Origin of the sequence: Chryseobacterium sp. LJ668 (genome assembly GCF_019613955.1) — a bacterium.
Classification (GTDB): Bacteria; Bacteroidota; Bacteroidia; order Flavobacteriales; family Weeksellaceae; genus Chryseobacterium.
In genome coordinates, this window is record NZ_CP080443.1 from 922548 (window position 1) to 1153233 (window position 230686).

Annotated in this window: 203 protein-coding genes, 5 tRNA genes, 3 rRNA genes and 1 pseudogene (2 of these 212 only partly in view); 98 read left to right on the top strand and 114 right to left on the bottom strand. The window is 35.3% G+C overall.

The genetic code is table 11. From position 1 onward, the window contains the following. Positions 1–1260: the 3' portion of an ABC-F family ATP-binding cassette domain-containing protein gene (locus K0U91_RS04380; RefSeq protein ID WP_219971544.1), read on the top strand. Its footprint begins 363 nt before the window's first position; the window shows 1260 of its 1623 coding nt (coding positions 364–1623); its start codon lies beyond the left edge, outside the window; it ends in the stop codon at positions 1258–1260. Between the two features lie 368 nt (positions 1261–1628). Here K0U91_RS04380 and K0U91_RS04385 read toward each other — a convergent pair whose 3' ends face one another. Both K0U91_RS04385 and K0U91_RS04390 read right to left on the bottom strand, forming a co-directional pair. Next, the gene (locus K0U91_RS04385) at positions 1629–2450 is read right to left on the bottom strand and encodes a ferritin-like domain-containing protein (protein ID WP_219971543.1); all 822 of its coding nucleotides are present in this window, start codon (positions 2448–2450) and stop codon (positions 1629–1631) included. Positions 2451–2475: 25 nt separating this feature from the next. Beyond that, entirely contained in the window at positions 2476–3186 is a 711-nt protein-coding gene (locus K0U91_RS04390) for a ferritin-like domain-containing protein (RefSeq protein ID WP_219971542.1), read from the bottom strand. A 215-nt stretch (positions 3187–3401) separates the two neighbouring features. Here K0U91_RS04390 and recJ point away from each other — a divergent pair, with 215 nt between their 5' ends. The 3 genes from recJ to K0U91_RS04405 are packed head-to-tail and all read left to right on the top strand — an operon-like array spanning position 3402 to position 6118. Further along, positions 3402–5117 carry a single-stranded-DNA-specific exonuclease RecJ gene (gene recJ / locus K0U91_RS04395; RefSeq protein WP_219971541.1) on the top strand — a complete coding sequence of 572 codons (1716 nt, stop codon included), beginning with the start codon at positions 3402–3404 and terminating at the stop codon, positions 5115–5117. Positions 5118–5137: 20 nt separating this feature from the next. Then, entirely contained in the window at positions 5138–5722 is a 585-nt protein-coding gene (gene nadD / locus K0U91_RS04400) for a nicotinate (nicotinamide) nucleotide adenylyltransferase (protein ID WP_220180692.1), read from the top strand. A 57-nt stretch (positions 5723–5779) separates the two neighbouring features. Then, entirely contained in the window at positions 5780–6118 is a 339-nt protein-coding gene (locus K0U91_RS04405; protein WP_220180693.1) for a DUF3817 domain-containing protein, read from the top strand. 50 nt (positions 6119–6168) lie between these two features. On the opposite strand, the gene K0U91_RS04410 is transcribed toward K0U91_RS04405, so the two are convergent. Further along, on the bottom strand, positions 6169–7932 hold the full coding sequence (locus K0U91_RS04410; protein ID WP_220180694.1) for a carboxypeptidase-like regulatory domain-containing protein: 1764 nt from the start codon (positions 7930–7932) through the stop codon (positions 6169–6171). 285 nt (positions 7933–8217) lie between these two features. Here K0U91_RS04410 and K0U91_RS04415 point away from each other — a divergent pair, with 285 nt between their 5' ends. After that, positions 8218–10482: a TonB-dependent receptor domain-containing protein gene (locus K0U91_RS04415; RefSeq protein ID WP_220180695.1), complete on the top strand. Its 2265-nt coding sequence runs from the start codon at positions 8218–8220 to the stop codon at positions 10480–10482. 195 nt (positions 10483–10677) lie between these two features. Here K0U91_RS04415 and K0U91_RS04420 read toward each other — a convergent pair whose 3' ends face one another. Both K0U91_RS04420 and K0U91_RS04425 read right to left on the bottom strand, forming a co-directional pair. Continuing rightward, positions 10678–11199, bottom strand: a complete 522-nt coding sequence (locus K0U91_RS04420) for a hypothetical protein (RefSeq protein WP_220180696.1) — start codon at positions 11197–11199, stop codon at positions 10678–10680. Positions 11200–11226: 27 nt separating this feature from the next. Next, a complete protein-coding gene (locus K0U91_RS04425) occupies positions 11227–12981 on the bottom strand; it encodes a discoidin domain-containing protein (protein ID WP_220180697.1) in 1755 nt (584 codons plus the stop codon). A gap of 219 nt (positions 12982–13200) precedes the next feature. Here K0U91_RS04425 and K0U91_RS04430 point away from each other — a divergent pair, with 219 nt between their 5' ends. Continuing rightward, positions 13201–13572, top strand: coding sequence for a helix-turn-helix domain-containing protein (locus K0U91_RS04430; RefSeq protein WP_220180698.1), 372 nt, complete (start codon positions 13201–13203; stop codon positions 13570–13572). A 76-nt stretch (positions 13573–13648) separates the two neighbouring features. Here K0U91_RS04430 and K0U91_RS04435 read toward each other — a convergent pair whose 3' ends face one another. The 12 genes from K0U91_RS04435 to eno all read right to left on the bottom strand — a co-directional run bounded on the left by K0U91_RS04435 (position 13649) and on the right by eno (position 32984). After that, entirely contained in the window at positions 13649–14206 is a 558-nt protein-coding gene (locus tag K0U91_RS04435) for a hypothetical protein (protein WP_220180699.1), read from the bottom strand. Position 14207: 1 nt separating this feature from the next. Next, positions 14208–17102 carry an RHS repeat-associated core domain-containing protein gene (locus tag K0U91_RS04440; RefSeq protein ID WP_220571815.1) on the bottom strand — a complete coding sequence of 965 codons (2895 nt, stop codon included), beginning with the start codon at positions 17100–17102 and terminating at the stop codon, positions 14208–14210. A gap of 53 nt (positions 17103–17155) precedes the next feature. Beyond that, positions 17156–17683, bottom strand: coding sequence for a DUF6443 domain-containing protein (locus tag K0U91_RS04445; protein ID WP_220571816.1), 528 nt, complete (start codon positions 17681–17683; stop codon positions 17156–17158). 99 nt (positions 17684–17782) lie between these two features. Then, the gene (locus K0U91_RS04450) at positions 17783–21250 is read right to left on the bottom strand and encodes a hypothetical protein (RefSeq protein WP_220180811.1); all 3468 of its coding nucleotides are present in this window, start codon (positions 21248–21250) and stop codon (positions 17783–17785) included. A 6-nt stretch (positions 21251–21256) separates the two neighbouring features. Continuing rightward, positions 21257–22129 (bottom strand): hypothetical protein, encoded by an 873-nt coding sequence (locus tag K0U91_RS04455; RefSeq protein WP_220180812.1) that lies wholly within the window; start codon positions 22127–22129, stop codon positions 21257–21259. Then, on the bottom strand, positions 22051–24792 hold the full coding sequence (locus tag K0U91_RS04460; RefSeq protein WP_220180813.1) for a hypothetical protein: 2742 nt from the start codon (positions 24790–24792) through the stop codon (positions 22051–22053). Before K0U91_RS04460 ends, K0U91_RS04455 begins: the two co-directional genes overlap by 79 nt. 7 nt (positions 24793–24799) lie before the next feature. Beyond that, positions 24800–26356 carry a T9SS type A sorting domain-containing protein gene (locus tag K0U91_RS04465; protein WP_220180814.1) on the bottom strand — a complete coding sequence of 519 codons (1557 nt, stop codon included), beginning with the start codon at positions 26354–26356 and terminating at the stop codon, positions 24800–24802. A 307-nt stretch (positions 26357–26663) separates the two neighbouring features. Beyond that, positions 26664–27587 (bottom strand): citrulline utilization hydrolase CtlX, encoded by a 924-nt coding sequence (ctlX, locus tag K0U91_RS04470; RefSeq protein ID WP_220180815.1) that lies wholly within the window; start codon positions 27585–27587, stop codon positions 26664–26666. A gap of 11 nt (positions 27588–27598) precedes the next feature. Continuing rightward, positions 27599–28711 carry a hypothetical protein gene (locus tag K0U91_RS04475; protein WP_220180816.1) on the bottom strand — a complete coding sequence of 371 codons (1113 nt, stop codon included), beginning with the start codon at positions 28709–28711 and terminating at the stop codon, positions 27599–27601. Positions 28712–28977: 266 nt separating this feature from the next. Then, positions 28978–29892, bottom strand: a complete 915-nt coding sequence (locus K0U91_RS04480; protein ID WP_220180817.1) for a dimethylarginine dimethylaminohydrolase family protein — start codon at positions 29890–29892, stop codon at positions 28978–28980. 430 nt (positions 29893–30322) lie between these two features. After that, positions 30323–31609: a citrate synthase gene (locus tag K0U91_RS04485; protein WP_219971517.1), complete on the bottom strand. Its 1287-nt coding sequence runs from the start codon at positions 31607–31609 to the stop codon at positions 30323–30325. Between the two features lie 82 nt (positions 31610–31691). Further along, positions 31692–32984 (bottom strand): phosphopyruvate hydratase, encoded by a 1293-nt coding sequence (gene eno, locus K0U91_RS04490; RefSeq protein ID WP_220180818.1) that lies wholly within the window; start codon positions 32982–32984, stop codon positions 31692–31694. Positions 32985–33128: 144 nt separating this feature from the next. On the opposite strand from eno, the gene K0U91_RS04495 reads away from it, so the two are divergent. After that, positions 33129–33548 (top strand): hypothetical protein, encoded by a 420-nt coding sequence (locus tag K0U91_RS04495; RefSeq protein ID WP_258561937.1) that lies wholly within the window; start codon positions 33129–33131, stop codon positions 33546–33548. A gap of 56 nt (positions 33549–33604) precedes the next feature. Here K0U91_RS04495 and rplQ read toward each other — a convergent pair whose 3' ends face one another. From rplQ to rplC, 28 genes are all read right to left on the bottom strand, one after another. Then, entirely contained in the window at positions 33605–34156 is a 552-nt protein-coding gene (rplQ, locus tag K0U91_RS04500; protein WP_219971513.1) for a 50S ribosomal protein L17, read from the bottom strand. A 6-nt stretch (positions 34157–34162) separates the two neighbouring features. After that, on the bottom strand, positions 34163–35158 hold the full coding sequence (locus K0U91_RS04505; RefSeq protein ID WP_219971511.1) for a DNA-directed RNA polymerase subunit alpha: 996 nt from the start codon (positions 35156–35158) through the stop codon (positions 34163–34165). Positions 35159–35191: 33 nt separating this feature from the next. Then, entirely contained in the window at positions 35192–35800 is a 609-nt protein-coding gene (gene rpsD / locus K0U91_RS04510) for a 30S ribosomal protein S4 (RefSeq protein ID WP_219971509.1), read from the bottom strand. A 19-nt stretch (positions 35801–35819) separates the two neighbouring features. Continuing rightward, entirely contained in the window at positions 35820–36209 is a 390-nt protein-coding gene (rpsK, locus tag K0U91_RS04515) for a 30S ribosomal protein S11 (protein ID WP_219971508.1), read from the bottom strand. Between the two features lie 12 nt (positions 36210–36221). Continuing rightward, positions 36222–36599: a 30S ribosomal protein S13 gene (gene rpsM / locus K0U91_RS04520; RefSeq protein WP_219971507.1), complete on the bottom strand. Its 378-nt coding sequence runs from the start codon at positions 36597–36599 to the stop codon at positions 36222–36224. A 9-nt stretch (positions 36600–36608) separates the two neighbouring features. Then, complete coding sequence (rpmJ, locus tag K0U91_RS04525; RefSeq protein ID WP_007839480.1) at positions 36609–36725, bottom strand: 50S ribosomal protein L36; 117 nt, start codon at positions 36723–36725, stop codon at positions 36609–36611. A gap of 116 nt (positions 36726–36841) precedes the next feature. Beyond that, entirely contained in the window at positions 36842–37057 is a 216-nt protein-coding gene (gene infA / locus K0U91_RS04530; protein WP_034684855.1) for a translation initiation factor IF-1, read from the bottom strand. Positions 37058–37060: 3 nt separating this feature from the next. Further along, positions 37061–38440, bottom strand: coding sequence for a preprotein translocase subunit SecY (gene secY, locus K0U91_RS04535; RefSeq protein ID WP_219971506.1), 1380 nt, complete (start codon positions 38438–38440; stop codon positions 37061–37063). 8 nt (positions 38441–38448) lie between these two features. Next, positions 38449–38898 (bottom strand): 50S ribosomal protein L15, encoded by a 450-nt coding sequence (gene rplO, locus K0U91_RS04540; RefSeq protein ID WP_219971505.1) that lies wholly within the window; start codon positions 38896–38898, stop codon positions 38449–38451. Positions 38899–38917: 19 nt separating this feature from the next. Continuing rightward, positions 38918–39094 carry a 50S ribosomal protein L30 gene (gene rpmD / locus K0U91_RS04545; RefSeq protein WP_162087521.1) on the bottom strand — a complete coding sequence of 59 codons (177 nt, stop codon included), beginning with the start codon at positions 39092–39094 and terminating at the stop codon, positions 38918–38920. A 10-nt stretch (positions 39095–39104) separates the two neighbouring features. Beyond that, the gene (gene rpsE / locus K0U91_RS04550; RefSeq protein WP_219971504.1) at positions 39105–39626 is read right to left on the bottom strand and encodes a 30S ribosomal protein S5; all 522 of its coding nucleotides are present in this window, start codon (positions 39624–39626) and stop codon (positions 39105–39107) included. 19 nt (positions 39627–39645) lie between these two features. Then, on the bottom strand, positions 39646–39999 hold the full coding sequence (rplR, locus tag K0U91_RS04555) for a 50S ribosomal protein L18 (protein ID WP_129535104.1): 354 nt from the start codon (positions 39997–39999) through the stop codon (positions 39646–39648). 14 nt (positions 40000–40013) lie between these two features. Further along, positions 40014–40559 (bottom strand): 50S ribosomal protein L6, encoded by a 546-nt coding sequence (gene rplF / locus K0U91_RS04560; RefSeq protein ID WP_220180819.1) that lies wholly within the window; start codon positions 40557–40559, stop codon positions 40014–40016. Between the two features lie 17 nt (positions 40560–40576). Continuing rightward, entirely contained in the window at positions 40577–40975 is a 399-nt protein-coding gene (gene rpsH / locus K0U91_RS04565; protein WP_219971502.1) for a 30S ribosomal protein S8, read from the bottom strand. A gap of 145 nt (positions 40976–41120) precedes the next feature. After that, positions 41121–41390: a 30S ribosomal protein S14 gene (gene rpsN, locus K0U91_RS04570; protein ID WP_047442254.1), complete on the bottom strand. Its 270-nt coding sequence runs from the start codon at positions 41388–41390 to the stop codon at positions 41121–41123. Between the two features lie 3 nt (positions 41391–41393). Then, positions 41394–41945 (bottom strand): 50S ribosomal protein L5, encoded by a 552-nt coding sequence (gene rplE / locus K0U91_RS04575; RefSeq protein WP_076557471.1) that lies wholly within the window; start codon positions 41943–41945, stop codon positions 41394–41396. Between the two features lie 13 nt (positions 41946–41958). Beyond that, on the bottom strand, positions 41959–42285 hold the full coding sequence (rplX, locus tag K0U91_RS04580) for a 50S ribosomal protein L24 (RefSeq protein WP_220180820.1): 327 nt from the start codon (positions 42283–42285) through the stop codon (positions 41959–41961). A 20-nt stretch (positions 42286–42305) separates the two neighbouring features. Continuing rightward, positions 42306–42674 carry a 50S ribosomal protein L14 gene (gene rplN / locus K0U91_RS04585; protein ID WP_034684837.1) on the bottom strand — a complete coding sequence of 123 codons (369 nt, stop codon included), beginning with the start codon at positions 42672–42674 and terminating at the stop codon, positions 42306–42308. Further along, positions 42674–42928, bottom strand: coding sequence for a 30S ribosomal protein S17 (rpsQ, locus tag K0U91_RS04590; RefSeq protein WP_027383312.1), 255 nt, complete (start codon positions 42926–42928; stop codon positions 42674–42676). The genes rplN and rpsQ overlap by 1 nt, the downstream gene beginning before the upstream one ends. Before the next feature lie 11 nt (positions 42929–42939). After that, positions 42940–43125 (bottom strand): 50S ribosomal protein L29, encoded by a 186-nt coding sequence (gene rpmC / locus K0U91_RS04595; protein ID WP_219971500.1) that lies wholly within the window; start codon positions 43123–43125, stop codon positions 42940–42942. Positions 43126–43136: 11 nt separating this feature from the next. Further along, positions 43137–43562 carry a 50S ribosomal protein L16 gene (gene rplP / locus K0U91_RS04600; RefSeq protein ID WP_219971499.1) on the bottom strand — a complete coding sequence of 142 codons (426 nt, stop codon included), beginning with the start codon at positions 43560–43562 and terminating at the stop codon, positions 43137–43139. A gap of 78 nt (positions 43563–43640) precedes the next feature. Then, a complete protein-coding gene (gene rpsC, locus K0U91_RS04605; protein WP_219971498.1) occupies positions 43641–44384 on the bottom strand; it encodes a 30S ribosomal protein S3 in 744 nt (247 codons plus the stop codon). 8 nt (positions 44385–44392) lie between these two features. Then, positions 44393–44791 carry a 50S ribosomal protein L22 gene (gene rplV, locus K0U91_RS04610; RefSeq protein ID WP_219971497.1) on the bottom strand — a complete coding sequence of 133 codons (399 nt, stop codon included), beginning with the start codon at positions 44789–44791 and terminating at the stop codon, positions 44393–44395. Between the two features lie 2 nt (positions 44792–44793). Further along, complete coding sequence (rpsS, locus tag K0U91_RS04615) at positions 44794–45072, bottom strand: 30S ribosomal protein S19 (RefSeq protein WP_050378485.1); 279 nt, start codon at positions 45070–45072, stop codon at positions 44794–44796. A gap of 2 nt (positions 45073–45074) precedes the next feature. Further along, positions 45075–45896 (bottom strand): 50S ribosomal protein L2, encoded by an 822-nt coding sequence (rplB, locus tag K0U91_RS04620; protein ID WP_219971495.1) that lies wholly within the window; start codon positions 45894–45896, stop codon positions 45075–45077. Positions 45897–45918: 22 nt separating this feature from the next. Beyond that, positions 45919–46209: a 50S ribosomal protein L23 gene (rplW, locus tag K0U91_RS04625; RefSeq protein WP_219971494.1), complete on the bottom strand. Its 291-nt coding sequence runs from the start codon at positions 46207–46209 to the stop codon at positions 45919–45921. Between the two features lie 3 nt (positions 46210–46212). Further along, complete coding sequence (gene rplD, locus K0U91_RS04630; RefSeq protein WP_219971492.1) at positions 46213–46842, bottom strand: 50S ribosomal protein L4; 630 nt, start codon at positions 46840–46842, stop codon at positions 46213–46215. After that, entirely contained in the window at positions 46833–47459 is a 627-nt protein-coding gene (gene rplC, locus K0U91_RS04635) for a 50S ribosomal protein L3 (protein ID WP_162087529.1), read from the bottom strand. Before rplC ends, rplD begins: the two co-directional genes overlap by 10 nt. A gap of 325 nt (positions 47460–47784) precedes the next feature. On the opposite strand from rplC, the gene K0U91_RS04640 reads away from it, so the two are divergent. Both K0U91_RS04640 and K0U91_RS04645 read left to right on the top strand, forming a co-directional pair. Continuing rightward, positions 47785–48765: a hypothetical protein gene (locus K0U91_RS04640; protein ID WP_220180821.1), complete on the top strand. Its 981-nt coding sequence runs from the start codon at positions 47785–47787 to the stop codon at positions 48763–48765. Positions 48766–48804: 39 nt separating this feature from the next. Continuing rightward, a complete protein-coding gene (locus K0U91_RS04645) occupies positions 48805–51513 on the top strand; it encodes a hypothetical protein (protein WP_220180822.1) in 2709 nt (902 codons plus the stop codon). 40 nt (positions 51514–51553) lie between these two features. Here K0U91_RS04645 and K0U91_RS04650 read toward each other — a convergent pair whose 3' ends face one another. From K0U91_RS04650 to K0U91_RS04675, 6 genes are all read right to left on the bottom strand, one after another. Continuing rightward, complete coding sequence (locus tag K0U91_RS04650; RefSeq protein WP_219971489.1) at positions 51554–52042, bottom strand: low affinity iron permease family protein; 489 nt, start codon at positions 52040–52042, stop codon at positions 51554–51556. A gap of 767 nt (positions 52043–52809) precedes the next feature. Then, positions 52810–52917, bottom strand: a 5S ribosomal RNA gene (gene rrf, locus K0U91_RS04655). A 114-nt stretch (positions 52918–53031) separates the two neighbouring features. Next, positions 53032–55791 (bottom strand): 23S ribosomal RNA (locus K0U91_RS04660). A gap of 205 nt (positions 55792–55996) precedes the next feature. Next, a tRNA-Ala gene (locus K0U91_RS04665) sits at positions 55997–56070 on the bottom strand. Positions 56071–56173: 103 nt separating this feature from the next. After that, positions 56174–56247 (bottom strand) — tRNA-Ile (locus tag K0U91_RS04670). A 180-nt stretch (positions 56248–56427) separates the two neighbouring features. After that, positions 56428–57944: ribosomal RNA gene (locus K0U91_RS04675) — 16S ribosomal RNA — on the bottom strand. The 16S, 23S and 5S rRNA genes sit together here with 2 tRNA genes alongside, the layout of an rRNA operon. Before the next feature lie 1158 nt (positions 57945–59102). On the opposite strand from K0U91_RS04675, the gene K0U91_RS04680 reads away from it, so the two are divergent. Continuing rightward, positions 59103–59303 (top strand): hypothetical protein, encoded by a 201-nt coding sequence (locus tag K0U91_RS04680; RefSeq protein ID WP_220571817.1) that lies wholly within the window; start codon positions 59103–59105, stop codon positions 59301–59303. A gap of 151 nt (positions 59304–59454) precedes the next feature. Here the strand turns inward: K0U91_RS04680 and rpsJ are convergent, their stop codons facing one another. From rpsJ to K0U91_RS04705, 5 genes are all read right to left on the bottom strand, one after another. Further along, on the bottom strand, positions 59455–59760 hold the full coding sequence (gene rpsJ / locus K0U91_RS04685; RefSeq protein WP_002661363.1) for a 30S ribosomal protein S10: 306 nt from the start codon (positions 59758–59760) through the stop codon (positions 59455–59457). A 17-nt stretch (positions 59761–59777) separates the two neighbouring features. Then, positions 59778–61895: an elongation factor G gene (fusA, locus tag K0U91_RS04690; RefSeq protein ID WP_219970215.1), complete on the bottom strand. Its 2118-nt coding sequence runs from the start codon at positions 61893–61895 to the stop codon at positions 59778–59780. 6 nt (positions 61896–61901) lie between these two features. Beyond that, entirely contained in the window at positions 61902–62378 is a 477-nt protein-coding gene (rpsG, locus tag K0U91_RS04695; RefSeq protein WP_219970214.1) for a 30S ribosomal protein S7, read from the bottom strand. Positions 62379–62401: 23 nt separating this feature from the next. Next, positions 62402–62815, bottom strand: coding sequence for a 30S ribosomal protein S12 (gene rpsL / locus K0U91_RS04700; RefSeq protein WP_027383325.1), 414 nt, complete (start codon positions 62813–62815; stop codon positions 62402–62404). A 145-nt stretch (positions 62816–62960) separates the two neighbouring features. Then, positions 62961–64541: a hypothetical protein gene (locus K0U91_RS04705; protein ID WP_220178593.1), complete on the bottom strand. Its 1581-nt coding sequence runs from the start codon at positions 64539–64541 to the stop codon at positions 62961–62963. 112 nt (positions 64542–64653) lie between these two features. Here K0U91_RS04705 and K0U91_RS04710 point away from each other — a divergent pair, with 112 nt between their 5' ends. The 5 genes from K0U91_RS04710 (at position 64654) to K0U91_RS04730 (ending at position 69584) form a co-directional block, all read left to right on the top strand. Next, positions 64654–65130 (top strand): Dps family protein, encoded by a 477-nt coding sequence (locus tag K0U91_RS04710; protein ID WP_220178594.1) that lies wholly within the window; start codon positions 64654–64656, stop codon positions 65128–65130. 86 nt (positions 65131–65216) lie between these two features. Next, positions 65217–66395 carry a nicotinate phosphoribosyltransferase gene (gene pncB, locus K0U91_RS04715; protein ID WP_220178595.1) on the top strand — a complete coding sequence of 393 codons (1179 nt, stop codon included), beginning with the start codon at positions 65217–65219 and terminating at the stop codon, positions 66393–66395. Positions 66396–66410: 15 nt separating this feature from the next. After that, complete coding sequence (locus K0U91_RS04720) at positions 66411–66938, top strand: YciI family protein (protein WP_258561809.1); 528 nt, start codon at positions 66411–66413, stop codon at positions 66936–66938. 324 nt (positions 66939–67262) lie between these two features. Further along, positions 67263–68753 (top strand): DNA recombination protein RmuC, encoded by a 1491-nt coding sequence (rmuC, locus tag K0U91_RS04725; protein WP_408912587.1) that lies wholly within the window; start codon positions 67263–67265, stop codon positions 68751–68753. 63 nt (positions 68754–68816) lie between these two features. Then, positions 68817–69584, top strand: coding sequence for a TrmH family RNA methyltransferase (locus K0U91_RS04730; RefSeq protein ID WP_220178596.1), 768 nt, complete (start codon positions 68817–68819; stop codon positions 69582–69584). Positions 69585–69659: 75 nt separating this feature from the next. Here the strand turns inward: K0U91_RS04730 and K0U91_RS04735 are convergent, their stop codons facing one another. Next, complete coding sequence (locus tag K0U91_RS04735) at positions 69660–69893, bottom strand: hypothetical protein (RefSeq protein ID WP_220178597.1); 234 nt, start codon at positions 69891–69893, stop codon at positions 69660–69662. A gap of 184 nt (positions 69894–70077) precedes the next feature. Between K0U91_RS04735 and K0U91_RS04740 the strand changes: the two genes are divergently transcribed. After that, the gene (locus K0U91_RS04740) at positions 70078–71244 is read left to right on the top strand and encodes a hypothetical protein (RefSeq protein WP_220178598.1); all 1167 of its coding nucleotides are present in this window, start codon (positions 70078–70080) and stop codon (positions 71242–71244) included. After that, positions 71228–71815, top strand: a complete 588-nt coding sequence (locus K0U91_RS04745) for a hypothetical protein (protein WP_220178599.1) — start codon at positions 71228–71230, stop codon at positions 71813–71815. The genes K0U91_RS04740 and K0U91_RS04745 overlap by 17 nt, the downstream gene beginning before the upstream one ends. Here K0U91_RS04745 and K0U91_RS04750 read toward each other — a convergent pair. Together K0U91_RS04750 and trhO are read right to left on the bottom strand one after the other, a co-directional pair. After that, the gene (locus tag K0U91_RS04750; RefSeq protein WP_258561810.1) at positions 71767–72309 is read right to left on the bottom strand and encodes a 5-formyltetrahydrofolate cyclo-ligase; all 543 of its coding nucleotides are present in this window, start codon (positions 72307–72309) and stop codon (positions 71767–71769) included. The genes K0U91_RS04745 and K0U91_RS04750 overlap by 49 nt on opposite strands. A 48-nt stretch (positions 72310–72357) precedes the next feature. Beyond that, positions 72358–73707 carry an oxygen-dependent tRNA uridine(34) hydroxylase TrhO gene (gene trhO, locus K0U91_RS04755; RefSeq protein WP_220178601.1) on the bottom strand — a complete coding sequence of 450 codons (1350 nt, stop codon included), beginning with the start codon at positions 73705–73707 and terminating at the stop codon, positions 72358–72360. A 277-nt stretch (positions 73708–73984) separates the two neighbouring features. On the opposite strand from trhO, the gene K0U91_RS04760 reads away from it, so the two are divergent. Then, positions 73985–75508: a trypsin-like peptidase domain-containing protein gene (locus K0U91_RS04760; RefSeq protein WP_219970204.1), complete on the top strand. Its 1524-nt coding sequence runs from the start codon at positions 73985–73987 to the stop codon at positions 75506–75508. A 56-nt stretch (positions 75509–75564) separates the two neighbouring features. Here the strand turns inward: K0U91_RS04760 and K0U91_RS04765 are convergent, their stop codons facing one another. From K0U91_RS04765 to K0U91_RS04775, 3 genes are all read right to left on the bottom strand, one after another. Continuing rightward, positions 75565–76017: a hypothetical protein gene (locus tag K0U91_RS04765; protein ID WP_219970203.1), complete on the bottom strand. Its 453-nt coding sequence runs from the start codon at positions 76015–76017 to the stop codon at positions 75565–75567. Beyond that, on the bottom strand, positions 76017–76397 hold the full coding sequence (locus tag K0U91_RS04770) for a RidA family protein (protein WP_219970202.1): 381 nt from the start codon (positions 76395–76397) through the stop codon (positions 76017–76019). The genes K0U91_RS04765 and K0U91_RS04770 overlap by 1 nt, the downstream gene beginning before the upstream one ends. A 126-nt stretch (positions 76398–76523) precedes the next feature. Further along, positions 76524–79112, bottom strand: a complete 2589-nt coding sequence (locus tag K0U91_RS04775) for a putative LPS assembly protein LptD (RefSeq protein WP_219970201.1) — start codon at positions 79110–79112, stop codon at positions 76524–76526. Between the two features lie 54 nt (positions 79113–79166). Here K0U91_RS04775 and K0U91_RS04780 point away from each other — a divergent pair, with 54 nt between their 5' ends. From K0U91_RS04780 to K0U91_RS04800, 5 genes are all read left to right on the top strand, one after another. Then, positions 79167–80456, top strand: a complete 1290-nt coding sequence (locus K0U91_RS04780; RefSeq protein WP_220178602.1) for an N-acetylmuramoyl-L-alanine amidase family protein — start codon at positions 79167–79169, stop codon at positions 80454–80456. A gap of 56 nt (positions 80457–80512) precedes the next feature. Next, positions 80513–80584 (top strand) — tRNA-Glu (locus K0U91_RS04785). Positions 80585–80921: 337 nt separating this feature from the next. Continuing rightward, positions 80922–81176 (top strand): 30S ribosomal protein S20, encoded by a 255-nt coding sequence (gene rpsT / locus K0U91_RS04790; protein WP_219970180.1) that lies wholly within the window; start codon positions 80922–80924, stop codon positions 81174–81176. A 9-nt stretch (positions 81177–81185) separates the two neighbouring features. Then, a tRNA-Glu gene (locus K0U91_RS04795) sits at positions 81186–81257 on the top strand. A 117-nt stretch (positions 81258–81374) separates the two neighbouring features. Beyond that, positions 81375–81446: transfer RNA gene (locus K0U91_RS04800), tRNA-Glu, on the top strand. A 114-nt stretch (positions 81447–81560) separates the two neighbouring features. On the opposite strand, the gene K0U91_RS04805 is transcribed toward K0U91_RS04800, so the two are convergent. The 5 genes from K0U91_RS04805 to K0U91_RS04825 form a co-directional block, all read right to left on the bottom strand. After that, positions 81561–82235, bottom strand: coding sequence for a superoxide dismutase (locus K0U91_RS04805; RefSeq protein WP_219970179.1), 675 nt, complete (start codon positions 82233–82235; stop codon positions 81561–81563). A 116-nt stretch (positions 82236–82351) separates the two neighbouring features. Further along, positions 82352–83035, bottom strand: a complete 684-nt coding sequence (locus K0U91_RS04810; RefSeq protein WP_220178603.1) for an SCO family protein — start codon at positions 83033–83035, stop codon at positions 82352–82354. Beyond that, entirely contained in the window at positions 83022–83297 is a 276-nt protein-coding gene (locus tag K0U91_RS04815; RefSeq protein WP_220178604.1) for a YHS domain-containing protein, read from the bottom strand. Before K0U91_RS04815 ends, K0U91_RS04810 begins: the two co-directional genes overlap by 14 nt. Before the next feature lie 519 nt (positions 83298–83816). Next, on the bottom strand, positions 83817–85772 hold the full coding sequence (locus K0U91_RS04820) for a heavy metal translocating P-type ATPase (RefSeq protein ID WP_220178605.1): 1956 nt from the start codon (positions 85770–85772) through the stop codon (positions 83817–83819). A 44-nt stretch (positions 85773–85816) separates the two neighbouring features. Next, positions 85817–86236: a Fur family transcriptional regulator gene (locus K0U91_RS04825; protein ID WP_220178606.1), complete on the bottom strand. Its 420-nt coding sequence runs from the start codon at positions 86234–86236 to the stop codon at positions 85817–85819. A 99-nt stretch (positions 86237–86335) separates the two neighbouring features. Here K0U91_RS04825 and K0U91_RS04830 point away from each other — a divergent pair, with 99 nt between their 5' ends. Beyond that, positions 86336–86743, top strand: a complete 408-nt coding sequence (locus K0U91_RS04830) for a type II 3-dehydroquinate dehydratase (RefSeq protein WP_220178607.1) — start codon at positions 86336–86338, stop codon at positions 86741–86743. A gap of 31 nt (positions 86744–86774) precedes the next feature. Further along, the gene (locus K0U91_RS04835; protein ID WP_220178608.1) at positions 86775–87143 is read left to right on the top strand and encodes a hypothetical protein; all 369 of its coding nucleotides are present in this window, start codon (positions 86775–86777) and stop codon (positions 87141–87143) included. 155 nt (positions 87144–87298) lie between these two features. On the opposite strand, the gene pckA is transcribed toward K0U91_RS04835, so the two are convergent. From pckA to K0U91_RS04880, 9 genes are all read right to left on the bottom strand, one after another. After that, a complete protein-coding gene (gene pckA / locus K0U91_RS04840) occupies positions 87299–88915 on the bottom strand; it encodes a phosphoenolpyruvate carboxykinase (ATP) (RefSeq protein ID WP_220178609.1) in 1617 nt (538 codons plus the stop codon). Between the two features lie 126 nt (positions 88916–89041). Continuing rightward, a complete protein-coding gene (locus tag K0U91_RS04845) occupies positions 89042–89947 on the bottom strand; it encodes a GYDIA family GHMP kinase (protein ID WP_220178610.1) in 906 nt (301 codons plus the stop codon). Positions 89948–89957: 10 nt separating this feature from the next. Continuing rightward, the gene (fabD, locus tag K0U91_RS04850) at positions 89958–90833 is read right to left on the bottom strand and encodes an ACP S-malonyltransferase (protein ID WP_219970170.1); all 876 of its coding nucleotides are present in this window, start codon (positions 90831–90833) and stop codon (positions 89958–89960) included. Positions 90834–90885: 52 nt separating this feature from the next. Continuing rightward, on the bottom strand, positions 90886–92598 hold the full coding sequence (locus K0U91_RS04855) for an amino acid ABC transporter substrate-binding protein (protein WP_220178611.1): 1713 nt from the start codon (positions 92596–92598) through the stop codon (positions 90886–90888). A 37-nt stretch (positions 92599–92635) separates the two neighbouring features. Continuing rightward, positions 92636–94222: a bacillithiol biosynthesis cysteine-adding enzyme BshC gene (gene bshC / locus K0U91_RS04860; protein ID WP_220178612.1), complete on the bottom strand. Its 1587-nt coding sequence runs from the start codon at positions 94220–94222 to the stop codon at positions 92636–92638. 11 nt (positions 94223–94233) lie between these two features. Continuing rightward, positions 94234–96171: a putative porin gene (locus tag K0U91_RS04865; RefSeq protein ID WP_220178613.1), complete on the bottom strand. Its 1938-nt coding sequence runs from the start codon at positions 96169–96171 to the stop codon at positions 94234–94236. 165 nt (positions 96172–96336) lie between these two features. Next, a complete protein-coding gene (locus K0U91_RS04870) occupies positions 96337–97131 on the bottom strand; it encodes a hypothetical protein (RefSeq protein WP_220178614.1) in 795 nt (264 codons plus the stop codon). Positions 97132–97155: 24 nt separating this feature from the next. Continuing rightward, on the bottom strand, positions 97156–98574 hold the full coding sequence (locus tag K0U91_RS04875; protein WP_220178615.1) for a RagB/SusD family nutrient uptake outer membrane protein: 1419 nt from the start codon (positions 98572–98574) through the stop codon (positions 97156–97158). 12 nt (positions 98575–98586) lie between these two features. Further along, positions 98587–101352 carry a SusC/RagA family TonB-linked outer membrane protein gene (locus K0U91_RS04880; protein ID WP_220178616.1) on the bottom strand — a complete coding sequence of 922 codons (2766 nt, stop codon included), beginning with the start codon at positions 101350–101352 and terminating at the stop codon, positions 98587–98589. A 133-nt stretch (positions 101353–101485) separates the two neighbouring features. Between K0U91_RS04880 and K0U91_RS04885 the strand changes: the two genes are divergently transcribed. Both K0U91_RS04885 and K0U91_RS04890 read left to right on the top strand, forming a co-directional pair. Further along, a complete protein-coding gene (locus K0U91_RS04885) occupies positions 101486–103402 on the top strand; it encodes a S8 family serine peptidase (RefSeq protein ID WP_220178617.1) in 1917 nt (638 codons plus the stop codon). A 42-nt stretch (positions 103403–103444) separates the two neighbouring features. After that, on the top strand, positions 103445–104098 hold the full coding sequence (locus K0U91_RS04890; protein ID WP_220178618.1) for a hypothetical protein: 654 nt from the start codon (positions 103445–103447) through the stop codon (positions 104096–104098). Between the two features lie 66 nt (positions 104099–104164). Here the strand turns inward: K0U91_RS04890 and K0U91_RS04895 are convergent, their stop codons facing one another. The 9 genes from K0U91_RS04895 to rimP form a co-directional block, all read right to left on the bottom strand. Continuing rightward, positions 104165–104986, bottom strand: a complete 822-nt coding sequence (locus K0U91_RS04895) for a hypothetical protein (RefSeq protein WP_220178619.1) — start codon at positions 104984–104986, stop codon at positions 104165–104167. A 267-nt stretch (positions 104987–105253) separates the two neighbouring features. Next, positions 105254–105853, bottom strand: a complete 600-nt coding sequence (locus K0U91_RS04900) for a DUF6705 family protein (RefSeq protein ID WP_220178620.1) — start codon at positions 105851–105853, stop codon at positions 105254–105256. Continuing rightward, positions 105853–106449, bottom strand: coding sequence for a DUF6705 family protein (locus tag K0U91_RS04905; RefSeq protein ID WP_309491494.1), 597 nt, complete (start codon positions 106447–106449; stop codon positions 105853–105855). The genes K0U91_RS04900 and K0U91_RS04905 overlap by 1 nt, the downstream gene beginning before the upstream one ends. 11 nt (positions 106450–106460) lie before the next feature. Further along, on the bottom strand, positions 106461–106679 hold the full coding sequence (locus tag K0U91_RS04910) for a hypothetical protein (RefSeq protein WP_220178622.1): 219 nt from the start codon (positions 106677–106679) through the stop codon (positions 106461–106463). Positions 106680–106690: 11 nt separating this feature from the next. Then, on the bottom strand, positions 106691–107146 hold the full coding sequence (locus tag K0U91_RS04915) for a hypothetical protein (RefSeq protein ID WP_220178623.1): 456 nt from the start codon (positions 107144–107146) through the stop codon (positions 106691–106693). 200 nt (positions 107147–107346) lie between these two features. Continuing rightward, the gene (locus K0U91_RS04920) at positions 107347–108288 is read right to left on the bottom strand and encodes a DUF6705 family protein (protein ID WP_220178624.1); all 942 of its coding nucleotides are present in this window, start codon (positions 108286–108288) and stop codon (positions 107347–107349) included. Positions 108289–108599: 311 nt separating this feature from the next. Further along, the gene (infB, locus tag K0U91_RS04925; RefSeq protein ID WP_220178625.1) at positions 108600–111605 is read right to left on the bottom strand and encodes a translation initiation factor IF-2; all 3006 of its coding nucleotides are present in this window, start codon (positions 111603–111605) and stop codon (positions 108600–108602) included. A 76-nt stretch (positions 111606–111681) separates the two neighbouring features. Beyond that, positions 111682–112917, bottom strand: coding sequence for a transcription termination factor NusA (gene nusA, locus K0U91_RS04930; RefSeq protein WP_219970159.1), 1236 nt, complete (start codon positions 112915–112917; stop codon positions 111682–111684). Positions 112918–112934: 17 nt separating this feature from the next. Next, positions 112935–113402 (bottom strand): ribosome assembly cofactor RimP, encoded by a 468-nt coding sequence (gene rimP / locus K0U91_RS04935; RefSeq protein WP_219970158.1) that lies wholly within the window; start codon positions 113400–113402, stop codon positions 112935–112937. A 290-nt stretch (positions 113403–113692) separates the two neighbouring features. Between rimP and K0U91_RS04940 the strand changes: the two genes are divergently transcribed. From K0U91_RS04940 to K0U91_RS05040, 21 genes are all read left to right on the top strand, one after another. Then, positions 113693–115006, top strand: coding sequence for a UDP-glucose dehydrogenase family protein (locus tag K0U91_RS04940; protein WP_219970157.1), 1314 nt, complete (start codon positions 113693–113695; stop codon positions 115004–115006). A gap of 68 nt (positions 115007–115074) precedes the next feature. Then, entirely contained in the window at positions 115075–116154 is a 1080-nt protein-coding gene (gene rfbB / locus K0U91_RS04945; protein ID WP_220178626.1) for a dTDP-glucose 4,6-dehydratase, read from the top strand. Positions 116155–116161: 7 nt separating this feature from the next. Then, entirely contained in the window at positions 116162–116605 is a 444-nt protein-coding gene (locus K0U91_RS04950) for a hypothetical protein (protein ID WP_220178627.1), read from the top strand. Between the two features lie 6 nt (positions 116606–116611). After that, positions 116612–117475: a glucose-1-phosphate thymidylyltransferase RfbA gene (gene rfbA / locus K0U91_RS04955; protein ID WP_219970154.1), complete on the top strand. Its 864-nt coding sequence runs from the start codon at positions 116612–116614 to the stop codon at positions 117473–117475. A gap of 166 nt (positions 117476–117641) precedes the next feature. Then, positions 117642–118499 (top strand): ABC transporter permease, encoded by an 858-nt coding sequence (locus K0U91_RS04960; protein ID WP_219970153.1) that lies wholly within the window; start codon positions 117642–117644, stop codon positions 118497–118499. A gap of 43 nt (positions 118500–118542) precedes the next feature. Next, a complete protein-coding gene (locus tag K0U91_RS04965; RefSeq protein WP_220178628.1) occupies positions 118543–119817 on the top strand; it encodes an ABC transporter ATP-binding protein in 1275 nt (424 codons plus the stop codon). Positions 119818–119869: 52 nt separating this feature from the next. Beyond that, positions 119870–120472 (top strand): CatB-related O-acetyltransferase, encoded by a 603-nt coding sequence (locus tag K0U91_RS04970; protein ID WP_220178629.1) that lies wholly within the window; start codon positions 119870–119872, stop codon positions 120470–120472. Positions 120473–120525: 53 nt separating this feature from the next. Further along, positions 120526–121224: an FkbM family methyltransferase gene (locus K0U91_RS04975; protein ID WP_220178630.1), complete on the top strand. Its 699-nt coding sequence runs from the start codon at positions 120526–120528 to the stop codon at positions 121222–121224. After that, positions 121217–122173: a GDP-L-fucose synthase family protein gene (locus tag K0U91_RS04980; protein ID WP_220178631.1), complete on the top strand. Its 957-nt coding sequence runs from the start codon at positions 121217–121219 to the stop codon at positions 122171–122173. The genes K0U91_RS04975 and K0U91_RS04980 overlap by 8 nt, the downstream gene beginning before the upstream one ends. Before the next feature lie 18 nt (positions 122174–122191). Continuing rightward, positions 122192–123367 (top strand): DegT/DnrJ/EryC1/StrS family aminotransferase, encoded by a 1176-nt coding sequence (locus K0U91_RS04985; protein ID WP_258561811.1) that lies wholly within the window; start codon positions 122192–122194, stop codon positions 123365–123367. A gap of 4 nt (positions 123368–123371) precedes the next feature. Then, complete coding sequence (locus K0U91_RS04990; protein ID WP_220178632.1) at positions 123372–124253, top strand: alpha-1,2-fucosyltransferase; 882 nt, start codon at positions 123372–123374, stop codon at positions 124251–124253. Then, the gene (locus K0U91_RS04995) at positions 124238–125263 is read left to right on the top strand and encodes a glycosyltransferase family 2 protein (protein WP_220178633.1); all 1026 of its coding nucleotides are present in this window, start codon (positions 124238–124240) and stop codon (positions 125261–125263) included. The genes K0U91_RS04990 and K0U91_RS04995 overlap by 16 nt, the downstream gene beginning before the upstream one ends. 10 nt (positions 125264–125273) lie before the next feature. Further along, positions 125274–126356, top strand: coding sequence for a GDP-mannose 4,6-dehydratase (gene gmd / locus K0U91_RS05000; RefSeq protein ID WP_220178634.1), 1083 nt, complete (start codon positions 125274–125276; stop codon positions 126354–126356). Positions 126357–126686: 330 nt separating this feature from the next. After that, on the top strand, positions 126687–127475 hold the full coding sequence (locus K0U91_RS05005) for a glycosyltransferase family protein (protein ID WP_219970145.1): 789 nt from the start codon (positions 126687–126689) through the stop codon (positions 127473–127475). Positions 127476–127539: 64 nt separating this feature from the next. After that, complete coding sequence (locus K0U91_RS05010) at positions 127540–128430, top strand: glycosyltransferase (RefSeq protein ID WP_220178635.1); 891 nt, start codon at positions 127540–127542, stop codon at positions 128428–128430. 43 nt (positions 128431–128473) lie between these two features. Then, a complete protein-coding gene (locus K0U91_RS05015) occupies positions 128474–129517 on the top strand; it encodes an acyltransferase family protein (RefSeq protein WP_220178636.1) in 1044 nt (347 codons plus the stop codon). Next, positions 129514–130638 carry a glycosyltransferase family 4 protein gene (locus K0U91_RS05020; protein WP_220178637.1) on the top strand — a complete coding sequence of 375 codons (1125 nt, stop codon included), beginning with the start codon at positions 129514–129516 and terminating at the stop codon, positions 130636–130638. Before K0U91_RS05015 ends, K0U91_RS05020 begins: the two co-directional genes overlap by 4 nt. Beyond that, positions 130635–131501 carry a glycosyltransferase family 2 protein gene (locus K0U91_RS05025; protein WP_219970141.1) on the top strand — a complete coding sequence of 289 codons (867 nt, stop codon included), beginning with the start codon at positions 130635–130637 and terminating at the stop codon, positions 131499–131501. Before K0U91_RS05020 ends, K0U91_RS05025 begins: the two co-directional genes overlap by 4 nt. 108 nt (positions 131502–131609) lie before the next feature. Next, positions 131610–132380, top strand: a complete 771-nt coding sequence (locus K0U91_RS05030) for a hypothetical protein (RefSeq protein WP_220178638.1) — start codon at positions 131610–131612, stop codon at positions 132378–132380. Continuing rightward, the gene (locus K0U91_RS05035) at positions 132380–133162 is read left to right on the top strand and encodes a glycosyltransferase family 32 protein (RefSeq protein WP_220178639.1); all 783 of its coding nucleotides are present in this window, start codon (positions 132380–132382) and stop codon (positions 133160–133162) included. The genes K0U91_RS05030 and K0U91_RS05035 overlap by 1 nt, the downstream gene beginning before the upstream one ends. A 153-nt stretch (positions 133163–133315) precedes the next feature. Next, complete coding sequence (locus tag K0U91_RS05040) at positions 133316–133999, top strand: NAD-dependent epimerase/dehydratase family protein (protein WP_220178640.1); 684 nt, start codon at positions 133316–133318, stop codon at positions 133997–133999. Between the two features lie 29 nt (positions 134000–134028). Here the strand turns inward: K0U91_RS05040 and asnB are convergent, their stop codons facing one another. Beyond that, entirely contained in the window at positions 134029–135855 is a 1827-nt protein-coding gene (asnB, locus tag K0U91_RS05045; RefSeq protein ID WP_220178641.1) for an asparagine synthase (glutamine-hydrolyzing), read from the bottom strand. 128 nt (positions 135856–135983) lie between these two features. Here asnB and K0U91_RS05050 point away from each other — a divergent pair, with 128 nt between their 5' ends. Continuing rightward, positions 135984–136994: a glycosyltransferase family A protein gene (locus K0U91_RS05050; RefSeq protein ID WP_220178642.1), complete on the top strand. Its 1011-nt coding sequence runs from the start codon at positions 135984–135986 to the stop codon at positions 136992–136994. A 2-nt stretch (positions 136995–136996) separates the two neighbouring features. On the opposite strand, the gene K0U91_RS05055 is transcribed toward K0U91_RS05050, so the two are convergent. After that, positions 136997–137995 carry a glycosyltransferase gene (locus K0U91_RS05055; protein ID WP_220178643.1) on the bottom strand — a complete coding sequence of 333 codons (999 nt, stop codon included), beginning with the start codon at positions 137993–137995 and terminating at the stop codon, positions 136997–136999. 377 nt (positions 137996–138372) lie between these two features. Between K0U91_RS05055 and K0U91_RS05060 the strand changes: the two genes are divergently transcribed. From K0U91_RS05060 to K0U91_RS05075, 4 genes are read left to right on the top strand one after another with little or no spacing between them, the layout of a single operon-like run. Then, positions 138373–139455 (top strand): DegT/DnrJ/EryC1/StrS family aminotransferase, encoded by a 1083-nt coding sequence (locus tag K0U91_RS05060; protein ID WP_219970134.1) that lies wholly within the window; start codon positions 138373–138375, stop codon positions 139453–139455. Between the two features lie 3 nt (positions 139456–139458). Then, entirely contained in the window at positions 139459–140094 is a 636-nt protein-coding gene (locus K0U91_RS05065) for an acetyltransferase (protein ID WP_219970133.1), read from the top strand. Further along, positions 140087–141286 (top strand): TDP-N-acetylfucosamine:lipid II N-acetylfucosaminyltransferase, encoded by a 1200-nt coding sequence (locus K0U91_RS05070; protein ID WP_220178644.1) that lies wholly within the window; start codon positions 140087–140089, stop codon positions 141284–141286. Before K0U91_RS05065 ends, K0U91_RS05070 begins: the two co-directional genes overlap by 8 nt. A 6-nt stretch (positions 141287–141292) precedes the next feature. Continuing rightward, a complete protein-coding gene (locus tag K0U91_RS05075) occupies positions 141293–142096 on the top strand; it encodes a glycosyltransferase family 2 protein (protein WP_220178645.1) in 804 nt (267 codons plus the stop codon). A gap of 34 nt (positions 142097–142130) precedes the next feature. On the opposite strand, the gene K0U91_RS05080 is transcribed toward K0U91_RS05075, so the two are convergent. Then, positions 142131–142907, bottom strand: coding sequence for a class I SAM-dependent methyltransferase (locus K0U91_RS05080; RefSeq protein ID WP_220178646.1), 777 nt, complete (start codon positions 142905–142907; stop codon positions 142131–142133). An 89-nt stretch (positions 142908–142996) separates the two neighbouring features. Between K0U91_RS05080 and K0U91_RS05085 the strand changes: the two genes are divergently transcribed. The 10 genes from K0U91_RS05085 to K0U91_RS05130 all read left to right on the top strand — a co-directional run bounded on the left by K0U91_RS05085 (position 142997) and on the right by K0U91_RS05130 (position 152510). Further along, entirely contained in the window at positions 142997–144160 is a 1164-nt protein-coding gene (locus K0U91_RS05085; protein WP_258561812.1) for a glycosyltransferase, read from the top strand. Further along, positions 144147–145043, top strand: coding sequence for a glycosyltransferase family A protein (locus K0U91_RS05090; protein WP_220178647.1), 897 nt, complete (start codon positions 144147–144149; stop codon positions 145041–145043). The genes K0U91_RS05085 and K0U91_RS05090 overlap by 14 nt, the downstream gene beginning before the upstream one ends. A gap of 1 nt (position 145044) precedes the next feature. After that, positions 145045–146187, top strand: a complete 1143-nt coding sequence (locus K0U91_RS05095) for a glycosyltransferase (RefSeq protein ID WP_220178648.1) — start codon at positions 145045–145047, stop codon at positions 146185–146187. A 2-nt stretch (positions 146188–146189) separates the two neighbouring features. Continuing rightward, complete coding sequence (locus tag K0U91_RS05100; protein WP_220178649.1) at positions 146190–147134, top strand: glycosyltransferase family 2 protein; 945 nt, start codon at positions 146190–146192, stop codon at positions 147132–147134. A 91-nt stretch (positions 147135–147225) separates the two neighbouring features. Next, positions 147226–148377, top strand: a complete 1152-nt coding sequence (locus tag K0U91_RS05105; RefSeq protein WP_220178650.1) for a glycosyltransferase — start codon at positions 147226–147228, stop codon at positions 148375–148377. A 50-nt stretch (positions 148378–148427) separates the two neighbouring features. Further along, positions 148428–148985, top strand: coding sequence for a serine O-acetyltransferase (locus tag K0U91_RS05110; protein WP_220178651.1), 558 nt, complete (start codon positions 148428–148430; stop codon positions 148983–148985). A gap of 147 nt (positions 148986–149132) precedes the next feature. Then, a complete protein-coding gene (locus K0U91_RS05115) occupies positions 149133–149798 on the top strand; it encodes a carbonic anhydrase (protein ID WP_219970124.1) in 666 nt (221 codons plus the stop codon). A 7-nt stretch (positions 149799–149805) separates the two neighbouring features. Beyond that, entirely contained in the window at positions 149806–150108 is a 303-nt protein-coding gene (locus K0U91_RS05120; RefSeq protein WP_219970123.1) for a hypothetical protein, read from the top strand. Positions 150109–150235: 127 nt separating this feature from the next. Continuing rightward, the gene (locus K0U91_RS05125; RefSeq protein WP_220178652.1) at positions 150236–151831 is read left to right on the top strand and encodes a SulP family inorganic anion transporter; all 1596 of its coding nucleotides are present in this window, start codon (positions 150236–150238) and stop codon (positions 151829–151831) included. A 43-nt stretch (positions 151832–151874) separates the two neighbouring features. Next, a complete protein-coding gene (locus tag K0U91_RS05130; RefSeq protein ID WP_219970121.1) occupies positions 151875–152510 on the top strand; it encodes a carbonic anhydrase family protein in 636 nt (211 codons plus the stop codon). A 77-nt stretch (positions 152511–152587) separates the two neighbouring features. Here K0U91_RS05130 and pth read toward each other — a convergent pair whose 3' ends face one another. From pth to mfd, 4 genes are all read right to left on the bottom strand, one after another. Beyond that, on the bottom strand, positions 152588–153151 hold the full coding sequence (gene pth, locus K0U91_RS05135; RefSeq protein WP_220178653.1) for an aminoacyl-tRNA hydrolase: 564 nt from the start codon (positions 153149–153151) through the stop codon (positions 152588–152590). Positions 153152–153237: 86 nt separating this feature from the next. After that, on the bottom strand, positions 153238–154170 hold the full coding sequence (locus tag K0U91_RS05140) for a hypothetical protein (protein ID WP_219970119.1): 933 nt from the start codon (positions 154168–154170) through the stop codon (positions 153238–153240). A 99-nt stretch (positions 154171–154269) separates the two neighbouring features. Beyond that, a complete protein-coding gene (locus K0U91_RS05145) occupies positions 154270–155139 on the bottom strand; it encodes a hypothetical protein (protein WP_220178654.1) in 870 nt (289 codons plus the stop codon). 174 nt (positions 155140–155313) lie between these two features. Next, positions 155314–158694, bottom strand: a complete 3381-nt coding sequence (mfd, locus tag K0U91_RS05150) for a transcription-repair coupling factor (protein WP_220178655.1) — start codon at positions 158692–158694, stop codon at positions 155314–155316. Between the two features lie 251 nt (positions 158695–158945). Here mfd and K0U91_RS05155 point away from each other — a divergent pair, with 251 nt between their 5' ends. From K0U91_RS05155 to K0U91_RS05240, 18 genes are all read left to right on the top strand, one after another. Next, positions 158946–159338, top strand: coding sequence for a hypothetical protein (locus K0U91_RS05155; RefSeq protein WP_219970116.1), 393 nt, complete (start codon positions 158946–158948; stop codon positions 159336–159338). Between the two features lie 145 nt (positions 159339–159483). Continuing rightward, entirely contained in the window at positions 159484–159729 is a 246-nt protein-coding gene (locus K0U91_RS05160; protein ID WP_219970115.1) for a hypothetical protein, read from the top strand. Between the two features lie 117 nt (positions 159730–159846). Next, positions 159847–161346, top strand: a complete 1500-nt coding sequence (locus tag K0U91_RS05165; RefSeq protein WP_220178656.1) for a GH3 auxin-responsive promoter family protein — start codon at positions 159847–159849, stop codon at positions 161344–161346. A 69-nt stretch (positions 161347–161415) separates the two neighbouring features. Next, positions 161416–161778, top strand: coding sequence for a hypothetical protein (locus K0U91_RS05170; RefSeq protein ID WP_219970113.1), 363 nt, complete (start codon positions 161416–161418; stop codon positions 161776–161778). Between the two features lie 93 nt (positions 161779–161871). Continuing rightward, complete coding sequence (locus K0U91_RS05175; protein ID WP_220178657.1) at positions 161872–163107, top strand: MFS transporter; 1236 nt, start codon at positions 161872–161874, stop codon at positions 163105–163107. A gap of 90 nt (positions 163108–163197) precedes the next feature. After that, the gene (locus K0U91_RS05180; protein WP_219970111.1) at positions 163198–165258 is read left to right on the top strand and encodes a T9SS type B sorting domain-containing protein; all 2061 of its coding nucleotides are present in this window, start codon (positions 163198–163200) and stop codon (positions 165256–165258) included. Between the two features lie 101 nt (positions 165259–165359). Then, positions 165360–167690 (top strand): T9SS type B sorting domain-containing protein, encoded by a 2331-nt coding sequence (locus tag K0U91_RS05185; protein ID WP_220178658.1) that lies wholly within the window; start codon positions 165360–165362, stop codon positions 167688–167690. Between the two features lie 153 nt (positions 167691–167843). After that, on the top strand, positions 167844–169433 hold the full coding sequence (gene dnaB / locus K0U91_RS05190; protein WP_219970109.1) for a replicative DNA helicase: 1590 nt from the start codon (positions 167844–167846) through the stop codon (positions 169431–169433). A gap of 80 nt (positions 169434–169513) precedes the next feature. Then, positions 169514–169990: a ribonuclease HI gene (gene rnhA, locus K0U91_RS05195; protein WP_220178659.1), complete on the top strand. Its 477-nt coding sequence runs from the start codon at positions 169514–169516 to the stop codon at positions 169988–169990. Positions 169991–170162: 172 nt separating this feature from the next. Next, on the top strand, positions 170163–172412 hold the full coding sequence (locus K0U91_RS05200; RefSeq protein ID WP_220178660.1) for a T9SS type B sorting domain-containing protein: 2250 nt from the start codon (positions 170163–170165) through the stop codon (positions 172410–172412). A 236-nt stretch (positions 172413–172648) separates the two neighbouring features. After that, positions 172649–174916, top strand: coding sequence for a T9SS type B sorting domain-containing protein (locus tag K0U91_RS05205; protein WP_219970106.1), 2268 nt, complete (start codon positions 172649–172651; stop codon positions 174914–174916). A gap of 127 nt (positions 174917–175043) precedes the next feature. Continuing rightward, positions 175044–175673 carry an NAD(P)H-dependent oxidoreductase gene (locus K0U91_RS05210; protein WP_220178661.1) on the top strand — a complete coding sequence of 210 codons (630 nt, stop codon included), beginning with the start codon at positions 175044–175046 and terminating at the stop codon, positions 175671–175673. A gap of 30 nt (positions 175674–175703) precedes the next feature. After that, positions 175704–177281: an L-aspartate oxidase gene (nadB, locus tag K0U91_RS05215; RefSeq protein ID WP_219970104.1), complete on the top strand. Its 1578-nt coding sequence runs from the start codon at positions 175704–175706 to the stop codon at positions 177279–177281. A gap of 19 nt (positions 177282–177300) precedes the next feature. Next, complete coding sequence (gene nadC, locus K0U91_RS05220; protein WP_220178662.1) at positions 177301–178161, top strand: carboxylating nicotinate-nucleotide diphosphorylase; 861 nt, start codon at positions 177301–177303, stop codon at positions 178159–178161. A 212-nt stretch (positions 178162–178373) separates the two neighbouring features. Next, on the top strand, positions 178374–181076 hold the full coding sequence (locus tag K0U91_RS05225; RefSeq protein ID WP_220178663.1) for a TonB-dependent receptor: 2703 nt from the start codon (positions 178374–178376) through the stop codon (positions 181074–181076). 93 nt (positions 181077–181169) lie between these two features. Next, positions 181170–181607 carry a hypothetical protein gene (locus K0U91_RS05230; RefSeq protein ID WP_220178664.1) on the top strand — a complete coding sequence of 146 codons (438 nt, stop codon included), beginning with the start codon at positions 181170–181172 and terminating at the stop codon, positions 181605–181607. A 95-nt stretch (positions 181608–181702) separates the two neighbouring features. Next, on the top strand, positions 181703–182695 hold the full coding sequence (locus K0U91_RS05235) for an aspartate-semialdehyde dehydrogenase (protein WP_219970100.1): 993 nt from the start codon (positions 181703–181705) through the stop codon (positions 182693–182695). Positions 182696–182746: 51 nt separating this feature from the next. Further along, positions 182747–183745 carry a cation diffusion facilitator family transporter gene (locus tag K0U91_RS05240; protein ID WP_219970099.1) on the top strand — a complete coding sequence of 333 codons (999 nt, stop codon included), beginning with the start codon at positions 182747–182749 and terminating at the stop codon, positions 183743–183745. A 281-nt stretch (positions 183746–184026) separates the two neighbouring features. Here the strand turns inward: K0U91_RS05240 and K0U91_RS05245 are convergent, their stop codons facing one another. After that, the gene (locus tag K0U91_RS05245) at positions 184027–184467 is read right to left on the bottom strand and encodes an exosortase F system-associated membrane protein (RefSeq protein ID WP_219970098.1); all 441 of its coding nucleotides are present in this window, start codon (positions 184465–184467) and stop codon (positions 184027–184029) included. After that, entirely contained in the window at positions 184454–184984 is a 531-nt protein-coding gene (gene xrtF / locus K0U91_RS05250; RefSeq protein WP_219970097.1) for an exosortase family protein XrtF, read from the bottom strand. Before xrtF ends, K0U91_RS05245 begins: the two co-directional genes overlap by 14 nt. A gap of 49 nt (positions 184985–185033) precedes the next feature. Between xrtF and K0U91_RS05255 the strand changes: the two genes are divergently transcribed. From K0U91_RS05255 to K0U91_RS05275, 5 genes are all read left to right on the top strand, one after another. Continuing rightward, a complete protein-coding gene (locus K0U91_RS05255; RefSeq protein ID WP_220178665.1) occupies positions 185034–186053 on the top strand; it encodes an aminoglycoside phosphotransferase family protein in 1020 nt (339 codons plus the stop codon). Between the two features lie 133 nt (positions 186054–186186). Next, positions 186187–186597, top strand: coding sequence for a RapZ C-terminal domain-containing protein (locus tag K0U91_RS05260; protein WP_219970095.1), 411 nt, complete (start codon positions 186187–186189; stop codon positions 186595–186597). Between the two features lie 75 nt (positions 186598–186672). Further along, positions 186673–187386 (top strand): nucleotidyltransferase family protein, encoded by a 714-nt coding sequence (locus K0U91_RS05265; protein WP_219970094.1) that lies wholly within the window; start codon positions 186673–186675, stop codon positions 187384–187386. A 6-nt stretch (positions 187387–187392) separates the two neighbouring features. Next, the gene (locus K0U91_RS05270; RefSeq protein WP_220178666.1) at positions 187393–188145 is read left to right on the top strand and encodes an LOG family protein; all 753 of its coding nucleotides are present in this window, start codon (positions 187393–187395) and stop codon (positions 188143–188145) included. 55 nt (positions 188146–188200) lie between these two features. Beyond that, complete coding sequence (locus K0U91_RS05275; RefSeq protein WP_219970092.1) at positions 188201–188671, top strand: DUF6702 family protein; 471 nt, start codon at positions 188201–188203, stop codon at positions 188669–188671. A 113-nt stretch (positions 188672–188784) separates the two neighbouring features. Here K0U91_RS05275 and K0U91_RS05280 read toward each other — a convergent pair whose 3' ends face one another. Together K0U91_RS05280 and K0U91_RS05285 are read right to left on the bottom strand one after the other, a co-directional pair. Next, positions 188785–190182: a DUF5689 domain-containing protein gene (locus K0U91_RS05280; protein ID WP_220178667.1), complete on the bottom strand. Its 1398-nt coding sequence runs from the start codon at positions 190180–190182 to the stop codon at positions 188785–188787. A gap of 17 nt (positions 190183–190199) precedes the next feature. Next, entirely contained in the window at positions 190200–193073 is a 2874-nt protein-coding gene (locus K0U91_RS05285) for a carboxypeptidase regulatory-like domain-containing protein (RefSeq protein ID WP_220178668.1), read from the bottom strand. Between the two features lie 245 nt (positions 193074–193318). Here K0U91_RS05285 and K0U91_RS05290 point away from each other — a divergent pair, with 245 nt between their 5' ends. Both K0U91_RS05290 and K0U91_RS05295 read left to right on the top strand, forming a co-directional pair. Then, entirely contained in the window at positions 193319–194506 is a 1188-nt protein-coding gene (locus K0U91_RS05290) for an endonuclease/exonuclease/phosphatase family protein (RefSeq protein WP_220178669.1), read from the top strand. Between the two features lie 45 nt (positions 194507–194551). Then, positions 194552–194974: a DUF6146 family protein gene (locus K0U91_RS05295; protein WP_220178670.1), complete on the top strand. Its 423-nt coding sequence runs from the start codon at positions 194552–194554 to the stop codon at positions 194972–194974. A 59-nt stretch (positions 194975–195033) separates the two neighbouring features. On the opposite strand, the gene K0U91_RS05300 is transcribed toward K0U91_RS05295, so the two are convergent. The 3 genes from K0U91_RS05300 to rho form a co-directional block, all read right to left on the bottom strand. Then, entirely contained in the window at positions 195034–195630 is a 597-nt protein-coding gene (locus K0U91_RS05300; RefSeq protein ID WP_219970087.1) for a superoxide dismutase, read from the bottom strand. 112 nt (positions 195631–195742) lie between these two features. Then, positions 195743–197848 carry a hypothetical protein gene (locus K0U91_RS05305; protein ID WP_220178671.1) on the bottom strand — a complete coding sequence of 702 codons (2106 nt, stop codon included), beginning with the start codon at positions 197846–197848 and terminating at the stop codon, positions 195743–195745. Positions 197849–198004: 156 nt separating this feature from the next. Further along, positions 198005–199894 carry a transcription termination factor Rho gene (gene rho, locus K0U91_RS05310; protein WP_219970085.1) on the bottom strand — a complete coding sequence of 630 codons (1890 nt, stop codon included), beginning with the start codon at positions 199892–199894 and terminating at the stop codon, positions 198005–198007. 143 nt (positions 199895–200037) lie between these two features. Here rho and K0U91_RS05315 point away from each other — a divergent pair, with 143 nt between their 5' ends. The 4 genes from K0U91_RS05315 to K0U91_RS05330 all read left to right on the top strand — a co-directional run bounded on the left by K0U91_RS05315 (position 200038) and on the right by K0U91_RS05330 (position 203819). Next, the gene (locus tag K0U91_RS05315; RefSeq protein WP_219970084.1) at positions 200038–200427 is read left to right on the top strand and encodes a DUF4293 domain-containing protein; all 390 of its coding nucleotides are present in this window, start codon (positions 200038–200040) and stop codon (positions 200425–200427) included. Positions 200428–200636: 209 nt separating this feature from the next. Continuing rightward, positions 200637–201560 (top strand): M28 family peptidase, encoded by a 924-nt coding sequence (locus K0U91_RS05320; RefSeq protein ID WP_220178672.1) that lies wholly within the window; start codon positions 200637–200639, stop codon positions 201558–201560. A gap of 50 nt (positions 201561–201610) precedes the next feature. Continuing rightward, entirely contained in the window at positions 201611–203449 is a 1839-nt protein-coding gene (locus K0U91_RS05325; protein ID WP_219970082.1) for an ABC transporter ATP-binding protein, read from the top strand. Positions 203450–203468: 19 nt separating this feature from the next. Further along, on the top strand, positions 203469–203819 hold the full coding sequence (locus K0U91_RS05330) for a DUF1801 domain-containing protein (RefSeq protein WP_220178673.1): 351 nt from the start codon (positions 203469–203471) through the stop codon (positions 203817–203819). Positions 203820–203843: 24 nt separating this feature from the next. Here the strand turns inward: K0U91_RS05330 and K0U91_RS05335 are convergent, their stop codons facing one another. From K0U91_RS05335 to K0U91_RS16205, 3 genes and pseudogenes are all read right to left on the bottom strand, one after another. Beyond that, positions 203844–204137: a hypothetical protein gene (locus tag K0U91_RS05335; RefSeq protein WP_220178674.1), complete on the bottom strand. Its 294-nt coding sequence runs from the start codon at positions 204135–204137 to the stop codon at positions 203844–203846. Positions 204138–204509: 372 nt separating this feature from the next. Next, on the bottom strand, positions 204510–204737 hold the full coding sequence (locus tag K0U91_RS05340) for a hypothetical protein (RefSeq protein ID WP_220178675.1): 228 nt from the start codon (positions 204735–204737) through the stop codon (positions 204510–204512). Positions 204738–204996: 259 nt separating this feature from the next. After that, positions 204997–205137, bottom strand: a pseudogene (locus K0U91_RS16205) (hypothetical protein); the annotation flags it as partial. A 728-nt stretch (positions 205138–205865) separates the two neighbouring features. Here K0U91_RS16205 and K0U91_RS16210 point away from each other — a divergent pair. Together K0U91_RS16210 and K0U91_RS05350 are read left to right on the top strand one after the other, a co-directional pair. Next, positions 205866–205994: a hypothetical protein gene (locus K0U91_RS16210; protein WP_258561813.1), complete on the top strand. Its 129-nt coding sequence runs from the start codon at positions 205866–205868 to the stop codon at positions 205992–205994. 23 nt (positions 205995–206017) lie between these two features. Beyond that, positions 206018–206299, top strand: coding sequence for a hypothetical protein (locus K0U91_RS05350; protein ID WP_220178676.1), 282 nt, complete (start codon positions 206018–206020; stop codon positions 206297–206299). A gap of 235 nt (positions 206300–206534) precedes the next feature. Here K0U91_RS05350 and K0U91_RS05355 read toward each other — a convergent pair whose 3' ends face one another. From K0U91_RS05355 to rsfS, 8 genes are all read right to left on the bottom strand, one after another. Then, complete coding sequence (locus K0U91_RS05355) at positions 206535–207140, bottom strand: hypothetical protein (RefSeq protein WP_220178677.1); 606 nt, start codon at positions 207138–207140, stop codon at positions 206535–206537. After that, positions 207137–217801, bottom strand: a complete 10665-nt coding sequence (locus K0U91_RS05360) for a polymorphic toxin-type HINT domain-containing protein (RefSeq protein ID WP_220178678.1) — start codon at positions 217799–217801, stop codon at positions 207137–207139. The genes K0U91_RS05355 and K0U91_RS05360 overlap by 4 nt, the downstream gene beginning before the upstream one ends. A 10-nt stretch (positions 217802–217811) precedes the next feature. Further along, positions 217812–219194, bottom strand: coding sequence for a T9SS type A sorting domain-containing protein (locus tag K0U91_RS05365; RefSeq protein WP_220178679.1), 1383 nt, complete (start codon positions 219192–219194; stop codon positions 217812–217814). 424 nt (positions 219195–219618) lie between these two features. Next, the gene (locus K0U91_RS05370) at positions 219619–220272 is read right to left on the bottom strand and encodes a phosphatidylserine decarboxylase family protein (protein WP_220178680.1); all 654 of its coding nucleotides are present in this window, start codon (positions 220270–220272) and stop codon (positions 219619–219621) included. Between the two features lie 77 nt (positions 220273–220349). After that, complete coding sequence (locus K0U91_RS05375) at positions 220350–221222, bottom strand: phosphatidate cytidylyltransferase (protein ID WP_220178681.1); 873 nt, start codon at positions 221220–221222, stop codon at positions 220350–220352. Positions 221223–221243: 21 nt separating this feature from the next. Next, positions 221244–221825, bottom strand: coding sequence for an LUD domain-containing protein (locus K0U91_RS05380; protein ID WP_219970072.1), 582 nt, complete (start codon positions 221823–221825; stop codon positions 221244–221246). Positions 221826–221957: 132 nt separating this feature from the next. After that, entirely contained in the window at positions 221958–223940 is a 1983-nt protein-coding gene (gene ftsH, locus K0U91_RS05385; protein WP_220178682.1) for an ATP-dependent zinc metalloprotease FtsH, read from the bottom strand. 16 nt (positions 223941–223956) lie between these two features. Continuing rightward, positions 223957–224325: a ribosome silencing factor gene (rsfS, locus tag K0U91_RS05390; protein WP_219970070.1), complete on the bottom strand. Its 369-nt coding sequence runs from the start codon at positions 224323–224325 to the stop codon at positions 223957–223959. Between the two features lie 86 nt (positions 224326–224411). Here rsfS and K0U91_RS05395 point away from each other — a divergent pair, with 86 nt between their 5' ends. Then, positions 224412–225125: a biotin--[acetyl-CoA-carboxylase] ligase gene (locus tag K0U91_RS05395; protein WP_220178683.1), complete on the top strand. Its 714-nt coding sequence runs from the start codon at positions 224412–224414 to the stop codon at positions 225123–225125. Here the strand turns inward: K0U91_RS05395 and K0U91_RS05400 are convergent. From K0U91_RS05400 to K0U91_RS05415, 4 genes are read right to left on the bottom strand one after another with little or no spacing between them, the layout of a single operon-like run. Continuing rightward, positions 225119–226231, bottom strand: coding sequence for an LptF/LptG family permease (locus K0U91_RS05400; RefSeq protein WP_219970068.1), 1113 nt, complete (start codon positions 226229–226231; stop codon positions 225119–225121). The two genes, K0U91_RS05395 and K0U91_RS05400, sit on opposite strands and share 7 nt — an antisense overlap. Before the next feature lie 9 nt (positions 226232–226240). Next, entirely contained in the window at positions 226241–227374 is a 1134-nt protein-coding gene (gene tgt / locus K0U91_RS05405) for a tRNA guanosine(34) transglycosylase Tgt (RefSeq protein ID WP_219970067.1), read from the bottom strand. A gap of 3 nt (positions 227375–227377) precedes the next feature. Then, on the bottom strand, positions 227378–227722 hold the full coding sequence (locus K0U91_RS05410) for a DUF4296 domain-containing protein (RefSeq protein ID WP_259429450.1): 345 nt from the start codon (positions 227720–227722) through the stop codon (positions 227378–227380). Between the two features lie 20 nt (positions 227723–227742). Beyond that, the gene (locus tag K0U91_RS05415) at positions 227743–228459 is read right to left on the bottom strand and encodes a polyprenol monophosphomannose synthase (RefSeq protein ID WP_220178684.1); all 717 of its coding nucleotides are present in this window, start codon (positions 228457–228459) and stop codon (positions 227743–227745) included. A gap of 178 nt (positions 228460–228637) precedes the next feature. Here K0U91_RS05415 and K0U91_RS05420 point away from each other — a divergent pair, with 178 nt between their 5' ends. From K0U91_RS05420 to K0U91_RS05430, 3 genes are all read left to right on the top strand, one after another. Then, positions 228638–229204, top strand: a complete 567-nt coding sequence (locus K0U91_RS05420) for a DUF4271 domain-containing protein (protein ID WP_258319608.1) — start codon at positions 228638–228640, stop codon at positions 229202–229204. Between the two features lie 9 nt (positions 229205–229213). Continuing rightward, on the top strand, positions 229214–229954 hold the full coding sequence (locus K0U91_RS05425) for a uroporphyrinogen-III synthase (RefSeq protein ID WP_219970230.1): 741 nt from the start codon (positions 229214–229216) through the stop codon (positions 229952–229954). 167 nt (positions 229955–230121) lie between these two features. Beyond that, positions 230122–230686, top strand: the start of a protein-coding gene (locus tag K0U91_RS05430) for a S9 family peptidase (RefSeq protein ID WP_220178685.1). It continues 1481 nt past the right edge of the window; 565 of the gene's 2046 nt are visible here — the first part of the coding sequence; its start codon is at positions 230122–230124; the stop codon falls past the right edge of the window.

Consider the following 230686-nt stretch of genomic DNA (forward strand, 5'->3'; position numbering starts at 1 on the left):
GTATATGACGAAATGGGTGGCTGGAACTCGGAATCTGACGCACAAACCATGCTTTCTAATGTAGGCATTAAAGATAGTATGCACTGGCAGATGATGAGCGAACTTGAGAATCAGGACAAAGTAAAAGTACTTTTGGCTCAGGCTCTATTCGGAAATCCAGATGTACTGATCTTGGATGAGCCTACGAATGACCTTGATATTGATACCATCGCGTGGTTAGAAGATTTCCTGGCTGATTATGAAAACACTGTAATAGTTGTATCTCACGACCGTCACTTCTTGGACACCGTTTGTACGCACATTGGTGATTTAGATTATGCTAAATTAAACCTTTATACTGGTAACTACTCTTTCTGGTACCAGGCTTCTCAGCTGGCAACAAGACAAAGAGCTCAGGCTAATAAAAAAGCTGAAGAGAAGAAGAAAGAACTTCAGGATTTCATAGCGAGATTCAGCTCAAACGTTGCTAAAGCTAAGCAGGCAACTGCAAGAAAGAAAATGATCGACAAATTAAATATTGACGACATTAAGCCATCTTCAAGAAGATATCCTGCAATCATTTTCGAAATGGAGAGAGAAGTCGGAGATCAGATTTTAGATATTAAAGGCCTTGAAAAAACCAAAGACGGCGAATTATTATTCTCAAATATTGATTTAAATCTTAAAAAAGGCGATAAAGTTGCTGTAATATCTAAAAATTCATTAGCAATCACAGAATTTTTTGAAATTCTGGCAGGAAATGCTCAGGCCGATAAGGGAAACGTAGCATGGGGAGTAACAACAAACCAATCTCATATGCCTTTAGATAATACTTCTTTCTTTCAGGAAGATATTAATTTAGTTGATTGGTTAAGACAATTCACCAAGAATGATGAAGAGCGTCACGAAGAATTTATGCGAGGGTTCTTAGGAAGAATGCTATTCTCCGGTGATGAAGCTTTAAAATCTTGTAAGGTGCTTTCCGGAGGTGAAAAAATGAGATGTATGTTCAGCAGAATGATGCTTCAGAAAGCCAACGTTTTACTTTTAGATGAACCTACCAATCACTTAGATCTTGAAAGTATTACAACATTAAACAATTCATTATCTAATTTTAAAGGTAACTTGTTATTGTCTTCTCATGACCACGAAATGCTTCAGACAGTCTGTAACAGAATTGTTGAGCTGACTCCAAAAGGGATTATCGACAGAGAAACAACTTATGATGAGTATCTTGCTGATAAGAAGATCAAAGAATTAAGAGAAAAAATGTATTCTTAAGGATATATTCAAATTTATTTAAAGCGTTTCTTTTCGAAACGCTTTTTTTACATCTAAATCTTCACAAAAACTTCTGAACATCTCATTAAAAATCGCCCAATAAAGGCCGACTAATTTGTTTAGTAGCCGGTAAAGACACCATTTCCGGATCTTATATAAACCGTCTTTTTCCAGCTCTCTTTTTTATAGCTTCAGCTCTTTTATTACTGTCGGAATGCGAATCAAACATTTTCTTAAAACCACATTGTGCCGTTCCAGTAGAATCTTTTATATAATAAATATTTATTTTATGTGAAGTCAATACTTTTCTTACAAAAGAAAACCTTTCCCACCATGGCAGAAAAGGTTAAATATATGTAAATTGTGTTCTAATCGATAAATAAAGAAGCAATAGCTGTAGCTTCAGCACCGGTCAAGATCTCGTCATATGCCGCAGAACCTGCTGCAGCTCCGAAAGCGGTTGCAGTATTAAATCCTGCCTGCATCGTAACATCTTCACCCGCATAAACCGCGTTTGTTGCAGGTGGCATACCGCCACTTCCACTTCCGCCACTTGCTAACTCGATCCATCCTTTATTGGCACGCATTCTACGAACCATTGAAGCATGTCTTGCTTCCACAGAGTGAATTTGTAGTGCTGCCTGAAGTACTGCCCCATTTGACATTACATTTCCAGCCTGTCCTTTGTAAGCTCTTACACCGGTATCTTCAAAAGCCTGAGCTAACGTAAGAAATTGTTGATAATTTGTAAATGGCGTAAATGCACCGTTTACAGTGAAATCAAAAGTTGGTTTAGCACCCGGAGCAGTCCCTAATGACGTTAATGTACTTTTAAGAAAAGTAACGTGAGCTGCCTCATGTTTAGAAATCTGTAAAAAAACCGCTCTATCTCCTGTAGGAATTAAACCTGCAGTATTCAAACCAATTCTGTAATATTCATCTTCCAAATATTCTAAAGTCAAAGCCAATTGCAGAGCATCCGTCAATGCACTTTTCATTGCTAACGTAGGTCCTGTCTTAGTTTCTGCTTTAGCAGAAGTTGCCATAAAGCTTCCTAATCCTAATGGTATTGCTGCAACTGCCGCTTTTTTACCAAATGAAGTTATATCTGAAAGATTATCTAGTCTAGACGTTTGTTTTGTAAAAAAAGAATCGTCAGAAAGTTTATCTAATAATTTTAAAATGTTCATAATAATAGATTTTTGAAGTGAATAATTAGTTAATACCTCTTTCTTTCCAGGTAAATGGAGTTTTAATAAATCCTCCGGCTGCCATAATAACATCTTTCGGTTCTTTTGCTACATCAAGTCCTGTATTAGGATCTACTACATCATCTCCTGAGAAAGCTGCAGTTAAAGGATTAATCAAATCTCTAATCGCTGACGCATGTCTCGCTTCTACAGAAACAATTTTACCTGCAAGCACAAGATAAGTAGGGTTGGTAATATACTTCCCTGCGGCGTTGTACGCTGCAACTCCTGTGTCTTCCAAAGCTTTTGCAGTAGCCAAAACTGAATTTCTATCATTAAAGTTTACATTTGGGTACTGAAATTCAAGCGTTGGTAACACATTATTCGTAGCACCTGTAATTGCTGCTTTGAAAAAATCTCTGTGAATTACCTCGTGGTGATAAATGTCTGTTAAAATATCTTTTTCAGCAACAGAAATCCCTCCGTAGAAGTTGTTCACCACTTTCGTGTAGAAATCGGCTTCTAATTGTTCAAGAGCGTATGCATAGTTCAAAACACCGACATCGCCCATTCCCAAATCAAATATCTTATTATCATTGTATTGAAAATTGTCGTCATCGCAGCCTACTAAAGTAAGTCCGGCTATGGCTATACCAATACCGCCTAGCTTTAAAAAGTTTCTTCTGCTGGTATCCAGGGTGGCTCCCTGGTTAGAAACATTAATTGGTTTTTTCATAATATTATTTTATTAAAGGTTTAGTACTTTAATGGTATCTACGACAATAAATTTCTTTTGGTTTTCATAATGTTTATATTTTTTTAATATTTATTCACTTAATTCCTTAAAATTCCTTAAAACGCTGTAAATAAAATAATTGAAAACTACTCTGTAATTGTTTCTAAGATTATATTCTGGTAGCTTTTAAAATAAATTTTCCTTATTTTTGTGAAATGAGTCAAAAATGGATTTATAAACCCGAACCCGATGAAGAAACCGTAGATAGATTGAGTTCATCGCTGGGATTTGGCACATTCGAATCCAAATTGTTGGTTCTTAGAGGGATTGACAATTACCAAAAGGCGCGTGAATTTTTCAAACCCAACTTTACGGACATTCACAATCCCTTTTTGATGGCAGACATGCAAAAAGCAGTTGAGCGAATTGCAACAGCCATTGAAAACGGAGAAAAAATAATGGTGTACGGCGATTATGATGTTGACGGAACTACAGCTGTTGCGCTTACTTACCTTTACTTAAGAAAAATTGTTCAAAAAAAATATTTAGATTTTTATATTCCAGACAGAAACTCTGAAGGATACGGGATTTCTACTGAAGGAATCGATTTTGCCAACGAAAACGGTTTTTCGCTGATTATCGCTTTAGACTGCGGAATCAAGGCGATTGATATGATCAATTATGCCAAAGAAAAAAACATTGACTTCATCATCTGCGATCACCATTTACCGGGAGACGAAATTCCTGATGCCGTAGCCGTTTTAGATCCCAAAAGGAGCGACTGTAGATATCCGTTTAAGGAACTTTCAGGATGCGGTGTTGGCTTTAAATTGTGTCAGGGATTAAATACTATTTATAAAATTCCTGAGACCGAACTATTCGAACTTACTGATCTACTTGCTATTTCTATTGCTGCAGATATTGTGTCTATGACCGGTGAAAACAGAGTTTTGGCAAAAATGGGGCTTAAGGTTCTTAGAAAAACACGCAATCTTGGCTTAAGACTTCTGATACCTGAAGATAAACTTTCACATTTTGAGATTTCAAATATTGTTTTTGAAATCGCTCCAAAAATAAATGCTGCGGGAAGAATTTCTCATGGTAAAGCCGCAGTAGAACTAATGGTTTCAGACAACCTGAAACACGCTCACCAAATCGTAGGCGATATCATGAACCTAAATGACGAAAGACGCGAGCTCGATATGAACTCTACCCTTTCTGCATTAAACCAGGTGATAGAATCTCATCAGGAAACAAAATATGCAACCATCGTTTATCATCCTGAATGGAATAAAGGAGTGATCGGAATTGTTGCCTCAAGACTTATAGAAACATACTACAAACCGACATTGGTTTTTACCGACGGAAACAATGGCGAAATGGTTGCTTCTGCGAGATCTGTCTCAGATTTTGACGTGCACGAAGCATTGGATCTTTGTTCAGAATATTTTCTGAAATTTGGTGGTCATCACGCAGCTGCAGGACTTTCTATGGAAAAAGATAAGTTTGAAGCTTTTAAAATAAAATTCGAAAAAACGGTTGCAGAAAAAATAAAAGATCACCAGAAAGAGCCATCGATCACCATTGATTCTGACATTGAAGCCGATGAAATCAACAGAGATTTTATCAATTTCCACAGAAAACTTGCACCGTTTGGTCCCCAGAATATGAAGCCCAACCTGGTTTTAAGAAATCAAAAAATTGCAGGTTATCTAAAAACGATGGGAAAAGATAACAATCACCTCAAGTTTTATATCAAGCAGGAATCTACCGGAAGAAATATAGAATGTGTAGGTTTTAAGCTGGGGCAGTTTGCTGATGATTTTAGAAATAAATCTTTTGATATTGCTTTTACTTTAGAAGAAAATCATTGGAAAGGTAATGTGACGCATTACTTGAACATCCGAGATGTAAAATTTAGAGAAGACTAACCCTAAACTCAGCCTCAACCTTGAAAAAAATCGGTTTATTTTTCGGCTCTTTTAATCCCATTCATATCGGTCATTTAATTTTGGCGAATTATATTCTGGAAAATTCGGATATGGATGAATTGTGGTTTGTGGTGAGTCCGCAGAATCCTTTTAAAGAAAAAAAATCACTTCTCAAAGATCACAACCGTCTGGATATGGTACAGCGTGCCGTAAAAAATTATCCTAAGATGAGAGCCTCAAATGTAGAGTTTTCTTTACCTACTCCTAGTTATACGATTGATACATTGACGTATCTTAAAGAAAAATATCCGGAATGTTCTTTCAGTTTGATCATGGGAGAAGACAACCTCAACGGACTCCAAAAATGGAAAAATTCTGATATTTTAATTAAAAATCATCATATCATCGTTTACCCTAGAGTTTTTGAGAGTGAGAAAAAAGATTCTGAATATCTTCAGCATGAAAATATTTCGATGATCAAAGCACCTGTTATCGAATTATCAGCAACCGAAATCAGAAGTATGATCAAAGAAGGAAAAAATGTAAGACCGATGCTTCCGCCGGAGGTTTTTGAATATTTGGACGGGAGCAGTTTTTATAAATAGATGTTAGATGTTAGATGTTAGATTTTAGATGTTAGGCAAAATTAATTCTTAAGTATCATGAATTTCATTGAAAATTTTTTCTCAAAATATTCCCAGGAAAAGCTCATCAGATGGTTTAAGCAAATCTGTATGGCAGAAGCTATATCGTGGTTTTTTCTTTTTACTGCAATGACATGGATACGCATTGACCCGGAAGGCGTTTTACCTATTATTTACATCAGCACAATCGGAAGTATTCATGGATTGTTTTTTACACTTTACCTTTTATTTTTGCCTTCGATAAGAAAAATATACACTTGGGATGATGAAGATACAGTCTTCGCTTTGATCGCTGCTTTTTTTCCGTTTGCCACTATTTGGATCGATAAAAAATTGGCCCGTTTTGACCGAGAATAAAAAAAGAGGCTTCAAAAGAGCCTCTTTTTTTATTATTTAAATTTTATCAATTAGTTATCTCTAATAACGTGTCCTGTCACACTCAATGTATGTGAACCTGTAGTATTGGTATATGTTCCGTTTATTGTAAAATCAATATATTGTCCTACTGCTCCATAATTACTGATTTGTAGCGTAAGATTATTTCCGTTAGCGTTAATTGCTCCCCCTGAAGATTCTAAACTAAAATTAGAGGTATAAGTTCCAACTCCAGATATGCCTTGGGAAGTTAAATAAAAACTGCCTGTCGCATTTTGTGAACTTACATTAAATCCTCCTCCACCGATTGGAGATTGCGCATTAAAACCTGCATAAATTGGAGTGATAAAGTAATTTATCGGTTGCGTATCTGTTTGACTTGTAACAAACTCTGTGGTAGCAGTACAAACAGTAAGATTGCCCAAATTAGTTGTAGGAGCCGTCGCAGTAAAGTTAATATTTCCTGTTGTTTGAAGATTTGTGAAATCTGAACCCAGAAAAGTTAATTGCTGACTTGTTGCACAACTCAAAACATTAAAAGAAAAGCTTCCATTAGTTACCTGTGCAGAATAAGAAGAAAAATAATTTGAACTACTTGAAGGATAAGATAAATAGGCAATTCCGTTTGTAACATTAGTACCAGAACAATCCTTAAGAGTACCTGTAATGGTAACCGTATTACTTAAACTCTGCGAAATTGTAATTGCAGGTAATGTATTGGTAGAATTGGTTGTAAAAGGCCCAATATTACTGGTCATGATCACATTATTACAAGCATCAAGAATTTTCATAGTTAAATTCTCGCCAGCAGGTATAATTCCTGACGCATTTCCGTTTCCATCTGTAGTTGCAGAAGTCGAAGTCTGGTTTTGTCTCAGTATTTGCACTTTTACATTAGTCAAAGGTTGTGCAGCAGAATTTTGAATATGAACTTTTAAAATACATTGCTCAAATTGCGCATCACAATTCCACCAAGAGAAATGACTTACGTTTCCTACATAAGTATTTCCAACCTTTGTAGCTGAACCTTCCTCCTGCCATATTCCGGTAAATTCATTAAAAGACCATAATGGAATAGTAGCCGGAGCTGTAGACATTTGCGCTGCATCTAATGCAACCGTCATTTCAGCAGTATGCCCCGTAGCAATCTGAAGATTCTGTCCAGAAGCGCCTGTCAATTGTACATGCAGCATTCCGAAAGTTTCCATGATTCTGGCATTTCCATCGATATTGTTTGCAAGAAGAGATCCCGGCATCAATTCGTTCAGATATTGATCTGAAGGTTTTAGATGAAACATTGCTACATTTACATTTCCGCTGTACGCAGCACCGCTTGCATCTTTGAAACTTCCGTCGAATTTCACTTTGGTACCGTTCGGTAAAGATACTGTAGCAACAGCTCCTGATGCAATTGTTGCGGTGTTGGTTGCAGGAATCATCATGATGTTGATCCTATTGCTCCCACTGGTAGGAACCATGGTACGCCCACCATTTACAAAGCCCGCTTTTGTAACCTTTACATAAGCGAAATTTTCTTTAACGTTGGCATCTTTAATTGCAAAAATGCCTTTTGCATTGGTTTGTGCAGTTGCAGTACCAATCGTCACTGTTGCTCCGGAAACTGGAGTTCCGTCTGTCGATAAAACCAAACCGTGAAAATTCCTTTGGGTATTATTCCCGAAATTAAAGTTGGTTTGCTGATTTCCTTGCTGTTGATTTTCGTAATCAATAAAAGAATCGCTTTTACATGATATCAAAAGCACAAGAATCATTAATAATGAGTAAAGTTTTGTCATAAATTATTATTTTTTTTTGTGGAATCTAAATTAATCAAAAATTAGTGATTTTAAATATTTTATTTTTTAATGTAACAAAATTGCAGTTCGAGTTGTCTAATTATACAGAAACTCAAGGTAAGCGAATTTTTATTTGAAATTTTATTATCTGATTATCAATTAGTTAAATTTAATAAACAAACATATTTACTACTTTGTATTGCATGATACTAAATTTATTACATATCTTTGCAATGTTCAATAATAACAAATACAAGCATCTAAAACTATTTAAATTCTAATATCATGAAAACGCCACTACTCATCGCCGCTATATTTTTTACCGGGCTTACTTTTGCTCAGGAAAAAAAACAAGATTCACTAAAAACTAAAAAAATAGAAGAAGTTGTTTTGACCAAACAAGTCTTCAAAAAGCAAAGTGACCGTTTCGTGTATGATGTTGCAGCTTCACCGGTAACCAAAGGAAATACAACGTTTGATTTATTGAGACAAACACCATTACTTTCTACAACGGACGATAAAACATTAAAAATTGCAGGAAAAAACAATGCGCTGATCTACATCAACGGAAGAAAAACCAATATGGATGCAGAATCTGTAACTCAGTTCTTGAAAAATACTCCTGCTGAAAACATTCAGAAAATAGAAGTGATTACTGTTCCGGGAAGCGAATTCCAGGTTGAGTCATCTGATGGAATCATCAACATCGTTTTGAAGAAAAAAATGAGTGACGGGCTCAGCGGAAACATGAGAATGTCTAATTCTCAGAATAAATACAATGCAAGTTCTGCAAGTTTCTCTACCAACTACAGAAAAGACAAACTGGGAATCAGTGCCAATTTATATGGCGGAGAAAATATTCAGGCTCAATCTTACGTGTTACGAAACGGAAACAGCACTTCTTCTAATCAGTCTGTAGGGGACATTGATGACCCAAACCAATACATCGGAGGTTATCTGAATCTGGATTATCAACTGACAGACAAGAGCAATCTAGCTCTTTCATGGAACTCATCTGCCAATAAAAGCTATAATTCGACAGTCAATTTATTTAATACCGTTCGTTCTTTCGATGAGGTCAACAATTCTTACAGTACAAATTATACGTACTCAAGAAATAAAGAAGATGCACGTTCGTACAACAACTCGGTGAATTTAAACTATGAGTTGAAAACCGATTCTCTGGGCAGTAAATTAAATGTAAACGCTGCTTATCTGAATTTCAAAAGATTTCAGTTTACCGATAACAAAACCATTTTATCTGATGCAACAGGAAATAATGGTGCAATAGGCCAAACTATCTATCAAAACCTGCCACAGATTATTAACAATTTCTCAGGAACAGTAGATTATATTCAGAAATTTAAAAATGATTTTACATTAGCTGTAGGAGGGAATTTTAACAAAACCAAAACTGATAACGACACAAAGAATGATGCTTTTATGGCAGGTAATAATATTCCTATATCAACACCAAACCATTTCATTTATGATGAAAATATTTATGGTGCGTATCTAACGCTTGAAAAGAAATTCTCTGATAAATTTTCTGGAAAAATTGGTACCCGATATGAGATGACCAACAGCTTGGGAACATCAGACAATGCCGCACCGGAATACAGACGAATCGAAAGAGATTATAACAATATACTTCCTTATCTGAGTTTCAATTATGCCATCAATGATAAAAATAATATCTCTTATGCATTCTCTAGCAGAATGAGAAGACCAAGTTTCTGGGAACTGAATCCTGTAAGAAATATTCTTACGGAGTATAACTACACCCAAAACAACCCTTTTGTAAAGGCATCTTCAACTTATAATCAGGAATTGACCTATATGTATAAGAGTTCTTACTTTTTAATTTTAAATCATTCTTATTTTAAAGATCAAATTACTCAGGTGCCATTACAAGGGTATGCAAAATCTATGGATGGTACCATCAGCGAACAGAATGTGCTCCGATATATCAGAACCAACTTTGGAGATAAGCAAGAAATGTCAGCCATGTTAGGGATACAAAAATCATTTTTTAAGCAATATCTGACGTTAAATTTCAATATCGGTGTGCAACATAATGTAAACAATGGTGTTTTGGCAGCAGATCCTACCAACGGAGATATATTTTTAGATAAAGACGGAAACCAAATTGTTTACAGAAATAATATCAAATCAACAAGTGTTCTTATTCAAACAAACAATACCATTCGCTTAGACAAAAAGAAAACCTGGTTTTTAGGCGTCAACTATTTCTATGTAGACAAACAGCAGATTGAATTAGGAATGCTGAAAGATCTTATGAGTTTAGATTTAAGCATCAAGAAAAACTGGAACGACTGGACATTTGCCTTAAATGTAAACGATGTATTAAAAACCAATGTTGTTGAGATCGAAGATTATCAGGCTAACGGAAATTACAATTATGTAAAAAACGATCAATACAGATTTGGAGGTACTTTCAGCATCACCTACAACTTCGGAAACCAGAAAGTAAAAAAAGTGAGAGACATCGAAGGTGCATCAGATGCCATCAAGAGCAGAACGCGTTAACATTCAAACTTCATATTATATTGTTGGGAAAGCCTGCCGGGAAACCGGTGGGTTTTTCTATCTTTAAGTATGAATAAATTTCGGGGATTTCTGTTTTTAATTTTAATGCTTTTAGGTCAGGATGCTGAACAGAATTAGATTTAATTTTTAGAAATATATTTTAATTGATTTTAAATTTTCATGTATTAATCTGAGCTAAATTCTGGCTTTTTGTACAAAATAGTTTTTTTTAAGTCCGAAATTATTTATCTGAACTAAAGGAGAATCAACGTTCCAATGCGGTAAATTTCTATAAAGTTGGTCCGATAATTTTTTAATTCCGGGAATATGTTTTTGATTAAACTCGAAATTTCTATCAGATGTTACCACTTCAATCCCAGTCTGTCGATTACGGTAACCTGAAGGAATGCTGAAAGAATTAACCTCAACGATATCATCCCACTTTACAAATTCATTCTTCTCTGATAAAACAAAACGGAATCCTTTTTCTTCGTATCTGAAAATCCCATCAAAATTCTCAAGGTCATTGATTTCTTTTTCAACAGTTAAAAAATCATGCCTGTCACTTGGATATTTTATTTTATAATATGAAAATACAATCGCCGCAAAACAAAGGAAAATAATAGAATAACCAATGCCGCTATTTTCGAAATCGGAATAGTTGTAAAATATATATCCAAGAATTATGATGCTTGCTACGAGAACAGCTTTTTCCATCCTATAGTTGTACTTAATTTGCTAAAATTATTCAGACTTCACCACCTCAGTTCTCTCCGAAATTCCGTTTGCATTAAAAGCTTCAATCTGGAAATAATACGCATCTACTCTATCGGCTCCGGTAAAGAAATATTCGTTTTTACCGTATACCATGATGCTGCCATATAATTTGTCCGGAGATTTCCCCCAATAAATCACATAACCATCGGCATCTGAATTCTGTTGCCACTTCATCCAAATACTTCTCCTTTCACCATACTTTTTAGCATCAGCTCTTAACGGAACAAAATTCTGAACTTTCGCAGGTTTCGTTCCTTCTCCTTTTCCGAACACTCTGAAACCACTCAATGCAAATTTACCTGTCGGCATTTTGAGGTTTTCGATTTTTAAATATCTTGCTTCGGCCGGTTTTTCCAATTCGACATAATCGTGAGGAACGTCTTTTGTATTTTTGCTTTTGTCAACAATGACTTTCCATTTTTTACCATCATTAGAACCGTAAATTTTATACTGATGCATTTTGCCTTCGGTTTTGCCCAAAAATTCTACATCCTGATCAGCATAATTTACCTGAATCGCATTAATTGTCGAAACTTCTCCTAAATCTGTCTGAAACCATTCTCCTGAATTTCCGGTTTTTGCGCTCCAATACGTTTTAATATCTTCGTCCACCGCATTATTGGAATGATAACCGCCCAAAGTTGACGAAACCTGAACGGGTTTATTATAATTTAGCAACATCCAACCTGTGAACAATCCTTTTGAGAAATCTTTCCCTTGCGCATATTGTGGAAGCAGGGTAGGATAATCACCATAAGCGGTGTTGGTGTACATCACATCATCCTTATCAAAACCTGCAGGCCAGATTCCCAAACGTCTTTCGAAATTATTTTTAGTGGAAATAAAAATCGTCGAAACGTGCCACCAGTTTTTAAAATTATCTTCAAAAGTGGCTCCGTGTCCCGCTCCTCTAGCAAAACCTCCCGGCTTATAAGAAAACGGATTGTGTTGCTGATATTCATATCCTTCCAAAGGATTTTTTGAAACATAGACTCCATCAGAATATCCGCTGAATTCTGTGGCCGGAGCGCCGTACTGCATATAATATTTGTCTTTGTACTTCGTTACCCATGCTCCTTCTACAAAAGGCTGCAGGAAAACATTGTCATTGTATTCACCAAATCTTTCCCAGCCGTGATCTTCAGGTTTTAATCTCAAAATTGGTTTTACAAAACCTTCAGACTGCAGATTTTTCACCTTTACTTCAGTTCCTAAAAGTGGCCATTCGTTGCTCGATCCCCAATAGAGATATAGCTTGTTTTTATCTTCATCATAATGAAATGCAGGATCCCAAGCTCCTACTTTTAAGGTATCAACGGCAATTTTCCAGTCGTCTACAGTGGGATTTGTAGATTTCCAGATCGGAAAATCAGATTCCCAGGTTGAGCCATAAACATACAGAGTATCTTTCATTGCCCAAACTGCAGGAGCGTTCAGATCGTGAGTATATTTGTTGTCTCTGAGGAATTTTCTTTTGACAAATTTCCAATCAAGCATATTGTCGCTGTGCCAATATCCTTCCTGATTGGTTGAAAACAGAAACAGCTTTTTTTGAAAATTAACAATCACCGGATCTGCCGTCGCACGGTGTTTTCCCTGCTTTGAAAAAACTTCAAAAGGCGTATAACCGTAATCAATATTGATCGGGTTGCAGTAGGTTTTTTGTTGGGCATCGATCGAAAATCCTAATAATATGGCTAATAAAAAAATATGTTTCTGCATCTGGACTGTTCTTGTAGACAAATTTAATTAAAGTTTTTTGGGTTTGATGATGAATGATGATTTAATATGTACAGTAATGCCGTTTGTGAGATGATTAATAAATACTTAATGCTACCAAAAATTTAGATATTCCTTTAATAAAAATGTAGCTGCTTTATAAGCATTATCTACCACACGATACAATCGTGCGGTAGCGGGGGGCTGTATAATTCTTTCATTATGAAGATAGGCGACAACTTAAAAAAACTCCGTGAGAGTAAAGGTTTAACACAACAAGATATGGCTGATCTGATGCATACGCACAGAACAGGATATTCTAAAATGGAAAACAACCAACAGGATATTCCTGTTGATAAATTGGTTTTTGTCGCTAAACATTTCGGGATTTCTGTTGATGATATTATTTTCTTCAATGAAAAAAATAATGTTCCCAACGAAGTTTCTATGGAAGATACCGCAGTTCTGGAACAACTAAAACTTATCAATGAACTCGATACTGAAGAAAAAAATATTCTCCTAAAACTTATTGAAACTTTCGTTTCTAAAAAACGTTTTAAAGATTATCTGCAGAAAAATATTGCTGCTCTATAAAACAAAAAAACCTCGCATTCTGCGAGGTTTTTGTTTATCTGCTACGAAGTTACAAACTTCGCAGAGCAGAAGAGATTTAATTAATAGGTACAAAACCTCCATTCTCTACTAAAAATGGAGGATTAAAAATTGTATCTTTTTTAATTTTTCCTGTAATAGTATCAAATAAAATTTCTCTTTTAATATATTGTTTTTTACCATCATGCATAAAACCATATATTGAAAAAGGCTTACCACTTTTATTATAAAAAATCCATTCCCCTCTTTTTAAATATAAATTATTAGCTTTAAAATAATCTCCTTCCCCCTCACTAGATATTTTACCATTTTTATAATATACTACAGTCGTGTAATTATGTGGAGCTTTAAATAAATATGAATAAGAATTTAATTTTTTATCTGGATAATATTTATAAATTTTTATAACAGACTCGTCTTTATATAAATATTTACTATCTAGATAGCCATATTTTTTATCAAACACTTCGGAACTTACTAATTTTCCATTTTTATAAATTATCGTGGTATTAGTTTCTTTTCCTTGTATTACTTTAATATAATCTTGTTTTGATATTTCTTTTTTACAAGATTGTAATAAGAAAATATAACAAAATGTTACTATTAGATTTTTCATTCTATCTTCCTGATTTTATAACGCTATCTACCTTAGCTCTAACATTTGGATTAGAAGTTTCATCATAATTATTACCATTATGCCAATTCTGATAGATATCACCTGTTTTAGGTACTTTAATTACTGCCGAGTCGTATTTATTACCATTTATAAATGTAGCCATAACAACAGTATCATTACTAATTTGGGAGTTATTCCCTCCTTTCATCGATGAAACAGCTAAATCAATCAATGACATTGTGTCCACCATGAAATTTAATAAAGATGGAGGTCCTTTATCTCCTCTGCTCAAGCCATTATGGATGCCTCCAAAATAACCATCAACACTAACAAGTTTATCTATATCTCCCCTAAAGAAAGGATTTTCAAGGTTTAGAGGAGCTGCACCTCCAAGATTAGCGTAAAAGTTTCCTCCTGTATTTCCTAGATGTGATAAAAAATTAGTAATATCAAAAGCTTTTTTTGCTTCTATATTAATACCTCCCGAAGTCGTTAAACTACCTTTATGAGTTTCTCCTGCTGCATCAGTAACCGTACCATCTGCGTTTAAAGAATAAGCTACTGAACCATCAGAAGTATTGGTTATCTCACCTGTTTCAGCCACTCCATAAACATTTTTGTAACCAGCTTCCATCGCTTCCTGAACCGTATTAACATTGGCGTTGTAAGTCACTTTTTGAGAACCATCTTTCATTCTTTGATCTATCCATCCTAAACCTTCTCTACCATCCGGATCGATAAAATTAATTGGGTTATTAAACGCATAAGCATAAGGATTAAATCTTCTTGAAGTTTCCGCCAACGGATCTACCACACCCCATCTTCCAATATCCGGCATATAGAATCTCGCTCCATAATCATACATTCCGGTCTCCTGCAACTCTTTGCCGTTGTACTTATAATTCTTGTAACTTCCGGTTCCAAAGTAAGCTTCTGCTTCGGGGTTTCTTATGAAATTCATTCCAAATGGATAATAATCATTACTGTCTGTGACTGTAAGTTTGTTATCTATTCCATTTTTATAACTTACCCTCACATTTCCCAAATGATCTTTGTATTGATAAATATACTCATTATTTTCAAAATCATAAAACCCTTCTGAGGTGGGTAAAAATTTTAAAACACTATTATAAGATGAACCATGAATCATATTGATAAAAGCTTCCGGTTCATATGCTTCACCTGTTTCTTTATACCAAGCCCACCACAGTTCGTCTCCTGTAGAAGAGGCATAATGAAACCCATCCAGATATTCGGTAGATGACGAATACATTGCACCATTACTATTTGATGTTATAAAGCTTTTTTTCAGTTTTGTACCGTCTGCTCTGTATAAATAACTTAAACTTTTATTGTAATTATCTATTTTAAGCTGATAAGGAAGATTGAGATAGTTATAACGAATATCATCAATCTTTTTATCCGGCATACTGGTCAGATTCCCGTTTGCGTCATATCCGTTAGTATTATTACCTCCTTCGTAACCGGTAGGGTTTCCAGTACCATCATTAATACGGGTAAGCATATTTCCTTCGTAATAATAATCCAGATTATCGACCAGCTCTGCCGAATTGCCGTAAAATGAGGGTGCTGTTCTCCATAAATGAGTAAGATTTCCATTCAAATCATACTGTACTTGTTCATTGAAAAAACCATTGGTAGGTACCGCAGAGTCGGGTGTAGAGAATGAGGCCTCTGTAAGGCGGTTTAGAGGATCATAATTATATTCATATCTTCTTAAGGTACTTTCTTCTCCCGGTGTTATGCTTTTCTTCCAGTCTACTGATGTAATGTTGCCATTATATCTTCCCCCAGTAGATGCAGGATTGACATATTTCATTTCATACCCGAAGAGTTTATCGTTTAAATTCGCAGGATCATTAATTTTGGTCATCCATCCGCGGATGTTGTACGCATAATCAACACTTTGAAGTCCGCTTCCCAGACTCGTTCCGCCGACCTTCTTGTTTTTCAGCTGCGAAAGCTCGTTGTATTCATTTTGAGTAAGGTATTCTACCGGATTGTTGTCTACCTGATGCTTGTGAGTGAGTAATCTGTTCTGATGATCGTAGGTGAAATTTTCAGTAATTACTTTTTCTGCATCACTGTCCAATCTTTTATGTCTGGTGATTGCCTGCTGCGGTACCCCTGCAAAATCCAGCTCAGATTCCGTTTTGGTATAGCCTCCTAAATGATTGATAGAATGGCTTCCGATCACCCTTCCTTTGGTGTCGTACCAGGTGTAGTTTTTGGTCCAGTTGTCATCCTCAATGTTTTTTACAAAACTCATCACAGCAAGGCTCTTCGTACTGATATTGCTGCCCGTACTGTTATCCGTTATCACAGGAACACCGGAAACCGTCGTTGGAAAAGCAGGATTGAAACTGTAAGGGGCATACGTATCATAATAGTTTATACTTAAAAGCTTCACATATTTGGAATTATCAGGATAGGTTAAAAATCCCCGGTAATAAACATCCATCCCCTCACTCGTATAAGATACGGCGGAGATTCTCGGGGTATTGTTACTGCCAAAGGTCTCCACATTAGACTGCTCAACGGTACGTGTCCCTCCCGTGCTGATCCCCGTCAGCACAACACGGCCGAACTGATCATATTTCGTATACAGCCACTGTCCCTTCGCCTCAAGATTGGCATCCCTGGTAGCAACCAGACGGTCCTGTTTGTCGTACAGCATAAATTCCCAGCCTTTGCCCGGAAGCCTCTTTTCAACCAGGCGGTTTCTTGAATCGTACTTGTACTGATAGCATAAATTGTTTAAGGTTGTCGGATCAACTGCATTGGCCGCAACAGCCAGCGGCGGGATCACATAAGCCAGCTGATTGTAATCATTGTATACATAATACGTATCGGCACTGCTCGTACCATCCAGCATCTTTCTTACCAATACTGTCTGGCCCTGACCGTTCTTAAACTCAACCGTCTTATTTAATCTTCATCTATTACTGTATTCTTATACAGCTGGTTCGCTCCATAACCCACAGTTGATAAAACAATCTCAGAAGTAAAGGTTGAATAATTGAATGTTGCCGTATATTTCCTGACCTCTCCGTCTGCATTCGCGTCATATTCAAACTTGACAGGTTTACTGCTCCATGCCGTACCCACCTGCTTCTGCTCCATTACTCTGTCTAAAGGTGAGCTCTCAAGGAGCTTTTCTGCATAGATTTTCTCAGACCCATAGATGTCGGTCTGTGTTGCATTTGACAGAGGGTTTGTGACAATAGCCCCGTTACCCGTGCCGCCCTGAGGCACCGGAAGGTAATCCAACGCCTGTCTCCCGTACTGGTCATACACAATATGGGACACTACATCACGACCCAATGGGGAAGCCTTGATATTCACAATCTGCTTGGGCCTGCCCAAGCCGTCTAAATACTGAACGGTCTCTGAAGTTTTTATCGTCTGATCCGGATCAGTCGGCTTGGGATAATGTAGAAATGTCTTTGTGTACACATAGTTCTCATCTGTACTGAGGTTAAGACTCTGTGCATGGGAAAGCCCCACTACAAACAAAGTACTGATTGGAATGATTATTTTTTTCATGGTTTGATTTTAGTGTTTGTAGTTGTATTTAAATTCTTTCAGGACTTTTCCCGCAGCATCGTTTTCCCTGATCTCCTTTAACCGATTTGCTAAATCATAAAGGTAAACCTCTTTGATTCCAGATGGCGGAGTGATGCTTGTTACTCCGATCAATGAATCATACGTATATGTCATGATCTGCGCTCCCTCCAAGCCTGAATGTCTCCTGAAAGCATCCAATGCATCAATCAGTGCAGGTTCATTCGACGGATTCGAAGCGTCCAGATCAGAAGCTGCTACAATCGCTGACGCCAGACTGCTAACTACAGAATATGGAAGACCACTAACCTTTGCTATAGGCTGAGTCTGATTATATCCCCAGATAATGGCCGTAGGGATTCCATCCTTACTCGTGTACTGTAAAAGATTGCCCCTGCTGTCGTATTGATCGTAAGTCAATTCTGTAGAAGAGGTATTCTGAAAATCAAATGATAAAACTGAACTTGGAAACAAGTGAGCAAGGTTATCATATTTCGTTTCGGTTTTAGAAATGATCTTCCCCGGATCAGAAGAACTATGTTTTTTAAGAACCGAAATTTCCAGAGGAATTCCTATCATATTAGCATTGATAAGTCTTGTGTTTGATTTTTCGGGAGCATATTGATTGGACGTAGTAATTGACTCACCATCTGATGATGTTTGACTAATCAATGTAGGATAATCATTTGAATTGTACTGGTATAATTTTGTAGTCTTCGTAAACCTCTGGTTGGGAAAATAGTTGATTATTTCATGTTTTGCCAAATTGGTTTTTCCTATAATTTCCTTCTTTGTGTAATAGGCTATAAAATTATAGGAATCTTTTGTTTGTGTAAGACAATAAGTCCTGTATGGATGATTAACCATCATTTGCCCATCAATAATTATACTTTGATTATCATGTGCATTTTTATATTCCTCGTACGTTTTAAAAACTGATCCATACAAAAATTCACTGTAAGCAGGCATTGGGATAAATCTTAAACCAATTCCAGTCGGCATACTTTCAATAAGCGTTTCATTATATTCAAATACTTCCTCAACAATCGGATTTGCTTCATTTTCCCGGTATACTTTTTTATTAAGGAGGTTCCCCCTTCTAAAATCATAGTTTTCTGCTGGAAGAAAAGGAGGTAGAAATGTTGGCAATGTTAGGTTAGGAAAGTCAATTGGTGATGAAAATTTTAATAATGTTTTTCCATTACCTGCTTCTTTTTGAACAACATACTGATAACCTACGTCACCCCCTTTTGTTTTCTGAACATTCAAAAAATTATCTTTTGATAAGGTATTCAAAACATTATTACCTTCATAATAATAAGGATAGTCGGGGATTACATAATAAAAAAACTTATAATGATAATAATCTTTATAGCTGTAAAAAGGTTTTGGAAATACGAGGGCTCCGCTACTTTTTTTAGGATTGTCCAAACTTTCATAAGAATACTCCGTCATTTTTGAAGGAGGTGTCAACGGCCCATTATTTTTATCAAAATATTTAATGTTTTTTATCCGCACGCCGCCACCAGGTAAAAATCGGTAATCATTCGTATTTTTAACTTTGTAAAATGAATTCACCCAAACGCTGAAATTAGAAACACTTCCTGCTGAGAATCTTTCTAGTTTAAAATAATATTCCCCTGGTTGTAATATTTTAGGATCAATCACATAGCTGCTTGTATTTCCTGAACCAAATCCTGGTCCCGTCATCGCTACAGTGGTATAATTGTTTCCATTTTTTTTTACCAAACTAAGATTCCAAGCATAATTGTTTTGATTTAGAACATCAAAATTAAAATCAAAAGAAACATTTACAGCATCTAAAATTGAAAAAGCAAACTTATATCCGGAATTAAAATTAGTAAAATTAACATTTGAGGAGGCGGGATCCCAATTAAGTTCATTTCCGTCATAATTTGTTATTTCAACAGTATCCGGAGAACCGTTTTCTGAATCTGGCTGGTAACTGTATGTATTTGCCTCATAATCAAATTCCACCTTTCCTTTTGTAGGGAGCGTCATAGATTTTAATTGTCCTGCACTAATACATTCCTCACGATAAGAATAACCCCCATCATTACATTTTAAATATTTCCATTCATCTTCAGTCATTTGAAGCTGATAGGGATAGTATTCCAAATTGTAATTATAAATTTCATTATTATTTTTGTCAATTTTTTTTACATTGTAGAGATTTAGCCTGCTCATTGAATCATATCCATTATCATAATTATGGAAAAACACATTCTTGTCTATTAAGTTTGCAGCTGAATCAAATGTTTTAATTTCTTTTAAACGAGGAAGATTGCCAATGAGTGATCCGTCGTAGTTAGAATCCTGACGTCCAAAATCGTATTCAAAAGTCAATTTCCCTCTGTCTTTTATAATAATTTCTTGTAATGGTCTTGTTCTAGTAGTAACCATATTTGAACTGCTCTCTTCTATTTTAGGTAGTGATGAGTTTGCGGAAGACAATTGATCAGAATTAAAAGTCAATGGTATTTCATAACCTCTATTAATCTTTGAAATGTTCACTATATTTATTTCTTTTTCCGGATAATAATTGAGAGAAACAAATTCTTGATCATAAGAATTTCTTACGGAACTCATGTGATAACTGCTAACATACTGATTGTTAGATCCTGAATTTATATTATCACCTGATAAAACATTCTGCGAATATGAAAAATAGCTTGTGTTTGAAATTTCTTTAATATCAAATATAAATTTGTTACCAAAATCATCTGTAATTTCAAAAAAGTTGATCGTATCCAGTGAATGCACACAAGTTATTTTTAAATTATTCTTTTCCAAAGAAACGGGAGTCAGTACACCATTTTTTTTAACCACAATAAACCTCCCAGTATAATTTAAAAAATTATATTGATACAAATCATAGCTGGTGTCAAATTTATTTTGGTAGAATGCTTCATATAATAGTTTTCGATAATTATCATCATCCAATAAAAGTTGATTGGAAGAGGGAGAATTTTCTATTGCTTCAAGAAATTTTTTTGTATAATTTCTGTTAGCACTTTGTACACCAGATGTTTCATCTAAATAGATTCCAGATTTCCTTTTTGTAGTAAGATTTGCAAATGACATAGTTTCAATTTCATCCGGAAGATCAATCACGGTTCTAGAAATTGTTCCTCCCGCAAAAAGACTCCATCCTATTCCAGCTTCACTGGCTCTATTTTCGGGTTTAAGATTTAAAGAATGGTACTTTAAACTTAAATTGATATTAACATTACTCAATCCTGTTGACATTGAACTGATAGGTATGGAAACATCAGGAACACCAGTATAATGGCTTACAGGAACTTCTTCAAATTTCATAAGATTGTTAACAGATGGAGCAGGAGGAATTACGTTAGGAATATGATTGGTTACTTCTTGTGTTTTGAAATTGTTTATAATTGTAAGGTAAAAAATTGTAGATAATATTATCTTCTTCATTATTGATTATAATTTGTAGTTGTATTTGTATTCTCTTAGGATTTTTCCTGCTGCGCTATCTTCTCTGATTTCCTTGAGCCTGCCGGAAAAATCATAAAGATAAACTTCTCTTATTCCTGAAGGCGCAGTAATACTCGTTACACCGACTGACGGATCATAGGTATAGGTTGTAATCTGAAAACTAGATAGACTGCTGTTCTTACGGAAGTTATCCAAAGCAATAATCAGGGCTGCTTCTGCAGAAGGATTTGCAGCATCCAGATCAGACGCATCAACAATTGAGGACACTAATGAGTTGGCTACAGCATCTAGATCACTACCTACAATCTTTGCAATAGGCTGAGTTTTATTATATCCCCAGATAATGGTCGTGGATATACCGTCTTTTGTGGTATACTGCTGAAGATTTCCTTTAGTATCATAATTGTCATAAGTCACTTCTGTAGAAGAGGTCAAAAGGAAATCTGTAGCATTGATCTTTAATGGCAATGTAAATCCTGAAGTCTTGGTATCTGCATCAAATTGAGATATGGGATACAGAGTTTCCGTTTTGGAAATGGTTTTACCATTTTTTTTAGTCTCTGTTTGTAAAGGTATACTGACAATATTTTTACCGACAAGAAATGGATTCATTTCCGGTCCGTATTTATAGTGAGTTTCGTTCAAAATATTATCTGATGAGATACTGCTGCTTTTTTTCAGGTAATCCATTGGGTTATACTCATAATTTTCATTCGTTACCAATGTTTTACCATTAGGGAAATATTGAGTTTTTTCAGAAGAGATCAGATTCGTTTTACCTACAATTTCTTTTGAAAAATAAAAGTAGATGAATGATAACGGATTGACCGAATTCCCATTGCTGATGTATATTGGCATAAAAAGCTGCTTAAGTAACAGTTGTCCATAGCAGTTTTAAAAACTGCATAAGAATCAATATCGGAGGTATTAAACCTGTTAAAAATGAAATTCTTTCGTGCAAGAAAATTAATTCCGGTTATTTCAGTGACAAAACTGTCATTATAGATATTATTTTCCTGATATACCATATTATTAGCTGCATCAAAAACTTTTTTATTCATCAAATTTCCTCTTCGATAGTCAAAATTAGATGCATATGCTCCCGGAGGTGACATAGAAAAATAATTAAATAAAGAATTGGGGCTGTCAATAGGGCTTGAGAATTGATGCATTGTCCTCCCCTTTGAAACCACAGCATTAGTAACTGTGTAATCAATGTCCTTCACAGATATATATTTATAGCCAACGTCTGCACCTCTTGTTTTCTCGGGGGAAAGTAGATTTTTTGTTGATATGGTATTGTAGGTCATTTCAAGGGTGTGCGGAATCATTAATTGAGAAGCGGGATCAATGCACATATAAAAATTATTATAGTATTCTTCAAACTGAAAAACCGGCACAGGAAACACCAGTGCACCGCTGCTTTTGGAAGTATCTGTAATATCATTGTATTCATATAATTTCTTTTTCTGTACACTGCTTGCATCGTTAAGAAATGCTATTTCTTTGATTCTGATACCGCCGCCATATAAAAAATTTTCTGTGTGATTATGCTTCCTGTAATAAGCCATGAAGCCCGCAGTAAAGTTGGTTGGAATAGGATTTTGTGGCATATTGCCGGATACTGTGGATAATACCGCATAAAATTTACCGGCCGGAAAATTCCTTTTTTGCCATGTAATGTAATTAGGATCTGCATCTACGATAGGGCCTAATGCCTGAATGCCAGTACCCTCTAGCTGGCCTGTAGATTCGTTAAGCTTATAGAAATTTAATGCCCAGGGTTCACCCGTATATGCACCACCACCAGAATTAAACGTTATTTCCTGAGGTTCCGTTATTGTGAAAAAATGCAGTGGGCTTTGACCAAAGTTATTGATGATAATAGAAGCAGAAACGGTATCCCAATTTCTTAAATTTGATGAGTAGTCGGTAATCTCTTCAATAGGATTAGCTGATGGATCTTGGCTAACTGTTGTAGAACGAGGTTTGTAATTATAGGTATTTAACTCATAGTTATAGCGAATTTCACCACCGGTGGGCAAGGTCATTTTTGTAAGAACATCTTTTTCTATGCATCCGGGAGAAGGTTCAAACATTGTGTTGGGAGAAATAATATCTAAAATCTTAGTATTCTGTACACATCGGTAGTGACCCCATAGGTCTCCCCTTAACTCGTCATCAGAGGAATTAAATACAAATTTTTTACCATTGCCTCCATAAAATAAGCCGTAAGAATGATCACTTTGCAGATTTTTGTCAAGAATATTTACCTTGCTTAAAACCATTTTACTCTCAATATTCTGACTATATGTATAAACAAAATTAAACTCCCTGATTAAGTTATTGCCATAATATCCTTTTGTTGTAATCTTAGACAATTTTTTGTGATTGTTTGGTAAAGCAACATTAGTGTCTTGTCGGTTACCCGTATATTCAAAATAAATTTTTACACGGTCTGTTACTTGTATGTTATCCAAAAATCTAGTACCTGTCGTATTAAGAAAGATGGATGTTTCTTCATTCGCAGGAAAAGTTGTTTCTATATCAGTGTAACAAGGAGAATATGCTAAGGTGTTTTCATAAGGATATTGTTGCCCTCTTCTTTTAAAAATCGTTGTTGACTGAGCAATCTCAACGGCGGTATAATTAAATTTTAATAATTGTTTGGTGTCCTCATACACTTCACTGAGATAAAACCCTGTATTTAAATTATGGTAATCCAAACTCTCATTCGTATTGACATTTCCCGAATTGATAGAATTAATAAGATATGAACGTGAAGACTTTTCAATGACATCAAAGATATATTTCAGCCCTTTATCGTCAATAATTTCAAATTTGATAGGACTTTTTTCTGTATTGAAGAAGAAATTAATTTTTAGGTTATTCTTGTCTAGTTTTACCAATTGCAACTGACCTGTAGTTTCGTCTTTTTTAATGAAAAATCTTCCGGTATACCCCATGAAATTATATTGATACATATCATAACTATTGTCAAATCTGTTAAATAAAACAGATTCAAAAATTTGTCGTTTCGCCTTTTCTGTATTAAGTCCGGAGCCGGTACCATTCAATAAATAATCTTTTACGATATTAAAATTATTCTCCTTTTCAGGAAGTGTATTGTAGTACATCCCATATTTTTGATCGCTATGGGTAGATTCGTCCGGTAAATCCCGAATCGTACGTGAAATCATCCCTCCGGCAAAAAGACTCCAACCCAAACCATATTCTGAAGCAACATCATCGACTTTTGCACTCAACGGATGATAGTTTAAGGATACATTAAGATTGAGTTTTGAGCTGTTGGTATTAAAATCTCCGATAGGAATGTTTACATCAGGTATACCGGTATAGAGACTTACAGGCACTTCTTCAAACTTCATCAAAGAACTTACTCCCGGGCTCTGAGGCATACTTCTGTTTAATTCTTCAATATAATTTTTTCCCTGTCCCTTTACAGTGAATAGAAAGCTACACAATAAAAGGAGACCTAACTTGATTGTCAAATTCTTCATTTGTGTTTTATTTCTTTATAATTTTAGCATTCGCAGTTTTATTCGTATCCGTTTTTATGGTCACCAGATACGCCCCCTGAATCAGATTCTGCGTATTAATCTTGGTCACTTTATTTTTAGTTTTTAAACTTTGCAGCTGTCTTCCGCCCATATCGTAAATCGTGATCTCCGCTTCCTTAAAATCGAAGCCTATTTCCACATAACAATAGTCAGAAACAGGATTCGGGTAGATCTTGATATCCTGCTTTTCAATCAGCTGATCCAATTGCTTATCTCCTAATTTTACGATCTTCCAGTTTTCTTTGCCTAGTTCTTCTGCACTTGTTCCTGCCAGAATGATCGAGCCGTCTCTGTTGAGTTTGATATCCGATAACCGTTCTTCTCTTTTTCTCGATTCTCCTTTTACATGTTTTCTCCACTGTTCATTACCGTCTTGGTTCAGATACAGCATCCAGAATGTTTCGTCATCGGTTTCTATTCTTCCTTCTGCCTGCGTGTAACCACCAAGTAAAATACCCTGAGTTAAATCTTTATTCTTTGCTCTTTCATCTTTCCTTTGAATCACATTCATTCCCATCAAAATATCCCGGTTCTTGAAATTGTAGGATTTCTGCCATTGTTCATCCCCTTTTTCATTTAATGAAATCAGCCAGATATCGGTTCCTTCTTCAATGCCCGCTGTTTTGTTTCCTGATCTTTCGGATCTTGATTCACCGCCAACAATATATCCTGTAGAAGTCATCGCTAAAGTTCTCAAATGGTCATCTCCTTTTCCTCCGAAATTCTTCTCCCATTCTACTTTTCCATCTTTATTGAGCTTGATGATCCAGTAATCGCCTTCACCGAAGTTTTCCGTTTTCTTTGATCCGCCGGTATTGCTTCGAGAATAAATTCCCAGTAAAGCGCCACCGTCAATGGTTGGAATCATCTTTTCCACTTCATCCAGACCTTTTCCGCCTAAAATGATCTGTGACAGTTCTTTTCCGTTTTTATCCAGCCTTGAGATCAGAACATCTTTTGATCCGTAACCTTTCGCTGCATTCTGAACATTTCCGGAAACAAAAAAGCCAAAATCTGTAGTCTGAATCACTGCTTTTGCTTCTTCATCCTGAGCCGAACCCAGTGTTTTCTGCCACAGCTCATCTCCGAATTCATTGATCCTGATCAGCCAGATATCAGAGCCGCCTTTGGCATCCTCTTTTTTGTCTAAACTTTTACCGGAATAAGATGTCCCTGCCAAAAGAAAACCTCCTTCCTGCGTTGCAACGGTAGCTGAAAGAAAGTCATGGTTCTGTCCTGAGAAATATTTTTCCCAGACTTCTTCACCCTGCTGGTTGAGCTTCACCAAATGAAAATCGTAACCGTTGTTTTGTTTGTTTTCGGAAGTCAGTTTTTTTGCCTGAATGGAGCTTCCTGTGATGAGATACTGCTGATCAATAGTCGTGGTGACCTGCGAGAGAAAATCCTGTGTAGAGGATTTGATGTCTTTCTGCCACACCACTTCCTGGGCGCACAGTACAGCAGCAGTGCATATCAAAAATGCACCCGTGTAGAGTTTTTTCATCATTATGTATTTTTATGGTTTGTTATTAATTTTTTGCGAATTTATCTTTTTTTTAATATATACTACAATAGTTTTAACTAAATGTAATACGATGTAATTATTTAATGCAAAGCTAAATGGGTAATGCGACAAAACTTGACGTGTTTTTATATTGTTTTTAAAATGAAAAAATGTGAATATAAAGTCATTATTAACATTTAAAGTATCATGATTTAAAACAAAACTTCCAACTCCGTTTCCAAAGTTAGAAGAATATGCAAACCTTTATTTGATAATGGTTTCAATTAATTATTTTTTGATAAATATATTATTTTTTTGGTAAAAAAACTTCAGCAAGCATGCAACGGGCACTTCCTCCACCGTTTATTTCAATCGTATGAAGATCTGAATAGATGATCTCACAGTATTTTTCAATCCTTGAAATTTGTTGCGGATTTAAAGACTGATATGCAGTCTGGCTCATAACCAGGAATTTTTCGCCTTCTTTATTTTGTACCTGAAGCATATTTCCTGCAAACTGCTGCATCTGCTTTTCTGAAATTTCGATGATCTCTTTACCTGAATTTTTAATGGTTTCAATAACTTTACTTCTTTCAAGCTCACTATCAATACAATCTAAACAAATCACAACAAACTGATCTGCAACACACATCATCACATTGGTATGATAAATCGGAAGCCTTTCTTTACCTACCGTCTGAAATGAATGAAAAACAATGGGTTGAAAATCATATTTTTTGCAAAATTCTCTGAATAAATTTTCATCTAATCTTAAAGAAACCGATCCGTAAGCTATTTTATGGTCATGATCAAAAATCATACTTCCCGTACCTTCCAAAAAGTGACCCTGAATTTCCGGTAACGACCAATCATCGATCTCTGTAACTTCATAACCCTGTTTCTGTATGCTTTCAATGATATCTTCTCTTCGCTCTACTCTTCGGTTTGACGCAAACATAGGATATACCACGACTTTCCCGTCTTTGTGAAAACTTACCCAGTTGTTTGGGAAAATAGAATCCGGCGTGTGCGGATCTATAGTGTCTTGAACGGTAATGACATTAATGCCTTTGCTTTTCAGTTTTTCAACAAAAATCCTGAATTCTGCTAAAGCTTTTGACTGAATATCTGCACCTTTCTGCTCGATCTGAAAGTAATTATTTTCTGCTGTTTCTGCATTGTAACCGAATGCGATCGGCTCTATCATTAACACTGTATCTGTTGTCTGCATTGTTGCTTTATTTAATTTTCTTCTTTAATTAAAAATGTGTGGATTGGAAAAGATAAAAGATCAAAATTTTGAGAGAGATCGATTTTATATTTCTTACCTGTCACTGTTTCTGCTTCTACTTCTAGAGCTGTAAAATACTTTAGTATTTTTTCACTGCGTGTCATTATTTTAGGTGTTCTTAAAAATTCTTTTTTCACATCTATTGACGCAGAATAATCATTTCTAATTTCAGCCATACCATTTGCATTAAAATGCAACATCACGTAGATTACTACATTATTTTCGTCAATGTTATATCTATCAAAATTATTTGTTAAACTTTTATTCAATTTTTCACCAAATAATATTGATGGAGAATAATTTTGCATATTGAAAAATATATAATTTCTTTTGACAGAGCAAGTCATGGCATGTGTTCTAACTCTATGTAAATTTTTTCGATAAACTAAAATTCCGTCTTTAATTTTGTATATAGATTTATTATGAAATTTTCGGTTAATCACCTTTCCTTTTCCATCATATTTTCTTTCTTCCCAAAGAATCCATTCATTAAAAGTATTTTGATAATTTTTGTAAATAATTTCTTCTTTTATACGCTCTTGTTCATCATAAAAAACTTCTCTAAAAGGTAAGCCTGCATATTCCAACTTTTCACTTACTTTTTTTCCATTTTCTTTATGAATAATAAAAACGGAGTCTTTTTCAATCCTAATATTTTGATGATCAGGGTAATTTTCAAAATGGTATTTCGTGACTTTATAATCTTTCTTTAGAATGGAATCTATGGTATAATAATCAGCAAATATTTTTTTCTTTACTTCACTTTGATTGAAATACTTTTTGCTCCAAAATTTTCCGTTATCGTAGGTCTCTTGATAACTTAAATCAGAATTTTCGTGATTAAAAAAGTATTTTGTTCTGAAAACATATAGAGAATCATTTTTCTCAATATCATAATTGTAGGTTTTCTTTTCTTCATACGAAGTATTGTTAAAAATAACTTTTGTCCATTCATTAAAAATTACAATCCCCTTATTATTAATTATTTTTGAAATCTGATTGATGTAATTATCTTTAAAATTCAGCTTAAAATGCTGCTGCCAATTATTTTTGACTGACTTCACAGAGATTAATCGATCTTTATCATCAAAATCATAGTATTCTGTATTCAGAGAATCTTTGACAAGAATAGATTTGTCTGAAATTAATTCAATGGATCTGAGAATTTTATTGCCTTGTTTTAGCTTTAGTGCTTTAATTTTATTTTCTTTTAAACCTTTAATATCTCCATATAAAACTTCTCCCCAGTTGAGTTTTTGCTGAGAAAAGGTTTTGTTGACAGATAACAAAAGAAAAAAGAAAAGTAATTTTCTCAAAATCGTACTTTATATTATTCTCTTACCAGTGGCATTGTCGAACATCTTAAAAGCCCTCCCATCTTAGAAATCTCTCTGTAAGGAATTTCTTCTACGATCATTCCCCATTCATTTCTCAGGTGATTGTTCATTCTTGTAAATGCTTTATCCGAAACAACAACTTCCGGGGAAATTGAGAAGATATTCGGGCACATTTCAAACATTTCGTTATCAGTAACGTAAAAGCAGTTTTCTTCACCAAATATATCGATGATCAACTGATAATCGCTTTCGTCCACAAAACCATTTCTGTAAATGATGCATTTATCTGTTCCGATCGGGTTGAAAGTGCAGTCTAAATGCAAAATTCCCTGATAAGGTTCTTTGTCGTTTTTCTTTAGTTCAAAATCAAGAATTCTCTTTTTAGGAAAATATTCTTTCAGAATTTCAATAGCATATTCGTTGGTCCTGGCTGTTTTATAATTTCTGTAATCCTGTGAAAAGCAGGTTCCTATAAAAAGAAAATCATTCCACACGATAACATCTCCACCTTCGATATGGGCTGTATCGGGTAGGTTGATGATATCGCGCCATTTTACCTTTTCAAAAATCGAACGGTACGCGTCCTGCTCGTCTGCACGATCTGCAATGACATTGGAAATAATCATCTTATCGTCGATGACAAACGAAACATCTCTGGCAAAAACCTGATTGTAATCTTTAATGATACTAGGACGTAAAACTTCTACATCATATTTTTTCAGCACCTTTTCAAAAGCTTCCATTTCATCAATAATATCTTTTTCTTTCGGATAGATATTGTGCTGAATAGAATGATATGATTTTGCATCATAGCTTTCTTCTAAAGTAGGATCCGGACCCATCGAATTGGGCTGTCCCAAAACCACAGATTTCAGTCTGCCGGTTTCGTTTTTGATATTTAGTTTCATAAAAAATACGTCTAATGTCTTAGCTTTTATTTAAAGCATGAGTTACATAGCATGAGCCACAAATATAATTAAAGAAGATTGAAGTCAAAAATTTAATATTCAATAAAATGAATGTGGCTATAAATAACAATTTTTTCTTTAAAAAAGATGAATATTCATCTTTTAATGGATGTTATTTTTTTTTTAATGCTGCGGGAGTAATATTATACGAAAGAAATTAAATTTCTATTGTAAAGGTGTCGCTCCTACGGAGCTTCCAAAATTTCGCCCCCCACAAGACTAGGTTCGCCAATCTTAAGTTGAATATCTTGAATTTCTTTTTAACCAGACCTGCAAATTTAATTTCTGAAGATCGAAATATTTTAATCTTGGGTTCATAAAAAATCCCGAAGTAAAAACTCCGGGATCTAGATTTATACGAGAAAAACAATTATCTGTTTGCAATATCAATATAATCTCTTTGCTGAGCACCTTGGTAAACCTGTCTTGGTCTTCCGATCGGGTCTCCTTTTAATCTCATTTCTTTCCACTGAGCGATCCATCCCGGAAGTCTTCCTAATGCGAACATTACAGTAAACATTTCTGTAGGAATTCCTAATGCTCTGTAGATAATTCCTGAATAGAAATCTACGTTTGGATATAATTTTCTTTCGATGAAGTAATCATCTTCAAGCGCTACCTTCTCTAACTGCATTGCAATATCAAGCGCTTTGTCTTCGATACCTAGTGCAAGTAATAAATCGTCTGCCGCTTTTTTGATAATTTTTGCTCTCGGGTCGAAGTTTTTGTAAACTCTGTGTCCGAAGCCCATCAAACGGAAGCTGTCATTTTTATCTTTCGCTTTTTCCACCCATTTGTTAACGTCTCCACCATCTTTTTCAATCAATTCAAGCATTTCGATAACCGCTTGGTTTGCTCCACCGTGAAGCGGACCCCAAAGTGCAGAAATTCCTGCAGAAACTGAAGCAAAAAGGCCCGTATGAGCAGAACCTACCATTCTTACTGTAGATGTAGAACAGTTTTGCTCATGGTCAGCGTGAAGAATTAATAGCTTATCTAATGCACCCACTACCACTGGATTGATTTCGAAATCAGCATTTGGTTGTCTGAAAGCCATTTTGTAGAAATTCTCTACATAGTTTAAGCTGTTATCTCCATGGTTTAATGGTAAACCAAGAGTTTTTCTATAAGTCCAAGCTGCAAGGTGAGCAAATTTAGCAATCAACAATTCTGCAGCAAGATCCATCTCTTCTTTTGACTGTACATTAACAGCTTTAGGGTTAAAAGCAGTCAAAGCAGAAGTAAGAGAAGATAAAACTCCCATTGGATGTGCAGAACGAGGGAAAGCATCGATGATTTTTTTCATCTCCTCTGCTACGAAGTTATATTTTTTGATATTACCGTTGAAGGTATTAAACTGATCTGTTGTAGGTAAATCACCGTGTAACAAAAGGTACATTACTTCTGTGAAATTAGACTTTTCAGCAATTTGCTCGATTGGATAACCTCTGTAGAACAATTCTCCTTTATCTCCGTCTAAATAAGTGATTTCACTAAGTGTAGCACCTGTATTTTTATACCCTAAATCTAAGGTAATGAGTCCGGTCTGGTCTCTTAATTTTGAAATATCTATTCCTCTGTCTCCGATTGTACTATCTACGATAGGATATTCATACGAATTACCGTCATAATTCAATATAACTTTGTTGTCTGACATTATATAATATTTTATTTAAATTTCTTAAAAATACACAAAAAACAGCAATACTAAAAAAGTTTGCTGTTTTTTTTGTCTTATTTTATCTTTTTATTTTGAAAGCATCTAATCCCGGGAAGTAAGCAGTATCACCCAAAGCTTCTTCTATTCTCAACAGCTGATTGTACTTCGCCATTCTGTCTGATCTTGAAGCAGAACCCGTTTTGATCTGACCACAGTTCATTGCAACTGCTAAATCAGCAATTGTAGAATCTTCAGTTTCACCTGATCTGTGAGACATTACCGATGTAAACTTGTTGTGCTGAGCCATTTGTACCGCTGCCATCGTTTCAGAAAGAGAACCAATTTGATTTACTTTAACCAAAATTGAATTTGCAATTCCTTCGTCAACTCCTCTTTTAAGTCTCTCAACATTGGTTACGAATAAATCGTCACCTACCAACTGTACTCTGTCACCAATTTTATCGGTTAACATTTTCCAACCTTCCCAGTCATTTTCGTGCATCCCGTCTTCAATGGAGATGATTGGGTATTTATTTGCCAATTCAGCTAAGTAGGAAACCTGCTCGCTGCTTGAAAAATGTGCTGCATCCGGAGTTTGGAATTTTCTGTAATCGTACACTCCGTCTTTGTAGAATTCTGAAGCGGCGCAGTCTAATGCAATCATCACATCATCACCAGGTTTGTAACCTGCTTTTTCGATAGCCTGAAGCAAAGTATCCAAAGCGTCTTCAGTTCCTGCAAAAGTGGGTGCAAAACCACCTTCATCACCTACTGCTGTTGACAAACCTCTTGAGTGAAGAATCGCTTTTAAATTGTGAAAGATTTCAGTTCCTTTTCTCAAAGCATGAGAGAAAGAATCTGCTTTTACCGGCATTACCATAAATTCCTGAAAAGCAATCGGAGCATCTGAGTGAGAGCCCCCATTGATCACATTCATCATCGGTACCGGAAGTGTATTGGCGTTAACACCACCAATATATTTGTATAAAGGCATTTTCAGTTCAGCAGCAGCAGCTTTTGCAGCAGCTAAAGAAACACCAAGAATGGCATTAGCACCAAGATTTCCTTTGTTTTTCGTTCCGTCTAATTCGATCATGATCTGATCCAAAAGATTCTGATCATACACCGGAAGCCCCACCAATTCGGGAGCAATTACTTCTCTTACATTTTCTACAGCTTTAGAGACCCCTTTCCCCATCCACTCAGAACCGCCATCACGCAATTCTACTGCTTCATGCTCTCCGGTAGATGCTCCCGAGGGTACTGCAGCACGACCCATCGTACCGTTTTCTGTAAATACATCCACTTCAACTGTAGGATTCCCTCTTGAATCCAAAATTTGTCTCGCTTCTATGTAAGAAATGTAACTCATTTTTTGTTTATTTATAGTTCAGACAAATTTAATCAAAATTTAACTTTTTTCATTATTTAAGGTGCTGCATTTAGGCATTTGTGAGTTAAATTTTAGTTAATTTTACAAGCATAATTAAAGAATGTATTTAAAAAATTAAATCTTATGATAAAAAAAGGTATTACATTGCTTCTATTGTCTTTTTTGATTGTTGCCTGTAAAAAAGAGGGAAATAAAGGAATTGTACAGACAAATCCTGAGAATCAGATAATTATTGCGGATAATGGAAAGATAGATTCTACGATTGGTTACAATGTAGACGTAAATGGTAAAAAAACAATAAAAACAGATTATGTGTACAAAGCAACTGATGGCACTTTAGTTAAAGTTGTTTTTAATTATGATCCTAAAGAAAGTTCGATATCAATTACCAATAACAAAAAAACATTTACGCTGGATAAGGTAGAATCTAAAGGAAATGAAACTATTTATGAGAAAGATGAGATGAAAGCTAAAGTAAAAGGTGACAGTCTTATTCTGCATCAGGGTGAAAACGTTATTGAACTTGAAAAAACTAAAATTTAAGACAAAAAAAACCGTTCAGATTTCTGAACGGTTTTTTTTATATATCTGATTGAATATTATTCACCAGCTTTTTCTTCTGTAGAATCAGTTGTTTCTGCCTTAGGCTCTTCAACTTTTTGACTCTTTGCAGTCGTCGAATCTGCGATTTCTTCAACTGCTGGAGTTGCTTCAACAGCTACTTTTGCAGTAGAAGCAGATCTTCTACTTCTTCTTGTCGTCTTCTTCTCCTCAGCATTAGGATTATAAAGCTCATTGAAATCAACTAACTCGATCAAAGCAGTATCTGCAGCATCACCAGGTCTGAAACCAGTCTTGATGATTCTCGTATAACCACCGTTTCTTTCGGCGATTTTCGGAGCTACAGTTCTGAATAATTCAGCAACCGCTTCTTTACTTTGAAGATATGAAAAAACAATTCTTCTATTGTGTGTAGTATCTTCTTTTGCTTTTGTTAATAGAGGCTCAACGTATACTCTTAAAGCTTTCGCTTTAGCTACAGTAGTGTTGATTCTTTTATGCTCAATCAGAGAACAAGCCATATTAGAAAGTAACGCGCTTCTGTGAGAAGCTGTTCTTCCTAAGTGATTGAATTTTTTACCGTGTCTCATTATTATTTAATTATCAGCGTCTAATTTATATTTTGCAACGTCGAAACCGAAGTTAAGACCTTTTGAATGCACTAATTCTTCTAGTTCTGTCAAAGATTTTTTACCAAAATTTCTGAATTTCATCAAATCAGACTTACTGTAAGAAACCAATTCTCCCAATGTTTCAACTTCAGCCGCTTTCAGACAGTTCAGGGCTCTTACAGAAAGATCCATATCTGCTAATTTTGACTTAAGAAGTTGTCTTGTGTGAAGAGTTTCCTCATCGTATTGGATAGATGCTTTCACAGCTTCAGTCTCCAATGTTATTCTCTCATCAGAGAACAACATGAAGTGATAAATCAATATCTTAGAAGCTTCTGTTAAAGCATTCTGAGGGCTTATAGAACCGTCAGTTTCAATATCTAATACTAATTTTTCGTAGTCTGTCTTTTGCTCTACACGATAATTCTCAACACTATACTGCACTTTTTTGATTGGCGTAAAAATAGAGTCAATAGCAATAGTACCTACAGGTGCATTGTTTGATTTATTAAGATCAGAAGGCACATACCCTCTACCCTTCTCTACATTAAACGTAATTTCGAAAGTAACATCTGTATTTAGGTTACAGATCATCAATTCTGGATTTAAAATCTCAAAACCGCTGATCGACTTTCCTAAATCACCAGCTGTAATTACTGTCTGACCGGAAACTTTGGCAACAACCTGCTCATTCGTCTGGTTTTCTGCCGTAGCTTTTAATCTTACCTGCTTAAGGTTAAGAATAATTTCGGTAACGTCTTCAATTACTCCTGGAATCGTTGAAAATTCGTGCTCTACACCTTCTATTTTGATAGATGAAATAGCGTATCCTTCCAGAGAAGAAAGCAACACTCTTCTCAAAGCATTACCGATTGTAAGCCCGAAACCTGGTTCTAAAGGTCTGAATTCGAATTGACCTTTAAATTCATCAGAGTTAAGTAGAATTACTTTATCGGGTTTTATGAATTGTAAAATTGCCATATTATTGGGTTGAGCAAAAATTTGATTAAAAAATTATTTAGAGTAAAGTTCGACGATAAGCTGTTCCTTGATGTCTTCCGGGATTTGGATTCTCTCAGGAGCAGATACGAATGTACCTTGCTTCTTCTCATCGTTGAATTGTAACCAATCGTAGTTTGCTTTAGAAGCTAAAGAATCAGCAATTACCTCAAGAGATTTTGATTTCTCTCTTACAGCGATTACGTCTCCTGCTTTTACCAAATAAGAAGGGATGTTTAAGATCTCACCATTCACTGTAATGTGTCTGTGAGAAGTTAATTGTCTTGCTCCAGCTCTCGTTTTAGAAAAACCTAATCTGTAAACAACATTATCCAATCTTGATTCGCAAAGCTGTAATAAAACTTCACCTGTTACGCCTTTACTTCTGTGTGCTTTTTCAAATAAGTTAGCAAACTGTCTTTCTAAAATACCGTAAGTATATTTAGCTTTCTGCTTTTCCATTAACTGAACAGCGTACTCAGATTTTTTTGCTCCTCTTCTTTTATTAACACCGTGTTGTCCTGGTGGTTGGTTTTTTCTTTTCTCGAAGTTTTTATCGTCTCCGTAGATTGCAGCGCCAAACTTTCTAGCAATCTTAGTTTTTGGTCCAATATATCTTGCCATAATGGGTAAATTCTAAAAATTAAACTCTTCTTCTTTTTGGTGGTCTACATCCATTGTGTGGCATCGGCGTTACGTCAATAATTTCGCTCACCTCAATACCTGAATTGTGAATTGTTCTGATTGCAGATTCTCTACCTGCACCCGGACCTTTCACATACACCTTTACTCTTCTTAAACCAGCTTCGTGAGCCACGTTTGAGCAATTCTCCGCTGCCATCTGAGCAGCAAATGGAGTGTTCTTTTTAGAACCTCTGAAACCCATTTTACCGGCAGAAGCCCAAGAGATAACTTCTCCTGCTTTATTTGTTAAAGAAATGATGATGTTATTGAAAGAAGCTTGTATATGCGCTTCACCAATAGCTTCAACTTTTACTTTTCTTTTTTTAACTACTTTAGTTTGTTTTGCCATAATTCCTAACGATTATTTACTTGCTTTTTTCTTGTTAGCAACTGTTTTTCTCTTTCCTTTACGGGTTCTAGAGTTGTTTTTCGTTCTCTGGCCTCTTAAAGGTAGTCCTAGTCTGTGACGTATTCCTCGTTGGCATCCTATGTCCATCAATCGCTTGATGTTCAATTGCACTTCAGATCTAAGCTCACCTTCTACTTTAATGTTTTCGGTGATGTAATTTCTGATTGCAGCCAATTCATCGTCATTCCATTCGTTGACTTTCTTGTCTTCGCTGATACCGGCATTTTTCAGGATCTCAGAAGAAGTACTTCTTCCAACACCATAAATATAAGTTAAACCGATAACACCTCTTTTGTTTTTTGGTAAATCAATACCTGCAATTCTCGCCATAATTTAATATTAGCCTTGTCTTTGTTTAAATTTTGGGTTCTTCTTGTTGATTACGAAAAGCACGCCTTTTCTGCGTACAATTTTGCAATCAGCACTTCTTTTTTTAATTGATGCTCTAACTTTCATTTGAAATATATTTATTTTTTTAATACTGAAAAAATGGAATTTTGCAATTTCATCTGATCGTATTTATTTTTTAACAAGAGCCAAATGGAAATCAGAAGATTCCATTTGGCGGTTGTTTAATATCTAAATGTAATTCTCCCTTTGGTTAAATCGTAAGGAGACATTTCAAGTTTTACCTTATCACCGGGTAAAAGTTTAATATAATGCATTCTCATTTTACCGGAGATATGAGCGATAAGAATATGCCCATTCTCAAGTTCTACACGGAACTGCGCGTTCGAAAGTGCTTCCGTAATAACGCCGTCCTGCTCAATATGTTTCTGTTTTGCCATAAATTAATATCCAGTCGATCTTGATAGTTTAGACTGCATTAAGCCATCATAATGATGATTCAGCAGATAAGTGTTAATCTGTTGAACTGTATCTAGTACCACCCCAACCATAATTAGCAACGAAGTTCCGCCAAAAAATAAGGCGAACGCATCTGTCTGAACAAGGCTTCCATGCACTATAGCCGGAAGGACTGCAAAGATAGATAAAAATATTGCACCTGGCAAGGTAATTTTTGATAAAATATCATCTAAATAATCAGCTGTCTCTTTACCTGGTCTTACTTTTGGTACCAAACCTCCATTCCTCTTTAAATCATCAGCCATTTGGTTCACCGGAATTGTAATTGCGGTATAGAAAAATGAAAAGATAATAATCAATAGTGCAAACAATACATTGTACTGCCAGCTAAAAACATTTTTGAAACCTGCAAGAAAAGTATTTGATTCGTCAAATTTTGTCAATAAGCCGGGTACAAACATTAATGCCTGAGCAAAAATGATTGGCATAACCCCTGCCGCATTTACTTTTAATGGAATCCACTGTCTTGCTCCCTGCATAAGATTTTTATTAACACCTCCTCTTGCTTGAGCTCTGCTTACATACTGAATAGGGATTTTTCTTACCGCAACAGATAGTACTACTGCTAAAAGAACAACCAGCATCCAGAATATCACTTCAATAAGGATCATGATAGAACCCAATCCTCCTTTTCCGTTTTGTACTGCGATTTCCTGTACAAATGCTTCTGGTAATCTAGATAAAATACCTACCATAATAAGGATAGAAATACCATTTCCAATACCTTTATCGGTAATTTTTTCACCTAACCACATGGCAAATACAGAACCACCTACCAAGATTACAATACTTGGCAACCAGAACATAATAGAATTGGGGTCTACAAGATATGCAGACTGGAACTGAGCATACGGTAGGAATAACTGAGTAATAGAAGTTAAATAAGATGGTGCCTGTACAAGACAAACCCCAATTGTTAACCATCTAGTAATTTGATTCAGTGTATTTCTACCTGATTCTCCGTCTTTTTGAAGTTTCTGAAGATAAGGGATAGCCATCCCCATCAACTGAACGATAATAGAAGCAGAAATATAAGGCATTATACCTAAAGCCATCACGGAAGCGTGGCTGAAAGCCCCACCTGTAAACGACGAAAGCAAGCCAAGGAGACCTGCTCCCTGCTTGTTACCGCCTTGACTTTTATAATGCTCCAAGAGATCTCCTACTTCTGCAAGGTTAATTGCAGGTAGAGAGATGAAAGATGCGAATCTATACACAAGGATAATACCTAAAGTAAAGAGAATCTTATCTCTTAATTCTTTAAGGCTCCAAATATTCTTAAGGGTTTGTATAAATTCTTTCATTAGTAATATTATAAGGTAATTGCTTTTCCACCTGCTTTAGAAATAAGCTCTTCAGCAGATTTAGTGAACTTGTCAGCAGAGATTGAAACCGCAGATTTCAATTCTCCTCTCCCCATAATTTTCACTATTTCTTTCTTAGTAGCCAGACCGTTTTCTACCAAAACTTCTTTTGTAATATCTCCTGTTAAAGATTTAGTATCAATTAGATTTTGAATATCATCCAGGTTAATAGCTCTGTATTCTTTTCTGTTTACGTTTTTGAAACCGAATTTAGGTAATCTTCTCTGCAAAGGCATTTGACCCCCTTCGAAACCGATTTTTTGAGAATAACCAGCTCTAGCTTGCTGACCATTGTGACCTTTCCCAGCTGTACCGCCTTTTCCACTACCTTGTCCTCTACCAATTCTTTTTGAACTAAAAGTAGAACCTGCTGCAGGTCTTATGTTGTTTAAATTCATTTTAAAATTATTTTAAAAATTATTTTTGAACTTCAAGTAAGTGACTAACTGCAGCGATCATTCCTAAAATTGAAGGAGTAGCTTCGTGCTCTATAACTTGGTGAAGTCTCTTAAATCCTAATGCTTCAAGCGTTCTCTTTTGGGTTTTTGTTCTACCAATAGCGCTTCTTACTTGTTTTACTTTAATTGTTGCCATTGTATATATATTAACCGTTAAACACTTTACTTAGAGAAACTCCTCTCATTCTTGCAATCTCTTCTGGTCTTCTGATGTCTAACAATGCTTTGAAAGTTGCCTTTACCACATTGTGAGGGTTTGAAGATCCTTTAGATTTTGAAAGGATATCGTGAATACCTGCAGATTCTAATACCGCTCTTACCGCACCACCGGCGATAAGACCTGTACCGTGTGAAGCAGGTCTCATGAAGATATCTGCACCACCATATCTAGCAGCAGTCTGGTGAGGAATGGTGTGATTCATTACAGGAACTTTCACAAGATTTTTCTTAGCATCTTCTACTGCTTTTGCAATAGCAGAAGCTACTTCTTTAGATTTTCCTAAACCAAAACCGATAGTTCCGTTTTCGTCTCCTACAACAACAATTGCAGAAAATCCGAAAGCTCTACCCCCTTTAGTTACTTTTGTTACCCTGTTTACGGATACGAGACGATCTTTTAATTCTAATCCTCCCGGTTTTACTCTTTCTATATTATCTAGTCCTAACATATTTTCCGAAATTTAATGATTAGAATTTAAGTCCTCCTTCTCTCGCACCGTCAGCTAAAGCCTTAACTCTACCGTGATATACGAAACCGTTTCTATCAAATACAATAGCTTCAATCCCAGCAGCAATAGCTTTGGCAGCAATAGCTTTACCTACAGCAGCAGAAATTTCACTTTTAGTACCGTTAGCATCCACACCTTTTTCTCTCGAAGAAGCTGAAGCTAAAGTTTTACCATCTTTATCGTCTATTAACTGAGCGTAAATTTCCTTATTACTCTTGTATACAGATAATCTTGGCAATTCAGAAGATCCAGAGATTTTCCCTCTTACTCTTCTTTTTATTCTTATTCTTTTTTCTAATTTACTTAGTGCCATTTTCTTAAAATTTATTAAGCAGATTTACCAGCTTTACGTCTAACATTTTCTCCTACGAATCTTACACCTTTTCCTTTGTATGGCTCAGGCTTTCTGAATGAACGGATCTTTGCAGAAACCATCCCAAGAAGTTGCTTGTCAAAAGACGTTAAAGTAATAATTGGGTTTTTACCTTTTTCAGTCAATGTATCGATTACCACTTCTTTTGGAAGTTCTAATACAATACCGTGAGAGAATCCTAAAGCTAACTCAAGTTTCTGACCTGAGTGAGAAGCTCTGTATCCTACTCCCACTAGTTCCAACTTTTTAGTGAAACCTTCAGCAGTTCCAATAATCATGTTGTTGATCAACGCTCGGTATAAACCGTGTAGCGCTTTGTGTTGTTTAGACTCAGATGGTCTGCTGAATGTAAGCACACCGTCTTCTTGTTCTAAAGTAATTCCTTCTGTAAGCTCCTGGATAAGTTCTCCTTTTGGACCTTTTACAGTTACTACCCCTTCATTTTGAGTTACAGTAACACCAGCTGGAATAGTTATAATTGATTTACCAATTCTTGACATTTTCCTTTGATTAAAAATTAATAAACATAGCAGATTACTTCACCGCCTACTTTTTCTTCTCTAGCTTTTTTATCTGTCATTACTCCTCTAGAAGTTGAGATAATTGCTACACCCAAACCGTTCAATACTCTTGGAAGTTCTGTAGAACCTTTGTATTGTCTTAAACCTGGTCTTGAAGCTCTCTGGATAGATTTGATTGCAGGCTTGCTTGTTTGCTTGTCATACTTAAGAGCGATTTTGATTGTCCCTTGAACAGCGCTATCTTCAAACTTGTAGTTTAAGATATACCCTTGATCAAATAAGATTTTCGTAAGCTCCTTTTTGATTTTCGATGCAGGAATTTCCACCACCTTGTGGCCTGCGCTTTGTGCGTTCCTTACTCTTGTCAGGAAATCTGAAATTGGATCTGTTACCATTTTTCTTTTTTAAATTATTGGTTAAAGACAACCAGTATTGAAAAGACTTGAAGATTAAAATATCAGACTTCAGAAAACTTCGGTCTGATATTTATTTCTTTAGTATCTAGACAACTTAATTGTCCTATTTTTTAATGAGTAATTATTACCAACTGGCTTTTTTCACTCCCGGGATAAGACCGTTGTTGGCCATTTCTCTGAAAGTTACTCTAGAAATACCAAAGGTTCTCATGTAACCTCTTGGTCTCCCTGTCAATTTACATCTGTTGTGTAATCTTACAGGAGAAGCATTTTTAGGTAATTTTTGAAGTCCTTCGTAATCACCAGCTTCTTTCAACGCTTTTCTTTTCTCAGCGTATTTAGCTACAGTAGCTTCTCTTTTGCGCTCACGCGCTTTCATTGATTCTTTAGCCATTTCTTAGTTCTTTTTGAAAGGTAAACCGAAGTGAGTTAATAATGCTTTAGCTTCTTTGTCTGTTTTCGCAGTTGTAACGAAAGTAATATCCATTCCTTGGATTTTCTTTACTTTGTCGATTACGATTTCAGGGAAGATAATTTGCTCAGTAATACCTAAGTTATAGTTACCTCTACCATCGAAACCGTCAGCTTTGATACCAGAAAAATCTCTAATACGTGGTAAAGCAGAAGAAGTCAATCTGTCTAAGAATTCGTACATTTTCTGAGCTCTAAGAGTTACCTTAGCGCCTACAGGCATACCTTTTCTTAATTTGAAAGCAGCTTCATCCTTTTTTGAAATAGTACCTACGGCTTTTTGCCCGGTAATATTTGTAAGTTCTTCAACAGCATAATCGATGATTTTTTTATCAGCAGTAGCGTCTCCTAAACCTTGAGATAAAATAATTTTCTCTAATCTTGGTACCTGCATTACTGATTTGTATCCGAATTCTTCCATCATTGCTGGAACAATCGTTTCTTTGTATGCTTTTTTGGGTCTTGCTATATATTCCATGTGTTATTTAAAATTATAAAGTTTCACCCGTTTTTTTGTCGATTCTTACTTTCTTATCTCCGTCGATTTTGTAACCAACTTTGATAGCTTTTCCGTCTTTATTAACTAAAGCTATGTTTGAGATATGAATAGAAGCTTCCTTTTCTGTAATTCCTCCTTGAGGATTTGAAGCTGAAGGCTTAACGTGTTTCTTAACGATGTTTAGTCCTGCAACGATTACTCTAGGGTCTTTTCCTTCTTTTTTGATCACTTCAATAACTTCACCCGTCTTCCCTTTAAGTTCTTTCTTACCGGTCATTACGATCACGTTATCTCCTCTTTTTATTTTTAACTTTGACATTTTTTTTAAAATTTTAAATATTAAAGTACTTCAGGAGCTAATGAAATGATTTTCATATATTCTTTGTCTCTCAACTCACGAGCCACAGGTCCGAAAACACGTGTTCCTCTCATTTCTCCTCCAGCGTTTAGTAAAACACAAGCATTGTCTTCAAATTTGATGTAAGATCCATCTTTTCTTCTAACTGCTTTTTTCGTTCTTACTACTACCGCTTTTGATACTTGACCTTTCTTAGCGTTTCCTGATGGTGTAGAATCTTTAATAGTAACTACGATTTTATCACCAACTGAAGCATATCTTCTTCTGGTACCTCCCAGAACTCTGATCACTAGTACTTCTTTAGCACCCGTGTTATCAGCAACTTTTAATCTTGATTCTGTTTGTAACATTACTTAGCTTTTTCAATGATTCTTACTAATCTCCATCTCTTGCTCTTGCTCAAAGGTCTTGTTTCTGTAATCAATACAGTATCTCCTTCTGTGCATTCGTTGTTCTCGTCGTGTGCAGTATATTTTTTCGTTTTCAAAACGAATTTACCGTACATCGGGTGCTTTACTCTTGTAGTTTCACTAACAACAATAGTTTTTTCCATTTTATTGCTGGAAACCACTCCGATTCTTTCTTTTCTTAAATTTCTATCCATTGTAAAAAGGATTATTGTTTGTTAGTTAACTCAGTGTTTAGTCTTGCGATTGTCTTTCTCAAATCTCTGATTTGGATTGGATTTTCAAGTGGACTGATTTTGTGAGCCAATTTCATTTTGGTGAATTCAGCCGTAGCCTCAGCCAGTTTTGCTTGAATATCTTCAGCGCTTAGATTTTTAATTTCAGCTTTTTTCATTGTTTCAGAGATTAAAGAGGTTTAACAAAATCGTTAGCAACTACAAATCTGGTAACTACCGGTAATTTCTGTGCAGCAAGTCTTAAAGCTTCCTTTGCGATATCGTAAGATACACCTCCGATTTCGAACATAATTTTACCAGGTTTTACTACAGCTACCCAATATTCTACAGCACCTTTACCTTTACCCATCCTTACTTCGGCTGGTTTTTTAGTAATTGGCTTATCCGGGAATATTTTGATCCATAACTGACCTTCTCTTTTCATATATCTTGTCGCAGCGATACGAGCGGCTTCGATCTGTCTAGCAGTAATCCAAGCACCCTCTGTAGCTTTGATTCCGAAAGTTCCGTAAGCAAGTTGATTACCTCTTTGAGCAATCCCCTTCATCTTCATCTTGTGAACTCTACGGAATTTGGTTCTTTTTGGTTGTAACATAATTTCTTAAATTTTAGATTTTAGAATTTAGATTTTAAAAAAGTAACGGTCATTTAAAAACTATCCTCTAAAATTTTATTAATTATTCTTTTTATCTCTTGAAGGTCTTCTGTTATCTCTGTCTCCGCCTCCTCTGTTTCCGCCACCTGAAGGACCAGTTTTCTTCTGTTGTCCTACTAATGGAGAAAGATCTCTTCTACCGTACACTTCGCCTTTCATGATCCAAACTTTAACTCCTAACTTACCGTATTGAGTTAATGCTTCACCGATATGATAATCGATATCTGCTCTGAAAGTTGATAATGGAATTCTTCCGTCTTTGAAAGACTCAGATCTTGCCATTTCAGCACCGTTTAATCTACCAGAGATTTGAACTTTGATTCCTTCTGCACCCATTCTCATGGTAGAAGCGATTGCCATTTTCACGGCTCTTCTGTAAGAGATACGGTTTTCAATTTGCTTAGCGATACTGTCTGCAACTAATACTGCATCAAGTTCAGGTCTTTTGATTTCGAAAATATTGATTTGAATATCCTTTTTTGTAAGTTTCTTCAATTCTTCTTTTAACTTGTCAACTTCCTGACCTCCTTTCCCGATGATTAATCCCGGTCTGGCTGTAGTGATTGTTACTGTTACTAATTTAAGTGTTCTTTCAATATAAATTTTTGAAATTCCACCTTTAGATAATCTTGCTTCAAGGTATCTTCTGATTTTGTAGTCTTCAGCGATTCTGTCTCCATAATCGTTTCCGCCAAACCAGTTAGAATCCCATCCTCTGATGATACCTAATCTGTTACCAATTGGATTTGTCTTCTGTCCCATACCTTGAATTAATTTTCTTTTGTACCTAAGATTAGTGTAATGTGGTTTGATCTTTTTCTGATTCTGTACCCTCTTCCTTGTGGAGCTGGTCTTAGTCTCTTCAATTGTCTAGCACTGTCTACAAAAATTTCTTTAACGATAAGATTAGCTTCTTCAATATCAGCACCTTCGTTCTTTGTTTGCCAGTTGGCCATCGCAGAAAGTAATACTTTTTCTAATTTTTCAGAAGCTCCTTTTTTTGAATATTTTAGGATGCTTAAAGCTTTGTCAACTTCTACCCCTCTGATGATATCAGCAACTAATCTCATCTTTCTAGGAGATGTCGGGCAATCGTTGTGTAATGCTTTTACTACATCTTGATTTGTTAATTTACGTGCTAATGCACTTTCTCTTTTTCTTGATCCCATGATTATCTACTTCCTTTGTTTTTATTACCACCATGACCTCTGAAAGATCTTGTTGGAGAAAATTCGCCTAGCTTGTGACCAACCATGTTTTCTGTAACATAAACAGGGATAAAAGATTTCCCGTTGTGTACTGCAATAGTTTGTCCTACGAAGTCCGGAGAGATCATTGATGCTCTAGACCAAGTTTTAATAACTGTTTTTTTACCAGCTTCTATATTTGCCTGAACCTTCTTATCTAAAGTATATGCGATGAATGGTCCTTTTTTAAGTGATCTTGCCATAATTATTTACGTTTAGATATGATATGACGGTTAGACGCTTTGTTTTTCTTTCTGGTTTTGTAACCTTTAGCCGGCATACCGTTTCTAGATCTTGGGTGACCTCCAGAAGACTTACCTTCTCCACCTCCCATTGGGTGATCTACAGGGTTCATTACTACCGGTCTTGTTCTAGGTCTTCTACCTAACCATCTGCTTCTACCAGCTTTACCTGAAACAGTTAACTGATGATCAGAGTTAGAAACAGATCCAATCATTGCATAACATTCAGTAAGGATCATTCTAGATTCTCCTGAAGGCAATTTGATGATTGCATATTTTCCGTCTCTTGAAGTCAATTGAGCTGAAGAACCAGCACTTCTTGCTAAGATTGCACCTTGACCAGGCTTCATTTCGATACAAGAAATTACTGTACCTAATGGAATGTTTTTCAATTTCATTGCGTTACCTACATTAGGCTCTACGCTTTCTCCTGAAATGATTTTCTGATCAACTTTGATCCCGTTTGGAGCGATGATGTATCTCTTCTCTCCGTCTGCATATTCAACTAAAGCGATGAAAGCAGTTCTGTTTGGATCATATTCTACAGTTTTTACCGTTGCTTCAACATCATGTTTGTTTCTTTTGAAGTCGATAATTCTGTATTTCTTTTTGTGTCCACCTCCGGTGTAACGCATGGTCATTTTACCAGTTTGGTTACGTCCACCTGACTTACTAATACCAACGGTTAGAGACTTCTCTGGTTTGTTGGTAGTAATTTCCTCAAAATTGTTTACAATTCTGAATCTCTGTCCTGGGGTGATAGGTTTTAATTTTCTAACAGACATTACTATTATTTATAATTAATAATTAATTTACAGCAAAAATGTCAATTACTTCCCCTTCTGCAAGAGTGATAATTGCTTTTTTCAATTTGTTTGTCTTTCCTACTTGAAGACCTTTTTTAGTGTGCTTTGAAGAAACTTTAGGAGCATAAATCATGGTTCTAACGTCTGCTACTTTCACACCGTAAGCTACTTCTATCGCTTTTTTAATCTGGATTTTATTCGCCTTAGGTTGTACTAAGAAAGAATAAGCACCTCTTAAATCTGTAAGATAGTTTGCCTTTTCTGAAATAACTGGTTTGATAATTAGTGACATGATTTATTTCTTTAAATTTTCCTGGAATTTTTCAACTGCACCTTCTAAGAAAACGATCTCACCTGCATTGATTAAGTCATAAGAACTGATCTCATTGAACTTCATCACTTTAGTCTTAGGCAAGTTTCTTGAAGATAAATATACATTCTTGTTTGTATCAGGCAGAATGAATAAAGACTTCTTATCGTTCAATGCCAATGCATTCAAGATAGTGATGAAATCTTTAGTTTTAGGAGCAGAAATGCTCAAACCTTCTACAATTTTAATACTGTTATCTTTCATCTTTTGAGAAAGAACAGATTTTTTAGCCAATCTCTTAAGCGCTTTGTTCAATTTGAATCTGTAGTCTCTTGGCTTTGGACCAAAAATTCTACCTCCACCTCTGAAAACCGGTGACTTGATATCACCATATCTTGCAGAACCTGAACCTTTTTGCTTTTTCAACTTTTTAGTTGAACCAGTGATTTCGCTTCTTTCTTTTGATTTATGAGTACCTTGACGCTGAGCAGCAAGATATTGTTTTACTTCTAAGTAAACCGCGTGCTTATTTGGCTCAATACCGAATACAGATTCGTCTAGAGTTACTTTTTTTCCGGTTTCTTTTCCTGATGTATTTAATACTACTAGTTCCATTTTCTGATAATTACATAAGAATTTTTAGCTCCCGGAACAGCACCTTTTACTACTAAAAGATTTTGTTCTTGATCCACTTTTAATACCTGAAGGTTTTGTACAGTTACCTGCTTACCTCCCATTCTACCTGCCATTCTCATTCCTTTGAATACTCTCGAAGGATCCGATCCTGCACCGATAGAACCTGGGGCTCTTAATCTGTTGTGCTGACCGTGAGTGGCTTGCATTACACCTCCAAAGCCGTGTCTTTTAACAACACCCTGGAAACCTTTACCTTTAGAAGTTCCTGTTACATCAACAAATTCACCTTCAGCGAATAAGTTAACTTTTACTTCATCTCCAACGCTTACTGTATCGACGAATTCTCTGTAGAATTCTACCAATTTAGCTTTAGGAGCAGAACCAGCCTTTTTAAAATGGCCGGCTAACGCTTTACCAACGTTCTTTTCACTCTTGTCATCGAAACCTAACTGAACAGATTTATATCCGTCCTTTTCAATGGTTCTGACCTGTAAAACTGAGCAAGGACCTGCCTGGATAACGGTACACGGCATATTTTTGCCGTTTTCGTCAAACAGAGAAGTCATCCCAATTTTTTTTCCAATAATACCTGACATTATTTATATAATATGTTATAAAATTTCCTTGTATTGAATTTCATTTTAAAATATCATGAGTAATTTCTAAGTTTGAATTAGGCATACTTCTTTCCTAAAATGAGTGTGCAAATGTATGAATAATTTTCAAAATGGCAAATATTTATTGCAAATATTTTGATTTATAACCAATTAGGTATTTCCTAAAAATTTAAGGTGAAATTTGTCTGAGATTATTTCTATTTTTGATAAAAAGAATTATGAAATCACTTTTTTCAAAGCCGATAGCTTTTACCAGCCCATATAACCGGCATAAAGACAATCGTGAAAAGCATCTTATATAATTATGAAAAGATTTCAACTGCTTATTATATTTCTTACTATTATTTCCTGCAGCGAAAAACAGAGACATCCTTACACCTATTATTATTGGAAAACAAATCTTGCTTTTAACGAAACTGAAAAAAAGGCACTCAATCAATCTACTGCACCTTATTTGTATACAAGATTTTTTGATGTAGATAAACTGAACGGAAAATTTGAGCCGGTTGCTGTTATCACCCAAGACAAAAGTTTCCAAACTGATAAGAAAATTGTTCCGGCAGTTTTTATAACAAATCGTACTTTTCTGAATATTAAAAAAGAAGAAATAAAATTTCTTGCCCAAAGCATTCATCAGTTAATAAAAAAAAAAATTGCAGATTATACTTTAAAGATCGATAATGAAATCCAGATTGACTGCGACTGGACCGCCGGGACTAAAGATGACTATTTTTTATTTTTGAAGGAATTGAAAAAGATATCTGGCAAACAAATCACCTGTACCTTAAGACTTCATCAGGTGAAAGATAAAAATCTCATGGGAATTCCACCTGTAGAAAAAGTATATCTGATGTGCTATTCTACTTCTTCGCCACTAGAAAACTCTGATATAAATTCGATTTTAGATGTAAATATTCTGAAAAATTATCTGTTTAAACTAGAAGAATATCCTTTGAAAAAGATTGAAGTAGCGCTCCCCATTTATTCCTGGGGAATCGTCACCAATCATTTGGGTAAGCATAAACTAATCAACGCATTATCTAAAAAAAATCTTACGAACCCCAATTTTAATAAAATCTCCGAAAGTGAAATTGAAGTGGCAAAAGACGGTTTCTATTTTGGAAGTTTTCTGAATAAAGGTTTTAAAATAAAAGTCGAAGAAATTTCTGATGAACAGATTGAAGAAGTAATAGAGTTTTTAGATAAAAAATTAAATGCCTACATCATCATATATTATCAATTAGATAGTAAATTTGTATATGGTCGAAATTTTCAAAAAATATAGATTAGAGATAAACTGTTTAAAATAAACACCAATATTAACATGAAAAAGTATCTTCTTACTCTTATCATTGCATCGCTTTTTTATACCAAATCTGAAGCTTGCGCATGGGCAGATCCCGATTATGATTACTTTAATCTTTTTACCCAAAGTATCATAAAAGATAAATCTTACCTGCCTTTTCTTCATAACTATTCTGAAAGATTTTATACTGATTTTAAAAGGTCACAGATTCCTGACGAAAATATAGAATCTTGGCGAAAATATTTTAATAATCAGCTCACCTATTCTGAGACAAATTATCTGGTATATGCAATGACGATGAATGATCTGAACAACCTGAAAAAAGGCAGCCCAAACAATCAGCTGCTGAAAAAAGTAGGATCTGGTTTTTATCAAAAATATCGCGAAGGAATCGATTATCTGATTGAGGCAAAATACCTTGAGCCCTACATGAAAATCAATTATGTAGAAACTGCAGATTCTTTTTATTACAGAGAAAATGAAAATGATAAAAATGCAACCAATTTAGATTACAAAAAAACAGTCTCAGCATTAACTTCCTTATACAATGCTGCAAAAAATCCTGAGATCAAGCAGCGTTACGGTTATCAGCTTGTTCGTTTTAATCATTATACAAGGAATTTTGATACGGCGCTTCAGGCCTTCAAGATGTATGTACAATCTCTTTCATTAAGAGGTGCTGCTTATTATATGGCATTAGATCAATTGGCAGGTGCTCAAAGAGGTCTGCAGATGGGTGAAGATGCAAACTGGAATTTCTTTCAGGTCTTTAAGAACAGCAAGAGCCGTAAAGAATCTGCATTTATTTCGATGAAACTTTCTGACACAGCTTCTTTTAATAATATTCTGAAAAGGGCCGGAAACAACGATGAGAAAAACATGGCCTATTTTCTACTTGGATATGAAGATTTTACCAATCCGATTCCGATGATGGAAAAAATGTATGACATCGATCCTGATTCTGAAATCCTGAAGGTGATGGCTGTGAGAAGTATCAATGAGCTTGAAAGAAGTTATTTACCAACTTACTATTACGATTCTAAAGATTCGGATCAGTCAAGTAAGATTGGGGCAGACAATAACTCAAATAAAATTGAGACGAAAGAGGCAAAACCAAAAGAGCTTTCTTTCTGGCAAAAGATTGTGATGTTTTTTAAAAATCTTTTCAGTTCAAAATCTGATAAAGAAAAAGACGGAAACAAAAACGATCAAAGCGATGACGAACTGCTTGAAAACCCGAACAGAATTCCTTTTTACACGAAAAATCAAAGCTATTATTACGATGATAAGCAAAAAGATTTCCTGGATGATCTGGAACAGTTTACGGATAAAACAAAAGAGAAATCGAAAGACGAATACTGGCAGATCGCAAGTGCTTATCTTAAATTTCTAAAGAAAGATTACAAGGCAAGCACAGAAATTCTCGAAGAAATCAAAACCAGTAATCCCGAATATTTGGAAGAGATCAAAAGAATGAAAGTGTTGAATGACATTGTTTCTCAACCCAAAATAACAGCGGAATTCGAAGATCATCTTATCAAAGATTACGCAGATTATTTTGTTGAAAAGAAAATTGAAAAAGACAGCATCGATGAAGGAGGATATGACTATTACGGCTCTGCTCCATCTACAGCTTCTTTCCTGAAAGATGTTTTGGCAAACCGTTATTTTCTGCAGGGTGAAGACGGGAAATCTTTCCTGATGAATAATAAACTGTCTGATCTTCAATACAACCCCAATTCAACATTAGTAAAAAGCGTGGAAAATTTTTACAGAAAAACGAACAAGACTCAGTTTGAACAGCAGATTATTGCCAAAAATATGGACGACGTTGGCAATATTGATGCTTTTTTTAATGTGATTTACGGTGACCGCGCGATGAGAACGGCTGATTTTGAGAAAGCGAAATCATATTATCAGAAAGCTCAGAATTTCTCCGGAATACCACGGGAAAATTACGAAACATATAATCCAAAAACTGACAAGTACGAAAAATTAGTATACACTGGAGAAAATTATGATGGATACAACAATATTCCGGATTTGGTTTTCGGGCATAATGTTTGGGAAAGTTTCGGAAGTTCAGATGTAGAAAGCATGGTAGCAGAAGGTTATACGGCATTTCCATATATCAAAACCAATATGAATAAGCTTGAATTGGCAGATGCTTTGATTCAGCTAAAAAAAGCAGGAAACGGAAAAGACCAAAAATCTTCTCAAGCCAATCAGCTGATTGGGAATGTTTTGTATAACACATCAATTTTAGGATATTACCGTGAATTGTTTGTGATGGATGTTGACAACAGCAATGGCGGAAAATATGATTTCTGGAGTACAGGTAAGAAAAACCCATATCAGTATTACTACAAGAATTTTACTTCAACAACCTATATCGAGCCTGATAATTTCGATTTAGCTATAAACTATTATAAAAAAGCAATGAATATCTCAACAGATAAAGAACAAAAGGCAAGAATTTTATTTCAGATGGCCAGTGCCGAGCAGGGAAAGTACTATCAATATGAATCAAAAAATCAAGCAAATATCAATTATGATGATCCTCAATGGTCACAGAAAAATGATGCTTACCAAAAACAGCTTAATGATATCAAAAATCAAAAGTACAGAACTTATTTTGCTCAATTGAAGTCACAGTATTCAGATACTGAAGCTGCCAGAACGCTTTTGGGAAGCTGCAGTTACTTTGATTATTTTATGAAGAGATAATTGAAAGCAATAAAAAAAGGAATCAATTGGATTCCTTTTTTTATTGCTGGGCCTGTTCCCGCATCCATTCTTCATATTTCTTTTTAAATGATGCCTGCTTAGAATCCTGATTTCTATGAGCAGCATCTATAGAATGAGATGCATGGATGTCTTCATCTTCTTCTGCAAAATCTGCTAATTTCTCGTAATAACAATGTATTTGATCTAACTCTTTTTCGGTAAGATCTTCGATATCAACCATTCTGTTACTTGCTTTTTCATTGGCTGCGATCAGCTCATTTAGTTTGATTTGAATTGCTTTTGAATCTTTATTCTGTGCTTTCTGAATTAAAAAAACCATCAGGAATGTGATGATTGTTGTACCCGTATTAATCACCAATTGCCATGTTTCAGAATAATTAAATACCGGACCGGAAAGTGCCCAGATTACAACAATTGCAACCGCACTGAGAAAAGCATAAGAGCTGCCCGTAAATTTTGTTGCCCAATTTGAAAATCTTTCGAAAATACTTTTATCTGATTTTGACATTGCTTTTATTTTTATTAAAATTAATCAAAAAACATCTGTTACTTAACAGTTACTATCGGATTTTTTATAGGCTTTTCCGATCTTCAACTTTAATTCCAATACCATTCATTTCACATTCGGATCTCGATTATTTTTATACTGTTCTTTAAATGAACGCGACGTATCACTGAACCATTTTTCTCTTTTTTATGAATTGTCTCCTCTAACTTACTAATTATCACTTTCACTATCATCAGGAGCTTCTACCCTTTCTTCACTGTATCTTTTTTGTTGCCTGTGCTTTTTCCAAAGAACACAAAAGGATGTCGTTTCAATCGGGTTAGGGTGAGGTATATTCCCTCATGCGGTGTCAAAAATATTAAAATCTCGGATTTAAGTTTAGGTTAGGTTTAGTTGTAAATCAGGTAATCACCTTTTTTGTATTGGACTTCATTCTAATTGATAACAAAACAATTCTTTATTGGTCAACGTAAACGGAGTTTTATGACAGGTTGTAAGCGAAAGATTCTTTACCCCGCAGAGCCACGAAGTGGCGAGCTGTTCATAGAACATAGATCATATTGATTGATTGATTGATTGATTGATTGATTGATCAGTTAAGATGATCAAGCTCCGGAGGAGCGGCCTGTTAAAGTCGGCTGGACATAAAAAAATCTGCTATTTAAATATCAAGATAATTTTTGCCTTTGTGTCAGCTTTAAATTTAGCTTCAGTTTATTTCAAAAAAAAAGCTCCTTTATCGTTTGATAAAGGAGCTTTAAAAAAAAGACTGGCGGCGACCTACTCTCCCGCTTTCGCAGTACCATCGGCGCTGGTGGGCTTAACTTCTGTGTTCGGAATGGGAACAGGTGAGCCCCACCGCTAAAACCACCCTAAAGGTTGTATATAGCTGTAAGCATTAGGTTTTAGGCCTTAAGCTTATGGCTTTTTATCGATAAAAATGTTCACAAAGAGAGAACCTTGATTGCGCAATTAAGCGTTGCCAATTAGGCAATAAATCTACGGGTAATTAGTACTACTCGGCTATGCTGTTACCAACTTTACACCTGTAGCCTATCAACGTCGTCATCTCCAACGACCCTTAAAAGATGTCTCATCTTGAGGCGAGTTTCGCACTTATATGCTTTCAGTGCTTATCTCTTCCAAACGTAGCTACTCAGCGGTGCTCCTGGCGGAACAACTGATACACCAGAGGTTTGTTCAATTCGGTCCTCTCGTACTAGAATCAAGCCCTCTCAAACATCTAACGCCCGCAATAGATAGAGACCGAACTGTCTCACGACGTTCTGAACCCAGCTCGCGTGCCACTTTAATGGGCGAACAGCCCAACCCTTGGGACCTTCTCCAGCCCCAGGATGTGACGAGCCGACATCGAGGTGCCGAACCTCCCCGTCGATGTGAGCTCTTGGGGGAGACTAGCCTGTTATCCCCGGAGTACCTTTTATCCTATGAGCGATGGCCCTTCCATACGGAACCACCGGATCACTATGTCCTGCTTTCGCACCTGATCGACTTGTAGGTCTCACAGTCAAGCACCCTTATGCCATTACACTCTACGCACGGTTACCAAGCGTGCTGAGGGTACCTTTGAAAGCCTCCGTTACTCTTTTGGAGGCGACCACCCCAGTCAAACTACCCACCACGCAGTGTCCTTCTAAAAGAAGTTAGGCTCCAAGTAAGTAAAGGGTGGTATTTCAACGTTGACTCCACAAACACTAGCGTGCCTGCTTCAAAGTCTCCCACCTATCCTACACATTACTTACTCAAAGTCAATACGAAGTTATAGTAAAGGTTCACAGGGTCTTTTCGTCCCATTGCGGGTAAACGGCATCTTCACCGTTACTACAATTTCACAGAGCTCATGGTTGAGACAGTGCCCAGATCGTTACACCATTCGTGCAGGTCGGAACTTACCCGACAAGGAATTTCGCTACCTTAGGACCGTTATAGTTACGGCCGCCGTTTACTGGGGCTTCAGTCAAACGCTTCGCATTGCTGCTAACGCCCTTCCTTAACCTTCCAGCACCGGGCAGGTGTCAGACCCTATACAGCATCTTTCGATTTAGCAGAGTCCTGTGTTTTTGATAAACAGTCGCCTGGGCCTCTTCACTGCGGCCAGCATTGCTGCTGGCGTCTCTTCTTCCGAAGTTACGAGACTATTTTGCCTAGTTCCTTAACCATGATTCACTCTAGCACCTTAGGATTCTCTCCTCGACTACCTGTGTCGGTTTTGGTACGGGTTGCTTCACTTCGGCTTTTCTTGGAAGCACTTTCCCTGCAGCAGCTTCGCCCGAAGGCTAGGCCTTGACTATTCCGTCAGTCTCCAGCAGGTACGGCACTCCGTCCCCTTTTTAGTGTGAGCAAGTATGGGAATATTAACCCATTGTCCATCCACTACCCCTTTCGGGTTCGCGTTAGGTCCCGACTAACCCTCAGCTGATTAGCATGGCTGAGGAAACCTTAGTCTTTCGGTGAGCGGGTTTCTCGCCCGCTTTATCGTTACTTATGCCTACATTTTCTTTTCTGTACGCTCCACAATATCTCACGATACTGCTTCTGTGCGAACAGAATGCTCCCCTACCAGATACAACCCAAAGTTGTAAATCCATAGCTTCGGTACTCTATTTATGCCCGATTATTATCCATGCCGGACCGCTCGACTAGTGAGCTGTTACGCACTCTTTAAATGAATGGCTGCTTCCAAGCCAACATCCTAGCTGTCAATGCAGTCCAACCGCGTTGCTTCAACTTAATAGAGATTTGGGGACCTTAGCTGTTGGTCTGGGTTCTTTCCCTCTCGGACACGGACCTTAGCACCCGCGCCCTCACTGCCGTGGAACATTTATTAGCATTCGGAGTTTGTCAGGAATTGGTAGGATTTGACTCCCCCGCATCCAATCAGTAGCTCTACCTCTAATAAACTTATACACGACGCTGCACCTAAATGCATTTCGGGGAGTACGAGCTATCTCCCAGTTTGATTGGCCTTTCACCCCTACCCACAGGTCATCCGAAGACTTTTCAACGTCAACCGGTTCGGTCCTCCACTTTGTGTTACCAAAGCTTCAACCTGCCCATGGGTAGATCACAAGGTTTCGCGTCTAATCCTACTAACTAAGCGCCCTATTCAGACTCGCTTTCGCTCCGGCTCCGGACCTGAAGTCCTTAACCTCGCTAGTAAAATTAACTCGTAGGCTCATTATGCAAAAGGCACGCCGTCACCCAACTTGTGGGCTCCGACCGCTTGTAGGCGTACGGTTTCAGGTTCTATTTCACCCTTCTATTCGAAGTGCTTTTCACCTTTCCTTCACAGTACTTGTTCACTATCGGTCTTTCAGGAGTATTTAGCCTTGGAGGATGGTCCCCCCATATTCAGACAGGATTTCACGTGTCCCGCCCTACTCATTTATCACTTATGTATGCCTTTCATATACGGGGCTATCACCCTCTATGGCTGTTCTTTCCAGAACATTCTATTAAACATATAAAAGCTTTTGGGCTAATCCGCGTTCGCTCGCCACTACTTACGGAATCTCTTCGATTTCTTTTCCTCAGGGTACTTAGATGTTTCAGTTCTCCTGGTTTGCTCTCCTTGCGGAGTGACATGTCTTCAACATGCCGGGTTGCCCCATTCGGACATCTGCGGATCAATTCGTGTGTGCCGATCCCCGCAGCTTTTCGCAGCTTACCGCGTCCTTCTTCGCCTCTGAAAGCCTAGGCATCCGCCATACGCCCTTAACGATTTCTTTCCTAATTATTAATTAGTTCAGTATTTTTTGCTCAGTATTACTACCAAGCTATTTTTGTAAACTCAAACGCTTAATTGCGCTCGGTTTTCTCTTTGTGATATTTTTACCGTTAATGTCAATGATCTTATGTCTTTCTGAAAGTCTGATAAACGGATATTTGTTTTGGCTCTATCCATCGTACTTTTAAATCAAACTCGCAAAACTGTGGAGAATAAGGGAGTCGAACCCTTGACCTCCTGCGTGCAAGGCAGGCGCTCTAGCCAGCTGAGCTAATTCCCCCTCTAGGTAAGATTAAATGATTAAAAGATTTAATAATTAAAAAATTAACAATCGCTAATATTTTAATCTTTCAACTTTTTAATACTTTAATCCCTTCAATTAGTAGTCTCGGGCAGGCTCGAACTGCCGACCTCTACATTATCAGTGTAGCGCTCTAACCAGCTGAGCTACGAGACTCTCTCTAATTAATAATTATTAATTAATAATTGTTAATTATCTCTCTTCCCTAATACTAATTTCTAGTGGGTTTTGTATTTTTATAATATAAGCAACCGAGTAAAAACTAAAACGTTTTCTTTTAAGCAAGTATATGATACATTTAAGTATCTTTTTTGTTTAACGTCTAAGGACGCTCTAAAATGAGATGTTCCAGCCGCACCTTCCGGTACGGCTACCTTGTTACGACTTAGCCCTAGTTACCTGTTTTACCCTAGGCAGCTCCTGTTACGGTCACCGACTTCAGGTACCCCAGACTTCCATGGCTTGACGGGCGGTGTGTACAAGGCCCGGGAACGTATTCACCGCGCCATGGCTGATGCGCGATTACTAGCGATTCCAGCTTCATAGAGTCGAGTTGCAGACTCCAATCCGAACTGAGACCGGCTTTCGAGATTTGCATCACATCGCTGTGTAGCTGCCCTCTGTACCGGCCATTGTATTACGTGTGTGGCCCAAGGCGTAAGGGCCGTGATGATTTGACGTCATCCCCACCTTCCTCTCTACTTGCGTAGGCAGTCTCACTAGAGTCCTCAACTTAATGCTAGCAACTAGTGACAGGGGTTGCGCTCGTTGCAGGACTTAACCTAACACCTCACGGCACGAGCTGACGACAACCATGCAGCACCTTGAAAATTGCCCGAAGGAAGGTCTATTTCTAAACCGATCAATTCCCATTTAAGCCTTGGTAAGGTTCCTCGCGTATCATCGAATTAAACCACATAATCCACCGCTTGTGCGGGCCCCCGTCAATTCCTTTGAGTTTCATTCTTGCGAACGTACTCCCCAGGTGGCTAACTTATCACTTTCGCTTAGTCTCTGAACCCGAAAGCCCAAAAACGAGTTAGCATCGTTTACGGCGTGGACTACCAGGGTATCTAATCCTGTTCGCTCCCCACGCTTTCGTCCATCAGCGTCAGTTAAGACATGGTAACCTGCCTTCGCAATTGGTGTTCTAAGTAATATCTATGCATTTCACCGCTACACTACTTATTCCAGCTACCTCTACCTTACTCAAGACCCGCAGTATCAATGGCAGTTTCATAGTTAAGCTATGAGATTTCACCACTGACTTACGAGTCCGCCTACGGACCCTTTAAACCCAATAAATCCGGATAACGCTTGCACCCTCCGTATTACCGCGGCTGCTGGCACGGAGTTAGCCGGTGCTTATTCATACTGTACCTTCAGCTACCCTCACGAGGGTAGGTTTATCCCAGTATAAAAGAAGTTTACAACCCATAGGGCCTTAGTCCTTCACGCGGGATGGCTGGATCAGGCTCTCACCCATTGTCCAATATTCCTCACTGCTGCCTCCCGTAGGAGTCTGGTCCGTGTCTCAGTACCAGTGTGGGGGATCACCCTCTCAGGCCCCCTAAAGATCATTGACTTGGTGAGCCGTTACCTCACCAACTATCTAATCTTGCGCGTGCCCATCTCTATCCACCGGAGTTTTCAATATCGAATGATGCCATTCAATATATTATGGGGTATTAATCTTCCTTTCGAAAGGCTATCCCCCAGATAAAGGCAGGTTGCACACGTGTTCCGCACCCGTGCGCCGCTCTCAAAGATCCGAAGATCTTCTACCGCTCGGCTTGCATGTGTTAGGCCTCCCGCTAGCGTTCATCCTGAGCCAGGATCAAACTCTCCATTGTATGTTTGTCTTACGCTCACTCAAAGTTTTGACGCTTTAGTTTTTCCTTACTTGGTTGTTATATCTATTTTTCAATGATCTCTTCTCTTCCGCTCCCCCGGCCACCCTTTTCTGTCGTTGGGCTTTGCCGTATTTGCGTGTGCAAAAGTAATAATTTATTCCGAAACAGCCAAATGTTTTTGTGAAAAATTTAAAGTTTTTTTAGTAACCCTAATCTCCCATTTACAACACCTAAACTTCCCTACTCCTGCGCTCCCTTTATCGGGACTGCAAAGATATAAACTTTTTCTTTCCTCACAAATTTTTATCAACTAAATTTTTGCAATTCCCTAAATTTATATCCAAATAGGATCTTCTTTAAACGCCCGCTTTAAGGCTCTCCTGCGCTACCAATCACTCTCGTTTTCAGTGGGGCAAAGATAGGGCATTTTCTATATCCACACAAATTTAATTAACATCATGTTGAAGTTTAATTCATATAACAGCATAAGACACTGAAAGTCTGAGAGAAAAATTTAACGTGGAAGGTTAGGTGAAGGGGGACAACGAATGCTGGTTTGAGGGTTTGAGAATATGGGGGATCGTGCTATAAGCACTGAAGGGCGCTGGGTAACCGTTGGTTAGGCCGCTCTTTTCTTCATGAATTTCTCTGCTGCAAACAGGGCGCTCCTCCAGAGCTCATTGTGGAAAAGTAGTGTATTTGAGCGGTTCCCGGAAAGATCGCACCTGAAAGGATCTTCTTAATTAGATGATTTATTAGTAACCTTTGTGTAAGAAGCTTTGCGTGCAGCTCTCTACGGAACCCAGCTTTCATTTATAAATCATGATGCAAATTGCTCTCCTCCGGAGTTTATGTATTGCCGGTGATCTGGCTACAGATATTTTATGTTTGTAAAGATCAGGCTTTCAGATTTTTCCAAATTAACAAATGAACGCGCTCCGCAGGAGCGCAATGACTACAGGTGATTTTCTAAAACACGATGAAGATGCCGCTGTTTTCTCTGATAAATAATCTCTGCAGACATGGTGCTTCTACGGAGCTTATTACAAGGATGAACTGAAATTAAAAAAATTTTAGTCGTCTCAAGGTAATATTCAAAGAGTCGTATATAAATATGACTGATAAAATTGCTGGGTCTAATTAAATTTAGTGGTAACAATGGTAATTTTTATCGCCTCCCCCCTAGCCCCGATCGAAGCGGCATCCTTTTTTGCGGTGGCGGAGCGCAGCGGAGACCAACGCAAAAAAGATACAGCAAAGAGAGGGAATGAGCTCCTGGAAATAAATCATGCAGACAATAAAAATGAAATTGCTTTTAGGAGATTATTACTTTACGATAATCGTCCTTTATATATTTAAGTTTATTTTATTGGATATGGTAAAGATTGAAAAGCTCTATTCGAAATTCTTAACTTAATTGTTCAACTTATTTTATTGTGTTTAATATTTAAAACTAAAAAATCCCTCTTCTTTCGAAAAGGGATGTATAATATAATGATAATCTAAATTATCACACTTTAATTTCAACGTCTACACCGCTTGGTAATTCAAGTTTCATTAGAGCGTCCACAGTTTTAGAAGAAGAAGAATAGATATCCATCAATCTCTTGTGAGCTGATAATTGGAACTGTTCTCTAGCTTTTTTATTAACGTGCGGAGATCTTAGTACAGTGAAGATTCTCTTATTTGTAGGTAATGGAATTGGTCCGTTTACAACAGCACCAGTAGCCTTTACCGTTTTTACGATTTTCTCAGCAGACTTGTCTACCAAGTTGTAATCGTAAGATTTTAGTTTTATTCTGATTCTTTGTGACATTTCTTTAATTTAAAAAATTAACCTTTTGCTTTAGCAATGATTTCTTCAGCAACGTTTTGAGGAGTTGCCTGGTACTTCTCTAATTCCATAGAAGAAGTAGCTCTTCCTGATGAAAGTGTTCTTAGAGTAGTAACATATCCAAACATCTCAGAAAGTGGAACTGAACCTTTGATGACAACGGCACCATTTTTCTCTTCCTGCCCACTGATCGTACCTCTTCTCTTGTTAAGGTCACCAATGATGTTACCCATATATTCTTCCGGAGTTACAACCTCCAATTTCATAATAGGTTCCATAATTACTGGCTTAGCAGCACGTCCTGCTTCTTTGAAACCGATTTTCGCAGCCAATTCAAAAGAAAGTGCATCAGAATCCACAGCGTGGAAAGATCCGTCTTTAAGAGTAACTTTAATACCTTCAACTTCAAAACCAGCCAAAGGACCGTTCTTCATTGCAGCTTTAAAGCCTTTTTCAATTGCAGGAACAAATTCTCTAGGAACGTTACCACCTTTGATCTCATTGATGAATTCTAACCCAACTTTACCTTCTTCAGCAGGTCCCAATTCAAATACGATATCAGCAAATTTACCCTTACCACCAGATTGTTTTTTGTAAACCTCTCTGTGCTGAGCAACTCTTGTAAGATTTTCTTTGTATTCTACCTGAGGCTGACCTTGGTTAACTTCCACTTTAAATTCTCTTCTCATACGATCTACAAGAATATCAAGGTGAAGCTCACCCATTCCTGAAATAATCGTTTGACCAGAAGCTTCGTCAGTTTTAACCTGGAATGTAGGATCTTCTTCAGCTAATTTAGCTAAAGCATTACCCATTTTATCCTGATCTGCTTTAGTTTTAGGTTCAACAGCAATACCAATTACCGGATCTGGGAAAACCATCGATTCTAGAACGATCGGGTGTTTCTCATCACACATTGTATCACCTGTTTTGATAGATTTAAAACCTACCGCTGCACCAATATCTCCTGCTTCAATATAATCTACAGGATTTTGCTTGTTAGCGTGCATCTGATAAATTCTTGAAATTCTTTCTTTATCACCTGAACGGGTGTTTAAGATATAAGAACCTGCATCTAGTCTACCAGAGTATGCTCTGAAGAATGCCAATCTTCCTACGAAAGGATCGGTAGCAATCTTAAATGCTAAAGCCGCGAAAGGCTCTTTTACGTCTGGTTTTCTTGTAACCTCAAGATCTGTTCTTGGGTCTGTACCTTTAATATCATCTTTATCCAATGGAGAAGGCAAATATTTACATACCGCATCCAACATAAACTGTACTCCTTTATTCTTGAATGAAGAACCACAGGTCATAGGGATAATAGATAAATCGATAGTCGCTTTTCTAAGAGCTTCGTTGATCTCGTCTTCTGAAATTGAATCTGGATCTTCGAAGAATTTCTCCATCAAAGTATCATCATAATCAGCAACTGCTTCAACTAATTTCTCTCTGTATTCCAGAACTTCAGCTTTCATGTCTTCAGGAATTGGCACTACTTCGAAGGTAGCTCCTTGTCCTGCTTCGTCCCAAACGATTGCTCTGTTTTTAATTAGATCCACGACACCTTTGAAATCTTCTTCAGCACCGATTGGTAAAACGATTGGAACTGCGTTTGATCCTAACATCGTCTTAACCTGGTTTACCACGTTAAGGAAGTCAGCACCTTGTCTGTCCATTTTGTTTACGAATCCCATTCTTGCAACTTTATAGTTGTCAGCAAGTCTCCAGTTTGTTTCAGACTGAGGCTCTACTCCGTCTACTGCAGAGAATAAGAATACCAAACCATCTAATACTCTCAAAGATCTGTTTACTTCTACTGTGAAGTCAACGTGTCCCGGTGTATCGATGATGTTGAAGTGGTAAGGCTTAGTTTCAGCTAATGGCCTACCTTGATCTGTTGGGAAATTCCAAGAACAAGTAGTTGCAGCAGAAGTAATGGTAATACCTCTTTCTGCTTCCTGCTCCATCCAGTCCATTGTTGAAGCACCATCATGTACTTCACCAATTTTGTGGTTTACCCCTGTATAGAATAAAATTCTTTCTGTAGTGGTCGTTTTACCGGCATCAATGTGCGCAGCAATACCAATATTTCTTGTAAATTTAAGATCTCTACTCATTTCTAGTTAGAATTTAAAGTGTGAGAAAGCTTTATTAGCTTCCGCCATTTTGTGAGTATCAGATTTCTTTTTGTAAGCAGCACCTTCTTCTCTTGCAGCAGCTACTACTTCGTTAGCCAATTTCAAAGCCATTGACTTATCATTTCTCTTTTTAGAGTAAAGGATTAACCATTTCATTGCCATAGAAATTTTTCTATCAGCTCTGATCGGCATTGGAATCTGGAAGTTGGCTCCACCTACTCTTCTAGAACGTACTTCTACGTGAGGCATAACGTTTGTTAATGCATCTTTCCAGATTTCTAGTGCAGTTTTTTCAGTTTCTCCTTTTTTTGCTTCTACAAGGTCTAATGCATCATAGAATATTTTGAATGCGATAGACTTCTTACCGTCTAGCATCAAGTTGTTTACGAATCTAGTTACCAATTGATCATTAAATTTCGGATCTGGTAACAACGGTCTTTTTTTCGCTTTTGTCTTTCTCATTGTTTCTGTACCTTATTTAATGATTATTTTTTCTTTCCTTTTGCCGGCGCAGCTGCTGCCTGACCTGGTTTTGGTCTCTTAGCTCCGTATTTAGATCTTCTCTGCGTTCTTCCACTAACACCTGCTGTGTCTAGTGCTCCTCTTACGATATGATAACGTACTCCCGGTAGGTCTTTCACCCTTCCGCCGCGTACCAATACTATCGAGTGCTCTTGAAGATTATGTCCTTCGCCCGGGATGTAGGCGTTGACTTCTTTACCGTTTGAAAGTCTTACCCTTGCAACTTTTCTAAGTGCAGAGTTAGGTTTCTTAGGAGTGGTAGTATATACTCTCGTACATACACCTCGTCTTTGTGGACAAGAATCAAGGGCAGCCGATTTACTCTTCTTGGTGAGTGCGACTCTTCCTTTTCTTACTAATTGTTGAATAGTAGGCATTTAATTGCTTTTTATTTTAGGGTGCAAAATTATGAATAATTTTTTAAATGACAATAAGTTATGTGTAAATAATATTTTTTAATATCTAATTATTAATAAAAAAAACAAGCCGACATCTATTGTAAAGTAGTGCTTACTCGCCTTATTATTCAACTATATCTACCTTGACATTTTTATCCCACTTAAAATCTTGTATGTTTTTTGTTAGCAAATCTAAATTTTCCAAATTGATACAGTAGATTGCAACTTCATCCTGAGCCACTGTTATCTTGTTTTTAATTTTTAGGGTAGCAACCTTTTTCCAGCTTTTTGGCACGCGACCTCCAAACCAAACCTCGTATACTACTGCTAGATCATATTGATTCTTAGTAGAAAACTCAGTCAAAAAAATCTCAAATCTATCATCAAAAACCGCCTTGTTTTCATTAAACGGAATCATTTCTTTTGAAGCTAAACCCGCAATATCAAACAAATGAATATCTGTATAATAAGTAATTGCTCCGATGTCATTGGCTACGACTTTAGATTGATTATAATACTGATGTAAAAACTTTGCCGACTGCACCTGCTGTTCATGGATATTCTTACCTCCATCATTTAATACCATATGTGAAATGATCAGCTTGTAAATCATCAGTGAAAAATTGATCAATATTAAAAAACTTATTAATCGTTCCTTCTTTATATAAGCCTTAAAATCTTGAAAAAATAATGTCGTTTTCGGAATTAAAGCCATAGAAAAACCTGTCAGAATATAGGCCTCATACCTAAAGCCACCTTTCAAATCTGCAAACAATGAATGACCGATCATCAGCAGCGAAAAAACAGTGAGAAGAAAATTTCGTTTGACAACTATATCAAAACTCTGTTTTTTAAAATCTCTGAACAAAAAAACAGCACACATCAGAATAGGAAAAAATCCAACTTTATAAAAACTGATGTTGAACAAAAAGTTATCAAATACAATCGTTTTCAACCGGGCGAAAAAATGAGAATCAAAACTAAGCTTTGCCCCTTTTATCACCACAGAATTGGGGAAAAGATAGCCATCCTGCTGATAATTAAAATAACAAAATACTGCTATCGGAATAAAACCCGTTAAAATAACAATTGCTGCTACCTTCCATTTTCTCATTAAAATAAGGCAGAAAGCAAGGGCGGCAAAATAAAACATACTTTCGAAGCGTACCAGTCCCATCAATAAGATCGTGATATAAAAACCAACAGCATATTTTTTGTTTTGATTCAATTTATTTAGGCAGAAAATGTTCATCACAATAAGTAAAATGTGTAGCAAATGTTCCATCCCAGATAATAGCTGAAGATGTAAAACCGCAAAAAATACGGTGAACAAAACCGCACAAATGACACTTTTTGCATCTTTGAAAAACGCTGAATAGTATTTGTTGAGGAAATATATGACTCCTATTCCAAAAAAAAGATTGACATATAGAGGAAGCTGATCATTATTACCAAATAAACTGATAAATATACTTAGTAGAAAAGTATAGAACGGTGCAGAAGAACTTGATGAAAACTGGTGAGACGTCACTCCCCAGACTTGATGTAAAGCAAAATTTTTAGCAATCGCGAGATGAATATATGCATCATCAATAAAATAGGTATAGTGAAAATCTGTTTTGTAAAGTGTATTGATGTAATATCCCAAACATACTGCAGCAAGTATCAAAAATGAAATCCACCAGCTTTTTGACACGTTACTCATATTTATGAACATAAATCAATCATTTTTTAAAATACCAAAGATAACTATCATCAATCAACTAGAGAACATTTCGGCACAATATTTCCTGCATCTAGAATTAAAATTGAAACATATGAAAAATGCCAACATTATCGGTTTACAAGAGACCGACTGCCAAAAAATCTCAGAAAAACTCAATATTCTTTTAGCCAATTATTCTGTGTTTTATCAAAATACCAGAGGTTCGCACTGGAATATCAAAGGTGATCAGTTCTTTACACTTCATCCGAAATTTGAAGAACTGTACAACAGTTTAGTCCTAAAAATTGATGAGATTGCAGAAAGAATTCTTACACTTGGAGCAACACCCGCCCACAATTATTCAGATTATCTTCAGATTTCAACTATACAGGAGAGCAAAGAGGTAAGCAATGGTAATAAAAGTGTAGAAATTATTCTTGATTCTTTTCGGGTCGTGATCGATTTGCAGCGAGAGCTCTTAGATATTACCGAAAAAGCAGGCGACGAAGGTACCAACTCGCAGATGAGCGACTATATTACAGAGCAGGAGAAAGAAGTCTGGATGTACAACTCATACCTAGGGAAGTAAAAAAAGAAAAATCATTTCAACTGTAAATCGCCATCAAAAAGGCGGTTTTTTTTATTTATTTTATTACATTTATTTAAAATTAAAACATGTCCGAAATACGACTCAATTCAATACTAGACAACGATTTTTATAAAATCACCATGCAAAACGCCGTTGTCAAACTTTTTCCAAGTCAAATCGTAAAATATGAATTTATCAACCGCGGAAAACATCATTTCCCACCAGGTTTTGATTCAGCATTGAGAATGATTGTCGATAAAATGGCTGAGCTGAAACTCACCAAAGAAGAAAAAAGATTTTTGGCAAAAACATGTCCTTATTTACATTTGCCCTATTTAGATTTTCTGGAAGGTTATCATTACGATCCGTCGGAAGTGAAGATCGTACAGACCGGGAGTGATCTGAGGGTAACAGTAGAAGGACTTTGGTACAGGACGATTCTTTGGGAAGTGCCTTTGCTGGCTATAATCAGTGAATTACATTATGAAATGAATCATATGGAAAGAGACTCCAACGATATTGTGATGAGCAAAACTCTTGAAAAAGCAGATTCACTAAATGGCTTAGGAGTTAATTTTGCAGAATTCGGGACGAGAAGGAGACATTCGTATAAGGTTCAGAATCTGGTCATGGAAGCTTTAACGCAGAAAAAAGAATCTACATTTATAGGCAGCTCGAATGTACATTTTGCAATGAAATACAATGTAAAACCTATTGGAACTCACGCTCACGAATGGTTCATGTTCCACGGAGCCGAGTTCGGTTTCAAAATGGCGAACGAATTGGCTCTTGAACATTGGGTAGACGTCTATCGCGGCGATTTGGGAGTTGCGCTTTCAGACACTTACACCACTGATGTTTTCTTCCAGCAGTTTGATAAAAAATTTGCTAAGCTTTTTGACGGTGTGCGTCACGACAGCGGAGATCCTTTCGAATTTGCCGACAAAACCATTGCTCATTATAAAAACAATGGCATTAATCCTTTATTTAAATACATCATCTTTTCGGATGCTTTAAATCTTGAAAAAGTAGAAGAAATTACCAATTTCTGCAAAGGAAAAATCGGTGTTTCTTTCGGAATCGGTACCAATCTCACCAACGATGTAGGTTTAAAACCCATGAATATCGTAATGAAATTAATTGGCGTACAGGCATTGAATAAAGAATGGATTCCTACGGTAAAATTATCCGATGAGCACGGAAAATATACGGGAGATCCAAAAATGATTGAGCTGGCAAAAGAATTCCTGAGAATTAAAGATTAATTAAAAAAAAACATCATGATGAAAAATTTATCTCTGCTTTTAGCATTTACCTTGGCTTTAAGCTCATGTTCTATCCAGACAAAAGGCCAAGACGGCAAACCGGGAAAAGCCGGAACATCTGCAGCTCAAATTAAAGAAGAAAAAATGGTTTCAGGATTTAATCAAAAGTTAGCAGATTCGCTCGGAGCAGACCAGTATGGCATGAAACCTTATATAATTGTGATGCTTACAACTGGCTCTGCAAAAATTGAAGACAAAACAAAGATGGGAGAATTGATGAAAGGACATATGCAAAACATTGGTAAACTTGCAAAGGAAGGAAAAGTAGTCATTGCCGGACCTTTCTCAGGAAAAAATCAGCGCGAATATCGCGGAATGTTTATTTTCAACACAAAATCTAAAGAAGAAGCCGAACAATGGGTAAAAACAGATCCAGCGGTTGCTGCCGGAGTTTTCGGTTATGAAATTTTTCCATGGTATGGTTCTGCTGCCCTACCTCTTTATTTAAAGTATCATGATGAGATTGCAAAAGAAAATCCCTGAACAAAAAGAGAACCTTCAAAACCCAATGGTTACTTATTCTTCAAAAGCACCTTCCTTCTTTGATAACGAATACAATATAATACCGATAGAACCCAAAAGGGGAAAAAATAAAATACTGAGCAGACCAACAAATCCTAATTTATTTTTAAATAAAAAATAAAATCCTGCTATATAAATAATTGCACTTACGATTGCAAAAAGCAACAGATTAAATGGGCCAATTGACATATACATCGATAATTATTTAAAGGTTCTAATAAGATTCAAAAATAACTAAATAAAATTCTGACCGGAAAAAAAATTCAAAAATTGTAATTTTGAACAATGGAAATGACTTATCTGATCATCGGTTTTTTTATAGGCGGATTACTGGGCGCAATTATTATCTATTTTGTTATGAAATCATCAACGGTTTCAAGAAATTCTTATGATAGCCTGAACAATGTTTTCATTAAGAATAATTCAGACCTTGAAAACTCAAATCTAAAAAACGTCGAATTAAATCAAATTATTCAAAATGAAAAGGAGCATTTTCTTCAGCAGTCAGATCTATTCAATGATTTGAAAAATGAGTTTGCGAAAATTTCTGCCGAATATTCTTCATTACAATTACAATTTAACGAACACAAAGAAATCCTGAACAAACAAAACATTCAGATAGATTCTCTTATAAATGAAAAGCAGCTGCTTTTCGCTAAAAATTCTGAGCTTTCTGCAATTAATGATCAGTTTAAAAAATCTCTTGAAACGCAAAAAGAAGAAATTTCAAAGATTCAGGACGAAGGAAAACTGCAATTCGAAAATTTAGCCAATAAAATATTAGAAGAAAAAGCAGAAAAGTTCACAACGCTCAATCAAAACAATCTCAAAAACATTCTCGATCCGTTTCAGGAAAAAATCACCGATCTGAAAAATAAAGTCAATGAAGTGTATGAAAAAGAAAACAAGGAGCGTTTTTCTCTTGGCGAAAAAGTAAAAGAACTGGCAATGCTCAATCAGCAGATCTCTGAAGACGCCAAAAAACTGACGCGGGCGTTGAAAGGCGAAAGCAAAACCCAGGGAAATTGGGGTGAAATGATTCTGGAAAGTATTTTAGAAAAATCCGGCCTCTCGAAAGGAAGAGAATATTTTCTGGAACACGAACTTAAAGATGAAGACAACAAAGCTCTATTCTCAGAATTTTCGGGTAAAAAAATGCGCCCAGATGCAATCGTAAAATATCCCGACGAAAGAAATGTGATTATTGATTCTAAAGTTTCATTAACCGCTTTCACTGAATTAGTCGACGAGAATGACAGTGACATCTATCAGATCAAACTCAACCAGCATTTATCATCGGTCAAAAATCACATCAGCCAGCTGAGCCAGAAAGCGTATGATGACTACGGAAAATCGCTTGACTTTGTCATGATGTTCATTCCAAGCGAACCTGCTTATATTGCTGCAATGCAGGCAGATCAAAATCTCTGGAATTTTGCTTATGAGAAAAGAATCTTACTTTTAAATCCCAGCAATCTGATCACGTCTCTCAAGCTGATCGCTGATCTTTGGAAAAGAGAATATCAAAACAGAAATTCTATGGAAATTGCAGAACGTGGCGCCAAACTATATGATAAATTTGCAGGTTTTATAGAAAATCTGGAGAAGGTGGGAAAAAACATCGACCAGGCAAAAAATGTTTACAACGATGCATTCAAACAATTATCAACAGGAAATGATAACTTGATCTCGCAGACCCAAAAACTGAAATCTTTAGGTATTAAAAATAAAAAAGAAATTCCGCAAAGTCTGATTCGCAGTATAAATGAAGAATGATGCTTTCCAAATGACTTTTTACACTTATTTTTGCATCAGTAATTTATTTATCAACTATCAATCATGATTATCGAAAGTTTTCAAAACGAAAAGATAAAAAACATCACTAAACTTCTGACGGATAACCGTTTTAGGAAAAAATCCGGTGTTTTTGTTGTAGAAGGGCAGCAGGAAAATGAAAGAGCTCAGAAATATCACTTTGAAGCCGAAGAATTTTTTGTTTGTGAAAATATTTTTAAAGGAAAAATTCCAAAGGAGAAAGTATATTATGTATCTGAAAAGGTATATGAAAAAATAGCATATAGAGGCAGCTCAGAAGGAATCGTCGGGATCTATAAGACTAAAGAGGCAGAACTAAGTACTTTTAGACCTAAAGAAAATGCAACTTTAATCATTGTTGAAGGTGTTGAGAAACCAGGAAATCTTGGAGCAATTTTAAGAAGCTGTGAAGCTTTTGGAATAGACGCATTGATTATTTCAGATGCCAGAACAGATTTTTATAATCCCAATGTCATCCGCTCCAGCGTCGGCTGTCTGTTTGGAATGGAGTTTTTCCAGGCAGAAAATGAAGAAACTCTTGAATTTCTAAATAAAAATGGATTTAACATCTATACCACGATTATGGATGAGACATCTGATGATTTATATCAAAGAGATTTTACCCAAAAGTCGGCAGTTTTATTTGGGACTGAGCATTCTGGCCTGAGCGATTTTTGGTCTGGAAAAGGAAAAAACACTTTAATTCCTATGGTGGGAAGTATCGACTCACTGAATCTGAGCAACGCAGTAGCGATTACCTGTTATGAAGCATTAAGACAGAAGAAAAATTAATTGATAAATTATCAGGCATAAAAAAACCGCTTCGCTGGGCGAAACGGTTCTTTTATTTTAAGCAGTTGCTAGAAATTATTTCTTAACTGCAGCTTTAGCTGAGTCAGATTTAGCTTCAACGCTATCTTTCTTCATATCAGCTGTAGTGTTGATAGAATCTGTTTTAACGTCTGCTGTAGAATCGATAGCTGTTTGAGTTGAATCAGCGCTAGTTTCGATTGAATCAGTAGTAGAAGTTGTAGCTTCACCTTTCTTACAAGCAACTAAAGAGATTGCAGCGATAGCAGCTACGAATAATGACTTTTTCATAATAAATTAAATTTAATTTTGTTAATATTGTTTTTTAAATCTTTTTCTCTGTTCTGTTATTTGAACAAGACAAAGGTATAGCAGATAGAAAATTTGTTTATGAAAAATAATTGTAATACCTTTGTAAAACAGTTTTACAAATAAATAATACTGATAATCAATACATTAATAATTTATTAAAAAATTGACAGATCTAGATTTACTACACTTTGAGCAGTTAAAAACGGAAGTTCAGGCTCAATATCTGAAAGAATACACTCCTTCCTATGATGAAATATCTAAATGGAAGGGAATTGACATTATATATTTCCAGGAGGATCTCCGAAAAAAGGCTAAAGGAAACATTAGCGAAAAATCATTTTATACCTATTTTAAAAATTCTCCGGTGACCAAATTACCACGCATAGATATGCTTACTTTGCTTAGCGTTTATGCGGGTTACACCTCATGGTTTGATTTTAAAAAACAACATCTTTTTGCCGGTGAATTACTTCAGGATGATCAAGATTTAGATGAAGAAAGCCAACAGGAATTAAATAAAACTACTTCTAATTCGGTAACATTGTCAAAAATCGAATCTCAACCCAAAATAGTTGAAGTTAAAGCATCGGAAAACTTCGATTTACAAAGTATAGATACTGAAAATCAATTGGTTGATCAAAAAATTAATGTAGAAAATATTTCAGGAAACATCAGTTCAAATACAGCTAAAAAAAATCATCAGAGAACTGCCTGGATTGCCGCTACATCAGTTTTTGTCATTTTACTGGGTCTTTTAGGATTTAAAGATGAAATATTCCAGAAAACTTATACCTATTGTTTTACAGATGCCGATAGAAATCAGAATATCCAAAGCACAATTGAGATTAAGGTTATCAAGCAGAATGAATCGCCGCTGTTTTATAGAATTAAACCTGGTGAATGCTTTTATTACCAGACAAAAGATAAAAACATTCAGATGCAGATCAGTTCGACCGTATATGAAAACCTGGAAATTAACCGAAATCTGGAAAATGCGCCTGAAGAAGAAACCATCGAATTAAAACCTGATGATTATAAAATGGCGGTTTATTATTATTCGACCAAAGACGTTTCGGGAAATCCATCAGAACAGATTAATATAAAAAGACGACAGCTGGAAAACCGCATCAGCAATGACGCCGTGATTTCTCAGGTCTATGATAATGAAATATATGGAATTGAGACTTTAGACAAGCAGAAATACATCACTTTAGTCACCACGCCCACTACTTCTCTTAAAAACCTTTCTGTAATCGAAATGAAAACAGATAAAAAAGGAAAAATAATTTCTATTAAATTTAAAATCTCAACCAATGAAAGCAATAAATAAACTTTGGATTTTAGTCATATTGACGGGCTTACTGGTATCATGTGTAAAAAAAGAAGATCATACGATCAGCGATTTAGATAAACTTAGAAACAGCAGCAATAAGAAATCATATCCCGCTGTACAGATGGACAGCATAAGGGTGATCAACGATATTACCACCCAAAAAGTTCAACAGCTTCTGGAGCTTTCTACATTATATCTTTCTGGAAATAGAAATACAGAAATTGACACAACGATTTATTCGCAAATGCAGGGTTATTTTCAAAAACCTGACAGTTTGACCTTTAAACCTTTATTTAAAGAGCTGGAAAGCTTAAAAGTGAAAAAAGTAAAAGTAAATAATCTGACAGTGTATAAAGATGTGCAGAATAAGGATACTTTGGACCTCGCAAAATTCAATGTCGAATATTTTGATAACAGGAATAAATCGATAGGAACATTTGAGAAAAATGCGCAGTATACATTAGTCTCAAAAGATATGAAATTGAAGAAAGAATTTAAATTTTACTTCGTGAATTTCTATCACGAACCTTTGAAGAAAGACACCACATCTGTAGGCGTAACGAGATAATCTACCGGAATATCATTTTCCCAAACATCATGAATCGTATCATCGGGGTTAAAATAATTGACTCCGATTTTTTTTGAATCTTTTGAAATACCTTCAAAAAAAGCATCATAAAAACCTTTTCCGTAACCTAATCTGTTTCCATTCTGGTCGCAGTACAGCAATGGAGTGATGATAGAATCGAAATCTAATATTTCTGAATCTACACTGGAGACCGGCTCCGAAATTCCCCAGTTATTGGTCTGAAATTTTGTTTCGGAGAAAATTTCTATAGAAATCAATTTTTGATCAACGATTTTAGGAACAAAAACCCTGATATTTCTACTGAGAAAATACTGAATAAAAATCTCTGTTTTGATTTCGTTAAACTTTTCAATGGGGATAAAAATATGAACTTTTTGTCCGGAAACAGGTTTAAAATAATTGATGAAATTTTCAAAAATTCTTTCAGACAGTAAGAAAACCTCATCAGAAGACAAGGCTTTTCTTTTTTGCATATATTTTTTTCTCAGTTCAGCTTTCAACATGATTATAAAATGTTAAGCTCACAAAATTTTATATAACTTATCTGATAAACGAACTCTGAACGGAAGCTGAAAAGTAATTTGGTCACCCTTTACTGCAGTTTTGCAAGAACTTCCATTCACGAAAATTTCAGTGATTACAATTTCCTGTTCACCAGTTGTTGGGCCAGAAATCAATACTGTATCACCGACTGCAATCTCATTTGAAAGTAAAAACTGTGCAATTTTCGATTTTGTATAATAATGTTCCGCCTTTCCTACTAAGGTTTTTTTCACTTTTATTTTTTGGCGAATATCTTTTATTTCTGCTTTTGCCAAAGGCTTATCAGGCAAATCTCCAGATTTTTTAAAGGTTAAAGCATCAGATTTCCCTTTTCTGAAAACTTTATTTCCGACCTGTAAGCCTTTTCTTAACCTTAATTGTTCAGCAGCTGGTAAATGCATAATCTCTAAACATTCTGTAGAGCAGCAGTTTTCCATCGCGGCTTTACACTCGTCACATTGTATAAATAAAAGGTGACACGCATCATTCGCACAGTTGGTATGATTGTCACATGGTTTCCCGCATTGATGACACTGAGAAACAATATCGTCAGTGATTCTTTCACCTAAACGATGATCGAACACAAAGTTCTTACCGATGAATTTACTTTCAACACCTTCTTCCTTTACCTGACGTGCATATTCGATAATCCCCCCTTCTAATTGAAAAACATTTTTAAAACCCTGATGTTTGAAGTAAGCGCTGGCTTTTTCACAACGAATTCCGCCGGTACAGTACATCAAAAGGTTTTTATCTTCTTTAAAATCTTGCAGCTGCTCATTGATAATCGGCAGGCTTTCTCTGAAAGTCTCTACATCCGGAGTGATAGCACCTTCAAAATGCCCTACCTCACTTTCATAATGATTTCTGAAATCAACAACAATTGTATTCGGATCCTCCAATAAGTTATTAAATTCCTGGGCTTTTAGGTGAATCCCTTTATTGGTCACATCGAAAGTATCATCATTAAGACCATCGGCAACAATTTTGTGACGAACTTTTATGGTTAATTTCAAAAATGAATGATCATCCTGCTCGATTGCTACATTTAATCGAATACCTTTCATAAAATCATAAGATTCTAACGTATTTCGAAAAGCCTCCAGCTGATCTGAGGGAATGCTCATCTGAGCATTGATTCCCTCATGTGCAACGTAGATACGTCCTAATGCATCGAGTGCATTCCAGGCTATAAATAATTCGTTGCGAAATTTTTTGGGGTCATCAATTTTGGCATACGCATAGAAAGACAATGTAAGTCGCTGCTTACCGGCTTCATCAATAAGCTGAGCTCTTTCTTCTGCGCTTAAGGTGTTATACAGTTGCATGCTATAAACGTTTTAAGTGAGAAAATTTTTGCAAAGATAATCATTTTTCGATTTGAGTGTATAAGACAAAATAACAGAAGCGTACAGGTAAATCTGTCACTATTTCTTTTAATTAAGTCTTAAGCTATGTTAATAATTAATTTGATATTATGATTTTATATTTAAAATGGCATAATACTCGTTAAATTTTAGTTAAAATTGAAACACAGCATATAAATTGCATACTTATTAGCAATAAATTTATGTCAATTAATACTAATTAATATTTTAATATACAATGAAGAGTACTTTAAAAAAACTTTTACCATTTGCAGTTGTAGGAGTGATCTCAGGAGCTACTACCGTTGGCGTACAACAATACATAGGTCACGATTCTGACAATGCTGACCAATCTTATTTCACGAAATCCAGTAACACTTCGTTTGTAGGTATGAATACTGCAGCGGTAGGTGACGATTTTGTGAAGGCTGCTAAAACTACAGTTCCTGCAGTTGTAACAATTAAGAATTATCAGACCAGAAGTACAAGCAGGGCATCTGAGCAAGATCTGTTTGAGCATTTCTTCGGTGATCCTTTCGGCCGAGGAGATCAACGCCAGAAGCAGCAGCAGGCACCAGATAATATGCCTTCAGGAATGGGGTCTGGTGTAATTATTTCTCCAGATGGCTATATTATTTCAAATAATCATGTAGTTGCAGGAGCAAATAAGCTTGAAGTTGTGCTGAGTAATAAAAAATCTTACATCGCCACTTTAGTTGGCACAGATCCTAATACCGATATTTCTTTATTAAAAATTGAAGAAAAAGGACTTCCTTTTTTAAATTTTGCCAATTCGGATAATATTGACGTTGGACAATGGGTACTTGCAGTAGGAAATCCGTTGGGATTAAATTCTACAGTAACTGCCGGAATTATTTCTGCTAAAGGAAGAGGAATCGGGATTTTAGGCGGACAAGGTAAAGCATCTAATCCTATTGAAAGTTTTATTCAGACCGATGCAGCAATTAATCCAGGAAACTCGGGTGGTGCCTTGGTGAATGTAAACGGAGATTTGATTGGAATTAATTCAGCCATTTCTTCCACTACAGGATATTATCAAGGATATGGATTTGCCGTTCCTGCTAACTTAGCGAGAAAAGTCATTGAAGACATCAAGAAATTCGGAATCGTACAGAGAGGATTTCTTGGGGTGACTTCTGTAGATTTATCAAATGATCAGCAAGTGGCGCTATACAACAGAGATAAAAAAGCGAATATCAAAGTGGGATCCGGTGTGTACATTACAGGATTCTCTGACAGAAGTGGTGCTGAAGACGCGGGATTAAAAGCGGGAGATGTAATCACTAAAGTAGATGAAGCTCCGATTACCGATTTTGCAGATCTTTCCATTTCAGTAGGTAGCAAACGTCCTGGAGATAAGGTACAGGTTACTTATTTAAGAAATGGTAGAGAGGCAACTACCACTGTTACCCTAAAAGATCAGAACGGGGGAACAACAGCAAGATCTAAGGCAGATCTGAGCGTCACAGAAAAGATAGGTGCAGATTTTGAACCGTTGAATGATCGATTTAAAACCGAATACGGATTAAATAGCGGCGTCATTACCAAAAACGTTACAGAAGGCAGCGAAATGGCTAAAATAGGAATTGTTGACGATTATATTGTTATTGAAATCAACGGTAAGCCTGTAAATTCTCAGAAAGACGTTGAGAAAATTTTAGACAAATACCAAGGAAATGTACAGGTAAAATTTGTAGATAACTTCGGAAGAATTTATACGAAAGGTTTTAAAATGCCTTAACAGAAATTCAGAACATAAAAAAACGCTGCGGTTATTAACTACAGCGTTTTTTTATTTTATCGTTTGTTCATTTTATCGGCGATCCTCTTTTTCTTTTTCCTTTCATAAATGATTTCTACAATCTTTCCTCCCATCCATGCAAACGGAAAAAAGATCAGAAATATCGAAATCTTATAAAAAGTGGGATGATAAGGAGAAACAATGACATCAAGCATAGCTATAAAAAGCATAATAAAACCAATCAGTATTGCATAGGCGACTTTAGCATACTTAACAATAATTGCTGTAGCAACACCTCCAACTGTACTCCCTAATCCTGAAATAAAAAGCAGAAACCCGAAAAATGCATCATCATTTTTCATGCTTTCCAAAAATCTTTGCCAATGCTCAAACGGCGCAAAAGCTTCAAAAGTAACCCATTTCGGGAAAGCTCTTATGCCAAGAGTAATGATAAGCCCTGCAATTACAAGACCTACTAAAACGGCAAATGTATTTCTGATAAAACTCATTAATCCTGATGTGCAATCATTGAAATTTCGATATCCACATTTTTTGGTAAGCAAGAAACTTGTACAGTTTCGCGCGCAGGATAACTTTCTGCATCCAAATAAGAAGCGTAAATATCATTCATCACAGCAAAATCATCCATACTCTTCAGAAAAATACTGGCTTTAACTACGTTTTTAAAACTCATTCCAGCTTCTGTAAGAATAGCTTCAAGGTTTTTCATTACCTGATGGGTTTCTTTTTCAATACCTTCCACCAATTTACCTGTTGCAGGATCAACTGGGATCTGTCCTGAGATATACAAAACTCCGTTAGCAAAATTTGCCTGTGAATAAGGTCCGATAGCTGCCGGAGCATTCACCGTAGATATTATTTTTTTCATAAATAGATATAATTATTTTTATTATGTATATCGCATTATCTTCACTTGAAGTGAAAATCATGCCGAATTTTCCAAATATAATTTATTTTGGGTGCAAATATAATTTAAATTCTTAATTAATATAACCTAGAAAGGCGGATTAGGCTGTGTAAAGCTTCTGTCTTTATATTTCAGCGCATCGCTAAGGATATTCGCTTTAATTCCGATAAAGAAATCATACACTTTATATTGCCCGAAAGGCACCCAGTTGAAATTGATGGTGAAGCTTCGCTGATCTCTTGAAAAACCGATTCTGGTGTAAGCAAGATCTTTTGTGACCATATCGTAATGTGTACTCCCATTGATATTCCAGTATGGAGTTAGCTTGATGCTTCCGTCTAGCCCAATTGAGGCGATTCTGTTCGGAGTTCTTGTCAATGTTTTGGAATAGGCGTAATTGGCATTAACGTTCAGCGTCCAAGCCTGGTCAAAATGGGCATAATTATCATCATCAAAATAATAATTTTCGTTCCGGATTTCCCCTTTTTGCTTATATTTTTTAGCATAATCTATTTTCTCCCCGAAAAGCTCACTACTTAAAGGATAAGACAGCTGCACATTGAAGCCCTGCACACTGAAAGAACCAAAATTCTCTGTTCTGATACCAGTTTCCTGTCCCGGAATAAATAAAATTTTATATGGATCTAAAGTTAAACTTGTATTGATACTCAGCTTATTTTCAAATAAAGAAGACTGACCACTGACGGTAATAACTGACCAAGGATGAGTTTTTGCCGCAAAGTTGTAATTTCCGGAAATATTTAAAGATTCAAATATTTTGATCTTCTTCACACCTGTAGAATCGCTTTTCGACTTTACTTTCATTTCGATATTATTTCCAATATTGTAGCCCAAGGCTCCAACCATTCCGGAAGATGGGGCACCCACAATACCATTATCAAAAATTGAGTAAGGCGTTATCGCTCCGTTTACATCGTAATAATTTCTAAAATATCCAAAGCCGGGTCCTCCAAAGTCAGGAGAATATGTAAAACCTATACTAGGCGTCATCATGTGTCTAATAGCTTCTATTGAAGCTCCTTTTTTGAAATTCAGCATTCCATAAAGCGTGGTCTGCAGACTCGCTGAAGTAGAAAAAGTAGAATAACCCGCAATTTTTTTGTTGACCTGATCTACAACCTTATTCTCGATGGGATCATAGAATTTGGTTAAAGTTTTTGTCGTTAAGGCATTATCAATATTAGCATTCAAACTGAAAGTGAAATATTTTGCAATGGTTGTATTGGTTCCTACGGCAATGTTGTTTTTAACACCAGTCTGTAATTTGTCCCACATGGCCTTTGTAAACAGCTCACCTTCGCCGGTGCTTACAAAATTGGTTAGATTCAGACCAGTATTAATAGTAATATTTTCTAGTAGCCCGTTTCTTACTCCGGTCTTAGATTTAAATAAATAAAACTGATTGATCGCGACATTCATCTGCGGCAAACGTAAATCTGCTAATCCCGTTGCGAAATTCTGTGAGTAAGAAGCTGTTCCGGTAATTGTTGCGGGAAGCTTCAGGAATCTTTTGGTGAGTGTAAGCGTAGAATTCTGCTGAGTTCTAAGCACACTCTGATCCATAATGTAATTATTATTGACTGTATTATTATAGAATGTCTGGCTTGTCACATCAACTGATGCGGAAAACGTTAAAAACGGATTTGCCTTTGCATCCTGACTATGCCTCCAGGCGATTCTGTAGGTTCCAGTTTTACTATAATCATCCAAACCTTTAATCCCTCGAACCGTTGTTCCGATATCTGCAGCAAAATTACCAGAATACCGGTATTTTTTAAGATAATTCATTTCCGGACGAAGGTTCCAGCTTCCTTTGGTATAAATATCTGCTAAAACTTTCAAATCAAAATGCTCGCCAATGGGTTGGTAATATCCAATTCCGTTCAGGAAAAACCCGACGTCTTCTCTTTCACCAAAACTTGGAATAAGAATACCTGCAGATCTTTTTTCTGAAAACGGTAAGATAGCAAAAGGCATAATCAACGGCGTAGGCACCTGCTCTATATACATCTGAACCGGCCCGGTAATAACAGAACTGCTATTTTTTCCTTTTACCAATTTGATGTGCGGTGCAAGAAGGTGGTAATCTGCCAGAGAATCTTTTTTCTTAATGAAGTAATCATCTGTGGTAAACAAGCCCCGTCTCATAAAAAAAACCGAATCATTGTATTTTTTGGTCTTTTCAGCGACAATAATTCCTTCACTCTCTTCTGTACGGGCATTGTATGCAATTGCCTGACGCGTTTTGGTATTATAACTGAACTCATTAGTCTCGTATTTTTTACCTGCCTGTGTAGTAATAACAGGTTCGATAATCCTACCTAGAGAATCTTGCTTTCCTCTCGCAAAAATAAGGTTTCTTTGTTCGTCAATAGAAATGTAATCTGCATCAATCTGCATATCCTGATATTTTACCTGAGCATTTTTGTTCAGATAAATCATTTTCTTCGGAAAATCACGACGCTGAACGTCTGCTTTAGTCTCTAAAACATCCTCCAGGGCTTCTTTCTTTACAACAATAGTATCCTTTTTGGAGATTGTATCGTTAACTACCTTAGTTTCTGCTAATTTTTTAGGTGTTTGCTGTGCTAAAAAACTGTTAAAAATTAGGATAATTAAAATTTGTAATATATTTTTGAAGACGGTTTTGTCCAATTTTTGTTTTATATAATTTAGGCTCAAAATTAGTATAATTTTTAAAACTGTAAGATGTACACACGAAAATTTAAAATAATTTTAGCATTTCTCTTTATACTTTCTACTCATTTTGCTTATTCCCAAAAAAAATTCACTGTCGTTTTAGATGCTGGACACGGGGGAAGTGATCATGGAGCGAACAGAACATATAGTGATATAGGAAGGATTGCCGAAAAAGATGTTACCCTTGCGTTGGTTCTTAAAATAGGGAGAATGCTCGAGAAAAACAAAGATTTTAAAGTAATCTATACCCGTAAAATAGATGAATTCCCTTCACTATCTGACAGAACGAATCTTGCGAACCGAAGTAAAGCAGATCTTTTTGTTTCCGTACACTGCAACTCTTCGGTAAGACCAACCGCATATGGAACAGAAACTTTTGTACAGGGACCTGATCAGAATGACACCAATCTGGAAGTTGCAAAAAGAGAAAATGACGTAATTTTTCTTGATGAAAAAGATAAACAGACATTTGGCTCGTACGATGCAAGATCTCCGGAATCACTAATTGCGCTTAAACTCCAGCAAAGTAAGTACCTAGAATCTAGTCTTTTGCTCGGTGGCCTTGTTGAAGGAAACTTCGTTAATAAAGACAAAAGATCATCTAGAGGTGTATGGCAAAAAAACCTTCACGTTTTGCGAATGAATGCAATGCCGTCTGTATTGATAGAAACCGGATTTATCAATCATCCGGAAGAAAGTCATTATTTAGCTTCAGAAAAAGGTCAGGACGAAATTTCAGAAAGTATATATCAGGCGATTATCGATTATAAAAAGGCTATCGACAGAAAATCCGGCGGCTCAGTAGCAATAAAAAAACCAGAACCTGAGAAGAAAGAGGAAGCACCTTTAAAAAATGATTTTAGAATATTGCTGATGACTTCTGCAATAAAGTACAATGAAGATGACCCTGCTCTAAAAGGTTTGAATTATATCATGCCTTTAAAAGAAAACGGAATCTACAAATATTACTACAGTGTCACCAATATGGCCTCTATACGCGACAGCAATATAAAAACAGCTAAAGATGCCGGATTCAGAAATGCGTATGCGGTAGGATTTATACCTAATCAAAAGCTCAATACCGGCTACTACACCATCGAAGTATTTGTAGGAAAAGAGAAGCTAAGTGCTAATTCATTTATTCTTCAGACATTAAAAGACGTTGAAAGAGACAAAAACAATGGCCTGTTCTATTACACGTACGGAAAAGTTTCATCATTGGAAGATGCCGTGAAACTTCAGAAAGAACTGGAAGCCAAAGGAGTGAAAAATACGACCATTCAAAAAATAAGTAAATAAATAAAAATAATTTTGAAGTTTAAAAGTTAATTAATACTTTTGCAACCTCAAAATCTGGTCTATTCGTCTAGTGGTAAGGACTCAAGGTTTTCATCCTTGCAACAGGAGTTCGATTCTCCTATAGACTACTAAATTTGATATTTTGCCGGATTAAAGATTCAAGAAGCAAAATGCTTTATTAAAGGCAATGATGATAAAATAAATTTCAGACTCTTATAGAACGGTGAATCAAGTGCTTTCGAGGTATTGACGGAATAACGTTCACCAATACTACTGAGGAATGGAGCAACGCACTGGAGATGCTGACAAGCACAATCAGAAAAACAGAAAAAGAACAATATAATATAACTAGAACAAGCATTAGATAAACTCAAAAATACCTCTCAGAATAAAGTTTAATTTTTTTAAAAATAAATTTGGCTGGTATGGAAAAAGTTTATAAATTTGCACTCACATTTGAACGATATGGCAAATCATAAATCAGCATTAAAGAGAATAAGACAAAACGAGAAAAGAAAAGTTCGTAACAGATACTATCACAAGACTGCAAGAACAGCTTTGAAGGTATTAAGAAATGAAGAAGATAAGGCTGCAGCTACTGAGCAATTGCCAAAAGTTATCTCTTTATTAGACAGATTAGCGAAGAAAAACATTATTCACAAGAATAAGGCAGCTAATTTAAAAAGTAAACTGACTAAGCACGTTAACAAGTTAGCGTAATTATAGGCTGGCCCGTTCGTCTATCGGTTAGGACCTCAGGTTTTCATCCTGGTAAGAGGGGTTCGACTCCCCTACGGGCTACAAAAAAAGAGATTTATCTTATTTTAAATCTCTTTTTTACTCTCTTTTTTTAAATTATAATTAAAAGAGAAGCTGAAAAAAATAAAAAGGCTATGTCTGAAACGGCATAAAAAAGTAGGCCCGTTCGTCTATCGGTTAGGACCTCAGGTTTTCATCCTGGTAAGAGGGGTTCGACTCCCCTACGGGCTACTAAAAAAAACCACTGATTTTTCAGTGGTTTTTTTGTCGATGCATATTGATTAAAAATTAATTTTGCAGGATATCCTATTAAAGAATATGCTGCAAAATTAATTTAATTAGTGATTACTTCTTACTTAAAGCCTCATCATATCTTCTGCTCACTTCTTTCCAGTTGGTAACGTTCCATATGGCAGTTAAATAGTCAGCCCTTTTGTTTTGATACTTCAGGTAATAAGCATGTTCCCAAACATCAATTCCAAAGATAGGCGTTCCCTTTTCTTCTACTACATCCATTAATGGGTTGTCCTGATTAGGCGTCGATGAAACGAATAACTTCCCATTTTTATCGACAGAAAGCCAAGCCCAACCAGAACCGAAACGGTCTGCTCCTGCTTTGCTCATTTTTTCTTTAAAGGCATCCATACTTCCGAAGGCATCTGTAATTGCTTTTGACAGTTTTGCTGAAGGTTGAGTGTCTTTTTGGGGCGTCATAACCGTCCAGAATAACTCATGATTATAATGTCCACCTGCATTATTTCTTACCGCCATTGGCAGTGTTCCGGCTTTAGAAAGAATCTGGAACAAAGTCTGCTTTTCCTGAGGTGTTCCGGCAATTGCTTTATTTAAGTTACTCACGTAAGCTGCAGCATGCTTAGAATAGTGAATTTCCATTGTTTGTGCATCAATATTCCCTTCCAGTGCATTGTATGCGTAAGGTAAAGGAGTCTGCTTAAATTGTGCAAACGCAAACTGCGCTGCAAAAACTGCAGTGAATGCAGCAATTTTATAAATCTTCATAACGTTTTGTTTGTATGGTTAAACATTTATTTCTCTTTGGCTGGATGCTGGATATTGGAAGCTGACAGTTTTCATAGTGTGTTACACATTTCCTACATCATCATCACAAATCAGCCCTATTTTAATAATTTCCTGATGTCTTCTATTAATAACTCTCGATCCGGATGATACTTTCCGGTTAATTTTGGAGTTTTCCCTTCTTCATCAGCATAATTCAAACCTGAGTAGTACAAGATTGGCATATTTTTTTTGTTATAACGACAACGTACATTTCCTTCCTGATCTACCAAAGCAATCATTCCGCTGTGGTTAAGGCTTTCTCCTTCATCACTCTCATCACCGACATAGATATTAAACTGATCTGCAAGATCACCTATATACGATCTTTTTCCGGTGAGAAAATGCCAGTTGAGCGAGTTTACACCGATCATTTTTGCATGCTCTTTCAAAATTTCAGGTGTGTCATTATCAGGGTCTATACTTATAGAAATAATACCAAAATCAGGACTGTTGATTTCATGCTGAATAAACTTCATATTTGAATTCATCACAGGACAAATTGTAGGACACCGGCTGAAAAAGAACTCTACCAGATAAACTTTTCCTAGCATATCTTTATTTGAAATTTTCCGGCTGTTTTGATTGGTCAGTTCAAATTCCGGAACTTTCATTACTGTATATAGACTTTTCTTAAAATAGCTCATCCCAAAACCGATTCCTAAAAAAAGCAGAGCAATCACAACAATCGGGATAATGATTTTATTTTTTGATTGTGCATCAGGCTTTCTATTGGTGGGCATACTTCTCAGGATTTTTATTAAATTCATCCTTGCAGTACGTACTGCAAAAACCGTACACTTTATTTTTATAGATCGTTGTATCTTTAATATATTCTGCTGTTTTCATATGACAGATGGGATCTTCTGCATTCACAACTTTAATATTTTTCATATTCCCTTTGGAAGTAGTCATCGTCTTTTTGTGCTTCACCTTCGGCGTTTCCCTCGCACATGACCATAACGAGACAGACAGTATTGCTGTCAGAATTATTGTATATTTCATAAAATTACAATTGAATTAAGTTTAATTAACATTGAAAAAGTCCTGATTAAAATCAAAACAGAATTTAAATAAACTCAACAAGAGGCGGATGAAATATTTTCGAAAAACTTTGAGATTTGTACAAAACTAAATAATCAGCGTCGATTTTTTTATTTAAAAACTCAGAATTTACCACTGAAAATGAAAGAATTTCCCCTGAAATAAAAATATCTATTCCCACAATTTTTATATTGTGAGAATTATTAGATTGCTTTTCCGTTTTCGCCAATTCTTTTTTTACGAAACATTTCCCTTTACAGCTTGAGTCTCCAACATCCTTATTTTCACAGAGGTTTTTAACAATATACTCATAATTCACTACATAATTGATCAATGGCAAAACAGGGCGAATCGCGATCGTAAAAATGATGAAAAAGGATATTAAATATTTCAGCAGTCAATCTTTACTACAAATATACTCTACAAATCTTTTTAAGCAGCAAGTTATGATGAATGTCATTCGGTTAAAATCAAAAAAACTTAAAATTTCATCTTCTGAATCCTTACTGCATTTAAAATAGCCAATAATGCTACACCAACATCAGCAAAAACAGCCTCCCACATCGTTGCAATTCCACCTGCTCCCAGAATTAAAACAATTGCTTTTACCATAAATGCCAAAGTAATATTCTGCCACACAATTTTTTTGGTCTGTTTTCCTATGTTGATCGCCATCGGAATTTTACTCGGCTGATCATCCTGAATGACAATATCAGCAGTTTCGATCGTTGCATCACTTCCTAATCCTCCCATCGCAATCCCTACATCACTCAATGCAATAACAGGCGCATCATTGACACCATCACCAACGAAAGCGACAGTTTGATTTTTTGATTTAATTTCTTTAATCTTATTTACTTTATCTTCGGGAAGCAAATCTCCGAATGCATTTTCAATTCCCAACTGATCTGCTACGAATTTTACAACGGAAGTTTTATCTCCGCTCAACATCGTAGTTTTTACACCTAAAGATTTTAATTTATTAACTGTCAGCTGAGCATTAGTTTTTATAGAATCGGCAATGGTAAGATAGCCCACGAATTTTTCATCATAAGCAACAGCAATCAAAGTATAGACAATGTTTTCAGGTTTAAAATCAAACTGAATATTGAATTTTTCGAGTAATTTAAAATTTCCGACCAACAATTCTTTTCCATTAATATTTGCTTTCAAACCATGTCCTGCAATTTCTTCTACATTTTCTAATTGAATAGAATGATCAACTTCTCCCACAAACTCATGAATTGCGGTTGCAACTGGATGCGTACTCTGGCTTTCCAAAGCATTGACTAATTTTAGAATTTCATCTTGATTAAATTCATCATTAAAATAAACTTCCTGAACTTTAAAAACACCTTCCGTCATCGTCCCCGTCTTATCCATCACAACAGTATGAATATTCGCCAAAACATCTAAAAAATTACTTCCTTTAATTAAAATTCCATTTCGGCTTCCTGCTCCGATTCCCCCAAAATATCCTAAAGGAATTGAAATCACCAAAGCACACGGACAAGAAATCACCAGAAAAACCAATGCTTTATACAGCCAAGTTTTAAACTGATAATCGTCTACAAAAAAGTAAGGCAGAAAAGTAATTCCAATTGCCAGAAAAACTACAATCGGCGTGTAAATTTTCGCGAATTTTCTTATAAATAACTCTGTAGGAGCTTTTTGAGAAGTTGCATTCTGAACGAGTTCTAAAATTTTGCTCAACTTACTGTCTTTAAATTCCGCTGTAACTTTAATTTGACTTACGGTATTTAGATTAATCATTCCTGCCAAAACTTTTTCACCTTTTACTTTGGTATCGGGTTTACTTTCACCTGTCAGTGCAGAAGTATTGAAGGAACCTTTTTCAGACATCAGTTCGCCATCCAAACCTAATTTCTCTCCGGATTTTAATTGAATGATTTCGCCAATGTTTACCGTTTCGGCTTTCACAACTTGAGGTTTTCCGTCTTTTAAAATGGTAACTTCATCGGGACGTTGATCAAGTAGTAATTTAATATTTGATTTTGCTCTCGTAACTGCCATTGCCTGAAATACTTCACCTATCGAATAAAAAAGCATCACAGCAACACCTTCCGGGTATTCATCGATTGCAAACGCACCAACTGTAGCAATCCCCATCAGGAAAAACTCTGAAAACACATCACCGTGAACGATGCTTTCATACGCTTCTTTTAAAACTGGAATTCCGACAGGAAGATAAGTAATCATATACCAAACAAGACGAAGCCAACCATTGAACCAATTATTTTCAATAAAATGATCAAGAGCAATTCCTATCAATAATAAAGAAAACGAAATGATCGCAGGAAGAAACATCCGGAAAATGGTTTTGTCTCCCGCATCATGAGAATGCTCATGCTCGTGGCCATCTTGTTCTGAGTGATCGTGCTGTTTTTTTGGTTTTGTGCTGCAACATTCTTCCATAACAAATAATTTTAAGCAAATTTAAACTTAAAGCACATGCAATACTATTGCAAACTTTCCATACAGGTTTCACAGATGCCTTTTGCGAAAAATCTAATCTCATCAATCCTGAAATTGGTCTGAACATTTTCCGGAATAGAAATATCTTCTTTGCAGGTAGTTTGTTTACAGATTTTGCAGTAAAAATGAAGATGCCAATCTTTATGCGTTTTTTCATCACAGTCGTCATGACAAAGTTTGTATTTTGTAGTTGTATTTTCCTGAATACTGTGAACGATCCCTTTTTCTTCGAAGGTTTTTAAGGTTCTGTAAATGGTTGTTCTGTCTGCATTTTCAAAATAATTTTCTATTTCAGATAAAGACAATGCTGTGTTTTGAAAATTTAAAAAATCATACACCAAAATCCTCATACTTGTAGGTTTGGTATTTTTATCGATCAGTTTGTTTTCGATTTCTTCTTTCATAATAAATCTAATCCGATTTTTTGAAATTATAAGTTAGCGAAAAACTTTAAGACTTCATCTTTTTAAGCTTAAAACAAAAAGAATTCTTAATTTTATGCTATGAAAGTTTTAATTATCAACGGTCCGAATCTGAATCTGTTAGGAACAAGAGAACCTGAAATCTATGGAACTATTTCTATGGAAGATTATTTAGAAAAATTAAAATCTGAATTTCCTTCTTATGACTTGAAATACTATCAGTCGAATATTGAAGGGGAATTGATCAACAAGCTTCAGGATGACGATTTTGATGCGGTGATTATCAATCCCGGAGCTTTCACGCATTATTCTTACGCAATTGCAGACTGTTTAAAGAATATTCAGAAGCCGAAAGTGGAAGTCCATATCAGCAATATTTACAAAAGAGAAGAATTTCGTCAGAAATCTGTAACAGCTTCTTGTACCGATGCGGTTTTGTCTGGTTTTGGAATGGATGGATATCGATTGGCGATTTTGAGTTTGAAATAACTTCATATTTTAACTTATTTAATATGATGTCATGAAGAAAAATCCCTACAATCTTATTTTTATTTCAGTGATTGTTCTTGGGACTATTGCGCCATTTATTAGTTATTTTATCGTCGTTCAAATGTTCTTTTTATTAATTCCTTTTGGAGTAATATTACTGATTTCCTTATTGCTTTTCATTATCAATTTCATTAAATATAATATAAAAGTATTCAAACTAAGATCAACAAAAATAATTATAATATTGCCCGTTTTTTTATTTATTCAAATGTTATCTACTTACTCTGTCGATAAGATTCAAAAATTAAGATCAGAACAAATTATTACTAAGTTGGAAAATAGTAAAAACATTTATCCAAATTCATTAGATACAACATTTGGAATAAAATACAATAAATAAAGGGATTCCAACGACTTTGAAATCGAGTATGAAAGAGGATTTTTTGTCAGAGAAATTTATTCTAGCCATGAGAAAAAATGGCAGAGTTACGGTTGGAATGACTAAAGAAAATAAAATAAAAGCCTCATCAATTGATGAGGCTTCCTTCACTATTTCTAAATGGTCTGTCCCTGCAATTGAGGACCAGAAGCAATTAGCTTTTTGGCTTCGTCATTACCGCAGTACTGCTCGAAGTTCTTAATATATTTTGCAGCAAGATCTTTTGCTTTTTCTTCCCATTCTGCAACATTGCTGTAAGTATCTCTCGGATCTAAAATACCCTCAGAAACATTCGACAATGAAGTTGGGATTTCCAAATTCATTATAGGAATGATTGTTTTATCAGCATTTTCAATTGATCCGTCGATAATTGCATCTATGATTGCTCTTGTATCTTTTAAAGAAATTCTCTTTCCGGTACCGTTCCATCCTGTGTTTACCAAATATGCTTTCGCGCCATGTTCTTTCATTTTTCCGATCAATGTTTTAGAATACATTGTTGGGTGTAATGTTAAGAAAGCTTCACCAAATGCAGGAGAGAATGATGGTTCAGGTTCTGTAATTCCCCTTTCGGTTCCGGCTAATTTTGATGTATACCCACAAAGGAAATGATACTGAGCCTGGTTTTCATCCAAAACCGAAACCGGAGGCAAAACTCCGAAAGCGTCTGCAGAAAGATAAACAATCTTACTTGCGTGACCTGCTTTTGACGGTAAAACGATCTTATTAATATGATAAATTGGATAAGAAACTCTTGTATTTTCGGTGATAGATCCGTCTGTATAATCAGCGATTCCATTGTTTACCACAACATTTTCAAGAAGCGCATCTCTTTTGATCGCTCTGAAAATATCCGGTTCTTTTTCTGCTGACAAATCGATTACTTTGGCATAACATCCGCCTTCATAATTGAAAACCCCGTTGTTATCCCAACCGTGCTCGTCGTCACCAATTAAATATCTTTTAGGATCTGCAGATAAGGTGGTTTTCCCTGTCCCTGAAAGTCCGAAGAATAACGCTACATCTCCTTCTTCACCAACGTTTGCAGAACAGTGCATAGATGCCATTCCTTTCAAAGGAAGGTAATAGTTCATCATTGCAAACATTCCTTTTTTCATTTCGCCGCCGTACCAAGTTCCACCGATAATTTGTAGTTTCTCAGTAAGGTTGAACATCACGAAGTTTTCAGAATTTAATTCTTGCTCTTCCCAATTAGGGTTTGTGGTTTTAGATCCATTAATCACTGTAAAATCAGGCTCTCCGTAATTTTCTAAATCAAAATGAGAAGGACGGATGAACATATTGGTCACAAAATGTGCCTGCCAAGCAACTTCAACGATAAATCTTACTTTTAGTCTTGTGTCATCATTTGTTCCGCAAAAAGTATCTACAACATATATTTTCTTAGCATCCGAAAGCTGCGTTAATACTAAGTTTTTACAAGATTGGAAAATTTCAGGAGTTGTAGGCAAATTTACTTTACCATCCCAGAAAATAGTATCTTTCGTTATATCATCCTCAACAATATATCTGTCTTTAGGTGAACGGCCGGTGAAAATTCCTGTCTGTACAGATACAGCACCAGATTCTGTAAGCTCAGCTTTTTCAAAACCTTGATTTTCAGGTGAAACTTCCGCTTGATATAACTCTTCGTAGGAAGGATTATAAGTTAATTCGTACTCTCCTTTAATCCCTAATTTTTGTAAATCCTGGATGATTTTAGCGTTTTTCATTTTACTTATATTTTCTGTTTCTTTTGTAGGCTCAACTATAGTAATATTAACTAATTGTTAAACTTCGATAAATATAAACATATAAGCGAAAATGGCAAATAAAAAATAACCCTTTTAATCAATTGATTAACAATCAATTAAATCACTCCATTCGAAAACAGTAGTAAAACCTTTTCCCCAAAAATACTCTTCAAAGCCTTCAAATTTTGCACTCATAACAAAATCACCGCCCCAAGCGCCTAAACTTTTGACAAATTTTGCACAATCAGCAAAAAAAATTGATTTAACTGTCGGAATCTTAATAAAATCTGAAATACGTTGTTCATGTAGCATCATTAGATCAGAAAAATTATCTAATTCATCACACAACAAAATATTTCTTGTGAGATCAGAAAATTCATCAACTAATTTTTGAGACTTTACTTTTGACTTATATAGATTGATCCCATCTCGGCTGTCTTGCTTTTGATTTAAGTGAATGAAAATCAGCTCATTCTTAAATTTTGGGTTATAATTGACTTTTTCAAAATGTATTTGAGGTTTATTCTGATACAAAACTGCTGATTTCGCTTTTGCCACCGCAATATCATAACCGCTTCCGCCAAGACTTATTGAATTAAGATAAAAAGGATCAATCTCTGACCATTCCGCAAGGTTATTCATTAAGGTAGAACTGCTTCCCAGACCATAATCTGCCGGAAACTGAAGATTTGTCTTTAAATGATAGGTATCAGTGTTTTTAAATTTAATTTCAGAAAGACTCTGAACATTTTTGAGCGTTTTAAGAATAAACTCTGCACTTGAAGTAATATTGGTTTCTAGAATCTGCCATTTTTTATAATCGATGACGGCTTTTAACCATAATTTATTTTGATGGTAGGCTTCCCAGAAAATAATTGATTTCCCGTTTTGCTTTTCTTCAAAAAAAAACTCCTGTCCTAGCTTTGTGGGTACAGCTAAGACAAGAGCTCCATCTACAGCGAAATATTCTGAAGTCAGCATCAGCTTTCCCGGTGAATAGATCTCGCTCATTTTTATAAAATTAGATTGCAGAAGCCGATGTAACTTCGCTGTCAATTTTTTTTATTAATCCCTGCAACGTTTTTCCCGGCCCTACTTCAATGAAATTGGTAGCACCGTCTTTGATCATATTTTGCACAGACTGAGTCCACTTTACAGGGCCTGTCAGCTGAGCAATCAGATTATTTTTAATCTGTTCAGGATCTGTTACCGCTGTTGTTGTAATGTTCTGATATACAGGAATCGTAGCATTTCTGAATTTTGTTTTTTCGATAGCTGCAGCTAGTCTTTCCTGAGCCGGCTGCATCAATGGTGAATGGAAAGCCCCGTTAACCGGTAACAACAATGCTCTCCTTGCCCCCGCTTCCTTCAATTTGGCACAGGCCTCTTCAACAGCGGCAGTTTCCCCGGAAATTACCAGCTGCCCCGGGCAATTATAATTTGCAGGAACAACAGTCCCATCTATAGTTGCGCATATTTCTTCAACTAACGCATCCTCTAAGCCTAAAATTGCCGCCATTGAGCTCGGATTTGCATCACAAGCTGCCTGCATTGCTTTTGCTCTTTCAGAAACCAATTTTAAGCCGTCATCAAAAGACAAAACACCATTGGCTACCAACGCTGAAAATTCCCCTAAGGAATGTCCTGCAACCATCTCAGCGCCAAGACCGTTGATGGCCTTTAAAGCAGCCACCGAGTGTATGAATATAGAAGGTTGGGTAACTTCTGTTTTTTTAAGATCTTCCTCTGCTCCACTAAACATAATGGAAAGAATATCGAATCCTAAAATTTCATTGGCAGATTCCATCAGATCTTTAATGTCTTTACGGGAATCGTATAACTCTTTTCCCATCCCTACAAACTGTGAACCCTGCCCAGGAAATACAAGTGCTTTCATTTATTGATTTAAAATTTATATGAATACTTTTAAAGTAGAATTACTTTTCGATTTAAGGAACTAATCTGATGACACGGAAGCCCGTATTTACATATGCTCCGTTGGTTTTAGATTTTACAAATTCAAATTTGGTTGCAAGCTGTGTCTGCACTTTATTCATTTGTTTGAAAATCTCTCCTTTTTTGTTTTCTCTGGCCAGCATATCGTTGACGACATCAAAACCAATCACTGCATATTTGCCCGGAGCCTTGCAATATTTGGTCTTGTAAGCGGCTAATATCTCTTTTTCAAAGCTTCCTTCAGCATTTATTTTTCTATCCATTAAATACACCAAACTTGCCTGGCTTAGTTCATCCACTTTTTTCTCAAAACTCGGAACCGGATATAAACTAAATGCTTTCATGCCCTGAACTTCCTTTGAAAGTGCAATCATCCTGCTCGAAAAAGCTTCACCTACATTATCATTATCACTTGCTAAAATGGCAATCACCGGTGCAGACTGACCTGTCATCATGTTTTGATCCAGCTGAATGTCTGCGGCGGAATTTACAACCGTTATATTAGCATTTTTTACAGCTTTTTCAAGATTGGCTTTAATATAATTGGCATTCTCCTTTTTAGAATCTGCAACCACATAAATTTTTTGATCTGAATATACTGTTTTTACTTCTTCAACGATCTTATCAGAATAGGTCTGGTCGTTAGTTTCAATAATAATTAAATTGCTGTAATTATATAATTCCGGAGAGTTTGCAAATGGTGCCACCACAGGAATTTTCTGAGTTTTTGTAAAATCTAAGAGATCAATGACATTTGACTTAAAAAAAGGACCGATAATTAAATCTGTATTATTCGGGTTGATTTGAGTCAGTGAGTTTTTGAACGAATCCTCGTTTCCTGAATCTACAATTTTTATATCTAATTTTTGGCCGTTTTTTGCATTTCTTTCGATCGCTAATTTAGCTCCCGTAAGAAAATCCATTGCCATTGCACGATACTGGGTTTCGTTTGTGCTGTAACCGAAAGGAAGCATTAAAACTACACTTAGTGCATCGCCACTTTTCTTTGTATAGGCTGCATCTAATTTTTTAATTTTAAGTATCATTCCTGTTTTTAAGCCTCTCGCCAAATCGGGATTCAGTGCGATCAACTCATCAATAGTAACCCCAAATTTATTGACGATAGAAAATACGGTATCTCCCTGTTCAACAGTGTATGTTGCATACTCGTCCTGTCCTGAAGAAGTATGAACCGTTGTTGATTTTTCGTTACCGGTATCAATTTTTGTTTTTGTATTGGTGGGCTGTGAAACCTCTACAGCAGATTCAACAGAATTTATAGTTGTTACGGCAGCTTGATTGCCGCCATATTTTTTAATACTGTCTAATGGTAAAGTAATTTCTTCACCAATTTTCATATGAGCATCCAATTCAGGATTTAATTTTCTTAAATCTGTTTCAGAAATTCTGTACTGCTTTGTAATACCGTAAATTGTTTGTTTTGGCTGAAGCAATATTTTTCCTGTTTGGGACGAAGAAGGCAATTTTGCAGGGGCAGAATTTCCACCTTTCACCTTTAGTACATCACCTATTGCAAGTTTTCCGTCTTTAAATTTAGGATTGAGTTTAAACAGCTCATCGATCGTGATTCCATATTTTTTTGAAATATTATAGGGATTATCACCTTTTGTAACCGTGTGCGTCTTTTGAGCAGATACGCTCAAAAACATACATAAACCAGACAGTAAAAAAAACCTCTTAATCATTTTCGATATTATAATGTACAAAAATACTTCTTTAAAATTAAATGGCAACAATTATTAATTTTGATTGTTCCACCTCCATTTCCTCTAAGCAAGCTTCAAGCCACTCATATCCATAATCTGCAAAAAATACGGCGAAATTAAAAATTCTTTCCTGCCATGTTTTGGCCGGATGAACATTTAAAAATAAGCTTTCTAAACGTTCCAATAATTCATTTTGCTTAATTTTTTCTGCATGGAGCAATCTTTTTTTCATTCTCTTAAAAGATTTCAGCTGGCGTACTTCCTCTGCCTTTACCATATTTCCGAAAGATTTTTCTGTGGTTTCAGCTAAAGATTTAAGCTCTGAAAAATTATTAATAATTATGTTTTCCTGTTTGTCTAATGACTCAAGGACAGAATTTTTATCGAGAATTTTGGCATTGGTGATTTTGGTAAAGTTTTGAAAGAAATCTTCAATTTTCAAATCCAGCTTTTCAATTTTACCTAAGGTCTTTTCTTTAATAAAAAGCATTGAATTTCTTGGAATCAAAATCGGAAAAGGAATACTGAGTTTAGAAAAATAGTCTTTCAGTTCAAGCCAGTACATGATTTCTGCATTTCCACCGATGTATGCCAAATTTGGCAAAACTTTCTCCTGGTAAAGCGGACGCATTAATGCATTCGGACTAAATCTTTCAGGAAAATTTTCAAGTTCAGATAGAATTTCTTCTTGTGAAAATTTTTTATCCGTATCGACTATAATATAATTTTTGCCGTCAAAATCTATTCTATCTCTCGTTTCAGACAAGTAAAATAGATTGATTTCTCTCGGATTAACCTGAACTTTTCCATACTTTTCTGTTAGAAAATCAACTTTATTTTTTGATGTCTGATGTAAACTGAAATTGATCAATTCATCTTTAAAAACATCTTTAATTTGATTTTTAAGCTCTTTAGAATCACCGTCAAGAATCAGCAGTCCAAAATCTGAAAATAATCTGTTGACTAAAATTTTTATCGCCTCAGTCAAATTATTTCCAATTTTATAGGCTTCTTTCAACATTAAAATCAGTTCAGTCCCGAAAATAGAATCTTTGAACTCCTTTTCAAATTCAGAAATAAAAAAAGTATCATTGATGTTTATTCTGCCGACAGGTCCACCAGACCTTTCGTTGATTTCGTAATAATTATTTTCAGTTTTAAAATGATTGATCTCGGCAAAATCGTGATCTTCCGATGCCATCCAATATACAGGGACAAAATTATAATCCGGAAATTTCTCTCGAAGATTGCTGCAGGTTTTGATAGTCTGCAGAATTTTATAGATAAAAAAAACAGGCCCTGAAAAAAGATTCAGCTGATGTCCTGTTGTAACGGTAAATGTATCGGGTGAATTTAAATTTTCAATATTCTGCTTCTGCATTACGGAAAGCTGAAGTTTTGAAAGCTGTTCTTTAAAAACGTTAACGATAATTCCCCTTTGAAATTGATCAAAAGAGTTTTGTTTTAAATGAATATGCTCTGCAAAATTATCGAAAGAAAAAGTATAGTTTTCAAAGCCTTCGATCTCATGATTTAAAAAATCTTTGACCAGCTGAGGAATACTCTCTATGTCGGTGAATGCTATTTTTTTGACTGTTTTCAATTGGATTGAATTTAGTTGAACAAATACCACACGATTCCAATATTCAGTCTAAAATCATACACCGGATAATGAGGAAAAGCGTAGGCTTTGTTATATGAAATAAGGGTTCCGATCTGCTGTCCTTCTATAAAAAAGAACATTTTTTTCACCTTCATATTTATATAAAGATCAGCGATCGGCTGACCGCCAATGGAGAAAGAATCTGCACTTGGAAGAATATATTCGCTAAGAATCGGAAAATATTCTCTTGATGCAAATTTCGAAAAATAATAAACCTTCAGACCCGCCTGAATTTCCGCAGCATTTTTGAAGGCTTTAGACTGAAAGAAAAAATTAGCTCTTCCAATAAAAGAAGGCATTGGGAGAAGATCTTTATTTGTAAGTGCGCTCTGAAACTGAACTCTCGTATTTAAATGAAATTTTCTGTAGCTAAAAGTTGCATCACCGCCGATCTGAGAAATGTTTAGCGGATTATCACTTTGACGCGGTAATGCTGCTGCATCGAAATAGGTATAATTATCTATTCTGAAATAATTGGCAAAGACTTCCGTTTTAAACCATTTTAGATTAATACTCCCTCCAACCTCTGTAATTGCCTGATTTTTGGCATCATCCAAATAGTAATTAAAATCTCTGTATACAGATGAATTGGCTAAGTAATTGAATGACGGGTACACACTTTGAAAGTTGACTTTAGCATTCACAAAATAATCTTTTATCGGCTCAAACTTTACATTGTTTGTCGTTTTGAGGTAATTTCCAAACTGGTTTCCATTTGAAAATTCCAGAAATGAATTCAGCTGAAATTTATCAAATAATTTAACCTGTAAATTACCGACAGCTCCTAATCTGTTTTCCTTCAGTTCTCCAGGAACATTTATAGAAGACAGATTGATTTCGTTTAAACCAAATTTGAGCATCTGATAACGTACACCCGCATCTAATTTAAATTTTTCATTATCAAGTACCAAGCTAACAGTATTGCTTAGATTATTTGAATATTTTCTTGTAGAAGGAGAAAATCCTGTGACTATTTGCGAGGCCGTGGTATACCAGTAATTTTCTAATCCGTCCTGAAAATAATAGTATTTATTTCCCTGATTAAATATTGTATGTCTTATTCTAAATGGAAATTTCTCTGAGTTGAAAGGTGTCAACTGATGGCTCAAATAATATCTTCTATAAGAAAACTGAGAACTTGATAATGACAGATTTACTTGTGCATTCTGTTTATTACTCTCACTATTTCCGGATTGAAAAAGAGCATCATCTACGATTCCTCCATTTTCTGCATTGTTAACATTTTGATGAAGAAAATGCGTAAAAAGCTCGTAGTTTCCATTTTTGGAAGTATAGTGACCAGAAAATAAAGTACTGTTATTGGCCGCCAGTGAATTTCTGTACATACCTTCTGATCGCAATCCCATATATTCCAGCGCAAAATTGAATCTCTTACCTATGTTTTGCGTATACGTTGATTGTAAAGCCGCACCATTTCGCATTGCCGTATGATAAATAAAAGAAGCGGTAGGAGTTTTTACATCATAATATCGAATATCATTGATTCCCATAATTACATAAGATTTATTGCTTGGCAGCAAAGCCAGATTTTGTTCAGCAATAACTTCATAAGACAATGGATTAAATCCGGCACCAATGTTGGCAAACTGCACTCTTCCAAAGTTATCCCGATTGTTATACTGCGAAAATATATAGGTCTTATCAAAAGTCATCACCGTATCAAAAACTTTCTTTTCAGAAAACTGAGTCTGATACTGATAATCCTGAATTGTAGGTTTAAATATTTTCAAAGAATCTTTGGTTCCAGAATCGATGACCAAGGTATCTGACAACTTTTTTTCCAGTTTATTAGAGTCTGTTTTGTTGACGATGACTTGGGCTTGGAGAAAGGAGCCGAAGAGGAGTATGAGGAAAAAAAAATATTTCATGAATGCTTTTTGTGATACAAAAATAAGAAATTTGAAATAACAACTATAGAATCTTTAATGCCAAATTATTCGACATTCTCCAAAGAATAATTTCAGTCATTAATTCTAAATTACTAAAAAAAGACCGTCTTACGACGGTCTTTTTTTAAATAGCTTTTTGTCAGATTATAAACCTAAAAACTTTTCTACTTTGTCACCATAACTTCCAACATTAGGAATATAATAGAAAACATTTAATGTCATAACTCTAGTACAAGGATTAAAAGTTGAAGGTGTAACAGTACTTGGTCTTAACCATATATATCCGTTATTTGCACTACTAAAATAACCAGTATTTTGATCTGCAAATGTAACAACAAAAGTTGTTGGATTATAGTTTAAAACTAAATCTTTACCTACATCTAAAAAGTCTTTAATCAATAATTGATTTGCCACTGCTGGATTTTCTACAATTTCTACAGGAGTTCCAGGAGAATTCCAAAATGACTCACTATTATTAAAGTTACCAACAAAAGAAGTAACAGGACAAGTCAAAGACATAGTAAGTGTAAATGTTTGGTCAAATACAGCATTAGTTAAAGTACTTGAACTAAGTGTAAATGTAGCTGTCTTTCCAGCCTGTGTAGCTGAAGCTTTAAGAATTCTAATAGTAAACTCTCCTCCAACTTCTCCAGCTGATAGTTCATCTGTTGCATTAATGATCTGAAAATCAGTACCTAAAACAGCAGTAGATTTAGAAGCATCAAATTTTATTTGTACCTGATGATTTCCTTCTACTGGCTTAATACTACCATAACTAATTTTATAATCACTATAAGTTGCCGAACTAAGAACATAACCATTGTCAGCAACGCCTTTATTGAAATTCAACATACTCTGTCCATCATAAACTTCCGGTTCTGCATCTTTACATGAGAAAATTGTCATGAAGCCTATTAATAAAAACAATATTTTTTTCATTTTTAAAATTTTAATAATTAATAATTAATATCCTGGATTCTGCTGAATATTAGGATTCGCCTGTGTTTCAGAAGTAGGAATAGGGAATGTATATCTATTCAAATCGCTTAGAGTAGCAACTGGATTAAGAATGTAAATATCTACACCTTGTCTCGTAATTAATCTGCCGTTTCTCTTAAGATCTAAAAAACGAGATCCTTCCCAAGCAAATTCTTTAGATCTTTCATCTAATATTTTTGTTACTGCATCGTTTTGATCAGTAAAAGCTACAGATGCACCAGCATTTCTTGCTGTTCTTAAAGTTGAATATGCAGTAAATGCTGCAGTTAAATTAGGAGTTGATTTCCTTGCATTTGCTTCAGCCAAAATCATATAGAGATCTGCTACTCTGAAAACTTTTATATTGTTGACACCATAGTTTCCTGTACTTCCTGGATATTTGTTAACAATAAAAGTATTGTAAGGAGATGTTGGCGTTCCAGAAAAGTATCTAGCCCTTCTAAAGTCAGCCGTAGCAAATTTATTATATAATGTAACGCTAGGATTCCAGTAAATAATTCCACCGCTAGTTAACAAATTAGTTGTAAAATATGTTCCTGGTGCTGCTGATGCAGAACCTGCAATATTAGTTTGAAAAAATAATAATTCTGTAGTATTTGCATCTGTCCAAGTCGCTTGTACAGTTGCTAACGTATTGGCTAAAGTACTATTAAATGTAAGCGCTTGATTAGCATATGTAATTGCCTGATCAAAATCATTCATTTCAAGCGCAACATATGCTTGCATAGCTCTTAAAGCTCCTTGGTTAAATCTATTTTTAACACCCGCTGGAACATTAGCTAATAAAGGATATGCCGCATTACAATCATTTATTATTTGTGTATAGGTCTCCTGCATCGTAGGTCTAGAAGGACGCTCGTAGATATCATCTGTTTTTACATATGGTATTCCCAGAGCACTAGGTTGATACTTAGGAGAAAAAAGTCTCACTAATAAAAAATGGTTAAATGCTCGTAGAGCTAATGCTTCACCTTTTAATTGATCTTTTAAAGCAACATCTGCAGGAGTAGTAGCTGGTATTTTATCAAAGTTTAATAACAATTTGTTAGCATTAGAAATAGATCCATAAGCACCATACCAAATACCCGCAAATTCATCTTGCTGCGCTGTAAAAGTCCAAGAATGAACTTCTTTACCTTGACCATTATTCTGTTGATTGTACTTTAATTCATCAGAGACCAAAGACTGAGCATATAGATTAGCTCCTAATGGCATTCTAGAATAAGATCCCAATAAAACCAGTTCAGAGTTTTTTAGTGTTTTGAATACGTTTTCTTCAATTACTCCATCCGGATCTAATTGATCATCTACAATATCAGTACAGCTAACTAAACCTAGTGAAGCTATACCTACAAAGAAAAATTTTATTTTATTAATTTTCATAATTTTTAAATTTTAGAAATTAAGTTTACAACCAAAAGTGATTGTTCTAGAAAATGGATATTCATAAGTCCCAATATTATTACTATCATCGGGATCTAATCCTGTCCATTTCGTCCATGTGTATAAATTATTACCAATTGCAAAGATGTCAATTCCATTCATGAATCCAAGGAATTTACCATCAATATGATAGTTTAATCTCACTTCCTGTAATCTTAGGAATGATGCATCTTCAATATCTTTCGAACTAAACTGTCTTGGGTACTGAAAACCTTGTACTTCTGTAATTTGCCCAGGAGTAGTCCACATTGTATTCATGACTGTAGATAGATTATATTGTGCAAAGTTTGCATTCTCCAAGAAATAAGATTCGTTATTGAATCTGAAATATTTTGCTTTGTATCTAAAGTTAGCACTTGCAGTAAAACCTTTATATCTGAATTCAGCACCAAACCCTCCAAAAATTTCAGGCTTATATGATCCATAGTTTGCAGTACGATCATCATCACTAAATTTATTTGTAACATTTCCATTTATATCATAGTACAAAGGCTGTCCGTTTGAAGCATCAACACCTGCCCAACCATTAATAAAATGTGTACCAAATGGAGCACCAACACGAATAATAGACGTTCCTTGCTCAAACTCCTGAACACCTCCTAAATCAGTAATTTTATTTTTAACCTGACTAAAGTTTCCAAATAACTTGAATGAAGTGTTCTGAGTGTTCACAACAGTTAAATTAAGATTTGCTTCATACCCTTTATTTTCCATTGAACCCCCATTATAATTGTTAATTCCAGAGAAACCTGTCGTACCAGATAAACCATAGAAAATATATAAGTCAGAAGTTTTTCTGTTATACCAGCTTAAACTACCTGAAATTCTATTATTCCATACAGCAAAATCTACACCAACATTTAGTTCTTTTGCAACTTCCCATTTATAATTATCATTACCCGGAACAGTTGGATTTAGAGTAGTTCCTCCAGCATATGTACCACTTCCATAGTATTGTGAAGTTTGATAAGGGCTAATCAATTCAATATCGATTGGGTTACCTGCTTCTCCATAACTCACTCTAGGTTTTAATTCATTAATAAAACCAATTGAGCTCATAAAATCTTCTTTGTGAAGTAACCAGGCACCTCCTAAACCAAAAAAGGTTCCCCATTTGTAATTAGTTCCAAAATTTGAGGCACTCTCTCTTCTTACACTTCCATTAAAAGAATATTTTCCATCATAAACGTAATTAACATTTCCTAAGAACGCAATCTTGTGATAATTTGTTTTCCCTCCTGTAATTGATGGTAAAGTATTTGCGGAAACCAGTGTTCCCGCTGGACTATTATAATATAAATTATTTAATCCATAACCCGTATATCCGAACGATCTAACAGTTTTGAAAAAATATTCGTACAATGCCGTCGCATTGAAATCATGTTTTTCACCAAATGTCTTTTTATAATTTAGTGATGTATTAGTGATAATACTTGAAATTTGAGTATTACCTCTACTTAAAGCACCTGCATTTCCTGGAGTGGTAATCGAACCTAAGTATGTATTTGGGTCAGTATAACCTTCTGAATTATAAGAGGTATGATCAACACCAACAAATTGTCTAACATTCAAATCTTTAAAAAGCTGATAGGTCCCAGTTAAGCTTGATATCAACTTCAATTCTTTTCTGTTTCCAATTCTTGTATTAATTGTTTGTAATGCATTACCACCAATTTTACCAGCACCTGTATTATATTGTCCGTTAGGTAGATAAGGTAAATCACTTGGAGGAGCCAAATATGTAGCAACCACAGGGTTATTTAAGTTAATGGCACCTTCAGAACTCACATTATTTCTATCACCATATGCAAAAGTATTATTAAATTGCAAAGTAAACTTCTCACTTGGCTTGGCAAACAAATTAATCATTGCAGATGTTCTTTCATAATCAGACTGTCTGATTATACCATCTTGCTTTAGATATCCAACTTGGGTAAAGTAATTAAATGTATCTGATCCACCAGTTACTGCAAAGTCATGCTGATTAAATGTACCATTTTGAAAAACTAAATCTTTCCAATTAGTATTTGTATTTGAAAGTGTGGCAATATCCTGATCAGTATATGGCAGATTGGTATAAGGGTTGTTCAACCCAATTCTCCTCCTAAATGAATTCCACTCATTAGAATTCATAAGAGATACCTTATCATTTGCTCTTGTGGAAACACCAAATTGTCCAGTATAAGTAACAAGAGCTTTTTGTCTTGCACGTCCTTTTTTACTTGTCAATAATACAACTCCAGCACCACCTGAGGCCCCGTATTGAGCAGCAGTAGCAATATCTTTTATTACACCAACCTCTTCAAATGAATTAGGATCAAGCAACTGAAAAGCACTTGAAGAAATAGGAACTCCATCTAAGACATATAGTGGTGTATTACTACCATTAATTGTCGATGTCCCACGAATATCTACTCTGAAGTTAGATGATCCTGGCTGACCAGACCCAAAAGAAATATCGACACCTGCAAGTTTACCTACCAAAGCCTGCTGAACAGTAGCTCCAGGAGTACTTTCAATATCAGCTGCTTTAACAGATGCTACATCACTAGTAGTATTCTCTCTCTTCATCTTTGTATAACCTAAGTTTACAATTACTACCTCTTCAATTTCTCTGTTGATAGTATCTTTTTTAGGATTTGTGTTTTGAGCAGTAACTAATTGTCCTCCTATAAAGAACAGTACCCCAGCGCTCATCATACGTAATTTCACATTCATATTAACAAAAATTTAATATTATTTCGTGCAAATATGTTAATAAATATTAAAACTGCCAAATTTTTTGACTTTTATTTTACAATTAATTATATAATAGCGGAATTTACATATATTTGTCCAAATTAAGTTAAATATGAAAAAATACAAATATTTATTAGGATGCTTGTTTTTATTTCCAATAATTTCAAAAGCTCAAACAGAAGAAGATAAAATAAAAATTTCAAATTATTCCAATAAAGAGGGCAATATAAAATTATTAAGTGAACTAAAAAAAGTTGATTACGAAAGAAAAATTCGTTTAAGTAATTTTTTAAATCACAATCCTAATTTTAAAAAAACAACCAAAATCGGATTAATAGGAGTTCAAGAATTACTAGATATTCTTCCTGATGGAGAAAAGATATACGCAAGAACTACAAATGCTGGTGCAGCTACCACAGCTAGGGCAAATCATTTATATGGTGGAGGGAGTTTAGGTATAAATATTCAAGGACAAAATATGAGAGCCGCTGTTTGGGATGGTGGGAATGCTAGAGATACTCATCAAGAATTTATGGTTGGTGGAAATAGTAAAATAACTTTAGCAGACGGCGTCAATTACCAGGATCATGCAACCCATGTTGCCGGCACTATTGCCGCACAGGGAATATCTTCGTTGGTGAGAGGCGTTGCTTTCAATTCATCCATTACTTCATATGATTGGACTTCTGATCTTACTGAAATGTTAACTGAAGCATCCACTGGATTATTAGTTTCTAATCATTCATATGGTATTGGGCAATTAAGTAGCTTGTGGTTTTATGGAGCTTATGATTCTAGAGCACGCCAAATAGATAATATTTGTTATAATAACCAGTTTTATTTACCAATAGTATCTGCTGGGAATGATCGTAATGAAACAGCAGCTCCGGGATCTACCCAAATTGCCAATAAGGCTGGATATGATATGATTTTTGGACATGGTAATGCTAAAAATATAATTACAGTAGCCGCAGTAAATCAGGTGACTACATATACTGATCCCTCAAGTGTAGTAATGTCTTCATTTAGCAGTTGGGGACCTTCAGATGATGGAAGAATTAAACCTGATATTTCAATGAAAGGAGTAAATGTTCGTTCAACTCTTTCGACATCTGATACTGCTACTGGATTAATGTCTGGAACCTCAATGGCTTCTCCTGGAATTACAGGAGTGGTGTTATTATTGCAACAATATTATAATCAACTTTACAGTAACTATATGAAAGCTGCAACTGTCAAAGGTTTAATTTTGCATACAGCTGATGAAGCCGGATCTTACACAGGTCCAGATTACGAATTTGGTTGGGGTTTAGTAAATGCTCAGAAATCTGCAATAACCATTCGTGATAAAAACAGTACAACAAGCACCTCAAAAAGTGTTATTGAAGAATTGAATCTAGCCAATAATTCAACATTTACAAAAACAGTAACAGCTAGTGGTACAAATCCACTTAAAATTTCAATTTCTTGGACGGACCCTCAAGCACCTACAAATAATTCAGGAACTATTGACCCGACAACAAAATATCTGGTAAATGACTTAGATATTAAAGTTGTTAAAAACAGTGTTACTTATTATCCTTGGAAATTACAAGGAATGGCAGCTCCTTACGATTCACCAAGTAATAATTCTACAAATGATGTTGATAATTTCGAAAGAGTCGATATTGATAATCCTTCTGGTACTTACACCATTTCTGTAACCCATAAAGGCACACTATCTGGTGGTAATCAAAACTTTTCACTAATTGTAACAAGTGATAATCTATCTACGTTGAGCACTTCTGAGGTAAATAAAATGGACAATGAAGTAAACTTCTACCCTAATCCTGCCAAAGATTTTATTACTATCGGAGAAAAAGAACCAAATTTAGTAATCAGCATTTATGACGCCTCAGGTAAATTTGTCCTTTCTGATAAAAATGCTGATAACAAAATAAACATTAGCCGACTTGTTAAAGGAATGTACTTTGCAAATTATACTACTAGTAAAGGTATAAAGAAAAACTTTAAATTTACTAAAGAGTAATTTCCCTATTTGTAGCTATTAATATCTTTATAAAAAATTTTTATGAAAAATCTTATTTTACTAACCTTAATCATAAGCTCTCAAACTTTTTTCTCGCAAATTGGAGTGGGTCTTAATTCTTCTCCAAACTCATTTTATGAAAGCCTTTATTTTAAGAACAATAAATATGAATATAAAGATATAAAAGGGAGTCCTTATGAGAATACAGACTTCCAGCTGGCTCAAATTGGTGATTACAGGGATATACCTGTAAGGTATAATAGCTATACCGATTCTTTTGAATTTAAACAGGACGGTAAAAATTATATTTTACCAAAAGAAGATAATCTTTCGAGGGTAGTATTCCAAAACCGAAAAAAAACGTATGTACTTCTTAATCTTGAAGGAAGTAAGCAATATTTGGAAGAATTAAGTAGTGATGTTGGTTTATATAAAAAAAATACTACTGCTTTTAGAGAATTTAAAAAAGCAACTACTAATTATGAGCAAGACTATCCACCTACTTTTGAACAGCTTGCTCCAAAATATTATGGGTCAATAGATGGAAACTTAGTTGAAATATCAAAGAAGAGTGTTGAAAAAAACTTTTCTAAACAGCAAAAAGATCTGAAAGATTATATGAGAAAAAATAATCTAAACTATGAGAAAGAACAGGATTTAATTAAAATTCTATCATTCTTAAAAAGTAATAAATAATTTAGCTTTATATAAAAATTAAACCCGCCTATTTGGCGGGTTTAATTTTTATATAACAATCATAATTTAATTTGAGAATAATAACTGTAAGGTATTTAGATAACTTTTCTTTGCTATAACTTCCGCTTCTTTATTTTTGAAAAAGAAATACTGATAATTTGGGTTTTCTTTTTTCAGCTTTTCAAACTTTTTTTCACTGATGCTTTTTCCGTTGAAATAGTAATAGTCTGGAGGTGGATCAATCATCAGAACAGCACCACCAATATATGAATGCTCCGAATCAATTTGAAATTCCTGATTATTTATTTTTTCATTTTTGGTGAAAAAAATCGAGGTATTCTCGTAGATGTCACCATTCATTACATTTGGTATTTTTCTGTCAGGATTTTTTCGGGTTTCTTCGTTTAATCTTTCAAAATCAAAATACAGTACATTCTTTTTCCCAATAAATTCATCAGGTATTTCTAAAACAAAATTTCCTTTCTCATCAGTAATCGTTTTAAAATATTTCTTCCTGGAAATAAAGAAAACTTCAGCATTGGGGATATCCTGTTTGCTTTTTTTGAAAGTAAGCTTTCCGGACAGCTTGGTAACAGATGAAATGTTCTGTTCTGTCACAGATTGATGAGTATTGATGACTTGCGCCGGAACGAAAGTAAGATTGGTAATTAAGATAATTCCTGCAGCTATTTTAGAAAGTGATCTTGCCGGAATTCTTCCGCAGATTTCTTTGCCCTTTGCATCAGCAAAAATATCTGTTATTTCCTGCTCTGTTTTATCTGTAAAATCTACTACGCATTTAGAACATCTTTCACAGTACCTTCTTTGTGGAGAAGTTTGCATATTGTTCCAGTTTTCTGGACAAGGATTGATGATGTTTATTTTCATTATATCGTGTTTCTTTTAAGTATATCTATAACCAATTAAATCTTCCATTTCTAATCTTGCTGCTTTTATTATTAATTTTGTTGCATACCAAAAATTCTTTTGATGGGTATCAGTTTGAGATTTTCTTTTTAAACCTGTTGCAAAAAACGTTTTTCAAAACCTAATTTATCATATAGTGTGATGTCACTGGATGGGCCATCGATTGTATTTTTGACAGCTAAAGAATAAAAAGAAAAGAAGATAGAAAAACTTATAAATCATTACTATTTACTGCTTTATCATAGTAAATTCTCCCATTGGCAAAGAAAAAGGCTGTGGATTGTTACTAAATACATAATGTGTCACATTAGCAATTTTCACTTGCATTACTTCCTGTCCATTTACAATTGTTTTCCTCATGAAAAAATCTGCATAACAGTCTGAAAGCTTATCTTTAATTCTTAATATAAGTCTTTTTTCATTTAGGTTACATTGTAGACATTTCCAAAGTCTATGTGTATTTTTAGCAATAACCCTATTCCCTGCAATGCCATGCTCTAGAGATTGATGAGAGTACAAAACATTCAAATTAGAAAGAGTATTTATTTTCTCAAGACCGTTAACAACATATTGATATTCACCAATAATTAGATCTTCAAAATGTACTCCTTCTGATTGTTTTATCATTTTTTTTAAAATAATTTTAAAGCTGGTATTACCATTGGTATATATATAAGTCCCCTGAAATGGATCTAAAACATTATTTATATCCTTACTATAATAGCCAATAGGCTGCCCTAATTCGGAATCAGTTATGTCAATAATTACACTTTGAGATTTACAAGAGAACGAAAGTAATATGATAGATAATAATACAATATTTTTCATTACTGTTTGATCATTGTAAACTCACCCAATGGCAAAGAAAAAGGTTGTGGATTATCGTTAAATACATCAAGCTTTACATTAGCAATTTTCACCTGCATTACTTCTTGTCCGTTTACAACAGTTTTTCTCATAAAGAAATCTGCATATCTATTGCTACTCCTATCTATTATTCTTGAGTGCAACCTTTTCTCGTCAGGAATACACTGTGGACATTTCCATTGACGATTATTATTGTTTATAACAGAAATTCCGGCAATTGCATGTTCCACATATTGGTTATTATATACCACGTTTATATTAGAAAGAGTATTTATTTTTACCAAACCATTTACTATATATTGATATTCACCGATAATCAGGTCTTCATAGTAACTTCCATTATACTGTTTTATTTTTTTTACCAATATCATTTTTAAGGTCGTATTTCCATTGGTATAAATATACGTTCCCTGAAATTGATCTAAGACATTATTTATATCTTTTCTGTAATAACCTGCGGGTTGTCCCCAACCATCCTTTTCTATATCTATCACTACGCTTTGAGACTTACATGACATTGATAACATCACAATAACAATTAATAATATATTTTTCATTTTTTTCGTTTTTAGTTACAATTAGTAGGGATTACAGTTGCGGTTTCTGAATTTTCGCTTATAGACAGTTTGCTCCAATTGGTAAGATCACTATTGGCTTTGTATAAGCCAACATTATACCCGAAAAGATATTGCAAAATAAATCTTTCAAAGTTAGGGTTAGGTTTTGAATATTCCTCATTATATTTCTCGTAAAGTTTTTTATCTAATTCATCAATTCTCTTCTCCAAACTATAACTAGCTAAGTTAGGATCATTCCAAGTATTTTGAATAGGATTACCCGTGCTTTCAAAAACAATAGCATGGTCTGCTTCACTCCGTTTTCATCTTCACAAAACAAGAGACGGCTTGCCAAGCCTTTATTATGATCCGCCAAACCGGCATCCGCTTTCACCAACACCATAATATCACTATAAGTAAACATAGGATAAGCGCTTTTAGGGTGGGTATGTCCACCAGCGTAATAATCTCCGCCAAATTTTGGGGGAGATGAGCTGTCTGTACTTAGCGGTTCAATCTCGGTCTCTATATTTCCATTGGCATCACGCTTGAGATGTATTCCTATTTTTCCTACAGGATTATTATCTATGCTAGGATACATTTCATCCTGAATCTGTTGCTTCAAATCTGTTTTTAAAGGATTGATTAACTCTTTAAGTTTTGCACAGGGAGTTTGTGGTTTTATTCCTCCTCCCAAATTCGGCAATGTCACCGTCCCATTATTACAAGGTTGGTTTCCTAAAGTAGAACTCGGATCTTGAGGCTGAGAAGGTATACCGCTTCCATCGCATGGCTGATTCGGATTGTTACTTCCGTTACTTCCGGTTGGGTCGGTTGGGTTTTCTTTGCCACTTCTAATCGAATTTCAAAAAAACCTCCGAATTGGAGGTTTATCTACTACTGTTTAGTAAGAACTATATTATTTGGAATATCAATTGACCAATCAATTGGAGGATCTCCTGGTCGAACAAATCTTGCTCCTTCCATATTTCTAACTTCTGTTATCTTAATATGTGTGGAATCTATATATAAAATTGTTAATTCTATATTTTTATTTTTATGGGTCATATTCACAAATAATTTATTAGGATTAGGCTCATGAATTGCTGTTCCTGCAATAAAAGATTTCTTTTTATCTATGAAATTAGTATTACTATACATAGTTTTATCTTCTGTTAGTATCCCATTCTTATATATCTTATGAAAGCCTATAATTGCATCAAGTACTTGACTTTCATTTTGCCCAAATATTCTTATGTTATCTTCTTTTTTCATGATAAAAGTTACTCCGTTTGTAGTATCTCCCCATTTCCAAGTTCCAGCAAATTTATTGGCATTTGGATCCTGAACATGCTGTGCTGAGCAATTGTTAAAAAGTATCATTACAAATATGATGCTTAGAATGTGCGTTATATTTTTTATTATTTCTATTTTTTTAGTTACATGGTACTGATCTATTTTTCCATCTTTAATTCTAAGCTCTTCCCAAGTATTAGAATTGTTTGAACCTTTTAATACTTTCAAGCCACTATTTTTGTCCAAAAGAAACTTAACAAACCCTAATTCATTTACACTTGACAAATTATTATATAAGATATTATATTGTGCATAATTCCATCTAGTATAAGTTTCAATATAATCATAGTTAATCTGCCCATCTGCGGTTATAAATTCTCCTGCAAAAATATTAAATTTTGTTAAGTCATCAATTACAATCATATACTGAGTATTAGATGCAGTTACTAGTCCTAAAACAAAAGCGTCTGGATCTTTTATATTTCCATTTTTATATAGTCCAGAAAGGGTTGCAAGATCGGCAGGAGAAAATACTGATAACAAACCAACATAATGAGAATGTAGAAAGCCATCAATTTGACCACTTATATTGAAACTAATTCCTGCTTGTCCTATTTCACCTTCTATAGATGCATTATCAACTTGTCCATTATTTTCTTGTAGAAGTTCACCAAATTCTTTAGTTGAATTAGTTTTAGTTTTTAAATTTTCAAAGAGGGTTCTCGATACATTTTTCTTCGCTTTGCTACGAAAAACACTCGAACTGACGGAAGGACTATCTTAATAAAAATTTAAATAAAACAAAAACTGCCCGCATCATCCGATGCGGGCAGTTTAATATTTATAACTGAATATTATTTCAATTTTTTCTTCACAGCAACTTCTTCGTATACTTCAAGAATGTCGTTCTGCTCGATGTCGTTGTAGCCTTTCAGGTTCAATCCACATTCGTAGCCTTTTGTAACTTCTTTTACATCATCTTTGAAACGTTTTAAACTTTCAAGCTCACCGTCGAATTTCACAATGCCGTCTCTCAGTAATCTTACTTTCGACTGTCTGGTTACTTTCCCGGTAAGAACCATACAACCTGCAATCGTTCCGATCTTAGAAATCTTGAAGACTTCACGGATCTCTACATTGCCGATTACCTGCTCCTGAATTTCCGGAGAAAGCATTCCCTCCATCGCTTCTTTTACCTCATCGATTGCTTTATAGATGACAGAATAGGTTCTGATCTCAATTTCTTCACGGTCTGCAAGCTCTTTTGCATTAGCACCGGCTCTTACGTTGAACCCAATGATAATGGCATCTGAAGCTGCAGCCAAGTTGATGTCAGATTCTGTGATCTGTCCTACACCTGAATGAAGAATGTTGACACTGATCTCTTCTGTTGATAATCTCTGTAACTGATCAGAAAGTGCTTCTACTGATCCATCTACGTCACCTTTAAGAATAATATTCAATTCTTTGAATTCTCCTAAAGCGATACGTCTACCCAATTCTTCAAGGGTCGTATGCTTCTTGGTTCTGATGGAAAGTTCTCTCTGCAACTGCTCTCTCTTGTTAGCGATCGCTTTACCTTCACTTTCATCTGCATATACTCTGAATTTATCACCTGCTGTAGGCGCTCCGTCAAGACCTAAGATCGTTGCCGGAATAGATGGTCCTGCTTCTTCAAGGTTTTTCCCTCTTTCGTCAAGCAAAGCTTTTACTTTACCGTGATTTTTACCTGCAACAACATAATCTCCAACTTTTAAAGTTCCAGTCTGTACCAACATGGTTGCTACATAACCTCTTCCTTTATCTAGTGAAGCTTCAATCACAACACCTTGTGCGGCACGGTTAGGATTTGCTTTTAATTCAAGCATTTCTGCCTGCAGCAATACTTTCTCTAAAAGGATATCCATATTGTTACCCATTTTAGCTGAAATCTCTTGTGCCTGAACATTTCCACCCCACTCTTCTACCAAGATATTCATTCCTGAAAGCTGCTGGCGAACGTTGTCCGGGTTTGCATTCGGTTTATCTACCTTGTTGATTGCAATAATCATCGGTACACCTGCCGCCTGTGCGTGAGAAATTGCTTCTTTCGTTTGAGGCATCACGTCATCATCCGCAGCGATTACAATAATTGCTATATCAGTAATTTGTGCACCCCTTGCTCTCATCGCAGTAAAGGCTTCGTGACCTGGTGTATCTAAGAATGTAATTCTCTGACCGTTTTCAAGCTGCACGTTATAAGCTCCGATATGCTGGGTAATTCCACCGGATTCACCTGCAATTACGTTGGTTTTTCTAATATAATCGAGCAATGAAGTTTTACCGTGGTCAACGTGACCCATTACGGTAACAACCGGTGCTCTTGAAACAAGGCTCTCTTCTGTATCAATATTTTCTTCAGAATCCGCTTCTTCAAGATCAGCATCCGAAAATTCAATTTTAAATCCAAATTCATCTGCTACCAATAGTAAAGTGTCGGCTTCAAGTCTTTGATTCATGGTAACCATTACTCCTAGAGAGAAACAAGCAGAAATAACTTCAGTCGCAGAAACATTCATTAAGCTGGCTAATTCACCAACCGTAATAAATTCTGTAACTTTTAGTGATGTATCTCTTGCATCTGCTTCCTGCTGACGCTCATTCTCTTCCCTACGGTAACTTCTTTTATCTTTTCTGTGCTTAGCAGATTTAGATTTACCTCCTTTATTGGTTAATTTTTCGAGGGTTTCCTTGATTTGGTTTTTAACCTGTTCGTCGGTCAATTCGACAGGCATTGTTCTCTGACCAGGTCTGGTGTTGTTTCCAAAACGGTTTCCGCCACCTTGTCCCGGAGGTCTGTTGCCTTGAGGCCCACCCTGTCCCGGAGGACGGTTTCCACCTGGGCCATTCTGACCTTGAGGACGGTTTTGACCACCTTGTCCCGGAGGTCTGTTGCCTTGAGGCCCACCCTGTCCTGGAGGACGGTTTCCACCCGGGCCGTTTTGCCCTTGTGGACGGTTTTGTCCGCCTTGTTGATTATTTCCGCCTTGTTGGTTGGTTCCTGTATTAGGTCCCGGCTTTTCTATTCTTTTTCTTTTTTTCTTGGCTCCGGAATTCGGTTTTGGCGCAAATTGCGTTAAGTCGATTTTCTCACCAACAATCTTCGGCCCATCCAATTTCTGATAAACCGTTTCAATCTTCTGAGACTCCTGAGGCTCTTCAGCTACAGGTTCTGGTTTTTTTTCTTCCACTTTCTCAATTGGCTTTTCAACCGGTTTTGGTGTTTCTTTTACAGGCTCAGCAGCTTTTGGTTCTGCTTTTACCTCTTCCACTTTAGGTTTATCTTTTTTGGCAGGTCTGTTTCTATTTCCCTCAATCTGAGACAAATCAATTTTGTCCAACACTTTAAACTCCTGCTTTTCAGGTGTTGGTTTTGTTTCAGAAACCGTTTTTGGTTCTTCTTTAGCCGGTTCTTTCACTTCCTCAACAACCTCTTCTTTCTCCTCAACAGGATCTGGAGCAGGTGTCGGAGTAGGAGTAGGAATTTCTTCCACAGCTTCAGGTTTTTTAGGTTCCAAATCGATTTTCCCTAAAACTCTGGTTTCTGGTTTATTAGCTTTAGCTCTTATTACTTCAGGGGTTTTCTTTTCTTCGATTTCCAGTTTTTCTTCCGGAACTTTAGAAATTACCACCTCATGGGAAGCCTTACGCTGCTCGCCGTCTTTGGCAAACTCAGCTTCCAATGCAGAATATGCCGCCTCTTCTAATTGAGCGTTAGGATTGCTTTCAACCACGATATCTTTAGACTGTAAAAATTCTACCAGTCTCGACATCGATATATTGAATTCCTTAACCGCTTTATTTAATCTTATTTTTGGCATCTATATTATTTACTGTTTTTTAATTCTTAAAATTAAAGTATTCTTTTTACTGTTTGTATTAAAACTTATTTACATTTTAATCTTCAAATTCTGCTTTCAGGATACTTTTAACGTCATTGATTGTTTCCTCTTCCAAGTCAACCATCTTTAACAGGCTTTCCGTATCTTTATCAAGCACTGATTTTGCAGTCGTAAGACCTACTTTCTTAAACTCATCTAAAATCCACTGCTCGATATCGTCATTGAATTCTCTTAAATCAACATCATCATCTTCGCTTGCTTCTCTGTATACATCAATTTCGTATCCTGTCAACCATGAAGCTAATCTGATGTTTTGCCCTTGCTTACCGATCACTTTAGAAATCTCTTCAACAGGGGTATAAACCATTGCGTAGTTTGTCTCCTCATTGATTTCAATTTTATTGATGGTAACGTTTCCTAAAGCTCTCTTCACTAGTATTTCAGGGTTTTTTGACCACTGAATGACATCTATATTTTCGTTTCGAAGCTCTCTTACTACACCATGGATTCTTGATCCTTTCACTCCGACACAAGCTCCTACAGGATCTATTCTGTCATCATACGCATCAACAGCGATTTTTGCTTTCTCACCAGGAATTCTTACCGCTTTTTTAAGGATAATCGTTCCGTCCTGAATCTCAGGAATTTCCAATTCCAATAATTTCTCAAGGAATTTAGGCGCAGTTCTTGAAATGATAATCTGCGGCTTAGATCCTTTAAAATCTACAGATTCTACTATAGCTCTTATATTTTCACCTTTCTTGAAAAAATCAGATGAGATCTGATTTTCTTTCGGCAGGATAAACTCATTGTCTTCGTCATCCAACAAAATCACATGCTTGTGACGGATATGGTGAATTTCTCCTGTTACAATCTCCCCGATTTTATCTTTGAACTGCTCATAAAGCATTGCATTATTATGTTCCTGCAATTTCGTAGCCAAGATCTGCTTCAGCGTAAGAACATTTCTTCTTCCCAACTGAGCCACCGGAATTTCCATTGTAAAATCTTCACCTACTTCAAAAGTCGGGTCGATTTTCTTCGCTTCGGTAATTTCGATTTCTAAATCATCATCTTCAGACATTTCGTCTTCAACGATTGTTTTGTTTAAGAAAATCTGAAAATCACCTTTATCAGGGTTTACAATGACATCAAAATGATCATCAGAATCAAATCTTTTTCTTAAAAGAGTTTTCAGCGAATCCTCAATAATTGCCATCAGATCGATCTTACTGATCCCTTTTTCGTCTTTAAAATCACCAAAGGATTCAATCAACGCTATATTATCCATTTATCTTTTTTTCTTTATTAAAATTTAACTATTACCAACGCTTTTTTAATCTCAGAGTATAAAATTTCTTTTTCCTCTTCTACGTCTACTTTACCCTTCCCGATATCTTTCGGTTTTCGATAACGAAGAATCAGTGTGATTTTTTCATCATCTACTCTAGCTAATTCACCTTCGATCATCGAAGAGTCTTCCAGCATGATCTCGATTTCTCTTCCTATATTCTTATTAAACTGTCGCGGCGTTACCAGAGGCTCGCTCAATCCCGCCGACATCACCTGTAAGCTGAAATCATGCTCATCACGATCTGCATTGAATTCTATAGCACGGCTTGCATCCAGACAATCCTGTAAAGTTACGCCGTGATCACCATCTAAAATTACAGTGACATCATCTGCTGCAGAAATTTTCAAATCAATAAGAAATAAATCCTCTCTGGTTTCAAGGAAATTACTTAATAATGTTTCAATATTTTTTCTAAACTCCATATAATTATTAATCATGATCTACCTGTACGAAAAAAGGCTTTCTTGCGAAGCCTTCTCATTTTTCCCGTAAATCTCCTGCAAATATAAAACAATTTTATAAAATAAACAAATACTGTTCATAATCAATTAAATAAGAATTTATAATTCAGCAGTTTAAAAAAATTAAAATCATGTTAGAATACGTGCGTTATTATGAATTTATCAATCATCCATGATAACTTATCACTAAATTAAAAGACCATGAAAGTATTTTTAGTATTTTTGTCGAGAATTTTTTAAAAACATATATTTTGAATATTACAATAGTTGGAACAGGCTATGTAGGATTAGTCACAGGAACTACGCTTGCAGAACTTGGGAATTCTGTATACTGTGTTGATATCGATGAAAAAAAAGTAGCGGACATGAAAAGCGGGATTGTGCCCATTTATGAGCCCCATCTTGAAGAAATGTTCCTCAGAAATATACAGGCAGAAAGACTCTTTTTCACAACCGACTTAAAAGAAGCTTTAGACAAAAGTGAAGTTATCTATCTTGCACTGCCTACACCTCCAGGTGAAGATGGCTCTGCAGATCTTTCGTATGTGCTAAAAGTAGCCAATGACATTGGTGAAATGATGGCTGAATATAAAGTCATTGTCAACAAAAGTACTGTACCGGTAGGAACTGCCGACAGAGTAACTGAAGTAATCGCATCAAAAACAACAACTGCATTTGACGTCGTTTCTAATCCCGAATTTCTAAGAGAAGGTTTTGCCGTTGAAGATTCTATGAACCCTGCGAGAGTGGTTGTAGGGTCGAGTTCTGAAAAAGCAAAAGACATCATGGCCCAGATCTACCAGCCATTCACCAATACCGGAATTCCTATTATATTTATGGATGAGAAATCGTCTGAATTAACAAAATATGCTTCTAATTCATTTTTAGCCGTAAAAATCACTTTTATGAATGAGATCGCCAACTATTGCGAAAAAGTAGGTGCCGATGTTGATAAGGTAAGACTCGGGATGGGAAGTGATGACAGAATAGGACACAGATTTTTATTTCCGGGGATTGGGTACGGAGGAAGCTGTTTTCCTAAAGATGTGAAGGCATTAATCAGATCAGGAAAAGATGAAGATTTTAATTTTCAGATTTTAGAGGCAACAGAAAACGTTAATATTTCCCAGAAGGTCATTTTGGTTTCAGAAATCGAAAAATACTTTGGTGGAAACATTGAGGGGAAGACAATTGCAGTTTGGGGGCTTGCTTTCAAAGCAAATACAGATGACATCCGTGAAGCTTCTTCTTTAGATAATATTGATTTGCTGTTGAAAAAAGGAGCAAAAGTAGTTGCCTATGATACCGTAGCTGAGAAAAATGTTCAGAAAATTCTTGGTGATAAAATACAATATGCCAAAACCATGTATGAAGCTTTACAAAATGCAGATGCTTTATTTATCGCTACAGAATGGCCTGAATTTAAAAATCCAAATTTCAAGCTGATGGCTGAGAAAATGAATAACAATGCTATTTTTGACGGAAGAAATATGTTTCCCTTGGAAACTCCTGAGCAAAACGGGTTCTATTATAAGAGTATAGGAAGAAAAACAATCGGCGGATAGCGGCTTTTTGCTATAAAGCATAAATTAATTCAAATCAGATTCCGTTAAAAGCGGTAAATACATACGACATGAAAAACATCATCATCACAGGCGGGGCAGGCTTTATCGGGTCACACGTTGTAAGGGAATTTGTGAAAAACAATCCGGAATCAAAAATCATCAATCTCGATGCATTAACCTATGCAGGGAATCTTGAAAACCTTAAAGACATTGAAAACGAACCCAACTACGTTTTCGAAAAAGCAGATATCACAAAACCCGAAGAATTAAGAAAAGTTTTCGAAAAATACAATCCAGATGCTGTGATTCACCTGGCTGCAGAAAGTCACGTTGACAGAAGCATTACAGACCCGAATGCATTCATCAACACCAATGTAAACGGAACGGCAAATCTGCTCAATCTTTGTATCGAATTCTGGACTCTTAATCCGGAACATACACACGGAAGATTTCCGAATGAGCCGAGAAAAAATCTTTTCTATCATGTATCCACCGATGAAGTGTACGGTAGCTTAGGAGAAACAGGATTTTTTCTTGAAACAACAGCTTACGATCCGCAATCTCCGTATTCGGCAAGTAAGGCAGCATCTGATCACTTGGTGAGGGCATATGGAAATACATACGGAATGCCATTTATTCTTTCAAACTGTTCAAATAATTATGGCCCGAATCACTTTCCTGAAAAGTTAATTCCACTTTGTATTTCAAATATTATCAACGAAAAGCCTCTGCCAATTTATGGTGACGGAAAATATACAAGAGACTGGTTGTTTGTTATTGATCATGCCAAAGCAATTCACCAGATTTTTAATGAATCTAAAACCGGTGAGACTTATAATATTGGTGGGTTCAATGAGTGGCAGAATATTGATCTGGTAAAAGAACTGATCAAACAGATGGATGAAAAATTAGGAAATCCTGCTGGTCATTCAGAAAAACTGATTACTTATGTGAAAGACAGACCAGGACATGATAAACGATATGCAATTGATGCTTCAAAACTGAATAAAGACCTTGGCTGGAAACCGTCCGTAACTTTCGAACAGGGATTGGGAAAAACGATTGATTGGTTTCTGGAAAACAAAGAATGGCTGGAGAATGTAACTTCCGGAGATTATCAAAAATACTACGACGGACAGTATAATTAATATGAGATTGCTTTTCACTTTTTTCGCTCTTATCATTTCTCTTTCGGTATTTTCACAAAACCCTCCTGCAGTAGCAATGCCAAATATGGAGCAGGCTAGATTGATTGACGAATTTGTAAAAGTTTCTAATTATGCGGAATCTTTAAAGGAATTTGGTATGAATTATATGTATTCTAAGATGTTTAAATATGAAAACGGAGAACATGTAAGAATTTTAACTAAGGAACAAGCAGAAAGTATTCTCAGTAATTTTGACTTTAAAGCTTTCAAAGAATACAGTATTTATAATGCTTTTTCATCTGTTTCAGAAGATAACTTGAAAACATTAATAAAACTATATAAAACTTTAAACGGACAATTAATTAAATCTGGCGGTTTGTTTATAAATAACAATGTGATTATTACAAACTTCACTGGGTATATTAATAAAGAGATTGAAAAATATAAATAACATTTAATGAAAGGAATAATATTAGCAGGCGGTTCAGGAACAAGATTGTTTCCATTGACGATTGCCGTAAGCAAACAACTGATGCCGGTGTATGATAAACCAATGATCTATTACCCGCTGTCAACGTTATTGTTAGCAGGAATCAAAGATATCCTGATCATCACCACACCTCATGATCAGGCAGGTTTTATCAAGCTTTTAGGTGATGGCTCACAGATCGGCTGTAATATTGAATACGTGGTACAGCCAAGTCCGGATGGTCTTGCGCAGGCTTTTATTTTAGGTGATCAATTTATTGGAGATGATTCTGCAGCATTAGTTTTGGGAGATAATATTTTTTACGGTTCAGAAATGGGCACTTTACTGAAAAATAAGACCAATCCTGAAGGCGGAGTGGTTTTCGCTTATCACGTTGCTGACCCTGAAAGATATGGTGTAGTAGAGTTTGATGATCATTTTAAAGCGGTGTCTATTGAAGAAAAGCCTGCACATCCAAAATCAAATTATGCCGTTCCTGGACTGTACTTTTATGATAATGAAGTGGTGGAAATTGCAAAAAACATACAGCCATCGTCAAGAGGCGAACTGGAAATCACCGATATCAATAATGTATACCTGAGTAAAGGAAAACTCGAAGTTGGAGTGTTAGACAGAGGAACAGCCTGGCTGGATACGGGTACTTTTGATTCCCTTCAGGATGCTTCAGAATTTGTAAGCGTCATTGAAAAAAGACAGGGTTTCAAAATAGGGTGTATCGAAGAAATTGCCTTCAGAAACGGATTCATCAATGAAGAAAAGCTCCTTGAAACAGCTGCTAAATACGGCAAAAGCGGATATGGTGAATATTTAAAAAAACTTATTGGTAAATAATAAACTACATAAAATGGAACTATTGATTATAAGGTCAATAGTTTCATTTTTTAAAACACACTTGCGAATATCATAATTATACATTTTAAAATAAATGAAGAGATTTCATGTTTATAAAAACAGGTAACCAATTAATTATTAAATTTGTAAAAAATTTTTCCCACAAATGAATGAACCCCAACAACAATGGACCAACGTTATTGAGTCTAAACACTCATTATTCCAGCTTAATTTAAAAGAAGTATGGCAATACAGAGATTTGGTCATTATGTTTGTGAAAAGAGATTTTATTTCATCTTTTAAACAGACTATTTTGGGTCCGCTGTGGTTTTTCATTAATCCTATTTTGACCACTGTTGTTTTCACCCTCGTCTTCGGAGGCATTGCTAATTTACCTACTGATGGTATTCCCCCAATTTTATTTTATTTGGCAGGAAATACACTCTGGGGTTATTTCAGCACCACGATGCTCAGTGTTTCTAACGTTTTCACAGGTAATGCCGGCATTTTCGGAAAGGTATATTTCCCCAGATTGGTCACTCCTATTTCTACTATAATTTCCAGCTTTATGCGTTTAGGCATACAACTAATTTTATTTTTTGCTGTATTGGGATATTATTTATATTTAGGTGAAGTACAACCAAATTATTGGGCATTGTTCTCTCCAATATTACTTATATTTCTTTCATTGTTTTCTCTGGGTTTAGGAATGATATTTTCGTCACTCACCACCAAATATCGAGATTTATCACTGTTATTAGGTTTTGGGGTAAGTTTGTTTATGTGGTTTACTCCGGTAATTTTACCTACATCTTTAGTAAAACAAAAATTAGGAAATTATGGTTTTTTAGCAGACCTGAATCCTCTGACACCTATTTTTGAATGTTTTAAATACGGATTTATAGGTTCCGGAGATTTTAATATGGCAAGATTACTGATGAGTTTTACTTTCATCACCGTTGTTTTATTATTCGGAATCGTTGTTTTCAATAAATCTGAAAAATCTTTCATAGACACGGTATAAAATTCACACAAAAAGAAAAATTATTTAACCAAAAAACAAAAATATGCTTGCCTTAAAAGCTGAAAACATATCAAAACAATATCGCCTCGGGCAGGTGGGAACGGGTACTTTAACCCACGACCTCAACAGATTCTGGCATCAAATAAGAGGAAAAGAAAATCCTTACCTCAAAATTGGCGAAGCGAACGATAGAAGTGCCAAAGGATCGTCTGATTACGTTTGGTCTTTACGGGATATTGATTTTGAAATTGAGCAGGGCGATGCTGTAGGTGTTATCGGAAGAAACGGTGCAGGAAAATCTACCTTACTTAAAATTTTGAGTAAAGTAACAAAACCTACTACCGGAAAAATATATACAAACGGCAGGATTGCTTCACTGCTTGAAGTAGGAACAGGTTTTCATCCCGAAATGACGGGGCGTGAAAATGTATATCTTAATGGCGCCATCCTTGGCATGACTAAAAAAGAAATCAAAAGGAAATTCGATGAAATCGTAGACTTCTCTGGGGTTGAAAGATATATTGATACCCCTGTAAAAAGGTATTCTTCAGGAATGTATGTGCGTCTCGCGTTTGCTGTAGCTGCACATTTAGAATCTGAGATTCTCATCGTAGATGAAGTACTGGCCGTAGGTGATGCAGAATTTCAGAAAAAATGCCTTGGAAAAATGGGTGATGTAACGAAGGGTGAAGGCAGAACTATTTTGTTTGTAAGCCATAACATGGCTGCAATCTCAGCATTATGCAAGAAAGGAATATTGCTGGAAAATGGTAAAATGAAAGATTCAGGTGCCATTGATACAGTTTTAAACACCTATATGAATGTCGAAAAAAATAATGAAACACATGTTTTCTTCGATAATAATTCTCTGAGAAGCGGAAGTAAAAATATTGTTTTTGAATCGGTAGAAATTTTGAATAATAAAAATCAGCATTCTAATAATTTTTCAATTGGCGATGATATCGTTCTCAAATTAAAGATCAGAAATAACACTGGTGAAAAGAGATCAGAAATTGGCATACAGGTAAAAACTATGGAAGACATGCCTGTATTTCACATCATGCCAAGAGATTCAAACTTTGAATTGCACCATACATCTGAGCAGGAAGAGTTTCTTATAACATTAAAAGACATCAGGCTTTTTCCTGGTAGCTATTCTATTACTCTGATATCTGCCAACACGACCGGACATCAAATATATGACAATATAGACAGTGCAATTTCCTTTAATATCTTGGATGGTGGAAAATATACGCAGCGTAATTTACCAAGATCAGCAGGATTGTTTTTTCAAAATCCTGATTGGCTGAAACTGTAGGATAAGGACTAATTTTTTCTGTGATAAGTTGTAAAAAAATCACTGCAGAATTATGATAAAAAGCTTTTTAAAAAAAATAAAACTGATTCTCAAGAAGAAATTAGTTGGCAAACAAAATCTAGATGACCTTTTTCCTGATAAAAAAGATCTTTTCCCTAATGTACAAATTATGGCTACCACTTTATTGAGCGGGCAGAATGAGATTGGAGAATATACCTATGTAGGATTTCATGGAGTCATTACCAGTTCTAAAATTGGAAGATATTGTTCAATTGCAAATAATGTCAGTATTGGAATTGGTGAACATAAAATTCAAAGGGTCTCCACTAATAGTATTTTTTATAAAGATCCCTTCAAAACTTTGACCGAAAAAGAATGTACCATTGGAAATGATGTTTGGATAGGATCTAATGTTATTATCCGAAGAGGTGTTACTGTAGGAAATGGAGCGATTATAGGTTCAAATTCTTTCGTGAATAAAGATGTAAAACCTTTTGAAATAGTTGGGGGATCTCCCGCAAGATTTATAAGAATGAGGTTTTCTGATGAACAAATTAATTTAATAAATAATTCTAATTGGTGGGATGAAAGCTTGAGCCTTGCTAAACAAAAAATTGAACAATTAGAACAAACAGGTTTATTTGAAAAAAATTAATAATTCCCAATTACATACACATTACTCTCATTAACGGTGAAAGTTATAAAAACATGATACAAAAATTAAAAAAAATAGCTAAAATCATTTTATCAAAGGAGCAAATAATATACAAAGCTCCCATTTCAGAAAATGATAGAATACAGGCAAAAAGAGTTGTTTCGTGGTTTGCAGATAAAGGTGATGAAACTTTAAGATTAAACTACGACTTGAACGAAAATTCGATAGTTTTTGATGTCGGTGGTTATAAAGGAGAATTTGCAAGAGATATATTTTGCAAATATCAATCAAACATTTATATTTTTGAACCTTTAAAAGAATTTTATGAAATTTGCTTAAAACGTTTTATAAAAAACAGAAAAGTGCATTCTTATAATTTTGGATTGGCAGATAGATCTTTTGATACTGAAATAAATATTTCAGATAACGCTTCCTCAATCTTTAGTGTAGGCGGCATCAAAACAAAAATCCGTTTAGAATCAATTACAGATTTTATTGAGAATAAGCACATAGAATCTGTTGATTTAATCAAAATTAATATTGAAGGGGGAGAATATGATTTGTTAGAATCTTTGATTAAACAAAAGCTGGTTGATAAGTTTAAGAACATTCAGGTTCAATTTCATGATTTTGTAATCGATAATGCGAGAGATAGAATGGAAAAAATTCAACATGAACTTTCTAAAACTCATGAGTTGACCTATCAGTATGATTTTGTTTGGGAAAATTGGACATTAAAATCTCATGAATAAATCCTCAAAAATATACATCACAGGACATCGCGGAATGTTGGGAAGCACTACTTTAAATGTATTTAAAGAAGCAGGCTACACCAATATCATTACCGCAACGCATTCCGAATTAGATTTAACCAATCAGCAAGCTGTTGAAGATTTTTTCCATAGAGAAAAGCCGGAATATGTGATCCATATTGCAGCAAAAGTAGGCGGTATAAAGGCTAACATAGACAATCCTGCAGTTTTTTTATATGATAATTTAATCATGCAGGCCAATGTGATCCATTCTTCTTATAAAAATGGGGTGAAAAAATTTGTTTTTTTGGGAAGCTCATGCATTTATCCGAAAGAATCTCCGCAGCCGATGAAAGAAGAGTATCTTCTCACCGGTAAGCTGGAGCCTACCAACGAAGGTTATGCTATCAGTAAAATTGCAGGGATCAAATTATTAGAAACTTATTACCAACAATATGGCTTCAGCAGTATCAGTTTGATGCCGAGCAATCTCTATGGTCCCAATGACAGTTTTGATCTGGCGCATGCGCACGTTTTGTCTTCATTAGTTAAAAGATTTGTGGATGCTAAAGAAGAAAATGCGGCATCGGTTACACTTTGGGGAACCGGTATTGCTAGAAGAGAATTTTTGCATGTAAATGACTGTGCCCGAGCAATTTTATTTATGTTTGAACATTATAGTTCGCATGAATTTATTAATATTGGTCCCGGTGATGACATCGGAATCAGAGAATTGGCAGAAACCATTGCTAAAAAAGTAGATTATAAAGGCGAAGTGATCTGGGACAATACAAAACCCAACGGCATGCTGAGAAAATGTATGGATGTTGGTAAGATGGCAGAGACTGGCTTTATACCCGAAATAAATTTAGATCAAGGAATTGATCAGGTTATAGAAAGATATCAGGAACTCATGGATGAAACAGATAAGACAGCACCTGTACTTTAAAACAATAAATACTTACAGATGAAAATACCATTGATGCGTAAAGCCTTCTTAAATGAAGTAGAAACCAAAAAAGCTTTAGCAGAATTTATACTTAATGCAGACCGTTTAAGCATGGACGTAGAATGCGGAAAATTTGAAAAAAAATTCGCAGAATATCAGCAATGCAAACATGCCGTTTTATTTAATAGTGGCGGAAGCGCAAACTTAGCCATGCTCCAGGCTCTGAAAAACATGGGCAAACTGAAAGACGGTGACAAAATAGGGTTTTCTGCCCTTACATGGTCTACCAACACTATGCCTATAATCCAGATGAATATGGTTCCTGTGGTCATCGATGTTACCCCTGAAGTGATCAATACAACTTCCCAAAATTTATTGGAAAGATTAGAAACTACAGATCTGCAGGCACTCTTCATTACCAATATTCTAGGATTTACAGGAGATATTGATACCATACGACGGATCTGTGAAGAAAGAAATATTATATTGATCGAAGACAATTGTGAATCTCTAGGCACACAGTTACCAGAAGGCAGAACAGGAAACTTTGGGATTGGAGCAAGTTTTTCTTTCTTTGTAGCCCACCACATGAGTACGATAGAAGGCGGAATGGTCTGTACAAGTGATGATGATCTTGCAGAAATGCTTCGCATAGTGAGAGCAAACGGCTGGGACAGAAATCTGAATCCTGAACAGCAGCAAAAATGGAGAGCTCACTTCGGAATACAATCTGAATTTGAAGCAAAATATACTTTTTACGATCTTGGCTACAACTTTAGACCCACAGAAATCACCGGATTTCTTGGTCAATATCAAATGCAGTTTTTAGAAAAAAACATCAGTTCCCGAGAGCAGAATTATCTCAGGATTGAAAAAGTAGTCCACCAGAATCCTGATTTCTTGCCTTTAAAGCATGATCATATTAATGTGCTCTCAACTTTTGCGTTTCCATTTGTATGTAGAACAGCAGAATTAAGAACTCATTATTTACAGAAATTTATTGACGCAGGAGTAGAAATACGCCCTATGATTGCAGGAAATATGCAGAGCCAGCCCTTCTACAAAAAATATGTGAAAGAAGTTTACAATATGCCGGGTGCAGATATGATGCACAACAATGGCTTCTATTGTGGGAATTATCCTGAACTTCTGGAAGAAGATCTTATAGTTTTTGAAAATTTACTTCGAAAATAAATATATGGTAGCAGTAGAACTTATCGGCGGGTTAGGAAACCAGATGTTTCAGTATGCCACGGCAAAAGCTTTGTCGCTACATCGTAATGAACTTCTTTTATTAGACAGTCGTCTTTTTGACAATTACAAGCTCCACAGCTATTCCTTAAATCATTTCAACATTGAGGCATCTGTTGTAAAAAACAATCTCCCATTGAAGACACCAAGTTTTTCGAAAAGAGTAATACATAAGATTCTACAGAAACTAGATGCATTTATTCTGAAAAATAAAGTCTTCAGCATTTATCAGGAGAAAGATCTGCGCTTTGATAAGACGCTTTTCAAAACAAATAAAAAAAATATTTATCTGAAAGGATATTTTCAGTCAGAAAAGTATTTTCTTAGATTTGAGGATGAGATTCGCAGAGATTTTGAGATCATAACTGCGCTCAAAAAAGAAACAAGAGATATGCTGAAAATAATTGAAGCTGGAGATTCAGTTTCACTTCACATCAGAAGAGGTGATTATATTTCCAACGCCAATGCAAACGCAGTACATGGAACTTGCAATCTAGACTACTATCACAGAGCGATTACAATTATACAAGGGAAAATAAAAGATCCAGCGTTTTTTATTTTTTCTGATGATATTGATTGGGCAAAAGAGAATTTAAAGATCGACAATACCATATATTTTGTAGACTTTAATGATGCTTCTACCAATTACGAAGATATCAAATTAATGAGTGCATGCAAGCACAACATCATTGCCAACAGCAGCTTCAGCTGGTGGGGAGCATGGCTAAACAGCAGTAAAAATAAAATTGTGATTGCTCCTTCAAAATGGTTCAATACGGATAAGCTTAATTCAGAAGATATAATCCCGGAATCATGGATGAAGATTTAAAAGTTCCTAAAATATCTGTGGTGATGCCGGTTTATAACGGCGAAAAATATTTGAAAGAAGCAATTGACAGCATTTTAAATCAAACTTTGATTGATTTTGAATTATTGATCATCAACGACGGTTCATCAGATCATACGGAAAGTATTGTTAAATCTTACATGGATGATCGTATTGTTTATCTAAAAAACGAACAAAACATCGGCCTTATAAAAACCCTGAATAAAGGTTTGGATCTTGCAAGAGGAGAATTTATTGCAAGAATGGATCAGGACGATATTTCTCTTCCTGAAAGATTTGAAAAACAAATCTCCGTCCTTGAAAAAAATCCTGAAATAGGCGTTTGCGGAACTTGGTTTACACTTTTCAGGGAGAATCAAGAAGATCAAATTATAAAACACCCGGAATCTAATGATTCCATAAAAATAGGTCTTCTTACATCATGCTTGGTTGGTCATCCAACAGTGATGATACGAAAAATGGTGATTGGAGATTATCGATACGACATTAATTATCAAGCAGCCGAAGATTATGAGTTATGGACAAGGCTCATCAAAATAACTGGATTTCATAATATTCAGGAGTCGCTTCTGCGGTACCGTTTTCATCATACGAACATGTCAGTTTTAGAAAACAGTGTTCAGGTTATCAATAGTAAAATGATTACAGGCAATCAGCTGCAATATATTGACATTTCAAACAGTGAAGAAAATATAGATTTATGCAGGGATCTGTTGGGATCTGCTCCCAAATTTCGATATACAAATGATGAATTTAGAAATCTTCTTACATTTGCAAACAAACTTGAGTTTCAGAATTCAAAAAAGAAGGTGTATGATGAAGAAAAATTTCGTGGTATTATTAATAAAAGATTGATTGAAGTTTTTAATAAAACTGCTAATCAAAATTTTTCAACTCTTACATTTTTATTAAAAAACAGAAAAGAAATTATTTTACAAAGAAGTATGATCAACAATATAAAAACTCTGGCAAAAATAATTCTGAAAAAATAAACACATTATTATGAAAGTAGCATTAATTACCGGAGTAACAGGTCAAGATGGCTCCTATCTTGCTGAATTTCTGCTTGAAAAAGGATATGAAGTTCACGGCATTAAAAGAAGAGCGTCCTCTTTTAATACCCAAAGAATAGATCATATTTTCAGAGATCTTCACGAGAAAGATGTAAAATTCAAACTTCACTACGGTGATCTTACAGACTCTACCAATCTGATAAGAATTATACAGGAAGTACAGCCTGACGAAATTTACAATCTTGGGGCGATGAGCCATGTAAAGGTAAGCTTTGATTCTCCGGAATATGTTGCTAATACAGATGGCATTGGTACTTTAAGACTTCTTGAGGCCATAAGAATTTTAGGACTTACCCATAAAACCAGAATTTATCAGGCGTCAACTTCAGAACTGTATGGTGGCTTACCCGAAAACAAAAATAAAAATGGTTTCTATGACGAGAGCAGTCCTTTTTATCCGCGCTCGCCGTATGGCGCTGCAAAAATATATGCTTACTGGATTACTGTAAACTACCGTGAAGCCTATGGAATGTATGCCTGTAACGGAATCTTGTTTAATCACGAATCTCCAAGAAGAGGAGAAACGTTTGTCACGCGGAAAATCACAATGGCAGCTGCAAAAATTGCTTTGGGTTTACAAGACGTTTTGTATTTGGGAAATCTTAATGCGCGAAGAGACTGGGGACATGCAAAAGATTACATCGAAGCGATGTGGCTCATGTTACAACAGGACACAGCTGAAGATTTTGTAATCGCTACAGGTAAAACTACGTATATCAGAGATTTTGTACGAATGGCATTTGGAGAATTAGGAATTGAACTTGAATTTTCGGGTGAAGCAGAAAACGAAGTCGGAAAAGTAAAATCATGCTCAGATCAGGAATACCAACTTCCGCTCGGAAAAGAAATTGTAAAAATAGATCCTACTTATTACCGACCTACTGAGGTCGATTTATTGCTTGGTGATCCTACAAAATCTAAAACAAAATTAGGCTGGAAGCCTCAATATGATGTCAAGGCTTTATGTAAAGAAATGGTGCAAAGCGATGTGCTGCTTTTCAAAAACCAATGATTTTAAATTAGAAAAATATAATCAGTATTCTTTACACTGTAATGAAAACATGGCTTTCGTCATGTTTTTTTATTACGACTGGGTTTATAATCTCAAGAGATTACTATTAAAAACAAACCTTTAGTTTATCTATATCATGCCGCCTTGGTATTCAGAAAGGATGGTCTACTTTTAAGAATTATATAAATATAAAATTTTAATATCTTTGTTTTTTAAAAACACAAAATGCATCAATGTTAAACTGTAACTTATTATTAAGTCACATACGATATTTGTTCATTTGCAAAGATGTAGAGACTCCTTAAATCTATTGTGAATAAAAGAAGCTTAATGAAAAAATATACAGAATTTATTCGAATCGCGAAAGCCGTAAAAAAATATTGTAGCATTCAATTCTTGATGCAGATCATATTCCCCAAGACCATTCCTGTAATTATCGTTAATTTCAATCAATTAAAAACGCTGAAAGAACTTATTAATTTTTTATTTGATAGAAAATTTTCCAAAATTTACATTATTGATAATCATTCTACCTACCAGCCTCTTTTAGATTATTATGAGGAGATGAAAAAAAGCGTTGAAATTATCATGTTGGATAAGAATGAAGGCCACATGGTTTTCTTTAAAAATAAAAATTTATTCAACAAACTTGCTAAAGGTTTTTTCATACTCACCGACCCAGATATTCTCCCAAACAAAAAGCTTCCAAAAAACTTTATGAGAATCTTAATCAAAAATTTAATGAAATATGATGAATGGGTCACCAAAGCAGGTTTTGCATTGGATATTTCAGATCTTCCTGATTTTTATCCTGCTAAAGAACAAGTAATAGCGTGGGAAAAGAGATTTTGGAAAAACGAAGTAGAAAAAAATATCTACCTGACAAGACTCGATACGACTTTCGCTTTGTACAAGCCAATATCTTTTGAGGAATACCAGAAAAATGATAATCATTTCAAAGCACTTAGAATTGCAGGAAATTTCACATGTGAGCATCTGGGATGGCATATTGATTATTCTAACCTCACTGATGAACAAAATTATTATAGAGAACTTGCATCCAACTCAAGTTCATGGATTATTGACAGCACAGGAAAAACTAAAGACAGAACATATTAAAAATTAATTTGCATTATTCGCATTCTGACAGATAAAAAATTTCAATATATATATCATTTGATCAATGAATAAAGTTTCCGTTATTGTTCTCACCTACAATCAAGAAAAATTTATAGAAAAAAATTTGACCGGAATTTTTATGCAAAAAGTAAATTTTCCTGTTGAACTTATTATTTCTGATGATTGCTCGACAGATCAGACGGTCCTTATTATCAACGAATTGATCAAAAATAAACCGGCTCATATTGAAATTAAATTTAAGTCACATCAAAAAAACTTAGGTTCAACACCAAATTTTTTTAATGCTCTTCAAGAAGCTACAGGAAAGTACATTGCTTTCTGTGAAGGAGATGATTATTGGACTGATGAGAATAAACTGCAGATACAGTATGACTTTTTAGAAGAAAATAAAGATTATTCAATGTGTTTTCATCAGGTAAAAAACATTTCTTCAAATCAATTGATCAATGACAGTCTATTTGCTACGGTTGACAACAAAGACTATTCACCTTTTGAAATTTTCCGGCACTGGATTGTACATACAACCTCCGTATTTATGAATGCCGAAGTTTTACAAAACCATGCAGCCAAAACGCTTTTCAAACATCCCGAATTATTATATTTTGATACTTTCCTGTATATGGCCTGCTCTCTCAACGGAAAAATCCGGGGTTCAGATCTTACCATGTCATGTTATCTGAGGCACGAAGAGGGGTTATCTAACGGTATTAATTACAAAAGAGATTTGAAGCATAATCATCTTGATGAAATTATAGCCGAAACTTATGGTGGGAAAGTTAAAGAATATGCCAACTGGCAGATTTTTTCAAGGAGCAGAATAGCCTTTCTGCATCTTTTGAAGCAGGGAAAATTCAACTTGGCATTTCAGCACTTAAGATGGATTCTGAAAAAGAAAGGAAACCTGAAAATATATTTAATAAAAAAATATGCTTAAAAAATTGTTTTCCTTATCCACTTCCGGGCACAGAACTGTCGGTTTGGATATTTTGCGTACGGTAGCTATCTTATTGGTTATGATTTCTCATAGCAAAGTATATTTGCCTCTGGATTTTCAAAATTTTTTATCTTTTTTTTTAATTGATGGTGTTGCAGTTTTCTTTGTATTAAGTGGTTTTTTGATTGGTAAAATAATGTTTAAAGTGTTTACTGAAGAAACTTCTTTTAAACAAATATTTAATTTCTGGGCGAGAAGATGGCTTAGAACTTTACCAAATTATTATTTCATCTTATTGATCTTAATTGGTCTTGAAGTTTTAGTAAATGGAACAAATATAATTTCTGACCTTTTTAAATATTCTTTTTTTCTTCAAAACTTATACTACCCTATTGATAATTTTTTCCCTGAGTCATGGAGTCTTACTGTAGAAGAATGGTTTTACCTGATTTGTCCCTTACTGTTTTTTTTAATTCATTTTTTCTTCAGAAAAAGCAAGAAAACAACTTTTTTGATCAGTATAATTTTGATTATACTATTTGCAAACATTGTAAGAATATATTACTATTTTGATCTTGGAGCAAAAAACTATTTTATTTATGATCGGTATTTTGTACGACAAGTTATAACAAGAATTGATGCCATCATCTATGGAGTTTTAGCTGCCTGGATTTATGTATATTATCCCAATATATTCAACAAATACGCAAATATAAATTTCATCATTGGCTGTATAGTCATATTGCTTATTCACAATTTAGAATCGCAATATCAACCTTTCCAATATCTGCTCTCCTTTACATTGGCATCCATAGCTATTATGATCACCTTGCCGTTCCTGAACAGCATTAAAAATATAAAGTTTAAAAGTTTACAGAATATAATCATCCACATCTCATTGATATCATATTCTATGTACCTAATTAATCTCTCATTGGTCAATTTTTGGATCTTACCTTTATTCAAAATAAGAACAGATATTATAAATTTTTTCTTACTTTGGGGTATTACGATTATTCTCTCTACAATTCTTTATAAAAGATTAGAGTTACCTTTTTTAACTTTTAGAGACAAAATACTAAAATGAAGATAGGATTCTACAGTGTCGTACCATTGGATGATAAAAAAAACTGGTCCGGAACTATGTTTAAGATGTACGAGCAGCTTCTGATTCAGGGGCATGAAGTGGTATGGATTCCCAGAGTTCGTTTTACTGATATTGAAAAGAAGACTTTCAAATTTATTGAAAAGACTTTCAATAAAATTTTTAACAGAGGCTATAATCGTCATCTATTTATCTATAAAGCAAAAATTGCAGCCAGACGTTTGGAGAAAAATTTAAAAGACTTTAAAATTGATGTACTTTTTAATCCAACGCATGTTAATGATTTTGCCTATCTGAAAACTGACATCCCTGTCGTTTATCTTAATGACGCAAATGTTGCTCAGCTGCTCAACTATTATCATTACTATTCCGGTTTTGGAATTTTATCAAAATTGGAAACCAAGTACTTGGAAAAGAAAACATTAAAAAAATCTTCCTTTGCTGTATTTTCATCAGATTGGGCAAGTAATTTTGCTGTAGATTTTTATGGAATTGAAAAAGAAAAAGTAAAAACCATAAAGTTCGGAGCCAACATTATGGTTCCTGAAAAGATTAATTTTAATAAAAATACGAGTGAGTTTACCTTTCTATTCCTGGCAGTTGACTGGGTCAGAAAAAGAGGAACGCTTGCTTTCGAAAGTTTAAAAATCTTAAGAGAAAAAGGACTCCCTGTAAAAATGTTAATAGTAGGCTGCGATCCTGAAATAAATGAAGATTGGGTAACTATTATTCCGTTTCTTAATAAAAATAATCCCGATGAATTTAAAGAAATTCAACAGCATTTGCTGAATTCTCACTTTCTGTTTGTGCCAACCAAAGCAGACTGCACTCCCATTGCATTCTGCGAAGCTGCGGGATATGGTTTGCCTGTAATTTCTACAAATACAGGTGGAATTTCCGCTCATGTTATTCACGGATACAATGGCATTCTACTGTCTCCCAATGCTGTAGCACAAGATTATGCAGATGAGATGGAAAAGCTAATGAATGCGCCGGAAAAAGTAAAAGAATACTCAGAAAATGCCCGCAAACTTTATGATCAGGAACTCAATTGGGAAAATTGGGGTAATGAATTTTCTAAAATCTTAAAAAAACTGGGATGAAGCTGACAATTTTTACACCTACATATAATAGAGCTTACTTGCTGCCCCAATTGTTTGAAAGCCTCCAACGGCAGAATAAAAAAGGTTTTGAATGGCTCATTGTAGATGATGGCTCTACTGATAATACAAGAGAACTTATAAATGATCTGGCAAATCAGGCTGATTTTAAAATACATTATTATTATCAGGAAAACCAAGGTAAGCATGTAGCTATTAATACTGCTCTTCAGCATATTGACACTCCTTATTTCGCTACTGTTGACAGTGATGATTATCTAGAAGATAATGCAGTTGAAATAATTTTCAGCAAACTGTCATTAATAGATCATTCAAAAAATATTGTCGCATTAGCTTCGCCAATCAAAATTCTAAATAAAGATATACAGGGCAAAATAATAACCGTAAATACTGTTTCAACCACTTATGAAATGATTTATAAGCATAAGATACATGGTGAAGCCACATTAATTTTTAAAACAGAGCTGGCCAGAAGGTTTGAATACCCTACTTTTTCAGGAGAGATATTTATGTTAGAATCCGTAGTTTTTAACAGGATGGATGAAATGTATAAATTTTTGTATATTCCTGAATCGCTAGTTAATGCAGAATATATACCCGATGGCTTGACATCTCAGGGCAGAAAAAAACTGCTTGATAATCCCAAAGGAGCAGCTTTGGCCTACAAGGAAAAGATGAACAATTCTAAAATTCCTTTGGAGAACAGAAAAATATTTGCTAAAAACTATTGGGATTATGAGAATATGACCAATAAGAGCTTTACATCTAAAATAATTAAAATTAAGGGTGTAATGATAAAATTTTATATGATTGCTTTTTTTCTAAAAAGACTTTTTTCCAAATAACGATTGATATTTCAGAATAGGAGACATTTATGAAAAATTCAAATAAAAATAGTAGGTTTCAGAAAAGCTTTAAATGAATTACCTAAGACATAACAAATTATAAACCTGATGAAAATTTTAAACAAAATAAAAAAGAGCATATTTCCAAAATCGCTCTCAGAAAACGCAACAACCAGTTTTGTTTTAGAGAAGACAGGAAATCAGATCTATACCGGTCCTTTCGCCGGATTGGCTATTCCTGATATTTTAAAGCCAAATTTGAAATTAGCTGAGGCGCTTGGTTTATATGAATATGCTCTACATGGCTGTTTTTCAAACCTAATCAATAAAAATATAGAAAACATAATGGTAATTGGTGGCCATAAAGGTTATTATCCAGCAGGTTTGAGCAACCTCCTGAGACCAAACAACATGTATGTTTTTGAGATGGATTTGAATTTCCAACCACTTATTGACTCATGGATTGAAGTAAATAATCTAAAACCCTATCAAACTTTTGGTGAAGCTTCAGAAGAAATATTGCTTAATTGGACTGAAAGAATAGATTTCTTACTTATTGATTGCGAAGGTGCAGAAGATTTTTTATTGCAACCGCAGAAATTTAACTGGCAAAAAGAGACAGATATTCTGGTTGAAATTCATCATTTTTACAATAATAAGATATTAGGAAATTTAGTAACAAGATTCAAAGACACTCATGACCTGTTAATCATTTATGATGATATTTCAGAAAATGAAAAGATTCATAATGTATTAGAAGGTTTAGGAATAGAGGGATCTTTCCGAGGACAGCCCAATCACCGCTGGATTCTTGATGAGAACAACAATAAAATAATAACGGCAGGAATATTTTTATATATGTCTGTAAAAAATACATAATGATCCCAAAAAAAATACATTACTGCTGGTTCGGGGGAAAACAAAAGCCAGATTCTTTCTTTCTTTGTTTAGCTTCATGGAAAAAAAATCTTCCTGACTATGAGATCATCGAGTGGAATGAAGCCAATTTTGACATCAATTGCTGTGAGTATGTTCGTCTAGCTGCTGAACAGAAAAAATGGGCTTTCGTATCAGATTATTCAAGAGCTTTGGCATTGTTTGAGCAAGGTGGTATTTATATGGATATTGATGTAGAAGTAAAATTTTCTTTAGATGAATTTTTAGTCCATCGGGCTTTCTCAGGTTTTGAAATCAAAGGATCGCCATTTACAGCATTGTGGGGTACAGAAGCAGGGCATCCATGGCCAAAAAAAGTTTTAGACTTTTATAAAAACAAAACAGATTTTGATCTTACCACAAATACCGTTTTTGTTTCTGATCTTTTAGTAAATGAATATCAAGCTGATGCAGAAAGAGATGACTATCAGGAATTGGCAGATGGAATTGCAATCTATCCCTCTACTTACTTCTGTCTTGATCTACCAAAAAACTACGCGAGCCATCACTTTGTAGGAACCTGGCATGAAAGAGATACACCAAACCCTTTTAAGGATTTTGTACACGCCTATTTTCATGTCAAAAATGTAGCTGAAATCAAAGAAGGAAAAAAAGAAATTCATAATGTAATTAACAATATGAAAATGATCACTGCAGATGAAATTCTTGATCAGTTTCCATTAAGAATGTTAGTGAAATATATTATTAAACGTATAAAACGATAAGTTTTATTATTTTTGTAAAAACATATCTGATGAACGATCAATTTGCAATTATTTATGCAACAAACCTTGAATTTATAAAGACATTTTTCCAAAATAAAAACACCCGTTTGCTAACGGAAATACGGCTGAAAAAATCATTAAAAAAGTTTTAGAATGATTGTAGGGAGAGGACTTATTGCTTCATTATTTACAGACTGCGACAAAGAAGACACCATTTTTTTTGCATCCGGCGTATCAAATTCTTTAGAAACAAAAACCGAGGAGTTTCTCAGGGAAGAAAATTTAATCAGGAAAATCATTGCTCAACATTCTGATAAAATATTCGTTTATTTTTCTACCTGCAGCGTTTATGATTCTTCTAAAACCGGCAGCTTTTATCTTCTTCATAAGCTGAAAATGGAGCAGATTATTAAAAATACCATTGATAAATTTTTGATTTTGAGAGTGAGCAATGCTGTTGGAAAAGGAGGCAACCCCAATCTTCTGATGAATTACATTGTGAATGCGGTAAAAAATAACGAGACCATCAATGTTCATACTAAAGCAACACGTAATTTGATTGATGCTGAAGATGTCAAGAATATTACATTTGACTTATTACAAAAAAATGAACTCAATAAAATCATCAATGTTGCTTATACTCAGAATTACTCTATTATAGAAATATTAGAAACCGTAGAGAATTTTTATAGCATCAAGCCTCAAATAAATTTAATCAGAAGTGGTGCCGGATATGACATACGGGTCGCGGAAATTGAGGAATACTTCCAAAAAAACAATATGATAAGCAAAGATATATATATTCAAAAAATACTAAAAAAATATTATTCAGAATAAATATGTATCTTGAGATGACATCTGTATTATTACTTTACATGCTCCTCCATCCAAATACCCAATACCAAAAGAGACCAATGCTTATAATTATAATTTAAGTTTCTTTGCACCTCTTTGAAATCTAACTTTTGGAAAATTTTTGAATGTTGGTTTTTTAAAATCTTTGCTGAGAGTTTTTCCATGTCAGGAATTTTCAGCCATTTTTCTACAGGTGCTCCAAATCCTTGCTTTCGTTTCGTTAAAATATGATCTGTCAGTAATTCTCCGAAGGCTTTTCTCAGTATAATTTTGGTCTGATCAGCATTTACTTTATATTTTGCCGGAAGAGCAGAGCAGAATTCCACTAAATCTTTATCTAAAAAGGGGGTTCTCAATTCAATAGAATGCATCATCGCAATTCGATCGTCTTTCACCATATAATCTCCAGGAATAATATTGGTGAGATCCATCTTCATTGGTGTATTAAGATTGGTTTTATCTAATGAAAAACTATATATCTGTTCATACTCTGCATTTGATTTTAGCAGCAAAGTTGTTTCTCTTTTCGTGAAATTATTATGTACTTTTTCTTTTTGATAAGCCACAATATCAGGAAATTTTGCTCTGAAAACTTTATCCAGAAAATAATCTTGCGCTTTTCTGAAACCTATCTTTTCACTAAAAGCAGATCCTATTTTATAAAAGGTAAGATATTTTGGATTCGCACTTCCTTTTTCCAGAATTTCTTTTTCTTTCTGATACCATTTGTACCCGCCAAAAAGCTCATCACCTGCGTTCCCTGTGATGACAACCGTTATGTTTTTTGCAGCCTCCTTACAGATGGCGTGTGTTGCCAAAATGGCTGTATCTGCAAGCGGCTCATCTAATTTTTTTAAGACTTCAATCAATAAATTGGGGATATTTTCATCTTTTAAAGAAACTTCTTTGTGGTTGGTATTGTATTTTTGAGATATGCTTCTTGCTTCCGGCATTTCATTCCATTCACCCTGATACTCAAAGCCTAATGTTGTAAGATTAGAATTATGCCTGGAAGACAGAGCTACCAATGTCCCCGAATCTAATCCACCACTTAAAAAAGCGCCTACTTTAACGTCAGCAATCAATTGTTTTTTTACAGATTTTTCAACGAGACTTTTAAATTTTCTTACAGCATCCTCTTCTGAAATATTGAGTTCTTCTTCAGGCAAATTCCAATATTGAGAAATTTCAATTTTTCCATCATCATATATGAGTTGTGAAGCTGGCGCTAAAACCTGAATATTTTTATAAATAGTTTGATGACTGTTGATATATGAATGCCTCAAAAAATGGGAGACAGCCTCGTCATTTAATTCTTCATTTACTAAACCTGTTGCCAAAATAGCTTTAATTTCAGATGCAAAAATAAATTCGCCGTTTTTTCCCGTTGCGAAGAAAAATGGCTTTTCTCCAAAACGGTCTCTTACGCAAAATAATTGCTGTTTTTTTTCATCCCAAATTGCAACAGAAAACATTCCGTTTAAATATTTTGGAAGCTCAGAACCATATTTTTGATAAAGTGATAGAATCACTTCTGTGTCTGTATTGCTTTTATATGGGTATTCAGACAAATCATTTTTTAAATCCCGGTAGCCGTAAATCTCGCCGTTGAAAACAATACATTCTTTCTTTGTATCCGAATACATCGGCTGATGCCCGTCTTCCGAAAGATCAACAATCGCCAATCTTCTGAAACCTAAAATGCAATTCTCAAAATATTCGTACCCTTCGTCATCCGGACCGCGATGAATAATAGAATCTGTCATTTTTTTCAGACCTATTTTATAAAAATCATCGTGTAAAATATTTTTTTTTACAATACCTGCAATTCCGCACATAGCTCATTAATATATGACAAATTTAAACTTATTTATGGAATTTTTTTGAGCTTATACGTTTTACACAGGTGTAAATTATAAAGTTTCAAATTAATTTAATAGAAATTATTTCAGATATTTGCAGCAATATGCAAGCACAACCTCTGATTTCGATTATTACAACGTATTATAACTCTGTGCAGTTAGGAGACTTTGTAAAGTCATCCATGAAATGTCTGCAAAACCAGACTTATCAAAACTTAGAATTAATCTGCGTAAATGATGGTTCTACAGATTCTACATTAGATGATTTAGAATATTTTGCAAAGCAAGACCCAAGAATCAAAATTTACACAAAAGAAAATCAGAAGTACGCACAGTATTCAAAGGGTTACGGACAGGAAAAGGCTTCAGGAGAATTTATTTTTCTTTTTGATCACGATGATCTCATTGATTTCGATACCATCGAAAAATGTTATCAAACATTTTTAATACATCCGGAACTTGATATTGTAAGCCCCATTGTAATTACAAAATTTACCGACGGAAACATCAAAAACATCCATAATATTTATCTTTCTGATTCACAAACGTTTGAATTTAAAAAATTTACTGGATCCCAGATTATCAAAGATACTGTAGGAAGGTATGACAACCATATCAGGGGATTATATAGAAAGGAAGTTTTCAAATCTCACTCTTTCGGTTTTACAGAGCCACTTTTGAATGCGGATGAAATTGTAGAGAGGCTTATATATGAAAAAGCAAAATTTGTAGGAAACTGTGATGCCGTTTATACACATTACATCCATCCGGATTCATCTGCAAAATTATTATCTCCTAAAAGAATAGATTTTGTAAGAACAGATTCCTTACTGAGAAAAATTTTTAAAGAAAAAGGAATTTATGAGAACCGTAGGGCAATTTTTGAATTTATAGCATATAAAAATTTGGTCAATTCCCTTAAAATTTTCCATTATTTTTCTGAAAATATGAATAATGAAGAGTATACTAAACAAAGCCAAAGACTTCAGGAATCATACAATGGTTTAGACAAAGCAACTGTCATTTCTCAGTTTACCGGACTCGCAAAAATTTATAACTCAGTTCTTTTATCCAATTTTTCTCTGCTATCATCTTTCTATAAATACAAAAAATAAAATCATCTTTCAAAACGCCAGATAAATAGTTTGGCTGCCAAATCAACAGGAATGTTTTGGAAGAAGTTTTTCTTTTTAACATCTAATGGAAATTTTGCGCTGAAATACTCTAAAATATTTAATCTCACGAGTTTCTGCATTCTTGAAATATTAGTTTTAAGGTATTCTCCGTCTTTAAGAGCCTTCCATTGCATCACCAAGACCATCTCTTTGAAAAGTATAATTTTGCTTTTGATAAGCGTTTTTAATACCTTATTCTTTTCCTCTTTATACGATTTGGTCATGTAGTGGAGAATGGTTAGGTAGTTTTCAAAATTCTTTTTTTTCCTGTTAAAAATAACCGACTCACCATGAAGATAATACAAATATGTAATGTCATCAATAATTGCTAAGGTATCTGTTTTTAGTAATAAATGGAAAAACCATAACTCATCTTGCGCAAACAATCCAGGCACAAAATAAATTTCATTACTAATGATAAAGTCTTTTTTGAACAATTTATTCCATGACGAGGAAGGAAATCGTCCTTTGCTGTAAATTGAAAATATTTCAAGATTGGTATCGTAATATTTTTTTTCTGCGATGGTGGGAAAGCCGAAATCTTTAGTTGTATTGTCAAAGGTATTAATCCATCGATTTTGTGCTATAATGATCTGAGCATCTGTTTTTAATGCGTTTTCAACCAACAATTGTATACAGTCTGACGTAATTTCGTCATCACTATCTAAAAAAAACACATATTCTCCCGCAGCTGCTTTTATCCCGTTATTTCTTACAACAGAGAGCCCTGAATTTTCCTCATGTTCAATGATTCTGATGTTAAGGTTTTGATTAAGTGTCATAAAATCTCTTATAAGAACCATACTGTTATCTGGCGTACAATCGTTAACAAGAATGATTTCTAAATTTCCATATGTTTGTTTTTTCACAGATTCCAGACATCTGATAATGAATTTTTCACATTTAAAAACAGGGATAGAAATAGTCACTAAAGGATTCATTGAGAGAATATAATTAATAATTCAAGCAAAAATATAGAAATAAAATTATATCATGATTGACACAATATATTAATTGCCTTTAGACCATTTGACATTCCGTTAAAATTTTTCCGTGATACGTTATTTGAGATGAAATTAAAAGATAATATTTAAAATATCACAGCCAATTTCCGTAGACCTCTATCTTCTTTTTTGTAAATATTAGAAATTATTGTACTTTTAACGCCAAAGACACAAATTGATTCTAAAGCCAGGCGGTTTTGCATATTTCTGTATGGGATATATTAAAATACATTTGGATAAATATTTAGAAAAAATTTCTGTCTCGTTTATTACCGAAATTGAATAATTTTTACTAACACTGTTGTACTTGAACGATGATTCCCATTACAAAACCTTTCTTACCCCCTATTGAAGAATATTCGCATTTTGTAAAAGGCATTTACAAAAGAGAGTGGTTGACAAATATGGGCCCTCTAGCCAGTCAATTGGAAATGGATATAAAAGATTACCTGAATGTCAAACATCTTTTGTTTGTTACAAATGGTACCATCGCCTTACATATGGCAATTAAAGCATTAAGTCTTACAGGGGAAATTATTACTACTCCTTTTTCATTTGTGGCCACCACAAGTTCTATAGTGTGGGAAAACTGTAAACCTGTATTTGTTGATATTGATAAAAAGTCTTTAAATATTGATCCTAAAAAAATAGAATCTGCAATTACTGATAAAACTACAGCAATTTTAGCCACTCACGTCTACGGAAATCCGTGTGATGTAGAAAATATTGAGAAAATTGCAGACAAATACAATCTAAAAGTGATTTACGACGGAGCTCATGCTTTCGGGGTAAAAATTAAAGAAAAATCTATATTTGAGTACGGTGATATTTCGATTTGTTCTCTGCACACGACAAAGCTTTATCATTCTGTAGAAGGTGGTTTGATATTCACTAAAGATCCTGATTTATTAAAAAAACTCTCGCTTATAAGAAATTTTGGATTTTCAGATTTTAATTCTTTTTCTGAGCTTGGAATCAACGGAAAAAACTCTGAATTTCATGCTGCCATGGGTTTGGCAAATCTAAAATATGTTACTTCAATTCTAGAGAAAAGGAAAATTTTGGCCACACAGTACACTAAATCATTAAGCACCTTAAAAGCTTATATTCCAGAGTGGCATCACGATTCAGAAAACAATAATACTTATTATCCTATAATTTTGGAAAGTGAAGAATTATTACTAAAAATAAAATCTGAACTTGATAAAAATGAGATTTTTACCAGAAGATACTTTTATCCTAGTCTCGCAGAAACGTTACCTTATATTGAAAAGCAAAAATTAGAAATTTCTCATGATATCTCACGACGAGTACTATGCCTTCCTCTTTTTTATGATCTTACTTTAGAAGAAGTACACTTCATATGCAGATTAATACTAAGAGTTCAAAATAATTAATATATGTTGATCGTTGGTGCCAAAGGTTTTGCAAAAGAAGTATTAGAAATATGTCATCAGAATAATGAGATAGACAACCTCGTATTTTATGATGATGTGAATGATAATTCGAATGGTCTGTTGTATGGGAAGTTTCCAATTTTGAAATCGTTAGAAGAAGCTAGAGATTATTTTGAAAAAATTGATACAAGATTTACTATTGGAATTGGCAATCCTAAGTTGAGAATAAAGTTATTTGAAAAATTTATGAAACTTGGAGGAACGTTCACCTCAACTATTAGTAAAGATACGGAGAGTGGCAGTTATGGTGTAGAAATAGGAATTGGATGTAATATTCTTTCCGGCGTTAAAATATCAAACGACGTTATAATCGGAAAAGGTGCTATAATATATTACAACTCAATCATCACACATGACGTTGTAATTGGAGAGTTTGTAGAACTGTCTCCTGGTACAACAGTACTCGGCCGATCAAAAATTGGTGATTTCACACAAATAGGAAGTGGAGCAATTATTTTTCCTGATCTGGTGATCGGTAATAATGTAGTAATTGGTGCAGGAGCTGTCGTCACTCAAAGCCTACCCGACAATTGCGTAGCAGTAGGGATTCCTGCAAAAATTATAAAAATAAATGAGTAGAAATATTAAAATAATACACTTCTTAGAAGCAACTTTATTTACAGAAGCATTTATTAATAGTTTTGAAAAAACATCATCTAATGTTACTTTTTACATTATTAATAATGGTGCATTACATCATCATTATATGGATAAACCCAATGTAAAACTTTTTGATACAAGTAATCATGTTAGACGCTTATCAATCATCCAATCTATTAATGAGACAAATACCCAAGTTGCCTTCTTCCATGTTTTGAATGCTGTAAAAATGGATATCATTCTTTCTCTGAGAAAAGATATAAGAAAGATCTGGTGCCTTTGGGGAAATGATTTTTATGATACTAATTATTATTATCCATTCAATTTATACGAAAAACACAACTTGGCTTTTTTCGAAAAAGATAAATCGATTCTAAGAAAAATATATAATAAACCAGAAGTTAAAACATTTATTTTTAATATTCTAAAAAACATCAATTCAAAGGGTATAAAATCTACATTGCTAACCAAATTAAACAATCATTTCGCTGTTGATCGTTATATGTTTATTAAAAAAAATATTGATTATATCAGTTATATTGTACCAAAAGAAAAAGAAATTCTGTCGAAGATATTCCCCGGAAAAGTATTTTGTCATTTATACAGCGATCCAAATCTTCCACAGTTTCATCATATTAAAAACCATAAAGGTGATTCAGCTCAGGGAAATAATATTTTATTGGCACATTCAGCGGCAGAAACCAATAATCACCTAGATTGTCTTGAAATTTTGAAAAGTTGCAATCTGTCTACACAAAAAATAATCTCACCATTAAGCTATGGGGGCAGTAAAGAATACATCGATGAGGTAATAAGACGTGGTAAAGAGTATTTTGGCGATAGATTTATTCCGCTTACCGAAAGACTTCCATTGGCTCAATATTCCGAGGTTTTATCGTCGTGCTCAGTGGCGATGATGAATCAGCGAAGACAACAGGCAGGTGGAAATCTTTTTCATTTAATAGGTTCCGGGATTAAGGTATATCTGAATACAGAAAACGGATTTTATGATTATTTTATAGACAACGGAATAAAAGTTTTTGACATTAATAATTTTCGGAATAATTTTGATACAAATGAAAATCTTGAAATGAACAATCAAAAATTGCGTGAATTATATTCTGAACAGCATTTTCAGAACGAAATCAATATATCATTACAAAATTTATAATTCGATATGCTTTTCTCCATTCTCATTGCACATTATAATAACTATCAATACTTCACAGAGTGTTATGACAGTATTCTGAAGCAGACTTACCAAGATTACGAAGTTATACTTGTAGACGACTGCTCTGTGGATGATTCTTATCAAAAAATTATAGACCTCACAAAAGATGACCCAAAAGTTAAGATTTTCAGAAATAATGAAAATAGAGGTGTTGGACTCACAAAAAAAAGATGTATTGAATTCGCTTCCGGAGAAATCTGCGGATTTGTTGATCCTGATGATACTTTAGTAGAAAATGCTCTTCAGGTTATTATAGAAAATTACGGTAAAAATAATATTGCAGTTTATTCTCAATTCTACGAATGTGATGCGAAACTACAGCCAGTTAAAGTATTTCCACATTCACGTTCTGTTAAAAATGGTGATAAAAATTTTTTTAATGTCTTTTTTGAAGTTACTCATTTTTTTACATTTAAAAAAGAAGCGTATTACAAAACTTCAGGAATCAACGAAAATTTGACATCAGCAGTCGATCAGGATTTGTATTTGAAGCTTTATGAGATTGGTAATTTTAAATTTGTGAAAATTCCGCTTTATTTTTATCGTATACATGACAAAGGTGTATCTCAGGAATCTTCAAAAAAAGAAAAATTACATAAAAACTGGCATCAGACCATTTTTGACACAGCCAATAGAAGAAATATTAAATATTTATACGGAAAGAAAATATCCGAAATAGAAAATCTTCCGGTTTTTTTAAAAACAAAACAAAACAGTATTCTCAAAAAAATCCAACGGAAATTTTTCTAAATCATAAAACGCAGAGAAATTCTATGGTTTTTTTTTAATCCTTTATAATAATTCCGGCATACTTTCCGTCAAATTCAATGATATGTGGCTTCCGGCCATTCCTTTCGCAGTAATCTTTGAAGGCAGCATTATCTCCAACATCATCACTCATAAAAATTCCGCCATTTCGCAGTTTATCCCACAATAAACTATAAGCCCACATTCTTCCATCATAGGTTTTATCACTGTCATAATGTACAGTATCAAAAGTATTGGTTTTTTCAAAAATTTTCGGGAGTGATTCTTTATCAGCAAACCTAAAAAGCTCCCAATTATTTTTATATTTTTCCGGGATTACACACCCTACAAAATCTTCACTTTGATTTTGTAAAATATAGGGCATATCTGAGCTGTAAAGTGTTCCGTTTCGCTTTACCAAAGATGCAAGTGCTGCAAAAGATGACCATCCGTAGGCAACACCCGTTTCGATAGCACTCTGGGATTTCACAAATTCATTAATATAATATATTACGCTTAAAGAACCCGCACCACCCATTTTTACAGGGGTTTTTTCTTGAGCCAGAACGGCTTGTTCAAAGTCTTGGGGGAAGATTTTTTCGAAAGAAACAAACTCTGTTTTTAATACATTTTCTATAAAATCTTTCTCTGAAACTGCTAAATCCTGACACCATTTTTCGGCTTCATCTTTGCCTCGTAAACCCGAAGAGCGATTAAAAATATTTTTCCAGATCTTACGTCGTAGTTCAGGGTAAAGGTCAGGACGTTTCAGATATGCAAAAAAAGTAGTTGCAATTTCGAAAATTTTAGTCATACAATATGTTTTAATGTGCAAAAATACAAAAGAATTGCTCAAACAGTCTTATATTTGTTTTTTTAAGAAACTTTTTTTTAAACACACAAATGCATCCAAAAATACAAGTTCTTTTCCGTCACAGATCTATGGAGATGGGGGGTGTAGAAAAAGTTCTTATTGATCTTTTAGAAAACCTGCCCCGGGAGATTTTTGATATTACACTTTTCCTGACATTGAATCAGGGAGAACTTAGAAATTATATTCCGAAAGATATTAATGTGATTACCTTTCAAAAAGGAAAAGAAGATATGAGCAAAAATAAGCTGCTCAAAACTTTACAGATGATCAAAAGAAGTCTTATTCTTCTTTTTTACAGAAAAAAGCCGAAATTACTATACAAAAAAATCATCAAAAAAGATTTTGATATCGAAATAGCTCCTACTTATGCAGAGTTTGAAAATATCCTATCCAGTCCGTTAAAATCAAGAAAAATTGCATGGTTTCATACAGATGTAAGCTATGATCCTGATCAGAAAAGAGTATTAAACAGAATTCACAATCTGAAAAAATTTGATTGGGTTATTTTTGGGTCTAAACAGACAAGAGACGTGATAAAAGATCTCTATCATATAGACTATCCTAAAAGTTCTGTAATCTATAATTCAATTAAAATTAATGAAGTAAAGGAAAAAGCATTAGAATTCCCTATTGATTATAATCATCATCCTATATTTTCATCAATGGGTAGATTGCATAGCCGAAAAAACTATCACACGCTGATGAAAATTCATCGAAGATTATTAGACGAGGGCCTTATACATGCAATTGCAGTCATTGGCGGTGGCAACGAGATGGAAAACCTGAAAAGACAGGCAAGAGAGCTTGATGTTGAAAAAACATTTTTACTGCTGGATACACAGACAAATCCTTATCCGTATATAAAAAATTCAGATTATTTTGTATTACCCTCAGAGTCAGAATCTTACCCCCTTACAATTGGTGAGGTAATGGCCCTGAACATTCCTATTATAAGTACTGATGTCGGGGGTATTCCTGAAATGATTGATCATCAGACAGACGGATATCTTGTGAAACCCGATGAAAATTCGATTTATGAGGGGATGAAAATCTTTCTCACAAATCCTGAAATCGTTAAAAAAATAAAATACAATACCGAAAAAGGAGTAGAGAAATTTGATAATCAAAAAATCTACGATGCAGTCACATCCGTATTTCTCAACCAATACCATCTGAATAATGAAGGCTCCTAAAGTAACCATACTTACGCCGTCCTACAATCGTGCGCATACATTACCAAGAGTTTTTGAATCTTTGCAGAAGCAGACCTTCAAAGATTTTGAATGGTTGATAATAGATGATGGGTCAGCTGACAATACTAAAAGTTTAGTCGAAGGGTTTAAGCTAGAAGCCGATTTTACAGTACGTTATTATTATCAGGACAATCAACATAAATTTTTAACTTTTTTTAGGGGAATAGATTTAGCCGAAGGAAAATATTTTTCTCCTTTAGATTCTGATGACGCATTGCCTGTAGATTCTATGGAAATTTTAGTAAAAACTTGGGAAGGTATTTCGGATAGTCAAAATATCGTTTTTGTTTCTACCCTTTGTGAAGACCAGTTCGGCAATGTGATAGGAGATCGTTTTCCGAGCACTCCATTGATATGCAGTATCTTTGATATGCGCTACAAATATAAAATCAAAGGTGATAAATGGGGAATGGGCAAAACGGAAATTTATAAAAAAATGAAGCTGAATTTTGGTGATTTAGCTGGTAAAGGCTTTATTCCTGAAGGTGTCTTTCAGTTTCAGTTTGACAAAATAGGTCTGCACTATTGTATCAATGAAGTAACAAGAATTTATTTCCGTGATAAGGAAGACGAACATTCTCTGGCAAATCAGTTTTATGATAAAAAAAATGCATTCGGACTTGCGGAAAATTATAAAGCTTTTTTAAATACTTACAGTAATAAATTATTGAGCAATCCTATATCAATTATCAGGAACGTCGGTGGATATATCAAATTTGCTGCATTGGATAAACGGGCTTTTAATAAAACCATTTCTGAATTGGATTCTGCAGCCATCAGATTAATTGCAGCGCTACTCTATCCATTCTCAAAATTTATTTAGAATGCAAAAAAAAATACTTTTCATCTACTATCAAAATGTGAAACCAGGCGGAGTTGCAAGAGTAATGATCAATCTTGCAAATGAACTCTGTGAGAACGGATATGACATTAGTATTTTATTTTTGATGGAAGGAGAAAATACGTTTTATCAAATCAATCCACGCATAAAAATTTATACTGTAGATTCTTTTGCGCACTGGGGGTTTAATAAAGTCAACCCAGTATTGGATAGTTATTTAAAAAAATTCCGGTATAGATATAATCTTAAAAAATATGTTTATGATTTTGGGCAATGGGATGTGATGAACAAATGGCTGAAAAAAAATCATTCCCAATTTGATATGATCATTTCCTGTTGGTACAAATTATCTGCACAGATTGCCACCAATAGAATTTTAGCTGCAAAAACTATTGCCTGGGAACATTCTAATTTTGAGGTAGGTGGAAAGATTTGGGGAGATTTTTTGAGACCTCAATATAAAAATCTGAAAGGTGTGATCTGCATTAATAAAGCTTCTGTTGAGTATTATAAAAAATTAAACCCTCACACTTTTCATATATCAAATATTATCGGAGAACCATTTGAAAATATTGATAAAATTGATTTCGAATCAAAAAAAAATCAGCTTGTCTATGTAGGAAGACTGGATGAGGAGAAGAATGTAAGCAGCATTATTGATGCGGTTTCAAAGATAGATCTGAAAGATTTTACTTTCAAAATCATTGGTGACGGACCGGAACTGGAAAATTTAATAAAACTGACTGAAGAGAAAAGTCTTCAATCAAAAATAATTTTTACAGGTCAGATGTCTATTGAACAAATTAAAACTGAATTATTAGGGAGTAGAATTTTTCTTTTTATGAGTAAGAAAGAATGTTTACCTACAGTACTATTGGAAAGTTTATTCTGCGGCGTCACTTTATTATCTTACGACTGCAGATATGGTCCTTCAGACATAATCAGTGACAACAACGGTTTTTTGATTCCTATGAATGATCAAATTATGTTTCAGAAAACATTAAAAGATCTTCTTGATCATAACGACAAGCTGAAGGAACTAAATATGAGCTCATATGACGAATCAAAAAAATGGAAAAAGGAATATATTTTAGAAAAGTGGATGACTGTAATTAATACTATATAATTATGCTAATATCTATCGTAGTACCAGTTTACAACAGTTCAGCCTATTTGGAAGAATGTATTGATTCGATTTTATCTCAAACGTATACGAATTTTGAATTATATCTCATTAACGACGGTTCTAAAGATAATTCCGGCGAAATAATTGATGCATATAGCAGGAAAGATTCGAGAATAAACGCCGTTCACAAAACTAATTCCGGAGTGAGCGATACAAGAAATGTTGGTATTCGTTCTGCAAAGGGTGAGATTATTTGCTTTATAGACTCCGATGACTGGGTTGACCAAGATTATCTCGAAGTTTTTATCGAGAACTTCCGTGATCATCAGACATTACTTATTCAGAATATAAAAAGAGACGGAAAGACAATCAGCAATTACAGGTTCAAAAATTACAGCTTAAAAAACGAATTAGCAGATCTATTTGCCGAAAATAATCTGCTACGCTCAGGTGCACCTTTTGCTAAATTCTACAGCAGATCTATCATATCCGATAATCAGCTATTTTTTAATACAGACATATCTTATGGTGAAGATTTAATCTTTTTTTTAGAATATGTAAAGCACCTTAAAAATGTAACCTTTCTAAATGCTACAACATATAATTACCGATATATTCCGGGATCTCTCAGTACTTCAAAAAACCACTCATTAAAAAATTATTTTCTGGTTCATATTAAAATATCAGAATTCATCAATTTTAGTAAGATTTTATCCAATAATAATCTAAAGTACTTTTATAAAATTGATTGGGATATGATCGAAAGCGGCATTGATCAAAACATTCATATTTCATCAAGCAAGATAAGAAAAGATCTTACACCGTTTAAAAAGACCATTCATTATCAGCATTTTAAATTTGCCTCTATCGGCAGGAAAATACTTTTTTTACTTATAAAAATCAATAGTATTCGGTTGTTAAAAGCATATAAGATCTTGCTTAAGTAAGGAAAAATTAATATCAATCATTTTTAAGCATAAAACTTGTTCCATATAAAATCTCTATTTTTATACTTCAAAAACATCTATTTTTTACAAAATGATCGAAAAGAAAAAAATCCTCATCCGTATCGGTTCCCTGCGTCATGGTGGTGCAGAAAAAGTGCTTGTAACATTTCTCAAAAACCTTCCGAAAGACAAGTACGAAATCGATCTCCTCTTGAATTTATATTCGGGGAAATATCTGAGTGAAGTTCCTGATTGGGTGAATATCATTTACCTGAATAGAGGGGAGATGATCACCACAAACAGACTTCAGGACATCCCCGAAAAAGCAGCGAGAGTTATTTTCCAGAAGGTTTTAAAAGAATTTCCTGACCTTTTGTACACGCTTATACTCAAAGATAAAAAATACGATATCGAGTTTGCGGCAATTCACGGGATGAGAGATGAAATACTCCATTCTGCCAATCATTCGTCAAAAAAAATTGTCTGGATTCACAATGATCTTTCACAGGTAAAAGAGTACACTGATGAAGAAATACGAAAGTTTTTTGGGTTTGATTCTATTATGGTCATTTCAAAAAAAATAGAACAACTCTTTCACGGTTTAGCCAGAAACGAATCTGAAAAGCAGAAAATTGTAAAAATCTACAATCCATTAGATACCGAAGAAATTATAACAAAAGCCGAAAAGTCTGTTATCAATTATGAATTTGATAAGAACATCCCGACATTTATTTCCGTAGGAACTGTATTTCCTCAAAAAGGCTTCGACAGGCTTTTAAAAGTACATAAAAAACTGATCGACGAAGGCTTCAGACATAAAATTTTAATCATTGGCGACGGTTACGATTTTGAAAACATTAAAAATTTAAAAACCGAACTGGGAGTTGGCGAGACTGCCACTATGCTCGGTTTCACAGATAATCCTTATCCTTATTTTAAAAATTCTGACTTCTATATATTAAGTTCAAGATATGAAGGATTTCCTACTGTTTTGTTTGAAGCAATCACGTTGAAAAAGAAAATTATAGCAACAGAAGTTTCCGGAGTGAGTGAGATGCTGAATAATGGTGAATTGGGCTTGATGGTAGACAACTCCGAAGAAGGAATCTACCTCGGGATGAAAAAAGCTTTAACGGAACCAGAATTTTTTGCCGGATTTACCGAAAAACTTGAAAATTATACAATGCCCTTCAACCTTGATCATTCTGTTGCAAGAATAGTTTCTGTTTTAGATGAACTATAATTAAAATTTAATCATAATAGAAATAAAAAGAGAATCCCTAAATTTGCTGCATGCCCAAAAATTATTCAATTATACAAAAAGATTTTTTCCGGGAAAGCGGAGAATGGCTTTCACCACTTCAGATTCTGCTAAAATGCATCAACCCTAATCTCCATTTCATATATATACTCAGAAAGGCCCAGAAATTTGAAAAAACTCCTCTATTAGGATTTTACTGGAAAATGGTTTTGAGGCATTTCCAGATTAAATATGGTTTTCAGATCTACCCACAAACACAGATTGGGGAAGGTCTGTATTTAGGGCATTGGGGCACGCTTGTAATAAATCCTAAAGCTGTGATCGGCAGAAATTGTAATATTGCACAAGGCGTAACCATTGGTCAGCAAAACCGAGGGAAAAATGAAGGATTTCCTGTAATTGGAGATGATGTCTGGATCGGTCCCAATGCTGTAATTGTCGGAAGTATCACGATAGGAAACAATGTTCTAATCGCTCCAAACTCTTATGTAAACATTGATGTACCTAGTGATTCTATAGTTGCAGGAAATAAAGCAAAAATATATCCAACCAAAAATGCGACTGAAGGTTACATTAATAATAAGGTGTAAATACAAGTTCAATTATTAAGTTATATTAAATTTTGTTAAAAATGATTGATAATTCTGCAAAAATTATATTTTTGTATAATTATTGATTTAGTCTATTGAATTTGAAAATAATTTAAACGAAATAAATAATCAATTTGACCATTATTTATGTCACAGTCGTACGAAGCTATTTTTGAAAACAACAGAAAATGGGTTGAGGCCAAGATCACAAAAGATCCTAGATTTTTTGAAGAGCTTGCAAAAACCCAGCATCCCGATTATCTATATATCGGCTGCTCAGACAGTAGGGTGACTGCCGAAGAACTGATGGGTACAGAACCTGGTGAAGTATTTGTCACCAGAAATATTGCAAATGTTGTCAATACATTAGACATGAGCTCAACAGCTGTTATTCAATACGCAGTAGAGCACTTAAAGGTAAAACACATCATTGTCTGCGGTCATTATAATTGCGGTGGAGTAAAAGCTGCGATGACTCCTGAAGATTTAGGGTTATTAAATCCATGGCTACGAAATATCCGCGACGTTTACAGAACACATCAGGCAGAATTAGACGCTATTGATGATGATAAACGGTATGACAGACTTGTAGAACTGAACGTTCAGGAACAGTGTATCAACGTTGTCAAAATGGCTTGTGTGCAGGAAAGATATATTTTAGAAGAATATCCTATAGTACACGGCTGGGTATTTGACCTCAGAACCGGGAAAATTATAGATCTGGAGATTGATTTTGAGAAAATTTTAAAAGACATCCAAAAAATCTACAATCTTACAGGTTCAGATTGGGTTATGAGCAAAAAGACAAAATAAAAAGTAAATGAAATTCTGGAGCATTATTACATTGATGATCGTCCTCAACTTCACAGCATTGCCAAGCATTGCTGCGATTGCTGACTGGAAGATCATGCAAACCAATGTGATAGTGAATGAAGAAGAAACTCACACTCACTATTCATCATTATTTTCAGTTTACGAAAAAACTTTACCGAAAACTTTGGATGTCTACGATTATCTTAAGTTTTTTGAGCCTGATCTTGAAGGCTCTTCTTTTACATTGATAGATGACGATTTTCATCTGTCTCCTCTTCTGAGAATTTTTTCACCGCCTCCCGAAGCGTAAATTTGATCACAATTTCATGTATTCAAATCATTTTTGATTTGGATATCACCACATTACATTAATTTCAAATCATTTCTGATTGATTTTAATAGATTAATTATTTACATCAACGCATTTTTCAATTGTCATGAAAAAAACAAAAACTTTCTTTGGAGACATCAGAGAGAATTTCCCTTCGGGTCTAGTCGTATTTTTGGTAGCACTACCCCTTTGCCTAGGAATCGCCTTAGCATCGGGCGCACCACCCTTATCTGGAGTAATTTCCGGAATCGTAGGTGGTTTGGTGATCGGAGCAATCAGTAATTCAAACGTATCAGTTTCGGGTCCTGCAGCAGGATTAACAGCAATTGTTTTAACGGCAATTACAGATTTGAGAGCATTCGAGCTTTTCCTTTGTGCTGGTATTATTGCAGGACTTATTCAGCTGGTTTTAGGATTTATAAGAGCCGGAAGTATTTCCAATTATTTTCCTAATAACGTCATCGAAGGCATGCTTGCCGGAATTGGCATCATCATTATTTTAAAACAGATTCCTCACGCACTGGGATTTGATAAAGATTATGAAGGGCATGAATCGATATTTGATCAAGGTTTAAATTTTAATTATTTTACTGAATTGCTCGGGGCTATACAGCCAGGCGCAGTACTTGTAACTTTAGCCTCTGTCTCGATTTTGCTGGCGTGGGATCACGTTCCTTTTTTAAAAAGGATGAAAATGCTTCCCGGAGCTTTGGTAGCTGTCGTAGCCGGTATTTTATTGAATGAAATTTTCAAGCTTTCTGGAAGTTCCTTAGCAATTGGCTCAGAGCATTTAGTGCCTTTACCGGTACCCAAAACCATTGAAGATTTCAAAAATCTAATTACATTCCCGGATTTCAGCGGTTTTACAAATTATAAAGTGTGGATTGCCGGAGCAACAATAGCCGTTGTGGCATCAGTTGAAACGCTACTTTGTATTGAAGCATCTGATAAATTAGACACTCAAAGAAGAACCACCGATACCAATCTTGAGCTGAAAGCCCAAGGAATAGGAAACTTAGTAAGTTCATTTATTGGAGGACTGCCTATGACATCAGTCGTAGTACGAAGTTCTGCTAATGCCAATGCTGGAGCAACTTCCAAGGCGTCAACGATGATTCACGGTGTTCTACTGTTAGTATGTGTACTGACGATCCCTTTTTTATTAAATTTAATCCCACTAGCAACATTGGCTGCAGTATTGATTTTAGTAGGATATAAATTGGCAAAACCTGCAACATTTAAACATTTCTGGCAGCTTGGAAAATTTCAATTCATCCCATTCGTGGCAACTGTAGTGGCTATTGTGGCGACCGATCTTCTGAAGGGTGTCGGTATTGGTTTGGCGATATCTGTTTTTTATATTCTTCAGGGGAATATGAAGCGTGCGTATTATCTGAGCAGAGAAAAGCTGAACGACGCAGATGGTATCACCATAAAACTGGCAGAAGAGGTATCTTTTCTTAACAAAGCTGCGATTAAAAAGACCCTGAAAAACATTAAAGGAAATTCTACTGTGATCATCGACGCAAGAGGAACTTCATATATTGCCACAGATGTGTTGGAAATGATACAGGATTTTGCTAATATTAGGGCAAAAGAAGAAGATATTACCGTCGAGCTTCTCGGTTTTAAAACTTCATACCGTGATTATGAAAAAGACGAAGATTCTCACGTAATCATTACTCACAAAAGAGCAATGTAACAACAAATTTAATTTTTAATTAACACAAAAATATATATATCGTATGAAAGCACATACATCTGAAACACAATCAACCATTACTCCTGAAAAAGCTTTAGAATTTTTAAAGGAAGGAAACCAGAGATTTGTAGGTAATCTTAAAGCAAACAGAGATCTTCTGGAACAGGTAAATGCTACCCGTGAAGGCCAATGGCCATTTGCAGTGGTATTAAGCTGTATTGACAGCCGTACTTCTGCAGAACTGATTTTTGACCAAGGTTTAGGCGATGTTTTCAGCATCAGAATTGCGGGTAATTTTGTTAATCAGGATATTCTAGGTTCAATGGAATTTGGCTGCAACGTAGCGGGATCAAAGCTTGTCGTTGTTTTGGGACACACCAAATGCGGAGCATTGAAAGGAGGTCTTGATGCAGCGAAAATTGAAGGTATGGGGATGGATAATCTAAATCATCTTATTGATCATTTTGACCCAATTATTAAAACAATTATCAATGATGGCGAAGAACGTTCATCAGCCAATGCAGACCTTCTTGAAAGACTGAATCAGCATAATGTAAAAAATGCGATCGATGACATCCGTAAGCAAAGCTCTACACTAAAAAGATTGGAAGAAGAAGGAAAAATTAAAATTGTTGGTGCTAATTACGATGTAGAAACCGGGGCTGTAAGCTGGTTGTAAATAACACATTAAATAAAAACGCCGGGAGCTTTGCTCCCGGCGTTTTTATATCGAATCATTTTTATTTAATCTACAGATTATTTCCCGTTGAATGCAGACATGGTATTCCCAATTCCTGCAAAAACAAATGATAAACAGGCTTTAGAGAATTTTTCAATCCGCTCCCCCAGTTTTTCTTTTTCTTCTTCATTCCAAGATCCGAGAACGTAGTCAACCTGTCTTCCTTCGGGAAATTCAGCAGAAATTCCAAATCGTAACCTTGCATAATTTTGGGTCTGCAGACTTTCTTGGATGCTTTTCAGTCCATTATGTCCCGCATCCGAACCCTTCATTTTCATTCTTAAAGTGCCGAAAGGTAAAGCCAGGTCATCTGTAACGATCATTACATTTTCCAGCGGGATATTTTCTTTCTGCATCCAGTATTTAACTGCATTTCCGGAGAGATTCATATAAGTATCCGGTTTTAAGACAAAAACTTTTCTGCCTTTATATTTTCCTTCGGCCATCCAGCCAAAATTGGTAGTGTTAAAAGAGACTTCCAAACTTTCTGCGATCTTCTCGGCTACTTTGAAACCTATGTTGTGACGGGTATTTTCATATTCCGGTCCTTTGTTTCCCAGACCAACAATTAAATATTTCATGAGAAATTTTTTGCAAAATTAAGAGTTATTAAACAAAAAACTCAATCCGTATAGAATTGAGTTTAAATATTTTTAAAATGATGCAATTACATCGGCTTGTAAATATAATTTACTGCAAATCCTTGTGTCATATAGGTCTGTGCATCATATCTGTAAGATGTAGAGAATATAACCGGGGTCGGAATTGGAGGCACCAAATCTGTTATAGCTATTCGTTTCGGGTTGTTTGGAGAAAAAACAAAAGATTTTTTATCTCCATTTTTAACGGCTAACACTGTAGAAACTTTAAATGCAAAAGGCAGAAGGGTGTATGGATTGATTTGAGAATCATAATTCAAGAACTCAAAAGCATATCTTTCAGTTGCCGGACCATTAACACCAGCATTTATTTTACCGTAATGTCTTTCTACTTTTGAAACATTATCTCCAAGATAGGTGTACCAAGATTTTGAGTAATCCTGATATACAAAAGGAACTCCTATTACATCGGCACCGCTTTTCATATTGATGATATCTAATTTACCTGTCGTAGAACTGTAATTAAGATCATATAAAATTTTCACTTTAGAGTTCAGCGCATAGGGTCCCGGAGTCGTAGAAGGAGGTATAGGCAAACCTCTTTTAAAGGTAGATCTGTTTTCTGAAATGATGGTCAATCTTCCCAGGTTTCCGTACGTGAATAGCTGTGTATAAACGATACTGTCTTCATCCAGATCTCCGTCACCATCGTTATCTAAGTGACCTTTGAAATCGATCTGACTAATCTTATCACCGCTCCACATCACATTGGCTACAGAATATTTATCTGTAATCACTTTTGTTAACAGTAGGCCATTATATTGGTATTCTGCAATAGTATCAGAATCTGTAATTTCTCTGAATAAAGCTCTGGGACCGTTGAAACCGCTAGACTCATTCAAGTCGATCAGCGGGTTTCCTTCTTCGTCAGTCAGATCTTTGCAAGAATGGACAGACGCGATACCAGCAACAAGTAAAATAAAATAGAAAAGTCGTTTCATTTCCGAAGGGATTATTTATTTTTCCACAAATATAATTTTTTTTTGAATAAAAAGCACGTTTTTATTTATATTCTCGTTAAACTATCAAATGAAAACACCTTATAAAGCCTTATAAATATATTTTTGAGTTTGAGTTTGATCTGAAATCGGGTAATTCATCGAATCGTAAAGATAAGTAAAGTTAGGGCTCACCATTGGTGTTCCATTATATTGTACATTGTAATTGGTGACATTATTAACTGATAACAATGGGAAATTAAGCGGATGCATCAAACTCCAAATTACAAAAAATGTTTTTGGTAAAGTTGTGTAAGGATTAATCTTATTGTCATAAGAAGTATAATTATAAGTTGTAGTCATCAAAACTGTCGAAGTCGGCACACCAGCAGAAGTAGTAGGTCCTGTTTCTGTTACTACTTTGGTAATATTATCTCCAGTATTTGTAAAATTATAATTAGTGTATTGTGAATAGTCAGCTCCTATTTTTTTCTTTTCTACAATTTTTGTCATTTTCCCAGCACTATCATATGTATATGCATACTCGCTCGTGAATCCAGCCGTAGTTCCTATGCTTGTATTACCAATAGTTGAATTAATTTTCCCACCAGAATCGTAAGTGATATCAAAATTATATGCAATATTATTCGCTGGTGTAGTACCATTAACTTGCTGGTCAACTTTAACTTTGGTAATCTTCCCAGAAGTATAAGTTACAACTGCTATTAGAAATGAATTTGGTCCACTATCTTCCCTGTAAATTGCTTTTTCAAGTATACCTCCAGTGGTTACAAACTCTTGGGTGATCTCATTATTAGCAGTAATTTTGTGTAAAATTCTTGGTCCTGTGATTGTAGTCCCAGTAGATCCACTTCCTCCTGTGCCCGTAGAGGGATTATTTATATTATTATTGATGGGATTACTCGTTGTGTTATCACAAGAAAACATGAAGCCCAGAAGTAATACTGCCACTACTTTAAAAAAGTTGTTTTTGATCATAGTTTTTAATTTTTAGTCGCACAAATATAATTAATTTTCAACACGACCTGATTTATTTTAAATATTTATCAAAAAAAATCTAAAAACTTTCGCTTTTAGATTTAGATTATCTTAAATGATTCGAAAATCAGAAATTTAAAGGTGATTTTAAATATCAAGAATAGATTTCAACAAAATATTGACCTCATCTACATTTTGCACTCCATCTTTCCTCATCATCAATTGGTTACCTTCTTTTCCTATTTTCTCTTTCAACTGTGCTTTTGAAGGATTTTGGGTTAAATAACTAATAATATGTCTGAATTTATCTGTCTGATAAAATTTATCCTGTGGATTATTCGGGAAATAACCGAGGAAAATTCCGTTTTTCATAACGATTTTTTCAAAGCCAATATCAGCTGCGAGCCATTTGAGCGCAACACTTTTCAACAGATTGATGGCCTCTTCGGGTAGCGTTCCGAAACGGTCTGTCAATTCAGATTCAAACTTCTGAAGATCAATTTCATTATCAATTTCGGCTAATTTTTGATACAGTAACAGTCTTTCTTCAGTGCTTGATATATAAAAATCAGGCAGCATCAGTTCAAGATCAGTATCGATATTGACTTCTTTTACCGATTTAAATAATTTCTGACGGTCTCCTTCATTTTCAAACAAATTTTCAAAATCTTTATCGTCTTTTAATTCTTCCAAAGCTTCCTGCATCATCTTTTGATACGTTTCGAAGCCCATCTCATTGATAAATCCGCTTTGCTCACCACCCAACAAATCTCCGGCGCCACGAATTTCTAAGTCTTTCATCGCAATCTGAAAACCGCTGCCCAAATCTGAAAACTGCTCGATAGCCTCCAGTCTTTTTCTTGCATCAGAAGTCACCATATCCAAAGGCGGCGTGATCAGATAACAAAATGCTTTTCTGTTGCTCCGCCCGACACGGCCTCTCATCTGGTGAAGATCTGCCATCCCAAATCGTTGTGCGTCATTGATAAACATGGTATTCGCATTCGGAACGTCTACCCCACTTTCTACAATGGTTGTTGCAACCAGAACGTCATATTTTCCTTCCATAAAGTCCAGAACGTTTCTTTCAAGCTGCTTGCCTTCCATTTGTCCGTGACCGGTAATCACTCTTGCATCAGGAACCAGCCTCTGAATTAATCCGGCGATATCTTTAAGATTTTCTACCCTGTTGTTGATAAAATAAACCTGTCCGTCACGCTGCAGTTCATAAGAAACGGCATCGCGTATGATTTCTTCACTAAAGCCGATCATATGCGTTTCCACGGGCTGTCTGTTTGGCGGTGGTGTTTTGATTACGGATAAATCTCTTGCAGCCATCAATGAAAACTGCAAAGTTCTAGGGATTGGCGTTGCGGTTAATGTTAATGTATCAATATTTGATTTCAAAGTTTTTAATTTATCCTTTACAGAAACTCCGAATTTATGCTCTTCATCAATAATCAATAGCCCTAAATCTTTAAATTTTACCTTTTCAGAAGCCAATTGATGGGTTCCGATGACGATATCGATTTTTCCGTCTTTCAAACCGGCTATGGTTTCAGATTTTTGTTTTGCAGATCTGAATCTGTTTAAATAAGAGACAGTGACCGGAAAATCTTTCAGCCTTTCTTTAAAACTTCTGTAATGCTGAAATGCCAGGATCGTTGTCGGAACTAAAATCGCAACTTGCTTTCCGTCTGTTGCAGCCTTGAATGCAGCACGTATTGCCACTTCCGTCTTCCCAAAACCTACATCACCACAAACCAGGCGATCCATAACGGTATCAGCTTCCATATCATTTTTTACATCGATGGTAGCCTTTTCCTGATCGGGTGTGTCTTCGTAGATGAAACTTGCTTCCAACTCATTCTGAAGATAAGAATCCGGTGTGTAAGCAAATCCTTTTGCGGTTTTTCTTTCTGCATATAATTTAATTAAATCAAAAGCGATCTGCTTGACTTTGGCTTTTGTTTTCTGTTTTAAAGATTTCCATGCAGGTGAACCGAGTTTGCTCAGAACCACTTCTTTTCCGTCCGGACCGTTGTACTTCGAAATTTTATGTAATGAATGAATACTTACATATAATAAGTCTCCATTTTTATAAGTTAATTTAAAACATTCCTGAATTTTCCCGTCATTATTTACTTTCACCAATCCCATGAATTTTCCGATTCCGTGGTCGATGTGAGCGATGTAATCTCCGACTTTCAACGACATCAAATCTTTCAGCGTCAATTGTTCAGATTTGGCAAAGGTATTTTTAGCCTTATATCTCTGATAACGGTCAAAAATCTGATGATCTGTGTAAACCAAAATTTTATGATCAGAATCTACAAAACCTTCGTGAAGTTCAGATTTAAAACTTTTAAACGAAATTTTAGATAAACCGGATTGCGAAAAGTCGATTTCCTCAAAAATAGATTCGAGTCTTTCTTTTTGCTTATCTGTCGAAAAAGAAATCCAGGTTTCAAAGCCTTGCTGCTGTTTTTCTTCTAAATCTTCAATTAATAATTCAAAATTTTTATGAAATGACGGCTGTTGCGTTTGATTGAGCTGGAGATTTTCAGCATTGGTAAGTTCTAAGGCCTGCGAACTGAAATCTATGCTTTTAAATCTTTTATAGTCAAATAAAAACTCTTCGTCTGACATAAACAATTCTTGCGGAGTTCTGTGCGAAATATCTTTGCTTAATGTTTCGTATTTTTCCAAAGATTTTTCATAAAAACTTCTGATTTTATTTAACCCTACAACAGCATTTTTAGAAATGACGAAACTGTCTTTCGGCAAAAGCTCCAACAAAGAAACACGACTTCCCGAAACTGAAAAATTCATATTCGAAACCAATTGAAAATCTTTTACTTTATCTACAGAAAGCTGAGTTTCGATATCAAATGTTTTTATATTTTCAACTTCATTTCCAAAGAAAGTAATTCGGTAAGGTTTTTCGTTGGAATATGAAAAAACATCAACAATTCCTCCACGTACAGAAAATTCTCCCGGTTCAGAAACAAAATCGGTCTGTTGAAACTGATAATGGGTAAGTAATTCGTCCACAAAATCAAAATCAAGCTGATCGCCAACTTTTATATGATGCGATATTGCTTTAAAATCTTCTTTCTTTAAAACCTTTTCAGACAAGGCGCCCATGTAGGCAACAATGATTTTTGGAGATTTTTCGGAATTTAATTTATTCAAAACATCAGTCCGCAATACAAGATTGGCATTCTGGGTTTTCTCAACCTGATAAGGCTCCAGATGCGTTGCGGGAAAATACAAAACCTTTTCTTTACCTAGCAGATCTTCCATCTCAGTATTCACATACAGAGCCTCTTCTTTATCATCGACAAGATAAAGTAAGGTCTTTTTTCTCGTAAGAAAAAGTTCGGCAATAAATATTGATACGGCTGATCCTGCACTGCCTTTTACAGAAAGATGCTGATGATTTTCCAGCTGGATAAAAATTTCTTTTCCAAATTCTTTTTTAAGAAGATCAGGGAGAAAACTCTCTTTTATGGTCTTTAAATGCATAAAATAATATAGGGGGTAAACGACAAAAGCGATTTCGGGAGAATTCCGAAACCGTTTTAGCATTACAAAGATAATGCTATTTTTCCTTTATGATAGATTGAATGAAATCATATCAATATAAAGCAACAATAAATGATTATAAATCTTAAATTATCAGTATAATTCCAAAAATGAGTTAAAAACAGCTCATTTTCAGCTATACGGCATGGTGTTTGAAAAATCTAAATCCATAAACCAAAAAAAATAATTTTATGAAAAATGTAATCAAGATTTTAGGAGTTTTTATGCTTGTCATGTTCACGGCAATTTCATTCACATCATGCAGTGATGATGATGATCCGGCAAATAATGATTTTTTTGCAGGTACATACAAAGGAAATATTTCTTATAACGACGGATCAACAACCGTTTCAGCAGATGACGGAAGTGTATTTGTAACAAAAATTGCAAGCGGTACAAAGTATAACTTTGCTTTTTCAAACAGTATCCCCGATCTGAACGGTGTAGAATTTGAGCAGCAGGGAGATAATGTACTGGTAAGTGTAGGAGCTACGGCATCATCTTATATTAGAATAGACAATAACGAATTGAAGATGTTTTATGCTAAAGATGGGAAGATCTGGACAGCCAACTGTACAAGATAATAACTATTCATACATATCTGGAACCTGTTTCTCTTTTGGGAAGCAGGTTTTTATTTAATTATGAATACTTTTAGTAAGTAAATTAAAAAAGTAATTTTCATCTTAAGATTTTATATAACTTTACTTAAACAATAAATATACACGCATGAAAAAATTTCTTACCGCAATGTCCATCGTTTTAGGATTGGGGCTTGCAAATGCTCAAAAAGCTGTTCCTGCAACAAAAAGCACTGTGCAGAAAACAACCAAAACGGTAAAGTATGTAAAGCCGCAAGCTGCTAAATCTGCAGTTAAATTGAAAAAAGACGGAACTCCCGATCGAAGATTTAAAGAAAACCAAAATCTAAAAAAGGACGGCACGCCGGATAGAAGATATAAGGCAAACAAATAATCAACATTACTGTTGTTTTAATAGCAAGATTTGATGAACCGGTGATTTTTTGCCGGTTTTTTTATGTTTAAATTTAAAATCATGAGAGAATTCTATACTTATTTATAAATTTGAACTATGTTAAACTTCTTCAAGAAAAATGCGGCACTTATCTGGGCAAAAAAACATGTGCAGAAAGCGCATGACTGTAAGCAAAATGCAGAAAAAAATCAGGAAAAACTGCTTTTATCGCTGGTATCAACTGCCGAGAAAACACTATTCGGGAGAGAACATCGGTTTGAAAACATTCGGTCTACAGCTGATTTTCAGAAAAATGTGCAGATTGCAGATTATGAAGATCTGAAACCTTATATCGAAAAAGTAAAAAGAGGACAGCGAAATATTCTGTGGACAGGCACTCCAGAGTATTTTGCGAAAACTTCAGGCACCACTTCGGGCTCAAAATACATTCCGATTTCAAAAGAAGGAATGCCTTATCAGGTTGCAGGAGCACAAAGTGCATTATTTCATTATATATCCAAAAAAGGAAACGCCGATTTCGTCAACGGAAAAATGATTTTCCTGCAGGGAAGTCCGGAGCTGGAAGAAGTTTTCGGAATTAAAACAGGCCGACTTTCCGGAATTGTGGCGCATCATATTCCCAATTATCTTCAAAAAAACCGTCTTCCAAGTTGGGAAACCAATCTGATAGAAGACTGGGAGACAAAAGTCGACAAAATAGTCGAAGAAACAGAAAAGGAAAACATGACCTTGATTTCCGGAATCCCGCCGTGGCTCATTATGTATTTTGAAAAACTAATTGAGAAAAGCGGTAAAAAGATCAAACAGCTTTTCCCTAATCTTCAGCTGATTGTAACCGGTGGCGTCAATTACGAGCCCTATCGCGAAAAAATGGAAGAACTTTTGGGCGGAAAAGTAGACATCGTTCAGACATTTCCGGCATCAGAAGGTTTCTTTGCTTTTCAGGATGATTATACCAAAGAAGGGCTTTTGCTTCTGACCAATCACGGGATTTTCTATGAGTTTATTCTTTTGGAACAATATGGAAAACCAGATGCCCAACGATTGACATTAAAAGAAATTGAACTTAATAAAGATTATGCTTTAATTTTAACAACAAATTCAGGATTGTGGGCCTATTCTATCGGTGATGTCGTAAGATTTATTGATAAAAATCCCCACAGAATTCTGGTAAGCGGAAGAACCAAACATTTTACCTCAGCGTTTGGCGAGCATGTTATTGCTTTTGAAGTAGAAGAAGCTATGAGGGCGACAGTTGAGAAATTTTCCGCTCAGATTACAGAATTCCACCTTGCTCCCGAAGTAAATCCTGAAGAAGGACTTCCCTACCATGAATGGTTTATAGAATTTGAAAAAGAACCTGAAAATTTAGATCAATTTAAAAATGAGCTAGATGATCAGCTGAGAAAACGCAATACATATTATGATGATTTGATTTCAGGAAATATTCTTCAAAAATTAAAAATTAGTAAACTTTCTAAAAATGCATTTCAGGAATATGCAAAATCTGAAGGTAAGCTGGGTGGTCAGAATAAAATTCCGAGGTTGGCAAATGACAGAAAAATTGCAGATATTTTGAAATTGTATAAAATTTAGCCACATTTTATTCATAATCAAAACGTATATTCAAAAAAAATGATAAATTTGGAAAACTAAAATTTTATAATGAAAGCATCTGTACTTTTAAAATCATCTTTATTAACGGGTTTATTTATCATCTCATCTTGTGCTACCACAAAGTACAGCGAAAATATTTCAACAAATAATTATTCTAATCTTGAAGCAGGAAAAATGTATGTGGTAACACCAAGAGACGGATCTAAAAAACAGACCATTCTTTTCAGAAACATCAGTGGTGACAATATAATAGGTACTGCCGGTAAAAAAGACAGCGCAGAAGTGGTAATTCCTAAATCTAATATTGCTTCTGTAAAAGACAGATCTCAAGGGAGAGTGGTAGCCGGTGCTGCCGTAATAGGAGCTGCAGGAGTTGCGGCCATCGTGATCAGCGCCATGAGAGCCGACTAAATAGACATTATCTTTCAGTAGGTATTTTAATTATCTTTTGAAAATTCAATATACTGATAGCCCTGAATAAATATTTAGGGCTATTTTTGCGGAATGATTTCTCTTCAGCCGCTTAAAATCTTAGAAAATATAGAATTCAGAAATCTTCTTACAGGGAGATTTTTTATTGTCTTAGCATTCAGAATGCTTGCTACACTACTCGGATGGTGGGTTTATCAATTGACTAAAGACCCATTTTCTATCGGATTAATCGGGCTTTCTGAAGTCATTCCTGCCGTAAGCTGTGCTCTTTATGCTGGTCACGTTATCGATATGAATGAAAAGAAAAAGCTGTTGCTGGTCTGCACATATCTCTATGTTTTTCTTATCGGGCTATTGCTCATTCCTGCTTTTTATAATAAGGAGCTTCATTTTTCAGGACACGAAATCACTTATTACATTTACGGCGTTATTTTTTTTACGGGAATTGTAAGAGCGTTTATCGGTCCGATTGTTCCATCAATGATTCCAAAAATTGTTCAGAAAGTAAATTTACCAAGCGCTATCACACTCAATCAGGGTACTTTTTTAATTTCTTCGGTCTGCGGGCATGCTGCAGGGGGATTTTTAATTGGCTTGGTTGGAGTCAAATGGACCTTGATTGTTATCATCTCTTTGATTTCTGTTGCATCTATTTTCTTCTGGCAGCTGAATAAACAGTTTTCAGAGCATAAAAAAGATGAGATAAAAGTTTTCGAGAGCATGCGTGAAGGAATTTCTTATATTTTTAAAACGAAAGAGATCCTGGGAGCACTTTGTTTAGATATGTTTGCGGTACTTTTCGGTGGTGCAGTTGCGATGATTCCTGTTTTTGCAACCGATATTCTCAAATCAGGTGCTGAAGGTTTCGGATTACTTAATGCAGCATCAGATATTGGCTCGATGATTATCATTATGACGCTATCTGTCATTCCTTTAAGAAAAAACCAGGGCAAAATTTTACTTTGTGTAGTGGCCGGATTTGGGCTCTGCATTATCGGTTTCGGGCTCTCTCAATATTACTGGCTGTCTTTTATGTTTCTGGTTTTAAGCGGAATGCTGGATGGAATTTCGGTGGTTATCCGAGGCACAATTGTACAGCTGAAAACGCCAGATCATATCCGTGGACGTGTTTTGAGCGTCAATTCTATTTTTATCATGTCGAGTAATGAGATGGGACAATTTGAAAGCGGTCTTGCTGCAAAATTAATGGGAGTTGTACGCTCGGTTGTATTTGGCGGAAGCATGACATTACTAATAGCATTGGTGGTCGCAGGTACAAATCATAAATTAAGAAGAATGCAATATTAGAAGGATTTATACGTTTTATTGAGATATATCTTAACAACTTCAAATTTAGCTTAATATTTTTTATATATTTGTATTAAAAATTTTTCAAAAATGAAAAAAACTCTACTCGTTTTTCTGTTGATATTCTCTCAGATATTTTTTGCTCAATCAGACTGTCCAACGGCTATTACTGTTTGCGGTAACTCTGGTGTATCTTACACCCCGTCAGGACCAGGAAATATTTTAGAAGATTTAGGAGGGTGCCTCTCTACAGATGAGCACTATTCTGTATGGTATACATTTACCATTGCAACTTCTGGAACTTTAACCTTCATCATTGATTCTAATAATGATCCTGATGATTATGATTTCGGAGTGTATGGCCCAAACAAAACCTGCGGAACCTTAGGTGCACCTTTACGATGCAACTATGCAGGATCTAACCCGCTGGGAACAACCGGATTAACCTTAACGCCACCATTCACAGGATATTGGAGCCAATACATGGATGTGATTGCCGGCGAAACTTATTATCTTGTTGTAGATAATTTCTCTAAAAGTGCTAATGGTTTTTCTTTAACATGGGGTGGGACTGCTACTCTTGCATCTCCATTCAACGATCCTGCTTTAATCACAAATCCGTTTATAACACCAGGACTTCCTAATGCAAATCCTGCATCACCAAACGAAGTTATTATCTGTTCTAATCCGGCAACTTTTAATTTTTCTTCATTAAACGCAGGGATTATCAATGGTAATACAAATTTCACCGTTTCTTATCATCTTAATACAAATGATCTGTTGACCGGTAATTCACCTATTACAACACCAATTGCTGTAAACACAACGGATACCTATTATTACAGTATTAGTTATACAGACCCTGTAAATCCGAATAATCCTGTTAACAAGTGTAAACAGACTGGTAGTTTTAAATTTAAAGACGGAAGTATTGTCGCAACTGACGATACATTAACCGAATGTAATAATAACAATGAAGGAACAGCTGTATTTAATTTGACTGATGCGAATGTAACTACAATTGCAAATGCAACAAAGAAATACTATTCATCAATGTCTGACCTTAATGCAGGCATTAATGAAATTACAAACCCTTATCAATATTTATCCGCAGGAGGATCAGCATACGTTCTTGTAACTTCACAGTTTGGCTGTAAAGATGTTGCTGAAATAAAGCTCAATTTCTTCCCTGTAGTTGTAGTAACGGAAGCAACCTTAAGAGCCTGTTTCATTGAATCAAACCCTTCAACAGGTTTATTTAACCTAACGAATGCCAATGTGACATTGCAGACAGGTACTACTAAAAAATACTACCCTTCAGCAACGGATGCAATAAATCAGACAAACGAAATTCTTAATCCTACAAATTACGTTGCCCCAAATGGTGTCATATATGTAAGAGTGACCAATGGAAGCGGCTGTTACACTGTTGCTAAAGTTACTCTTGTTGTAATTCCGCCGGTATATTCTACAGTTCTGGTTGACAAAGTGATCTGTATTGAAGATAAAACAACACTAGACGCAGGACCCGGATTTAGCGCTTACGAATGGAGCACCGGAGCAACCACTCAAACCATTACCAATGTTGGAGTCGGAACTTATTGGGTTAAGCTGAAAACGGGAGATTGTACTTCAATGCAAAAGGTAAAAGTATTTGCTACTGAGCAGCCTGTGGTTTCTAATATTGAAATCTCAAACAACAACATTACAGTAAATGTCGTAGGTGGAACTCCTGCATATCAGTATTCTCTAGATAATGTGCATTGGCAGGATTCTAATGTATTCAACAATCTTAACAGGGGTGATCATACTGTATATGTAAAAGATTCTTACGACTGTACACCTATAGAAATTAATATTCTTGTACCTAATCTCATTAATGTTATTACTCCAAACGGAGATGGTGTGAATGACGTAATTGATTATTCTGCATTAGCAAACAGAAGTAATTTGATTCTGACCATATTTGACAGATACGGAACAAAAATCCACCAGGCAGACAAAACAAATGGTTTCAAATGGGACGGAACAATAGCCGGGAAGAAGGTTCCAACCGGTACATATTGGTACTCTGTAACCTGGAACGAAAACAATAAAAACAGTACTCCAATCAAATTTTCTGGTTGGGTAATGGTGAAAAACAGAGAATAAATATCACTCTTATAATAAAAAAATCGCCCTAAAAAGCGATTTTTTTATTTCTAATGACTAATTGTAATATTTTAATTAAATTTGCTATAAATTCATTTCACATGAAAAAATTATTACTTTTTTTTATTTTAATCACATCACAGCTTTATTTTTCGCAATCAGATTGTACATCAGCAATTCCTGTCTGTGGAAACTCTAATATTTCTTACACACCTTCCGGACCCGGAAATGTTTTAGAAGACTTGGGAGGCTGTTTAACTGATGATGAAAACTTCTCTGTTTGGTATACTATTACAGTAGCTACTTCCGGTACATTGGCTTTTACAATTGATGCCAATATTAATACAACTGATTATGATTTTGCTGTTTATGCTGCCAATGCAACATGTGCAGCTCTAGGACCACCAATCAGATGTAATTTTGCAGGTTCTTCCCCTACAGGAAATACAGGATTGGAGCTTATTCCTACCACATCTGCATATTTCGAAGACTATTTAGACGTTGTTGCGGGACAGACCTATTTTCTGGTTATAGATAACTTCAGTAATGCTGCCAATGCCGGGTTTTCTTTAAATTGGGAAGGTACAGCTACCCTGACTTCTCCTTTTTCAGATCCTACTTTAACACCTAACCCTTTTATTACACCTGGTGTTCCGGCTGCAAACCCAGCCAATCCGAATGAAATTCTGAAATGTGCGTTACCGATGCAGTTTGATTTTACAACACTTACAACAGGAATTTTAAACGGAAATGTTAATTTTACAGTTACCTATCACAATACAAGTAACGATGCCATTACAGGTAATTCACCACTTACTGTAACTACCGTTGATGGTACAACTATCTATTATTACAGACTTAAGTATCAAGATCCTACAAATCCTAACAACCCTGTAAACGGATGCTTTCTGACTGGTAAATTCAAATTTAAGCAAGGTAATATCGTAGCTACCGATGCAACAATTACAGCATGTAATACAAATGGATTTGGAACAGGGACCTTTAATCTGACGACGGCTAACGTATTTACTGATCCCACTGCAATAAAAAAATATTATCCTACATTAAATAATTTGAATGCAGGAACTAATGAGATTACAAATCCTACAGCATACATCTCTACTGCACCAAAAACAGTTTTTGTAAAAGTGACTTCTGTGGAAGGATGTACTGATATAGCTGAAATTACCCTGCAGTTTTTACCTCCGCTTCCTGTCAACAATGTCAGTTTATTTACCTGTAACAATAACAACACAGGCAGTGGCATTTTTGATCTGACAGCAGCAATCGTATACACAGGTACAAATATTACTAAAAAATACTATCTGACTTTAGCTGATTTAACTGCGGGAATTAATGAAATTACCAATCCCACTGCATACACTTCTACAGTGCCTAAAAAGATCTATGTAAAAGTAATCAATAGTGCAGGCTGTACAGGAAATGGCGAAATTACCCTTGTTTTTTATCCTACGGTAATCGTTAATAATGCAACTATTGAATCTTGTTTTATACCAGCTAATATTTCTACAGCAGTTTTTGATCTAACAGCAGTAAATGTAACATCCCAAACCGGTGTTACAAAAAAGTATTACACCACTTTGGCTAATGCTACAGCAGAAACTAATGAAATACCTAATCCTTCATTATACATCACCACAAACGGTGAGGCGTATATAAAAGTATTTAATTCAGATGGGTGTTATTCTATTGCTAAAGTAACGTTGAAAGTTTTACCTCCTGTAAAATCTACAGTTTTAAAAGATAAAACCATCTGTATTGAAGACAGAACAACCCTTGATGCAGGGCCAGGATTTGATGGTTACGAATGGAGCACAGGCGCGACAACGCAGACCATTCAGGGCGTTCCTGTGGGAGCCTATTGGGTAAAGCTAAAGACTGGTAAATGTTTCACATTACAGCAAGTAAATGTATATGCTTCTCAACAGCCGGTTATTGCCAGCTTAGATATTACAAATAATACAATTACGGTAAATGCTTCAGGAGGAACAGCTCCTTACGAATATTCACTGGATGGTATTACTTGGCAGAACTCAAATGTATTTAATAATTTACCAAGAGGTGAAAACAAAATATATGTAAAAGATTCTTTTGATTGTAACCCTGTCATTGTCCAGATCACAATTCCAAACCTTGTCAATGCAATTACACCGAATGGTGACAACGTAAATGACGTGGTAGATTATTCTGAATTGGCATATAAGAAAGATCTAATTTTCACTGTCTACGACAGATACGGAAACAAAATCTATGAGGCCGATAAAATGAGAAATTACAGGTGGGACGGAACTTCAAGCGGTAAGAAAATTCTTACAGGAACTTATTGGTACACCATCACATGGACGGAAAATGACAAAACCAATACACAGACCAAATACAATGGCTGGATCGTGGTAAAAAACAGAGAATAAATAATTTTTAATATCATTAAAAATCACCTCAGCAATGGGGTGATTTTTTTATTAACAAAATCTATCCTTTATTAATAAGATGTAGAAGGGGGTTCTTTACAAAATGTTAGTTAATATTTTCAGATTATTTTTTTAAAAAACTATCTTTGCATTATGGCGCAGAAAGAAACATTATCATCTCTTACCCAAGGAAACTTTGCCAGAGAATTGTCTATTGCAGATGGAAAAATGCCCCCTAATGCAATAGATTTTGAAAGATTGGTGATTGGTACTTTTTTGATTGATAAAAAAGGACTTGATCATTCCATTGATCTTTTGACACCTGAAGTTTTCTACGATCCAAGACATGCGGTAATTTTCGAAGTTATTTTAAAATTATACGAAGGAAATCATCCTGTCGATCTAATGACCGTTATCCAGGAACTGAAAAAAACCGATAAGCTCAGCTCTGCCGGCGGAGATCATTACATTATAGAACTTACGATGGGTGTAAGCTCATCTGCGCATATCGAATATCACGTACGGGTAATTCTTGAAAAATATATTCTCAGAAGCTTAATTAATGTATCAGCAAATGTTATTGATACGTCTTATAAGGAATCGACTGACGTTTTTGAACTTTTGGATAAAGCCGAGCAGTCTTTTTTTGAAATTACCAACGGCACGATTAAAAAAGGTTTTGACACGGCAAATTCATTGGTAAAACAGGCAATTGATACCATAAAATCTTTAAAAGATAAAGAAGGAATATCCGGAGTTCCTTCGGGATTCGCCGGAATTGATAAAGAAACCGGTGGCTGGCAAAATTCAGATTTAATTATCATCGCAGCGCGTCCTGCTATGGGTAAAACAGCATTTCTTCTCTCTATGGCAAGAAATATTGCTGTAGGGCACAAAATCCCGATGGCCTTGTTTTCTCTCGAGATGGCATCTGTACAGTTGATCACCAGAATGATTGCTTCAGAAACAAAAATTTCTTCAGAAAAACTAAGAAAAGGGCAAATGAGCGACGAAGAATGGGAAAGATTGTTCTCAAACGTTTCTGAACTCGAAAACGCTCCCCTGTATATTGATGAAACCCCTTCCCTGTCGATTTTCGACTTCCGTGCCAAATGCCGGAGACTGGTGATGCAACACGGTGTAAGAATTATCATGGTCGATTATCTTCAGCTGATGACCGCAAGCAGCGGTGGAAAAGGTGTAGGAAACCGTGAACAGGAAATTGCAATGATTTCTCGCTCGTTAAAAGCAATTGCCAAAGAACTCAATGTTCCTGTAATTGCACTTTCGCAGCTTTCAAGAACCGTAGAAACCCGTCCGGGAAAAAGACCCCAGCTCTCGGATCTGAGAGAATCCGGAGCGATTGAGCAGGATGCAGATATTGTATCATTCATCTTCAGACCGGAATATTATAAAATTGCCGTTTGGGATAACGATGAAGAAGGACAGGAATCTTCCACCGAAAACCAGGCCGAACTGATCATTGCAAAACACAGAAACGGGGCAACAGCCGATGTGCGACTCTCGTTTATGAAACATTTTGCAAAATTCGGAGATCTTGATCCGTATGGAAACAATGATTACGGATATCCGTCTGCAGGAGCACAATCATCTGAGCCAAGTGGTTTCGAAAAAATAAAAACCACTATTCAACCGGGTGCTGCGTTTGATTTACCTGATAATTCTAAAGTTTCCGGCTCTTCAATGAATGATTTGGATGACGAAGACGATTTTCCTTTTTAAAGGATGAGATTAAGATTTTGCTTGAATTTGAATTTAATCAAAACTCACCTCAGCCTAACATTAAACCTTAGCTAAAGATTTTGAGAATCGAAATTTACACAGACGGTGCATGCAGCGGAAATCCCGGAAAGGGCGGATACGGCATCCTTATGAAGGTACCCGAAAAAAATTATCAGAAAACATTTTCAAAAGGTTTTAGAAAAACCACCAACAACAGAATGGAACTGCTTGCTGTAATTACCGCTCTGGAAAAACTGAAATCTACCGAAAATGAAATTCATGTTTTTACAGACAGTAAATATGTTTCAGATGCTATCAACCAGAATTGGCTGGCCGGATGGATCAAAAGAGGCTGGAAAAATGTAAAAAACCCGGATCTCTGGAAACGCTTTGTTGTACTTTTTAATCAGTATCAGCCAAAAATGCATTGGGTAAAAGGCCATGCCGGTCACTTTGAAAACGAGCTTTGTGACAAGCTTGCTGTAGCCGCTGCCAACTCTACAGATCTTGAAATAGATTCTTTTTTTGAAAATATTGACAATAATTCTTTATTTTAATTCAATTTAATTTTTGATAATTTTGATTTAAGACTAAATATTTTCATTATTCAATTTAATTTTAAAATATTTTTACAATATAATCAGTAATTTTTGCTAAATTAACATTAAATACACATTTATTTATCAGGATTTAATATCTTTACACGTCAAAATCTAATAACCTGTATAGATGAATAAAAATTTACTGTTTTATTTTACACTGATTCTTTTTTGTATTACCGGAAAACTACATTCCCAGACGTATCAACTCGCAGGTAATCCTGTAAATACGACAGGTTGGACTACTGTGGGACCTACTGTAGTAAATACAGATTTCGTTCAGCTTACTCCAGACACCAATGATCAATCGGGATCAATCCGGCTGAATAATCCGATCAACTTAAAATTTTGTGATAAATGGAGAGTAGAATTCGATTTCCGGATGGATTCTAATCAGACTGCCAATGGTGACGGTATTGCTTTTTGGTATTTAGCAAACCCGCCTGTTGCCAGTGTTTTGGGATCAGGACTCGGAGTTTCTCAGAATGCTGTAGGTCTTGTTGCCGGCTTTGATACTTATAATAATACCACAACGGCGGTAATGAGCAAAGTACATGTTGCTTATGGACAGGTTGTGAATACAACAGATGCCAACAATGTTGAGTTTTTCAATGTGGCCGGAAGTTCTTTTCATTCACCCGACTTAAATACTACTCTGCCATTTCAGGGACTGACTTATAAGCATGTCGAGGTTACGGCAGAAGTAAATCCTCTTGCACCAACCAGCTGGATTATACAGATAAAAATAGACGGCACGACAATTTGTAATCAGTCTTTTGCACCATCAGGTGCAGCGGCTGCAATGACTGTGGGATATTTTGGATTCTCTGCTTCTACAGGAGGAAACAGATCAAGACATTCTATTAAAAATGTAAAAATCTACACAGATAAAGTACCAATTTTACAACCTTCTGCTACACAATCTTTTTGCCCGAATCCTGCGACAGGTGCAGCAACAGCAAATTTAACGCTATTCAATCCGCAGTTTGTAGCCAATCCGGCCAATTATACATTTACCTACTCTGTGGGAGGTACGCCTATTACCAATCCTACGAATTACACTTTTACAGCCAATACAAACGTTAGCGTTTTTATTAAAGATAATGCAGGAATATTGTGTGATAATCCCGACGGACAGATTCAACTCACCTTATCACCTTTTACCGCGACTAATGTCACCATATCTGAATGTAACAACAATAATGCAGCTACAGCAACTTTTAATCTTACAACAGCGAATGTAAGTGCCGTTCCGGGTATTACAAAAAAATATTATAAAACCTTGGCTGACCTTACTGCGGGAACCAATGAGATCACCAATCCGACAGCGTATATTTCGGCACCGGGAATTGTTTATGTGAAGGTGACAACACCACAAGGTTGCAGCGGTAATGCCCAGATAACGTTAAATTTCCTCCCATTACCAGTTGTGACTGATGCTACATTGCAAGCTTGCTCTATTATTACAAATTCTACGACAGGTTTATTCAATCTAACTTCTGCCGTTGTAACTTCAGATATCGGTATTACTAAAAAATTCTACACCTCACTTGCAAATGCCTTAGCTGGAACAAATGAAATCGCAAATCCTATTGCGTATATTTCCCAGAGTACAGAGGTCTTTGTGAAGGTAACTTCAACAAACAATTGTTTTACCATTAAGAAAATTACTTTAAAAGTGATACCTCCTGTAAAATCCACCGTTTTACAAGATAAAATTATCTGTATCGATGACAGAACAACCCTTGACGCAGGACCTGGCTTTGACGGTTATGAATGGAGCACCGGAGCAACAACATCATCAATACAAGGAGTACCAATCGGGATGTATTGGGTAAGACTGAAAACAGGAAACTGCTTTACCATACAGACTGTAACAGTAAAAGCCTCCAACAATCCTGTAATTACCAGTATTGATATTAAAAATAATACAATTACGGTCAATGTTTCAGCAGGTACAGCGCCATACAAATATTCTTTAGACGGAATCAACTGGCAGGATTCTAATGTTTTCACAGGATTACCTAGAGGAGAAATCAAAATATTTGTAAAAGATTTTTACAATTGTGAGCCGGTGGAAGTACAGATTACTGTTCCCAATCTGCTGAATGCAATCACTCCAAACGGAGATAATGTGAATGATTTGATCGATTACAGTGCGTTAGCTTACAAGAAAAATTTACTATTTATTGTATATGATAGATATGGCAATAAAAAATACGAAGCCGACAAAATGAGAAATTTCAAATGGGACGGAACTTCCGGCGGCAAGAAAATGCCGACAGGAACATATTGGTATACCATTTCCTGGAACGAAAATGATAAAAACAATACCCTTACACAATACAATGGCTGGGTATTGGTAAAAAACAGAGAATAATCTATAACTAAAATCACTCCACATCCGGAGTGATTTTTTGTAAGCAGTACAATCAGTAAAAAATTTAATACAAATATTAAATATTGCTGAATAATTTGCAAAATTACCACAAATACGATATAATTTGTAAACACATGATACTTTTTAAACAATATCAATAAATATAATTCACTTTTAATTATTTATTCGAAATCAACTTTGTAATTAAATCTAATAACCATAACCACTACAATAAAATGAAAAAAACACTACTCTTTTACTTTTCATTAATTCTTTTATTTTTCTTTCAAAACACATCTGCTCAAACGTATCAGCTTACAGGGAATCCTGTGAACACTACTGGATGGGACATTGTGCCTTCTGCAGCAGTGAGCGGAGATTTTATAAGATTGACAGCAGACCAAACCAGCCAGTTCGGAGCCATAAAGCTTTCGGATCCTATTAACTTAAAATACTGTGACAAATGGAAGGTCGAATTTGATTTCAGAATCGACGGAAATGGAACAACAGCATACGGAAGAGGTGATGGTTTAACTTTCTGGTATCTTTCAAACCCGCCAACAGCATTTACTACAGGCGGCGGATTGGGAATTCCTGCTAATGCAAACGGACTGATGGTTGCGTTTGATATTTTCAACAACACTACAGAGGGACAGATGAGCAAAGTGCATCTTCTCTACGGAACCAACAATGTTCCTGCAGGAAATCCTAATATTGAATACAATGTAACAGCAGGAAGCAGTTTTCATTCTGCAGATCTGCAGACTACACAACCTTTCGTAGGAACTGCCTACAAGCATGTTGAAGTAAACGGACAGGTTGATCCGGCCAATCTCAACAACTGGATTATACAGATTAAAATAGATGGTGTCGTGATTACCAATCAGTCATATGCACCTTCAGGCGGAGCTATCGGAATGACAACAGGATATTTCGGATTTTCATCAGGCACAGGAGCTGCGAGTGCAAGGCATTCAATAAAAAATGCAAAAATCTTTATTGATAAAGTTCCTATTTTTCAAAGTACCATTACACCGTTTGTTTGTACCAATCCTTCTACAGGAAATGGTTTTGTGGATTTGACCTCGTATGCGTCACAGTTTGTCAATATTCCGAGTAACTATATCATCACTTACTATGTGTTAGGAAATGCAACGCCCATTGCAACGCCCAACAACTTTCAATACAGTGGAAACACAACGATTTCTGTAGTCATTAAAGATCCGACGTCCACATTATGCGACAATGGTGATGGGAGAATTATTTTAAATCCAACCCCGTTTGAAGCAGTTGATGCGTCGCTTACAAAATGCAATAACAACAATGCGGGTGTGGGAATATTTAATCTAAATGACGCTGCAGTCACCACATTACCCGGAGTTACAAAACAATATTATCCTACCCTTGCAGATCTCATTGCAGGAACCAATCAGATCACAAACTTTGCAGCATTTCCGGCAGCACAGGGAACTACCATACATGTGAAAGTGACGACTGCTCAAGGTTGCGTAGATAATGCGATAATTACCCTGAATACTTTTCCGCCAGTTGTAGTGAATGATGCAACTTTAAGAGTATGCTCAGAATCAACCAATCCTTCGTTAGGAACATTTAATTTAACAAATGCTAATGTAACCCTGCAAACAGGTATTACTAAAAAATATTATCCATCATTAACAGATGCAGTAAACGGCACGAATGAAATTACAAATCCTACCGCTTATACTGCTCCAAATGGCGTTGTATACATAAAAGTAATCAACGGAAATGGATGTTTTACAGTTGCTAAAGTAACATTGATCATTATTCCTCCAGTATATTCTACAGTTTTGGTTGATAAGGTAATTTGTATTGAAGATAAAACCACTTTGGACGCAGGATCAGGATTTACAGGATATGAGTGGAGCACCGGAGCAACAACTCAGATCATTACCAATATCGGAGTCGGAACTTATTGGGTAAAATTAAAAACAGGAGATTGTATCTCAAAACAGACTGTAAAAGTGTACGCTTCAGAACAGCCGGTTGTCACGTACGTTGATATTTCAAACACTACAATTACCGTGAATGTAAACGGTGGAACTCCGGCGTATCAATTTTCTTTAGATAATGTCAACTGGCAAGATTCTAATGTATTCACAAAAATCACAAGAGGGATACATAAAATTTATGTTAGAGATGCTTATGATTGCGAACCTATCATAGTTACTATTACTGTACCTAATTTAATCAATGTAATCACTCCAAACGGTGACGGACAAAATGATTACATCGACTATTCTGCACTGTCAGGTAAAATAGATCTTACATTTAATGTTTTTGACAGATATGGCTCAAAACTTCACCAAGGAGACAAAACCAACCGATACATCTGGGATGGAACTGCCAACGGAAGAAAAGTTCCTACAGGAAGTTATTGGTATTCTGTAACATGGAATGAAAACAATAAAACCAAAACCCCAATCAAATTCTCAGGCTGGATTATGGTAAAAAACAGAGACTAATTTTCTTCATATTTTATTATATTGTTTCACTCCCCTAAAAAGGAGTGATTTTTATTTCTGAAATTTAAAAATAGAATTTCGGTACAAAACGCTCTTTATTCACATTTCAATTCTTAAATTTGTCTTTATGAATTATTTGGAAGCTTTAAGCAGAAGATATTCTGTGAAAAAATTTAATCCCGAAATGATCATCCCACAGGAAACCCTTCTCAATATTCTTGAGTCCGGAAAACTCGCAGCGAGCTCTCAGGGGCTACAGCCTTATAAAATATTAATAGTTGAAAGCAAGGAAATGAAGGAGAAGCTGGTGCCGGCTTTCTATAATCCTTCGCAGATTTCTACCTGTTCGCACCTCATTATTTTAGTTTCAAAAAAAAACATGGAAGAGACGTATCTCGACGGATATTTCAATCATATCTCAGAAGTGCGTGAACATCCTGTTGAAGATTTAAGTTTATTCAAAAAAAGTATTACGAGTCATTTCAGCAGGCAGGAACATGACGACATCTTGAACTGGGCAGAAAAGCAGTCTTATATCGTATTGGCTAATTTAATGTATGCTGCTGCAATAGAAAATATTGACACCTGTCCGATGGAGGGTTTCAGGCAAGATCTTATTGAGGAAATTTTAAATATTGATTCTGAAAAAGAAAAAGTGACCGTAACGCTGGCTTTAGGCTATCGATCTGAGGAAGATCAGTTCCAGCATATGAAAAAAGTAAGAAAACCAAACGATAAATTGTTTAAATTTATTTAATTATTTAGACAAGTGTCTTAAAGCAAGAATATGATAAAAGCGGATGTATTAGTGATTGGTTCCGGGATTTCCGGGCTTTCTTATGCCATAAAAGTTTCAGAACAGCTTCCCGATGCCAAAATAATTATTGTAACAAAATCTGATGAAGACGAGAGCAATACTAAATATGCTCAGGGCGGTTTAGCAGTAGTTACAGACTCTAAAAATGACAATTTTGAAAAGCACATCCAAGATACGATGCGGGCCGGAGATGGTGAAAACAAAAGCGATGTTGTAGAAATGGTCGTAAGAGAAGCACCCGCAAGATTCAACGAAATTGTAGAATGGGGAGCCAATTTTGATATGAAAAATGGCGAATTTGCCCTTGGAAGAGAAGGTGGCCACACCGAAAACAGAATTGTACACCACAAAGATATTACAGGTTTTGAAATTGAAAGAGCTTTACTTGAAACTGCCAAAAGCAGTCCGAATATCGAAATTCTTGATCACCATTACGTCATTGACATCATTACTCAACACCATGTTCCGGGAAAAGAATTGAATGAAGGCGAAATCAATTGCTACGGAGCCTATATTTTAGACGAAAAATCTAAAATCATCAAAAAAATCACTTCAAAGATTACTCTGGCAGCCACAGGAGGAGCCGGACACGTTTATAAAAACACTACAAACCCTGTTATTGCAACCGGTGACGGCATTGCTTTCGTTGCCCGCGCAAAAGGTAAGGTGACCAATATGCAGTATTACCAGTTTCATCCAACTGCACTTTACAGCAAACTCGATGGAATGTTGTTTTTGATCTCTGAAGCCGTACGCGGAGATGGCGCAAAACTGCGAACCAAAAAAGGTCAGAAATTCATGCATAAATATGACGAGCGTGAAGAATTGGCCTCCAGAGACATCGTTGCGAGAGCCATCGATGCGGAAATGAAGGTGACGGGTGACGAATTCGTGGGTCTTGATTGCAGAGCAATGAACCACAAGAAATTTTTAGAGCACTTTCCCAATATTTACAAAAAATGTAAAGACGAAGGAATTGATCCTTTTACACAATTAATTCCTGTAGTTCCGGCCTGCCATTATTTGATGGGCGGAATAGAAGTTGATAAAGACGGACAGTCTTCGATAAACAATTTGTTTGCTGTAGGAGAGTGTACCAATTCAGGACTGCACGGAGCCAACAGATTAGCATCAAATTCTTTGCTGGAAGGTTTGGTTTATGGTCATAATGCTGCAATGAAAACCGTTGAATTATTAAATGAAAATAATTTTAATTTTGATGATCTGAAAGCCGTTCCTGAATGGAATGAAGAAGGCATGAAAATCATTGATGAAATGGTAATTGTTTCTTACCTCAGAAAACAGCTCCAGGAGATGATGAGCGATCTGGTAGGGATCGTGCGAAGCAACAAACGTTTAAAAATGGCTCTGCAGAAGCATCAGGAAATCGCTGCAGCGGTTGATGAGATTTACCACTACTCTATTCTTTCGCCTCAGCTTTCAGAATTAAGAAATCTGACCACCGTTGCACACCTCATTATTACCCAATCGATGGAGATGAAACAGAACAAAGGTGCGTTTTATAATAAAGATTTAGTACAAGCATAACTGATTATTTAAAAAAATAATGAAAAGACCCAACTACGCAACAGATAAAGTTTTAAAAAAATTCATTAAAAATGCTTTGGAAGAAGATATTCAGGATGGAGATCATTCAACCCTTTCAACAATTCCTAAAGATCTCGAACAGAGCGCCAAGCTCTTGGTTAAAGAAAACTGTATTCTGGCTGGTGTAGAATTGGCAGAAATAATTTTCAAAACTTTTGATAAAGATCTGAAAGTCGAGAGATTTATAAAAGACGGTGAAACAGCAAAGGCGGGAGACGTAGCATTTATCGTGACTGGAAGCGCAAGATCTATTTTATCAACAGAAAGATTGGTACTCAACTGCATGCAGAGAATGAGTGGGATTGCAACGCTCACTCAGGATTGGGATTCCAGATTGATAGGGACAAAGACTAAACTTCTGGATACTAGAAAAACAACTCCAAACTTCAGAGTTTGTGAAAAATGGGCAGTTGCCATAGGTGGCGGTACCAATCACAGGTATGGCCTGTATGATATGATCATGCTCAAAGATAATCACATCGATTACAATGGCAGCATCACAAATGCCGTGAAAATGGCTAAAGATTACGTGAAAAAAACAAAGAAAAAGCTTAAAATCGAGGTTGAAACCCGAAATCTTGAAGAAGTGCAGGAAGCTGTCAACGCCAAAGTCGACAGAATCATGCTTGATAATATGGATATTGCCACGATGAAAAGAGCGGTAAAAATAATCAACGGATCGTGTGAAAGTGAAGCTTCAGGAGGAATTTTACGAGATCAATTAAAAGAAATTGCTACCACAGGAGTTACTTATATTTCCGCAGGTGCATTAACGCATTCAGCTAAAAATATCGATTTAAGTTTAAAAGCTGTTATGTAAAACATTATATTTTTAATAAAAAGAAGTGCCATTTGTTAAATATTAAATAATATGATATTTTTCACGTCAAAATTCATAAATTCTATATATACCTAATAACCAATGCATTAAGCATTATTAAGACTGATTAAAAATTAACATTGAGTTAATAAGAGTTAAAATTTATTTGCCGAATTTTGCGGTAAATTTAATTCTAACTATTACTTACGATTATGAAATTAATCAACAAATCGATGCTTTCTGTGGTAATCACACTTTCTACAGCTAGTGTTTATTACGCTCAACAAGTTCAGGATACTACAAAAACTAGGTCTAAGGATATTGATGAGGTAGTGTTAATAGGTGTTGCAGATATTGCAAAAGATAGAAAAACACCTGTTGCTGTTTCTACAATTAAAGAGGCACAAATCGTTGAAAGATTAGGAAACCAAGAATTTCCTGAGATTCTAAATACAACACCATCTGTTTATGCTACTAAAGGAGGTGGAGGATTTGGAGACTCTAAAATTAACATTAGAGGATTCGCACAAGAAAACATTGCTGTAATGGTAAATGGTATGCCTGTCAATGATATGGAAAACGGACGTGTTTTCTGGTCAAACTGGGCAGGACTTTCTGATGTTACTTCTTCAATGCAGGTTCAAAGAGGTCTTGGTTCTTCAAAATTAGCAATTGCCTCTGTTGGTGGAACCATAAATATTTTAACGAGAGCAGCCGATAAAAAAGAAGGAGGTGTCGTATCATTAACAGTTGGTAATGATGATTATCTTAAAACCTTATTTGCTTACAATACAGGTAAATCTGAAAAAGGTTGGTCTACATCATTTTTGATGAGTAGAGCTTCTGGTTCTACGTTTGCGAGAGGAACAGAATTTGAAGGATACAACTATTATTTTGCTTTAGGATACAACAAACCAGGAAGCAAGCATGATTTTCAATTTACAATCACTGGTGCTCCTCAGGCTCATAATCAAAGAAGCACTTTTTCAACTATAGCGAATTACATTAAATATAATTCTGATAAAGACGGAACTCCTGACACAAGATATAATGCAGACTACGGTTATTTGAATGGAGAAGAATATAGTTTAAGAAGAAATTATTACCACAAGCCAGTAATGTCGTTAAACTGGGACTGGAATATTTCAGATAAATCTAAATTAAACACTGTTGCTTATGCTTCATTTGGTAGAGGTGCAGGAACGGGAAATGTTGGAAATGTTGGAAATCTAGCAAATACCACTACAAGGAATTTAGAATCTTTTAGAACGGCTGAGGGAATTCTTGATTTTGACGCTCTTTCTGCAGCGAATGCAGCATCAAATGCTGACAGAGGTATTCTTATCAGAAACTCATCGATCAATTCTCATAACTGGTACGGAATCATTTCTAGCTTCAATCATAAAATCACTGATCATTTAAACTTTTCAGTTGGTATTGATACAAGATATTACTATGGTTACCATTACCAAGTAGCAAGCGACCTTTTAGGAGGTTCTTCATACAGAGATTCTGCTAATAGAAACCTATACGCTCCGAATAACAATAATGTGTTTGTACCTGGCTATAATTATGTTTCTAATACTTCAAAAGCAGAACCAAACTGGAATCCTTTTGGAGGGAAAATTGATGCTTTAGAAAACAGAATCGGATATAATAATGACGGTGAAGTTCTTTGGTATGGTGGATTCGGACAATTAGAATATTCTAATGATAAATTATCTGCTTTTGTATCTGGAGCTATCTCTAATCAAGGTTTCCAAAGAATTGATAACTTCCTTGTTGATGGAAGATCTCTTCTTAATGGAAACGTTTCAGGATATGCAACAAGCAATACAAACCCTGCAATTATTCAGCCTACAGCTTTAAATCCTGCTCTCAACACTAAAACAGGATTCAAAAATCTTATCGGATTTAATGCAAAAGCAGGTGCAAACTATAATATTAATGAATACCATAACGTTTTTGCTAATATCGGTTACTATGAAAAACAACCGTTCTTAAATTCGGTTTATCCAAATAACAAAAACTTCCTAAATCCAAACTTAACGAATGAGAAAATCTTTGGAGTTGAAGCTGGTTATGGTTTCCGTTCAGGAATTTTCAATGCTAATGTAAATATTTACAGAACTTCATGGAAAGACAGATTCCTTAGAAGAACAAATATTACAAGTCCTTTCATAGATCCAACAACAGGTCTTCCGGGCACAACAAATTCGGCATATGCTAATATTTCAGGTATTACGGAAGTGCATCAGGGAATCGAAATTGATGCAACAGCAAATGTTCACAAAATGTTATCATTTAACGGGATGCTATCAATGGGGGACTGGTATTACAAAGGTAATGCAACAAGTGATCTATTTACAGAAACTAATGATCCTCTCGTTTTACCAAGTGGCTCATCAAATAGTACAGTTTATTTGGATAATGTAAAAGTGGGAAGTTCAGCTCAGTTTACTGCAGCTGGAGGATTCACTTTCAAACCGACAGAATGGTTTGCTTTAGATGGTACATACAGAGCAGTTAAAAATTTATATGCTAACGTAAATCCATTAAACTTCCAAACGCAAGCAGCAGGTAATAAGGGTGCATTAGAACTACCAACATTTGGATTAGTAGACTTAGGCATTACATTTAAAATAAAACTTAAAAATCCAAAACAATACTTTACTCTAAGAGGTAATGTTTATAATTTATTGGATAAAGTTTACATTTCTGAGGCAAATACAAATATTCACGCTAATCTTACAGCACAGGAATATACGGATATCAATGGAGGAACACTTGCTTCTAATGCCACAAACTTTGCAACTTATCAGGCAGCTGGTAACTACAGTGGTGTTAACCAGACTAACCAAGTTTATTTCGGATTTGGAAGAACATGGTCTGGAACATTATCTTTCAACTTCTAATAAATAATAAATAAACATTAGATTTTATACATACCAAATCCCGGCTTTATAGCCGGGATTTTTTTATATTTGCAATCAACTAAAATAAATATTATGGATTTCAACTTTATGCTTCAGGCGCACCGTGGCTTTGCTTATTTAATCTTATTGGCAACTGCAGTTTTGGTAGTGGCGCTCTTGGTAACCATGTTTGGATACTCAGGAAAAATTTCTAAGCTTTTGAGAAAATCTACACTGTTTACAATGATTTTCTTTCATACGCAAGCCCTGATCGGATTAATCATGCTATTCTTTTTTTCTCCGGGATTTAAAGCTGCAAAAGAATCAGGTATGTTAATGAAAGATTCGGTTTTGAGAAACACCTATGTTGAACATCCTACCGCAATGATTATTGCTGCCGTTTTGCTGACCATATTCAATAAAAAACTGAAGACAAACGATAAAATCCAGATGAGCTGGGTAATCATCGCTTTTGTTGCAATTGCCTTAATGCTTTGGGCATTTCAGTGGCACAGACTTTTTGGAGCTTAATCTTAAAAATATGATTAATTTGATTTAACTGAGAACCTAAAAATTCTTGTGGGAGATTCAAATTTGTTAACCTTTAAAAACAATTTTATTCACTTATGAAAGTAGCTGTAGTAGGTTCAACAGGAATGGTTGGCCAAGTGATGCTTAAAGTTCTCGAAGAGAGAAACTTCCCTGTAACAGAGTTAATTCCGGTTGCTTCGGAAAGATCCATCGGTAAACAGGTGAAGTATAAACAGGTAGATTACACTATCGTAAGCATCGACGACGCTATAGCTGCGAAACCTGATATTGCTATTTTCTCCGCAGGAGGTTCAACTTCTTTAGAATATGCTCCAAAATTTGCCGAAGCAGGAATTACAGTAATCGATAATTCTTCAGCATGGAGAATGGATCCTACCAAGAAATTAGTCGTTCCGGAAATCAACGCACATGTATTGACAAAAGAAGACAAGATTATTGCCAATCCAAACTGTTCTACCATTCAGCTGGTCATGGTTTTAGGTCCGTTGAATAAAAAATATGATTTAAGGAGAGTCATTATTTCTACTTACCAATCTGTAACAGGTACGGGTAAAGCAGCGGTTGATCAGCTGAATGCTGAAATTGCCGGTGATGATTCTGTTGCTAAAGTTTATCCTTATCAAATCTTTAAAAATGCTTTGCCGCATTGTGATGTATTTTCAGATGACGATTACACGAAAGAAGAAATTAAATTGATGAAAGAGCCTAAAAAGATTTTAGGAGACGACACATTCAATTTAACCGCAACCGCAGTAAGAGTTCCGGTACAGGGAGGCCATTCTGAAAGCGTAAACATCGAATTTGAAAACGAATTTGAATTAGACGAAGTACGAAAAATTTTATCAGAAACGCCGGGAGTTATCGTGATGGATAACGTAAAAAACAACGAGTACCCAATGCCGCTCTATTCAGAAGGGAAAGATGAAGTTTTTGTAGGGCGAATCAGAAGAGATCTCTCGCAGCCGAAAACCCTTAACCTCTGGATTGTAGCAGACAACCTACGGAAAGGTGCTGCAACCAACGCTGTACAGATTGCAGAATACCTGGTAGCAAACAACTTAGTATAAACTAACAAAAAGAAAAGAGTCTCCAAAAGAGATTCTTTTTTTTATCAAACTATGAGCTCTAACAAAAACATCAATAAAGATAAAATAAGCTTTCAAAAATGGATTGCCGTTTTTGGGATCGTCCTTTTTGTCGCAAAAATTATCGCCTGGAAACTTACCAACTCAGATGCCGTTTTTTCTGATGCTATGGAGAGTATTGTGAATGTGATCAGTGCATTTATGGGGCTGTATTCCTTGCATTTAGCCTCAAAACCGAAAGACGAAGACCATCCTTATGGTCATGGCAAGGTAGAATTTGTCACTGCAGGAATCGAAGGCGCCCTTATCGCCATTGCCGGAATTATGATTATCTATGAAGGCATCAATAGTTTGGTAACCGGCAGAATATTAAATGACCTCGATTGGGGAATTGCCATCATTGCTGCGACTGCAGTTATCAACTATTTCCTTGGATATATTTCTATAAAAAAAGGTGAAAAAGAGAGCTCTCTCGTTCTTATCGCCTCAGGAAAGCATCTGCAGTCTGATACCATTACGACGCTGGGTGTTGTGATCAGTTTAATTATTGTTTATTTCACCAAAATCTATTGGATAGATTCGGTTGTTGCCCTCATATTTGGGTTTTATATTATTTTTGTAGGTTACAAAATCATCCGGAAATCCTTAAGTGGAATCATGGACGAGCAGGATCCTGAACTTTTAAACAATATTATTCAGCTTTTAGAAAATAATAGAGAAACAGAGTGGATCGACATTCATAACATGAAAATCCAGCAGTTTGGAGCGTCATTACATATCGACGCACACATTACGCTACCTTGGTATTACAGTCTTCGTGATGCGCACAAAGAAATGGAAAAAGTCATTCTTCTTTTAGCTAAAAATACCATAAGGACAGTTGAATTCAATTTCCATATGGATGACTGCAAACCCATCTCCTGCCCTATCTGTCAGATCATGGATTGCCCTGTCCGCGAACAACCCTTTATAAGAAGAGTTGAATGGACTGCCGAAAATGTAACCAACGTCGACAAACATACAGCAGAATAATTTTAGAAGCTATTCCTGCTCTATGCTCATACTCCTCACGCAGCCGCTTATATTGATATTACTTTTATATTGCCATCGCTTGTTGTGGGGTAACCGCTGCGATCCGGGCTATTGACAAATAGCACCAATAAATCCGTTGAGTAATAGAAATGATTAAAATATGTAAAAAGAAATATGTCGCTTTCTACGGGCTCAAATTTGAATTACTTAATACATCCACAAACATTTCGCTCCTACGGAGCTCAAAAAAAATATTTACTTTCAGAATAAAAGCATTTAACCTATAACGAATTTTTCAGCAAGATTTGTTTCCTGTAATAAAACAACGGAACAATCAGAAGTAAAATAAGAGGCTGAATAACAAACCTGCGCATATAAAAAGAAAAAAGATATCCCATTTCAAATCTGTCATAGATGCAGTAGAGATAGATGGGGAAAGTTATAATGAAAACAATAGCAATTAAAAGCACACCTTGTATTGTCCATTCTTTATTTTTAAACAAAAAATGAATGATAATACTTGAGAAAATAAGATTCAGGACAAATCTGAAAATATGGCTGAGAACCAGAATTCCCCATTCAAATTCCGGGAAAACAACATTTTTATTTGCCTCATGGAAATAATTTAGAAAAGGATCATAAAAAATCTGATCTTCCAGCATTCTCACCCCAACAAGCCCGAAAATTCCGGCTATAACGATCAGCCAGCTAAGAATTTTCATTTTTTAAAGCAAAAAATTTGATCCAAATTAGCCAAAGAACCACGACACTCCCATAAATAACAGCTGGAAACAGATAATCATGAGCCAGTTTATTGTATTCTGAATAATCCCGAGTTACAATATTAAGTCCTACAATTCTCAAAACATTCATAATGTAAAGAGCAAGAAGACCTGCAGCAACAAAAACGAAAGTTTTAGTCCCTTTATAAAATGCAAAAACAAAAGATACAAACAGAATGATGACAGACACCGCATTGCAACCCTCCACCATTCTCGTGACATATACTTTTTTTACATAGTAATAAACCTGTTCATTAGGAACGTCATTATACAATAAGGTAGGATATTGCAATTTGTTTTGAATAAACATCACATGGTCTGCAATAATCCGCGAATAAGGATCGAGGCCCTGAGCTTTAAAACTGTTCAGATAAAACTGATACACGAATAGCAGCACCAGATAAATGATGATGAAACGCAGCAGAATTCCCAAAACAGGCCTAAAGTCCTTTAGCATATTGCAAAGATAAAAAATCGACTGTAAATTAGTATATTTGTTTCATATTATGACTTTTGAAAATGCAAAAAGATTTTTTGAAAACCATTTTGGCGGAAAATCTACAGAATTTGTCACTTTAGCTCAAAGCGGTTCTGCAAGAGTCAATTTTCGGGCTCAAAATCAGACAGGGAATTACATTATCACTTACAATGAAAATATTCGTGAAAATGATAGTTTTCTCTATTTTTCAAGGGTTTTTTCAGATTTAAATCTTAATACTCCGAAGGTATTGAAGGTATCGGATGACAGAAAAATGTATATTCAGGAATATCTCGGGAATCATACGCTTTCAGAAATTATTTCTAAAGAAAATTTATCTGAAAATGTAGAATCTCTTGTAAAACAAACTTTGGAAAATCTTTTCGAATTACAAACGAAAACGCAGAAACAGATTGATTTTACTCAAACCTTTGAATACGAAAGTTATAACGAGCTTCCGGTAACACATGACCTGTATTACTTCAAAAATTTCATTGCCGATGTTTTGGAGCTTGAATACCATAAGTCGACCCTGCTGAAAGAATTTAAAGAAATTGTGAACCTCATCGAAAATCTTGAGCCAAAAGGTTTGATGATTCGTGATTTTCAGGCAAGAAACATTATGGTGAACAATCAAAATGAAGTTTCTTTTATTGATTATCAATCTGCAATGAAAGGACCTTTAATATATGATGTGATCTCATTTCTGTTTCAGGCAAAAGCCAACTTTCCGGAAAATTTTAAAAATAGAATGCTTGAATTTTACATTCAGCAATTTGAAAATAAGGAGACCCAGTTCCAACTAAAAAAATCGGTAAGACCCATTCAGCTGATGCGGTTTCTGCAAGTTTTAGGAGCGTATGGTTTCCGCGGATTAATTCAAAGAAAACAACATTTTATTACCAGCATTGATAAAGGAATTGAAAATTTAAAGGAGTTTTCAGACGATTGGGAAGATATGAAAAATTATCCCGAACTGAAAAAGGTGATTAAACAGTTGAGTTTGGAGAAAACAAAATTAAAAATTGAAGAGATTTTACAGAGTTAAAGTCTTCGACAGTCTCAGAATGACACCGTTAAAATTATATTCATTTAAACAGTATTAGCACTGTCCTCCTGAGCGAGAAGCAGTCGAAGGATCTCTTTAAAATAAAATATAAACAATCAATTATAAAAAATATATGCTACACATAGACATCCACAGTTTTTCATATAAAAAAGGAGGAATTCCTAAAGACGATTCAGGAAATGGGGGCGGTTTTACCTTCGACTGCAGAGGAATTTTAAATCCGGGAAGAGTGGAAGAATATAAAATCCAAACCGGGAAAGATATCGGCGTACAGGAATATCTGGAAGCAAAAACAGATATGCCCAAATTTTTAGAACTGGTAAAAAGCATGGTTTCCATCAACATCGATAATTATCTGGGTCGCGGGTTTGAGAATCTTCAGATCAATTTTGGCTGTACCGGTGGACAGCACAGATCGGTATATTCAGCCATCAAAATCGCTCATTTTATTGAAGAAAAATATGGAGATAAAGTGGAAGTCAGCCTTCATCATGATGAGCAACATCAACTCAATAATAAATGATAATTGATAATTTATAAATGATTACTTAAAAACTATCTCTATCGATCATCATTCATCACCTATCAATTATAAAAAATGAAGGCATTAATTTTTGCAGCAGGAAAAGGCACCCGTTTAAAACCTTTTACAGATCATCATCCGAAAGCTTTGGCAAAAGTAAATGGCATTCCGCTTTTGGAAAGAAATATAACATATCTAAAGAGTTTTGGGATTACTGATTTTGTAATCAACGTACATCATTTTGGCGATCAGATTATTGATTTTGTAAAGAAAAACGACAATTTTAATTGCAGAATTGAAATTTCAAACGAATCTGAAGAACTTCTGGAAACAGGGGGAGGTTTAATCTTTGCCAAAAAATTTCTTGACCATGGTGAAGATTTTATCATCATGAATGCGGATATCCTGACCAACATTAACATCAATGATCTGGTGGAATATCACCAAAACATAAAAGATTTTGTTACATTAGCCGTGTCAGACAGAGAAAGTTCGCGAAAATTATTATTTAACGATGATATGGTTTTGAGAGGATGGCTGAATGTACAGACCGGCGAGCAGCGACTGGCAGAATTTAATAAGGGATTTAAACCTTATGCATTCAGCGGTGTACACTGCATAAATCCGATTATTTTCGACAAAATAAAACGTACCGGTAAATTTTCTGTGATGGAAGAATATCTGGATCTGATGAAGACCGAAAAAATTCATGGTTTTAAGCATGACAGTATTCTGATCGATGTAGGAAGGCCGTCATCAATCATAGAAGCCGAAAAATATTTTAAATAAAACAGAATGGGAATTGAAGGAAGCAGGGATGAGAGTTTACAAAATCCTGAATTAGATATCAACGAATCAATATTACACAACAGTTTCAGACAGAAAACATGGGATGAGATCGTGACCAAAGACAGCTGGATGGTTTTCAAGATCATGGCAGAGTTTGTAGACGGTTATGAAAGAATGGCCAAAATAGGACCTTGTGTTTCTATTTTTGGCTCTGCAAGATTAAAGTCTGAAAGTAAGTACTACAAAATGGCTGTAGAAATTGCCGAAAAAATTACAAAAATCGGTTTTGGAATAATAACCGGCGGTGGTCCCGGAATCATGGAAGCCGGAAACAAAGGCGCTTTCAATTCTGCAGGAAAATCTATCGGTTTAAATATTGATCTGCCATTTGAACAGCATTTCAACCCTTACATCAACAAAATGTACTCGCTAAATTTCGATTATTTTTTCGTCAGAAAAGTCATGTTTGTAAAATATTCTCAGGGTTTCATAGTGATGCCCGGAGGTTTCGGAACATTGGATGAGCTAACGGAAGCGATTACCTTAATTCAAACCAATAAAATCGGGAAGTTCCCTATCGTTCTGGTGGGATCTGAATTTTGGAGCGGTCTGCTTGGATGGTTTAAAGAAACTTTATTAAGAGAAGGAATGATTTCTGAAAATGATTTGGATCTGTACCGTGTGGTAGATACCGCTGACGAAGCTGTAGAGCACATCAGAGCCTTCTATGAAAAATACGCAGTCAATGTTAACTTTTAATTGGCATTATATTTGAGCCAGATATATTTACTAAGATGATTAACAATAATTTAAGATGAAAAAATTTTTATACATATCAGGTATTTTATCATTATTTGCATTGATGAGTTTCATGACTGCAGATTTCTTCTCATCAATGACGAAAGTAGATTATATTGACGGAAGCAAAACACTGAAATTTACCACAAAAATGAATACGAGTCATATTTCGGATGCCATCAAAATCAACCGAAGTACAGCGGGTTTTGAAGCCGAAGTAAAGAAATACGTCAATAATAATTTTGATGTTTATGTAAACAATTCTCCTAAAACTCTCACATTCACAGGAAGTCAGGTGAGTGGAGAAACAGTATGGGTTTATTTTGAAACAGGAGGCGTTTCTGATGTAAGCAGTCTTAAGATTAAGAATACCATTCTTCTAAGTGCTTTTCCTAAACAGATTAACCTCGTAAATATTGCCTATAAAGGAAATCAAAAAACCATGAATTTTCAACGTGGTAAAGAGACAAACGAAGTTTCTTTTTAATAAGAATTTATATTTATATAAAAAAACCACCGCAATTGCGGTGGTTTTTTTATAATGACCTCATAAAAAAGGCTGCCTTTATTGGCAGCCTTAAGAGTATTTAAATTAGAATATTACTGAGCTTGAATATTATCTAATTGAATGGTAGTTGTAACACCACTTCCATTTCCTGTATATTCAAACAAGATAAATCCGTTACCTGTTACAGATGCAGGAATTGTGTATGTACCAGCCGGAGCTAATGTTCCATAGCCACTTATAGGTGCCTGAGGAATTGTAAATGCTGATGTAATATCTGTTTTTGTCGCTGCTGTAATGTCTCCAAGCGGTGTATAGTTGGTTGTATAGTAAACCTTTAAAGCATTACCGTTCCAGAATCCAACATTTACATCAAACTTAAATGTACTTGCAGCCGTGAAGTCTACAGGAACTGCAAAATAAGTCACATAAGGACCTGATCCTGAGTTTGCACCTAATTGAATATATTTATTGTTGCTAAATGTCTTTAACTGCCAATATCTGTTTCCTAAAACCGGATCATTAACATATTTAGGATATACCTCAAGATTGGTAGGTGTTAAAGAATAACTTTCAAAATTTTCGAGGAAAGAACCAGAATAAGCAATTGCGGCACCTCCTTTCGGTGGAGTAGAATCTACTCGTGGTCCTGTAAAAGCAATATCAGATGCGCTTCTGATTAACATTTGCCAAGATGTATTGTATCTGCTTACTACAAAAGTAATGTTTCCGTTTCCTGAAGGTAAAACCTCACCACCTGTTTTATAAAAACCAGAATTTCTGATTACTGTAGAATTTCCAAGTTTATCTTCAATATTTCTATCTGTATCCAAACCTTGTCCTGCAGCATCATAATCAATAAATTTTTTCTGAACGGGGAATATTTCTGCAATAGTAAACTGTACACCAGGAACAGTTACCAATGTATTGATTAAATTAGGGTTTTTTGCGTCTGCCAATGATGTAAGAACAGTTGGAGTGATTTTTTGGATATCAAGACCGTTTCCGTTACAAACACCAGATACATATCTTCCTACAAGCGCCTGAGGAATTCTACCTATGGCAAAAGTAGGATCTTCTGAACCTAATTTTACAGTACCTCTGTCAAGGCCTAATCTCAGACCTTTAGCATTTATTCTGATATGAGCTCCGACCGGATAGTCAGCAAAATTACTTGCCTTATCCACTTCAATTTGTAAACCAACAGTAGGATTTACAGTTTTGTCCTGGAAAGAAATAGTCTTATAAAAATTTCCTTGTTCATCAGAAGAAATAATGTATCCATCAAAAATCTGATCTGTTGTAATCAGTTTATAACCATTAGCAGGAACTTGTGCTGCAAAATCAGCCATTGTCATCGTAGGCGCAGCAAACTTGTTTGTACATTGAATAGGAGGTGTTTCCCACTCATCATTTTTCACGCAAGAAGACACAGCAGACAGTACACCTACTGCTACAAATGCCGTTTTTAAAAATTTAGCGATATTATTCATTTTATTTTATTTTTCTGTTAGAATCTAAATTGTAAGTTAACAAAATATGAACGTCCTTGAGTATACCAATACTTCGGACCAAAAGAAGGCGTCGGACTATAGAAATCTGCCGCAAAATCTGCCGCTTTGGTTTCTCTCGTCTGCTCGAATCCTCCGGTGATGTATCTTTTATTATCTAAAATATTGTTCACAGATGCGGTAAGCAATAAGTAATATTTTCCAAATACAAATGATTTTCCTGCATTAGCATTCAGGAAAAATGCTGAAGGCAGCTTCACCGGTCTTAGCATATCTCTTACCTGATCATTGTCAAGTCCTAAAAATGGTGTGCTAGAGAACGGATTTTGAATAAAATTATTGGTTCTTAAAGCAGGAGATGGGTCTAGATAATTATCGTCCAGATAATTCCAGTTTGCACCTACCCACCAATATTTAGGATTGTTGTAACGTAAACCTAAAGAGTATGCTTGTTGAGGGGTACCTCCCTGCTTGTAGTTTTTGATATATGCTTGTCCAAACGAAGTAACGCTGCTTCCAGAGGCGTCTGAAACCAAATATACATCAGGATTATTACGGTAGGTAAACTGACCGTAGCTTGCCAGACCTTGTAAAGACAATGTCGGTAAAACCTTGACATCAACACCTAATTCTGCACCCATGTTTCTTTTCTCAACATTTGACATTACCTGGGTTACAAATGCGCTCTGAACCTGAGAAACAGAACCGTCGGGATTGGTATTGTTTAATTGAATACCATCCGCAAAGAACCTCTGTACGTTCGTTTCATTCTGAGTATCAACTAAATAACCTGTAGCTCTTAATTTAAGGAAAGGAGTACTAATTACATAACTCAAATCATTTGCTGTATATACTGTACTTCTGATACTTGGATTTACCAAAGCATTAACTCTTGGGTTGATAAATAAATCTTCTAAGAATGGCGCCTGATTGTACATTGCCCCGTTATATACCAAGAAGTTTCTACCATTGATACGGTAAACAACCTGTGCTTTTAGTCCAAAATTCCAGAAGTTATAATCTTTGCTTTTTCCTTCTGAATTTTCGTACAAATAATGCTTAAATAAGCCTTCTCTGTTTGAGGTAGAATATCCTGCTAATGCAGAAACAAATACATCAAAGTTACCGGTAGACAATTTCAAGCCCGGGTTTATTTTAACATCCTGTCTTCTAATGATATAGTTGTAAGTCATACGATCACCTACTTTTACCTCAACATCAGAATCATTTGTATTATAAAATCCTGTAGAGCCCGGCCTTGCAGATTCTTTGAACGGATCTACATTGATTGCATAATCACCTCCTAAAAGATCTTTCATCTCACGATACAATTCAGATCTGTAGTTTTGATAAGAAGCATTTAGAATAAATTTTGTACGGTCATTAAAATTATAAGTGTAGTGAGTTCCTGCGTTGAAGATTTTATCATCACTTACATCATCTACCATATAAACTTTAGATCTTTTACCGCTCAAATTATATAAACGAGACATTTCTGCCTGATCTACAACATCATTTTTCTGATTATTTTCATATAATCTGTCCCAATTTATCTGCGTTATAGAAGGATCACCATTTAACCATCCCTGTAAACTTGTATTATAAGCATCGGTTAATGTAGTATATAAAGCAGGATTTAAACTGTTGTTGGTAGCATTATAAATAATGCTGTTGATATAATAGCTTGGTAAATTTCTGTAATATTGCGGTGAAGGGTTTGTAACACCATTCCAATCTAGGCGCGAACCCCTATCTTTTCCAAATTGGTATGAGGCTGTTGTCCAAAGACTGGATTTTGTATTAATTTTCCAGAAATCCTGAAGTTGAAAAATAGGCTGAAAGCCTCTTCTCACCCTTTCACTTCTTTTCTCACCATCCTGATAACCCCAATAAGAATTATAATGCACACCTCTGTAATCATAAACCTCTTGAGTACTTGGGCTTGCCGTAGATCTCCTGTATGGTGAACCAATGAAATTGAATGTCATTGAATGCTTATCATTAAACTTTTTCTCAACTCCAAGATAAGTTCCGTATGCATCATAGAAAGTTCCTTCCTGAATACCCTCTTCTGCCCATCTTCTTGCACCCATCACTGTAAATGCCCAGCCTTTGCTATTCATCCCAGAGGTGTATCGAAGAGAAGTTCTGTTTCTGTAGTTTCTGTTGGTAAGAGACTGGGTAAACTGAAATCCCTTTCTGTACTCACTAGCTTTTGTATTTTTATAAATCACTGAGCTATTACCACCAAAAGCATATTCTGACGGTGCGTGGTTCTGAGAAATTTCAGGATATCTTGTGATTTCATTTAGGCCACCCCAATTGCTGAAGTCTACACTCCCGTTATCAGATTTTACCATAGAAACACCATTCATCATGGTTTCACCTGATCTGCCGTCGATACCTCTCGGTCGGAACCAATAGAATCCTAAATCAAACGCTGCAATTCTACTATAAACATCCATAGAAGATTGCAATAATCCTACAGTAGATGCTTGGCTGCTGTCTTCATCGTCATCATTGCTGTCGATAATTGCCAATCCTTGATCTGCAGTAGTAAGACTAGAATATAATGTAACAACTCCTAGATCTTTTCTTTTTTCATCGTTGGCAACATCAAACTCCATTACTTTTGTTTCGTAATTGGGTTTGGTAATGACCAGTTGGTAATGCCCCGGCTGCAAATCGACAAGCTGGAAATAACCAATCTTATCAGCCGTTACATCATTTTCTGCCCCTTTTACATCTACTTCTGCCTGCTCAACAGGCTTTCCCTGAGAATCTTTTACATAAGCAAAGACGGTAGTCTGCGCAAAGTAAAAAGATGCCGGAAGTAAAGTAAATAAAGAGACTAAAGATAGTTTTTTAATCATGCGTGATGTACTTTGTTTTAATACTTTTAATGTTCATTTCCAAAAGGTTAAAAACTTTGGGGGCACAAATTTAGTAAAAATTTGTATTTAATAATTTATTTAACGTTATGATTTCTTAATATTGTTAAATTTCTATAATATTTCACAAAACTAGCTCATTTTAAAATGATAAATTTACATTTAATTAAAATGGCATGTATTAAAAATAAGTAAATTTGCGGATTAAATAATTTTAATATTCTAAGATGAGAAAATTTTTAAGTTTGGTGGCAGTTATTTTTTCGGTAATCGCGTTTGCACAGCAGGGAAAAATAAAGAAAGTAGCTACTGTAGGATTTCTGAATGTAGAAAACCTTTGGGATACGATTCGTTCAGCTGATTATATAGACGGAACAAAAGACAAAACAAATCCTGCTTTTCATAGAAGCATTCCATTAGATTCGGTTAAATTTTTAGAAGCCGAAAAATATGAAGGACAATGGAGTGACGGTTTGTTAGCGGGTAAAAAAGCGGTAAGGTACCAGAGCGGTTCTGAAGAATTTACCCCTCAAAGCGGAAAAAACTACAATACAAAGATTTATAAGAAAAAATTAGAAAATGCTGCAAAAGTAATTGCCGAATTGGGTTCTCAATACACAAAAACGGCTCCTGCAGTAGTAGGACTAATTGAAGTTGAAAACAGACAGGTAATTCAGGATCTCATAAAGCAACCTGTTTTGGCTAAATACGATTATGGAATTGTACATTACAATTCTTATGATTACAGAGGGATTGACGTTGCACTAATTTATCAAAAAAGAAGATTTACATTAACCAATTCTCTAAAAAAAGAGCTGAAAGTTTACGGCGAAGACGGAAGAAGAGAATACACCCGAGACATTTTAGTTGTTACAGGTTTCTTGGATAACGAGAAGGTGGCTTTCTTTATGAATCACTGGCCTTCAAGAAGAGGTGGTGAAGCAGTTTCTCTACCTAAAAGAAACGCTGCTGCAGCATTGCTGAAACAACAGATGGACAGCATAAGAACGGCAGATCCTTCAACAAAGCTATTCGCAATGGGCGATTTTAATGATGATCCTGTAAGTGCAAGCTTAAAAAATCATTTGAACGCCGTTGCCAGTGAGAAAGATTTAAGTGATGAAAAACCATATCTGAATTTAATGTATCCATTATATAAGAAAGGAATTGCTTCTTTGGCGTATCAGGATGCACCCAATTTATTTGATCAGATCATTGTATCTAAAAATTTGGTTTTAGATAAAAACCCAAAGGAATATTCTGTTTATAAAGCTGAAGTATATGCTCCGGCATATTTAGTGAATAAAGAAGGAAATTATAAAGGCTACCCTTTCCGATCTTGGAACGGCGACCAATTCACAGGCGGTTACAGTGACCACTTTCCGGCATTTGTCGTTCTGCAGAAAGAACCATGATCTAAAGCACTCTTAACTGAGTGCTTTTTTTGTAACTTTATTTTTATGAAAAATTCAATTATAACAATATTTTTAATTTTAATTCCTTTCTACTCTTTTGCACAAAACAACAAGAAGAATATAAAAGAAGAATCTGTTATGCAGCCTGAGAAAAATGATGATGGAGATTGGGATCTTACAGTTATTGATACGCAGTTTGATTATTTTTTGAATGCTATTGCCAAACCGATCAGCCAATATTCTGAATCTTACCTGAAAAGCAGAAACACAACCCTTGTTACAGAATGGAATTCCTATTACATATCAGGAAAATATAGAAATGTAATAGAATCATCAATAGATTACAATCCAAGAGAGAAATATGGGATTAAGTTTGAATATAAACTGTATCAGGTTTTTGCCTACGTCAACTGGAAATACAAACTCAAAATGAACGGACTTAGCGCTTCAGATACTACAAGATTTTAGCATCAAAAAAGGTTCAGAAAAATTTCTGAACCTTTTTTATTTTAAAATTAAGATGATTATTATTTATTAAATAACTCTTCTACTTTATCCCAATTGACTACACTAAAAAATGCAGCAACGTAATCTGGTCTTCTGTTTTGATAGTTTAAATAATAAGCATGCTCCCAAACGTCTAATCCTAAAACCGGCGTTCCTTTGGCATCAGCGATCGGCATCAGCGGATTATCCTGATTTGGAGTAGAAGTTACAGATACAGATCCGTCCTCATTTTTAACTAACCAAGCCCATCCAGAACCAAATCTTGTTTTAGCGGCCTCAGAAAAATCAGCTTTGAATTTCTCAAGCCCTCCATAATTTTCAATAGCAGCTTTTACGCTTCCTACAGGCTCTTTGCTCCCACCAGGTGTTAAGATTTCCCAAAACAATGAGTGATTGAAGTGACCTCCACCATTATTTCTAACAGCCGGCTTTTCAACACCGTTTCTGCAGATATCTTCGATAGATAATTCTGCAAGATCAGTACCTTCAATTGCTTTATTTAAATTATCGATGTAAGCTTGGTGATGCTTTGTATGGTGGATTTCCATAGTTTTTGCATCAATTGTCGGCTCTAAGGCGTCGTACGAGTATCCTAATTTTGGTAGTTCAAATGACATAAGTTTAATTTTTAATGTTAATATGTAAATTTAGCTAATATTTAAGCCAATAATAGCAATTGAATATTATTTTAATAAATCTTTAACATTGATGAATTAAGTTTATTTTAAACTATCCAATATTACTCCATTCCCATTTTTCTCCATCGAAAGTTGATGCATAAGTATTACCATCTTTTCCGGTAACAAAAATATTTATCATATCATGAAACGGTGAAATTGCTGCAATTGTAGATCCTTCTTCGAAAACCAAATCTCCTATTGGCCACCATCCTGCCCAATCGTTATTGGTTTGTGGTCCTTTTGAGGCAGTCCATACTCTACCATCCATACCTACAGCAAAAACATCAAGATGTTCTGGGGTACGACATGCTACTGAGACAGTGGTTCCGGGTGTAAATTCTCCTGATAAAATTTTTATCCAGCCTTGCCAACCTTCACTTGGGTTCCACGTAGCTGTATAAGCGTTGCCACTAGAATCTATCGCAAATAAATCTATATAATTTTCTTTTCTTGAAATTGCGGTAATTTCGATCCCCGGTATAAACTGGTCATAATCTGAGAAATGAAACCAATCTGTCCATGAAGCAGCCGGATCATAGCTTATTGTGTGCACCTTACCATCCAATCCTGTCACAAAAATATCTAATATGCCTGCAGATCTCGAAATGGCAGACAATGGTGAACCAGGTATTGCATCGATCCCACCAAGTGACCACCATCCTGCCCAAACATCATTAGTTTGAGGTCCTTTTGCGGCCGTCCAGATCTGACCGTCCGTTCCTACACAGAAAATATCAATGAGATTTTCTCCTCTTGACGCTCCTGCCACTTTAGTACCTATAACAAATTGCCCATTAAGCACGGGTTGCCAATCTCTATATTCACCAAAAGAAAACCCATCAATCTTCTTTGTCAATTCTGTTACTACACTGGTATGCCAAACTCTTCCGTCTAAGCCTATTACTAAAATATTAAGTTCACCATTATCAAAGTTACCTACCGTACTTACAGGAGAATCTACAGAAGCCATACCTTTTGTATCGCCCCATTTTCCGGAATTTCCCCATTTTCCGGAATTCCAGTAAAAACCTATTTTATTTTGATCATTTACTTTATATACTGTACTATTGGTAAATTTGCCATGCTTTATTGCTGTAGGGACTCCCCTTCCAATACCCCATTCTAGGACTGCCTCTATTTGTGCTTCATATTGCCCGTGATGCCCGGTCCATGTCAAAATATGTCCTGTGTTACCGTTTTGATAACCACTGTATGGGATGGTATATTCTATTGTTATAGGCTTAAATAATTTTGTACCCGAAAACAAATCTTTGAACCATGCGTAGAGTTTATCAAAAACATACGCCACAATTGCACCGACAACTGCTCCTACAATAGCGCCGGCAACTGTTCCGATTGGTCCGAGTGTGCTCCCTAAAATCGCACCTGCTTTTGCACCCAGAAACGCACCTGCCGTAGCTGCTGCATATTTTATTATTTCTTCTTTGGCTTTTTCGGCGATTTTATCTATTAATTTGATCAAACCTTCCGATGAACGAACAGACATAGCGACTATAACCGTACATTTTCTCGGCCATCCTTTTCCATAATCAAGATTAAAATTGACCAGATTTTTAACATCTCCTCTATTCTTCCAATTGACCAGATTTTTATTATCCCATCCTCCTTCTAAATCTAATAAAGGAGATTGGCGCGCATTTCCAAATGCATCAATTCTCACAGCCTGCATATAAACATGATCACTTCCACTGCTTGTAAGTCCTGTTTCTTCAGCGCAGTAAAGCTGATTGACATTCATAGTCAAATTAGAATTACCTTTATTATCAAAATCAACATGTAGACTTAATGGTCTTAATTCAGTATCAAATTCGTTGAAAATTTGGTTTACAACCGAATGAGTACTTTGCAGATCAATACTTCGAAATAAACTTTCGTCAGAAACTTTTGGGATAAAACCAGGCTGGGCAACTTTTTGCATTCCAGCCTTTAATTCTGCTGCTGGTATTGTATTAAGGTAATTTTTTATGGCATGCTCAAACGAATCATCGCTTGCAGGCATCTGGTATTGGCTGGGGTTTTCACAGTTGAGTAATGTTCGGTATGAAGCGGAAATTACTGCATCACTAATTTTATCTGCAACAGAAACAAATTTTGGATCTAAATCTTCTGATGCAATTGTTCTAAAATTTTCCATAACAATTAGTTTAATTTTTTATTAAATATAAAAAACATTTAACATATTTATTGATATTTATTCAATTCTTTAGAAAAATAATAATCAGATTTACAAATTATAAATAAAAAAAACCGCTATGATGCGGTTTTTATATACTTTTATGGATGTAATTTCTTATCTATTCATAGACATCAGAAACTCTTCATTGTTCAGAGTTCCTCTGATATTTTTATTGACAAATTCCATTGCCTCAATAGGATTCATTTCTGAGAGATACTTTCTGAAAATCCACATTCTCTGCGAAGTAACTTCATCCAGCAATAAATCATCTCTCCTTGTGCTTGAAGATACCAGGTCAATCGCAGGATAAATTCTTCTGTTGGCGATTTTTCTATCTAATTGAAGTTCCATGTTTCCGGTACCTTTGAATTCTTCAAATATAACCTCATCCATTTTAGAACCTGTATCAATCAATGCTGTGGCTATAATTGTTAATGAACCTCCATTTTCAATTTTTCTCGCTGCACCAAAAAATCTTTTCGGTTTATGGAGAGCATTTGCATCTACACCACCCGAAAGAACTTTTCCGGACGCCGGAGTTACGGTATTGTAAGCTCTGGCCAATCTAGTAATTGAATCTAGCAAAATAACTACATCGTGACCACATTCTACCATTCTCTGAGCTTTCGCTAAAACAAGGTTGGCAACTTTGACGTGTTTGTCTGCAGCTTCATCAAATGTTGAAGCGATTACTTCTGCATTGACACTTCTTTCCATGTCGGTAACTTCTTCAGGACGCTCGTCGATCAAAAGTACCATCATATAGACCTCTGGGTGATTGGCAGCAATGGTGTTGGCAATATCTTTCAACAACATTGTTTTACCGGTTTTTGGCTGGGCAACAATCATTGCTCTTTGCCCTTTTCCGATCGGCGCAAATAAATCGACGATTCTTGTAGACATCGTAGAATTATCTCCTGAAAGGTTAAATTTTTCTTCCGGGAAAAGCGGTGTCAAATATTCAAAAGCAACACGGTCTTTGATAAATGCCAAATCGCGTCCGTTAACTTCTACCGGTTTTAATAAAGAAAAATACTTTTCACCTTCTTTTGGCAAACGCACAATACCTTTTACATTATCGCCTGTTTTTAATCCGAAATTTCTGATCTGTGCGGTCGAAACATACACATCATCCGGTGAAGATATATAGCTGAAATCTGAAGAGCGTAAAAACCCGTAGTTATCCGGTAATATTTCTAAAACCCCTTCAATACTCACCAATCCGTCAAAATTGAATTCCTTTCTTGACTCAGATTCTTCCTGTCTGTCAGAATTTCTGTTCTGATTTTGGTTGGGGTTCTGATTAGGATTGATATTTTGGCTTTGGTTAGGATTTTGGTTAGGATTCTGATTATTATTCTGATTTCTATTTTGAGGATTTCCAGCATTTTGAGAATTTCCGCCGTTTTGCTGGGAATGATTCGGACCTTTTTGATTTTGAGGCTGATTTTGCTGTGGTCTCTTTGGTCTTTCTTCTCTTCCTTGTAAAGGTGCCGGAGCATCTTCCGAAGAGTCTGATTTTATTGGAGTTTCCTCTTTTTCCTGAGATTGATTTTCAGGTGCATTTGTATTTGTAGTAGGAACTCTTTTTCTCTTTTGTTTTGATGTATTACTTGCAGGTCTTTCTTCAATAGAACCTTTTGCAGGCTCTTTTACGATTGCTTCCGCTATAACTTCCTTGTCCTCTGCAGGCTCTGCAATTACAGCAGGTTCTGCATCCGTCGGAGTTTCTGCTTTTGGTCTTGAGGGCTTTTTGGTTGCCGGTTTTTTGGGAGCAGTTCTCGCCACTTTTTCAGCTGCGGCAGGTTTTTCATCAGTCTCAGTATTGCTTTCGGTCGTATTGAAGTAGTCTTTTGTAACTTTAGGGTTAGAAGCCTGAAAATCAAGAACGGCAAAGATTTTATCATTATCGTTGCTGTTTCTTGCAACCTTAACGCCCAAATCTTTTAGGATTTTAGCCAATTCCGTTACGGATTTTGACCTTAACGTTTCTATGTTAAACATATTTAAAGTAAAATGTAATTAGTTGTGAGTAAGAAAAGTAAGTCCGGTGACTTTTGTTTTCAAGTACATTGTATATTGCAAATCTACACTTATTTTTGAATTGTGCAAAATTTATGTTATTTTTGCTGTTGAATTTAGATTCTATGTTACAAAGAATACAGACTATTTGGATTTTGCTATCCGTTTTAGCAGCGGCTTTCCTATACATTACAGGACAGGATGTAAAAGTTTTCGGAAATGTCCCGATCATAAGCATCTCATCAATTGTTTTGGTTTTGGTAGGTGCATTCAGTTTGTTTAGCTTTAAAAACAGAAAAAGACAGATCATGCTGAATAATATCAGCATCATTATAAACGCTTTGTTGATTGGTATATTGGTGTATTGGGTACAAAACTTATCCGGAGGAATAGATTTTCCTGAGAAGGGTATTGAGCCGGTTTTCCCGTTGATTGCGGTAATCTGTTTGCTTTTGGCAAACCTATTTATCAAGAAAGATGAGAGGCTCGTAAAATCTGTAGACAGACTCCGATAACCTTACAATGATTTTTTTTGAGTAAGAACAGCTTCTTTTTGGGAGCTGTTTTTTGTTTTCTCATTGTCACAAAACTACATATTGATGAAGATTCGCTCATAGGTGTTAGTTTTTATTTTAAATTTGCTGATCTTTTATTGTTTTATTTTAAGATTGAACGCAACATTTTAAATACAAGAACGACATATCAAATTAAAAATATTTTATATATGAAAAAACTACCTTATCTTATCTTGTCTTTTCTTTCGACAACAGCTTTTGCACAGGACATCTCGTCAGAAAAAGTAAAAACCGTAATTTCTATTCTTGCTTCCGACGAAATGAGGGGCCGCGAAATCGGAACCGCTGAAAATGACAATGCTGCCAATTATATTGCAAAGCTTTTCAAAGAAAATAATCTAGAATACTGCACAGGTAATTCTTATCTCGTTCCTTTTGATTACAAGGGAAAAACGGCTTACAATGTATGCGGAATTAGAAAAGGTAAATCCGAAAAAACGCTAGGCTTTTCGGGACATTTTGACCATATAGGAAGCAATGATAAACCCGGCGATAATATTTACAATGGTGCCGATGATGATGCCAGCGGAATTACAACATTGGCAGGGATTGCAGAATATTTCAAAAATAAAAAACCAGAATTTTCAATGGTTTTCATGGCATTCAATGGTGAAGAGAAAGGAATGCTGGGATCTACAGCAATTGCCGCAGATAAAAATTTAGACAAAATATACAGTAATTTATCTGCACTTTTCAATTTCGAAATGGTAGCAACAGAATCTGAATTTGGTAAAAATGCAGTGTTTATAACCGGTGACGAGTTTTCTGACCTCGACGATTTATTTAATCAAAATGCAGAAAACGGCTTAAAAATTTATCCTGATCCTTATGCAAAAGAACAATTGTTTTACAGGTCAGATAATGTGAGTTTTGTGAAGAAAAAAATAATTGCCCACTCTATTTCGACTGCTGATATGAGTAAAATTAAGCATTATCATCAGGTTAATGATGACATCAACATTGTTGATTTTGAAAACCTTACATTACTCATTAATAATTTCGGGAAAACTTTAGAAAAACTGACTCCTAAAAATTTTAATCCGAAGTATACTGATAAAGTAAAATTCAATTAAAAACGTCTTATCATTATATTTTAATTAATTTTGCTATCCAATTATACTGAATGAACGAATATAAAAAAATATTAAAATTCGCAAGACCACATCAGAAATATATTTACGGAAGTTTATTCTTCAATTTGTTATATTCTGTATTTCAAATTGCTTCATTAGGGACTATTTTACCTGTTTTAGGAATGCTTTTCGGCACGATCAAACCGGAAAAATACAAATCTGCTCCTGTTTTTTCCGGTGAGATTTTAGACTTCTTTACATATTTGAAAGAATATTCCAATTACTATGTACAAAGTCTGGTAACACAGCATGGCGCTTTGCAGGTACTTGCATGGTTGTGTATTATCACAGCTATTATGTTTTTACTTAGAAACATTTTCAGATACCTTGGATCATTTTTGCTCATTAATTATCGTGTAGGAGTTACCAAAGATCTTCGTGGGGCGATGTATCGTAAAATACTTTCACTACCGGTATCCTTTTTTACAGACAGCAGAAAAGGTGACATGATGTCGCGTATGTCAAATGATGTAGGCGATGTGGAAGGTAATATTTTAGGAAGCTTAGTAGATTTGATTAATGCGCCCTTCATGCTAATCAGTACATTGATTACTTTATTCTTTCTTAGTGCAGAGATGACTCTTTTTTCGCTTTTGGTATTGCCTGTAATGGGTACTATGATTGCTTTAATCGGGAAAAGCCTTAAAAAAGATTCTCACGAAGCCCAGCATGAGATGGGAAATATTTTTTCTATTGTTGATGAAACTCTGAAATCCAATAAAGTAATTAAGATTTTCAATGCAGAAAAAATAATGGATAACCGTTTTATGCAGTCGATGCAAAAATGGATCAACAGCTCAATACGATTGGGAAGAAAAAAGGAATTGGCGTCTCCAATGAGCGAATTTTTAGGATCGGTAACCTTTTTAATCATTGCCTGGTATGGCGGAAAACAGATCATTGTAGAACAAAGCATCTCACCAGCCGATTTTCTTGTTTTTCTGGGTATTTTCTTCCAGATTTTACCTCCTGTAAAAAGTTTATCAACTTCTATATCTAATGTTCAGAAAGGTGAAGCTTCTTTACACAGAGTTTTGGAAATTCTTGATGCGGATATGAAAATCGAAGAAATTGCAGATCCGGTTTCCATAGATAATCTGGATACTCATATTCAATTCAAAGATATTGGCTTCTATTATGATAAGTCTAATCTGATTCTAAAAAACTTTAACCTGACCATCCCAAAAGGAAAAACAGTAGCTCTTGTCGGGCAAAGCGGAAGCGGAAAAACCACCATCGCCAATCTTTTAGCACGGTTTTATGATGTTTCTGAAGGCGAAATTTTAATTGATGAAACCAACATTAAGCATTTAAAGCTCAAAGAATACAGAAAGCTATTAGGTATGGTCACTCAGGAGTCTGTTTTGTTCAACGATACGGTTTACAACAATATTTTGATGGGTAAACCAGACGCAACAAAAGAAGAGGTAGTAGCTGCCGCTAAAATTGCGAATGCAGACCTTTTTATCACCCAGCTAGCAAATGGTTACGAAACCAACATCGGAGACGATGGCGGAAAACTTTCCGGTGGACAAAAACAAAGAATTTCTATTGCCAGAGCAGTTTTGAAAAACCCGCCGATCATGATTTTGGACGAAGCAACGTCAGCATTAGACACAGAATCAGAAAAATTCGTGCAAGATGCCCTTGAAAAAATGATGGCCAACAGAACATCATTAATCATCGCACACCGACTTTCTACCATCCAAAAAGCCGACTGGATCGTTGTTATGGAAAAAGGGGACATTATGGAACAGGGGACTCACCATGAATTGATGGCGAAACGCGGAACATATTATAAATTGGTAGAGCTTCAGAATTTTAATTAAAGGTTTCTAAATTAATTAAATGAACTCGATACAAGAGTATTTCTTCAGAATTGACGAACCTGAAAGAAGTACTCTTTTGTTTTTAAGAAAGAAAATTCTAGAATCTGATCCTATAAATATTACCGAAACATTGAGCTTCGGGCTGCCTTTTTTTAAGTTTAAAAAGAAAATGCTCTGCTATCTGTATTACAGCAAAAAATATAGGAAACATTACATCAGCTTTTATCACGGCGACCGACTAGATCACCCGGAACTGATCTCAGAAGGCAGAAAGAAGTTTAAAATCCTTTTGATTGATATGAATGAGGATTTGCGTGTTGACTTTATTTTGAGTGTTATTGGTGAGGTTAAGGAGTTAAATAATATTTGAATTCAAATATTATTATACGAGCAATTACAATTTATCTAATTCTACTTTAATCATATTCAGCCATCTAAGTGCATCTTGTGAGTTTTCAAAATATCGGTTTGCCTCATCACCAACTTCTACCCAATAACTATCAATACCGTTTATCAATCTCTCAATATCTACTATTAATTCTTCTATTTTTTTGTAATCATTATTCAAAAAATGCTGTAGTACATATTTAGACACGATATCTTCATCGGTTAAGTTATCCAAATCAGAATCTGGAAAATAACCTCCAAAAAACTGAAACAAGTTGGGAAAATCTTTTATAAAATTCATTTATTAATGTTTAAATGCGGTTACGATAAAATATCCACTACCCATTTTTCCTTCATCAACGCTTTTATTGTCAAAAGAAAAATACAATCTATTTTATAATAAAAGCCCTCGCAATTACGAGGTTTTTGTGTTATATACCAGCACGAGCGAGACGCTCGCGCCAGCGTGGGGTACCACCTTAGGGTCCACATATTTTATTAGGATCAGGTTTTCCATCTCCCGGACCACCTTTCTTTTCTCCCATCATTCCTGAAGGATCGGCATAGTTGACAGTATCGTTCCAAACGAAAGCATACGGAGAATTCGTAATTCTTTTAACGGATTTACCTTATTCTATTGGTTTCATTAGTAAATTCTAATTACGTCATTCTATCAAGTAATTTCAAAAATTTGAAAGTTTACCCGGATTTCACTTATTTTTTCAATAAACTTCTGAGCTAAAAATTCATCTTCAACATTTAGAATAACTTCATCTCCATTTAAGATAGAATCCACATTAAATTCTGCATCTCTCAAAGAAATGCCAAGTATATTAATTTGTAATTTTGTAAGAGTTACCTTTTCAAACCCGGTTTTCCAATCTTTTAATATTATTTTCATTATTATTTTACTTTAATTGTTATAGGTGTTGGAACTAATCCTTTATATTTACCTGTGGTTCTTTTCCCTCGTTGGATAACTACATTTTTTACATCAAAATATTTTGTCACTTCCGTTGGCTTCTTTTCTTGTAGTTCCTCTTCGTGCTGCTACTTCTGTAGCCACTACCTTTAGTTTCCTGTGATCCTGTCTTTTGCTTTCCATTAGGATCAATATATTTAATTGGATTTTGATAAGTGTAAATATAAAGGTTTAAATTCCCCCAGTAGAAAACTCCACCATTGTGCTGTCCGTCTCCGTAAAACTCCGTTTCCATCACTGGATTATATACTGCCAATGGATCGACACCATACCAAATACTTAATCTAGGATTATAATACCTAGCCCCGTAATAATACAGTCCCGTATCATCATCTAATTCCTTGGCATTAACTTAAATGGATTATCATACGAGCCATTCATCTGCTCCATCATCGTTTCTCCGAATGGTAAATTTAGGAAAAATTGGGTGGCTTCTGATTGAGAATTGGTTACAAATGTTGCCGTTCCCAGATAGTCCCCATGAAGATAATATAAATCAGGGCTCCAAGTTCTTTCTCTTAATTACACAGAAACATTTTGTCTAAGATCTTTTTTTTCCAGATACTTTTGAAATAAGCTTGTGCATCTGCAGGTTTCGCAGAAGGTTTTTCATCTTCTGCTCTGTTGGTGTACAACACTGAAGATCTTCATATCTCACTGCCTCATCCATCAGTCTGCTGATAAGTATTTGATTTCAGCAAAATAAAAGTTTGATAAATTAAAAACTACCACACGAAGGATTCGTGCGGTAGCGAGGGGTCTCCAAAAGTTAGACTTGAGAAAATTATGTGGATTCTGACTAAAAATTCATAATAAATGTTGCCGTTCCTTAGATATTCCTGCAGATAATAAAACAAACTGCCACACGAAAGGATTCGTGCGGTAGCGGGGTATATTCAGCTGTTTTGCTAGTATACAACACTGAAGGGTCTTCGTATCTCACTGCCCCATCAGTCTGCTCGCAAATCTTTTTGCGCCTTCAAAATAATGTTTGATAAATCAAAAACTACCACGAAAGGATTCGTGCGGTAGCGAGGGGAAAAAAAGATGCAATATCACGTTACACATCAGCATCTTTATGTATTAACAGGAAATGAAATCATTAAATATCGTTTTGCGCAGAACATCACCCAGCATTTCATTTCAGGGGAAGCCGAAAACCTGAACCAAGAGTAGGCACCAATATTCAATTTATCATCATGAAAAAAATGAGAAAAATCGCATTGCCCTTAGCAGTTTTGCTTTTAGGCGCAGGAAGTGCGTACGCTATAAGCGTTGTGAAGGAAAACAGTTTAGTGGAAAACGGTTATCGTTTTGATCCACTGGCACCTGTAGAAAAATGTATTATGACAGAAAAATCATGTCAGCCGGACGTTATTACGGAAGTGTGCACCTGGTCTGATGGGGTCAACACTCATAATCTCTTCGAAAATGCAGGCGGAACCTCATGCGGTAATCCACTGTATGAAATTCCTAACTAATTAAAAAGATGAAGGGTGCTTAGCACCCTTCATTTGTTTATTATCCCATTCTCTTTTATCGTCCGTACAACGCATTGGATGCCTTATCTTGTGATGTGGATTCATTGGGTTATCTTTTGCATACGCACAAACCTTAACTCTGAATAGTAAGCCAATATGAAAAATCATATTTGTAAACGACTAAATTTTCTTTATAAGTTGCAATGAAATGGATAAGTGATATTATTCTGTCATTTTAAATTTCAGTCAATGGGATGTCGACATATGAATCAACATTTATTTCCAAAATAAAATCTATAATATCATCTACATTAGTTTTAGGACAACGTTTCATTTCGTCCCAAAGAGGTTGTTTTGGATAAAATGAAAGTTCACATTCGTAATTCTTTTTAAATATAATTACAAAATTATAATCAACAAATGATGAATTGACAGTTACCTGAGAAATATCACATCTAATCCTGAATGTGTCAATAGAAGTATTATTCACTACACTAAAAGTTATACATTTAAACTTTATATTACTTATTGCCAGTTTAAACAAAAAGTAATGATATATTTCATATCTGCTATCAGATAAAATCTTAGAAAGATATTTTATATAATTTACTGCAGTCGCAGTATCTCCAAAAGACTTGTAAGAGTTTATTTTGTTAAGATATTTTAGATTTCCTATATTACTAGAACTATCACCATCATAAAAAACATTGATCTTATTTCTTTTTCCTTGAATAGTTATATTTTTATAGGTGAAAATTAAATCGTCATCTGACTGTTTATAATTAAGATATAAATCCCAATCACCAATATTAAAAAGTGCATACTTTAAATCTTCTATCATAATTTTGTTTTATCAATATATAGTTTTCCTGACCTATAAATTCTAAATCCTCCATTCTTATCTATATCCGTCCAATTACCGTTACCATTTTGCTGAATTTGCATGGTACCCTTTTCAGTCATAGTAACATTATTTTTATCTCCTACAAGTTTTAATACAACATTATCTGTTCTCTTCTTATCTAAAACTTTGAATACACTTTCCAAATGATTTAATGTATCGGACTGAGATTTAAGTTGACTTGTTTTAATTTTTTTCGTATAATCATAAAACAAATTTAATCTGTCCTTCCAGCAATTATTATGAACTAAAATTCGTTTACTTGAAATATAATAATTATGATTGTCTTCAACTTCAAAATTATAAACTTTTTCATATTTGACTTTCCTAGAAATAGTAGAAATAGTAAATTCCGTCTGATCAAATAAAAATACTTTATCACCAATCTTTAAATTTTGTGCCTCGATCCATTTTCCGTCAATAAAAAACGGATGTTCTTTTGTACACTCAATTTCATCTTTACCAATACTAATTTTTATTATCTCAGTAGATACGCTGGTTGAAAGTTTTACAACGCTTTTCAATTCATTTTGATGAGTATCGTCATTAAATGACCAAACCTTATCTCCAACATTAATTTCTTCAATCTTTTTCAGTCCGCCTTCAGTAGATACTAAAGTTCCTGAAACAAAACATTGTTTAAAGGTTTCATTTAAATCGTTAGGCAAAGGCCTGCTTTTTAAACCCGGAAGTTTTCCTTCCATCAACTCTCCAACAATCACAAAACCTCTTAGAGGCGTAGCGGATAAAATAGCTTTATCTGTTTCATCATCCATGTGTCGCTGTTCCCACCGATATACTTTTCTACCAACCTTTGTTTCATGTATCCAATTCTCTAAATCGTTGATTAAAGATGGTAAAGTTTGTTTTCCATTAGGATCAATATATTTAACGGGGTTTTGGTAACAATAGATATATGGATTGAGATTTCCTAAATAATACACACCGCCATTATGTTGTCCATCTCCATAAAACTCCGTTTCCATCACAGGATTGTAAACTGCCAGCGGATCCACGCCATACCATATGCTTAATCGTGGGTTATAATATCTTGCTCCGTAATAATACAAACCAGTATCATCATCCAATTCCTTCGCATTAAACTTAAACGGATTATCATAAGATCCATCCATTTGCTCCATCATCGTTTCTCCAAAAGGTAAATTAAGGAAAAACTGCGTTGCCTGCGACTGTGAATTTGTAACAAATGTTGCCGTTCCCAGATGATCTCCATGCAGGTAATATAAATCGGGGCTTTGATATACTTCTCTCAGCTCAACAGATACATTCTGCCCAAGATCCGTTTTTTCGAGATACTTTTTAAAGTCAGAGCCTGCATCTGCCGGCTTCGCTGAAGGCTTTTCATCTTCTGATCTATTGATGTACAATACTGAAGGATCTTCATATCTTACCGCACCATTCATCAGTCTGCTGGCAAATCTTTTTGAACCATCAAAATAATGTTTTGTATACTGCCCTGTAGAACTCACCGTAAGATAAGGATTAGGATAGATTTTAAACTCAAATAGTTTTAAGTCATTAATTTCAACAGGAACCCCGTTTTGATAAAGCTGAGTACCAAAATCTAACCCGTATTTCACTACTCTTTCTCCTTTATCATCATAAGTATAGTATTGATACGTCCCGGTGTTGTCATTATAAAATGCTTTCAGACGTTCCTGCTCGTCCCAGTACAATTTCTTAGTTCCATTACTGTCATTATGATTAATAACATTACCGTTAAAATCATATTCGAATGTTTCTGAATTTCCTGTGTTATTATCATACACCTTTTCCAACTTATGGCTATTCTGCACATACTCATACTTATTTTCATATGTATTTTCGTGAACAATATTTTGATCTCTTTCATGATGCTGTATTTTTTGTACAATTCCACCTGAATCATTGTATCTCATTTCTAATTGGTAAGTTGTTGGAGCAATAAAGGTATTTTGAATGGGCTGTTGTTCGCCATCTAGAATAATCTTTTCTGAACCGGTACCGGTGAGTCTGTTCAAAGTATCATATCCAAAATATGATTGAAACGCTCCTCCCATACCGTTTCCGAGTGGATATGCTTCATTTTTAATTCTGGTGATATTCGAAAATTCATCAAACAGATATGAGTTATTTAACATCAAGTTATTGTACGAGTCATATAAATCAGTTCTTTCTAATCGCTGATTTTGCGAGTTGTAATAGTAATTTTGAGATGTTCCATTACCATATAATGTACCAGTACGACGCTCATAGTGGTCGTAATATATGTTCTGAATATAAGTCTCACCATTATTGTTATCTACGGATTTAAGATTTCCTCCCAAATCATAATGATAGGAAACAAGCTCATTGTCCGGATATTTGATCTTTGTGATCCGGTTCCAGCTGTCATAATTGAAATAGGTTTTGAAGTACATTTCAGGTATATGATGCCCTCGTATGATTCTCAACTCTGAAATCACCTCTCCCATTCTTCCATATTTGTACACAGTATCTCCAGTACCATCCACTTTAGCCACAAGCTTTCCTGCATTATTTCCTGCTGTATACTGGCCATATTGGTACATTACATTGTTAGGATTAGGGCCGCCGGAAGGAAGATCCGGAAGCTTTATTTCTGAAAGCCTGTTATAATCATATTTATATTTTATAAAATGGGTATTGATGCTGGAATCGTTTAGTAAGTTATCAGTCGTCAGTTTGACAAGATTACCTGCCGGATCATATTCATAACTCGTAATTCCCTTGTCAGGATGCCGTTGCTCTGTGCGTTTTCCGGCAAGGTTATATGAATATCTTATAGTCAACCCTTCCGGATCCTGTACCTCCATTAGTTCACCAATAGTGCTATAGTTAAAAACAGTAGAAAGCGGCTGTAAATCAAGATAATCGTTTTTCAAAACCACTTTTCCTTCTGCATTTGAATAGGACTCCGATTTTTGGTTGAGAAAGTTTTCTGTAACCTTCAAAAGATTATTTTCTATACTGTATAATCTATATTTTGTATTTCCCTGCTCATCTGTAGCAGAAATAATACGGTCTTTACTATCGTAAGATGATGATGTAGCAGCAGAACCTCCGCCAGGATTTAGATTTTGAATTCCTACTGCTTCAAATGATGGGTGTGACTGAAGGATTGTTCTACCTAAATCATCATATACTGATCTTCCAGACACTGATCTTGCTTCACCGTTGACTGTCTGAATATCTTTCTTCACCTGTATAACCCTACCTATAAAGTCGGCATATGTATCGGTCATGATGGTGTTATTGGCACCTGCATGTTCAGGATCGTAATTTGAGGTAGATGCTCTGTATATTTTAACCGTCGCATCGTTATTAGGAATTCCTGCATGATCGGTCCAGTAATTATATTTTACAGTTGGAACTGTGGAATTGGCTGCTATCTCATTGGGCCCTGTAATTGTTCTCGTCCTTCCGAAACCATCATAGTAAAATACCATTGCATTACCTCCGGTATCAACTTTTCTTATTACTACATCAAAAAGAGGGTTATACGTCGCTTTTGACTCTATATCGAAAATATCCTTCACTTTCGTAACATATTTTCCTGTCTCTAAATCGTCATAAGTATATTCTATCACATATCTCTGGCTGTTATTATTGTTCGGTGGATATGTTACTTTCCTGACATTTCCTACCGCATTGTATTCCACATCAGTCACAATATCCTGAGTTCCGTCAAAAGTTACATAACTGCCCACATCTCCTGTATAGTAGTTTATATTTTCGGCACGTCGCTGTCTTAATAATGTTGATTGAGTATTTCCCTCGTAAACTTCTATTTGAATCGGAATACCAGTGATGTTATTACCATAAGACTGATACGTAATATTAGAATTGTAACTTATTGAAGGACTTGTATACTGATATCGTCCCATCAAACCTAATGTTGTGTACTCGAATTGTTCAGTCGTTGTCAAATCTCCTCCCGATTCAAAAATTTTATTTTGTTTTTGGACCAACATTGCAGACGCCATCTTTCTTCCCTCACGGCCACCAATGTCATAATCAGTTCCTAGGTCTGAATTGATATCAATCTGGGTAGTATTAGTAACAAATTTGCGAAGCTTATATTCATAATTTACTTCTGACATGAAACTGCCACTTCCATTCTGAACGGTGCTTCTCTTTATAGTTCCGTTCATTAGATAGGTATTGTTATAGTAATAATCGGTAGATGTTCTCTCCACGTTATTACCGTTCATTTCCTGCTTGATCACTGTATCAAAACCAAAATCATCCCTTTCTCTTCTGTCATATTTCCGATTGAGGAATTTGTAATTTGTTACCATTTTACTTCCCTGTTCAGTGGTATAGCTCTGCGAAAAAACATCTGGGTTAAGCACACTGATATTATTAACTACTAATTTAGCGTTTGAACTGTTATAGTTTGCTCTTGCAAATTCATAATCCAGCAAGTATTTCCCTTTTGAAATTGTATTCGTGATGGATTTAAGTTTATTAGTCCTTCCTACTTGGGAATAGTTGACAATAAATCCGCTATTTGTATCCTGTACAAGATCGGTGAATCCGTCACCGTTCATATCTTTAAATGCCTTTCTTGTCTCAGATACATTCAATCCCAGGTTTACATTGGCTCCGGCTCCCGCTTTAACCCATAAAATCAGCACAACAACTGGGGGGATTAGCGTAATTGGTCCAAAATTAAACATGAAATTCCCTCCAAAAGTAAATGAACCGTTGAATGATCTCGTCTCATCAGCAAAATTGATATTTCCACTACTTTTCACTAAAGGAACAGCAGTATTAAACTTACTTCCGAGATTATATCGAACTTGAGTGGAGCCATTAGAACCAACTTCAAGAATGTCAATAAGACCATCACTATTAACGTCTTCATATACTACTTCTGCACTTCCAATGGAAGTTGAGGCACTTACACCGGCACTGATACCAAACCCAAAGCTGCTTAAAGCCCCAAGGTTAGCTGAAGATCCGAGACTTGTACCCAACGAAATACTAGGGCCACCTTTAGGATATGAGCTGTAGGTTATTAAGTTTTGAACAGGTGCACTGCTTTCAAGGTTTTTTCCTAAATTGATGGAACAGTTGATATATTGTGAACCTCCTCGATTTATTCTATCTGGTAGCCCATCGCCATTTATATCCATCCAAAACCCTTCGCCTCGATCGTATGAATTATAATATTGATTTAAGCTTGCTCCAACAGACGCGCCCCCTGACCAAGGCAAACCATTACTCGCCTGCGTAGTTGTTCCATTTCCTCCATGTGCACCGATTCGTCCTCCAACAGAGAATGCATTGTATGAAAATCCTGCAGAATTATTTTTTTGGTAACTCAATGAATTTGTAGGATAAAATCCGTAATTAACAAGTTGAACATCTTCTAAACTTCCTGTAGAATTAGTAAACTGAATAGATTGAGGATATACTAAATCAGGATAACCATCTCCATTCATGTCAGAAAAGGTCTGCGTTTCTATACTTCCAACCCCGGTCAGAACCGTTTCAGAATTTCCACCACTGACTGACCCAACACTTAATCCTTCAGTTGTATTTCTGGAACTACTTTTATGATCTCTGCTGATGGCTTTCATAGAAGTATCTACAGAAAGCTGTCCTGCAATATATGTTGTAGGCGTAACAACTGGTACATTTGTAACCGGATCAGTAAAATAATTTACATATTCATCAGTATTAAAACCTCCTGCTGCTGAAAACTGCAATGGTCCGGCGCCTATCCATTTACTTACATAGGTTTTTTTAAGTTGTCCCCTAATAATGTTTACCTTCATTGGCGCAACACGATCCGGAGCCAGACCTGCAGAAGGAATTGGCGCCATATTGAGAATACAGTCTGCTAATGCTGTTGGATCATTTTGATAGACCAAACATGGCTGATAGGTATTTTGCGGTGCAGGAGGAGTCAAAAAATCTAATGCACCGATTGGGAATCCATACTTATAATTTATAAGTTCACCCGGTTTGTAGAGAAATTGCCCCCAGTTATTATACAAAGTTGATCTTGAATTATACATGGCAGTATTTACTGCAGTTGCAGATGTTTCTCCGTAGATGTTAAAGTTATCATAGTATATTGTGAACGGATTCCCTGAAAAATATTCAGAATATCTATTAAATAAATTATAATCTCCTGAGGTTTTACAATAAACTTCGACAGTAACTAAATGGTTATTATTTGTACTTAAAAAATTTGCATAACCTGTATAAAAGTCAACTGGTACTACTCCATTAATAGGTTGAGTAGAAATCATATCTTCTTCTATTAGGTTTAGTGTATTATTTGCATCGGAAAAAACAACCCTTCTCTTGCCAAGGATCTGATTTCCTCTCTTTATAATGTAATAGAACGATCCAGTTCCTAAATTGTTATTATTAGTAATATTTTTATTAATCTGTATGCCAAAATTGTGAGATCCTGAAAGTAGACTGCCACTTAATATATTATTGATATCAAGTTTTTGCTGTAGTTGAGTAACTGCATAAGAAGGATATTCAGGAACTGCCAAAAATTCGGTAGTTAAATTTGGGCTATAATTTGTAGAAGCATTATAAACAACCCAGATCTTAGTGTTCCAATTTGCTGCTAAAAAATTAGTTTGAGAGTCTGATTCAACGATAAAACGCAAATAGACTGGGTCCGCTGCGCTTACAGGGAGGCTTATATTATGGGCTTGGGTTATCAAGTTTGTTGGGCCGTAAACTTCTGCAGGAATTAAAGGTGTAATAACACCAGTATTCACATTTTCTGTTACAATTCTAAAAGTTATATTATCTGTTAAAGAAGGAAAAGTTATACTTGGTACACCTATAGTCGCAATTCCCTGAGCATCAAGATAAATCGGTGCTGCTACATTATTAAGGAAAAAATTATCACTGTAATTACCATTGTTTAGTTGAAACTGATCCTGTGAAAGCTCGTAGGTGTTCGGAAGATCATTTCCTGTATTCTGATTAACATAAGTAATCATTGGATTGGAATCTATAGAAAAATCTTTTGTTGTATTTTTGTGTAATCTTACATAAATTTTATCTCCACTTTTTACAAACAGTCTGTTTGGACTATTGACGCCATTTGGAATACCATAATTAGGATCAAGAGGCAGCCCTTGCATTTGATAATAATAATCATTGTAATGATTGATTTCTATATTTTGAACAGGATCCGTACCAATAATCTCTTTTAAATATATTCTGGTATTAGAATAAACATTTGTAGTTCCACTATTTGGGTTGGGGCTTTGCATTTCTACAGAGTAGTACATCTTTTTTTCTGCTGGAGGATAAGGATCATACAAAATACCTGGTTGTGTAAAATATACATTATCAGTAAATCTTACATACCCATCTTTGGGAGCGATCCATACTTTTACAACATCAGTGATAGGTTGTGGAGTAAGTTCTTCCAATTCTTCCGGGCAGGGTTCAGTCATATCACTCCCAATGTCACCACACCATTTTACTGGAGCCTGTACCGCTTTAGCTTTGACCACCATGTTCTCTGTATATTCAGAATGTCTTGTCATTTCAGAAGTAGTGCCATTAAATTTATTAAACCATACTTCTCCGTTATGAACAATATCCATTAGTCCATCTGAATTGGCATCAGTCAAGTAAGTTTTGGTAGTTCCATTCGAAGTTGAACTTATTTGAGAACGACTGAAAACAATCGCACCCATATCCCATCCGCGACTATTGGTCGTTGTTTCTGTAAAGGAAAAATCGCCACCTATATAATTTTCAATTGGCTGGGATCCTGAAAAGCTTAAATTTCCCTGACTATCTAGTATCCCCTTATTTAAAAATAATCCTGCATCTGGTACTCTGGAAATCATATCCTGAATACCGTCTCCATTGAAATCAACGAGTTGCTGAGCATTCCTTGCTTTAGCTTTCGAAGTACCGAAAGGAAAACCAAACATTAAATGTCCGTACGGATCACTTGAAGGTGTGTAGAAATTCAATCCAACCGCTGGTCTAACATTTAAACCGGTTTCAGAACTTACATTCCCATTAATTTTTGAAGGTTTAAGTGTTAAAGCAGAAACAAGTCCAGAGTATGCTTCTTTATCATTTTGAAAATTAATGGTAGTATCAGGACCAAAGATCTTAACATTTCCCTGGCTATCTTTTACATCATTATAATAATCAAAAGTATAACTGTCTGTAATCTCATTACACGTAGGGAGAATACCACCACTTGGGCCGCCACCGCCGCCGCTTCCATCATCAATATCACGTATTTCTGATTTACTTGCGAGCGTTGTTGAACAAGGATTGTGTGGTACAATATAAATACGTTTTAATAGCGTCTTAAAAAATTCACCATCAATGTAATCCATCTTATATGTTCTGACAAGCTCAGTTTTATACTTAACCTGAATTTCTTTCAGCAGGTAAGGCTCTACCCTTTTAAACCCTTGCTTAGCATTACTGATAATATCTTTTCTCGTGATACCTGTTTCTTTGATAAAATTGACAGTGTAGTCTTTATTTTTACCATAAGCAATTTTCTTAATCTGATAAAACTGACCACCGCCACCTCCTTCATTAAAGTAAGTAAATTCCATGGTATTGCCATGTACGTCTTCAATCATTCTAAGACCCCAGTGGGAAATTCCTCCCGAACCGGACAGCATTGAATCGGGTGAACCACCGTAATAACTTTTTGTTCCGTCGGTAGAGGTAACCTTCCATGTGTAGTTACCCGGCGAATTACCTATTCTCTCAATGAGGGAAAAATCATGATTTTTTCTCAGATAAAATTTCTTTGCTTGACTGTTGCTCGGGTCAGTATATGCACTTCTCAACTGTTTTGCAGTGGTAATTGCTGTGTTATTCTCGCTGACATCATTATGTCTGTGTGGTAAATATTGATTAGGATAAACCAACATTTCTCCGTCTAAAGAGTAAAGTTCTGTTTCGCCGGTTCCGTCAAATGTAGGAACTCCCCATCTTGTATCTACGGTTATTGAAGACAAACCATTAATATTCCATCCATCTCCCATCCATCCGTTTCCACCACCACTGCTGTATCCTATAGATAGCGAAGGTTGAAGTCCACCGAGACCGCTTGGAACACGAATCGGATAATTTGCATTGGCATCCCCTTTCTGATTCGCTGATGGAACCTCCATGAGCTGTAATCCCGCAGTTGGATCAGCTGCTTTTAATCCGCTGATGCTCGTTGGTGCAAATGATTCCAGTTGTGAAGATTCGGGAACAGAAATTACTCCATTGATATAGTCTGTATCTCCTTTTGCCTCTATAGTAACCACTTTCTTTTCTGCGTCAACCTTACTTGAAGTATCAACTTTCCATTTTTTTGATGTGTAGTCGAAATAGAAAGCTTTGACCTCTTTCGATGATCTGGCCCCCAGTTTTTTATCATCATAAGGAATAGAAAGTTTAATATTTTTTGTTAGCTGACCCGCTCTAATACTTAGACGATAGGCTGAAGAGTTTGCCGTCATATTTTTGATTTCTCTGGAAATAGCAGGGAAATCCTTTTTTCTCAGTTTTAAAATCTGTACCTGAGCTGATGTTTCTACAGAATTTTTCTCTATACTTACTGTGGCATTTTCATACGTTTCGTTGTATTCAATATCTTTTGAAATATCAATGGTCAGCGGAGTATAATTTGTTTCATTCAATATTTTAAATGAAGATTTGCTTTCAGGGATTTTATATTCTTTTACACCACTGGTGGTCTTAATCGTAACACTACCTTTAGCTTTATTTTCTTCGGTTAATTCTAAAAAACTTTCGTATTCTCCGTTGCTTACTACTACAGATTTATTATCAATTATTAATGGATTTATAACCAATTCATTTTGAATACCTTTAATATATAGCTGATTACCAGAACGTAATGATGAAATATTTTTGGTAGAATGTAGACCTTTTTCTAAAATAATTTTTACATTCCTAACTTTATATTTTATTCCATTGATAGATGATGTAAAAAGAATGCTGTTTTTACCCTTCCTAAGCGAATTGAGACTAATTTCTTCTTTCTGCAAATTCCAGCTGCTGCTTGGTAATATGATATTTCCACCAAACGCTATGTTTTTATTAATCGATCTGGAAACGGAATGATAGGATCCTAATCCGAATAGATCATACACTAAAAATGCTTTAACATTTTGGCCTCTTATTTCGGGAATATTGATCGTGAAAAAATTATCAGAAGGATTATCAGATTCGTCATCGGAAAACTCTCCAATCATCCCTTGTTTTTCTTCAGAATCAAAAACCTGATCAATGATGCTGTTATCCTTAAATGGTTTCTGGGCAATGGTGGTGAAATTTTCAGTATTACCTATATTTTTATCATACGAAGAAACTGAATCAGAAACAGGATTTGATTTATCTTTTTTTAAAGATATCCCGGCAATATGATCTTCAATGGCCGGATGATTAATATATTTATCCATCATCTTCAATTTGAAGACTCTGACTTTATACCGGTCTTCTTTCGTAAAGCTTGCGAAGACAAACATCGTTGCAAAAAAGCATACCAGCAGAGCTGACTTCTTTTTAAAAGGAAGTTTAAGAGATTTTATTTTCATGATCTGGTTTTTAGTCAACAATTAATTTGAAGGTCTTGATTACTTTTCCGTTCTGCGTTAAAGTAATCAGATATGAACTTTGGATGTTTAGCGAGCTGCTGTATGATCTGGAACGATGGTCTATTTTCTCTAATCTAACCAATCTTCCTCCACCGTCATAAATGGAAATTGATAAGTTTTCCATTTCGAGAAATTTCACTGTAAAGTTTTGTCCCTTCTTAACAGGATTAGGATACAAAACAATTTGATTTAAATCTAAAGAAAGTTGATTTTCGTTAATTGACGATGTGTCAGAATTACTTTGATTAATGTCTTTTACATCACGTAAAGGACTAATGGCAAATGTGAAATGTTGAAAAAGTTCATTTTCTCTGTCTTTGTAAAAACTCACCTTACTGAAGTCAACATAATTTTCGTTTTCAATTCCCTGAACTTTGGTAACTTCGCCTGCTGAATTTTTTAAAAACATCCAATAAACAATCGGTAGCGAATCTGGATTTATCGTCTTTTTATCTATTCGTACCTTATAATTTGATTTTGGAATCGTAGAGCCTATAAAATTAATTTCCCAGCTTCTTTCGAGAACTTTAAAGTTTCCATCTGCTTTCGTCTCCATTGATTTATTATCATCAGACCAGATGACAAAATTATTATGATCAAAAATACTCGTATTTTCTGCATTCATTTTATTAATATCAGTTTTACCAATCGTCAAAAACTGATCTTCGACATTGCAGGACTGTTTTTGATACAATTCGTTACCATCATCTCTCCCTAATCCTGTTGGTCTGTGCTTGAAATCCTTATGCTTTTCAGGATCCCAGATTACTTTTTCATCACTACCATAATATTTTCCTTTCTCAAGAGAAATTCCGTACTTGATCGACAGATAAGAATGGATTTTATTAAGATCCATTTTCTTTGCTTTTCTGGGGATAAAAATCATTTCATAAAGATTGCGATCCTCGAATTTGATTTTGATACTGTCAGATTTACTGTCTGGTTTCTCGGCATTTCCGATAAAAGTAAAAAGGCTGGGCCTTTTTCGAATTTTCACACTCTTATCCGAATCTTTTTTTTCATAAAGATTATTGCTCAATGAAATCTTTTTATCCTCGTTCTCCCAGATCTTTTCGTCGTCTTTGAAAGTATGTACTATACTCAAAGTATGGCTCTTATTTTTACTGTGCTTAATGTATTTTTTAACCAGCCGATTTTTAATCCCAGGATGAAAATTGAGCAAATTCTCATCTTTGGCATTGGCTATATCACGAGGCGTTGGTGTTGATTTTTCCCAGATCTGGACATCAGATCCAATCAGTTGAGAGTACATGCTGGCTGAATATAAGAATACCAGTAGTGCTGCCGTCTTAAGGCATAGATATTTTGACATAATGAATTAAATTATGTGAGAAGATTGATAAAAATTTTGAAAATGCAATTCTCGAGTGTATGAAAAGTGCTGAGTAAATAAATATTAAGTTGGGAAGGACATATGTGTTTTCATATTAAGGTTTTTAGTTTTGTTTTTATTGGTTTATCAAAAATATAAAAAAAAACAACATATCCTAATAAAAACTTAAAAAAACAAAAAAAATGTTAAATGTTTTTATTTTTAATCTATTATATCTACATCTAACACTAAAATTTAGAAATAATAATGCTACTTCAATAGTGATATACTAGAAATCTTCATTTTTTTAATGGATAGAGAGACAGTGATACAAAAAAAGAGAAACCTTTAAAAGTTTCTCTTTTACTATTTAGTTATTGAGTAATAATTTATTTAAATGAGTTCACTTATATTACAATATTTGCTACTCTTGCATTCTTGCAATCACATCAATCCCACCCTTTGTTTTATCGCCAATTTTGCAGATAATCTCTGTGTCTAACGGTAAGAAAATATCCATTCTAGAACCAAATTTGATGAAACCAAACTCATGACCTGCTTTTGCACTGTCACCTTCATTACAATAGAAAACGATTCTCCTTGCAACATATCCTGCAATCTGCCTGAAGACCACTTTATGATTGGTCAAACTTTCTATGGCAACAGTTGTCCTCTCATTTTCTGTAGACGATTTTTCATGCCACGCTACCAAATATTTCCCGGGATGGTATTTTTTATAAATAACATTTCCTGAAACCGGGTAACGACAAATATGCACATTCAAAGGAGACATAAAAATAGAAACCTGAATCGCTTTTTCCTTTAAAAATTCATTTTCTTCAACTTCTTTGATCATCACTACTTTGCCATCAACCGGTGCTATCACATTCTCTGTATGATCTAAAATATCACGATTCGGAACTCTGAAAAACCAAAATACCAAACTGTAAATGACCAGCAATGGAATAATGATTAAAAGTGACCACATTTCTAAGAAGTAGATGGATACCACTGCGATAATTGCAAACAACAGACTGGCAACTACAAGGGTGCCTTTCGATTCTTTATGTAATTTCATATAGGGATAGTTTTTATTTGCCTATGAATCGCATTAAGCACTCATTTTTGTGATGCAATTTTTGGCTTTTTAATAATTTAAATAAATTTTTCTAAAATAAAGTACAAATATACGACAGGAACGCAGATTAAAAAACTGTCAAGCCGGTCTAATACTCCGCCATGTCCGGGGATAATGTTTCCGCTGTCTTTTACTCCAAACGTTCTTTTTAACTGGCTTTCCACAAGATCTCCCAATGGCGCAAATGCTGCAATCAGAAACCCAACGATCATCCAGTTTCCACGAAGCTGGGGTTGGTATTGTTCAACAAAATATGAGAGAACCAAAGTAAGAATTACTCCGCCTGCATATCCTTCCCAGGTTTTTTTAGGTGAAATTTTAGGAGCCATCTTATGTTTTCCAAAAAACTTTCCGACCAAATAAGCAAACGTATCACTACTCCAGATCAGTATAAAAAGAAAAATTACTTCTAAAGAGAACGTATTTTCATGAGAAGAATATTTGGGCAATCCTAAAGCAAAACAGAATGGTAAAGCAACATAGATTACTGTGAAAATAAGCTTTCCGCTGTCTATATACAATTCCCTGGAAAATTTAAATAAAGTAACGACTGCAATGACCGTAAGCGAAATCGCTAAGATCTCTGAGAGCCTGAAATTGAAATAAAAATCATGATTGAAAAATCTTTTAGAAAACATGTAGTATATAAATAGTACAAGTGGTAAAACGATCCATTTTTCGTAACCGTCACCAAATTTCATAATTTTGATGCATTCCCAAGTTCCAACCAATAAAAGAAAAGTGATCAATCCGTAGTAAAGATATTGCTGCTTTACAAGGCCCGGTGAAATATGATCCAGAAGCTGGGCTCCGAGAGGTGTAGTACAGAGAATAATAACTGCAATGTAAACAATCCCCGAAATGGTTCTCTGAATAAGATTTTTGTCCAAAATTTAAAATTTAGAGTGCTTCTAATCTTCTAACAACAGTAGAAACAGCTTGGTATTATTATGTGTTGCAGTATCCAGTTTAGAATGGTTTCCGCTGATTGAAGTAAGATTTTTAATGTTTCCGCTGCGTTTTATTTTTCCCATTGCGTCATTCAGATTATTGACGATCTGAGAGACATTTGCCATCACTACAATTTTTGAAGGAAGTCTTGAAGAATGGTAATGCAAAATATTATTGTGCGAAAGCATAATTCTGCCATCGTAGGCAATAAGATATTCGCAAGTAATAAATGCAGCATCATTGATGACCTCAAGTTGTGGGGTGTGGGAAATTTTGACAACATTTAAGAAATTCTGTAAATCTTTATCACAACAAAACACAGAGCTTACACCCTCAATCTTTAAGATTTGGTTTAATGTCTGCAAAGCTTCCGCTTCATCAGCACAATAATTAAAAAAACCACCTGAATGGGTAAACAATTGGGCAAACTTATAATCAAGATCAGCGTTTTTCAGCGAATCTCCCAGCTTTTCCAGACTTTGTTTGTCATCGTCTTCAGGCTGATTGGTCAGTTTGCTTACAATTCTTTTAAATAAACTCAACTTAATGTTTTTTAGTCAACTTACTACAAAAATAGAAAATTTATTAGAATTGCTTCTAATAATATCGCTTTAAAATGAAAAAACCCGGCAATTTTACAATCACCGGGTTGTATTCAATTGAATATAAATATTTTAAAGCTGTGAAGGGCTGTCTGGTGCCTGAATCTCGCTTTCTTCTATTTTTTCCTGTAACGGAATGGTATTCGTCACCGGTCTCTCTGTCAATTCAGGATCCCAAGCTCTTTGTCCAAATATTTCCTCAAGATCTTCGCGGAAGATTACCTCTTTTTCTAATAGTTTCTTAGCCAAAGCATTCAGTTTATCTTTGTTTTCACTCAGAATTCTCACTGCTCTTTCATATTGGTTTTCGATAATTGATTTTATCTCGGCATCAATTTTAGAAGCTGTGGATTCAGAATAAGGTTTCCCAAAATTATATTCTGACTGACCTGAGCTGTCATAGTAAGAAATATTACCAATATTTGGGCTCAACCCGTAGATTGTGACCATTGCCTGAGCTCTTTTGGTAACGGTTTCCAAATCTGAAAGGGCACCTGTAGAAATATTATTGAAAATCACCTGCTCTGCTGCTCTACCTCCTAAAGTCGCACACATCTCATCCAACATCTGCTCAGTAGTGGTCAATTGTCTTTCTTCAGGAAGATACCAAGCTGCACCTAATGATCGTCCTCTAGGAACAATCGTCACCTTTAATAGTGGAGAAGCATGCTCTACCAACCAGCTAATCGTCGCGTGACCTGCTTCATGGAATGCAACTCTTTTTTTCTCAGACGGCTTAATCGCCATATTTTTCTTTTCAAGACCACCAATAATTCTGTCAACAGCATCTAAAAAATCCTGCTTGTTAACAGATTCGTGACTGTTTCTTGCTGCGATTAGCGCTGCTTCGTTACAAACATTTGCGATATCTGCTCCACTGAAACCAGGAGTTTGTTTAGCTAAGAAATCTCTATCAACGGTATCATCTAGTTTGATTTTCTGTAAATGAACATCAAAAATCTCTCTCCTCTCATGCAATTCCGGAAGGTCAACATAAACCGAACGGTCAAAACGGCCTGCTCTCATCAATGCTTTATCCAAAATATCTGCTCTGTTTGTTGCCGCCATTACGATTACATTCACATCGGTTCCAAAACCGTCCATTTCAGTAAGTAATTGGTTTAATGTATTTTCTCTTTCGTCGTTTCCGCCGGAAAAATTGTTTTTTCCTCTTGCACGACCGATGGCATCAATCTCATCAATAAAAATGATTGCGGGAGATTTTGCTTTTGCCTGAGCAAACAAATCTCTTACTCTTGATGCACCTACCCCAACAAACATTTCAACAAAATCTGAACCTGATAATGAGAAGAATGGAACTTTAGCTTCCCCCGCTACAGCTTTCGCCAATAAGGTTTTACCTGTTCCAGGAGGGCCAACCAAAAGTACTCCTTTAGGAATTTTACCTCCCAATTTCGTGTATTTTTCAGAGTTTTTCAAGAAATCTACCACTTCCTGTACTTCTTCTTTAGCTCCTTCTAATCCTGCAACATCTTTAAATGTCGTCTGAATTTTCTCTTTTTCGTCAAATAGCTTGGCCTTAGACTTCCCAATGGAGAATATCTGTCCGCCTGGACCTCCACCGCTTCCCATCTTTCTGAAAAGAATGAAGTAGAATAATCCTAAAATGGCGATCCAAATCAATGCGGAGAACAAGATTTCCGTGAACGGACTTTTTCCTTCTGCATAATCTTTAGACGTTTTTATTGCAGGATTGTCTTTTTTAATGGTTTCAAATTTTTCTAGAAAAAGCTGTAAATCACCATATTTCAGGCTATAATCAGCTTTTGAAGACATACCTAAACTTGAAAAAGGATTTGTTTTATCTTCTTTTTTTACGGTAGCTGTTTTGGCAGCCTGTGTTAAAAAAACTTCTGCGTTCTGCGCCTGTTTATCAATCAACACATTCTGAACTTTTCCCGCCTGCATTTCTCTAAAGAAAGCATCTTCGTCGATAGTCTTTGCATTATTGTCTCCCAAAAAATTTGAGCCAAAAAATAACAAAAGGGCTATTATTGCGATTGGAAAAAACCAGTTAAATCCTTTATTATTCATTTAATACTTTTAAAATTTATACTTCACTTTCAATTTTGGTAATTACTGCATCACCCCAAAGTTCTTCAATATCGTAATACTGACGGGTTTCTCTCTGGAAAATATGCACAACTACAGTTACATAATCTACCAACACCCACATTGAGTTTTCTGTACCTTCCACATGCCAAGGTCTGTCTTGAAGATCGTTTCTTACCTTTTTTTCTACACTTCCTGCTAATGCCGAAACCTGTGTATTTGAGTTTCCACTACATATGATGAATGTTTCTGCTACGGAGTTTTCAATTTTTGAAAGATCGAAAATCATAATGTCTTCTCCCTTTACATCCTGGATAGCTTCTACAATTTTATCTATTAGCGCTTGCTTTTCTACTGTTTTGTTCATTAAAATATACTATAATCTGCAAATTTATTGTTTTTCTTTTACTTTAACCTTACTTTTAGGGCTTTAATGTCTTAAAGTTTTCTTAAATGAGCCAACTGTTTTATCGCAAAGAGTGTTCTTCTACCAATGACGAAATATCTCAGGTTTTACTTTATCCATACTCAAATTTCGTTGGTCTCTACACTTTTAATCAGACCAAAGGAAAAGGACAATATGGAAATCGCTGGATCTCTCAACCAAAACAGAATCTTGCCTATACAATTGCCGTGAAAACCCAGGACATTAATGTCAGTGATTTTTTGTTCAATTACTATACCGCAACAGCAGTACGGGGATTTCTTGCCAAATTGACTGGAAAGACTGTAAAAATAAAGTGGCCGAATGACATCATTCTTGCCAACAAAAAAGTTGCAGGCATTTTGATAGAAAAGAAAAAAAACAATGGTGAAAACTATTTTATTATAGGCGCGGGGATCAATATTCTTCAGGAAAAATTTGATGAAATTTCTAATGCAGGCTCTATTTTCACACAGACCGGAAAAAAAATTGATTTAAAAAACTTCACTGAAAATCTGCATGAGTTTTTGTTTGAAAAATTTAAAAATTTACCTACTGAAATCGAAATTTTTGAAGATTTTAATCTAAATTTATTCAGAAAAGATGAAATTTCTGTTTTTGAAATTGACGGAACACGACAAAATGGCATTATCCGAAAAGCTGACGAAAAAGGTGAAATCTGGATTGAATTTGAAGATGGGTTACGATCTTTTTACCATAAAGAAATAAAACTTCTCTATTGATTGGCTCGCCTTATATATAAAATCAAAGTCAGCGGGAAAAAGATAATATTGGGCATCCACATTGCCAACGCGGGAGACATGCTTTTGTTTTCTGAGACTACTTTTAAGGCTTCAAAAGAGAATACAAAAACGAAAGCCAGGGAAATTCCTATTGCGAGGTTGATCCCTAAACCGCCTCTTTTCTTTTGGGAAGAAAGTGACAAGGCTAAGAACGTAAGCAATATGATCGAAACAGGCATTGAGGTTCTCTGGTGAAATTCATTTAAATGTGCATTCAGATTGCTGTTGCCTTTTTCTTTTTCTCTATCGATGAATTTGATAAGCTCCGGAGTGGTTTTATTCTGCCCCAGAAGTTCATTTGGAAAGAGCTCTTCAGGCGCCTGACCGTAGCTTTTCCTCAATTCAAAACCCTGGCTGAGCTTTTCTGAATCATCTTTATTAATCGTCTTTTCGAGAAAACTATTGAGTACAAACTGCTTTTTTCCAGGATCCCAGTAAGAATCATTTGCCTTCAGCTCATAAATCATTTTGCGGTTTTTGTCAAATTTCTGATAGACAAACCCATAACCACGGTATTCTTTTTTATTCCATGAATTGATAAAAATATATTCTGTTTTGCTTAATTGAGCCGAAACTGGGGCTGTCCCGAGAATTTTATCTTTATTCGTCTGATTATATGTGTAAGCCTCGAGTGCGTTCTTCTTAATATTTGCCCATGGTAGAACAAAATGATTGACCGTCAATGAGAGCAAAGCGATAAAAAGAGATGTCAACAAATAAGGTTTTGCAAACCTGTGAAAACTTGCCCCACTACTGATAATTGCTACAATCTCTGTGTTATTTGCCATTCTGGAAGTGAAATAAATCACAGAAATAAATACGAGAATCGCTAAAAAGGTGACCACAAGATTGATAATCCAGAACGGATAAAAATGGATCAAAAAGTAGGTTAAATTTAATTTGGGATCGAGAGCGGTTGCATTTTCAATTCTGGGAATTTTTTGCTGTACATCAATGACCAACACAACTGTAGACAACAATATCAGCATGAAACCAAAAGTTCCAAGGTATTTTTTTATGATATATCCGTCTACAATTTTAAACATCAGATTATTTTAAAGTCTCTGTCTTAAAATGGGAACTACAGAATTTTTCCATTCGTAAAAATCTCCTGCTACAATATGCTCTCTCGCCACTTTTACCAGATCTAAATAAAAAGCAAGATTATGAATAGAAGCAATTTGCTTTGCCAGATATTCTTTTGAAACAAATAAATGACGCACATACGCTTTAGAATATTCCTGATCAACAAAACTTGTCCCAAACTCATCCAAAGGCGAAAAATCTTTCTTCCATTTTTCATTTTTCAGATTCATCACACCCTGCCATGTGAAAAGCATTGCATTTCTGGCATTTCTCGTCGGCATCACACAATCCATCATGTCAATTCCTAACCCAATTGATTCTAGAATATTCCAAGGAGTTCCTACTCCCATGAGATATCTTGGCTTATCTTTAGGCAAAATATCGGTTACCTCATCGGTAATTCTGTATAATTCATCTTCCGGCTCGCCTACAGAAAGTCCTCCGATGGCGTTTCCTTCCGCTCCTGCTTCCGCAATCACTTCAGCCGAAATTTTTCTTAAATCCGAGTAAGTAGAACCCTGAACAATTGGGAAGAATCTTTGCTTGTAACCGTATAATTCAGGATTTTTTTCGTTCCAGTCGATGCATCTTTTTAGCCAGCGATGGGTCATTTCCATAGATTTTTTCACCTGATTGTATTCCGCAGGATAGGCAACGCATTCGTCAAATGCCATGAAAATGTCTGCTCCGATTTGTCTCTGGATTTCCATCGATTTTTCAGGAGTAAACAAATGAACGCTTCCGTCAATATGAGACTTGAATTTTACTCCTTCTTCAGACATTTTTCTGGTTCCTGAAAGTGAGAAAACCTGAAAACCACCTGAATCTGTAAGAATCGGCAGTTCCCAATTCATAAATTTATGCAAACCTCCTGCTTCCTGCATTACTTCCATACCCGGACGAAGATACAGATGATAGGTATTTCCTAAAATAATTTGAGCTTTAATGTCGTCTTTTAATTCTCTCTGGTGTACAGTTTTTACGCTTGCAACAGTTCCTACCGGCATAAAAATCGGGGTTTGCACTACTCCGTGGTCTGTTACCAATTCTCCCGCTCGTGCTTTCCCTTGTGAAGTTTTTTCTATCTTAAAAAATTGCTGCATATTTTATCTTACTAATTTCGGAAGATTTGTGTTGGGTTTAGATTTACTTTCCACAAAACCTTTTGCTTTAGGATCTTTTTCTAAAAGAATCTCCTGTGCATTTTCCACAATTTTATTCATTTTTCCTGTTGCTACATAATATTTATAGCTTTCTGTAAAATCTTGGGCTTTTACATTATGGGTTTTTAAAATATATCTTGTTCCGCTTTCTAAATTTTTCCCTTGATAGGTGTTTGTAATCTGGTCATTTATCGCCAAATCTGCCATAATCTCAGACATGGTAGTTTTATCTAAAAGATTTTTTGGCTTATCAACATATTCGTTGCAGGAAACCAAAAATAAAAACATAAAAAGGGTAATTAGCCTCTTCATAATTTATTGATTAAGGATTTCCATTTTAAATTTAAAACACCAAAAACGGCTTCATGAATGATGCCGCCATTCATTTTACTTTCGCCTAGTTCCCTGTTGGTGAAAATAATCGGGACTTCCACGATTTTAAAACCCTTCTTGAAAGTTCTGAATTTCATTTCAATCTGAAAACCATACCCTTTCAGTTTCACATTATCCAAACCTATTTCTTCTAAAACTTTCCTTGAAAAGCAAACAAAACCTGCAGTAGTATCGTGAATTGACAGTCCAAGAATAAATCTCACATATTTTGAAGCAAAATAAGAAAGTAAAACCCTACCCATTGGCCAATTAACTACGTTTACTCCTTTTGAATATCGCGAACCTACTGCCATATCGGCATTTTGGCAAGCTTCAAAAAGTTTAGGTAAATCATTCGGATTGTGAGAAAAATCGGCGTCCATTTCAAAAATGTAGTCGTAATTGTTTTGCAATGCCCATTTAAAGCCATGAATGTAGGCTTTTCCTAATCCGTCTTTAACGTGTCTTATTGATAAATGAAGCGTGTGAGGATATTTTTTCTGTAATTCTTTGACGATATCTGCCGTTTTATCCGGCGAAGAATCGTCGACCACTAAAACATGAAACTCTTGATCCAATGCAAAAACAGCAGAAATTATCCTTTCGATATTCTCTTTTTCGTTATATGTTGGAATGATGACGAGTTTTTTCATTTCAATTGGCAAAGATAAGTTATTTAAGCTTTTTATTTTATACAAAATAATCTATAATTTTGCAAAAAATTATCCGTTGCCATTATCACAAGCTTTTACTAACCAGATAAGAATACCCGAAAATAATGATTGGGTAGTTTTTATATTGATAGGATGTCTGTTCCTTTATATCTTCATGATGAATGTTATAGAGCGGGAAGCCAACCTCAAAGATTTTCTTTTGCAGAAATATTTTGATTCCAGCAATAATTTACCCAGCTGGATCATTACTTCCTGTGTAATCACTTTAAGTTTAGCAGTTTTAATCTCGCAATATATTCCTGTAGTTCCGGAATATGCGGCAAATCTGAGAATTTTTGGGTATCAGTTGAATAAATTCGGGTACTGTCTTACAGCGATTTCACTATTTTATTTTCTGCGAACAGCAGTTGGATTCTTATTTTACCAAAGCATAGGTGATGGAAAAAAATGGACAATATTTTATTTTACCTCTACCAAATTTCAATTTGTTTTATCAATTTTAGTGGTTATTCTATGTGTAGCCCACTATTATTTCCCGATAGACAAAAGCAAAGCGTTTTTATACTACTTCTGGTTTTTTACGTTTGTATTTATATTTAAGATTTTTTTCTATTTATTTCACAGGAACAATATATTACCTCAAAAATGGTATTATAAATTTTTGTATATTTGCACGCTTCAAATAGCACCTTTATTGTTGCTATGGAAATTATTATTTATTTAATAGAACATGATGAGAATAAAGTCTATATTGGTTTCTCAACCATCACCTAGTGAATCTTCTCCATATTTGGAAATTGCAAAGAAGGAAAAAATAAAGATTGATTTCCGTCCTTTTATCCATGTCGAAGGAGTTGACAATAAAGAATTAAGGACTCAGAAAATAGATTTGACACAGCATACAGGTATTATTTTTACCAGTAAAAATGCGATTGATCATTATTTCAGATTGGCAGAAGAACTACGATTTTCTGTTCCTGATACTATGAGGTACATCTGTCAGTCTGAGGCTATTGCCAATTATCTTCAGAAACATATCGTTTACAGAAAGAGAAAGATAAGTTTTGGGGAGAAAAACTTTGCAGATCTTTTGCCTTTGTTTAAAAAATTTCCTTCCGAGAAATATTTATTGCCTTCATCTGATGTTTTGAGCCCTGATATTACCAAAACGCTTGACGCAGCAAATATAGAATGGAAAAGAGCAATTATGTACCGAACCGTTTGCAGTGATTTAACGGATATTACAGTTAAAGATTATGACATGCTCATTTTCTTCAGTCCGCAGGGAATCAAATCTTTACAGCAGAACTTCCCTGGATTTGTACAGGACGAAACCAAGATCGGCGTTTTCGGAAACACCACAATGGCAGCTGCTGAGGAAGCAGGTTTAAAAGTAAATCTAATGGCTCCTACAAAAGAAACACCATCAATGACGATGGCCCTTGAAAAATACATCAAAAGCTTACATAAATAGTTTTTAAAGCTTTAAACCATACAGCCGTCTTTTCGATTAAAGAAAAGATGGCTTTTTTTTAATTAAATTTGAACAAAAATTAATATTGAATACAATTTCGTTTTTTAAAGCACATTTTAGCATAAAATTTAACGAAAATTACTTCAGTTAAAATAGGAAACATTCCAATGAAAGCTCCACAAGCAAAAAAAATAGAAAATATACTCGAAATTCACGGTGATAAAAGAATTGACAATTATTTCTGGATGAACAACCGAGAAAACCCTGAAGTCACCAAATATCTAGAAGAAGAAAATGCTTATGAAGAAGCAATGATGAAGGAAACGGAAGCTTTTCAGGAAGAGCTTTATGAAGAAATGAAAGCCCGTTATAAAAAAGACGATGAGTCTCTTCCATATTTTTTTAACGAATATTGGTACATCGTGCGTTACGAAGAAGGAAAAGAATATCCTATTTTCTGCAGAAGATTTCAAACCATGGAAAATCCTGAAGAAATTATTTTGGATGTCAACATTTTAGCGGAAGGCCAGGAGTTTTTTGAAGTAGCCAATGTTGCGGTAAGCCCGAATAACGAGTTGGTTTCTTTCTCAGAAGACAATGTGGGAAGAAGAATTTACAGTTTGAATTTTAAAAATTTAAAGACCGGTGAAATTCTTTCAGATAAAATAGAAAATACAACAGGAAAAGCGGTTTGGGCAAATGACAATAAGCACATTTTTTACATCAGAAAAG

Excerpts from the sequence above, each read along its gene's own strand:
- K0U91_RS04385 (WP_219971543.1), bottom strand. The coding sequence starts at position 2,450 with ATGAACATTTTAAAATTATTAGATAAACTTTCTGACGATTCTTTTTTT.
- K0U91_RS04390 (WP_219971542.1), bottom strand. The coding sequence starts at position 3,186 with ATGAAAAAACCAATTAATGTTTCTAACCAGGGAGCCACCCTGGATACC.
- recJ (WP_219971541.1), top strand. The coding sequence starts at position 3,402 with ATGAGTCAAAAATGGATTTATAAACCCGAACCCGATGAAGAAACCGTA.
- K0U91_RS04405 (WP_220180693.1), top strand. The coding sequence starts at position 5,780 with ATGAATTTCATTGAAAATTTTTTCTCAAAATATTCCCAGGAAAAGCTC.
- K0U91_RS04410 (WP_220180694.1), bottom strand. The coding sequence starts at position 7,932 with ATGACAAAACTTTACTCATTATTAATGATTCTTGTGCTTTTGATATCA.
- K0U91_RS04415 (WP_220180695.1), top strand. The coding sequence starts at position 8,218 with ATGAAAACGCCACTACTCATCGCCGCTATATTTTTTACCGGGCTTACT.
- K0U91_RS04420 (WP_220180696.1), bottom strand. The coding sequence starts at position 11,199 with ATGGAAAAAGCTGTTCTCGTAGCAAGCATCATAATTCTTGGATATATA.
- K0U91_RS04425 (WP_220180697.1), bottom strand. The coding sequence starts at position 12,981 with ATGCAGAAACATATTTTTTTATTAGCCATATTATTAGGATTTTCGATC.
- K0U91_RS04430 (WP_220180698.1), top strand. The coding sequence starts at position 13,201 with ATGAAGATAGGCGACAACTTAAAAAAACTCCGTGAGAGTAAAGGTTTA.
- K0U91_RS04435 (WP_220180699.1), bottom strand. The coding sequence starts at position 14,206 with ATGAAAAATCTAATAGTAACATTTTGTTATATTTTCTTATTACAATCT.
- K0U91_RS04440 (WP_220571815.1), bottom strand. The coding sequence starts at position 17,102 with ATGCTGGATGGTACGAGCAGTGCCGATACGTATTATGTATACAATGAT.
- K0U91_RS04450 (WP_220180811.1), bottom strand. The coding sequence starts at position 21,250 with ATGAAGAAGATAATATTATCTACAATTTTTTACCTTACAATTATAAAC.
- K0U91_RS04455 (WP_220180812.1), bottom strand. The coding sequence starts at position 22,129 with ATGCCAATATACATCAGCAATGGGAATTCGGTCAATCCGTTATCATTC.
- K0U91_RS04460 (WP_220180813.1), bottom strand. The coding sequence starts at position 24,792 with ATGAAGAATTTGACAATCAAGTTAGGTCTCCTTTTATTGTGTAGCTTT.
- K0U91_RS04465 (WP_220180814.1), bottom strand. The coding sequence starts at position 26,356 with ATGAAAAAACTCTACACGGGTGCATTTTTGATATGCACTGCTGCTGTA.
- ctlX (WP_220180815.1), bottom strand. The coding sequence starts at position 27,587 with ATGCAGACAACAGATACAGTGTTAATGATAGAGCCGATCGCATTCGGT.
- K0U91_RS04480 (WP_220180817.1), bottom strand. The coding sequence starts at position 29,892 with ATGAAACTAAATATCAAAAACGAAACCGGCAGACTGAAATCTGTGGTT.
- K0U91_RS04485 (WP_219971517.1), bottom strand. The coding sequence starts at position 31,609 with ATGTCAGACAACAAAGTTATATTGAATTATGACGGTAATTCGTATGAA.
- eno (WP_220180818.1), bottom strand. The coding sequence starts at position 32,984 with ATGAGTTACATTTCTTACATAGAAGCGAGACAAATTTTGGATTCAAGA.
- K0U91_RS04495 (WP_258561937.1), top strand. The coding sequence starts at position 33,129 with ATGATAAAAAAAGGTATTACATTGCTTCTATTGTCTTTTTTGATTGTT.
- rplQ (WP_219971513.1), bottom strand. The coding sequence starts at position 34,156 with ATGAGACACGGTAAAAAATTCAATCACTTAGGAAGAACAGCTTCTCAC.
- K0U91_RS04505 (WP_219971511.1), bottom strand. The coding sequence starts at position 35,158 with ATGGCAATTTTACAATTCATAAAACCCGATAAAGTAATTCTACTTAAC.
- rpsD (WP_219971509.1), bottom strand. The coding sequence starts at position 35,800 with ATGGCAAGATATATTGGACCAAAAACTAAGATTGCTAGAAAGTTTGGC.
- rpsK (WP_219971508.1), bottom strand. The coding sequence starts at position 36,209 with ATGGCAAAACAAACTAAAGTAGTTAAAAAAAGAAAAGTAAAAGTTGAA.
- rpsM (WP_219971507.1), bottom strand. The coding sequence starts at position 36,599 with ATGGCGAGAATTGCAGGTATTGATTTACCAAAAAACAAAAGAGGTGTT.
- rpmJ (WP_007839480.1), bottom strand. The coding sequence starts at position 36,725 with ATGAAAGTTAGAGCATCAATTAAAAAAAGAAGTGCTGATTGCAAAATT.
- infA (WP_034684855.1), bottom strand. The coding sequence starts at position 37,057 with ATGGCAAAACAGAAACATATTGAGCAGGACGGCGTTATTACGGAAGCA.
- secY (WP_219971506.1), bottom strand. The coding sequence starts at position 38,440 with ATGAAAGAATTTATACAAACCCTTAAGAATATTTGGAGCCTTAAAGAA.
- rplO (WP_219971505.1), bottom strand. The coding sequence starts at position 38,898 with ATGAATTTAAACAACATAAGACCTGCAGCAGGTTCTACTTTTAGTTCA.
- rpmD (WP_162087521.1), bottom strand. The coding sequence starts at position 39,094 with ATGGCAACAATTAAAGTAAAACAAGTAAGAAGCGCTATTGGTAGAACA.
- rpsE (WP_219971504.1), bottom strand. The coding sequence starts at position 39,626 with ATGTTAGGACTAGATAATATAGAAAGAGTAAAACCGGGAGGATTAGAA.
- rplR (WP_129535104.1), bottom strand. The coding sequence starts at position 39,999 with ATGGCACTAAGTAAATTAGAAAAAAGAATAAGAATAAAAAGAAGAGTA.
- rplF (WP_220180819.1), bottom strand. The coding sequence starts at position 40,559 with ATGTCAAGAATTGGTAAATCAATTATAACTATTCCAGCTGGTGTTACT.
- rpsH (WP_219971502.1), bottom strand. The coding sequence starts at position 40,975 with ATGGTAACAGATCCAATTTCAGATTTCCTGACAAGAGTAAGGAACGCA.
- rpsN (WP_047442254.1), bottom strand. The coding sequence starts at position 41,390 with ATGGCTAAAGAATCAATGAAAGCGCGTGAGCGCAAAAGAGAAGCTACT.
- rplE (WP_076557471.1), bottom strand. The coding sequence starts at position 41,945 with ATGGAATATATAGCAAGACCCAAAAAAGCATACAAAGAAACGATTGTT.
- rplX (WP_220180820.1), bottom strand. The coding sequence starts at position 42,285 with ATGTCAAAGTTAAAAATAAAAAGAGGAGATAACGTGATCGTAATGACC.
- rplN (WP_034684837.1), bottom strand. The coding sequence starts at position 42,674 with ATGTTACAAACAGAATCAAGATTAAAAGTTGCTGATAACACGGGTGCT.
- rpsQ (WP_027383312.1), bottom strand. The coding sequence starts at position 42,928 with ATGGATAGAAATTTAAGAAAAGAAAGAATCGGAGTGGTTTCCAGCAAT.
- rpmC (WP_219971500.1), bottom strand. The coding sequence starts at position 43,125 with ATGAAAAAAGCTGAAATTAAAAATCTAAGCGCTGAAGATATTCAAGCA.
- rplP (WP_219971499.1), bottom strand. The coding sequence starts at position 43,562 with ATGTTACAACCAAAAAGAACCAAATTCCGTAGAGTTCACAAGATGAAG.
- rpsC (WP_219971498.1), bottom strand. The coding sequence starts at position 44,384 with ATGGGACAGAAGACAAATCCAATTGGTAACAGATTAGGTATCATCAGA.
- rplV (WP_219971497.1), bottom strand. The coding sequence starts at position 44,791 with ATGGGATCAAGAAAAAGAGAAAGTGCATTAGCACGTAAATTAACAAAT.
- rpsS (WP_050378485.1), bottom strand. The coding sequence starts at position 45,072 with ATGGCAAGATCACTTAAAAAAGGACCATTCATCGCATATACTTTAGAT.
- rplB (WP_219971495.1), bottom strand. The coding sequence starts at position 45,896 with ATGTCTGTTAGAAAATTAAAACCTATCACCCCAGGACAGAGATTCAGA.
- rplW (WP_219971494.1), bottom strand. The coding sequence starts at position 46,209 with ATGTCACTAATTATCAAACCAGTTATTTCAGAAAAGGCAAACTATCTT.
- rplD (WP_219971492.1), bottom strand. The coding sequence starts at position 46,842 with ATGGAACTAGTAGTATTAAATACATCAGGAAAAGAAACCGGAAAAAAA.
- rplC (WP_162087529.1), bottom strand. The coding sequence starts at position 47,459 with ATGTCAGGTATTATTGGAAAAAAAATTGGGATGACTTCTCTGTTTGAC.
- K0U91_RS04640 (WP_220180821.1), top strand. The coding sequence starts at position 47,785 with ATGAAAAGATTTCAACTGCTTATTATATTTCTTACTATTATTTCCTGC.
- K0U91_RS04645 (WP_220180822.1), top strand. The coding sequence starts at position 48,805 with ATGAAAAAGTATCTTCTTACTCTTATCATTGCATCGCTTTTTTATACC.
- K0U91_RS04650 (WP_219971489.1), bottom strand. The coding sequence starts at position 52,042 with ATGTCAAAATCAGATAAAAGTATTTTCGAAAGATTTTCAAATTGGGCA.
- K0U91_RS04680 (WP_220571817.1), top strand. The coding sequence starts at position 59,103 with ATGGTAATTTTTATCGCCTCCCCCCTAGCCCCGATCGAAGCGGCATCC.
- rpsJ (WP_002661363.1), bottom strand. The coding sequence starts at position 59,760 with ATGTCACAAAGAATCAGAATAAAACTAAAATCTTACGATTACAACTTG.
- fusA (WP_219970215.1), bottom strand. The coding sequence starts at position 61,895 with ATGAGTAGAGATCTTAAATTTACAAGAAATATTGGTATTGCTGCGCAC.
- rpsG (WP_219970214.1), bottom strand. The coding sequence starts at position 62,378 with ATGAGAAAGACAAAAGCGAAAAAAAGACCGTTGTTACCAGATCCGAAA.
- rpsL (WP_027383325.1), bottom strand. The coding sequence starts at position 62,815 with ATGCCTACTATTCAACAATTAGTAAGAAAAGGAAGAGTCGCACTCACC.
- K0U91_RS04705 (WP_220178593.1), bottom strand. The coding sequence starts at position 64,541 with ATGAGTAACGTGTCAAAAAGCTGGTGGATTTCATTTTTGATACTTGCT.
- K0U91_RS04710 (WP_220178594.1), top strand. The coding sequence starts at position 64,654 with ATGAAAAATGCCAACATTATCGGTTTACAAGAGACCGACTGCCAAAAA.
- pncB (WP_220178595.1), top strand. The coding sequence starts at position 65,217 with ATGTCCGAAATACGACTCAATTCAATACTAGACAACGATTTTTATAAA.
- K0U91_RS04720 (WP_258561809.1), top strand. The coding sequence starts at position 66,411 with ATGATGAAAAATTTATCTCTGCTTTTAGCATTTACCTTGGCTTTAAGC.
- rmuC (WP_408912587.1), top strand. The coding sequence starts at position 67,263 with ATGGAAATGACTTATCTGATCATCGGTTTTTTTATAGGCGGATTACTG.
- K0U91_RS04730 (WP_220178596.1), top strand. The coding sequence starts at position 68,817 with ATGATTATCGAAAGTTTTCAAAACGAAAAGATAAAAAACATCACTAAA.
- K0U91_RS04735 (WP_220178597.1), bottom strand. The coding sequence starts at position 69,893 with ATGAAAAAGTCATTATTCGTAGCTGCTATCGCTGCAATCTCTTTAGTT.
- K0U91_RS04745 (WP_220178599.1), top strand. The coding sequence starts at position 71,228 with ATGAAAGCAATAAATAAACTTTGGATTTTAGTCATATTGACGGGCTTA.
- K0U91_RS04750 (WP_258561810.1), bottom strand. The coding sequence starts at position 72,309 with ATGCAAAAAAGAAAAGCCTTGTCTTCTGATGAGGTTTTCTTACTGTCT.
- trhO (WP_220178601.1), bottom strand. The coding sequence starts at position 73,707 with ATGCAACTGTATAACACCTTAAGCGCAGAAGAAAGAGCTCAGCTTATT.
- K0U91_RS04760 (WP_219970204.1), top strand. The coding sequence starts at position 73,985 with ATGAAGAGTACTTTAAAAAAACTTTTACCATTTGCAGTTGTAGGAGTG.
- K0U91_RS04765 (WP_219970203.1), bottom strand. The coding sequence starts at position 76,017 with ATGAGTTTTATCAGAAATACATTTGCCGTTTTAGTAGGTCTTGTAATT.
- K0U91_RS04770 (WP_219970202.1), bottom strand. The coding sequence starts at position 76,397 with ATGAAAAAAATAATATCTACGGTGAATGCTCCGGCAGCTATCGGACCT.
- K0U91_RS04780 (WP_220178602.1), top strand. The coding sequence starts at position 79,167 with ATGTACACACGAAAATTTAAAATAATTTTAGCATTTCTCTTTATACTT.
- rpsT (WP_219970180.1), top strand. The coding sequence starts at position 80,922 with ATGGCAAATCATAAATCAGCATTAAAGAGAATAAGACAAAACGAGAAA.
- K0U91_RS04805 (WP_219970179.1), bottom strand. The coding sequence starts at position 82,235 with ATGAAGATTTATAAAATTGCTGCATTCACTGCAGTTTTTGCAGCGCAG.
- K0U91_RS04810 (WP_220178603.1), bottom strand. The coding sequence starts at position 83,035 with ATGCCCACCAATAGAAAGCCTGATGCACAATCAAAAAATAAAATCATT.
- K0U91_RS04815 (WP_220178604.1), bottom strand. The coding sequence starts at position 83,297 with ATGAAATATACAATAATTCTGACAGCAATACTGTCTGTCTCGTTATGG.
- K0U91_RS04820 (WP_220178605.1), bottom strand. The coding sequence starts at position 85,772 with ATGGAAGAATGTTGCAGCACAAAACCAAAAAAACAGCACGATCACTCA.
- K0U91_RS04825 (WP_220178606.1), bottom strand. The coding sequence starts at position 86,236 with ATGAAAGAAGAAATCGAAAACAAACTGATCGATAAAAATACCAAACCT.
- K0U91_RS04830 (WP_220178607.1), top strand. The coding sequence starts at position 86,336 with ATGAAAGTTTTAATTATCAACGGTCCGAATCTGAATCTGTTAGGAACA.
- K0U91_RS04835 (WP_220178608.1), top strand. The coding sequence starts at position 86,775 with ATGAAGAAAAATCCCTACAATCTTATTTTTATTTCAGTGATTGTTCTT.
- pckA (WP_220178609.1), bottom strand. The coding sequence starts at position 88,915 with ATGAAAAACGCTAAAATCATCCAGGATTTACAAAAATTAGGGATTAAA.
- K0U91_RS04845 (WP_220178610.1), bottom strand. The coding sequence starts at position 89,947 with ATGAGCGAGATCTATTCACCGGGAAAGCTGATGCTGACTTCAGAATAT.
- fabD (WP_219970170.1), bottom strand. The coding sequence starts at position 90,833 with ATGAAAGCACTTGTATTTCCTGGGCAGGGTTCACAGTTTGTAGGGATG.
- K0U91_RS04855 (WP_220178611.1), bottom strand. The coding sequence starts at position 92,598 with ATGATTAAGAGGTTTTTTTTACTGTCTGGTTTATGTATGTTTTTGAGC.
- K0U91_RS04865 (WP_220178613.1), bottom strand. The coding sequence starts at position 96,171 with ATGAAATATTTTTTTTTCCTCATACTCCTCTTCGGCTCCTTTCTCCAA.
- K0U91_RS04870 (WP_220178614.1), bottom strand. The coding sequence starts at position 97,131 with ATGAAAAAAATATTGTTTTTATTAATAGGCTTCATGACAATTTTCTCA.
- K0U91_RS04875 (WP_220178615.1), bottom strand. The coding sequence starts at position 98,574 with ATGAAAATTAATAAAATAAAATTTTTCTTTGTAGGTATAGCTTCACTA.
- K0U91_RS04880 (WP_220178616.1), bottom strand. The coding sequence starts at position 101,352 with ATGAATGTGAAATTACGTATGATGAGCGCTGGGGTACTGTTCTTTATA.
- K0U91_RS04885 (WP_220178617.1), top strand. The coding sequence starts at position 101,486 with ATGAAAAAATACAAATATTTATTAGGATGCTTGTTTTTATTTCCAATA.
- K0U91_RS04890 (WP_220178618.1), top strand. The coding sequence starts at position 103,445 with ATGAAAAATCTTATTTTACTAACCTTAATCATAAGCTCTCAAACTTTT.
- K0U91_RS04895 (WP_220178619.1), bottom strand. The coding sequence starts at position 104,986 with ATGAAAATAAACATCATCAATCCTTGTCCAGAAAACTGGAACAATATG.
- K0U91_RS04900 (WP_220178620.1), bottom strand. The coding sequence starts at position 105,853 with ATGAAAAATATTGTATTATTATCTATCATATTACTTTCGTTCTCTTGT.
- K0U91_RS04905 (WP_309491494.1), bottom strand. The coding sequence starts at position 106,449 with ATGAAAAATATATTATTAATTGTTATTGTGATGTTATCAATGTCATGT.
- infB (WP_220178625.1), bottom strand. The coding sequence starts at position 111,605 with ATGCCAAAAATAAGATTAAATAAAGCGGTTAAGGAATTCAATATATCG.
- nusA (WP_219970159.1), bottom strand. The coding sequence starts at position 112,917 with ATGGATAATATAGCGTTGATTGAATCCTTTGGTGATTTTAAAGACGAA.
- rimP (WP_219970158.1), bottom strand. The coding sequence starts at position 113,402 with ATGGAGTTTAGAAAAAATATTGAAACATTATTAAGTAATTTCCTTGAA.
- rfbB (WP_220178626.1), top strand. The coding sequence starts at position 115,075 with ATGAAAAACATCATCATCACAGGCGGGGCAGGCTTTATCGGGTCACAC.
- rfbA (WP_219970154.1), top strand. The coding sequence starts at position 116,612 with ATGAAAGGAATAATATTAGCAGGCGGTTCAGGAACAAGATTGTTTCCA.
- K0U91_RS04960 (WP_219970153.1), top strand. The coding sequence starts at position 117,642 with ATGAATGAACCCCAACAACAATGGACCAACGTTATTGAGTCTAAACAC.
- K0U91_RS04965 (WP_220178628.1), top strand. The coding sequence starts at position 118,543 with ATGCTTGCCTTAAAAGCTGAAAACATATCAAAACAATATCGCCTCGGG.
- K0U91_RS04970 (WP_220178629.1), top strand. The coding sequence starts at position 119,870 with ATGATAAAAAGCTTTTTAAAAAAAATAAAACTGATTCTCAAGAAGAAA.
- K0U91_RS04975 (WP_220178630.1), top strand. The coding sequence starts at position 120,526 with ATGATACAAAAATTAAAAAAAATAGCTAAAATCATTTTATCAAAGGAG.
- K0U91_RS04980 (WP_220178631.1), top strand. The coding sequence starts at position 121,217 with ATGAATAAATCCTCAAAAATATACATCACAGGACATCGCGGAATGTTG.
- K0U91_RS04985 (WP_258561811.1), top strand. The coding sequence starts at position 122,192 with ATGAAAATACCATTGATGCGTAAAGCCTTCTTAAATGAAGTAGAAACC.
- K0U91_RS04990 (WP_220178632.1), top strand. The coding sequence starts at position 123,372 with ATGGTAGCAGTAGAACTTATCGGCGGGTTAGGAAACCAGATGTTTCAG.
- K0U91_RS04995 (WP_220178633.1), top strand. The coding sequence starts at position 124,238 with ATGGATGAAGATTTAAAAGTTCCTAAAATATCTGTGGTGATGCCGGTT.
- gmd (WP_220178634.1), top strand. The coding sequence starts at position 125,274 with ATGAAAGTAGCATTAATTACCGGAGTAACAGGTCAAGATGGCTCCTAT.
- K0U91_RS05005 (WP_219970145.1), top strand. The coding sequence starts at position 126,687 with ATGAAAAAATATACAGAATTTATTCGAATCGCGAAAGCCGTAAAAAAA.
- K0U91_RS05010 (WP_220178635.1), top strand. The coding sequence starts at position 127,540 with ATGAATAAAGTTTCCGTTATTGTTCTCACCTACAATCAAGAAAAATTT.
- K0U91_RS05020 (WP_220178637.1), top strand. The coding sequence starts at position 129,514 with ATGAAGATAGGATTCTACAGTGTCGTACCATTGGATGATAAAAAAAAC.
- K0U91_RS05025 (WP_219970141.1), top strand. The coding sequence starts at position 130,635 with ATGAAGCTGACAATTTTTACACCTACATATAATAGAGCTTACTTGCTG.
- K0U91_RS05030 (WP_220178638.1), top strand. The coding sequence starts at position 131,610 with ATGAAAATTTTAAACAAAATAAAAAAGAGCATATTTCCAAAATCGCTC.
- K0U91_RS05035 (WP_220178639.1), top strand. The coding sequence starts at position 132,380 with ATGATCCCAAAAAAAATACATTACTGCTGGTTCGGGGGAAAACAAAAG.
- K0U91_RS05040 (WP_220178640.1), top strand. The coding sequence starts at position 133,316 with ATGATTGTAGGGAGAGGACTTATTGCTTCATTATTTACAGACTGCGAC.
- asnB (WP_220178641.1), bottom strand. The coding sequence starts at position 135,855 with ATGTGCGGAATTGCAGGTATTGTAAAAAAAAATATTTTACACGATGAT.
- K0U91_RS05050 (WP_220178642.1), top strand. The coding sequence starts at position 135,984 with ATGCAAGCACAACCTCTGATTTCGATTATTACAACGTATTATAACTCT.
- K0U91_RS05055 (WP_220178643.1), bottom strand. The coding sequence starts at position 137,995 with ATGAATCCTTTAGTGACTATTTCTATCCCTGTTTTTAAATGTGAAAAA.
- K0U91_RS05060 (WP_219970134.1), top strand. The coding sequence starts at position 138,373 with ATGATTCCCATTACAAAACCTTTCTTACCCCCTATTGAAGAATATTCG.
- K0U91_RS05065 (WP_219970133.1), top strand. The coding sequence starts at position 139,459 with ATGTTGATCGTTGGTGCCAAAGGTTTTGCAAAAGAAGTATTAGAAATA.
- K0U91_RS05070 (WP_220178644.1), top strand. The coding sequence starts at position 140,087 with ATGAGTAGAAATATTAAAATAATACACTTCTTAGAAGCAACTTTATTT.
- K0U91_RS05075 (WP_220178645.1), top strand. The coding sequence starts at position 141,293 with ATGCTTTTCTCCATTCTCATTGCACATTATAATAACTATCAATACTTC.
- K0U91_RS05080 (WP_220178646.1), bottom strand. The coding sequence starts at position 142,907 with ATGACTAAAATTTTCGAAATTGCAACTACTTTTTTTGCATATCTGAAA.
- K0U91_RS05085 (WP_258561812.1), top strand. The coding sequence starts at position 142,997 with ATGCATCCAAAAATACAAGTTCTTTTCCGTCACAGATCTATGGAGATG.
- K0U91_RS05090 (WP_220178647.1), top strand. The coding sequence starts at position 144,147 with ATGAAGGCTCCTAAAGTAACCATACTTACGCCGTCCTACAATCGTGCG.
- K0U91_RS05095 (WP_220178648.1), top strand. The coding sequence starts at position 145,045 with ATGCAAAAAAAAATACTTTTCATCTACTATCAAAATGTGAAACCAGGC.
- K0U91_RS05100 (WP_220178649.1), top strand. The coding sequence starts at position 146,190 with ATGCTAATATCTATCGTAGTACCAGTTTACAACAGTTCAGCCTATTTG.
- K0U91_RS05105 (WP_220178650.1), top strand. The coding sequence starts at position 147,226 with ATGATCGAAAAGAAAAAAATCCTCATCCGTATCGGTTCCCTGCGTCAT.
- K0U91_RS05110 (WP_220178651.1), top strand. The coding sequence starts at position 148,428 with ATGCCCAAAAATTATTCAATTATACAAAAAGATTTTTTCCGGGAAAGC.
- K0U91_RS05115 (WP_219970124.1), top strand. The coding sequence starts at position 149,133 with ATGTCACAGTCGTACGAAGCTATTTTTGAAAACAACAGAAAATGGGTT.
- K0U91_RS05120 (WP_219970123.1), top strand. The coding sequence starts at position 149,806 with ATGAAATTCTGGAGCATTATTACATTGATGATCGTCCTCAACTTCACA.
- K0U91_RS05125 (WP_220178652.1), top strand. The coding sequence starts at position 150,236 with ATGAAAAAAACAAAAACTTTCTTTGGAGACATCAGAGAGAATTTCCCT.
- K0U91_RS05130 (WP_219970121.1), top strand. The coding sequence starts at position 151,875 with ATGAAAGCACATACATCTGAAACACAATCAACCATTACTCCTGAAAAA.
- pth (WP_220178653.1), bottom strand. The coding sequence starts at position 153,151 with ATGAAATATTTAATTGTTGGTCTGGGAAACAAAGGACCGGAATATGAA.
- K0U91_RS05140 (WP_219970119.1), bottom strand. The coding sequence starts at position 154,170 with ATGAAACGACTTTTCTATTTTATTTTACTTGTTGCTGGTATCGCGTCT.
- mfd (WP_220178655.1), bottom strand. The coding sequence starts at position 158,694 with ATGCATTTAAAGACCATAAAAGAGAGTTTTCTCCCTGATCTTCTTAAA.
- K0U91_RS05155 (WP_219970116.1), top strand. The coding sequence starts at position 158,946 with ATGAAAAATGTAATCAAGATTTTAGGAGTTTTTATGCTTGTCATGTTC.
- K0U91_RS05160 (WP_219970115.1), top strand. The coding sequence starts at position 159,484 with ATGAAAAAATTTCTTACCGCAATGTCCATCGTTTTAGGATTGGGGCTT.
- K0U91_RS05165 (WP_220178656.1), top strand. The coding sequence starts at position 159,847 with ATGTTAAACTTCTTCAAGAAAAATGCGGCACTTATCTGGGCAAAAAAA.
- K0U91_RS05170 (WP_219970113.1), top strand. The coding sequence starts at position 161,416 with ATGAAAGCATCTGTACTTTTAAAATCATCTTTATTAACGGGTTTATTT.
- K0U91_RS05175 (WP_220178657.1), top strand. The coding sequence starts at position 161,872 with ATGATTTCTCTTCAGCCGCTTAAAATCTTAGAAAATATAGAATTCAGA.
- K0U91_RS05180 (WP_219970111.1), top strand. The coding sequence starts at position 163,198 with ATGAAAAAAACTCTACTCGTTTTTCTGTTGATATTCTCTCAGATATTT.
- K0U91_RS05185 (WP_220178658.1), top strand. The coding sequence starts at position 165,360 with ATGAAAAAATTATTACTTTTTTTTATTTTAATCACATCACAGCTTTAT.
- dnaB (WP_219970109.1), top strand. The coding sequence starts at position 167,844 with ATGGCGCAGAAAGAAACATTATCATCTCTTACCCAAGGAAACTTTGCC.
- K0U91_RS05200 (WP_220178660.1), top strand. The coding sequence starts at position 170,163 with ATGAATAAAAATTTACTGTTTTATTTTACACTGATTCTTTTTTGTATT.
- K0U91_RS05205 (WP_219970106.1), top strand. The coding sequence starts at position 172,649 with ATGAAAAAAACACTACTCTTTTACTTTTCATTAATTCTTTTATTTTTC.
- K0U91_RS05210 (WP_220178661.1), top strand. The coding sequence starts at position 175,044 with ATGAATTATTTGGAAGCTTTAAGCAGAAGATATTCTGTGAAAAAATTT.
- nadB (WP_219970104.1), top strand. The coding sequence starts at position 175,704 with ATGATAAAAGCGGATGTATTAGTGATTGGTTCCGGGATTTCCGGGCTT.
- nadC (WP_220178662.1), top strand. The coding sequence starts at position 177,301 with ATGAAAAGACCCAACTACGCAACAGATAAAGTTTTAAAAAAATTCATT.
- K0U91_RS05225 (WP_220178663.1), top strand. The coding sequence starts at position 178,374 with ATGAAATTAATCAACAAATCGATGCTTTCTGTGGTAATCACACTTTCT.
- K0U91_RS05230 (WP_220178664.1), top strand. The coding sequence starts at position 181,170 with ATGGATTTCAACTTTATGCTTCAGGCGCACCGTGGCTTTGCTTATTTA.
- K0U91_RS05235 (WP_219970100.1), top strand. The coding sequence starts at position 181,703 with ATGAAAGTAGCTGTAGTAGGTTCAACAGGAATGGTTGGCCAAGTGATG.
- K0U91_RS05240 (WP_219970099.1), top strand. The coding sequence starts at position 182,747 with ATGAGCTCTAACAAAAACATCAATAAAGATAAAATAAGCTTTCAAAAA.
- K0U91_RS05245 (WP_219970098.1), bottom strand. The coding sequence starts at position 184,467 with ATGAAAATTCTTAGCTGGCTGATCGTTATAGCCGGAATTTTCGGGCTT.
- xrtF (WP_219970097.1), bottom strand. The coding sequence starts at position 184,984 with ATGCTAAAGGACTTTAGGCCTGTTTTGGGAATTCTGCTGCGTTTCATC.
- K0U91_RS05255 (WP_220178665.1), top strand. The coding sequence starts at position 185,034 with ATGACTTTTGAAAATGCAAAAAGATTTTTTGAAAACCATTTTGGCGGA.
- K0U91_RS05260 (WP_219970095.1), top strand. The coding sequence starts at position 186,187 with ATGCTACACATAGACATCCACAGTTTTTCATATAAAAAAGGAGGAATT.
- K0U91_RS05265 (WP_219970094.1), top strand. The coding sequence starts at position 186,673 with ATGAAGGCATTAATTTTTGCAGCAGGAAAAGGCACCCGTTTAAAACCT.
- K0U91_RS05270 (WP_220178666.1), top strand. The coding sequence starts at position 187,393 with ATGGGAATTGAAGGAAGCAGGGATGAGAGTTTACAAAATCCTGAATTA.
- K0U91_RS05275 (WP_219970092.1), top strand. The coding sequence starts at position 188,201 with ATGAAAAAATTTTTATACATATCAGGTATTTTATCATTATTTGCATTG.
- K0U91_RS05280 (WP_220178667.1), bottom strand. The coding sequence starts at position 190,182 with ATGAATAATATCGCTAAATTTTTAAAAACGGCATTTGTAGCAGTAGGT.
- K0U91_RS05285 (WP_220178668.1), bottom strand. The coding sequence starts at position 193,073 with ATGATTAAAAAACTATCTTTAGTCTCTTTATTTACTTTACTTCCGGCA.
- K0U91_RS05290 (WP_220178669.1), top strand. The coding sequence starts at position 193,319 with ATGAGAAAATTTTTAAGTTTGGTGGCAGTTATTTTTTCGGTAATCGCG.
- K0U91_RS05295 (WP_220178670.1), top strand. The coding sequence starts at position 194,552 with ATGAAAAATTCAATTATAACAATATTTTTAATTTTAATTCCTTTCTAC.
- K0U91_RS05300 (WP_219970087.1), bottom strand. The coding sequence starts at position 195,630 with ATGTCATTTGAACTACCAAAATTAGGATACTCGTACGACGCCTTAGAG.
- K0U91_RS05305 (WP_220178671.1), bottom strand. The coding sequence starts at position 197,848 with ATGGAAAATTTTAGAACAATTGCATCAGAAGATTTAGATCCAAAATTT.
- rho (WP_219970085.1), bottom strand. The coding sequence starts at position 199,894 with ATGTTTAACATAGAAACGTTAAGGTCAAAATCCGTAACGGAATTGGCT.
- K0U91_RS05315 (WP_219970084.1), top strand. The coding sequence starts at position 200,038 with ATGTTACAAAGAATACAGACTATTTGGATTTTGCTATCCGTTTTAGCA.
- K0U91_RS05320 (WP_220178672.1), top strand. The coding sequence starts at position 200,637 with ATGAAAAAACTACCTTATCTTATCTTGTCTTTTCTTTCGACAACAGCT.
- K0U91_RS05325 (WP_219970082.1), top strand. The coding sequence starts at position 201,611 with ATGAACGAATATAAAAAAATATTAAAATTCGCAAGACCACATCAGAAA.
- K0U91_RS05330 (WP_220178673.1), top strand. The coding sequence starts at position 203,469 with ATGAACTCGATACAAGAGTATTTCTTCAGAATTGACGAACCTGAAAGA.
- K0U91_RS05335 (WP_220178674.1), bottom strand. The coding sequence starts at position 204,137 with ATGAATTTTATAAAAGATTTTCCCAACTTGTTTCAGTTTTTTGGAGGT.
- K0U91_RS05340 (WP_220178675.1), bottom strand. The coding sequence starts at position 204,737 with ATGAAAATAATATTAAAAGATTGGAAAACCGGGTTTGAAAAGGTAACT.
- K0U91_RS16210 (WP_258561813.1), top strand. The coding sequence starts at position 205,866 with ATGCAATATCACGTTACACATCAGCATCTTTATGTATTAACAGGAAAT.
- K0U91_RS05350 (WP_220178676.1), top strand. The coding sequence starts at position 206,018 with ATGAAAAAAATGAGAAAAATCGCATTGCCCTTAGCAGTTTTGCTTTTA.
- K0U91_RS05355 (WP_220178677.1), bottom strand. The coding sequence starts at position 207,140 with ATGATAGAAGATTTAAAGTATGCACTTTTTAATATTGGTGATTGGGAT.
- K0U91_RS05360 (WP_220178678.1), bottom strand. The coding sequence starts at position 217,801 with ATGAAAATAAAATCTCTTAAACTTCCTTTTAAAAAGAAGTCAGCTCTG.
- K0U91_RS05365 (WP_220178679.1), bottom strand. The coding sequence starts at position 219,194 with ATGTCAAAATATCTATGCCTTAAGACGGCAGCACTACTGGTATTCTTA.
- K0U91_RS05370 (WP_220178680.1), bottom strand. The coding sequence starts at position 220,272 with ATGAAATTACATAAAGAATCGAAAGGCACCCTTGTAGTTGCCAGTCTG.
- ftsH (WP_220178682.1), bottom strand. The coding sequence starts at position 223,940 with ATGAATAATAAAGGATTTAACTGGTTTTTTCCAATCGCAATAATAGCC.
- rsfS (WP_219970070.1), bottom strand. The coding sequence starts at position 224,325 with ATGAACAAAACAGTAGAAAAGCAAGCGCTAATAGATAAAATTGTAGAA.
- K0U91_RS05395 (WP_220178683.1), top strand. The coding sequence starts at position 224,412 with ATGAGCCAACTGTTTTATCGCAAAGAGTGTTCTTCTACCAATGACGAA.
- K0U91_RS05400 (WP_219970068.1), bottom strand. The coding sequence starts at position 226,231 with ATGTTTAAAATTGTAGACGGATATATCATAAAAAAATACCTTGGAACT.
- tgt (WP_219970067.1), bottom strand. The coding sequence starts at position 227,374 with ATGCAGCAATTTTTTAAGATAGAAAAAACTTCACAAGGGAAAGCACGA.
- K0U91_RS05410 (WP_259429450.1), bottom strand. The coding sequence starts at position 227,722 with ATGTTTTTATTTTTGGTTTCCTGCAACGAATATGTTGATAAGCCAAAA.
- K0U91_RS05415 (WP_220178684.1), bottom strand. The coding sequence starts at position 228,459 with ATGAAAAAACTCGTCATCATTCCAACATATAACGAAAAAGAGAATATC.
- K0U91_RS05420 (WP_258319608.1), top strand. The coding sequence starts at position 228,638 with ATGAATGTTATAGAGCGGGAAGCCAACCTCAAAGATTTTCTTTTGCAG.
- K0U91_RS05425 (WP_219970230.1), top strand. The coding sequence starts at position 229,214 with ATGAGAATAAAGTCTATATTGGTTTCTCAACCATCACCTAGTGAATCT.